Below are 196528 nucleotides of genomic sequence, written 5' to 3' on the forward strand. Positions count from 1 at the left end.
GACCTCATTAAAAAGACTCCATGAAATATTTGAAATTATTGATATCGCTGGTCCTAACCGGTGCGATATTCTATGGTTTAGATTCAAAATTTGGATCTATTCCTCCCCTAGGTAAATTTCTCAATCCCTACAATGGTATTTGGCAAAACGAAACAGATGAATCCATTGAGGGAGAATTAATTATCGAAGGATTAGCTGACGAGGTAATTGTTCATTACGATGAGGCTCTAATTCCACATGTATTTGCACAAAATGATAAGGACTTGTATCGCGCTCAGGGCTATATTACAGCAAAGCACCGTTTATGGCAATTGGAATTTCAAACTTATGCAGCAGCCGGTCGATTGTCCGAAATTGTTGGAGAAGCTGCCATTGAATACGATAAACGCGAGCGCAGACGTGGCATGGGTTATGGGGCAGAGATGGCCATCGAAAAGATGAAATCTGATCCAGTGACCTACAATCTTGTAGAGTCCTATGCTGCTGGAGTTAATAGTTACATTAATTCTCTAGATCCCAAAGATTATCCTGTAGAATACAAATTACTTAATTACAAGCCAGAACCCTGGACCATTAATAAAACAGCCTTACTATTAATGTACATGACCAAAATGCTGGCTGGTGGAGATGATGATTTGGAATATACCAACACACTACAATTATTAGGTAAAGAGAATTTTGACTTTTTGTTACCTGATTTTTTTGATATCACAGACCCAGTAATTCCCAAAGAAACGGACTGGAGTTACATTGATGTTCCACAAACGCCAACTCCTTTTTCAGAATTACCACAAGATACCATCGCCTTTAAAATTGCCGAAAAACCGCATCCGGATAATGGTAGCAATAACTGGGCAGTTTCTGGATCTAAGTCCTATTCTGGAAATCCTATTTTGGCCAATGATCCACATTTAGGATTAAATCTCCCGTCGATTTGGTTTGTCATGCAATTAAGCACTCCTGATCACAATTCATTTGGTGCTACCCTTCCTGGAGCCTTGGGTGTTATCTCTGGATTTAATGAATATATCGCTTGGGGAGAAACCAATGCTACAAGGGATGTTTTAGACTGGTATAAAATTGAATTCAATGAAGACCGAAGTATGTATAGGCATGACGGTCAGTGGAAACCCGTAACCATACGTACTGAAACTATAAAAGTTAAAGGTGGGGAAACCGTTACAGATTCCGTCCTTTATACACATCATGGACCGGTTATGTACGATATAAACTTTATGGATGATAATCCGAGATCTGGTTACGCCATGAAATGGACTGGCCATATGGGAGGCAATAACCAAAAAACCTTCATAGAATTGAACAAGGGCAAAAATTATGAGGATTATGTTAATGCTCTTAAGAATTATGTAGCACCTGCCCAAAACTTTGTCTTTGCTTCAACAGAAGGTGATATTGCATTATGGATCCAAGGGCTGCTCCCGAATAAATGGGAAGGTCAAGGCAAGTTCTTACTAGACGGTTCTAATCCAGAACACGATTGGCAGGGATTCATACCTCAGGAATTTAATGCTCATACCAAGAATCCGGAGCGCGGTTTTGTAAGTTCAGCCAATCAGCACCCTGTTGATGAGGCCTACCCATATTATGTTTTTAATGACGGCTATGAAACCTACAGAAATCGTGTGATTAACGATTTCTTTAATTCAAAAGATTCTTTTGACATACAGGATTTCAAAGAGCTTCATAACAATAATTTCAATTTAAAGGCGTCTGAACTTGTTCCCTATATGTTAGAACATATGAACAAGGATGGGTTTAATGAAAATGAACAACGGGTTTTTAATGAAATGAGTAATTGGAAATTTAACAACGATCTTGATGAAGTTGGGCCAAGTATTTGGCGGAGTTGGTGGTACAATCTTTATCAGATGGTTTGGGATGAACTCGATAGTGAGGATATAGCCTTAAGCAAGCCCTACGACTATCAAACTATTTATGCTCTAACTAAATTCCCAGAGCATGATTTTATGGATATTGTAGAGACGACTGATACTAAAGAGACTGCACATGATTTATTTCGGTTAAGTTTTGAGAAAGCTGTAGTAAATCTTATGGAATGGCAGGAAAAAAACGGAGCCTACAACTGGAACAATTACAAAGGGACCTATGCTGGTCATTTACTTCAGGGTTTACCCGCATTTTCACGATTTGACATTCCTATTGGGGGTGATAGAAGCATTGTTAATGCCACATCTAAAAACCATGGACCATCATGGCGAATGATTGTGGAAATGACCTCTCCTCCTACCGCCTTAGGCATTTACCCAGGTGGTCAATCAGGAAATCCAGGCAGTAAATATTACGACAATTTTATAAGTGATTGGGCGGCTGGAGAGTATTTAGAATTAAACTTCATGCCTTCAGCTAGTAACGCCACAGGAACAATTTCAACCCAAACTTTAAAACCATTACAATGAATAAGACCTTAGTAAATTTAATAATTACCATAGTATTAGCCTATATCTTTTCGGCACTAGGTATGGATTGGTGGTCTGTCATGCTAGCAGCATCAGTTACAGCCTACATTATTCCACTTAAAGGATTTAAAGTGTTCTTAATGCCTTTTTTAGGCATCCTACTGTTTTGGGGATTATCAGCTTACCTATTGAGTAGCGCCAATGATTTTATTCTTGCCAAGCAGATTGGGGTCTTGTTTTCTCTTGGTGAGAATCCTTATCTGGTTATTCTAATAACCGGTATTATAGGAGGACTAGCAGCTGGTATTGCGGCGATTTTTGGAAAACAACTAAGATCACTACGATCTAAGTCATAAAAAAAGCCACGCTAAGCGTGGCTTTTTTAATATTATATCTGTAGCTTAAAATGTCTCTCTTCCAGAAAAATGAAAGGCACCTTCGATAGCAGCGTTGTCGTCACTATCACTTCCGTGAATAGCATTTTCACTTATTGATTTAGCATACATTTTTCTAATGGTCCCTTCCGCAGCCTCTGCAGGATTTGTAGCACCAATTAAAGTTCTAAAATCCTCCACGGCATTTTCCTTTTCAAGGATAGCAGCTACAATTGGCCCACTAGTCATATATTCCACTAATTCGCCAAAAAATGGACGTTCTTTATGAATGCCATAAAATTCCTCAGCATCTGCCGTAGTCATTTGAGTTAATTTCATCGCTACGATTCTAAAACCTGAAGCAGTAATTTTTTCTAAGATTGCACCAATGTGTCCATTCTTGACAGCATCGGGCTTTAACATTGTAAACGTTCTATTAGTTGCCATTTATATTGTTTTGTTTTAATTGTAGGCTTGGCCTTTAAATTTCGGTGCAAAAGTAATGCATTTTAAATCAATACCAAGGATTTAACGAAACCTTCATATTACTAAGTTTCATTGTAAAGGCATCCTTTAAATTGTATCTTTGAAACCTATGGAAAAATCCCAGATTGAAGCAATACAATTGCTCTTAAAACAGCCTAAAAACATAGTTATTGTGCCGCATAGAAATCCCGATGGCGATGCCATGGGCTCAACACTAGCACTTTATCATTATTTAATCAGTCTTGGGCATGAGGCTTCAGTAATTGCACCAAATGATTATCCTGAGTTCTTAAAGTGGCTTCCAGGGACGGATTTGGTAAAGCAATTTGAGTTTGATGAGGAGGAATGTTCAAAGCTTATAGCGGAGTCCGAGATTATTTTTACGCTTGATTTCAATGATTTAAGTAGAGTTGGAAATCAAATGGGAAACATTCTTGAAACAGCCTCATCACTAAAAATTATGATTGACCATCATCAGCAACCGAGCGCTTACGCCAAGTACATGTACTCCAATGTTGAGATTTCATCAACATGCGAGATGGTTTACAATTTTATTGAATTTCTTGGTGATGAGAGTAAGATTGACGCTGTCATAGCTACTTGTTTATATACAGGAATCATGACAGATACCGGCTCATTTAGATTCCCCTCAACCACTAGTAGAACTCTTGAAATAGCCGGTGATTTAATGAAGCGAGGAGCGAATCATTCAGACATCCATAATCAGGTATTTGACACTAATAGCTATAATAGACTTCAACTTTTAAGTTGTGCCCTTGGTAATCTTAAAATATTGAAAGATTACAATACCGCCTATATTTCACTGAGTCAAGAAGAACTGGATAAATTTGAATTTAAAAAAGGAGATACAGAAGGGTTTGTTAATTACGGGTTATCCATAAAAGGCATTGTAATGGCTGTTATATTTATTGAGAACGTTCAGGACGATATTATAAAAATCTCATTTAGAAGTAAGGGATCATTTTCAGTTAATGATTTTGCGCGTTCTCACTTTAATGGTGGAGGACATACTAATGCAGCAGGCGGCAGGTCTGAGACCAGTTTAAATGGAGCAATTGAAAAATTTATTAGTATCTTACCAGCGTATAAACAACAATTAGCCCCATGATTTCTGTTGCTTACAAAACATTTACCTATAAATCTGTAACCTTTCAGGAGCCCCTACGGCATTAATCATTACTATCAAATCATGAAAACTATTATCCCATTTTTAGTGATTGTTCTGTTGTTCTGCTCATGTCGTTCTCCTGAACCACGTATGCCAGAATCTGTTAAATCAGGCTCATTTATTTCAGAGTCTGCAGAACGTAACAAAAAACTTAACGACCAAGAGCGTGTAGCAATAGAAGCACTCATTGCTAACGACTCCCTCATAGATTATGTGGCATCAGAAAGTGGTTTCTGGTACTATTATGTGAACAAAGTAGAAAAGGACACCATACAACCTTTGTTTGGTGATCAAGTCAATTTCAGCTATTCCGTCAATAACCTTCAAGGGGCCTCAATTTATAGTTTCGAGGAAATAGGAACCCAAAGTTATATAATTGATAAGGAAGAACTATTTACTGGGCTAAGAGAAGGTTTAAAGCTTATGAAGCCTACCGAGACTGTAACCTTTATTTTTCCCTCTCAAGTAGCTTTTGGCTACTATGGAGATGACAATAAAATAGGTACTAATGTGCCTTTAATATGTGAAGTAACCCTAAATTCAATTTCAAAGACTAATGATTAAAAAGACAATTTTATCTATTTGTATTTTGGCTGCACTTGTTAGCAGCTCTTGTCAGGAACAATATCCAAATTTAGATGATGGTCTATACGCTGAAATAGCAACATCTAAAGGAACCATGGTTGCAAAACTATATTATGAAGAAGTCCCTGTGACGGTGGCTAACTTTGTAGCGCTTGCTGAAGGAAACCACCCTATGGTTGAGGAGCAATATAAAGGCAAACCCTTCTATGATGGTGTTATTTTCCATAGAGTGATGGATAATTTCATGATTCAAGGTGGTGATCCAACTGGTACTGGACGTGGTACTCCTGGATACCGCTTTGCAGCAGATTTCAACAAAGACTTAAAACACGATAAGCCTGGAGTATTATCAATGGCTAATGCTGGTGGAATCAATACCAATGGTGGCCAGTTTTTTATTACAGAAGTACCTTACCCAAGTCTTGATTTCTTTGATGCACAGGGTAATTTAAAACCTTGTGACCAACCTAGAGTTAGCTGTCATTCCGTATTTGGACAATTAGTTGAGGGTATAGAGGTACAAGATTCTATCTCTAACGTCGAAGTGGTGGATTTAAGAGCCAGAAACCACAAGCCAGTTCAAGATGTAACCATCAATAAGGTGACTATTATAAGAAAAGGTAAAGCAGCAAAATTGTTTGATGCTCCAAAAGTTTTTGAAGAGCAGATGCCGGAAGTTGAGAACACTTTTTATGCTGCAAGAGAAAATGCAAAAAAGGAGGCGGAAGAGATGGCCAGAAATGCAAAGACGGAATGGTTGGCTGCGAATGAGGCCATGGAAGGACGCCGTATAGACTCACCCACAGGCATGGCTATGATATTTACCCATGAAGGAGATGGTGAACAACCAAATGCATCTCAGAGCGTGAATATTGATTGTGCCGGTTATTTTGAAGACGGTACATTGTTCTGGACTACCTGGAAAGAAGTTGCTGTTAACAATGGTAAATACGATGAACGCCAGGACCAAATGAACCGCTACGCACCCTTTAGTATGCCTTATAATGAGTCGGCTACTTTAGTAGCTGGTTTTAAAGAAGCCATGCTTAATATGAAGGTTGGTGATAAGGCAAGGGTTTTTATACCTTACTATTTAGGATACGGTGAAAGCGGGAATCCACCAGTGATTCCTCCACGATCAAATCTGGTATTTGATATCGAACTTACGAGTATAGCAGAATAAGAAAAAGCAGCCTTTTGGCTGCTTTTTTAGTTTTTACTAGGAATATCTTTTAATATCTCCTTTACAAACTTCCAGTATTTTTTTACCGAAGAAATTTGAGCCCGTTCATCTGGTGAATGGGCACCTCGAATATTAGGTCCGAAACTAATCATGTCCATCTTGGGATAATTAGTACCTAAAATTCCACATTCCAAACCAGCATGGCATGCTGCCACATGTGGCTCTTGTCCATCATTCAGCTCCAGATACTTGGCTTTAAGCACTTTTAAAATAGCAGAATCCATATTGGGAGTCCAACCAGGATAGTCACCGGATAATTCAACCTCACAACCGGCCAACTCAAAGGTAGACTTTAAGGCATTGGCTAAATCTTCCTTAGAGGATTCAACAGAACTTCTGGTTAAACATCCAATTTTCACTTGGCCATCTTGCACTAATACACGTGCAATATTATTTGAGGTTTCAACTAAGTCGGGAATATCAGGACTCATTCTGTAAACACCATTATGAGCACTATAAAGGGCTCTTGTCAATTGTCCAAATACAGACTGATCCATTACAGTACTAGGGGTGTCCACCTCATCTAAAAGAATTTCAAGATCGGATTCTAAAGATTTGAATTCTCTTATAATACAGGTCTTTAAGTCGTGAAAGTCATTCACAAAACCATCCTTACCATACATGGCCACAGCGACAACAGCATAGCCTTCTCTTGGAATGGCATTTCTAAGACTTCCGCCGTCTATCCGACTCAAACGAAGATCAGAATTTTGGAATCCTAAGTGCAAAAAGCGGTTCAAAAGCTTATTGGCATTTCCAAATCCTTTATGAATATCCATTCCAGAATGCCCACCCTGTAAGCCTTTAACAGTGATCTTGAATCCCACATAGTTATTGGGTGTAGATTCCTGATTATAGGTTCTAGTGGCCGTGATATCAACTCCACCGGCACAACCCACCCCTATTTCATCATCCTCTTCCGTATCCAAGTTAAGAAGAATGTCACCCTTTAGTAATCCGCCTTTTAGGCCTTTAGCACCCGTCATACCAGTCTCTTCATCAATCGTAAACAGAGCTTCTATAGCTGGATGAGGAATGGTTTCACTTTCTAAAACAGCCATTATGGTAGCAACTCCCAGGCCATTATCAGCTCCAAGGGTTGTCCCATTAGCTTTTACCCAATCGCCATCAACAAACATGTCTATACCCTGGGTATCAAAATCAAAGTCGGTATCATTATTCTTTTGATGCACCATATCCAAATGGCTTTGCATGACGACCATCTGCTTATCTTCCATTCCCTGGGTGGCCGGCTTACGTATGACCACGTTTCCAACCTGGTCTTCAATGGTTTCCAGGCCTAATTGAATTCCAAAGTCTTTAATAAATTTTATAACGCGTTCCTCTTTTTTTGAAGCCCTTGGAACAGCATTTAGGTCGGCAAAATTTCGCCAAATTTCAACTGGCTCTAGTGTTTTAATATGTTCGCTCATGTGGATTCTATTTTGATTACAAAAATACAAATCCATCGAACTATTTTTATGAAGAAGGTCATAAATGGAACATCAATTTACACTTGAGTTTTCTATTTTTATGGGCATGAGCTTAAAGAGAATAGTTCTAGCTTTTTCATTTGTCTTCGTTTGGGTATTGACCAAAATATTGGCCATCAATCCCGAGTGGACCGAACAAGTCTACAGTAATAGCCTATATACCCTTATTTCTAAACTATGTCGTTATGCTTTTGGATGGGTCCCTTTTTCAGTTGGTGATGTCTTTTACACACTTGTGGTCCTATTACTTCTGAGATGGCTTATTAAAAACTGGAGACGCTCTTACAAAGATTTTAAAAACTGGATATTAGAGCTACTCACTGGAGTATCATTCATTTATTTGGCCTTTCATTGTTTTTGGGCTTTTAATTACTACCGTCAGCCACTACATGTAAATCTTGAAATGGGTAAAGATTACAGCACCGAGCAACTTGTGTCAGTTACAGAACTGCTAATAGAATCCTCAAATAACGCTCACGAGGCTCTTCAAAATATGGATTCACTCAAAGTAGAAGTTCCCTATTCCAAAAAGGACATTCTGGACATGACCCAAAAGGGTTACAAGGCATTATCAAAATCGATCCCCCTTTTTACGTATAAGCCTTCCAGTATTAAGGCATCACTTTATAGTCTACCTCTAACTTATATGGGATTTTCAGGGTATTTAAATCCCTTTACTAATGAGGCGCAGGTAGATATTCTAATACCAAAATACCAATTGCCCTCAACGGCTAGTCATGAGGTGGCCCATCAATTGGGTTACGCTGCCGAAAATGAGGCTAATTTTATTGGTATGCTGGCTTGTATACACCACCCTGATCCTTATTTCAACTATTCGGGACAGGTATTTGGTTTACGTTATTGTTTAAACGAACTCTATTTGAGAGATCAAGAGGCCTATCAACAATTAAGAACAAAAATTAGACCTGGAATATTCAAAAACTTTAAAGAGTCTCGAGATTTTTGGAACTCTTATGAGAACCCACTTGAACCACTTTTTAAAACCACCTACGATAGCTACCTTAAGGTAAACAACCAAAATAAAGGCATTGAAAGCTACAGCTATGTCGTTGCGCTAATTGTTAATTATTACGACGAAACCCCAACAAAACGTTAAAAAAAACTTTATTCTTCATATCTGAGCTGGGTTAATCTTTATTTTTAAAGTCCTAACACAAACTAACCCATATAATGATTAAAAACGTGCTATGGTTACTCATGTTTGCATGCAGTATACCTATTTTCGGTCAGGACTACTTTCCGAACAACTCAGGAGTTGCTACCAAAAATTCAAACTACACACTATTTACAAATGCTACCATTTATGCCTCACCAGATAAGGTGATAAAGAACGGTAGTCTTCTTATAAAAGAAGGAAAAGTAGTGTCTGTTGGAAAAAACATTAAAGCTCCAAAAAATGCTACCATTGTAGACCTTAGTGGTAAATTTATTTATCCTTCCTTTATAGACATCTACACAGCTTTCGGTGTAAAAAAGCCAGAACGCGTTCGCGGAAGTGGCCCACAATATGATGCTGGAAGGAGCGGTTTTTATTGGAATGATCATATACGGCCAGAACAAGAAGCCATGTACCTCTTCAAATATGACAGCAAGGCGGCATCAAGTATGCAAAAACTTGGTTTTGGAACCGTTAATACTAGTATCCAAGATGGTATCGTAAGAGGTACAGGAGCCCTTATCGCTTTAAATGATGAAGGAGATAATTCTGTTAGAGTTCTCGATCCTGCCTCGGCTCAATTTTTGTCATTTTCTAAAAGTGTACAATCCAGACAGTCCTATCCTACCTCACTTATGGGAAGTATGGCCCTCTTAAGACAAATGTACAATGATGCCAACTGGTATGCAGGTGGTAACTCAGAGACAACGGACCTTGCTTTGGAGGCTCTTAACCGAAACAAAGCACTGCCTCAGATTTTTGAAGCTGGAAGTCGCTCAAATTTGATGAGAGCAGATAAAGTAGGGGATCAATTTGGAATTCAATACATTATTGTTGGTGGAGGCGATGAATACGAGCGCATTACTGATGTTAAGAATACCAATGCAGCCGTAATATTGCCACTTGATTTTCAAAAAGCTTTTGATGTGGAAGATCCCTTTTTAGCTTCCACCCTGTCGGTGAGTGACATGCGCGCCTGGAATCAAGGCCCATACAATCCAGCCATTTTAGAAAAAAACGATATTACTTTTGCCTTAACAACCCATGGTTTAAAAAGTGTCAAGGATTTTAAATCAAATCTTATGACCGCGGTCTCTAAAGGTCTGTCGAAAGAAACAGCCCTAAAAGCTCTAACCACAGTTCCTGCACAGCTTCTTGGTAAATCAGATGTTCTGGGTACACTTAAAGCAGGAGCTTTTGCCAATTTCCTCATTAGTTCTGGTGATATTTTTGACAAAGAAACCACCCTTTATGAAAATTGGGTTCAAGGTGAAGCGCACATCATTAATACCATGAATGCTCATGACATTCGTGGGGATTACAGTTTCTCCATCAATGGGAAGCAAATAGAGATGAGCCTTAATGGTACAATTGAAAAACCCAAAGCTACTCTTAAAAGTGGAGGTCAGAAGTTAGGTTCTAAAATGAGCTATAATGACGATTGGATGACGCTTACCTACACAGAATCTACAGATTCACCTAAGGCTTTCACAAGAATTTCAGCTAAAACCTCGGATGGTAAGACCTTAAATGGTAAGGCAACCCTACCAAACGGAGACGTTGTGGCATTTTCTGCTACAAAGGCTGAGGGTAAATCAGATGAGAAGAAAAAGGGTGGTCAAAAGGATTCTGAATCCTCTAATATGTTCGCAGTTACCTATCCAAATGTTGGTTTTGGTTTTAAGGACCAACCTAAGAGTGAAACAATTTTATTTAAAAACGCTACTGTTTGGACTAACGAAGCAGACGGGGTGCTGGAAAATACGGATGTACTGATAAAAGGTGGTAAAATTGCCCAAATCGGTAAGGATCTGAAAGCAGGTGGAGCCAGGGTAATTGATGCCACGGGCAAGCACATAACTGCAGGAATTATTGACGAGCACTCTCATATTGCGGCTACCTCAATTAATGAGGCTGGGCATAACTCTTCAGCTGAAGTCACTATTGAAGACGTTATTGATGATGAAGATATTGATATCTACAGAAATCTAGCTGGTGGTGTTACTTCCATTCAAATTTTGCATGGTTCTGCCAATCCTATAGGTGGACGCTCTGCGATTATCAAACTAAAATGGGGAGCGTCTGCTGACAACCTCGTATATGATGAAAGTCCAAAATTTATAAAGTTTGCCCTTGGTGAAAACGTAAAACAGTCCAGAAGTCAAAACGGTATCCGTTTCCCACAGTCTAGAATGGGGGTTGAGCAGGTTTATGTGGATTATTTCAGCCGCGCCAAGGAATATGATGATAAAAAGAAAAGTGGTCAAGCCTATCGCATGGACACCGAAATGGAAGTCTTAGCAGAAATTTTAAATGGTGAGCGCTTCATTTCCTGCCACTCTTATGTGCAAAGCGAGATTAATATGTTGATGAAGGTTGCAGAGCAGTTTAATTTTAGAATCAACACTTTTACCCACATTTTAGAAGGCTATAAGGTTGCTGATAAGATGAAAGAACATGGTGTTGGTGGTTCTACTTTTAGCGATTGGTGGGCCTACAAATACGAAGTAAATGATGCCATTCCCTACAACGCTGCCATTATGCATAATGTTGGTGTTACTGTAGCAGTTAATAGTGATGATGCTGAAATGTCCAGACGTTTGAATCAGGAAGCAGCTAAATCAGTAAAATACGGTGGGGTGTCCGAAGAAGATGCACTTAAGTTTGTCACTCTCAATCCTGCCAAATTATTGCACATCGATGATAGGGTTGGAAGTTTGAAGGTTGGAAAAGATGCCGATGTAGTGTTGTGGTCTGATCATCCTTTATCCATTTATGCCAAAGCAGAAAAAACGATTATCGAAGGGGTAACCTATTTTGATATTGAAAAGGATCGGGAACTGCGTGCCGCACTTCAAAAAGAAAAAAGTGAACTAATCAATCTTATGTTGGAAGACAAAAACAAAGGATTGAAAACACAACCAATTCAAAAGAAGGAAAAGGAACTCATGCATTGCGATTCTTTGGATTAATCATTTAAACACCCAATTATGAAATCATTAAAATTTTTATACATACTAGTCATTTGTTGTGTTTCTGGCTTAGCCGCACAACAAACACCTGCTTCTGAGCAATCCAAAGATTTTGCAGTCATTGGAGCAACTGCCCACATTGGTAATGGAGAGGTAATTGAAAACAGTATCATTGTAGTTAGGTCTGGAAGAATCGAAACCATTGGTAAAGCGGATGAAATTGTGATCGCCATGGGCAATATTGATGTGATTAACGCTGAAGGAAAACACATCTATCCAGGTATAATTGTATCTAATTCTACCCTAGGCTTGGTGGAGGTTGATGCTGTAAAAGCGTCTAGTGACCAGGCCGAAATTGGAACCTATAATTCACATATTAGAAGTTTGATTGCTTACAATGCTGAATCTAAGGTTGTGGAATCTATGAGACCCAATGGAGTATTACTTGGACAAGTAGTACCTAGAGGTGGTCGCGTATCTGGGACCTCATCAGTAGTACAGTTCGATGCCTGGAACTGGGAAGATGCGGCTGTAAAAGTTGATGAAGGCCTTCATATCAACTGGCCTAATACCTTTACAAGGGGGCGTTGGTGGTTAGGAGAAGACCCCGGGCTTAAACCCAACAAGAATTACTCCAAACAAATCCAGGAATTATCTAATTACCTGTCTGAATCAAAGACCTATAATAGCGGAGATAAATCAGTTACCAACCTGCCTTATGCTGCTATGGCAGGATTGTTTGACGGTTCCAAACGCCTTTATGTGCATGCCAATGACGAAAAAAGTATAACTGATGTCGTGACATTTGCCAAGGCTAACGGAATTGACAAACTAACGATTGTTGGTGGTTACGAAGCTCACAAAGTTGCCGAATTACTTGAATCAAACAATGTGTCAGTAATGCTTAGACGTGTCCATACAAGACCAAATTCTCAGGATGATGATTACGATCAACCGTTTAAACTAGCGAAAGCCCTTGTGGATGCGGGAGTATTAGTGTCTTTGGAAACAAGTGGTCAAATGGAACGTATGAATTCGAGAAACCTGCCGTTTTATGCAGGTACAACGGTTGCCTATGGTCTGAGTAAAGAACAAGCTCTTGAATTAATTACTCTTAACCCAGCAAAAATTCTTGGGATTGATAAGGACTATGGTAGTCTGGAATCTGGTAAAAGTGGCACCTTCTTTATTTCTGAAGGGGATGCCTTAGATATGCGGACAAACATTCTCACTCATGCTTTTATTGATGGCAGAGCCATTAGCTTAGAAAGTCACCAAACCAAACTTTGGAAACGTTATGCTGAAAAATACAATGATGGTAAATAAAAAAAGGGCTAAAGGCCCTTTTTTTATTCTATAATATTTGAATTTTCTTCTGGTTCGAATATGACCCCATCTGGAGCATTTGGGCTTATGTCGACATCTACAAACTCGAGAGTATTGCGTCTTTCAATAGGAAGGCCCTCTTCTACTTTATACCAGCTTATTGCTTTTGGTAGTTTAAGCCCATTAAGGTTTTGCCAATCATGATACTCAATAAATCTAAAGTTGGAACTCTTTTCATCCTTACCAAAAGTAACAGTATAGGCCAACCAGGCCATCTGATAGGTTTCAGGATGGTAGTAGATGATGTATTGATCTTCTGGTGATGCGCCAACCCCGTCATTATATGAAATTAATAATCCCGGATACTCAACACCATTATGACTTAACGGTGCTCTTTCTTCATAAGTAATGCCATCATCGGCTAAGACAAAAGGCATGGCATAGAAATAAAACATCAGGCCATTATAAAACTTTGCGTTACCTGTGTAGGATATGGTATCCAGTTCCTTAACCCATAAAGCACTACCGTTGAAGCCTAATTTATAAGTAGGTGTCTCAATAATTGAATGTCTCGATTTTAAATTGGTAAGTGTAGTCTCAATCCCATTAGGACGTTCCATCCCAAAGGATAAACCGTTCATTGACTGCCAGTTACTCAACCCCCCGTGGGCTTTAAACACTGATTCCAGAGCCTCTGGGTAAGCGCTTTCTACTTTTACTAATGGCGCTTGATCGGATTGGTTTTGTGGATCATTTTTACAGGAAATAAAGAGAAAAATGACCATAAGGCTAATTGCGATTTGTTTCATTTGATTTTGTTTTATGAGCCTTTTGACGTTACCCTTACGAATTAATTACATAGATTTAAATTACTTTTGCACTAGATGATAAAAACTATATCTAGCGCGCAAAATCCTTTCATAAAGGAATTGATTCAACTCAAAGAGAAGTCGCGTAGTAGAAAAAAAAATGGCCTTTTTATAATAGAAGGAAAACGAGAACTATCTCTCGCCATTAAGGGAGGGTACAAAATCAACTCGTTATTATTTTATCCAGACCTATTCTCTGAAACAGAGGCCAAAGCTATGCAGCATTATGGTATTGAAATCATTGAAATATCTCAAAATGTTTTTCAAAAGCTGGCACATAGGCAAACCACTGAGGGTATTATTGGTGTTGTCAATAGTAAATCGCATAGTTTAGATGAATTAAAATTCTTATCTAAAAACCCGCTTATTCTTGTTGCCGAGGCACCAGAAAAACCGGGAAATATAGGTGCGCTACTCAGGACAGCAGACGCAGCCAATGTTGACGCCGTAATTATTGCAGATCCTTTGTCTGATCTATACAACCCTAACATTATAAGGTCCAGTGTTGGCTCTGTGTTTACAACGCAAATTGCCATGGCCTCATCGGTAGAAACAATCGCCTATTTAAATCAATTAAACTTTAATATTTTCTCTGCGATTTTACAAAAGTCTGTTCCATATAACACTCAAGATTTTACACTTCCCACTGCAATCGTGGTAGGGACCGAAGCAATCGGACTCTCTGATCAATGGAGGGAGGCTGCCTTAGCTAATATTCACATTCCAATGAGCGGAGTCATTGACTCAATGAACGTCTCAGTTGCAGCTGGAATACTTATTTTTGAAGCTAAAAGACAAAGAGATTTCCGCTGAACCCAACCTTTCATACCCTCTAAATTAACCATATCATGACTTCCATAAACTTGTTTTATATCATCACTGGGATTATAGTTGTCAATTTCATCAAAGACAAAATATTGAATGCTGTCAACGCTAAACATTTTGGTGACACCTTACCTGAAGAAGTAGCGGATGTTTTTGATGAGGACGCCTATAAAAAATCTCAAGATTACAAGCTTACAAATTATCGTTTTGGTATTTGGTCTTCCTGGTTTTCATTGATCTTAACATTGGGATTTCTTTTTCTCGATGGATTTGAATACGTCGATAATCTCGCTCGCTCATATTCGAGTAACTCCATAATTACAGGACTCCTATTTTTTGGGATCATCATGCTAGGTTCGGACATTATTTCAACTCCATTCTCCTATTATAGAACTTTCGTTATTGAAGAAAAATTTGGTTTCAATAAAACAAGCCGTAAAACCTTCTGGACAGATAAAATAAAAGGTCTATTCATGACAGCCATAATTGGAGGAGGCCTACTAGCATTGATCATATGGTTTTACGAGTTGACCACTAACCTATTTTGGATCTACACCTGGATCGCTATTACCATATTTACCGTTTTTATGAATATGTTTTATTCAAGGTTAATTGTTCCATTGTTTAATAAGCAAACTCCTCTGGAGAAAGGTGATTTATTTAATAAAATCTCGAGTTATGCCGCGACTGTTGGGTTTAATTTAGAGAAAATCTTTGTGATAGATGGTTCCAAAAGAAGCACCAAGGCCAATGCCTATTTTTCAGGTTTTGGAAGTGAAAAAAGGGTGACACTTTACGATACACTAATCAATGAACTTAATGATGAAGAAATTGTTGCTGTACTAGCCCACGAAGTTGGTCACTACAAGAGAAAACACATCATTTTCAACCTTATTAGCAGTATTTTAATGACAGGAATAACCTTATTCGTTTTGTCTGTCTTTATATCAAATCCATTATTGTCCAATGCCATAGGGGTTGAAATAGCGAGCTTCCATGTAGGTCTTGTGGCGTTTGGGCTCTTATATTCTCCAATATCTGAGCTAACCGGATTATTAATGAACTCTATTTCAAGAAAATTTGAATATCAGGCCGATGATTTTGCAAGGAAAACTTATAAAGCTGAACCATTAATTAGTTCATTAAAAAAGCTTTCTAAAAATAGTCTTAGTAACTTAACACCACATAAAGCTTATGTTTGGGTACACTATTCGCACCCAACGCTGTATGATCGTATAAGAAATCTAAAAGGTTAATATGAAGTTTTTATATAGGTTCTATTTCGTATTCGTAATACTACTGACAACTTTTTCCTGCCAACATAAAGAGTCTCAAGTACAAAAACATAATGAACCATTATCTCTCGACGACTTGGAACTAATTGATTTATCCCATTCTTATTCTAGGGAAACAGTGTATTGGGTTACAGCTAAAGAATTCAAATTGGATACAGTGGCTTATGCTAAAACAGATAAGGGGTTCTTTTATGCGGCCAATAACTTTGAGACAGCCGAACATGGTGGCACCCATATTGATGCACCAATTCACTTTGCTGAGGGTAAACAAACAGTTGATGAGATTCCACTAAAACGATTAATTGGTAAGGCTGTAAAAATTGATGTCTCCGAAAAAGCCAATGGCAATGTTGATTACTTAATTTCTGTTGAGGACCTGATAGCGTGGGAAACCAAACATAAACAAGAGATTCCTGAAGAAAGTATTCTTCTTTTAGAAAGTGGTCACTCGAAATTTTACCCGAACAAATTAGACTATCTGGGAACCGATGAACGAGGTGAAGAAGCAATATCTAAATTACATTTTCCCGGATTAGATCCGGAAGCAGCTGAATGGCTTATCAATAATAGAAAAATCAAATCTATTGGTATTGATACCCCAAGCATCGATTATGGTCAATCCGAATATTTTAAGACACATGTGATTCTATTAAGGGAGAACATCCCGGTATTTGAAAATCTAACCAATCTTAGTAAACTTCCAGAATCTGGATTTTCATTGATGGCCCTACCCATGAAAATTAAAGGTGGTAGTGGTGCTCCTTTGCGCATTGTTGCATTAGTTCCAAATAATGTCTTAAACTAGTTCTGATTTGTTGTCAGGTTAACTTGGTTTTACTACATTAGTTCTATGACTGAAGAGGCGATAGAACAAGAGAATGCTGCTATTACAAAAGCGTACAAAGAACTCCTTAAAGTAAGTTATCAAACTCTAACAAGAGAGGATAAAAAACTTATTAGACATGCTTTTGAGGTGGCGCTAGATGCTCATAAAGATCAAAGAAGGAAATCAGGAGAGGCATATATTTTCCATCCTCTAGCAGTTGCTAAGATTGTTGCCCAGGAGATAGGATTGGACGCTACCAGTATTGCGGCTGCTCTTCTTCATGATGTTGTGGAAGACAATCCAAATTACACCATTGCCGATATTGAACAACTATTTGGTGAAACAGTAGCCCGAATTGTAGATGGCCTTACCAAAATTTCTTCGCTTAAAAAGGATATGGATGTTTCTCTTCAGGCCGAGAACTTTAGGAAAATGCTATTAACACTGAATGATGACGTTCGCGTCATAATCATCAAAATAGCAGATCGTTTGCACAATATGCTAACGATGGACTCTATGCGTGATGACAAGCAAGTTAAAATAGCATCAGAAACCCTCTATATCTATGCCCCTTTAGCGCATAGAATAGGACTCTACAATATAAAAACTGAGCTGGAAGACCTTGGTTTAAAGTATACCGAGCCTGAGGTATATAAAGATATTTTTAATAAAATAAAAGAAAGCAAGGAAGAGCAAGACGCTTACATAAAAAACTTCTCAAAGGTTATTAAAAAGTCTTTGGACAAAGAAGATCTTGAGTATGAAATAAAGGGGCGTTCTAAGTCGATTTTTAGTATTCGCCGTAAAATGCTCAAGCAGGGCGTTTCATTTGATGAAGTCTATGATAAGTTCGCCGTTAGAATTATTTACAAATGCGATCTTGATAACGAAAAGTTCTTAGCATGGAAAATCTATTCTGTAGTCACAGATCATTTTACCCCAAACCCAATTAGACTGCGTGATTGGATCTCATCTCCAAAATCGACAGGATACGAGGCGCTACATATTACTGTAGTTGGACCTGAAAGTCGCTGGGTGGAAGTTCAAATACGTTCGGAACGTATGAACGAAATAGCGGAAAAAGGTTATGCCGCTCATTACAAATACAAGAATGCCAATGTAAAAGAAGATAATCTTGATCTTTGGATTAATAAGCTTCAAGAGGCGCTAGAAAGTAATGAGACTAATGCCGTTGACTTTGTAGAGCAATTCAAACTCAATCTATATTCTAAAGAGATATTTGTTTTCTCACCAAAAGGAGATCTTAAATCGCTTCCTAAGGGAGCTACACCTCTAGACTTCGCCTTCAGCATCCATACAGAAGTTGGCATGAAAACCCGAGGTGCAAAAGTTAATGGCAAACTGGTACCTCTCAGTCATGAATTACAAAGTGGTGACCGTATTGAAATTTTGACTTCTGAGAACTCGAAACCTAACTCTAACTGGTTGGATTACGCAACTACTGCGAGAGCTAGGAGTAAAATAAAATCATACCTCAACGCTGATAAAAAGGAGGTAGCCAATGAAGGTAAGGAGATTTTGCGCAGGAAACTCAAACAATTAAAGATCAACCTAAATGAAAAAACAGTCAATGAACTGGTTAATTACTTTAAGCTAAGTACCTCACTGGACCTGTTCTACAGAGTTGGATTAGGCACAATAGATAATTCTATGCTCAAGGCCTATGCCAACTCTCGCAGCAATGTATTAGTTAGCTATATTAAAAATAAAATACGTAAGGCTGACACTCCAAAGGATGTCGACAAAGAAGAGATCACTTCTAAATTTGATATGCTGGTGTTCGGTAAGGAAGAGGAACGTCTCAATTATACACTAGCTAAATGCTGTAATCCAATTCCCGGAGACAAGGTATTTGGGTTTCTTACCATTAATGATGGAATTAAAGTTCATAAAAACGATTGTCCCAATGCTCTAAGCTTACAATCGAACTATGCCTATCGTATCATGACCGCTAAGTGGATCGACAGTACACAACAAGAGTTCACTGCCCAAATCCAGCTATCTGGATTGGATAATTTAGGATTGGTTAATGAGGTCACCAAGGTAATCTCATCTAACATGCACGTCAACATTAAAAGTCTTTCCTTTTCATCTGATGACGGCATATTTTCTGGAAAAATCACCCTCGCTGTAAAAACCAAAACCATTTTAAAAAAACTCATCGAAAATCTCAAGAAAATTAATGGTATTGAGAAGGTGACAAGAGTTTAATTTTTGTGTAAATTTGCGGCTTATGACAAATGCCAAAACAGAAGAAACCAATCAGGAAATTGTGAAGCGTGTTTTCACGGAATTCCTTGAAGAAAAGGGCCATAGAAAAACACCTGAGCGCTATGCTATTCTTCAAGAAATATATGATAGTGAAGAGCATTTTGACATTGAGTCATTGTACATAAAAATGAAGAATAAGAACTATCGAGTTAGTAGAGCCACACTTTACAATACGATAGAATTATTGTTGGAATGCGCATTGGTAAGAAAACACCAGTTTGGACAGAATCAAGCACATTATGAAAAATCGTATTTCGATAAGCAACATGATCACGTTATTCTAACTGACACTGGTGAAGTAATTGAATTCTGCGATCCACGTATTCAATCCATAAAAAAAACCATAGAAGAGGTATTTAATATTGAAATATCTAACCATTCTCTTTACTTCTATGGCAACCGAAAAAAGAACGACTAACTCAACTAAATAATGGCAGTAGATTTACTACTTGGTTTACAATGGGGAGACGAAGGCAAGGGAAAAATTGTTGACGTTTTCACCACTAAATATGATATCATAGCACGCTTTCAAGGCGGTCCAAATGCCGGACATACACTTGTATTTAATGGGCATAAGCACGTGTTACATACCATTCCTTCAGGTATTTTTCATGAAAACACGGTTAACTTAGTTGGCAATGGTGTCGTGATTGATCCTGTAATATTCAAGGGGGAACTGGATAAACTCGAGGATCAGGGAGTGGATTACAGAAAATCACTCTTTATCTCAAGAAAAGCACATATTATTTTACCAACCCATCGACTATTGGACGCTGCTAGTGAAGCTTCCAAGGGTAAAGCCAAAATTGGTTCCACTCTTAAAGGAATTGGCCCAACCTATATGGATAAAACTGGACGAAATGGTATTCGCATTGGTGATATTGAGTTAGAATCCTGGAAAGAGAAATACAGGGCTCTTGCAAACAAGCATGAAGCTATGATCAAGTTTTATAATGTAGACCTTGACTATAATTTAGATGAACTCGAAGAAAAGTTCTTTGAGGCCATTGATGTCTTGAAAAGTCTAACATTTATCGATTCAGAAGAATATGTAAGTCAAGCTCAGAAGTCTGGAAAGAAAATATTGGCAGAAGGAGCCCAGGGATCATTGCTTGATATTGATTTTGGAACCTACCCGTATGTCACATCCTCTAATACTACCGCCGCTGGTGCTTGTACAGGTTTAGGTGTTGCACCAAATAAAATAGGTGATGTTTTTGGAATTTTTAAAGCCTACACCACGCGTGTTGGTTCTGGTCCATTTCCAACAGAGCTTTTTGATAAGGTTGGCGAGACTATGGGACGAGTTGGTCATGAATTTGGCGCCACTACAGGAAGAGCTAGACGCTGTGGCTGGTTAGATCTAGTGGCCCTGCGCTATGCGTGCGAAGTAAATGGTGTTACTCAGTTAATTATGATGAAGGGCGATGTATTATCTGGTTTCAATACCTTAAAAGTGTGTACCGCATACAATTACAGAGGAGAAGAAATTAAACATTTGCCATATAACATCGAATCTTCCAACGTAACTCCAATTTATACCGAGTTAAAAGGATGGGAAGAAGAATTAACTGAAATGACTCATAAAGATCAATTTCCTCAAGAATTGAACGACTATATTGATTTCTTAGAGAAAGAATTAGAAATTCCAATTACAGTTGTGTCGGTTGGACCAGATAGAAAACAGACTATTAACAGATCATAAATTTTTATTTTGCTCTGTTAAAAAATCTGTTAATCCGCAATAAGCGCCTTACATTTAAAGTTAGTTAGGCTTAAAAGCAATGTCAAAATCAGTCAATTTAATAGGTCTTATTGCCTTGTTCCTGTTCATTTCTATAAATGTTCTTGGGCAGAATAAAAAGCGTCTTACCATAAAATACAGTGGAAGAACTGTAGACCAAGTTGAAAACAACAAGGGAGCTTTAGTTTTTCAACGCGATAGCAGGCAACAGGTTCACTTTTTATATGATGGCATAGACATGTGGTGCGATAAAGCCATCTATTACGAAGATGATGAGTTCATTGAAGCTTACAGTAATGTAAGAATGAAACAAGGCGATACTATTCACATGACCGCTAAATACATTGAATACAGCGGTATTAGTCAGTTAGCTTTTGCAAGCGGAAATGTTGTTTTAAGAGAACCGCAATCCACCTTGTTAACAGATACACTTTATATGGATCGTGTTCAACAACAGGCCTATTACGAAACAGGTGGAAGGGTTATAAAAGATACCTCCGGTACTATTACTAGTAACATTGGCAGGTACTACTTTAATTCCAAAAAATACCAGTTCTTATCAGACGTAGTACTGGTTAATCCTGATTATGTATTAAATACCAATCGCCTTGACTTTTACACTGAACCTGGATACGCTTATTTGTATGGTCCATCAACCATTACTGGTGACGATAGCAAGATTTATTGTGAAAGAGGTTTTTACGATACGAAAAATAATGTTGGCCATTTTCAGAGAAATGCTCGTATAGATTATGAAAACAGGGTTGTAGAAGGAGATAGTTTATACTTTGATAGAAACAGGAACTTTGCTTCTGCCAACAATAATATAAAGGTAACGGATACCATTAATAACAGTGTTGTTAGAGGGCATTATGCAGAAGTCTTTAAAGCCAAGGATTCTATATTTATAACTAAAAGAGCTTTAGCGGTAACCCTTCAGGAAAAAGACTCTATATACATACATGCTGACACATTAATGCTGACAGGACCTCCTGAAAAACGTATCACTAGAGCATATTACGACGTTAGAATTTATAAAAGTGACCTAGCTGGAAAATCAGATTCTGTTCACGTTAATCATGAAACTGGTTTGTTGCAAATGCTTAATCTAAAGAGGTTTAGCTCTACGGATGCTTTTGCTCAACAAAGAAAACCCATACTCTGGAGTTTGGATAATCAGATGACAGGTGATACCATTCATCTTATTTCTAATGTTGTAACAGAAAAACTGGATACCCTTAAAGTATTTAATAATGCATTTTTAATTAGCAAAGACTCTTTAAGTGAAGATGGTTATAATCAAGTGAAAGGAAAAGTGTTGATTGGATTGTTTAGAAACAATGAATTATACAATGTTGATATCAATAAAAATGCTGAGGTTATACAGTATTCCCGAGATAGTTATGGGGCTTTAATTGGTATAAATAAGTCAAAGTCTGGAAGCATAAATATTAAGTTGGCTGATAGTGAAATAGAGATTATCACACTACTCAATAGGCCCGATGGGGAAATAACTCCAGAATCCCAGTTCCCAGAGAATGCCAATAAGTTAAGAGGGTTTGATTGGCGAGGAAGTGAACGCCCTAGGAATGTTGAAGATTTATTTTCAGACGATGATCCTGTTTATCTCCCTAAAATCTACGGTCTTGATGATCCAGAACCATCTGAAGAATTTTTTAATGAGGAATTGATGGATCGTGTTAACTCAGCTGCGCCAGACGATGAAGATTCACCTAATAAAGCAGCACGTAATATTCCACCAATGAAAGTTATTGAAATCGATTCTGCCTTATTACAATTCCCGAAATTCAAGCAAAAACAAACAAAAACACCTAATAAAAAAGGGGGTAATTGAGTTATCAGGATTTCTTAAAATATCAAACACAAACCTCACCTCACCCACTTGGGGTTGATGTAGAACGTGCTTCTGGATCTTATATATATGATACCAATGGACGTAGCTATCTTGACATGGTAGCTGGAATTTCTGCCTGTACCTTAGGACATAGCCATCCAAAAATAACCACAGCCATCAAGCAACAGGTCGATTCTTACATGCATGTTATGGTGTATGGTGAGTTTGCTCAGGGGCCAGCAGTGGAATTGTGTAAGTTTCTTGCTAAACAACTACCTTCTAATCTCAACACCACCTACCTTGTTAATTCAGGTACCGAAGCTGTTGAAGGAAGTCTTAAACTTGCTAGAAGGTATACTGGTAGATCTGAAATAATTGCTGCCAACAACTCTTATCATGGAAATACAATGGGTTCATTAAGTCTTATGTCACCACATGAGCGTAAAAGCCCGTTCCTTCCCCTGATACCTGGAGTTAAACATATAACGTTCAACTGCGAATGGTGTCTGCAACAGATAACATCAAAAACAGCAGCAGTAATATTAGAAACTATTCAAGGAGGAGCCGGATTCATAGAACCATTCGATGACTATTTAAAAAAGGTCAAAGAACGTTGTAATGCCGTTGGTGCCTTATTAATCCTTGATGAAATACAACCAGGTATCGGAAGAACCGGAAAGCTCTTTGGATTTGAAAATTATAGTGTAGTACCAGATATTTTAGTTACTGGTAAAGGTTTGGGTGGTGGCTTGCCTATAGGTGCATTTACAAGTTCCCATGCCATTATGAAATCCTTAAGCAATAACCCAAAACTTGGTCATATCACAACATTTGGTGGTAATCCGGTAATTGCAGCCGCAGGCCTGGCAACATTAAAAGAAGTGGTTAAGTCTGAGCTTATGCCATTGGCGCTTGAAAAGGAAGTATTCATAAAGAAAAAATTGCAACACCAGAACATCCTTGAAATAAGAGGTAAAGGATTAATGCTCGCCATAATGACCGATTCTAATGAAACAACTAATAAGGTTATAAAGTATTGTTTTGATCACGGGGTACTACTATTCTGGTTACTTTTTGAGCCGAAGGCTATAAGACTAACACCTCCACTCACAATTACTGTTGCTGAATTGGATAAGGCCTGTGATATCATCCTAGAAGCCTTCAATAACACTTAATTGAATAATAGCTTTATAGTAAGCTAGCATTATCATTCCGACTAATAATGTGACATTATATGTTAATATAATTGTTAAAAACAAAAACACCTCATCTATATATCATTAACGCATAAATGTAATTTTAAATCAGTGAACAATTCATTTGCTTATGGAATATAGTCATAACGACAGCCCCAACAACCTCTCACTTACCAAATTTGAATCGATGCTTAAAACAAATGATGTTCTGTTTTTCGATTCTAGCGAGTTTGAAAATATCATCCATCACTATCTCGAATCTGGTAAAATCGCCTTAGCTAAAAAAGCCATCAAATTAGGCTTAGAGCAACATCCAACATCTGTTAATCTTCAACTGTTCAAGGTTGAAATATTAGTTATAGAAAACAAGTTTGACAGTGCAGACGACATTCTAGAGCACCTCCATATCCTTGAACCGAACAATGAAGAAATCTATATTCAGAAAGCAAACATCCTTTCTAAGCAGGATGAACACGAACAAGCAATAGGCACCCTACTTACCGCCTTGGATTTAACAGTTAATGAAGAAGACTCCACGGATATCTATGCTTTAATTGGCATGGAATATTTATTTCTTGACCAATTTGAAAATGCTATTATCTACTTTCAGAAGTGCCTTGAAGTTGACCTGATGGATTATTCGGCATTGCATAATATTATTTATTGTTTCGACTTTTTAGATAAAAACAGAGAAGCTATAGATTTTCTAAATCACTATTTGGATAAGAACCCCTATTGCGAGGTTGCCTGGCATCAATTAGGAAGACAGTATTTTGCAATAAAAGAGTTTAAAAAAGCTGAAGCAGCTTTTGATTTCGCCATTATTTCTGATGATACTTTTATAGGGGCCTATCTGGAAAAAGGAAAAGTTTTAGAAAAACAAGGTCAGTATAAAGAAGCCATAGAACAGTACAAAATCACACTCGCTCTGGATGATCCCACCTCCTTTGCCTTATTGCGAATAGGCCATTGTTATGAGAAAATGGGACTGGATGATTTAGCGGTGCAGTTCTTTGATAAAACGGTAGCTGAAGATCCGTTGTTAGATAAAGGATGGATTGCTATTACTAAATTTTATTCTAAAAAACAGAATTATCAGAAAGCACTCTATTTTATTAACAAAGCCATTGCAATTGATTCTGATAATGTTTTGTATTGGAAATTGTTCGCAAAGATTAATCTCAGACTGAACTTTCTTGAAGAAGCTGAACACGGTTACCAGAGGACCCTTGAATTAGGTAATTACGAATTGGACTCTTGGCTTTGTAGAGGAGATATTCTAGTTCAACTTGGTGAGTATAAGGCCGCCATTGATAATTTAACCCAGGCAGCCGAATTTTATCAAGATTCAGCGGAGATTGAATTTAGATTAGCCGGTTTATATTTTAAGACTTCTGATAGCAATAAAGGCCGTTATCATTTAAAGAATGCCTACAAACTTGACCCTGAATATGACTTTATCATTATTGAGCTATTTCCAGGTATAGAAACACAACCTATGGTTAAGGAAATCATCAAAAAATACCAGGGAGGCTCAATTTAAAATCCATAACTTCGTTGCTAAATTCTTTTCTAAATGCATCGCGGTTTTATTGACTATTTAATCATTTCTTTAAAGGGAATTGCTATGGGTGCAGCAGATGTTGTTCCTGGAGTTTCTGGTGGTACCATTGCGTTTATATCTGGTATCTATGAAGAATTACTCGAGAGCATTGACAAAGTCAATTTTAATGTTTTCAAAGTCTGGAAAAAAGATGGCTTTATAAGTGCCTGGAAATCCATTAATGGTAATTTTTTATTGGCACTTTTTTTGGGTATAGGTTTGAGTATTGCATCTCTTGCGAAACTCATTAAATGGCTTCTCATTAATGAACCCACACTGTTATGGGCTTTTTTCCTTGGATTAGTTTTAGCCAGTATCATTTACATTGCCAAGCAAATTAAATCCTGGAGTTTCGGTAGCATATTTGCCATCATAATGGCTTCTTTGCTTTCCTATTACATAACCCTTGCTGAACCTTTTGCCAGCCCTGACAGTCCTGTATATTTGCTTTTTTGTGGTTTCATTGCCATTATTGCCATGATACTACCAGGAATTTCAGGAGCTTTTATCCTATTAATTCTTGGAGCCTATCAAACTGCTATCGATACTATAGACTTTCTAATTGAAGGTTTAGGCACTGGCAACTGGGAATTACTTAAAGTTGGTTTGCTAAATATTACCATGCTTGGAATTGGAGCTGTTGTAGGCATCAAAGTGTTTTCCAAAGTTCTTAATTGGATGTTTAAACATTATAAAAATCTAACCTTGTCCATTCTTACAGGCTTTATGATAGGCTCACTCAATAAAATATGGCCTTGGAAACAAACTCTAACCACACGTGTCAATTCTGAAGGAATTACAGTTCCTGTATTGCAGAAAAGCATTTTACCAAATGCCTTTGATGGTGATCCTCAAGTACTTTGGTGTTTGATACTAATGATTATTGGTTTCGTTTGTATTTTATTTCTTGAATTTTTTGGATCTAAAAAACAGGCTGTAAATGCAAACTAAAAGACGCACAATAGATAGTATCTTCCTTGTTATTAAAGGACTAGCAATGGGAGCAGCCAATAAAGTCCCTGGAGTATCAGGTGGCGTCGTAGCTTTTGTAGCAGGCTTTTATCAAGAGTTCATTTTTTCTTTACAACGCATTAACAAAACGGCTTTTAAACTCCTATTTAATGGAAGATTTAAAAGCTTTTTCCACTATGTAAATGGACGTTTCCTAAGTTTACTATTCTTTGGGATGATTGTTAGTTACTTTAGTGTTTCAAAGATTTTAGATTATTTGATAACTCATTACGAACTATATGTGTGGAGCATGTTCTTTGGAATGATACTTGGATCAATTTACTACATCTACAAAGATTTCAATGCATGGAACAAACGCACGCTTATCGCTCTAACCTTAGGTACTATTGTTGGTTTGGGCATTAGTTTTTTACCACCAGCCAAAGAAAATGACAATCTAATTTTTGTCTTCTTCTGTGGTATAATCAGTGTTTCTGGAATGACATTACCAGGGTTTTCTGGTTCCTTCATTCTGATTCTTTTGGGCAATTATGTTCTTCTTCTTGTTGATTCTGTTAATGCCCTTTATGACACTATCAAAGAGATAATTTCGGGTGATTTTAGATTTTTAGAAGATGCATCTCGCATAAGAATGCTTAAAGTATTAGCGGTATTTACTACTGGATCTTTTGCAGGTTTGGTGACCTTTTCACACCTTTTAAACCACATACTTAAGCATTATAAAAATATTACCTTAGCAACCATTATCGGTTTTATTGTTGGTTCCCTAGGCGTAGTATGGCCATGGAAGACCACCATTTTTAAAACCTTAAATGACGGTTCTATAAGATTGGATTCAGCTGGAAAACCCATGATTGAAAATTACCAGAGATTTATTCCAGAGTTGACTTCTGAAACTTTTTTAGCAATTGGTTATATTGTCCTTGGAATATTAATTGTATTAGGGTTAGAATGGTATGGAGAAAGAACAAGGCGCGTTAAAGTATAAGTTCGGTCTGCTCGGGAAGCAGATAGACTATTCGTTTTCGAGATCTTATTTTTCAAAAAAATTCAACTCTGAAAACCTCCCATATACCTATATTAATTTCGATTTGAATCAGATCGAAGAAGTCCTTGAGGTGATTCAATCTAATTCAAATTTAAAGGGATTAAATGTTACCATACCTTACAAAGAGAGTATTATTCCATTTCTGGATGGAGTTAATAAACGAGCTCAGGAGATTGGTGCTGTTAATACCATTCGCATTACCAATCAAAAACAGCTAATCGGTTTTAATACAGATTACTTAGGGTTTAAAAAATCACTTGAGAGTTATCTGGAATCACATCACAGATCGGCATTGATTCTGGGAACCGGTGGTGCATCCAAGGCAGTGGCTTATGCACTAGACACCTTAGACATATCGCATGATTTTGTATCGAGATCGCTCTCTCAGAATTCTAAGTTTCTCTATTCTGACCTTACCCCGCAGATTGTAAGTTCTTATACGATTATTATCAATTGCACCCCTATCGGCACTTTCCCAAACGTCAATCATTGTCCAGACATTCCTTATGAAGGAATTGGTCCTAATCACATTTGTTATGACCTCATTTACAATCCAGAACAAACAAAATTTTTGAGTTGTGGCGAATTACAAGGAGCCACTACTATCAACGGATTGGAGATGCTAGAAATTCAAGCTGAAGAGGCCTGGAAGATTTGGATGCAGGACGAGAATTAAGAATATTTGCGGTTTCTTGGCCTTTTTATTTAAAGACACTATTAGTATCTTTATCATTTAATCATAATTGAAGACAGACCATGTCAGAGCTTGATAACCTGCAAGATGCAGATGGAAAACAGGAAAAAGAAATCACTTTTAATGCCGAAGAATCAGCAAATCAATCGGTTGATATTGACTCAAAAGAAACCTCAATTAATACTCCTTTAGAGTCAGAGAAACCTAATCCCACCAATAAGACATCTGAAGACGAACCAGATGTTAAAGAAGAAGAACATGTTGATGAAATTGACGCGTCCAATGCAGAAGATGCCGAGGATGAGGATAACAAAGAGCGTCACCACATTAAAGAAAAAGACTATCATAGTATGTCTATGGAAGCTCTTGTAAAATCTCTAGAAGAGTTGATTAAGAATTATAAAATTCAAACTATTTCACAGCACGTCAATCAAATAAAGGGTGAGTTTAACTCTAAATACGCTGCGTTACTTGAAGAGAAAAAAGATGAATTTATAAATGATGGTGGAAACCCCATAGATTTTTATTATACCAATGATACTAAAAAAGCATTCAATTCTGCCTACAGAGAGTACAAGGAGAAAATAGCTACCTATTACAAAGATCGGGAGCAGAGCCTTAAGGTAAACCTGAAAAAAAGATTAGAAATTATTGAAGAGATAAAGGGCCTAATTAATGTTGAGGAAAACATAAATACAACCTATAAGCATTTTAAAGAACTTCAGGAGAGCTGGAGAAATGCTGGTCCAATTCCTAGAGATAAATACAACAACGCCTGGAATAGTTACCATCATCATGTAGAACGATTTTATGATTTCCTTCATCTTAACAGAGATCTTAGAGACCTTGATTTCAAGCATAACCTAGAACAAAAACTGAAAATAATTGAGCAAGCTGAGGCGTTGGCAGAAGATGCAAACATCAATCGTTCATTCAGAGAATTGCAGGCATTGCATAAACTATGGAAAGAAGAACTTGGTCCTGTAGCCAAAGCTGAACGCGAAGCCATTTGGGAACGCTTTAGTAAGGCTACCAAAATAATTCATGAGAAGCGTCAGGCCTATTATGCCGACATGGAACAGGCCTATGAAAAGAATCTTATTCGTAAGGAAGAAATCATTGGAGCGATAGAAAAACTGTTGGTTGACGCCAATAATTCTCATGGTGGTTGGCAAAAGAAAATAAAACAGCTTGAAGCACTTAGAACAGATTTCTTTAATGCTGGTAAGGTACCGTTGAAAGTTAACGAAGCAACCTGGGCCAAGTTTAAAGAAGCCGTTAGAAACTTTAATAGAAGTAAGAACCAATTTTATAAAAATCTCAAGAAAGATCAGTTTGACAATCTTCAAAAGAAGCGAGAACTCATAAAAATTGCAGAGGACAATAAAGACAGTGATGATTTTGAATCAATTACTCCTTTAATGAAGAAAATTCAGAATGATTGGAAAAAAATTGGACATGTTCCACGAAGAGATAGCGATAAAATCTGGAAGCAGTTTAAAGATGCCTGTAACCATTATTTTGACCGTTTACATGCATCAAAAAAAGCAGAAAATCAGCATTTATATGATGCTCTGGATAAGAAGAATGTGTTACTAGATGAATTGAAAGGGTTTAAAACTTCAAAAGACAAGGAAGCTGATGTTGAGAAACTTAAAGCATATATCGATAAGTGGAAAGAATCAGGTATGGTTCCAAGAAATAAACGGTTTATAGAAGGTAAGTTCTCAAAGGCCATTGATGAAGCGTTTGGAAAGCTTGACATGGACAGAAGCACGGTAGAAATGCTAAAGTTTGAAAGTAAATTAGAAACCTTAACCTCTTCTGAAGAAGGAAATACAAGAGCCTTAGATAATGAGCAGAACTTTATTAGGAAAAAAATTGAAGATGTAAAATCTGAGATTAACCAGTTAGAAAATAATTTACAGTTCTTTTCTAACGTTAAGGACGACAATCCTCTGGTAAAAGATGTGCACTCAAAAATTGATGCGCATAAGCAGGAACTTGATACTTGGAAATCCAAATTGAAAAAAGTAAGATCGCTTTACAAATCTGAATAAAAAAAAGCCCATTTGAATTTCAAATGGGTTTTTTCTTAACTAAACTAAATAAACCATAACCAAATAGTAGCCTATGAACCACTATTTGTTAGGTCATATACGTAAGTAGTTTATTGTTTGGATTTTTAGGAATGACTTTTTTTTGCTTCTTCCCAGTAAACATCCATTTCTTCGAGACTCATATCGTCTAAAGCTTTACCTAACTCTTTAGATTTATTCTCCAAATACATGAAACGTGCCATGAACTTTTTATTAGTACGTTCTAAGGCATTCTCGGGATTTATCTTTAAGAATCTTGCGTAATTAATGAATGAAAATAAGACATCTCCAAATTCACTTTCCATGGCATCATGGTCGTTCGCCTTTACCTCAGTCTGCAGTTCTAATAGCTCTTCCTTGACTTTTTCAAAAACCTGCTCGGGCATCTCCCAGTCAAAACCTACCCCAGCAACCTTATCTTGAATTCTATTAGCTTTCACCATAGCGGGGAGGCTTTTTGGAACTCCTTCAAGAACACTCTTTTTACCTTCTTTTAATTTTATCCGTTCCCAATTTTGTTTGACCTCCTCTTCATTGGAAACTTCTACATCGCCATAAATATGTGGATGCCTATCTATCAGTTTATCGCAAATAGAATTAGCAACATCGGCAATATCAAAATCCTTGGTCTCTGAGCCAATTTTAGCGTAAAAGACAATATGCAGTAATAGATCACCTAGCTCTTTTTTAACTTCTTCCAAATCACCATCTAAAATAGCATCTCCTAGTTCATATACTTCTTCAATAGTAAGGTGGCGTAAGGACTCTAAGGTTTGCTTTTTATCCCATGGACATTGCTCCCGGAGCTCTTCCATTATTGTCAAAAGCCTGTCAAAAGCCGCTAATTGGTCTTGTCTGGACGCCATTATTCTTCTTCAGATGCATCTGATTCTGATTCTACCTCTTCCAATCCAGTAAGTAAATCGTGTCTCTGAAGTAGATTGTACCATTGCACAACTTTTTTAATATCAGAAGGGTATACCCTATCCTCATCATAATCAGGTAATACTTCAAAGAAAAACTCCTCTAAAACATCCTTACTATCTTTATGGCTAATCGAAGTAGGATTACCATTCTCTTTATCTTTTATCTTTTTAAGAACCTTTGGTAATGGCACCTCTTCTTGAAGTGTATATATGGCTATTTCACTTAGAACACTAATATTACTATGTGCTCCAACTGTAATGCGTTTTTTGTCGATAAGTGATTCTACAACAGCACCTGTTCTTGTTCTCGTAACAATTTTAAAAAGTCCTGGCTTGCCTGATATGGCTAAAACTTCATCTAATCCCATACTATTTTTATTAACGCTTGCGACTCATAGCCGGATAGCGCATTTTATAATCTGCTTTTATTTTACCTTTAGAAATATTGTTGAGTTTACCTTTTAAAAGTCGTTTTTTAAACGATGAAAGTTTATCCGTAAAAAGCACCCCTTCAATATGGTCGTATTCGTGTTGAATGACCCGAGCAATTAGCCCTTCGTATACCTCGGTATGTGAATTAAAATCTTCATCTTGATACCTAATAGTAATTTTTGGTTGTCTCATGACATCTTCTCGCACGTCAGGAATACTTAAACATCCTTCACTAAATGCCCAATCTTCACCAGACTCCTCAATAATTTGAGCATTTATAAAAGTTTTCTTGAAATTCTTCAAAGTGTCACGTTCCTCTTCCGAGTATGTTTCATCGTCCGAAAATGGTTCGGTATCTACAAGGAATAATCGAATAGATAAGCCTATCTGTGGAGCCGCAAGTCCAACACCAAACGCTCCATACATGGTTTCATACATGTTTGCAATCAACTCCTTAAGATTGGGATATGAGGCATCAATATCAGATGCTTTTTTCTTCAAAACTGGATCCCCATATGCTATAATAGGTAAAATCATTCGTTCAAATTTAATGCAGCAAAATTACAACCCTTTTACGGTTTTTGAGCTAGATAATTTTGCAAAATTAAAGTAGCACTAATGGTATCTATCAATCCTTTTTCTCGGCGTTTCTTCTTTTTTATCCCAGAATCTATCATTGACTGAAAGGCCATTTTGGACGTGAAACGTTCATCAATGCGCTCAATTGCTAACCCTGGGAAAGTCTCATTTAATGATTCAATAAACTTTTGAATGGCTAATTCACTTTGAGAATCTGTATTATTCATTTGTTTTGGCTTGCCAATCACCAACAATTCCAGTGGTTCTTCTTGTAAATACGCCTTTAAGAAAGTCATTAGTTCGTTGGTTGCAACAGTTTTTAATCCAGAAGCAATTAGTTGCAATTCGTCCGTAACCGCAATTCCTGTGCGCACGGTTCCATAATCCAAAGCCATTATTCGTGCCATGCCACAAATATACTAGTAATATGTTCGTTAAGGGGCTATAAAAAAATCATAAAGCCTTTTAGACAATAACATATAGAATTATCTTTGGGCTTGAAAAAAATCAAGATGAAAAATTTAAGAACCACCATAGAAAACGCCTGGGAAAATCGAGATTTACTAAACGATGATTTAACCAAAGATGCCATTAAACAAGTAATTGAATTCATTGACCGTGGAGAATTACGTGTTGCTGAACCAATCGAAGACGGATGGCAGGTGAATGAATGGGTAAAAAAGGCCGTTGTTTTATATTTTCCAATTCAAAAAATGGAAACTTATGAAGTTGGCATCTTTGAATACCACGATAAAATACCACTCAAAAGAAATTATGCTGATAAGGGTATTCGGGTGGTACCCCATGCAGTAGCCAGACATGGTGCCTATATTTCAAAAGGGGTCATTATGATGCCCAGTTATGTAAATATTGGAGCCTACGTTGATGAAGGGACCATGGTAGATACCTGGGCTACAGTTGGAAGTTGTGCACAGATTGGAAAAAACGTTCACCTTTCTGGAGGAGTTGGTATAGGTGGAGTTCTGGAACCACTCCAAGCAGCACCAGTTATAATTGAAGATGGAGCATTTATTGGTTCCAGATGCATTGTTGTGGAAGGTGTTCGAGTTGAGAAAGAAGCTGTTCTAGGTGCCAATGTGGTACTAACTATGAGTACAAAAATTATAGATGTCACCGGTGATGAGCCCGTTGAAATGAAAGGTGTTGTTCCTGCAAGATCGGTAGTTATTCCAGGATCCTACACAAAAAAGTTCAAGTCTGGTGAATTCAATGTGCCGTGTGCCTTAATTATTGGAAAACGAAAAGAAAGTACCGATAAAAAGACCTCTCTTAATGATGCCCTGAGAGAATATGACGTGGCCGTGTAAAACTTAATACTCTATCTTTATACAACGGCAGAAAAATTTATCATTGAAAATTTTAGTTATTCAGCAAAAGATGATAGGGGATGTTTTAACATCTACTATTCTATTTGAAGCGTTAAAAACTTCTTATCCTGATGCTGAGCTTCATTATCTAATAAATACACATACTTATCCTGTTGTTGAGAATAACCCGACAATTGATAAGTGCATTTTCTTTAGTCCTGATCTTGAAAAAGATAAAATCAAAATATTTGGATTCGCAAAAAAACTTAGACAAAACCGATATGATATAGTCATAGATGCCTACTCGAAGCTATCTAGCAACATTATATCTCTCATGTCTGGAGCTGAAAAGCGAATTTCATATGATAAGTACTATTCACGTTTTTGCTATACCAATACTATTGACAGGAGAATCAAAAGAGGACAAATTCTTGAAAACTTAGCTATTAAAACTAGACTTGAACTCCTTTCTCCACTTGGTATTAAAAATCTTGAAGATATTAAGCCAAAAATTTATTTAACCGATGATGAGAAAGCTCAGGCCATAGAGGTTCTTAAAATCAATGGTCTTAGTCTTTCTCATCCAATTGTAATGATAAGTGCTTTGGGAAGTGGCCCACTTAAAACATATCCCTATAGTTATCTTGCGAAAGTCATAGATACAGTGGTAGACTATAATCCAAATATCCAATTTTTATTCAACTACATTCCAAAACAGGCTGGCGAAGCAAGAGAAATATTTGACCTGTGTTTGCCTAAAACACAGTCTAAAATATATTTTAATGTGTTTGGAAAAAGTCTAAGAGAGTTTTTAGGACTGGTCTCTAAATGTGCTGCCGTTGTTGGCAATGAAGGCGGTGCTATTAACATGTCTAAAGCATTGGAAGTACCCACTTTCAGTATTTTTTCTCCTTGGAACGCTAAATCAGAGTGGTCAATATTTGAAAACGATACGACGGATATTGCAGTCCATTTGGAAGACTATAAATCTGAGTACTTTCAAGACATTTCCAAATACAAAGAACTAAAACCAAAAACCCAAAGTTTATATCAGGAATTTAAACCAGAACTATTTGATGATAAGCTTAGGACATTTATTAATATCATTTCTAAGAATTAGAGGAACCCTAAGACTATAAATGAATATGTCTAAAAAAGACACTGAAATAAAAATATCTGCCCTTATTATTACTTATAATGAAGAAAAGCACCTAGATAAATGCCTGTCTTCTCTTAAATCGGTCGCAGATGAAATTATTGTTGTGGACTCTTATTCTACAGACGGCACATTAGACATATGCTCTGCACATGGTGTAAAGCTAGTAAGACAGGAATTTTTAGGTTATCGCGAGCAGAAGAACTTTGCAATTGAACAAGCACAGTATGACTACATTTTATCCTTAGATGGGGATGAAGCATTGAGCAACCAATTAAAGCAGTCCATTTTAGAGTTGAAAGACAACTGGAAGTATGATGGATATTATATGAATAGGAGGAACAGGTATTGTGGTCAATGGATTAAGTACTCCGATTGGTATCCAGACCGGAAATTACGCTTATTTAAAAAAGGATCAGGTGTATGGAAAGGTATTAACCCACATGACACATATGTTTTAAAGCCTGAATTGACTCAAACCAGAATTAAAGGAGACCTTTTGCACTTTATTTTTGATTCATACAGTGAACACAATCAGAAGATTGAAAAATTTTCGTCAATATCCGCTCAAGAGTATTTTAAGTTGGGGAAGTCTGCTTCTATTTTCAAGATTCTATTTAGGCCTTCTTGGGCATTCTTTAAAGCCTATTTTTTGAGAAGAGGGTTTCTCGATGGTTTTAATGGCTTTATGATCTCTATTCAAACTGCCCATCTAACATTTTTAAAATACGCCAAGTTAAGGGCCCTGTATAAATCGGATGTAGAATAATATCTGATCCAGTAAAGCCTACTGAACAAACCATTCGTTTTTATAACATCTTAATGCCTTTGAAAGGATTATAAAGTAGCGACTATTATCCATCAAATACCTATTATTATTTCCTTAAGTCGTAACTTTGCAAACTGAAAACTAAAGGTCAACGGCGACACCCTTATTTCAATGAATCTTAAGAACAAACTTCGCGACGATATTTTCAAGATCATTGGCCACAGTGCAGATGTGCTTCAGACAAAGTGTTATGTTATTGGTGGATTTGTTAGAGATCTTATTTTAGAAAGAGATCAGGGCAATGATATTGATATTGTGGCACTGGGAAGTGGAATAGAATTGGCAAAAGAAGTCTCTCGTAATTTACCTCATCAACCTAAAATTCAAGTTTTTAAGACTTACGGGACTGCCATGATCAAACTCAATAATTTAGATCTTGAATTTGTTGGTGCTCGTAAGGAAAGCTATAGCGAGAACAGCAGAAATCCAGCAGTCGAAAACGGAACTCTTAAAGACGATCAGAATAGACGAGATTTTACGATTAATGCATTGGCAATAAGCTTAAATGGAGCAACTTATGGTGACCTATTGGATCCATTTGATGGGATAAATCATTTAAATCAAAAGCTAATCAAGACACCGCTTGAGCCTTCAACTACATTTTCAGACGATCCTTTACGCATGCTGCGCGCTGTAAGATTTGCTAGCCAATTACAATTTCATGTGGATCCTGCGGCACTTCAGGCGATTAAAATTAATAAAGACCGTTTAAGGATTGTGAGCAAGGAGCGAATTGTAACAGAATTGAATAAAATCTTGTTATCACCGACCCCTTCTATTGGATTCTTATTACTTGAGAGCACGGGATTGTTAGATTTGATACTACCAGAATTAGTAGCGCTTAAAGGCATTGATGAAATAGAAGGTCAAAAGCATAAGGATAATTTTTATCATACCCTGGAAGTAGTAGATAATATCGCTAAGACTACAGATAACCTCTGGTTACGATGGGCAGCCTTATTACATGATATTGGGAAAGCACCAACCAAAAAATTCACTAAAAAAGTAGGATGGACTTTTCACGGCCATGAACATAAAGGTGCACAAATGGTCTACAAACTATTCAAACGCCTCCGCATGCCATTAAATGATAAAATGAAATTTGTTCAAAAAATGGTAGCTATGAGCTCAAGACCAATTGCCATATCAGGTTCAGTAACTGATTCTGCAGTGAGAAGATTACTTTTTGATGCAGGTGATACTCTTGAAGATTTAATGCTCCTATGTGAAGCTGATATCACTACCAAAAACCCTAAGCGTTTTAAGAAATACCACAACAATTTTAAGAAGGTAAGGCTTAAAATGAAAGAAGTTGAAGAACGTGATCAGGTACGAAACTTTCAACCACCAATTAGCGGTGAAGAAATTATGAAAACTTTTGATCTAAAACCTTCTCGCGAAATTGGAATAATAAAGGAATATATTAAAGAAGCTATTCTTGAAGGTGAGATTGCTAATGACCGGGAGGAAGCTTTTGAGCTGATGTTAAAAAAAGGAAAAGAACTTGGTCTCATTCCTGCAACAAATTCAATTGATGAAACAGAGATTTAGAACAACAGCGAAAATTGCTTTGGTACTGGTCTATTTGGTTATTGCGGCTGGGGCCATTGTGCGAATGACAGGTTCAGGTATGGGTTGTCCAGATTGGCCAAAATGTTTTGGGTATTACATCCCACCTACAGAAATAGAACAGTTGCAGTTTAAGCCAAACCATGTTTATAACAAAGGTGTGGTCATTATTTTGGATGAATCTTTGAAGGTAGCGAAATCTGATTTTACATCAAATTCAAAAATTGATCTTACTAATTGGGACGATTACTCCGAACATGACTATGCCATATTCAATCCCGTCCATACCTGGGTAGAATATATTAACCGACTACTTGGAGCCTTATCTGGTGTGCCTATCTTAATCTTTACCATTTTATCACTTTGGCTTTGGAAGGACAAAAAACGTTTTCTCCTACTTTCACTTTTAGTGGTCTTTGGAATGGGATTTCAAGCCTGGCTTGGCAAAACTGTTGTAGATTCTAATCTAGCACCCTTCAAGATCACCACTCATATGGTAATGGCCCTGGTCATTGTAGCTTTAATCTTGTATTTGATTTTACTATCTAAACAACGATTTAAATCCTATACTTATGATCAGAATTTTAAAAATGGCCTAGTAATCGCCATAGCATTTAGTTTAATCCAAATCGTTCTAGGAACTCAGGTAAGACAGTTTGTGGATGTACAAAACAAACTTTTTGGATATTTCAATTGGAACATAACATCTGCAGCGCCAATGGTATTTTACATACACCGATCATTATCAATTGTGGTTTTAGTCTTAAATCTGTGGTTGTTTTATCGCAATCGAAAATTCAACCTTGGATTCAAAAAATACACCCTTGTCATTTTGTGTTTAGGGCTTGAGATTATTACAGGAATTGCCATGTATTATTTTAATTTTCCATTCAGTAGCCAACCTATCCATTTGCTTATTGCTACAATTTTGATTGGGATACAATTTTATATATTTCTAGAAGTTAAACATGCCCAATTACAATTAAAACATTCTTAGGACTATGATTTACAGATTTAGAGTCATTCTTGACAATGACACCGAAGAAGATATTTTCAGAGACTTTGAGATCAGAGAATCGGACTCTCTTGAAGATTTACACAATACCATTGCACAGTCCTTTGGTTTTGATGGGACAGAAATGGCATCGTTTTATGTAAGTGACGAAGATTGGAATCAAGGTGAAGAAATATCTATGTTTGATTTAGGAGATGTACCCGGAACCAGTAGGACTATGGGTAGTACACAGATAACAACCGTTGTTCATGAGGCTTCCCCAAGGTTAATATATGTGTACGACTTCTTAAGTATGTGGACCTTTTTTGTGGAACTGGCCGAAATTGTTGAGGAGGCTACAAGTACCGATTATCCAAACCTCATGTTTGTTCATGGCCAATTACCCGAAAGTGCACCTGATAAACAATTTAAAGCTGAAGATAGTCTGGCTCCGTTTGATGCAGAAGAGGATGATTTGGATATGGACCGTCTAGATGATTTAGATTTGGACAGTCTTTATTAGTAAGATTGGTCATTTTAAAAATTCATTGTAACAAAAATTCTCCAAAATCGTCTTACAGAAACAACCAATTAATGCTAGTACCTACTGGCATTTTAAATTTTCACGATTTTGGAAAACATCCTCACCATTAATAATCTAACCAAAAAGTTTGGTTACCTCACCGCTGTTAAAGATCTAAGCTTCACCATTAACAAGGGAAATGTTTACGGTATTCTTGGGCCAAATGGCAGCGGTAAATCCACCACATTAGGTATAGTACTTAACGTCGTTAATAAAACCTCTGGTGATTTCCACTGGTTTGACGGGGCTATCAATACCCATGAAGCACTAAAAAAAGTAGGCGCCATTATTGAGCGACCCAATTTTTATCCATACATGTCGGCAGAACAAAATTTAAAGTTGGTCTGTAAAATTAAAGGTGTCAGTGAAGATAAAATCATTGAAAAGTTAGAAGTCGTAGGACTTTTGGATCGCAAGGATAGTAAATTTAAGACTTACTCTTTAGGTATGAAGCAGCGCCTCGCAATTGCCTCAGCACTTTTGAACGACCCTGAAATTCTTATTCTTGATGAACCCACGAATGGATTGGACCCCCAAGGAATCCATCAGATTAGACAAATCATTAAGGAAATTGCAAGTCAGGGTACAACTATTTTATTGGCCTCTCACCTACTCGATGAAGTTGAAAAAGTCTGCAGCCATGTAGTGGTTCTTCGCAAGGGTGAAAAGTTATACTCTGGTCGTGTAGATGAAATGATTAGTAGCCACGGATTTTTTGAATTAAAAAGTGAACATTCTGCAGACATGATTGCATTTCTGGAATCGGACGCACGCTTTGGCAAGGTTAAAACTGAAGGAGATTTAATTACAGCATTTTTAAACGAGCCTTTTTCAGCTCAAGAATTTAACCAACTAATGTTCGACAATAACATTGTATTGTCCCACCTAGTTAAGAGAAAAGAAAGTTTAGAAGAACAATTCTTGCAATTAACAGACAACCTTAACTAAACCATCAATCAAAAACAAACCAATCATGATTAGACTTATTCAATTAGAACTTCAGAAACTTTGGTTAAATCGGACCAGCAGGGTTCTTATTTTTATATCATTTATTTTACCATTTACGGTATTGGTTTTATCCTCTATAAAGATTAACTTTTTTGGTTTTTTCACCTTAGAATTAGGAGAGTTAGGGATTTTCAATTTTCCTATTATTTGGCATATTACTACCTTCTTTGCGTCCTATTTTAAGTTCTTTTTTGCCATTGTAGTGGTGAGTATGATTGGGAATGAATACAGTAATAAGACGCTGAAGCAGAATCTTATTGATGGCCTGAGCAAAAAGGAGTTTATCCTTTCAAAATTTTATACAATCGTATTTTTCTCCTTGGCTGCAACTATATTAATTGGAACAGCCACTTTTTTAATTGGTTTGTACTATAGTAGTTATACAGAGGCTAGCATTATTATAAGGGAAGTTGAATTCTTGTTAGCATATTTTGTAAAACTCGTAGGGTTCTTTAGTTTATGTCTGTTCTTTGGAATGCTTGTAAAACGCTCTGCTTTTGCGTTAGCGTTTTTGGTGGTGCTTTACATCTTTGAATGGTTGTTCTTTTGGGGTGCTTATGAAGCATTTGGTAATTCAGATGATGCTTTTGCCGTTAAAAACTTCCTTCCATTAGAATCCATGTATAAATTAATAGATCAACCAATTCAACGTATAGTAATGACCAAGTTCCCTGAGAAAACCGAATTGGTATACGATTATGCTGTGCACTGGTATGAAATTGCTGTTGTTTTAGGTTGGACGGCCCTTTTTATCTTTTTATCCTATCGTTTATTAAAAAAGCGCGATTTGTAATATCTTTGATAGCTTTCGCTATCGAAATATGAAGAATTACCTATTAGCCTCATTTTTATTGGTGCTGTGCTCCTTTGCCTTTGCCCAAAAGGAAGCGTCGTATTGGTATTTTGGGCAAAATGCTGGTGTACAATTTGACTTTGAAAGAAATACAGTAACTGCCCTCACAGATGGTAGCTTGAATACACTTGAGGGTTGTACAAGCATTTCAGATAGAGATGGAGGCTTACTGTTCTATTCTGATGGTAGCACCATCTGGAACAGAAACCATCAGGTAATGCAAAATGGTACTGGGTTAAAAGGAGATGAATCCAGTACGTCTTCAGGTCTTATCGTTCCGAAACCTCAAGATCCAAATTTCTATTACCTCTTCACAGTCGATGAGCCTCATCATAACAATTCTTCAGCGTTTCCAAATAATTCAGATGGAGATGGCGTTAACAATGGTCTCATGTATTCCAGAATAAATATTAATGATGATGGAGGGCTTGGGGCAGTCGATTCGGATGAAAAAAATGTTCCCTTAGTCACATACGATACCAGCAATCCATTGCAGGTAGAATTTAAATCGTCAGAAAAGATTACCGCAGTGCGTGCTGATGATTGTTCATCGTTCTGGGTTATCAGCCATTTTGTTGATACATTTTATGCTTTTAAAATTGATGAAAATGGAGTGTCAACAACCGCTGTAACATCAAAAGTTGGTCCTGAGGTTCCTGTTGAAGGCTACAGAAGAAATGCCTTAGGGTATTTAAAAGCATCACCAGATGGCACTAAATTAGTAGCAGCTCACTTTGGATTTGCAACAGAATTTTCAGGTAATGCAGGCGGTGGTGTCTACCTTTTTGACTTTGATAACGATACAGGAACCGTATCTAACAGTATCGAACTCTATTCCCCTCAAAATAATTCAAGTCCTTATGGTGTAGAGTTCTCTGCAGAATCTAGAAAAGTATATGCCAGTGTCGGTCAGGGAGCAAGTGGTGGCGGGACCAGCGAAATTTGGCAGTGGGATCTAGAGTCAGGAAATATTCCTGAATCAGGCGTCATAGTACATACCTCAAATACCATCAGTGCTGGTGCATTGCAACTTGCGATTAACAAAAAAATATATCGGGCACAGCTCAATTTTAATAATTTTCAAAATGCCAGATATCTTGGGGTAATTGAAAATCCTGAAGCTCCAGGTTCTTCTGTTATTTACAATGAACAGGGTATCTTGTTGGATGTAAATAATAATTTTCAGAATCTTTCAAGAATCGGTCTACCCCCATTTATTCAATCATTATTCAACTCCCAAATCGATATCATTAGAAATGGCGAGAGTTCAACTGAACTAAGGCTTTGTGAAGGAGACTCATACGTCTTATCTGCCAATGAAATTTCTGGTGCTGATTATGTTTGGTTTAAGGATGGGGCTACCCTAGCAGAAACTAGTTTTGAATTAGAAGTTGATGAACCAGGTTTGTATGAGTTGTTTATTGAACCAAATAATGGTGAATGTCCAATTGAAGGTACAGCGATAGTTGGCGTTTTTGAAATACCAATTGCAAATTCTACAAATGATATTTTTGTTTGTGATGATGATAATGATGGACAAGTAAGTTTTGATTTCATAACTCAATCTATAGAAATCTTGGGCAGTCAGGATCCAGACACATTCCAAGTGTCTTACTTTGGATCAGAACAAAACGCCATTACCGGCTTAAATCAAATCACCCTCCCCTTTGTAAACTCTCAAAGCCAGCAGACTATTTATGCCAGAATTGATAATATTGGTAATCCTGGCTGTTTTGATATAACAAGTTTTGAGATTAGTGTTTTTGGAACTCCCGTTTTAAATAATCTGGAATTTGAAGTCTGTGATGATTTTGGAGATATCTCAGACGGTATTGCCAATATTGACCTAAACCTCTTTATAGAGGAGATTAATCGTGATCAACCGGGATTTGATGTAGATGTTAGTTTTCATGGTTCGCAAAATGAAGCTGAACAAGATCTAAATCCGCTGCCATTAAATTATACCAATACCTCACCCAATACAGAAACAATTTATGTGCGTGCAGAGAACAGCGATTTCACCTCATGCTATGAGGTTGCTGAACTGTCCATCATTATTAACCCCGCACCTGTTGTGATTGATGTTTCTATTTTTCAATGTGATGAAGATGGTAACCCTAATGGTATCACACAGTTTAACCTCACTGAAGTTGCTGCCGATATATCAGACAATCAGCCCAATAGACAGGTAAACTTTTACGAGGATCTAAGCGATGCTGTACAGGATATCGACCCTATTGATGGAACTAATTACTTGAATGTTTCTCCTTTACAAATCGTTATAACAAGAGTTACTAATACCGTAACTGGCTGTAGTAACTTCGGGGAACTTTTACTTGAAGTTAGCAGTACAAGCGCTAATGATGCGCTATTAGAGTTGTGCGATAGTGATGATGTAGAAGACGGTTTCATCGAATTCGATCTCTCCTTAGCAAATGATCAGGTTCTAGAAGGACTCCCAACTGGGTTAAATATTGACTATTATGCTACTTATGAGGATGCTTTATTAGAATCAAATGTGCTACCAATTAACTATACAAATACCCTCGCGTATAATGATATCGTGTTTGCTAGAGTTGAAAATGCCAATGCCTGCTACGGAATTAGTGAATTGGAATTAATGGTCTTAACGCTTCCCAATATTGAGACCGAATTTGAAACTGTCTACTGTTTAAATGAATTCCCAGATACCATAACCCTAACCGGAGGTGTTATCGATGATTTACCTAGTACTTACTTGTATGAATGGTCAACAGGTGAAATTACTTCTGAAATTCAAATAAACCAGGCGGGAACCTATACGGTAGATGTGTTCAACACCTTAGGCTGCTCTAAGAGACGTACCATAATAGTTGCTCCATCAAATACAGCCACTATTGAGAATATTCAGGTGACAGATGTATCTGAAAACAATAGTATTTCCTTTAGCGTAAGTGGTGAGGGAGACTATGAATTCTCATTGACTTCAATTGAAGGACCATATCAGGATGAGCCTTTTTTCAGCAATTTACCACCTGATTTATATACACTGTATGTGCGAGATAAAAACGGCTGTGGAGTCATCGATCAGGATATTTCTGTAATTGGATTTCCGAAATTCTTTTCACCTAATGGTGACGGCGTAAACGATGTTTGGCAAATAAAAGGACTCAGTTCACGGAACCAATTGGAAGGGAACATAAATATTTTCGACCGATATGGTAAATTGATTATTAGCTTGGATCCAAGTGGTCCTGGATGGACTGGAGATTACAACGGTTCCAAGCTTCCAGCCAGTGATTACTGGTTTACTGCTACTTTAGGAGATGGCAGATCATTCACTAGCCATTTTTCTTTAAAACGCTAGCGAAATAAGCCCCTGACCTACTGCAATTTGTAGAAAAATAGATATAGTGGTATCTTAGACATCTATTGCAATGATGAAAAAGACCCTAACATTCCTGTTTCTTGGGCTAACGCTCATATCCTATTCTCAAAATGAGGGTGCATTTTTCTATTTCAATAATAACGGAGGTATCTATTTTGATCAGTGTACGGGTGCTGCAACACCTTTATTTGATGGCCAGTCATCATCAACTAATTTAGATAGTAACAACAGTTCCATCTCAGATGAATTTGGAAACCTTTTATTTTATTCAAATGGGCTAACCGTTTATGATAGCAACCATGTTGCTCTTCCTAATGGCGGTGGTTTATCGGGAAATGGAAACTCATTAATACTCCCAAAACCGGGTGATGAGAATCTGTATTACATTTTTACTATAGATCTGAGTTCTACTACTTCAAATGGAATGGAATACTCGGTTATTGATAAAAATTTAAATAATCAAGACGGTGATATTATTGCTACCCAAAAAAGAATACCTCTAATTACATACAATAGCAATAATACAGAAGAAAGCACCTATAAGTGCTCTTCAAAATTGACCGCAGTCAAATCAGAAGACTGCTCATTTTACTGGATCATTACTCATTTTCTCGATCGGTTTTATGCCTTTAAATTAGATGAAAATGGCGTGGATTCTAATCCAGTTGTTTCAACATCTATACCAGAGGTACCTATGAGTTTTTATGCTTTTGGAAACTCTGTACCGCCCATTTCAGATTTGAAAGTGTCACCAACAGGCGACAAGATAGCCATGACCTATTCAAATGCTGAGAGCACTGTTATAACTGATAGCTCCCCAAAGGGTCTCTATATTTATGATCTAAATCCAAATACAGGTGTTATTTCAAACCCAATAAATTTAACTATACCACCAGAGTTAATTGGATTTGATCTTGTAGATTATTTTGCAATTAGTGTTGAATTTTCACAAGACGGAAAATATCTTTACGCAACTACTGAACGAGATTCAGATTCGGGCTATGAACGAAACCCAAGAATTTGGCGATGGAATTCCAGTATTTCTAGTATTAATGCCTCAAGTGAACTTGTTTATGAAACACTTGAATACATTGGAGGGGGTTCAATACAGCTAGCACCAAATGGACAAATATATCATGTCAGAGAGTTGTTAAACCTTATAGAAGCAACTGAATTCAATTATACCCTTGGTGTCATTGAGAATCCTTCTGCAAATTTTGAAGATCTTGTATATGATGAATTTGGGCTTGCTTTAAATTTTGGGGATGATTCAACTGTTATTGCTACTAATACCCTACCTCAATACAATCCGCAATGGTTTAGCCAATTAATAACAATCACTAATAACACATTAGACAAATGTAAAGCATTTATCTGTGGAGCGTCATCTGCAATGCTTACAGCACCTGATGATAGTGATGCTATTTACAAATGGTATAAAGATGATGTCCTTATTACAAATAGTGATACCAGTTCCTTGGAGGTAACAGTAGAAGGTGATTATAGAGTTGAAGTGTCATTTAACTCCAATGATTGTAGTTATGTTGGTTATGCAGAGGTAATTGAGTCTAGCGATGCCCCTGAGGTAACAGATGCTACAGCATATCAATGTGACGGTAGTGAAAATGATGGACTAGCATCATTCAGGTTAAACAAATATATTGATCTCTTTGTTTTGGATTCTCGAGAGGTCAATGTTAGGTTCTACGAAACACTTGAAGAGGCCCAAGAAAATATTAATGAGCTTGATCAGAACGATTTTAGAAATCGCATAAATCCTCAAACCATCTATGCTGCAGTAAGTAATGTTGATGATGGATGTTTTTCTATTGCCGCTCTTGAGTTGGTGGTTAGTCCAAGTGACGGAGGACGAGAAATAGTATTAAAAAACTGCGATTCCGAAGGGGAATTTGATGGATTTTCCACGTTTGATCTTGACAGTACGATACCTCAAATTTTAGATAATTTCAGTAGTGATTATAGAGTTACGTTTCATGAAACACTTGAAAATGCTCAAATAGACGAATTAGAATTGGTTTCTCCCTACGCCAACATAACAGCATTTAATCAGATCGTATATGCTCGTGTCGACTCGGGTGGAAATTGTGAAGGCATCATAGAAGTTGAACTATTAATAGAAGGTCCTCCAGATATTCCATTGAATGTTGAACTTATTTATTGCCAAGATATTTTTCCTAATCCAATAGAGCTTAACACAGGTCTCAGCAACGCACAAATTAGTGAATTCCAGTACCAATGGAACACAGGTGCAACCTCTCCAACAATAAGTATAAATCAGCCTGGTGAATATAGTGTGCAAATATCCAATGGAACTGATTGCCCAATTGAACGAACCATAACAGTCATACCATCCTCAAACCCAATCATTGAAGATATCATCATAAATGATTTAGGAACCGACAATAGCATAGAGGTCTTAGTATCCGGAGATGGTGAATACGAGTATTCAATTGATGGTATTGATGCGTTTACAGAAAATCCTATTTTCAATAACCTCCCCGTTGGGATATATAACGTAAGAATTAGAGATAAAAATGGTTGTGGAATCAGCGAAGAGTTGGTATCTGTATCTGGTTTTCCTAAATATTTTTCACCTAATGGAGATGGTGTTAATGATACCTGGAAAGTGAAGAATTTAAGCTCCAGGATAAATTTCACTGGCACCATCTATATTTACGACCGGTATGGAAAATTAATCCACATTGTACTTCCAAATTCTAGTGGCTGGGATGGCACTTACGAAGGGAGCCGCATGCCGGAGTCTGATTATTGGTTTAAAGCCGTATTAAATAACGGAGAAACCCTGAGAGGACATTTTGCCTTGAGACGGTAGATTCTTTATTTTAGAGTCATATTAGATCCTATGAAGAATCTGTTTTATTTCTTCTGTATTATATTCTGTCTATTCCCTTGTCACAAAGGACTATCTCAGGAGGTTACCCTTTATCAACAATTTAATGGGAGGTACGATTATACAGCCATTGGAAATACCATGAACATCGAAGAAAATGGCCCTCTTTCAGTTTGTGATATTCTAACAAGTAGCTCGGCAGAACTAAACTTGAATGATAATGAAACTATTGTAGCAGCCTACCTTTATTGGGCTGGATCTGGTCCCGGAGATTTTGAAGTGACACTAAATGATTCGACTATTGTGGCTGAACGGACATTTAGTGACGCCTTAGATAGCAATCGGATATTTTTCGCTGCATTTGCAGATGTAACAGATCTTGTAAAAGAGGAAAGCCAATCGACATTTTCACTTTCTAACCTTGATCTAACCGATGTCATTGGCCCCTATTGCCCTACCGGTACAAACTTTGCGGGATGGGCCATTGCAATTGTTTTTGAAAATCCTGATTTACCGCTTAATCAGGTTAATATTTATGACGGTTTAGAAAGTGTCCCCTCAGAGCTTAACATAACTCTGGATAATTTAAATGTTTTAGACAATGAAAATGCTAAAATCGGCTTTATTGCTTGGGAGGGAGACTCTGCTCTTGCTGTGACCGAACAATTAGCTATTAACAATACGGTCTTGAGCAATCTTCCACTTAATCCAGCAGATAATGCCTTTAACGGAACCAATTCTTTTACAAATTCCAGTTTACTTTATAACATGGATTTAGATGTTTATAGTATTCAGGACAATATCAGCATTGGTGATTCATCTGCGAATATTAGTTTAACATCTGGACAAGATTTTGTGATGGTCAACTCTATCATAACTGTTTTAAACAGTCAATTACCCGATGCAACTATCTCACTTGATAATACCGATATACTTTGTGGAGACAGAACTATTACTCTGGACTATACGGTGTACAATTTAAATAGCACAGATGTTTTACCTATTGATGTTCCCATTTCTTTTTATTACGAAAATGAACTGGTAGGACAAACCCAAACCGACGATTCCATTCCAATTGGCGGCAGTATTAGTAGTTCGATATCACTAATAATTCCTGGTGAAGAAACACAAATTGAAATAGATGTAATGGTTGACGATATTGGAAATGGAACCGGTATTGTAACTGAAATAAATGAAGACAACAACACCGATTCAAAGTTATTTGAGCTTTTGGAAATTCCCGATACAGTATTACTTGAAGATTTATTGGGTTGTAATTTGGGGTTTGAAATAAGTCTTTATAATCTGTATGAGGCTATCCCTGAAGACATAGATGTCGCGATTGAAGACATCAGTTTTTATAAGTCTGAAAACGACGCCAGATTGGGAGAAAATATGATTGAGAACCCTTTCAATTACGAAAATGAAAGCAATCCACAACTCATCATAATGCGCGTAGAATCCCCCCCTTGTTATGAATTATTTGCATTTCGTCTAGTTGTTGAAAATTGTCCTCCAGAAATTCCTGAAGGGTTCTCTCCAAATTCTGATCAACTCAATGACTTCTTTAATATCAGTGGTTTATACGACGTTTTTGTCAATCACGAACTTTTGATTTATAATCGAAATGGCACCCTGGTGTTTAAAGGAGACAACAACATCAAATGGGATGGATTTGCCAATCAAGGCATTACTAATCAAGGTAATAGAGTTCCAGTTGGAACTTATTATTACGTACTTAATCTTAAGGATCCAGAATATCGACCAATAGCAGGCTGGGTGTACGTAAATTACTAAATATGTTAATATTATTGTCTTTTTATCGCATTTTTATTGCTTTTAAACTTATTTTTAATATTTTGGGCATCTCTTAATAACGGTATGTGATTCTGCCCCAACATAATCACAGACCAATAAAAGAGCATAAACTTAACCTACTTACAATGAAAAGGATTGCATGGCTTGTGCAAATATTGGTGTTATGGGTTATCCCTGCCTTCGGACAACAAGTGTCCATTGTTGACTCCTTTAATGCACAACAGTTAATCGAAGAAAATCTTATAGAAGGATGTGTTGAAATATCCAATATAAGTTCACCAGTAAATGGAAATGTCAATGGTTTTGCTTCTTACGGTTATTTTGAGAGAGGCGGTTCTAATTTCCCATTCGAAAATGGAATTGTACTATCAACAGGTAATGTTAGATCAGGGGGTAATGTTCCAAATGGCGAAATCCTAAACGAAGGAGAGACTAATTGGGGCACTGACACCGACCTTGAAAACGTAACTGGTATAAATAACCTGATTAACGCAACTGCTATCCAATTCGATTTTGTCTCAGTTACAAATCAAATTCAATTCAATTATATTCTGGCCTCTGAGGAGTATTTTGCAAATTTCCCTTGTTTATATTCCGATGGTTTTGCCTTCTTAATTCGCGAAGCAGGAACCAATAACCCATGGCAAAATATTGCATTGGTTCCAGGTACCACAATACCAGTGAATACCAATACGGTTCATGATGAAATTGTTGGATTCTGTGGCGCACAAAATGATCAGTATTTTGATGGTTATAATCTGGGAGACACCAACTTCAATGGTCGAACTGAAGTCCTTACTGCTACCGCGGTGGTGACACCTAATATTCAGTACACTATAAAACTAGTAATTGCCGATCAAACAGATGAAAATTATGATTCTGCGGTTTTCATCGAAGGAAAGAGTTTTAACGCTACCGTTGACCTTGGAGAAGATATTACAACATGTGCCAGCAATGTTGATCTTACAGCTGACCTGCAAAATAGCAATGGCATATATTCTTGGTACTTAAATAATGTATTGATTCCAGGTGCTAACCAACCCTCTATAAACGTTACACAATCTGGTAATTACAAGGTGGTTGTTGAAATTCCCGTTTCTGGTTCACTATGTCCTATTGAAGACAGTATTAACGTGAATCTAAGTGCCACTCAGCCCGCAGAGCAGATTCCAGACTTTAATGTTTGTGATGACCCTAGTAATGACGGGCTTGAGTTTTTTGATTTAACGCAACATAATTCTGAGGTATTAGACGCTGTGCCAGCTGGCAATTATGCTATTTCCTATCATTACTCCAATGCAGAAGCCATAAGTAATACTAATGCCATCAATGGCCAAATACAAAATACCTCTAACCCGCAATTAATATTTGTAAGAATTGAGGATACAGACAATGGTTGTTTAGCTTTTTCAAGCTTTCAACTTGTCGTTAATAGTCCTCCCGTGGCCAATGCGCCAAGCGAGATAGATATCTGTGATAATGACGCCGATGGAGTAACTGAAATTGACTTAAGTACATTAAACAATCAGATTGCCAATGGTCAACCCAATACTGTAGTAAGTTATCACTATACTCCTTCGGATGCTAATACTGGAAACAATCCAATAGCAATGCCATATGTCAATAATTCCCCTAATGAAGAGATTTACATTCGTTTGGAAAATACTGTCACAGGTTGTTATGACAATACATCATTAATCATTAGGGTTACACCGGTTCCAGATATTAATCTTGATCCTATTTTTATTGATGCTTGTGACGCAGATTTCGATGGTTACGCAATATTTGATTTAACCTCTGTCACCAATGATATTTTAAATGGTTTGGCGGGTGTCACTCTAACCTTTCATGAAAGTTATTCAGAAGCATTTACAAATACCAACCCTATAACTGACCCTTCAGTTTACATGAACATTATCGCCAATGAACAAGTGATTTATGTTCGAGTGGAAGACGATGCTACTGGCTGTTTTATTGTTAGAGAAATTGAGATACACACTAATCTTTTACTAACTGAGACAGTTACGGATGAATTTAGTCAATGTGATATTGATAACGACGGTTCCGAGGCTTTCAATCTCAATGATATTGCTCTACAAATAATCAATGGTATTCCAGATGTATCAATCAGCTTTCACCTAAGTGAAATTGATCGAGATACAAATAGCAATGCTCTTGATCCAACAATTCCGTTTTTTCCAACATCAAGTCCACAAACACTTTGGGTTAGAATACAAAGTACAGACTGCCTTATTCTGGAGGATATTGATCTCATATTAACACCTATTACAGAGTTTCCTTCCATAGGAAACGTCGAATACTGTGACGACGACCAGGACGGTTATACATCAATTGAACTTCGACAATTTGACGACGCCATTTTAAATGGGGCCTTTGGCTTTTCTGTTGAATATTATGAAACTGAAACAGACGCCTTAAATAATGCCAACAGTCTCGGAAATTTTTATGATAATATTGCTAACCCTCAAACCATATATTATGGCGTCACCGAAGATCTAACAGGTTGTACCTCGGTTAACTCGTTTAACATATCAGTTATTCCGTCGCCCACTGCCAACAACTTAAGTGACCAGTACATTTGCGATATGGATCAAGATGGTATCGTAACAGTTAATCTTGAAGATTATATACCCTTAATTACATCAAATACTACTAATCTGGATATCGACTTTTTTCTTTTCAGAAATGCTGCAGAGAATGATGTGAATGCCATAACAAATCCTACCAACTTTTCAACTAATGGAAGACGTTTCTTCGCCAGGGTTGAAAGTGTAACTAACGGATGTTACAATATTGCCGAATTCAGAATTAGAGTCAACACGATTCCAATTGCCTCTCCTATTGACGATTATATCGTCTGTAATAATTTGAATACAGGTGTAGGTAATTTTGTATTCAGCACCAAGGATGATGAGATTAGAAATGGTCAAAATGGTAAAGAAGTCCTATACTTTACATCAGAATTCGATGCTGATAACCGAATAAATTCTATCGACAAAAACAATCCTTATCAGAATATTTCGAACCCTCAGACAATATATGTGCGAATCGAAAACGACGATGATATCAATTGCTATGTCACGACGTCATTTAATATTGAAGTTGGAGCCACACCTAATTACAATATACCATCCAATATTTTTATTTGTGATGATATCTCAAATGATGGGATTAGCACTTTTGACTTTAATTCAAAAGTCACTGAAATTGAAAATGGCATTAATGATAATTTAAGTGTAACATTTCATAGCACTCTTAATGGAGCGGAAAATGGTAACGCACCTCTTCCCTTAAACTACGTAAACACATCAAACCCTCAACAAATCTATGTTAGGATTACTAATGGTACGGCTTGTTATACCATTACGAATTTTGAAATCAATGTAATACAGGTTCCCCAAGTGACTCAAACTGAGATCAACCTTAATCAATGTGATAGTGACTATGACGGTCTTGTTTCCTGGGATTTAACAGAATCGGAAATAGAAATTTTAGATGTTAGACAAGATAACATTGCTATTAGCTATCATGAATCCTATGAAGATGCAGAAAATGATGATGATATCATTTTTGATCCTGAAAATTATAGTAATACTTCGAATCCACAGACTGTTTACATCAGAATCAATAATACGGTAAGTAACTGTTTTGTTATAGTCCCCATAAACTTATTTGTGGATGTACCTCCAGTCATTAATGAATTTGAAACAATTGAAATTTGTGACAACCCACAAAACTCTTTCAATTTAGGAACCGTCAATAGCATCATTACAGATGAAGCTAATAACATATCATACTCCTACCATAGCAGTTTAATTGATGCTCAAAATGGTACTAACGATTTAAGTCTTGACTATACTTACCAATCAAATAATGATACCATCTTTGCCAGAGTGATGTATGAATCAACTGGTTGTGCGGCTACCTATGAATTTCAATTGGTTGTAAACCCAAATCCAATTGTAAATCAGGCCCCACCGCTTCAAACATGTGATGATGAATCAAATAATGCCTCTGAAATAGTTGATCTCTTGAGTCAAAATTCTGCCATCTTGGGAGCTCAGAATCCAAATCAATTTTCAGTTTATTATTACCAGTCAGAACAAAATGCAATTAATGGTATTGCTCCTTTAAATAACATTTATAATGCGACGCATAATGAGATAATATATGTACGAGTTGAAAATAATGTAACCAGTTGCTTCAATATTGGAAGTTTTGAGATTATAGTTAGACCACACCCTACACTTTCTGAACCATTAATGGGTTGTGATAATGATTATGACGGCATTACAGCGCTTGACTTAACTGTTAAAGAAGCGGACATAGCGTCTACTACCACTGGAAATTTAAATTTCACTTATTATGAGTCACTTCAGGCATTGGAAGACAATTCGGCTCCAATTAGTAATCCTGATACTTACACTAATTTTTCTAACCCTCAAACGGTATACATTAAGGTTTCAAACCTAGATGCGAATTGCAGTTCTGTTGTACCGATGCAGATCCAAATAGATTTACCACCAGTGCTAAATCAAATAAGCGCATATGAGATTTGCGAAAATGAAACAAACTCATTTCTTCTTTCAGACATCAGTTCAGTTCTTGTCAATGATTCTAATGGTATTATCATTAGTTACTACCAATCTCAAGTAGATGCTGAGCAAGAAACCAATGTACTAAATACTAATTACACATATAATACCACAAATGACATCGTGTACGCCAGAGTTAAATACCTTCAGACGCAATGTTATTTTATTCAGCCAATAACCATAATAGTGAATGAAAACCCACAGGTAATTAACCCAAATCCATTTGAGGTATGTGATGACAGCACTAACAATGGTATTGAAGGTATATTTATTTCAAACCATGATTCTGAAATCCTAAATGGTTTAAGTTCAGATGATTTTGCTGTAAGCTATTATAAAACATCGAGTGATGCAGAATCGGGCACAAATCCCTTACCCGATTTAGTCAATGCTAATCATATAGAGATGTTTTTTGCCAGGGTGGAGAATAGGGATACTGGTTGCTTTAGTATTGTAAATTTTGAAGTAATCATACATCCACACCCTGAGACACCATCACCAATTGTGGTTTGTGATACAGATTATGATGAAACCTTGGCAATCGATCTTACAATCTTCGAATCAGACATTTTGTCTTCAACAACTGGAAATAACTCGATTAGTTATTTTGAATCTATCGAAAACCTTGAGGATAACACTGGGGTTATTATAAATCCAACTTCATATACTAACTTTAGTAACCCTCAAACAGTATTTATAAAGGTTGAAAATACAGATGCCAACTGTTACAGTGTAGTTCCTTTGGAAATTGAAATCAATTCACCACCGCTAATTACTGATTTTGATCAGGTCGATCTATGTCAAAATCCTTCTAATACGATTCTATTATCAGATATTACAAATAATATTTTAGTTGAAAGTGGTCCTGATGTATTGGTAAATTACTTTTTGAATCAATCAGATGCTGAAAATGAAATTAACAGCCTTCCAACAAACTACAATTATCAAACTAATAACTTCCAAATTTTTGCTAATGTAAAATTCCTTTCTACCCAGTGTAGTATTATTACAGAAGTAAATGTTGTAATTAATGAGGTACCTGTTGCCTTTCAACCACCAATGATGGAAGATTGTGATGATGATCAAGATGGGCAGAGCTTATTCAATCTTGGTAATCAAACAGAGTTCGTAATTGGTAATCAAAATGGAGATAACCTTCTTGTAACCTATTATAGATCGGAAAATGACGCTCTATTGGGTAACAACATGCTTGAAGAGATGCATTATGCGCAAGATGGCGACATTATTTACGCCAGAATTGAAAATGTATTTACCTTATGTTATAGCATAACTGAATTTGAAATAGAAATTCATCCTCCAAGACCTATTACTAATATCACAGATCAGGTTATATGTAGAGAAAATTTACCTCTCCAGGTAGACGCAAATACAGGAAACAGTAATGACACGTATTTATGGTCTTCAGGAGAAACCACCCCTTCGGTAATAATTGAAGAAATTGGAGATTATTCCGTTACAATTACAACACCATTTGGATGTCAGTCTACTGCGTATTTTTCAGTTATTGAATCAGAACAGGCAACAATAGTCTTCACTGAGATACTAGACTTTTCGGAAAACAACAGTATCACAATCGAAGTTGAAGGCATTGGCGACTATATGTATATTCTGGATGATGGAGAACCTCAGGAATCAAATGTTTTCAATAATGTCTCTCTTGGTTACCACATTGTAACAATTATTGATCTCAACGGTTGTGCAAACATATCTAAAGAAGTTCTTGTTATTGATGTACCAAAATTTTTCACACCAAATAACGATGGAGATTTTGACACCTGGCATATTATAGGTGTCGAAACCCTACCAGGTACAATCGTAAAAATATTTGATCGTAGGGGTAAGCATATAGAAACCCTAAGTTATGATTCTGATGGGTGGGATGGAAACTACAATGGATTACGATTACCGGCGACTGATTATTGGTACATAGCTGATGTGAAAAAAGATAATATTGAGTTCCAGGTGAAAGGACATTTTGCCTTAAGACGTTAAAACAGAATGTAATAAATGAGATAAAACAAATAGCTATACCACATCAAAATAGTACCCATTTGGACGAAAATTTGATCCAAATGGGCTAAATATGTTAATATTTAGTGTATTTCATCGGTTTTTTTTGCATTTCGTAGAATACAGTTCTACTTTTCGAAAGAATTAAGAAAGAGCTAGCAAGTCCCTCAAATCTATCTCTTGAAATATTAAACCTTAACCGCTTTAAAATGAAATGCTCTAAATGCTCCCTCTTCTACCTACTTATGTTGGTCTGCGGAATAACCTTCGGTCAACAGATAAGTGTTGATGATACCTTAACTCCAGAACAATTAATTCAAACCCACCTTGTCACAGGTTGTGTTGAAGCGACAAACGTCACATCCCCTGTAAATGGAAGTGTCAATAATCTAGTTAGTTATGGTTACTTTGAGAAGGCTGAATCTAATTTCCCATTCGAATATGGAATTGTTTTATCATCTGGAGAGGTTTCAAGAGTTGGAAATGGCCAAGACAATGGGATTATAACATCAGGGAATTATGCCTGGGGTACTGATCCAGCAATTGAAGCGGCTCTTGGGATAGGTAATACACTAAATGCTACAACGGTTCAATTTGAATTCTCATCAATATCAGACAGAATAGAATTTAATTACATACTTGCATCTGAAGAATATTATGCCAATTTTCCATGCGCATTTTCAGATGGATTTGCCTTTTTAATTAGAAGAGCTGGGACTAATGATCCCTATGAAAATATTGCCCTTGTCCCTAACAGTACTACTCCGGTAAATACGATGACAATAAGACCTGAGATAAATGGGTTTTGTGAGGCACAAAATGCTGAATATTTTGCCGGTTTCAACATGGGAGACACCAATTTTAACGGACGCACTGAGGTCTTAACTGCCGTTGCTAATATCGTGCCATATGAGGTATATGAAATTAAATTAATTGTAGCTGACAATAATGACACCAACTACGATACTGCAGTTTTTATAGAAGGAAATAGTTTTGGGTCAACTATAGATCTTGGTCCTGATTTTCAAACATGTGCTTCGCAAGTCTTGTTAGATGGAAATATCAATAACTCAAACGCTAGCTATACTTGGTTTCTAAATAATGAAGAAATCACAGATGCTAACGGACCAACATATTCAGCCTCTGAGTCTGGTACTTATCTTGTTGAAGTTAGAATCCCACTAAATAATTCAGAATGCGTATTAAGCGATGAAATCAATTTAATTATTGATACCGCTCAAAATGCAGATCCAGTTTCAGATTACATATTATGTGATACTAACAACAATGGCATTCAAAATTTTGATTTGAGTAGTAAAACTCAGGAAGTATTGGAGTCTGTTATGGCTTCCGATTATGACATATCATTCCATTATAGTAGTGAAGATGCTCAATTAAACCTTAACCGGATTGAAACAGCTATTAATAATACATCCAATCCACAAACGATTCATACAAGAATAGAGGATTTAAACAGCGGGTGTATAATTTACTCAACTCTAAATCTGGTTGTTGAAGCGCTACCAGAAGTTTCTACGCCAGAACCAATGTACTTATGTGCCCCGGCAGAATTAAATGGTCAGATTGCCATCGACTTTAGCTCTAAAAATGACGAAATTACCAATGGAAATACAGAGTTAATCGTTAACTATCACAGCAATTTATCAGATGCTGAGAATGGAACCAACCCTTTACTACTCCCATATGTTAATACGGATAGGACGGAGACCATTTATGTAAGTATTTTATATCCAAATACGGGCTGCTACAATACAACATCTTTTATAATTGACATCATTGATGAGCCAACCATAAACTCAGAAGAACTTTTATTTATTGACGCCTGTGATGATGATCATGACGGCAACGCTATATTTGATCTCACAAGCATAATACCTACTGTTATTGCTAACACAACAGGATATAACATTTCATTTTTTGAATCGATTGAGGATGTGGAAAACAACACAAATCCCATAGAAAATGAAGTGGCATATGCCAACATTGAAGCGAATGTCCAAGTAGTCTACATTAGAATTGAAGCGATCAACTCTGGTTGCTTCACTTATGCACCTATAGAACTTCATACGAACTTATTACTAACCGGAACCAACATAAGAAATTTTGGGGCGTGTGATGAAGATGGAAATGGAGAAGAAGAGTTTTATTTCAATTCAATTGCTCAGACGATTATCAATGGACTTCCAAACGTTTCTATAAGCTTCCATTTAACAGAGGAAGATAGAGATAATGAGGTTAATCCTATCGACGTTAATGAGGTCTTTGTTAATACTTCGAACCCTCAGACCATTTACATCAATTTGTATAGTGATACTTGTTCAGATACTGCAGCGTTTGATTTGATAATTAACCCTGTAATTGAATTTGAATCTGTTGAAACATTGTTCGTTTGTGATGAAGACCAAGATGGTCTTACAACCATAGATTTATCTCAATTTGATGAGGATGTGACATTTGGTGATGATTCATTTTCAGTTAGCTATTTCTTAAGCCCTGAAGATGCAGCATCTAATACCAATGCATTACCACAATTCTATACTAACACGTCAAATCCATATACCTTATATCCACGAATTACTGCCAATAATACAGGTTGTTCTTCTAGTAATTCCTTTGAAGTTGTGGTACAACTAGCCCCTGAAACTACGGCTCCTGATGACATTGTTATCTGCGATATGGACCTTGATGGTTTTTTCGAAATAAACTTAAACTCCATCATTTCGCAAGTAGTAAGTTCTACAGAAGATCGTAGCATCAGCTTTCACAATTCAGAATCAGATGCCAATAGCGGTGCAGAAGAAATTGCCGAACTAAATAGTTACAATGCTGAAACCGAGGTTATCTATATTAGAGTTGAAAATTCAATCACTGGATGCCATAGTATTGAAGAACTTAATATCATAGTCAATACGTTTCCTGTTATTGGAGATAATGGTCTTGTCAATCAATATCTTATCTGTGAAGACTCTAGTGATGGGATTGCTGACTTTATATTTGCAACCCGAGATGATGAAATCATTGGTTCTCAAATTGGCAAAGTAACTTCCTACCATCTAACTCAAGCCGATGCAGACAATGCAGTAAACGCAATCGACAAAAACAACCCATTTCTAAATACAAGCAACCCACAAACCATCTATGTAAGATTAGAAAATATTACTGATACCTCTTGCTATGATACGGGCTCATTTGAAATATATGTAAGTACAAACCCTGAGTTTAATATCCCAACAAACATCATCGTCTGTGATGATATTAGTAATAATGGTAGTGAACCTATAGATTTTAGCTCCACATCAGCAGAAATCTCAAACGGTCATCCTGAAATTCAACTCATCACCTATCATTTGTCCGAAGATGATGCTATATCCGGGGAAAATCCAATTGATTCTGGATTTGAAAACACCATCAATCCACAGCAGATTTTTGCAAGAATAGACGACGGTACAGAGTGTAAATCCATTACCTCATTTGCATTTACGGTAATCCAGGCACCCACTGTTTCAATTCCAGATGCCTTAGTTCAATGTGATATCGATGCTGACGGAACTGAAATATTTGACCTAACCGCATCTGAGTTTGATATTTTTGATATACGACAAGACGATATTGTGGTAACCTACCACACTACTTTAGAGGAGGCCGAACTTGGATCCAATGCTATTGAAAATCCACAATCTTACAATCACAATATTGATAATAACGAGGTTTACATCAGGGTAACAAATACCATATCTAATTGCTATGTTATTTTACCTCTAGAGTTGATTTTAAATTCACCACCAGCTATTAACGACTTTGTCGAATATGAGGTCTGTGCCAAATTGGATGAATATGTGAACTTAACTGATATAAATGACCTAGTCGTAACTGATTCAGTGGAGTTTGAATTATCATATTATAATTCCTTAGGAGACGCTGAGAACTCACTAAATCAATTGGATACTAATTACTTATTAACGAGTATTAATACAACTTTATTTGTAAGAGTTGACAATTTGATTACAGGTTGTTTCAGTATTTATGACTTTAACTTAATTGTTAACATAAGACCTGCTGCTTATAGTCCAAATGACATTGAGGTCTGTGATGATAATTACGATGGTCAACTTGAAGTTGACTTGACCAATACATTAAGTGAGGCCTTAGGTTTTCAAAATCCTAATAACTTCAATGTTTCCTTACACCAGTCTCAAGACGAAGCTGACGGAGACCTAAATGAACTTAGCCTCAACTATTTGGCAACCGATGGAGAAGTGATTTTTGTTAGAGTAGAAAATATAGCATCAGGCTGTTATCAGACTACAAGTTTTATGGTCTTTGTAAACCCACTACCTATATTAGATATTGGTGATCAAGTTGTGTGTATCGACAACCTTCCGCTTCTGGTAAGTGCCGATACTGGAGTTACATCTGATTCCTATTTATGGTCAACTGGTGAGACCACAAAAGAAATTGAAATTACAGAAATGGGCGATTTCTGGGTCACGGTCACCACTGTAAATGGATGTTCCACAACTGAAAATTTCAATGTTTCAGAATCCCAATCAGCTACTGTGGAGTTTACGGAAGTACTCGACTTTTCAGATCCAAATAACATCACAATTACCGTCAGTGGTATTGGAGATTATCTGTACATTCTGGATGATGGAGAGCCTCAAGAATCAAATGTCTTCGAACACGTATCCCTAGGATACCATATTATAACAATAATTGACCTTAATGGTTGTGCTCCTATTACCAAAGAAGTTTTAGTAATTGATGCACCCAAATTCTTCACGCCTAATAACGATGGGCAGTTTGATACGTGGCATATTACGGGGGTTGAAACCTTGCCTGGTACTGAAATTTATATTTATGATCGATATGGTAAATTGATCACTAGACTCGCTTGGGATACACCTGGTTGGGATGGAACTTTTAATGGTTCACGATTAGCAGCTAATGACTATTGGTTTAGAGCTTATGTACAACGTGGAGAAATAGCCTTTGAAGTAACAGGCCATTTTGCTCTAAGGCGCTGATTTATATAAGATTTTTCCTATTTATATGTAGTTGACCTTTAGATTTTAACAACTCATCTCTATAAATCCCATTTTTTGGGATTTTTTTTTAGTTTGAGCCCCCTTGTCCAGTTTCAATAGAGGATTAGGGGGTTTTTTTGCCTCAGAAAAATGAAAAAGATTAGACTCTTTTTTCTGTTTTTGGTTTTAATAGCACCAACCGTAAATGCTCAACAAATTACTACGGATACCAACATATCCCTGGTAGATTTGGTTGAAGGATTATTAGGTACAGACTGTGTTGAAACTTCAAACATAGCTTCTCCTCATAACGGTGCCGTTAACGGTTTATCTAGTTATGGAGGGTTCACTTCCGGCAATTCTAATTTCCCTTTCTCTAATGGTGTAGTTCTTACAACAGGGAATGTTAACTCTTCTGGAAATGGATTTATTTCCAACCCTTTAAACGATGGAACACCATCCTGGGGGACCGACGCAGATCTTGAAAACACACTGAATATTTCAAATACACTCAATGCTACAACCCTTGAGTTTGAATTTGTCTCTGCAGTCAACACCATTCAGTTTAATTATATTCTGGCATCAGAAGAGTATCAACAAGAATACCCATGCTTCTATTCGGATGGTTTTGCTATTCTTATTAAACGAGCAGGAACGTCTGATAATTTTATAAACATTGCCAAGATTCCTGGAACTAATATTAATGTCAATACCAATACCATTCATGATACTATAGAGGGCTTCTGTGAAGCCTCAAATGAAGAATATTTTGAAGGGTATAATATCGGAGACACGAACTATAACGGAAGAACTACCGTTCTTACAGCTACAGCTAACATAGAGCCAAACACCCCTTATCTTATCAAGTTCATTATCGCCGATGATACCAACGAGCAATTTGATTCTGCTGTTTTTATTGAAGGGAATAGTTTTAATGCGACCGTAGATCTGGGACCAGATATCAGTACCTGTGCCAATGAAGTTATTCTAAATGCAGATACCGGTAATGATCTTTCAATATATGAATGGTTTTTAGATGGCAATGCTCTAGTAAGCTCATCAGAACCCACTTTAAGTGTTAATGAAAGTGGTGCGTATCGTGTGGTAGTGAATTCGCCTTTAGGCAGTGGTACATGTGTCCTTGAAGATACTATTGTAGTTACCATTGATCAAGAGCAATCCGCAGGTCCTATTAGCGACATTCAAGTATGTGATGATACTAGTAATGATGGATTGGAAATGTTTGATCTTAATGATAAATTATCAGAACTGTTAGATGCCGTAGTTCCGGCAACATACACTGTACTCTACTTCGAAACCTCAGAGGATGCCATTAATAATATTAATCCTATTGACCCCTTGTATCAGAACATTGCTTCTCCTCAAACAATCTATGTTAGAATGGAGGATTCAGATACTGGATGTCTCGCTTTTCCAACATTTGATCTAATAGTAAACCCTTTGCCTACAGCAGTTAACATACCACCTGTTTTGGCATGCCAAAATCAGATTGAAGAAGAATTCACGACTATAGATTTATCCATCTTTGATGCCAGCTTAAGTGAGAACAATCCAGATATTGTGGTTAGCTATCATTCCACAGAAAATGATGCAATCGATAATTTGGCTCCATTGAACATCCCATATGATAATGCCAACGTTTCTGAAACTATTTATGTTCGTCTGGAGAATACCGTTACTGGTTGTATTAATACCACCTCATTTGACATTACCTTTCAACAAGCATTAGATATTCCTAGTGCAGGTGCATTTATAGACCTTTGTATTGATCCCAATGAACAATTTGATACCTACACCTATGACTTGACCTCAGTTGTTACTGATTTGCTTAATGGTTTAACAGATGTTACGGTGACTTATCATCAAAGTTATTCAGATGCCGAACAAGGAATCAATCCAATTTCCAATCCTGCTAACTATCAAAATGACAATCCAAATGTTGAAACTATATATATCCGCTTTGTGGACGACTCTTCGCAATGCCCAACTATTTCGGCGGTAGAACTTCATGTAAACCTATTGAATAACGCCTTTTCAGATGTGTTTACCAGTGATATATGTGATGACAGTTCCAATGATGGAGTGGCTGATTTTGACCTTCAATTAGTAAAAGAGGAGGTAGCTCAAGGTTTCCTCAACCTTAATGTTGAACTGTATGCTAACACAACAGATTTGTTAAATCAAACAAATCCTTTAGATGATAGCCTTCCATATCAGGTCATTGGTGGACAGGATATTATTTATGCTGAACTAACTAGTGAAAATTGTTCAACAACAGTAGAAGTTACGTTACTTATAAACAATGCTACACGAGTAGATCCAGTTTCGATTGATTATTGTGACGACTCCATAAATGATGGTACAACAGAAATAATTCTGGCAGATCTTGATCAGGAAGCACTTCAAGGAATTGATCCTGGTACAGTTTTATATTATTACACCATGGAAGATGCAGAAAGCAATGACAACGCTATTGCAGGTACTATTTTCAATACTTCTAACCCACAAAGACTTTATGTTAGAATTGAAAACACGGCTACTGATTGTGCTGCTGTCACTTATATTGACGTCAGTATTATAAACACACCTGATCCTTTAAATCCAACGCCTTTAACCATTTGCGACCTAGATGGCAATGGTGTTGAACAGGTTGATCTGACATCCAAAGAAACTGAAATTGTGTCTAACACCACCGGATTAAGTTTTTCATATTTTCTATCAATGGAAGACGCAGAATCTGATTTAAACCCCATCCTTAATAGTACTAACTTTCAAACCGAAACCGACCTCATTTACATTAAGGTAAGTGATGACATGACCCAATGTTATGAAGTTGTTCTTTTAGAAGTATATGTGAATACCTCTCCTTTAATTTCTGACATTTCTCCGTTTGTTAATTGTGCAACTACTGGTATCGATATCGCCGATTTTGTACTAAGCGAAAAGGATGATGAGATACTAAATGGTCAATCAGATAAAAGGGTTCTTTATTTCTTAAACCCTACGGATGCTATCTCTGGGAACAATCCTATTGATAGTAGTATTAGCTATCAAAATAATAGTAATCCTCAAACTATTTACTACCGCATTGAAAACGAAACAGATACCAACTGCTTCAATACTGGAAACTTTGATCTCTCTGTTAGACCACTACCGGTTTATTCACAACCTTCAGATATCTTCGTTTGCAATGATAATGTTTTGGATAATATCGCTACAATCGACCTTAATGAAACGATTTTGCAAATTGAAAATGAAGGTTCGGATAATCTTTCCGTCTCCTTCCATCCCACTCTAAATGACGCGGAAAACAATACAAATACCCATCCCCTAATTTTCACCAACGCCATAAATCCTGAACCTATTTTTGCTAGAATTGAAAACCAGGAGGGATGCTATATGGTGGAAGGTTTTGAAATGAATGTGGTCGCACTTCCATTAATAAACCCAGCACCGAGCTTGGAAAATTGTGATACGGACTACGATGGTCAAATCAGTTGGGATCTCACCCTTGTTGAAACTGAAGTGTTAAGTATTCGACAGGACAACATTGACATTGAGTACTATCCGTCATTATCAGATCTTGAATCCAGTTCAAATCGTATCTCAGATCCTACAAATTATATAAATCAAGATCTTGAAGAAACTGTTTATATCAAAATCATCAATACCATAAGTAATTGTTATTCATATGTCCCAATTCCCCTCCGGGTCAATCTACCACCACTAATTGAAGACTTTGGCAGTTATGAAATTTGTGGTAATTATGAGAGTACAGTGAACTTACAAGAGGTAAGTGATCTAGCTTTCTTGGGAAACACGAATGAGGTAACTATTAGCTATTTCAATACTCTTGATAATGCAAATAATAATACTAACCCATTGCCTTTATTATATCCTTATCAAAATATAAATGAGGTATTGTATTTAAGATTAAGTGCAAACACAACTGGTTGCTTTATTGTACACCCTTTCCAACTGATAATCAATGAAGCTCCCATACCAGGACCCATAAGTGATCTGGAAACCTGTGATGATGATTTTGATGGCTTAGCGGCATTTAATTTTAGTGAACAAACCATGTCAATTTTAACCGGGTTGAATCCCGATCTTCATACAGTGACATATTACAATAGTCTAGATAATGCAGAATCGGATGTCAACCCTCTTCCTTCTACCTATTGGGCATCAGACCAAGAAATGCTATTTATTCGCCTACAAGAAACATTTACTGGCTGCTACTCCATTGTTTCGTTCACGACTTTCGTGCGACCTCGACCCAATATTGACATTCCTCAGCAAACCCTCTGTACCGATATAGGATTTCTTACCGTTGATGCTTCCACAGGAGCTGATGGTGAAACTTATCTCTGGTCGAACGGATCAATGACTTCAAGTATTGATATCACTGCTATCGGAGACTATTCAGTTACGCTTACTTCCGCTTTTGGTTGTCAAACCACCAGGACTTTTGAGGTGATTTCTTCAGAATCCGCATTTGTAGATGTTATTGAAACAGTAGACTTCTCGGATCCAAATAACATTATTATTTCGGTTAGCGGATCCGGAGATTATTTGTACAGCCTTGATAACGGCCCACTGCAAGAATCTCCAATATTTGAGAATGTCAGTTTGGGGGTGCATACTGTCACTATTTTTGATAATAATGGTTGTGCGTCAGTTACCCGAACAGTCATTGTTGTCGACGCACCAAAATTTTTCACCCCAAATGGGGACGGCAACAACGATACCTGGCATATTACAGGCATCGAAACAATACCTGGAACCTCCATTTCAATCTTTGATAGGTTTGGTAAGTTAATGGCAATTCTTAATTCGGATAGCGATGGCTGGAATGGGCAATACAACGGTAATAATATGCCTGCCAGTGACTATTGGTTCTCAGCCAATGTTATTAAGAATAACGAAAATTTCAAAGTTAAAGGGCATTTCGCTCTACGCCGTTAGTCTTATTTATACCACCATTGAACATAATTATTGATCCCATAAGCGTTTAATCAGCTTAATACTCTATAATTGCATCCCGAATTATCTAACTTTGAGAAAAGCAATGATTTTTCTGACTATCTACTTGTGGTGAGGGTTATATGTCATATCGTTATGTTCCTGGGAGTTCTTATTGGTTCAACAATAAGTCATGCTCAGTTGATTGAAGTCAATTCGGTCTCAAATCCGCAAGGCCTTATTCAAAATTTATTTCCTGGCGATTGTGTAGAGTTATCCAATGTTAACTCTAGCGTTAATGGAGCAATTAATGGGCTTCAGAGTTTTGGAACTTTCACTAAAGGGGCATCAGAATTTCCATTTCAATCAGGGATTGTCCTTTCAACCGGAAGCGTTCAAGCTATTACCGATGAAACCGCAACAGAGTCCATGAGTGCTGGGGATATCAGTTGGCCCACTGCATCGGATATTGAAAATCAAATTGGCTTAACCCAAACCTTAAATGCTACCAGTATCGAATTTGAGATTGTCTCAACATCAAACGTTTTGAGTTTTAATTACATTTTTGCTTCAGATGAATATCAGCAAGAATATCCTTGTAATTTTTCAGACGTATTTTTGCTGTTAGTAAAAAAAACCAATAGTTCAGATCCATTTGTAAATATTGCCAAAACCCCAGATACACAACAATTTATAGGCACTAGTACCATAAGAGATAACATTGAAGGATTCTGTGGGGCATTAAACGTTGATGCATTTGAAGGATATGCTGTGGGTGACACCAATTTTAAGGGAAGAACGATTCCTTTAACTGCCTCTTTTGATGTGCAACCCAACACCTCTTATACAGTTAAATTAATAATTGCAGATGATATTGATGAACGCTTTGATTCTGCCGTTTTTCTAGAAATATTTAATGATAATTCTGCCGTTGATCTGGGACCAGATCAATCCGCCTGCGGAAGTACCGTAACCCTCGAGGCGAACGTCGAAAATCCAGATGCTGTTTACACTTGGTTTAAGGATGGTATTATGATACCAAGTGCCTCATCTGCAACATATCAGGTTAGTGAGACAGGAACTTACAGTGTCGAGGTAAGCTTCCAAGGAACAGTTGGATGCTCACTGTCGGATTCTGTTTTTATTGAAGTATTTCCCTTTTTAGAGGCACCCTCTATTGATGATGTATTTTTGTGTGATGACATGTCCAATGATGGGGTTGAACCATTGAATTTAATAGAGAAGACTCAAGAAATTACAGCGCTTCTAAGCGGCAGTCCAGAGTCCTATTCCATAAGCTATCATCCATCTCAAGCCGATGCGGAAAACAATACCTTACCATATGAAGATATTTATGAAAACACCTTGAGTATAGAGGACGTTTTCGTGAGAATTAAAAGTCTGGACGGGAGTTGCTTACAGCTTGGAAACTTTAGTTTGGAAATCAGCCCTGCCCCAGTAGCCAATAGCTTAGTATTACCCATTTGTAATGGTGCGTTTAGAGATGGTATTGTTTTTGAAAATTTGAGTTTTTATGCGCCCAGAGTCTCAAACTTTGAATTTGGAAGTACAGTTGCATTTCATCTCACTGAGGCAGAGGCTATAAATTCAGAAAATGAGATATTTTTCTCCTATGATATTCCTGAAGGGACTGACGAGGTTTTTGCAAGAGTGGAAGAAATGGAAACTAGTTGCCCTTCTATAGTGAACCTTCCTGTTGATTTCCTGGTTGGACCCGATCTCACTGATAATCTTTATGTGCTGGACCTATGCCTCCCAGTTGAAACCGAATTTGCCACCTTCGAATTAATACTTGATGAATTAAACGAAATGGTTGGGGGGCCTAATTCTACCATTTTAACATACCCCTTCCCAAATTTGGAGGATGCTATTTTCGAGCAAAACCCCATTTTTGGAACACAACCTTTGCAATGGACCAATCGCAATCCACATTTTGATACCATCTATCTTAGGATTATAGATGAATCTATTGGTGATTGTCCAGGGGTAGCCGCCTTAGAATTACACACCAATCTCGGCTATAATTTAATTGGTGAACAAAAGCTAATTACCAAATGTGACGATTCGTCCAATGATGGTGAAGTGGTTTTCAGTTTTGATGAAATTATCGAGGACATCAAAGGACGCTATGACGTTAGCATAAAATTTTATAACACCGCTGAAGACAGAGACGATAATGTGAATCCTATTTTAGCTTCAGGAGATGTAGTAGTTAATAACAGTAAAGAGCTATTTGTCAATGTTGAGCATAACGAATGTTCTTATGGTGGTTCCGTTCTACTTCAAGTCTCTCCAGCCTTTGGCTTATTTCCAGCAACGGTTGATTATTGTGGAGATCCCAATTCTCTTGGAGAAACCGTTGTCTTTACTGAAGGACTCATTGATGCAGCTGTGCAAAATGTGCCAGAACCTATAGTGCAATTCTATCTATCAGAGGAAGATGCCATCAATGAGGAGAATATGTTATCGGGGTCGTTTAGCGTTACAGGAAACTCACAGCAGATTTATACTAAAGTGATCAATGGCAACACTGGTTGTTCCGCTATTGGTTCGCTAACCGTAAATGTAGCTGAAACCATTGAAATTAATGAACCGGATCCAATGGTAGTATGCGCCGTTACTGAGAATGGCGTGGCACTGGTTGATTTGGAACAAATTGTTCCTGAGCTGAGTTCAAATGACCTAAGCGCTTATACAATTTCATATTTTGAAACAGAGGAAGATGCCATTGACAACACGAATGCTATTTACCGCCCAGATGGCTATTTTGCTATCTCAAGAACCATCTATGTTAGAATTGAGAATCCAAATCTAGGGTGTGTGATCTTTTCAGAATTTGAGCTTGAGATATATGAAGAGCCTCAAATTGGCAGCTTCGACAGTTTTAGAAGTTGTCAAACGACTCCAACGGGAAGTGCAGAATTTATCTTCGCTGAAATGGATGATACGGTGATTAATGGCCAGTTGGGCATGATCACCTCATATTATGAAAACGAACAAGATGCTTTATCAGGTTTAAATACTATTGATAAAAACACCATTTACCAGAACCAAAGCAATCCACAAGTAGTCTTTGTGAGGCTGGAAAATCAGTTAAGAAGTGACTGTTTCAACATAGTGGCTTTCAATTTAGAAGTGAAAACAGCGGTTTCGTTTAATGAACCTTCTGATGTGTTGACCTGTGATGTGGATGAAAATGGTCAATTTACAGTAGATCTCTCTCAAAAGACTCTTGAAATTCTCAACAACCAACCTTCCAATCAAACAGTTAGTTATTACCGATCCTTAGAAGATGCGGAAAGCATGACTAATGCCGTTAGTGATAGCTACACTAATTTCATAACACCAGAACCGGTATATGTTAGAGTGGATAATGACGAAGGGTGTTATCAATTATCGTCATTTATAATCAATGTGTTTGAACTTCCCGAAACGATAGAGGGTCAGACCTTGACGGTTTGTTTTGGTGGGGACACCAATCAGGTTTGGGATCTCAGGGATGTGGAATTAGACATACTGGATGGGCGACAGTACAATATTGGATTTGAGTACTATGAGACTGAGGAAGCGCTTGAAGCTGGAGTAAATCAGATCCCAGATCCTGAAAGCTACCAGAGTTTTGATAGTATGGAAACGCTTTTTGTAAAGGTTATTAACAGGTCTACAGGATGTTACAGATCAGTTCCCTTTATCCTTGATATTCAAATTGGACCTGAAATAAACGCTATTGGATCTTTCGAAATTTGCGAAAATAGTTCCAACAGCGTCCCCTTAGAATCGATAGAGGCTTTGCTTATTCAGCCAAATACAACTGCGCCAATTATCGAATTCTATGCCTCACTGCAAAATGCCAATCAGGAAATAAATGCCTTGGATACCGTTTATAACTATTTTAGTTTTTCAGATGTTATTTATGTTAGAGCCACCAATCCTGATACCGGTTGTTTCGTCGTGAATCCAATTCTAATTGACGTCATTCCAACCCCAGTCGCTAACCCTGCTCCAGATATGGTAGCTTGTGATGACGATTTTGATGGCTTGTACCCTTTTAATTTTGCAGAACAGGCTTCAATCATACGAGGAGCGCTCCCCGAAGACGATTATACAGTAACATTCTATGCCTCTGAACAAGATGCTGAAGACGTTATAAACGAATTACCAACCACTTATATTGGTGGTAATGAGCAAACTATTTTTGCCAGACTGCAACAAACGCGAACTGGTTGTTATGTTCTTTCTAGCTTTAATCTAATTGTAAACCGTTTACCTTTTATTGAGATACCAGCTCAGTTTCTTTGTACTAATGAGGGGAACCTTATTGTGAGTGCAGAAACTGGATTCACTGGTGATAATTATCTCTGGAGTACTGGAGATACCACTAATGCTATTTCCATAAATGAAACCGGATCCTACTGGGTTGATATCAGTTCAGAATTTGGATGTACCAATAGAATTTCATTTGAAGTTCTGGAATCGGAGGCTGCTGTTATAACCTCTATTGAAGTGACTAATTTTACAGACCCAAATTCCATCACTGTTAATGTTTCTGGTAATGGTGAATACCTGTTCCAACTTGATTCTGGGGAACCACAATTAAATAACGTCTTTGATGATGTTGCCATAGGATACAGAACGGTCACCGTTACAGATATTAACGGTTGTGCAACCGTCTCTGAAACTGTCCTGGTAATGGATGCCCCAAAGTTCTTTACTCCAAATGGTGATGGTAGAAACGATCTTTGGCACATCCCAGGATTAGACAATTACCCTGGGTCTGAGATTCGAATTTTTAACAGAACCGGTAAACTACTAATTATTCTTACTTCAGATTCTGAAGGTTGGAATGGCACCTATAACGGCAGTCTCATGCCAGCATCTGACTACTGGTTCTCGGCAGATATTAAAAACGGTGAAGCTTCCTTCTCCGCTACTGGGCATTTCTCTTTAAAACGTTAAATAGGTCCAATTCAAATTGTAAATTTAAAGAATGAAATTTTCGATTGAATCAGACTTCAAACCTACTGGTGATCAGCCGGAAGCAATCGCACAACTTGCTGATGGCATTAGGAGCAATGATAAGTACCAAACCCTACTAGGTGTAACAGGATCAGGTAAAACCTTTACGGTGGCCAATGTTATTGAAGAAGTTCAACGGCCTACCCTAGTTCTGGCTCATAACAAAACCTTAGCAGCTCAATTATATTCTGAGTTTAAACAGTTTTTCCCTAACAGCGCAGTTGAATATTTTGTATCCTACTACGATTACTATCAACCTGAAGCGTATATACCCGTTACAGGGACTTATATTGAAAAAGATTTGTCGATCAATGAAGAGATTGAAAAGCTTAGACTGAGCACAACCTCTTCCCTACTATCAGGTAGGCGTGATGTCCTTGTGGTCGCCTCAGTATCCTGTTTATATGGTATTGGGAACCCAATAGAATTTCAAAAAAATGTTATTTCTATTGAGAGAGACATGGTCATTTCAAGAACAAAACTATTACACCAATTGGTTCAAAGTCTGTATTCCAGGACTGAAGCCGATTTTAAGAATGGTAATTTTAGAATCAAAGGGGATACTGTAGATGTCTTTCCGGGTTATGCTAATAACGCATTTAGAATTCACTTTTTTGGAGACGAGATTGAAGACATTGAAGCTTTTGATGTGCAGACTAATGCAGTGATTGAGCGGTACGATCGGCTAAATATTTATCCCGCCAATATGTTTGTAACATCACCAGATGTTTTACAGAATGCTATCATTAATATTCAGGATGATTTGGTTAAGCAATTTGATTATTTTAAAGACATAGGCAAGCATTTAGAGGCAAAACGATTAAAAGAACGTACCGAGTTTGATTTGGAAATGATTCGTGAGTTAGGGTATTGTTCCGGTATTGAAAATTACTCGAGATATCTGGATGGTCGTGCCCCGGGTACTAGACCCTTTTGCCTTTTGGACTATTTCCCAGATGATTATCTAATGGTGGTTGATGAAAGTCATGTTACCATCTCACAGGTTCATGCCATGTACGGTGGAGATCGAAGTCGAAAAGAAAATCTTGTGGAATACGGGTTTAGACTTCCCGCGGCTTTAGACAACAGACCGCTAAAGTTTGAAGAGTTTGAAGCCTTGCAAAATCAAGTCATCTATGTTAGCGCGACGCCATCCGATTACGAGCTTCAAAAGTCTGATGGTGTTTATGTGGAGCAAGTTATTAGACCTACCGGCCTTTTAGACCCCATAATTGAGGTAAGACCAAGTCTTAATCAGATCGACGATCTTATTGAAGAAATCCAGGTGCGAGTTGAGAAGGACGAACGTACGCTGGTGACAACACTGACAAAACGAATGGCAGAAGAACTGGTAAAATACTTGACGCGCATATCTATTCGTTGTCGTTACATCCACAGTGATGTGGACACCCTTGAACGCGTTGAGATCATGCAAGATCTGCGCAAAGGACTTTTTGATGTGCTTGTTGGAGTTAATCTACTTCGTGAGGGCTTAGATCTTCCCGAGGTATCTCTCGTTGCTATTTTGGATGCTGATAAGGAAGGCTTCTTACGATCAAACCGATCGTTAACCCAGACAGTGGGTAGAGCTGCAAGAAATTTAAATGGAATGGCCATTATGTATGCAGATACCATTACGGGTAGCATGCAAAGAACTATTGATGAAACCAACTACCGGCGCGAAAAACAGATGGCCTATAATACAAAGAATAACATTACACCAAAGGCACTAAACAAGAGCCTCGATAGTGTGCTAGCCAAAAATTCTGTAAGCACCTATCGTACCGAATTAGAAGCGAAAAAAGCAGCAGAACCAGAATCCAAATATTTGACCAAAGGAGAGCTGGAAAAGAAAATTAGAGAGACGCGTAAACAAATGGAACAAGCGGCCAAAGCGTTGGATTTTATGGAAGCCGCAAAATTTAGAGATGCCATTGTTGCCTATCAGGAACGACTGGAAGTATTAAAGCAGAAATAAAAAAGAGGTATCAATTAATAATACCTCTAGACAATGATTAAAATTAATACTTGCTAGTATCTTTAGTTATACTGAACTTTAAAAATATCTATCAAAAAGTCAGGTGGAACAATATTATCTGGGAAACTCTCCATTAGATCTAAAACTCGATTTATGGCCTCATGACCTAGACCCATTCGTAATCCAAAATTGTGAATTTTCTGTAATTGCTTTGCACTTTTATCATCACCAATATTCATTAATAATATAAGCCTGTGAAACTGAACTATACGCTCACTATGGGATTTAAGATGTACGTGAGTAGCTGGATTTTCGAAAAGATAATTAAAATCTTCCTCCGATATATCTAATTGCTTGGCAATACTTAATAGGAAGTTATATTCAATAGCCTTGATGTTAGAATCAGTTTGAGCAAAGGCAATCATTTCTGAAAGAAGGCTTAATTTTTCTAAACGATTATACATGAGTCTATGGGTTAATTCGTTAGGTTAAAATTATAACAGCCTTTGTAATTGTTATCATACAATAACTGTATCTTGTCGAAAAATAATTGTCACTTAGTCGGATTTTTTAAACGTTAATCATTTCGCATCCCTTGTCATCACTAATAGTTCAACGATTTATCCTGCTTTTAGTCCTTTTTAATACTTTAACTATTTTAAGCCAAAGAACTGCATCACAGCAAGTTATGACGTTTGAAATAGAAGTACCACAACTTCCTGGAGAGCGTCGTATTTGGGTCTATTTACCTGAACGCTACAATGCGACGAAAGAGGCATTTCCGGTGATGTACATGTTTGATGGACAAAATATATTTGATAAAGAAAGTTCATACGCAGGTGAATGGGAAGTGGATGAATATCTGGATACCATAAAAGCAGATCACATTATAGTGGCAATCGACCATGGTAATGAAGAGCGTTTAAATGAACTAACCCCCTATCAAAATCCTGAATATGGCGGTGGGGAGGGTGATTTATTCCTTGAATTTATAATTACAAGGTTAAAACCTTATATAGATGCAAACTTCCGTACCATAACAAACGCTGAAGGTACGAATATCGCTGGTGCCTCTCTTGGAGGCCTTATGGCCTATTATGCGGTTATTAAACATCAGGATTTGTTTTCAAAAGCTATTGCCCTGTCACCATCATTCTGGATCAATCCCCAGATTACAGAACTCACTGAGAAGACAAGAATTAGGGATAGTTCTAAATTCTATATTGTCATCGGGGCCGATGAAGGAGAGCTAATGATCAGTGCGTACCAACCAATTCTTGAGGTCCTTTTAAACAAAGAACTTACTCCCAAACAGTATTACATGGAACTTGTGGAAGGTGGTCACCATAATGAGGGGTTTTGGCAAGCCCAGTTCAAGCAAGCCTATCAGTGGTTGTTTAAATAATCGATCAATTGATGCATATATTTCCAAATTCAAATCAGTCTACTGCGAAATCCTCAATGAGCTAGTGCTCAATTTAAGAATCAGGCAATTATAATCCCAGAGGTTCAAACCTATGGACTAATGGCCTACCTTGCATATAAATAAGCACGACTATGCCCCTTCAAAAACTGAAAACAAATGAGGCCCCTAAATTTTCGGTCCGTGAGATTAAGAAATTAAATCGTAAGTATCAACAGTTATCAGTTAGAGATAGAATTACTAAGCTTTATCAGGATTTTAATCTTAATGATATCATGCTTACAAGTTCCTTTGCAGCCACCTCAGCATTCCTTTTAAAACACATTTCAGATGCAGCTGTCCAGCAGAAGGTATATTTTATTGATACGGGGTATCATTTTGAAGAAACGCTGGCATATAAAGCGCAATTGTCTGAACAGTACCAACTTGAGGTCATTTCTATTTCCGCTCTTAAAGAAGAACATGAATTTACTACGAACGACCAAACATGGCTTAAGAATCCAGACTTTTGTTGTAGTATTAATAAGGTCAACCCCTTGGATCGTGTCAAGAAGAATTACAACATCTGGATTTCAGGTTTGATGAAATGGCAATCAGACCACAGAAAGACCTTAGATATTTTTGAACTCAGAGGAGATATTCTAAAATTTTATCCCTTACTAGATGTCACCAAACAAGAACGGGATGAATATATTTCAAAACACAACTTACCCTTTCACCCTTTGGTGAGTAAAGGCTATCATTCTATTGGCTGTAAACATTGTACAGTGCCAGGAGATGATCGTTCGGGGCGTTGGAATAACAATCCCAAAACCGAGTGTGGTTTACATCTATAAAAAAACCGCCAAAAACCTAAGTTCTTGGCGGCTCTCTTAAAAACCTAACTATTAAATTGATTTCACTTTAACAGGAACTTTATAAGTTTTCTGCTTTCCACTAAAGTCTGTGTCTAATTTTTCGTAATTCAAACGATTTTTGATGTAAGATTCTAAAGTCTCATGATCAGAATCTACTGATAAAACCACAATTTCGTTTTCTTGATTAACAGTTAAAATTATCATAGCATTTAGCTCATCATCAATTTGAAATGATGGGTTTTCTAATAACTTGCTAACCGTTTTACTAATCTCATTTGATTTCTCAGCAGTTTTTTTTACAGGTTCTGTGCTAGCTGAAAGAGCACCGCTGAACGTAAATGCTACGGCCAGTAATAAAACTTTTAATGTTTTCATAATTGTTCGATTTAAATGATTGACACCTAAAAGACGAGGCCGATTTAGAATTGTTACGCTTTTTTTATTCTATTAACGCTTATTTAACGCTTTTTATCATTGCTTAACACTTGTGTTTAAAGTAGTTATTTAAGATCTTAAACAAAATAAGTAGCTTCTGGACTAATTTCTGTCTTTATAATGTATTACTATTTGGCATACTCATATTCTTCTCATATATTTATATAGTCAACCTATTATTGTGATATTAAATTCGAATGAACAATTATGAAAAATACCATTCTCTTAGCCACACTCTTGTGTGTTATGGGGCTAAACAGTCAAGAGGTTGACACCACCTCAATTACTAAAAATGAATATCCCTACGTTTTACCTATTCTAGGAAAGAAAGCCTATGAAAAAGGCTATACTTTACCTCTCCCCTTTAGTGCCTCAATAGGAACAATATTTAATAAGCAGGGAATTATATTGGAAAACTTTAGAATGGCTTTTACTCAAGGAGATGAAATCCCTGATTTTGAGCGATTAGATCCAATAAGCGAACTCATTCAATTTGGACCCTCACAAGGTAGAATTAATACTCTATTTGGGCGAATTGAAGCTTGGGTACTCCCTTTCATATCGGTGGGTGGCTATTACGGAAAGGTTTGGGGAAAGCAAACCATAACCTTACTTGAACCGATAGCAATTGAGTCTAATACTGATATAAACGGGCAATATTACGGTATCAACTTAGTTGGCGTTATTCCTGTAGGACCAGTTATTTTACAAGGTGATTATTCATGGTCCTGGACAACCAACGAGCGTCTGGACAAGCCGGTTAAGGTTAGAGTTAGCGGCATGCGAGTCATGAAACGTTTTGTGAGTAAAACAAATCCATCTAAATTTTGGGCAGTATGGGCAGGAGCACAATATCAGAACTTAGAAGGAACAACTTCCGGAAAGATAGGTTTGGGAGAGGCTTTAGATTTAACCCCAGAAGATATAGAAGAATTTGACCAGCAGTGGGAAGAATATACTATGAGCCCGGAGTGGGATGCTCTTAGTCTTGCAGAAAAAACAAAAGCCACAACAGCTTATAATATTATTAGAAATGCGGCAACAAATTTGGAGGATACCACTGTATATTATCAATTTGATAAACGTTTGGAATTTGAATGGAATATGGTAATTGGCGGGACCTATGTCTTTAATAAGCACTGGGCTATTAGAGGAGAATATGGTCTACTTAAAAGCAAACAATCCCTAATGTTCCAGGTAGCCTATAACTTTGGTTTATAAAAAAAGCCCCATAGATGATGGGGCTTTTAATCCTTATTTGTCTAGTCTAGGCTAATACTTCATGTACTTTATCTGCTGCTTCCTGAAATTCAGTGGCACTGAGCACGTCCAGGCCTGAATTATCAATAAGATCCTTTGCGATATCGGCATTGGTTCCTTGTAAGCGCACAATAATTGGCACAGGAACAGATCCCATGTTTTTGTAGGCATCAATTACCCCTTGTGCAACTCGGTCACAACGTACAATACCACCAAAAATATTGATTAAAATGGCCTTTACATTAGGGTCCTTGAGAATAATTTTAAATGCTGTTTCCACTCTGGCTGCATCAGCAGTTCCACCTACGTCCAAAAAGTTAGCAGGTTCCCCACCAGCTTGTTTAATAAGATCCATGGTAGCCATTGCTAAACCAGCACCATTAACCATACAACCCACATTGCCATCTAAATCCACATAGTTAAGGCCAACTTCTTTGGCTTCCACCTCAATTGGGTTCTCTTCTCTAATATCTCTTAAGGCAACATAGTCTTTATGTCTGTATAGGGCATTGTCATCAATGGTCACCTTAGCATCAACAGCCATGATTTTGTCATCACTAGTCTTTAACACCGGGTTGATCTCAAACAAAGACGAATCCGACTTGACGTAGGCCGTGTATAAAGCAGTCACGAATTTGGTCATGTCTTTAAATGCAGCTCCTGATAATCCTAAATTAAAAGCTACACGTCTGGCCTGAAATGGCATGATACCAACAGCAGGGTCAATTTCTTCTGTAAAAATCAAATGTGGAGTCTCTTCGGCAACAGTTTCAATGTCCATTCCACCTTCAGTTGAATACATAATCATATTTCTACCTGTAGCACGATTCAAAAGAACAGACATATAAAACTCACTGGTTTCTGATGGTCCAGGATAGTAAACATCCTCAGCCACTAATACCTGGTGCACCTTTTTACCTTCAGCTGATGTTTGCGGAGTAATAAGATTCATACCAATGATTTGGTCGGCAATTGATTGAACCTCCTCTAAGTTTTTAGCAAGCTTCACACCACCACCTTTTCCACGGCCACCTGCATGGACTTGAGCTTTAATCACGTGCCATCCAGTTCCTGTTTCTTCGGTTAGTTTTTTGGCCGCAGCAACAGCCTCATCGGCAGTTTGGGCAACAATACCGCGTTGTATACGCACACCGAAACTACTTAATATGTCTTTACCTTGATATTCGTGTAAATTCATTGATCTTTCAAAATTTTTTAATGACGCAAAAATAATTAATCACAGCGTTTTAGACTAACATTTAAAATGAGAAAAAATTCATGAAAAGTTAAATAATTAACAAAATGTAAAAAATAATTAAATTTTAGTAATTTTTTCCTCGTAGAATCACCTAAAATCTATATTTGTCCAAAATGTTGCTATGAGTTTAGACCTTCTAAGTATTGTAGAAGAATTTGGTAGTCCAGTATATGTTTATGATGCTGATAAAATTGCCTATCAGTATAACCGCCTGACATCAGCCTTTAAAAACGTACACCAATTGCGTTTAAATTATGCTGTTAAAGCGCTTTCCAATATTTCAGTATTAAAGCTCTTTAAGCAATTAGGCTCTGGATTAGATACTGTTTCCATTCAAGAGGTGGAGCTTGGACTTAGAGCTGGATTTGATCCAGAACAAATTATATTTACCCCTAATGGTGTATCTCTCGAAGAAATAGAAAAGGTATCAGCCAAGGGTGTACAAATCAATATCGATAATTTAAGCGTATTAGAGCAGTTTGGTTCTAAATATCCCGATGTTCCTGTGTGTGTGCGTATCAACCCTCATGTTATGGCTGGCGGTAATACCAATATATCTGTGGGTCATATAGACAGTAAGTTTGGGATTTCGATACATCAAATACCTCACCTACTGCGTATCGTTGAAAATACCTCCATGCATATTAATGGGATCCACATGCACACTGGTAGCGATATTTTAGATATTGATGTATTTCTATACGCCAGTGAAATTCTCTTTGAAACAGCCAAAAACTTCAAAAATTTAGAATTTATTGATTTTGGATCTGGGTTTAAAGTGCCCTATAAAGCCAATGATATTGAAACTAATGTGGAAGAATTGGGTGAGAAACTAGGAGAACGCTTTAACGAGTTTTGCCAGGAATACGGGGGCGAATTAACCCTTACTTTTGAGCCTGGCAAATTTATGGTGAGTGAAGCTGGGCAGTTCCTTGTTAAAGTCAATTCGGTTAAACAAACGACCTCAACGGTATTTGCACAGGTGGATTCTGGGTTCAACCATTTAATAAGACCCATGATGTATGGATCGCAGCATGAAATCGTTAACATTTCTAACCCTCATGGGAAGGAACGCTTCTACTCAGTGGTTGGGTATATATGCGAGACAGATACCTTTGCTAATAACAGAAGAATTGCCGAAATAAAAGAGGGAGATATCCTAAGTTTTAAAAATGCAGGAGCCTACTGTTTTACCATGGCAAGTAACTACAATTCGCGTTACCGACCTGCCGAAGTGTTATGGTATAACAACCAAAGTTATTTGATTAGAGCTCGTGAAACTTTTGATGACATTATTAGAAATCAAATAGAGATTTCGCTCTAATTCATTTAAATTTCTTATTTTTAAGGAGTTGTCAACATTTAACCTAGTTGATAATGATTCTTTTAATAGCAAAATTTAGAGTCCATTAATTAGTAGCTCCAATTATTTTGCCCTCTTCTCGTGATACTATTTTAGCGCCTTAGCGCTCAAACCATTTTGTTATGTATTGAATTGAAACTTTAATCAACTAAATCAATACATTATGAGAAAACTATTATTCACCTGTCTTTTAGCCCCATTATTCTTGGTGGCACAAAATGACACAAAGATTATTAACCTCACTCAGGTTAATGTGAAGATGGGCCATGAAATGCAATTCATGGAAGGCATGAAAATGTACAAAAAATGCTACGTGAACAACAATGGCGCCAATGAATGGAATGCCTGGCGTCAGGTTCAAGGAAAAAACATGACCATGGCATTTACAGACACTATGGATAAGTGGGCTGAAATGGACGATCAGAGCGATCCAGCTGGTAACACTTGCCGTACCATGTTTAATGAATTCATTATGCCACATGTAGCTGGATATGAAAGCTCTATGGCAACCACCATGCCAGATGTAAGTCCAGCTGAAGCCGTTTCAACGGACAAGGTATGGGTGACGTATTTTAGAGTTAACAATTCTTCAGATTTTATGGATGCTATTAAGACCGTGTCTTCTGCCATGAAAGAAGTAGAAGGGCAACCTCGTGGCTATTGGTATGCCTTTGCAGGTGGTGGCTCAGATTCTGCTGATTACATGGTAGCCTGGCCTTTTGAAAATTATGCCGACCTCGATGTAGATATGGATGGCGTTTGGGAAGTATGTGCCAAAAAGCACGGTCAAAAGAAAACTGATGAAGTACGTGCGAAATTCCGCGCTTCATTGGATGATTCCTGGGCTTATATCTATGATAAGAGTGAGGACCTGACGTATTCTAAAGCTGAAGAAGCTAACTAATTTAATAAGGTCTTAATAGAATTTAGCTGTTAAGGCCTTTTTATTTCCTAACTATAAAACGATTTAAATGAGATACTTAATAATTCTAATCTTATGCGCAATGCTCACCGTGAGCTGCAATAGCGATGTACGATACACGCAACAATCCTCCGAAATTGAAACTGTAAAACAACATATCAACAACTACAATGATATGAATTACGATCTAGCTTTTATGGCAGACAACTCCTATTCATTCTTTAATACAAAAACTGATTCTCTTTCCAAGAATGATTTGATTGCCTATCATAAAGCCAATGATGCCAACTATTCTAGCAGAGGGTTCCTGGCAGAGGATCAGGAGTTCGAAATGGTGGTTACCGATCGTGGAGATACTTGGGTAAATGCCTGGTTGGATTGGAGTGGAACTATTAACGGTAGCGACAAAGCCATTGTAATTCCTATTCATTTGACTTATAAGTTTGAAGATGGCAAAATCACTCGAGAGCTAGGTTACTGGGATCCGTCACCTTTAATGGATGAGATGGAAGCCATTGCAGCTAAAAGCTCAGGGTCAAGCGCGTCTGGTGGTGGCTCGGCATCAAGTGCGTCTGGTGGTGGCTCGGCATCAAGTGCGTCTGGAAATGGATCAGCGTCATCAGATTCTAACCGACCAGAAGTGACCGAAGTTTCAACTATTGAGGAAATGTCTGCTTCAGACCCTGAGGCGGCTAAAATGAGTGCTGACCAATTAAGCGCTACTGTGGCAAGCCGCTTGAGAAATCCAAACTTTGCAGTTGATGAAAATTCTAAAGCACGGATTAGACTCACCGTTAACAGTGCCAATCAAATCGTAGTATTAGGAGTTGATGGCGGCAATAAAGATGTTAAAGAATTTATTCTTGACCGACTCAACTATTATCATCTGGACTACGAATTCAGCGATAAACTGAAAGCTTATTCAGTTCCGGTAACTCTCGTTGCCAATTAATTAATTTAATGGATAAAAAAGCCTCTTGATGAGGCTTTTTTTTATTCTCTAAACTATGTCCAGAATAATTGCGTTAACTTGTAGTAACTAAAAATCAATCAATTGATCAAAAACACCGAGCGGATCCAGTCCATTGATGTACTAAGAGGATTGGTCATGGTTTTAATGGCCTTGGATCATGTTAGAGATTACACAAACACGGGTTACATGTTTATCGATCCAACTAATCTCGACTATACAACTCCATCCTTATTCTTTACGCGGTGGATTACCCATTTTTGCGCACCGGTCTTTGTATTTCTTGCAGGAACATCTGCATTTCTCTATGGGGCTAAATACAGTTCAAAGAATCGTTTGTCTAAATTTCTATTTACACGTGGCATCTGGTTGGTGCTAATTGAATTAACAGTAGTAAACTTTTCATGGACCTTTGACATAACTCTGAGTGTTCATATTTTTCAAGTTATTTGGGCCATTGGCATTTGTATGATTTTTATGGCAGCCTTAATTCGGTTGCCCAAAAAACTACTCTTGGTTCTTGGATTAATCATTGTTTTTGGTCATAATATGCTTGATGGGATCTCAGCTGATGGTTCAACGGTTCAAGATGTCATTTGGTACTTTACACACCAACACCACTTTCTGGTGATTAATGAGGGTACGGGCATGTTGGCCATTGCTTATCCATTCTTGCCCTGGTTAGGCATAATGATTCTTGGTTATTGTTTTGGTCATTTCTACCAGAGAGGATTTAACCCACGCATCAGACGTAAATACCTTCTGATTTTTGGCATTGGATCCATTTTATTGTTCTTTATATTGAGATTCATAAATGTTTACGGTGATCCACGATTATGGGAAGTAAGAGATTCTTTTGCGTATACATTGTTGTCTTTTCTAAATACCACTAAGTATCCCCCCTCTCTCATTTATACACTCATGACCCTGGGGCCTGCCTTTATTTTTTTAAATCATATTGAATTGGTTAGAAATAGATTTTCAAATATAATGGTCACGATTGGACGGGTGCCATTCTTCTATTATGTGATACATCTATACCTCATTCATATCATAGGAATGGCCGTGTTACCAATTTTAGGCGAGGATTGGAAAGAACTATTACTTTCTGTTGATGCTTTTAAAAGCGGCTATCTCGCCACTATTGGCTTCGATCTTTGGGTTACTTATTTGGTTTGGGTGCTTGTCATACTCATATTATATCCTCTGTGTAGAAAATTTATGCAATACAAAGCTGCCAACAAAGATAAATGGTGGTTAAGCTATTTATAGTTTATGAGTAGATATCTTTCAAAGTACATCGGGATTCTGGTTTTATTGTTTCATGGATGGATTCAATCGCAATCCCAACCTAATATCTTATTAATACTAGCAGACGACCTCGCCTTTACGGATATGAGCTGCTTTGGTGGCGAAATTCCAACACCTAATCTGGACAAGATAGCTTCTCAGGGTATCCGTTTTTCGCAATTTCATACAGCACCGTACTGTGCAGTTACCAGAGCCATGGTTTTAACTGGTAATAATAACCATGTTGCGGGAATGGGAAGTCAGGACTTAAGAACCAATGTAGAAGGTTATGAGGGTCACCTTTCGAACCGTGTGGTGACCATACCACAATTATTAAAAACCAAAGGTTTTTCAACCTTTATGGCCGGAAAATGGCATTTAGGAACTCAAGTCGAGGACAATCCACATCATAAGGGGTTTGATAAGTCCTTTGTAATGCTGGAAGGCGCAGCTAATCATTACAACAACGTCGGTGTTCTTCGCGAACCTGCCATTTCTCCATATACTGAAAATGGCCAGCAAACAGAATGGCCTAAAGGAGCCTATTCAACAGATTTGTATACAGATAAGCTATTATCCTATATAGAGCAGGCCCATAGCAATAATTCTCCATTCTTTGGCTTTGCAGCTTACACCTCCCCGCACTGGCCGCTTCAGGTAGACGAGAGGCACTGGAAAAAATTCGAAGGAAACTACAAAGGAGGCTATGACTCCTTGAGGATTGCTCGGTTTAAAGGTGCTATTAAGGCTGGTCTAATTTCAGAGAATGCCCAACTACCCGCTAGATTTCCCGAGGTTGTTTCATGGAAAAATTTATCGACTCAAGAGAAAAAAATTGAAGAACGGAAAATGGAGCTCTATGCTGGTATGGTAGATAATCTGGATTATAATGTTGGCCGATTAATAACCAAACTCAAGGAATTGGGAATTTATGAGGACACCATAATTATGTTCATGTCGGACAATGGTGCCGCAGCAGAAGACTTTGTCAATCATTCTTACTTCGGCCCTTATATTAAACAACATTTTGATAATAATTATAACAACATGGGACAACCGGATTCTTATGTGTCTTATGGGCCTCAATGGGCCGAAGCCGGTTCCGCCCCCTTTAAATACTTCAAAGGATATACCACAGAAGGTGGTATGAGAGCACCACTTATCATTTCGGGCCTGCAAATAAAGAGGTCCAATTCACTAGAAACACAGTTTTTGACCTTAATGGACATTGCCCCAACACTGTATGATTTGCTGGAAATATCTTATCCTTCTGAATACAATAGTCATGAGATAGAAGCCTTAAAAGGGGCATCCCTTTTACCTTTATTCAAGGATGATACTATTAAGATTCACGACGAAAATTACGTTTTTGCCCTAGAACACAGAGGCTATACCATGTTGCGTAAGGGCGACTGGAAATTAGTTAACATACACTCCCCATTGGACTTCAAAAACTTTGAACTGTACAACATTAAATCCGACCCGGGTGAATCGGTTAATATAAGACGTCTGCATCCTAATAAATTTGAATCATTAATGCTAGAATGGGAAGCGTTTTCAAAAGAAGTTGGTGTGGTAACTCCTACCCCAAAGTCAGGTGCGCATTAATTGTTGATCCTTTTAAAAAACTGAGAGAATTTCACTACCTTTTCGTTTCTATTTTCCATGCCCCGGCAAATAGCAATCAACCAACATCATAAAAATGAAAAAAAACATCCTATTGCTTGTATTGGCTTTATGTGCCTTTAGCTTAAGTCATTCACAAAAATCCAAAAAGAAATCTTCAAATACTACTAATTCTCATTTCCAGGATAGTCTAATTCACGGATTAAAATGGAGAAATATCGGCCCTTTTAGAGGTGGAAGATCCGTGACATCCACAGGGGTCACCGGTGACCCACTCACCTATTATATGGGCTCTACAGGTGGTGGAGTTTGGAAAACACAGGACGCAGGAATTTCCTGGAAGAATATTTCCGATGGCCATTTTAAAATGGGCACTGTTGGTGCCATTGCTGTGTCGGAATCTGATCCCAATATAGTCGTTGTAGGCATGGGTGAACACGCTGCCCGAGGTGTTATGACTTCAATGGGTGATGGTGTTTATAAATCAATGGATGCCGGAAAAACCTGGACGCATTTAGGCCTTGAAAAAACAAGACATATTTCAGATGTTATCATTCATCCCACCAATCCAGACATCATCTTCATTTCAGCGCAAGGGGCTCAGTACGCCCCATCAGAAGACCGTGGAATTTACAAGACTACAGATGGTGGAAAGAACTGGACCAAGGTCTTCTATATTGATACTACTACGGGTTGCTCATCCATAAGTATGGACTATAACAATCCAAGGATTTTATATGCCTCTATGTGGCAACACCGACGTTATCCCTGGTACATGGAATCAGGAGGTAAAAGTTCTGGTTTATTCAAATCAACTGATGGAGGAACCACCTGGAATGAAATGACTGAGGGATTACCAGAAGATTTAGGAAAATCTGGGATATCCGTTTCACGTGCAGATTCGGAAACGGTATACGCTGTCATTGAAGCAGAAGGCGAGAAAGCTGGAGTCTACAAATCTACCAATGCAGGCGATAAATGGACTCAGGTTAATAAAGACCGAATCAACATTACCAGATCATGGTATTATATGGAGATTTTTGCTGATCCTCAAAATGCGAATGTGGTGTATGTGCTCAATGCCCCAGTAATGAAGTCCATTGATGGAGGTAAAAGCTTTTCAAATATTCCTGTACCCCATGGTGATAATCATCATCTTTGGATCAACCCAAAGAACAATGAGGTCATGATTAATTCCAATGACGGTGGGGCTAACATCTCTTTTAATGGAGGTAAAAGCTGGAGTACACAGAAAAACCAACCTACTGTTCAATTTTATAGGGTTATTACAGACAATCGTTTCCCTTATTACGTTTATGGCGGTCAACAGGACAATTCAACAGTAGCCATAGCTAGTAGAACCAATGATGGGGGAATTGGATGGAAAGATTGGTATGCCACGGCAGGTGGTGAAAGTGCCTATTTGGCTTTTGATCCTGATGATCCAACAACGGTTTATGGTGGTACTTACCAGGGAAATCTGAGTCGCTGGACTATGGATTCTAAAGAACAAAAATCCATCAAACAATATCCAGAACTAGGCCTGAGTATTGCACCTAAAGATTCTAAATACCGTTACAATTGGAATGCACCTGTAATTACTTCCCCCCACGATAGAAACACCATTTACCATGCTGGAAATATGGTATTTAAGAGTACCAACGAAGGACAAAGCTGGGAAGTGGTAAGTCCTGACCTTACTAAAAATGAGATAGAAAAGCATGGTCCTGGAGGAGGTCCTTTTACGAACGAAGCAGCAGGAGGTGAAAATTATAATACGATTACGGCTTTAGTAGAATCCCAACATGAAGAGGGAGTTCTATATGCAGGAACAGATGATGGTACCCTTCAAGTGACAAAAGATGGAGGAGCTAACTGGACCAATGTTACTCCTAAGGGAATATCAGATGGCATCATTAATAGTATTGACATTTCAGAGCACGATCCAGCAAAAGTATACATTACGGTAATGCGCTATAAAAGTATGGATCTAACACCACACATTTTCAAATCATCTAATTATGGAAACTCCTGGACCAAGATTGTCTCTGGAATCGACGATCCTAATGGATTCGCAAGAGTGGTAAGGGCTGACAAAAAGAAAGATGGCGTCTTATACGCAGGAACAGAAGTGGGCATGTATCTATCTGTAAATGATGGAGCAAGCTGGCAGAAACTACAATTAAACTTACCCATAACACCAATCAATGATTTAATTATTCAGGATAATGATTTGGTAGCTGCTACTGGAGGGCGCGGATTTTGGATATTGGACGATCTGGCTGTATTTCAACAAGCTGATAAAAGTGATGCCTTAAAAATTTACCAACCAAAGGACACACCAATATTCTTTGGAGGGAACTCAAATGCAGTTGGCCAAGGACAAAACCCAAGATCAGGTGTACTTATTGATTATTTTCTGCCTGAAGAAGTTGACTCCTTGGAACTCACATTAGAAGTACGTCAGGATGGTAAGCTTATTAGAAACTATAGCAGCAAAAAACCAGAAAATTTTAGAAGCTGGCCTGGTGGACCACCGTCACCTCAGGTTCTTCCCGCTAAACAGGGCTTTAACCGTTTTGCCTGGGGCTTTGATCGTAATTCACTACCACCAGTAGATGACGTCTTTGTGTTCGGGTATTTGGGTGGATCTACAGTTGCTCCTGGAACCTATTCCTTAAAGTTAACGCTTGGTGATACTTCTTCAGAAACAACAGTGAATGTGCTTCCAAATCCAGCAATAGAAGCATCTAAACAAGATTACATAGAACAACAAACCATGTTATTGACTATCGAAGAAACTGTGAAAGAAATGCACAATGCTGTCAATAATATGCGCTCTGCCAAGGCACAAATTAAGAACTTCGAAAAACTGCTTAAAAATCAAGAAGGTTCGGAGGATCTAATTACGAAAGGTAAAGAGCTTTCGAAACGCATTTCAACCTGGGAAGAAAACCTAATTCAACCAAAGCAAAAAACCTTTCAGGATGTGATCAATTTTAACAACAAACTCAATTCGCAATTGTTAAACCTAGCAGGCTATATAAATCAGGCAGATCCAAAGGTAACCCAAGGTGCAAAAGAGCGTTTAAAAGACCTTTTGGCAGATTGGCGTGTTTACAAGGATGAACACGATGCTATTGTTAGTAAAGAAATGGCTGATTATAACACAGCCTATAAAGCATTAAACTTACCTGCCATTGTATTAAAACAGAAATAATCATCAATCGTTAGCATTATCATTATGAAACAACCATTCATCTACTTATTTATAGGTCTTTTGTTAGGACAACTGAGTATCGCTCAAGGAACCAGATTATTACGCGACCCTGACATTAGCGATACCCATATCGCATTTACTTACGGAAGCGATATCTGGATTGTTGATAAAACTGGTGGTCTGGCCAAACGCATCACCAGTACTCCAGCCATTGAAGCGCATCCCCACTTTTCTCCTGATGGTAAGTGGATTGCATTTAGTTCCAATCGTGCAGGGGTCAGCAACGTTTATGTTGTTTCTATTGAGGGTGGTACTCCAAAACGACTTACCTGGCATCCAACAGGGTCCAGAGTTAGAGGATGGACTAATGATGGAAGCTCGGTACTTATGAGCAGTAGTCGGGATACGGCTCCAAGAGGTTACGACAGACTTTATACCGTATCCGTTGATGGAGGTTTGCCAAAACTTATAAGCTCCCAATGGGGTTACGATGGAGACTATTCTCCAGACGCCTCTCAAATGATCATTGATAAAATGGATCGCTGGGATGTGGAATGGCGCGCCTATCGAGGGGGACAAAATACTCCATTAATTATAATGGATTTGGATACGCAGAACGAAATCCTATTACCAAATACAGATCGAACCACCGATATTAAACCACTATGGTTAAATGATAACATCTATTTCCTATCCGATCGTGATCTGGTAGCCAATATCTGGTCGTTTGACCCTTCCAATTCGCAACTCAGTCAAGTGACCCAATTTAAAGGCTCAGATATTAAAAATATCAATGGATATGGAAACACGCTTGTTTATGAAAGAGATGGCTTTATTCATACTATGGATATAAGTTCCGGTAATTCCTCACAATTAAACATCGAGGTAGTTGGCGATTTCCCGTGGGCCGAAACCAAATGGGAAAACGTAACAGGGCGAGCGCAATCAGCTTCGCTCTCCCCTAACGGTAAGCGTGTCATCCTGCAAGCAAGAGGAGACATCTTTACAGTGCCTATTGAAAATGGCGATTCCAGAAATATCAGCAACACCTCAGGAGTGGCAGACCGTAGACCATTATGGTCACCAAAAGGTGATAAGATTGCCTGGTTTTCAGATGCGAATAGAAAAAACTACCAATTGATAGTGAGTAATCAGGATGGTACAAAAATTTTAGACAAAATAGACATTGGTGAATCAAAATTAGGATGGAGTCCCAGTTGGTCTCCTGATGGGAGTCACATTGCCTTCGTAGATGACGATGTGCGTCTGAGAGTGGTTAATTTAAAATCGAAAAAGATCAAGACGATCGATATTGGTGGCATCAACATTGAGCGTGGTGCTATTGAATTAAAATGGTCTCCAGATTCGAAATGGATTGCCTACGCCAAAACGGGTGATAATATGCTTCGGCAAATTTATTTGTGGTCCAGAGATTCTGGATCATCAACGGCCATTACCGACCCTTTTGCAGATTCTTTCTCACCGGCATGGGATCTCAACAAAAAACAACTGTATTTCTTAGCAAGTACGAACATTGCCTTAGGATCTGGATGGGCCAATACCAGTTCCATGGCGTCGGATGAAACCTATGGTGCCTATGTTGTTAACCTGGACGCCGGCGACACCTCCCCGTTTAAACCTAAAAGTGATGAGGAAGACATAACAGAAGATGACGAATCGTCGAAGGATGAGAAAAAAGATGGAAAGGATAAAAAGAAGGAAGCTTCAGGTCTTAAAATAGATTTCGATAATATTGGTAGACGCACTTTGCCCATGCCGGTACCAGTAAGAAGTTATGCCTACATATTGGCGGGTCCTGAGAATACAGCCTTTTTAGCAGAGCGTGTGCCCAATAGCCGAGGATTAACACTTCATAAGTTCGATCTTAAAAAGCAAGAGAGCAAAGAGTTTACAGCTGGCGCTAGTGGCACATTTATAACCCCAAATGGTAAACATATGCTCGCACGAATCAATGGTGGATGGAAGCTGGTAAAAACCAGCGGATCTAATGCCAAAGGGGCCAAATCCATCAAACCAAACCTACAGATGAAACTCAACAGAACCGAAGAGTGGGAGCAAATGTTTGAAGAGGCCTGGCGTTATGAGCGTGATTATTTCTATGATCCTAATATTCATGGCCGGGATTGGAATGTTGTATACAAACGATATGCACCTTTAGTGCCTTTTATAAAACACAGAGCAGATCTCACCTATATTTTTGATCAAATGAATGGAGAATTATCCGTAGGTCACAGCTTTGTTGGCGGTGGAGATTATCCAGAAGTAGAGCGCAACCAAGTAGGTCTTCTCGGCGCTGATTTTGGCCTTGAGAATGGACGTTACCAAATCAAACGAATCTACACCACAGAAAACTGGAATCCAGGATTAGAAGGACCCCTGGATGCCCCAGGATTAAATATAAAGGAAGGCTATTACATTGTTGGCATCAACAATCAGGAGCTCAGCTCAGATGATAACATATTTGAATTCTTAGACGGCACATCTGGAAAACAAACGGTATTACATGTTAATTCCTCACCAGAATTCGATGGGCATTGGACTGAAATTGTAGAACCCTTGAGAAGCGAAAATTCCCTAAGGCAACGTACCTGGGTAGAAGACAACAGACGCCGTGTAGATGAACTCTCCAATGGAAGATTGGGCTACATATGGGTACCCAATACAGGGGGACCAGGGTTTGTGTCCTTCAATCGGTACTTTTTTGCACAACAAAATAAGGAAGGAGCGGTGATAGACGAACGTTTTAATGGAGGAGGTTTATTGGACGACTACATGGTAGATCTTATGACCAGAAAAGTGCGCGCAGCATTAACCAATGAGGTCCCTAATGGAAAACCATTTACCTTACCCGCGGGAATTTTAGGTCCAAAAGTATTACTCATTAACGAGCTAGCCGGTTCTGGTGGAGATTATTTCCCATGGGTCTTTAGACAACAGAAGGCCGGTAAACTTATTGGTATGCGCACCTGGGGTGGCTTGGTTAAGTCCTCAACACACTATCTTATGATTGATGGAGGACGATTAACTTCGCCTGATAATGCCGTTTTTGATCCTGTTAAGAACGAATTCATTGCTGAAAATGTTGGTGTGGCACCAGACATAGAAGTACGACAGGATGCTAAATCCTTGAATGCTGGTAGAGATGCACAGCTGGAACGTGCTGTAGAAGAACTAATGAAACAATTGGGTACTAAACAGGAAATAAAAGTACCAACCTATAATAAGCCGGCAATAGGCAATTAAAAAGATAAAGAAGGGATGGCCTCACATCGATAAGGCTTCACTTAGCGAATGTCATCAATTTATGGAAAACTACCCTATAAGTCATCTCGCTATAAGCCTGGAAAAAGGGGCATTAGAATCGGCGCGTTACTTTATAGATGCTGGTGCAGATTTAGAGCTGGTCTGCTTTGATAAAACCCCTTTAATGTATGCGGTCAAACATGGTCACCTTGAACTGGTCACCTACTTAATAGAAAAAGGAGCACGAGTTGACGTCATTTCGGTAGAAGACAAAACTGCACTCGATTATGCCATTAAATACGGCCATCCTGAAATTGAAGCCTATTTAAGAACTGTGATATCCAAACCTAATACCAACTAAACCCATTCTAATTATGAATCTCACTCAAAAATCATATGTACTTATAATTGCCACCATTTTTTTCTTTAATTGTGAGCATAAGTCAAGCGTCACTGTTGAAACCAAGGACCAATCTAGTTTTAAAACCTACGAGGAGTTAGTTGACTTATTTAAAGAATGGAGGGTTTTAGAAACGCCTCCGCTTCTAAATGGGGCTCCAGATTACACAGCTGCTACGTATACCAAACGCTGGGAATCTTTTAAAAAACTGCAAAAACGACTTCAGCAAGCTGATACCACTGGTTGGTCCATACCTCAACAGGTAGATTATATGATCGTCTGGGCCGAGATGAATGGTTATGATTTTAACCACAGGATCCTCAAGTCATCGGCTCGCGATCCAGCGTTCTATAAAACAGTTTGGACTTATAAAAGCGATGTACCAGCTCATGAAGGGCCCACCCATCATGCCACCTTAGAGCTTTGGACCTACGACTTTCCTTTGAGCACTGAAGAACGATTTCGTTTTGTTTCAGATTTAAAAGTTATTCCAGCTTTAAATACCCAGGCACAACAAAACCTAACAGGTAATGCTAGAGATCTTTGGATAGCTGGAATCCGGGACATTGAAACACAAGCTTCAGTCTTGAAGGAAGTATTAGCATATCCAGGCGTTGCTGAAGACCCAGAACTGGTTGGTCTAATTGAGACATCCATAAGTTCTACAGAAGACTTTGCTAGCTGGCTTAAGACCGAAAGTGAAAATAAAACCGGTCCTTCTGGTATAGGTAAAGACAATTACACCTGGTATCTACAAAATGTGCATCTGGTCCCACTAAGCTGGGAGGACGAAGTAATGCTTCTAAAACGTGAATTAGCCAGAGCCTGGTCGGCCTTAAAATTAGAAGAGCACCGCAACAGGCACTTACCAGAATTGGTGGCTGTCGATTCGCCTGAAGCTTATGATGCTATGGCTGATGCCGCCGCAAGGAGTCTAATGACCTTCTTAGAAGAGCAGGACATCCTAACTGTAAAGCCCTATTTTGACCCAGCGCTAAGGGAACAGCTGGGAAGTTTTATCCCAGAAGAAGAACGGAACTTTTTTAGAATTGGTCAGCACTACGATCCAAGACCGCTCTTTTCACACTTTTACCATTGGTTTGAATTAGCCCGGATGGAAGAAGAGCCCAATAACAGTCCCATAAGACGCGGACCCCTACTCTACAATATTTTTGATTCCAGAAATGAAGGCATGGCAACGGCTGTAGAAGAGATGTTTTTACAAGCAGGCTTATACGACGATAGCCCACGATCCAAGGAAATTGTATATATCATGATTGCCCAGCGGGCCGCTAGAGGACTGGGGTCTTTGTACGCTCATGCTAACGAAATGACCATGGAGGAAGCTGGAGGTATACACAGTGAGTATACCCCTAGAGGCTGGATGAAAACCGAAAAAGAGCTCCTCATATTTGAACAGCATTTGTACTTAAGACAACCTGGCTATGGTACCAGTTACATTACAGGGAAATACCTATTGGAAGCAACAATGGCAGACTTTGCAAAGCAAAAGGAGACCATGAATAGTCCTTTCACTACCAAAGCGTTTTTTGACAGCTTAAACAACATTGGGAATATTCCAATATCCTTAGGACATTGGGAATTAACAGGCTCAAAAGATCATTTAAGAACCATTTTAAATGATTAAATATTTTCGCCATATTCGCTTTAAATATATGAACCAAAACCAAACTTCACGCTACATAAAATACGCCATTGGAGAGATCATCCTGGTGGTTATAGGAATTTTAATTGCCCTTTCAATTAACAATTGGAATGAAGACAGAAAAGCAAGACAGCAAGAAATAAAATTGGTCTCCCAATTACTGGAAGATGCCAAAAACGATTCTATTTTTTATCAATCACGATTACTCCTGTTTAACGGTCAAATCAGTACATATCGGCTACTCTTAAATCAGTGTGATGGTAGAATGGAATCCAACGATACCATTACCCTTAGAAACGAAACCTCTCCTTTTACAATGGCTGCAGATCAGTCTATTGTAATGAGCAATAAAATTGACTACAATGATATTAGTGACGAAGCCATAAAAAGAAGACTTCGTGACTATGCTCTAAGCTATACCTACATTACCAAAGCCATATCAAATCATTCCAATTTAATCAGCAGTGAAATAAGAAATTTGGCTAAATCGCGCAATTTGGATTTCGGAAATAATGAGGCAAAGTTAACCGAGTTTTCGGTCATATGTGATATTCCCAATATACAAGGAGTTTTGAGATTATGTTTGGGGTATTCCCAAAATGCCCAAGAACAAGCCGAAAGGTTTATTGCAAATAATGAAGCATTGATTGTATCGTGTAATGATTTTTTCAATAACTAATTTGTTCAAAAAAAGACTATTTGAGAGCCTTTTCAACTCTAAGAGAAACTTAAAGAAAGATTAAATTCAGTCGCTTTATACAATAAGCCTTCTTCCAATTTGTATATTTAGAAACTAACATTACAATACCCTTTATGAAACAACTAATTACCTGTGCACTGGGCCTACTAATCGCATGCTCATGTGCCAAAGATGATAAAACCCTAACTGAAAAAACGGTGAATCAGGAAACTATAAAAGAACACATATACTTCCTCACAGACGATTCTCTCAAAGGTCGGGAAACTGGCACCGCCGAGCTTAAAAAAGCAGCCGCCTACCTAGCTCGGCAGTTTGAATCCTATGGGGTGTCACCTAATCCAAAATCAGGCAATTACTATCAGGATGTTACCTTATCTCAAACAGCACCACCTGAACTTTTAGCGGTAACCATTAACGAAAATCCCGCAACAGACCTTGTTGCCGTAAATGCTGGAAAAGCAGAATTCAACAATGCGGTTTACCTAGGGTATGGTATGGAATCTGACTATGCCAACCAGGACGTGACAGGCAAAGTAGTGGTGCTTAAAGCTGGAAATGATCAAGCTAAGGATGCCCGCGCCGCTTATGGATTAAGACAACAAAAACAAGAATTAGCCCAGTCCAATGGTGCCGTGGGCATCATTGAATTGTTAAATGCTCAAGACCAAATGTGGGGCTTCATCTATGACAGTTTTACAAGAACCGGTGTCTCATTAAAACGTCCAGAACAAGAAGAATCTTCAGATTTTCCTTATGTCTGGGTATTGGATACCGACGCCATATTGGCAGATAACCTGGAATCCAATGGCCTGAAGTCCGCGAGTCTGAGCATGTCGGGCTCCAATAACAAAGACATCGTATCCTATAATGTTGTAGGCGTTGTAGAAGGCACTGACCCAGTACTTAAGGATGAGTATATTATCTATTCAGCCCACTATGATCACGTCGGGATAGGAACTCCTGACGAATCTGGAGATGACATTTACAATGGTGCCAGAGATAATGCTGTTGGTACCACAACCGTTTTAAGTATGGCAGAGAATCTTGCTAAATATCCAACCAAGCGATCGGCTTTATTTATACTGTTCACAGGGGAAGAAAAGGGCTTACTAGGGAGTAGATTCTATGTTGACAATCCCATTTTACCTCTAGAACAGATGGTCTATTGTTTTAATAGTGACAATGGTGGTTATAATGACACCTCATTAGCCACTATTGTTGGACTTTCCAGAACGACTGCAGAAAAACACATCATGAGGGCTGCTGATACTTTTGGATTAAAAGCTATTGACGACCCAGCAGGAGAGCAAGGGCTTTTTGACAGATCTGATAATGTGAATTTTGCTCGTAAGGGTATTCCAGCCCCTACCTATTCTTTGGGTTTTAGTGCTTTTGATGCCGAGATCACTAAATATTACCACCAGCCAGGTGATGAGGCTGATACCTTAGACTATGATTACCTGTTGCAATTCTTCCAGTCTTATGTGTACTCTGGACGATTAATTGCCAATGACCCTGAAACTCCAAGATGGACAGAGGGCGATAAATATGAACCTGTTTCGAAAGAACTTTATAATATCAATTAACAAATGAAACCCACCAACCCTTTATTCCTAAGCATTCTTTTAGTTGTCATCTCGCTTGGTATTCGAGCTCAAGATGCACAGAAATGGACGCCAGAAGATATTATTAACACGGAGTCTATAGGATCAGTATCAGTGTCGCCAGATAATTCCATGGTCGTTTGGACCAAGCGCAAGGGGGTTAAATCAAAAGATGCCTTTGTATCCAATCTTTATTTAACAAGACTGGACATGGAAACAGATAAAGGGTTTAAAACCATTGCCTTGACCAATGGGGAGGACAATGACTACAATCCTATTTTCTCTAAAGATGGTGAATACCTCTATTTCCTATCATCTCGGGATAAGGGAAAAAACCTTTACAAATTAAGTATCTACGGGGGTGAAGCCCAAAAGGTGGCCAACTTTAAAAACGGCATTTCATCCATACGATGGAAAGACGAAAACACGATATTGTATCAGTCCAATGATGGAAAGACGCTTTATGAGCAAGAGCTTGAGAAACTAAAGGACAACGTGGTAGTGGTTGAAGATAGTGTTAATTGGAAACCCAATCATGTCTACGCATACGACCTTAATACTAAGAAGTCAACCCGGTTAACCAACAACCCAAAACCCTTGGCAGGTTATACAGTCTCAAGAACAGGCAAATGGCTAATCTATGGAATGAGTCGTAGTACCTACTATGCATCGGATGCCCAAAAGGAGCCTTTTCAATACTTGGTAAACACTGAAACGGGACAAGTAACTCAAATCCTCACAGATTTCGACTACCCAACTTATGGCTTCCAATTCACGGCAGATGATGCTGGCTTTTATTTCTCATCCGAATACGGATCTGACCCTGAATGGAATGGCGCTGGTATCAACGAGCTTTACTATTTTGATTTAGCCTCAATGGCTTATACCAAGGTTAATTTGGATTGGGATATGGGACATGCTGGAGGTTATCAAGTACAAGGCTCGGACGTTATTGTATCCTTGGCCAACAAAGCTACACGCCGTTTGGCATATTACAAAAAGAATGGAAATTCATGGACTAAAAAGACCTTCGATCTCAAGGATAAAAACGATCATGTGTTTATTTACACCTTGAGTCTAGACGGTACTAAAATGATCTACAATTACTCCACCGCCTCTCGCCTACCTCAGTTCCTTGTAGCGGACCTTAAGGGAGCAAAGATTTCAAATGAAAAAGAGTTGGTTAAACTCAATAAAAAACTTGCTAAAAAGCCTATAACCAGAAGCGAGGTCATGGTATGGAAAGGATACAATGGTGAAGAAGTAACGGGCTTATTGTACTACCCAGAAAACTATGAAGAAGGCAAACGCTATCCTTTAATGTTATCCATTCACGGGGGGCCTTCAGGAGTAGATTTAGACCGTTGGTCTGAGCGTTGGAGTACCTATCCAAACATATTAGCCCAACGTGGTATGTTTGTTTTTAAACCCAATTATCACGGATCATCAAATCACGGCCTTGACTTTGTAGAAAGTATTAAGAAGAACTACTACGAACCGGAAATGGAGGACATCATGAATGGTATTGAGGTTTTAAATCAAGAAGGTAAAATAGATATGGATCAATTAGGTACCATGGGCTGGTCTAACGGTGCCATCATCACCACGATGTTAACAGTGCGCTATCCAGATATGTTTAAAGTGGCTGCCCCAGGGGCCGGAGATGTCAACTGGACCTCAGATTATGGTACCTGCAGATTTGGGGTGAGTTTTGACCAGAGTTATTTTGGTGGTGCTCCTTGGGATGATGTTAAGGGAAAAACCTATAACGAGAATTACATCCTAAAATCACCGCTCTTTGAAATTGAGAAAATAAAGACTCCTACCATCATTTTTCACGGAAGTTCGGATCGCGCGGTTCCAAGAGATCAGGGATGGGAATATTATAGAGGATTACAACAAGTAGGTAAAGCACCCGTGCGCTTTTTATGGTTTCCGGGACAACCTCATGGTTTACGAAAAATCACCCATCAATTGCGCAAAATGAAAGAAGAACTCAAGTGGATAGACACGTATCTCCTTAAAAAAGAACCAGACACTGGCAAGAGCTTTAAAAAGGACAGTCCACTAGCCCAACTAAAGGCCTTGGAATCCGTAAGTACAGTGGACGGCTTGTATGGGATTGTAGCAAATAATTCTATCATTCCCGAAACCAGATTAGTTAAGGCTGATTCCATTGCCATTGGTGTCTTTGAGGTTACCAATGCACAATTCAAGGCTTATGATTCCGGCTTTAATTTTGATGTCGGTCAGGATAATTATCCCGCACTCGTAACTAAGCAACAGGCTCAAGAATATACACAATGGCTAAGTCAGCTTACCGGAGACACCTATAGATTGCCAAATGCTGGAGAAGCTGAAGAACTACACTCTATGGCTCATAAGGTAGGTGGTAAGGAGAACACCCTTAACAACTGGGCTGGCTACGCACTGGTTAAAAGTGATGCGATAAAACTTCAGGAACAGATTAAAAGCCTAAAACTAAGTCTACTGAAACCGGTAGGCAGCTACAAATCATCAAAAGTAAGGGAGGCTGTAGTTTATGATTTAGGCGGCAATTTGGCAGAACATTTTGACAATGGCGTTTATGGTTATAGTGCCTATGATTTTTGTGATCCGTCAGATTCTACTATGACATCCAGTTCGTATACTGGATTTCGCATAGTTAAAGAGTGACAAAGGTTAAATCTGAATTAAACAAGCTGGCTTAATCTGAGATATGCAGTAGCTTTGTAACTAACTAAATCAATAGTATGTCTGGATTGGATGTGGTCATGGTGATTGCCGTGATTTTATTTGCTCGACTTGGGGTAAGACTCGTCACCCAATATTTGAAAATGCGTCGCAAAAAGGAGGAGTAATTCTAGTTATTGATAATCATTCTGCTTTTATAAAGGTTCATAACGATGGTGCCAAGGAGCTCATTTCTAAAATTGCAACAAAGCTAGACCAGTTTTAGGTCTGGTTAAAAATAAGATTTCATAGAACTGTTGAATCAACAACGTTTTTTTTCACATATCCCTAAACATCCGCGGAAAAAGTAGTCATAAATTGGATTCTACAAATCCCTGTAGAAGATCAGCCCATTAGAAAAGGGATCATAGATTCCAAATTCTCTTGTCCCCCACTCCGTATCTCTTAATTGGGTTTCCTTATGAAATACATTCTTAGAACTAAATTCATCATATAGAACATCCACCTCATCGGTGTAGATGCGAAGTAATGGTCGGTCAACACCAGTTTGCCATTCATCTTTATGATGCCATTGAAGGTGTAAAGTAACACCATCCCTCAATAAACCAGCATAAGCTGGGGTCTCTGGATTATCCACAAAAGTTAATTTGAAACCTAGATTAGCACAATAATATTCAATAGCACTATTTACATCCTTAACCGGTAATACGGGATGAATATTTTGAAGATATGCTGTCATACTAATCCCGGATGGTACCGGAAAAATGATTTACTTTTGAATTCATGGGATTACCACTAGCTCTACGTAGTGTAGCTATTTGACCACAATGCCAAATAGCATCTGCTATGGGTCCATTAACCTGATTCCAAAACGGAAATGAGTTGGATCCAAACATAATTTTAAACTCTTCCATAGAATCGGCCTCACCAATAAGATCAACAGCAGCTTTCAAATTGTTTAAAGTGGCGACACGCAGTTCTTGAAAGTTCATAGTATTATCCTTGCCACGCTTGTTGGTTTTCTTTTCAGCACTGTTTCTAATGATAAGAGACAGATCATACACATGTTTCATAGTATCACCAATGGACCTTGATTCTTCTGAAAGTTTGAATTCAAAATCATTGTCTTCAAGGCTTTCGGTAGCCCAATAAAAACGGAATCCTAATGACTCAATCATTCTTGCAGATACCGAATTTGCAGTAAAGGTTTCTGGGTACTCAGAAAGTTCTCTAAACGGTAGCTCGTTTTGAGATTCTTGAGCTTGCATAAGCAAGCACATAGTCAAACTCAAAGCACTAATCCCCAATAATTTTATCAAGTTATTCATTTACTAATTTTAAAATATCAGTTTCCAGTTGCGTATTAAAACCAAAATACTCTTTGACAATAATTCCGTTTTGATCTACCAACAAATAGGTAGGCCAACCTTTAATATTAAATTGATCTAAAAAGGTCTGATCCTGGAAATAGTTATTAAACGTTATCTCTTTAGCTTCAATTAGATCAAGGGCTTTATCCTTACTTTCAGTAGTGATGCCAACTACCAGTAAATCGTCTTTATAGCTTTGATACAAAGCCTCAACTTGAGGAAATGATTTAATACAAGGGCCACACCACACTTCCCAGAAATCCATTAATAGAATTTTATCGGTTTCTAGTTGGACAGCCTTTCCTGTTTGAATATCAGTAAGATTTAACTCAGGTAACGCCTGGCCAATGTAAGGACTTGCTTCATACACCTCCGGTTCCAAAATGGTATAGTCTTTCAATATTGCCTTATAGCTATCGAAATCTGAACCTACTTCTTTATTGATTTTTACATCGGAGAACGTAATGCTTGTACTTGTTTTTTCTCCTTGATTAATCGAAGAGACTTTAACACTGACTGGTTGGTAATTTTCATCGAGGCTCACAACTTTAATTCGATCCATAATCAGGTAAAGTGAATCATCAGAATAGGTGTAGTACATATTAAATCCATGGTCAGTGGCCTCGGCCCAGCTGGAATCCTGCTTGGTTTCCAATTCAAAAAATGCATTGGATATAACCTGACCACCTGGGGATCCAGTAAAGTAATACCCTCCCGGGCTTACTTCATATATTTTCTCTTCCATGTCCAGATCAAAATTCTTTCCTTGATCATAAATTGAGATCTGAGCTACATCATCGCGTTTACCGTAGAAGTTAAATCCAAAAATGGTATCCTTCCTATTCCGTTCCAGATGTGCAAATCCCGAATTATCCCAAACACCTCCACCTGCAAAGGTGTCTATCCTTCGAACTCTATAAGACAACAACTCAATTGAATCACTTACCCTTGTATAAGCTGTCGCTACTTCTTCATAGGATACATGACTTTTTTCGCAGCCCGAAATCATGAACAAGAGGATAAAGGGAATAACTAATTGTTTCATAGCTTATTTTTTAGGCTCGGGAATTTTCTCAATGGGATTGAGACCATATTTATCAAACAAATACACCAAAGATGTCATCGTTGCAGCTCCTAGTTCCAATTCGCGTTTATTAACGTGCTCGAATGTATCATTAGAGGCGTGATGGTGGTCAAAATAGCGCTGCGAATCTGGTCGGAGACCAGCCAATACCATATTATCAGCCTTAAGCGGACCTATATCAGCACCACTTCCACCACGTTCAAAATAATGGATTAAATAGGGCTTGAAAAGCGGTTTCCACGATAACACTTGATTAAAATGAGACTCGCTGGCATCAAAGGAAAACCCCCTTGGTGTGAAACCACCAGCATCACTTTCCAAAGCGAAAATATGACGCTCCCCCTTTTGCTTGGCCACCTCGGCATATTTCCGCCCCCCTCGTAAACCATTTTCTTCATTCATGAATAACACAACACGAATAGTACGTTTCGGTCGTATCCCCATTTCTTTAAAAAGCCTTAATACCTCCATTGATTGTACCACCCCAGCACCATCATCATGAGAACCATCACCAAGATCCCAGCTATCTAGATGCCCCCCAACAATTATTATCTCCTTGGGAAATTCGCTACCGGTAATTTCGGCAATAACATTGTGGGATTCCACATCCTTTAACTGACGGCAGTTTTGCTTAAAGTAAAACTGGATATTAGGTTGTAAGCTCAGCATACTACTTAACAAATTGGCATCATTGGTACTAATAGCTGCTGAAGGGATGCGCTCAGACACTGGTAAATCCCCATAACTCATAGCTCCTGTATGTGGGTAATCATCATCTCTTAAATTCATTGATCGAACGATCACACCAATAGCACCATATTTGGCCGCTTCTTTAGCACCTGAATAGCGCTGATTGACACAGCCACCATATGCTTCGAACGTGCTTATAAGATCTGGTTGCATGGGGCGATTATAGAACACTATTTTTCCATCTATTTTTTCACGCCCAAGCTCTTCTAATTCTTCAAAGCTTTTGACTTCAACCAATTGTGATTTAATACCAGCAGCATTCGTAGCCACAGACCCGCCTAAGGCACAGATGTTTACGCTTGTTGTTTTTCCAGGTGCAGTTTCAAAATAAGCAAACTCTTTGGCACCTCTAATCCACTTAGGTACCATCACTGGCTGTAACCAAACTTTATCAAATCCCAATGCCTCAAGTTCAGCCTTAGTATACTTTACGGCACGTTCTGCATTTAATGAACCTGATAAACGCCCCCCTATTTGATTGGATAAATGATCTAACCATGTATAGCTCTTGCCGTTTGTAAGCGATTGGGTATAAATATTGCGTAGCACCTCAGCATCGGTTTGGGCATAACTACAATTCAGAATTAAGCTAATCCCAATAACTAATCCTATGTTAAAAAATGTTTTACTCATTCTTAAGTTGTTCTTTATACTCTTCAATATTTTGTTTTAATTCAATTGGCAAATCGGGTTCCTTAATATCTGTATACTTGGACAAGGTGTCATACAACACTTTAGCAACTATATATCGTGCCGTGGCCTTATCATCTGCAGGAATACTAAACCAAGGTGCATTTGGTTTTGAAGTGTGATTTAGAACTTCTTGGTAACAAAATTGATAGTCATCCCAAAGGGCCCGTTCTTTTAAATCACTAGGAGAAAATTTCCAATGCTTATTGGGCTTGTTGAGGCGTCGCAACAATCTGTGTTTTTGTTCATCTTTAGACAGGTTAAGGAAAAACTTAATCACTATTGTACCGTTATCAGCAATGAATTTTTCAAAATTATTGATCTCTTCAAAACGGCGTTGCCAAAAAGCTTCTGTAACATCTTCTACCGAATTGATATCAGGCATGTTCTCATTTAATAGGTATTTGGGATGAACACGTGTTACTAGTACGTTTTCATAATGAGTTCGATTAAATATGCCAAATATTCCCCTAGGTGGTAAGCGAACAAAATGCCTCCAGAGATAATTATAACCTAATTCCAGTGATGTGGGTTGTTTAAAGCTATGTGAGTCTACTCCACGTACATTAAACTCCTTAAAAACTTCTCTAATTAAACTGTCCTTACCAGCGGTATCCATTCCTTGAATGCACATGAGTACCGAGTACTTACCATGTGCATACATGGTATTTTGAAGGTCTGCCAAATCTACACTTACCTTACGGAGTTCCTTTTCTATTTTCTTTTCTGAGGCCTCCAAATCATAAGTTGTAGAGAGTTCCGACATCTCAATAGGTCCGTCAATTTTAAAGTCGTTTATATTAATCTTTTTCATATGTTGGTTATTTTGATGCGAAGGCCTCCACATCAGTTTTACTAATTTCACTGCCTCCAAGAATGATAAGGCGTTCAACTACGTTTCGCAATTCTCTAATGTTCCCTGTCCAATCGTAAGCTTTGAGGAGCTCGATGGCCTCTTTGGAAAATGATTTGGGTGCTGTGCCTTGCTCATCAGCGATTTTAGTTGAAAAATGATCCAACAATAAGGGAATATCACTCCTACGGTCGTTTAGGGCAGGCACCTGAATTAATATCACAGCTAGCCGATGGTATAAATCCTCTCTGAAATGTCCTTTTTCTATTTCTTCTTTAAGATTCTTATTGGTGGCAGCAACAACCCGCACATTTACTTTAATGTCCTTGTCACTACCAACACGTTGAATACGACTTTCTTGCAGCGCCCTCAATACTTTGGCCTGAGCCGAAAGACTCATATCTCCAACTTCATCTAAAAAAATGGTACCACCATTGGCTGCTTCAAATTTTCCTGCGCGGTCTTTATTGGCTGAGGTAAATGCGCCTTTCACATGACCAAATAGCTCACTCTCAATCAACTCACTGGGAATAGCAGCACAATTCACCTCTATCATAGGTCCTTTAGAACGATCGCTCTTTTGATGTAACCAATGTGCCACTAATTCTTTACCAGTACCATTGGGGCCCGTGATTAATACACGTGCGTCGGTTGGCGCAACCTTATCGATCATATCCTTGATCTTAGTGATTTCGGGACTTTCACCAATCATTTTGTATTGCTTACTCACCTTCTTTTTAAGTCGCTTGTTCTCCACAACAAGTTCCTTTCGATCCAAGGCTATCCTAACGGTATTTAACAAGCGATTTAAATCAGGTGGTTTAGAAATATAGTCGAATGCTCCTAATCGCATTGTGTTTACAGCGGTGTCTAAATCTCCGTGTCCTGAGATCATAACAACAGGAATCTCGGGTTTAATTTTTTTGAGTGCCTCCAGCACCTCTACCCCGTCCATTTTAGGCATCTTAATATCACAAAGCACCAGATCGTAATCCTGATTCTTTAAAATTTCCAAAGCCTGAAGTCCGTCTTCAACCTCATCAACCTTGTATTGATCATTTTCTTCTGAAAGAATTTTGACAAGTACACGCCTGATGGCTGCCTCGTCTTCTATAATTAGGATTTTTTGCATGTACAGTTTGAAGAATTAAATCTAGAACCTCTAATTTACTAAAAATAAGAGGCTATTGAGTCATAACTTAACTCATTGTTAAGACCCCTAATATTTAAGCCATTTAAACAACTCTTTGTAGGTAGGTTTTTTACCAAACATGAGAATTCCAACACGGTAGATCTTAGCTGCAAACCAAACTGTAATACTAAAGGTTCCAATTAGTAAAACTAGTGATAATAATTGTTGCCAAATGGGCACTCCAAAGGGAATGCGCATGAGCATCACCACAGGAGATGTCAATGGTATAAAAGAAAATACGGTAGAAACCGTGCCATGAGGATCTTCTATAACGGTGAACACCCCAACATAAACAGCCAGGATTAATGGCATTAAAATCGGAAGCATGAATTGCTGAGTATCTGTTTCGTTATCTACCGCTGCTCCAATGGCGGCATAAATGGAACTGTACAACAAATACCCTCCAATGAAAAAGAACATGAAGGCTACCACTAAATTGGTTAGGGGTAAATTGTTAATGGCGTTAATAATATTAACAGCCATTTGATCAGCATTCTGATTTTGCATGCTTTCCATGACCATCTGCTGTTGCGGTGTATTAACCTGTGCCATATCTACCCCAAAAATGGCAGAAACCAAAATTAAAAGTACTGCGCCCAACACCGCCCAAATAGCAAATTGAGTAACTCCAGCTAAGGAGGTACCAATGATCTTACCCATCATTAACTGAATGGGTTTAACTGAAGAAATAATGACCTCAATAATTCTACTTGTCTTTTCTTCAATAACCGAACGCATAATCATGTTACCGTAGATGATAATAAACATGAATAATAAATAACCGGCAATCCCACCAAAGGCAAGTTTAAGAACATTATCTATTTTAGAACTTTGCTCTCCCTCATAGCTTTCTTGAACTATGTCAATACTGGTTCTTGTCGCATTAATCCGATCTATGTCAAGCCCATCCTGAAGTAACTTCACTTCTTGCAACTCACGTTCTATAGTGTTTTCTAAAGACGAAATAACGGTCAATGAGGGACTATCTTCAGAATAGAATTTAAAGATTTGGGGGACCGCTTGGCCTTCTGGAATCGGCCCAATATGCATCAATCCATACCCCCCGCTTTCATTAATTATCGTCTTGGCCTCCTCCAGGTTCACCTCTTGTAAAAAGGAATAGGTTGTGTTGTCAGTATTCTGAAAAACATTCGTAAATAAACCCGATTGGTCCAGAATTGAGATGGTACGTTTCTTATCATTATTTAACTGAGTAAGATAAGCTACCACCGAAATTAGCGCAATCATAATCAAAGGACTAACAAAGGTCATTATAATAAAAGACTTGTTTCTGACCTTAGTCATGTACTCTCGCTTAATTATTAAGGGTAAATGATTCATGCTAATGATTTTCGATGGTTTGTATAAAAATATCGTTTGCTGAAGGCACCACCTCTACAAAGTGATTAACCTGAGCCTTAGAGGTTAAAAAAGATAAGACCTCATTTGGATTAACTGCCTCGTGACTTTTCACCACGAGTTTTAGATCATCATTTAAACTCTTAAACTGAGCTGGAAGCACTTTAAAGCGCTCCTCTATTTGTTTCAGAACAGTATCTGCTTGTTCTGTTACCAAGCCTACTTCAAAGCTGTTGGACTTAAACTCGCGTTTAATGTCTAATAAAGGGCCATCTAATACCTTATTAGATTTATGAATTAAGGCAATATGGTCGCATAATTCTTCTACCGATTCCATACGGTGGGTCGAAAAAATCACCGTAGCTCCTTCTTCACGCAATTGATGAATTTCGTCTTTTATTTGATTGGCGTTAATGGGGTCAAAACCAGAAAAGGGCTCATCAAATATTAGTAGTTTTGGTTGATGTAGTACAGTAACAATAAACTGAATCTTCTGTGCCTGTCCCTTACTGAGTTCTTGAATTTTCTTGCCCCACCAGTCCTGTATTTCGAACTTTTTGAACCAATATTCCAACCGGCTTTTGGCCTCCGCTTTGGTCATTCCTTTTAACTGCGCCAAGTACAACGCTTGTTCCCCAACTTTCATAGACTTATACAAACCACGTTCTTCTGGTAAGTAGCCAATATCACGAATATGTTCGGAACGCAAAATTTGTCCATCCAAATGCACCTCCCCTTCATCGGGCATGGTAATCTGATTGATAATTCTAATGAGTGTGGTTTTTCCGGCTCCATTTGGGCCAAGAAGACCAAAAATGGAACCTTTGGGAACAGAAATGGACACCTTGTTTAAGGCCGTAAAGTTTCCATAATGTTTAGAAACCAGATTTGCTTCTAACAGTGCTGACATATAAGTAAATTGAGGATCATATAGCGAGAAACAAATATATTAAAAGGGAACACAATTAAATTTTATAATTTGGTTTTTCACTCCGACTAAAGATTAAAATATATCCAATGGTATAATTTTACAGAAATATGAAACTTGCTATAGCTCAAATTCTGCCTTTAAAAGGTGCTATTGAAGATAACATCCAGGCTCACAAATCCTGGATTCTTAAAGCCGTTAACGCTAAAGCAGACCTCATTGTATTCCCAGAATTATCACTTACTGGTTATGAACCAAGCTTAGCACAAGACTTAGCGATGACTCCTGAAGATTCCCGTTTGGCCGTCCTCCAAAGGTTGTCCGATTTACATCATATTAGTATTGCAGTTGGAGCTCCAGTAAGAGCATACAACAGTATCCATATCAGTATGCTCATATACCAACCAAATAAAGCCCTTAAGGTATATCATAAGCAATATTTGCATGAGGATGAAACACCCTTCTTTGATTCTGGAAAACAACAACTATTATTTAATTGTGCTAATGAAATTATAGCACCTGCTATCTGCTATGAAGTCTTACAACCAGATCACTCCAAATCGGCCTCTACTATGGGCGCTACGCTATACTTGGCCAGCGTTGCCAAACCTCAAGATGGTGTTGATGCAGCTTACAATCATTTCCCAATTATTGCCTGTGAATATGGAATGTCCGTCATTATGAGTAATAGCATAGGTACTTGTGGTAACTTTATGAGTGCAGGACAATCGGGAGTATGGGATTCTAAAGGAGTTCTCGTGTCTCATTTAAATACTGATGAGGAAGGGTTGTTACTATTTGATACGGAAAATAGAGATATAAAAAAATAATCTAATTACGACAACTTAGAGTTAGCTGTTCTTGTAAAATGCTTTGTATCTTTAGAACAAATTGAGCATCACTATGAAATGGGTTAAACGTATCGCAATAGCAATTGTAGGTTTCATTTCAATCATTGTTTTTAGCGCTTACATTTATGTGACTCAAGTTAGAAGTATTAAGTTATCAGATACGGTTCCACCAATTGACCAAAATAGGGAAGCAAAGGCGCTTACGGCGTTTTTTGGTTTAGATGAACTTCCAATGCAATCGTTGCTACTTTATTACAAAGCACCTGGTAAAAACGGTATGCCACTCGTGTTCTCCCAAGAACTTGATCCAGCAACCATTAATAGCAGTGATTTTGAAGTTACTACTAAAGATGGGATGAAACATAAGGTAGAATTTGTAACCTTAAGACCAGCCGAAGAAGAATTTGAATTACGCACCCTACTTTTTATTGGTGAGTATGGAATACATCCTGAAAATCCACCTGTTATAGTGAAGGTCGTCGATGATCTTTTCAGCAGATCGGGCCAAAATTATAAAGGCCAGGTCATACCTGTCATTCCCTTACCCGATGGTCCTACCATCTCCTATGCGGAACACTTTATTATCGATGACGATTATCCATATGTTGAAAGTGGGCGGGGTTGCGATTGTCCAAAAGATGAGACATCAATAGTCGTACGGACAGTTTGGGCTGGTGGAGTGAGAGCCCTTAATGGTAAAGAACTAGGTGATCCTGAGTTAAGTGCCTTTACAGTTCATATGGTAAAGGACCAAGATACGATCGAAGTGACACCATTTAAACTTGCTGATCTTGGTGATAATGATAACAATATTGACCTTTGCCTTAAAGAAATGGGAATTCCTATTTCGGTTGTAGCTGCAGCCAATATCGCCATAGATCCAAGGAATGATCCTAATCCAAGTACAAAGAGTCGTGTTTTTAGTCGTTGGTAACCAAATGATTAAAACTCTCCCCATTCATAAATTTAACATTCGTTAAACAAAATTGATGTTTTGTAAGAATTTTCCATAAACTATACGTAATCAAGAATTGTAAGGGTTTTATAAAACAATCACCCAAGTAATTTTTAGTTAAAATATTGATTAACAATTGATTAAAAAAACAAAACCCACCCTTATGCGAGATAAGGATGGGAAAAAATTGCTATGAAAAAGAAAAATTACCGCTAATATAGCACTAGCGATGGGGTAAAGATACTGTTTTTTGTTTAATCTAACTTATTTAAGAGAACATATCTTTCACCTTTTCAAAAAAGGATTTATCGCCCTTTTCGGGCTTTGGTTGAAAGTGTTCATCATTTCGCATCGACTCGAAAAATTCCTTTTGAGATTTGTTAAGTGTTTTAGGGGTCCATACATTAACATGAACTAATAAATCTCCACGTCCATAACCATTAATACTAGGCACTCCCTTTCCACGTAGACGTAATATTTTTCCAGATTGTACACCTGGATCCAATTTAATTCTCACCTTTCCTGTAACAGTATCTATCTCTTTTGAAGCCCCTAATACAGCGTCAGGTAAACTCACGTACAAATCGTAATGCAGATTATCTCCTTCTCTTTTTAGTACTTGGTCTTCCTTTTCCGAAATTAGAACCAAAAGATCTCCAGCAATCCCATTACCAGGGGCATCGTTTCCTTTACCTGTCACTTTTAGTTGCATCCCATCAACAACACCAGCAGGTATCTTAACAGAAACAGTCTCTTCTTTGGCAATCATTCCCTGTGAATCACCACCTGATCCTAATTTATCTATGGTTTGACCTGCACCACCACAAGTTGGACATGGAGACGAGGTTTGCATTCTACCCAATATTGTATTGGCAATTTTTGTTACCTGCCCCGTACCATTACAGGTAGGACAAGTTTTGTAGGTTGTCCCTGGAGCTTGTACTTTACGCTTAACCTTTATTTTCTTTTCAACACCATTGGCAATTTCTTCCAGGGTTAAACTAACGCGAATTCTTAAGTTACTTCCTTTAGCTACACGACGACCACCGCCTCCGCCAAAGCCTCCAAAGCCTCCGCCAAAAGCACCACCAAAAATATCACCAAATTGGCTGAATATGTCATCCATATTCATACCTCCACCACCAAATCCACCAGCACCATCAAATGCCTGGTGACCAAATTGGTCATATCGAGCTCGCTTATCAGAATCACTTAATACCTCATAAGCCTCAGCCGCCTTTTTAAACTTCTCTTCAGCTTCTGAATCCCCAGGATTCTTATCCGGGTGGTATTTTAAGGCTTGCTTTCTGTAGGCTTTCTTTATTTCTGAATCGCTTGCAGATTTGCTAACGCCTAATATGTCATAATAATCTTCTTTCATACTGTTGTAATGTGTCTTATTACTTTATTGCTGCCAAATACAGTTACTGGCCTACAACCACCTTAGGGAAACGCAGTACTTTATTACCTAACTGGTACCCTACTTCAATCACATCAATAATCTTTCCTTTAAGATCTTCTGATGGAGCAGGAATCTGTGTCACAGCTTCATGATCGTCGGCATTAAAAACATCGCCTTGATTCACCTCAATTTTACTTAAGCCCTTTTGCTCTAGCGTTGCTTTGAGCTTATTGTAAATAAGTTCCACACCTTTTCTAAGCTCTTCTGCTTCTTTATCCTCATTAATGTGATTTAAAGCACGCTCAAAATCATCCAATATGGGGAGTAAAGACGTCATTACATCCTGACCCGCTGTTTTAAATAACTCAACGCGCTCCTTGGATGTTCTTTTCTTGTAATTTTCAAATTCTGCAAAAAGACGCATGAATTTGTCCTTTTCATTAGCCAGATCATTCTGCAATTGCTCGGTTTCAGAAATTGTACTCTCTTCCTTTGGCTCCGTTACTTGTTCTTGAGTATCATTAATTTGATCTTCAACAGCAACTTCTTCCTGTGCTTTTGTTTTAGTCTTTTTACTCATATCGAGATAAATTTCGTCTGCTTTATTTTTTTGTTCTAGAATGCGCAAAAGTACTGCCAATAATTAAATAATGTCAAATTGTCATTGAAACATCTTGAAATTATTTCATTGGAAAATTTATGGGGATTACACAATATCATGTCCGAATTACTTATTTTTAAAACTCGCTTGTTACATGCTATGAAACGTAAAATACTAAGAATTGGAATCCCATCACTGTCGTTCATCATCATTATTCTAATGATATGGGCCCCAGGACTTATAAAAAACTACGTGGTTAAAAACAGCCCAGAACTTTTAGGAAGGCAAATAGCCTTGGGTAAATTAAAATACAACTACTTCACAAGTACCCTCAAGGCCTACAATTTCAAACTTTTTGAAGCGAACGGTCAAGATGAATTTATCTCTTTTGATACCTTAATATTGAATTTAGAACCTATAAAATATTTTCAAGATGTAAAGGCGATTGAGCAATTTTATATTAAGGGGCTTACCTCTAGAGTGATTATGAAGGATTCTACCTTTAATTTTGATGATTTAATTGAATTTCATTCCAAAGAAGACTCCGTCTCAGTGGAAGCACCCTTAGAAAAAGATGCATTTAAATATGCCATATCCAACATTGAATTCAGAGAATCTAATTTTTATTTTGACAATAGAAACGTTGATAAACTAACTCAGATTCAAAACTTAGACTTGGCGGTTCCATTCATAGGTTGGGACCAAGAAGAAAAAACCAGTGCCGATGTTAAATTCAATTTCAAAAATGGCGGGTTTTTTCAATCGACAGTAAATGTTAATCCTAATGGCGGAAATTATGATGCGATAGTCGTAATTAACAGACTGAATCTAGACCCTTTTTACAAGTATGTCCAAGAATATGCTGACATTAACAGTTTTAACGGTAGTCTTGATGCCAATCTTTTAATTGAAGGTAACACCTACGAAGGTATTAAGTCCTTAGTATCGGGAAAGGTAGAGGTTAGCGACTTTGAAATGACGGATCTTAATAACAAAAAGTTTTTAGGAGCTGAAACTATTATATGTGAACTGGATACAATTGATTATTACAATTCCAATTATCAAATTGGTAGACTTGAAGCCAGGGAATCCTATACATTCTTTCAATTAGACACCATGTCCAATAACTTCTTTAGGATCTTCAAACTCGATGAGATATCCGATCCTAGTGACGCGGAGAGTGCAGTAAATGAGCCTAATGATACAACATCGGTAACTTTAAGTTACGGAATCGCTAATTTGGTGCTGACTAATGGGATTCTTGATTATACAGACAATCTCACAGGACAGCCATTTAATTACCATCTTAGCGCTATTAAAATAGATTCCAAAGACATTACCAACTCGGTTGATTGGCTGACCATAAATTCTACCATGTTGCTTAATAACCGTGGAAATCTTGTAGCCGAAGTTGGTCTCAATCCAAATGACTATTACCACAATATTAATTTTGATATTTCTATTGAAAAGTTCCTATTACCAGATTTAAATATCTATACCAATTATTATATGGGACATAGCATCCTAGAGGGTGACATGTACTATTATTCAAAATCTAAAATTACAAATGGCCTAATCAATAGTCAGAACAGTTTATTAGTTAAAAATGCAGAGTTAGAAACTGTTGATGCAGGACTCTATAGTCTTCCCTTAAAATTTGCTTTCTTTTTATTAACTGATAAAAATGGAGATGTCAATCTTGAAATACCGGTCCAGGGAGATGTTAATGATCCTGCCGTTGATGTGGGCACAATTGTCTGGAATACATTTAAAAATGTCATTGGTAAAACCGTAGCAGCCCCAGTAAATTTCTTAGTGGGCCTTGTGGGAGGGGACCCCAAAGAATTGGAAGAGCTAACTTTAAGTTACACAGACACCATTCCTTCAAGCAAACAATACAGCCAGCTTGATAAGCTTTTGGATCTAGAACAAAAAAAGGAAGAGCTCGCAATTACCATGACCTATTATGTGGATGCTAATCTGCAAAAAGAAGCACTAGCTAAAGAACTTGTAGGTCAGGATTTTAATAATAAACGTCGGAATTATTTAAAAGATGAGGCTAAGTTTAAAGACTATGTTTATAAAAAAGTTAAGACAGATAGCTTAAGCTTTAATAAAGCCCTTTTAGAATTAACCAAAGAGGTGAATTTAGACAGTTTATGTACTGTAAAAAACAGACGCTTACTAGAGCATATAGATACCTATTTGAAATTAGAACGTCCTGATACCAACATCCTTATAACAATGGGTGAACTTGATGCGCCAGAGAATGTAGGTTCCTATCCTAAATTTATGATCACGTATGGTATGGTTGATGGACAGGTTAATTCTGTTTCATCTGACAATTCTATTTCAGATTAGTCTGACAAATATTGAGGTAACAGCTATGGAATCCTCAAAAATCCGTAATTTTAGATGAAACCGAAACTTAAACCATTTTAAATTATGAGACGTATCCTTTATGTCTTTTTAGCGGCCAGTTTATTTGGATGTAAACAGGACAAGCAAAGCGAAGCAGAAGTAACACCTTCTGAACCAGCGTTAGAGATTACCACAACATCTTCAGATTCCAATGGAAATGCAACCAATGTCTATTGGGGAGATACGCACCTTCATACAACCCTGTCCATGGATGCTGGGTTATTTGGAAATACAAGAGGTCTTGATGATGCTTATAAATTTGCCAGAGGTGAACAAGTAACCTCGTCTACTGGAATTCCAGCGAAGTTGAGCAGACCCTTAGATTTCTTAGTTGTTGCTGACCACTCTGATGGAATGGGCTTATTTCAGTCCATCCAAAATGGTGAGGAATGGGTAATGAAAACCCCTCAAGGAAAACGTTGGAATCAAATGCTCGAGAAGGGAGAAGGTGCGGATGCCGCATTAGAATTGATCAAAGCCTTTTCTCAAAAAGAAATGGATATGAATCCCAATGATCCTGAATTGCAGAAATCTGTTTGGTCCATGACTGTTGATGCTGCTGAAAAATATAATGAGCCCGGAAAATTTACAGCGTTTATAGGATATGAATGGACTTCATTGATTGCAGGCAACAACTTACACAGGGTTGTTATCTACAGAGATGATAAAGATAAAACCTATAACTATACGCCTTCAGTCACCTACGATGATCAGGACCCAGAATCGTTATGGAAACATTTAAGTGCATACGAAGAACAAACCGGTGGAAAGGTATTAGCAATTCCTCATAATGGTAATCTTAGTAATGGCATCATGTTTACAGAAACAAAAATCAATGGAGAGCCCTTTGATGAGTCCTATGTAAAAGAGCGCATTAAATGGGAGCCTTTATATGAGGCCACGCAAATTAAAGGAGATGGTGAGGCCCATCCATTTTTATCTCCTAATGACGAATTTGCCGATTTTGAAAATTGGGATTACGGTAATCTAGATTTGAGTGCCTTAAAAACTGAGGATATGCTCCAGTACGAGTATACTCGCTCTGCTTTAAAGCTCGGTTTAAAAATTAAGAATGAACTGGGCACCAACCCCTATAAATTTGGACTAATTGGAAGTACCGATTCTCACACCTCTCTTGCTACAGCAGACGATAATAATTTTTTTGGTAAAGCTGTGAATGTTGAAGGTGGTGCAGAACGCTGGAAGCATCCATTTGTACAAGCCGATAAAGGGGTCATCTATACATGGCAAACTCTTGCGTCTGGATACGCAGCTGTATGGGCAAGAGAAAACACTAGAGAAGCGCTTTGGGATGCCATGAAACGTAAAGAAACGTATGCTACCACAGGCCCTAGAATGACAGTTAGGTTTTTTGGAGGCTTTGATTACTCTGCTGCTGACCTTGACAACCTTGTGGATAACGGATATGCCAAGGGGGTTCCAATGGGTGGAGATCTCAATAACGCCAGCGGTAAAACTCCTGGATTTATGATACATGCTGTCATGGATCCTGAAGGAGGTAGCCTTGATAGGGTTCAGGTGGTTAAAGGATGGGCAAATGCAGACGGCACCATGGGCGAACAGGTATATGATGTCGATTGGAGCGGCGATAGAGTAATAGAAGAAAATGGTAAACTACCAGCCGTCCCCAATACGGTAAACCTGAAGGATGGCTCATGGGACAATACTACTGGGGCAACCGAATTAAAAACCTTCTGGACCGATCCTGATTTTGATCCATCCTTAGAAGCTTTTTATTATGTAAGAGTTCTGGAAATTCCAACTCCTAGATGGACCTTATATGATGTACTAAAGTACAATATTGAAATGAGCGATGAAGTTCCAATGACGGCCCAGCAAAGAGCTTATACCTCCCCAATCTGGTACAGTCCTAAATAAAAAAATCAATATTTATGTTTAAGAAGCTCCCGCCATGGGAGCTTTTTCAATGTCTATTATGAAAAAGCTATTTAAAGAGCCCCTGGTTCATTTCATGTTAATTGGTGTTCTTATTTTTCTTGTTTATGGCATCGTTGGTGAGAATGAAACCAATGAAAACACCATAGTTTTTAATTCCTATGACTTAAATAATATACTCAGCAAATGGGAGTTGCAATGGAAGCGGCCTCCTACAGAGCAGGAACTAAAAAATATTATAGAACAAAATATGAAGCAAGAATTGTTCTATCAAGAGGCCTTAAAAATGAACCTTGATCACAATGATGAGATCATTAAAAGGCGACTTTCACAAAAAATGGAGTTTCTCAGTAACGACCTTATAAGCATGAAACCTCCCACAGAACAGGAATTATTAGAGTTCTATGAGAAGGAACAACAGAACTATTTAAGTGATTATATTTTTACCTTGCATATTGTCACCTATTCGTATGATTATCATGAACAACCGTCTCAAGTTGCATCCACGGCTCTTGAAAAAGCTAAGGAATCTGAGTTATCCACATTAAAGGGTAAAGGAGACAAGATGTCCTTTCCTGACTTCTTTGAAAATTCAGAAGCAATAGAAATTCGAAAATCACTCGGGAATTCCTTTGTTGAAGGCCTTAAGAAAAGTACCATAAATAGATGGTCAGGCCCCATTCAATCCGGATTTGGGTATCATTTGGTCTTTATTACAAATAAGAATGAACCTCGTGCAATTCCATTAGAAACGATTGAAGATCGCGTTCTAAATGATTACAATTATACACGTCAACGCCAATTAGATTCCACTTTGTATATGGAGTTAAAAAAACATTACACCTTTGACTTAGACTTGAATTCAAAAGAATTTGATCCTGAGATCATCAAATTGGTAGAGAACACCCTAACAACAAATTAGCATTGAAAAGATTGCGATTTCTTATACTCATCACAGTCTTGATATTTAGTTTCAAGTCAGCAGCTCATGAAATACGACCGGCATATTTACAATTAGTTCAAATTGATCAAAACACCTATGAAGCTTATTGGAAAGTACCTATTTTAGGTGAGCTGATTCCAAAAATCAATCCCGTTTTTCCTTCAGGATTCCAATTAGAACAATTAAACCGGCCTAATAAGGCAGGAGGGGCTGTGGTTTACAGCTATCGTTTAAAGTCCGAAATGGCACTTCCAGGTCAAGTACTTTATATTGACGGTCTCGATAAAACACTTATTGATGCCCTTTTAACTATTACATACTTAAATGGTGAAACGGTAAGTGTTCTTCTGCAACCTGATAAAGATTCTATCATTATCCCCGGAGAATCCAAACTTATTGATATTATAAAAACCTACACCATTCTTGGTATTGAACATATTCTCTTAGGTTTTGATCATCTTCTCTTTGTCCTCGCGCTTATACTCATTGTAAATAGTAATTGGAAGATCATCAAGACGGTGACAGCTTTTACTCTGGCCCACAGTATTACCCTGAGTGCGGCCGCATTAGGCTTAGTTTTTGTTCCGGGCCCTCCAGTTGAAGCTATTATTGCCCTGAGTATTGTGTTTTTAGCACTTGAGATTGTCTTAAATCTGAGAGGGAAAGAAACTTTGACAAGTCGCCAACCATGGATAGTGGCATTTGTATTTGGTTTGTTGCATGGTTTTGGATTCGCGGGAGCACTAAGTGATATTGGATTACCTCAACAGAATATTCCATGGGCATTGGGCTTTTTTAATATTGGTGTTGAATTAGGACAGATTGCCTTTATTCTAGTAGTTGTTTTATTAACCAAAGTACTCAACTTGAAGAAGAATTGGCCCCTAGCAACAAAACTTATTCCCGCTTATGGGATTGGTTCTATAGCGTGCTTCTGGTTAATTGAACGCATAGTTGGTTTCTGGATATGAAAAAGCGCCCAATAAATTGGACGCTTCTCACTTTTCATAGCAATTCCTAATTACAACGCATCAAATTACTTAGGCATTACTACGGTGTCAATTACATGGATCACACCATTACTCCCCTTCACATCTGTCGCAACGATCTCGCTGTAATTTCCTTTAGTATCTTTAATCCAGATCTTGCCATCTTTTGACATTACTGTTAAGACATCTCCGTTTACTGCTTTTACTTCAACTTTACCATTGTTCTGCTTTAAAGCGGCCACAACATCACTCGCCATTAACTTTGATGGTACTACATGATAGGTAAGAATGTTTGCTAGCGCTTTTTTATTCTCTGGTTGAAGCAAGCTATTTAGAGTGTTCTTATCGATTTTGGCAAACGCTTCATTGGTAGGTGCAAATACGGTCCATCCACCACTTTCAGGTGTTCCTGATAATACACCAGCTAAATCAGCAGCTTTTACAGCAGTTACTAGGGTTGAAAAATCTTTGTTACCGGCGGCAACATCCACAACAGTTTTTTGTGCCACAGCCACATTTGTTACTGCTAAGGCTAAAACGGTAGATAAAACGAAAACTAACTTTTTCATAATTTTTTTATTATTGGTTAAACGAATCAGCACTCTTCTTTTAATTTTTGGTGCTTTCAGTTATATTTACACAAGAGGTTATTCGTTAGATGAAGCCTTAGTATTTTTTGGCAAATCTTTAACACCTATGCAACAGGACACTGAGCTCATTTCGCAACTTCAAAATGGAGATGAGGGTGCCCTATCACAACTTTACGACAAATATTCTGGGGCACTTTATCATGTAATCCTTAGGATGGTCCAAAACCAAGCATTGGCCGAGGATTTGCTACAAGAAACATTTATAAGTATTTGGCAAAAGTCCAATCAATATAATCCAGATAAGGGAAGGTTTTACACCTGGGCTTATAGAATTGCTAGGCACAAAGTGTTAAATTATTTGAGATCTCAAAAAGACCTCATCCAAAGGGGGGATTTAAGTGTATCTATTATTGAAGAAGAGAAAGAAGATATAAGTACCGAATTGAAAAGCTTCAAAGGTGCCATATTAAAATTAGAGCCACACCATCAAAAAGCGTTGGAATTGGTCTATTTCAATGGGTTAACACATTTAGAAGCGCACAAAAGTATGGATGTTCCCTTAGGAACTTTTAAATCTTATGTGCAACAGGCCTTGAGAGAATTGCGCAAGCACTACAAGAATTTGGCACTTCTATGGGTTATATTTTTAATGCTAAAGGGATGATGACAAAGGACAAAATATTAAAGGAACAGTTACTGGAACAATACCTGTTAGGAGATTTAGAACCTGCTGTAAGCGATCAGATAGAATTAGCCATAAGCAAGGACTCCTCTTTAAAAGCTATGGTAGATGACATGGAGTTGGACCTTGAGAAGCTAGGCCAAGAGCATGCACTTTCAGTTCCAAAGACAGTCAAAGAACATCTAATGCATGAGATTAGTAATTCCAACCCATCGTCAAAGGTTAGACCTATGAAACCAGAACGGTTTAAAGCCTGGTTCAGTCTGGCGGCTGCGGCCTCTGTGATTTTGTTCTTAAATACCATTTATTTGATTGTTCAAAATGGTGATATAAAGCAGGAATTGACAGAGATAAGTTCTGAATCCCAACAATTAAAGGAGCAACAGCGTTCTTTAATCTCCTCCTATAATAATCAAGAAACCTTATTAGCGTTTATTTCAAATCCAAATACAAAACAGTACTCCTTGGAAGGGAATAAACTCATGCCTGACACTAAAATCGTGAGTTATGTCAACCATGATGAGAAACAAGTTATGGTTAATACAGCAGCTATGCAGGAATTGGACCCAGACCATGATTATCAAATGTGGGCCGATGTTGAGGGAGAGATGATTAATATGGGAGTTATCAATCTCAATGAATCAATGCTGGCTATGACATACATTGATGATGCTGAGTCATTTAATATCACTATTGAACCTAAAGGGGGATCTGATCATCCCACCGTTGAGCGTTTAATTAGTAATGTTTACCTTTAAAGAAAAGTTCAATATTGAAATACTTTCTTTGTCTTGTCTTTAGTCTTGTCTCCTTCATTTCCATTGCTCAGGAATCTGAAGTTGCTGAATTTAAAAAGCATCGTATTTCATTAGGGCTAGGTCACACCCATATTCCTAGCAGTGAACTAATTGAAGGCAGAAATAAACTAGCTTTTGCATCTTGGACCCTAGATTATGATTTTCATTTTAATGAACGATGGGCAATTGGTCTTCAGACCGATCTTATTATGGAATCCTTTATAATAAAACGATTTAATCAGGAAGAAATTGAAAGGGATTACCCTTTTTCTGTTAGTCCAGTTGTTCTTTTTAAACCATTTAACCGCTGGTCTTTTGTAGCTGGAGTTGGTGCAGAATTTGCACCTGGTGAAACATTAGGTTTTACAAGACTGGGAGTAGAATACGGTATAGAAATATCAGAAAATTGGGAATTTGGAATTACCTTCCTTTGGGATGCTAAATGGGACTATTATAATTCCTGGGGACTGGCATTTATGATATCCAGGCTGTGGTAAGTTTTATAGAAGCAAATCTGATAAGGTTGGACGAATGTTAGGGAATTCAAATTGAAAACCCTCCCCTTCCAGTTTTTGCGAACTCACACGCTGACTCTCAAATAAAAGCATTGCCATTTCACCTAATAGTATATGCATGACAGCCTTTGGGATGTTAGGTAAAAACAACGGGCGTTTTAAAATTTCTGCTGTAGCTTTGGTAAGTTCTGTATTCGATACCGGATTCGGAGCCACCCCATTAACCACACCATCTAGCTCTTGTTCTAAAACAAACATAAAAATAGCAGCGAGGTCTTTAAGGTGAATCCAACTTTGCCATTGTTCACCTGTACCAAAGGCCGCGCCAAATCCCATTTTTACTGGCTTCACAATTTCTGGAAGGGCCCCGCCTTTTTCAGACAAGACCAATCCAATTCTAATCTTAGAAACAAGACGACCATCCGTTTTAAGTTCATCCACAGCAGCTTCCCACTGCTCCACTACTTCCCCTAAGAAGGAATCTGATACCTCATTATATGTTTCTTCGTAAAAGTGGGTTTGGCTCGTTGGATAAATTCCAATAGCACTAGCCGAAATAACATGATCGATTGGGAATTGATTAGCTTCAATAGTATTTTTAAGAAGTCTTGTACTTTCAATACGACTGTTTAAAACTTCTTTCTTGTATGCCTTTGTCCACCTTTTAGAAATGGAAGCCCCAGCTAAATGTATTACAACAGAAACATCTTTAAAGCATGCCGCATCTATTTCCTGAGACTCGATATTCCAGTAGAATCCTTTATAATTTTTGGTAGTACTTATTTTAGATTTTGAAGAGGATAAATAATGAACCGTCATGTCTTTCTCATGACATAACTTTACAATCTCTTTACCTACCAATCCAGTTGCCCCTGTTATTAAGACGGTCATGTTTAACTTTTTTGCAAAGTTACAATAGGTCGCAAGCGTGGATTTACTATTTAATTAGGATTTAACAATTTAACTCAGGGTTCGTAGATTTTATTCATACTAAAATGAAACTACAAAGCAGCTAAGTTCTAGTATCTAGCTTGATTTCAATGCTCTAAGCATTTCCCTTTTACCTGGGGGACCAGGTAAACGTTCAACCTCGAATCCTGAAGCCTGCATAGCACGTCTTACACTTCCCTTAGCGGAATAGGTAACCAAAACTCCATTTGGCCTTAAGGCTCTGTACATTTTTTGGAATATTTCTTCAGTCCAAAGATCGGGTTGTACACGTGCCCCAAAAGCATCAAAATAAATGAGGTCAAATTGGTTTTGACTGTCTACCTCCTTGAAAAACTTTTGATTTTTGATTAAACTAAACTTTGAATCAATTTTAGACCATTCCTCCCATTTTGCCTTATGAAGAGCCTCAAATTCTCTGCTGTAATTGGAATTAATCAGTTCCACGTAATTCATTTCTTGAATTTCGTTCTCGGACACTGGATAGGCCTCAATTCCTGTGTAATGAATCTCTAAGTTTAAATCTTGAACTGTCAAAAGCGTTAAAAAGGCATTGAGCCCAGTACCAAAACCAATTTCCATAATGCTTATGGAATTTTCTTGCCCATTACTATGGATTTGGTGATAAGAAAAAAGCAAACCATGTTTTATAAAGACATGATTTGCTTCCTGAATAGCACCGTGAATGGAATGGTATTGCTCATTCCAATCCTCTATTTGAATGGTTTTAGAACCATCCGCAGTGGTAATAATCTTTCGCTTCAATCTATTGAATCAAGAGTTTTTTGATTCTTGGAATCGGCCCTACACACTCAGTCTTATGACAAGACAAACATATATTAATGTTGTCATTAAAACGTGTTTTCAAGTCTTCGGTATTAAGGCTATCAGTGACTCTTAATTGAGTTTGTAAATAGACTGGAGCATAAGCCTTAAATATCTTTGATGGATCCGCACTATCCGTCATTTCAGCGGTTTGAATAGCTTTAAATGTTTCAGGCATATGAGTTAACTCATTCCCTGAAGTAATTTCTTTTTTCAGCTGCTCATTGTAATCATAGAATTCTTGCATCAACACGGCCATCTCAGATGGCTGATACATGACGTATTCTTTTTCAGATGAAGATTGATCCTCTTTTTTATCAGATTTGCAAGACCAAAAGACCAATAGAACTAGGAGTCCGAGAAAATGACTATTCTTTAAGTAATACACCATCAGCTATAAAGGCATATGAAAATTCAGGTTCAGTAATGGCATCAATCTCTTCTTGAGATTTTCCTGCATCCTCTGCATAGTGCTTCAATTCCTCCACGCTGGTTTCAGTTACATAGGCCTGGCCGTTAATAATTGCTTCACCACTGGCATTTAAAGGCACAAAAAAGCCATAATCTTTGAATGTAACTCTTACTGTTTTATCATTTCCCATATCCAACTTCATCCAACAACCTTTTTTTGAACATACATCAACAATGGTTCCAGAGGTCTTAACCTGAATAGTATCCCCTTCCTTCATGGCATCGAATTTCACCATCAATTCAGAAGTGCTAAGAACTCCTTCATCTGAGATTTCATCACCAAATGATGCATAGGCGAATTCTTTTTCTACTGTTTCAGGTGCAACTGTAACTTCTGTAGTTTTCTTCTCATTTTTACAGCTTAAAACAGCTAGTGCTAATAGTATTAAAATTCGTTTCATGGAACTATAATTTTGGATTGATTTAAGAGATACAAATTTACGGATTTTAAGGGAATATTATGTTTTTTTAAGCGGCTTATTCCGTACTTTTGCACAGTCATAAACCACTTCAATTATGAGTCTAATACACGCCAGTACTATCCAAATTACTAAAGCTTCAACCTCGAAAATCCATAGTGTTGATTTTGATAATTTGGAATTCGGAAAGGTGTTCACGGATCACATGTTTGTATGTGATTATGAAGATGGGGAATGGCAAAATCCACAGATCATCCCTTACCAGGCCTTATCAATGGAACCATCTGCTAGAGTATTCCATTATGGACAGGCTGTGTTTGAGGGAATGAAGGCTTATAAAGATGAAAAAGATCAAATCTGGTTATTTAGACCAGATCAAAATTTTGAGCGTATTAACAAGTCTTCCAAACGATTGGCGATTCCAGAATTTCCTGAAGCATATTTTTTTAATGGCTTAAACGAATTGCTAAAGCTAGACAGTGAATGGATAAAACCTGGTGTCGGGAATTCTTTATATCTAAGACCATTCGTTATTGCAACGGAACCAGCTATCTCTGCATCACCAGCACGTTCTTATAAATTCCTGATTATTTGTTCACCTGCAAAGGCTTATTATAATGAACCAGTGCGTGTACTGTTTGCAGAAAAGTTTAGCAGATCGGCCAATGGTGGAGTTGGTTTTGCTAAAGCCGCAGGTAACTATGCAGCTCAGTTTTACCCAACAAGCTTGGCGCAGCAAAAAGGATTTCAACAAATCATTTGGACTGACGCCAATACCCATGACTATCTTGAAGAAGCGGGTACCATGAATATTTTCTTTAGAATAGGTGATAAGTTACTGACGGCACCAACAAATGATAGAATTCTAGATGGAGTGACCAGAAAGAGTGTAATTCAACTGGCTGAAGATCTTGGTATCGAGTGTGAAGTGCGTGCTGTTAAGGTATCAGAAATAAAAGAAGCCGCCGGAAATGGTACTCTTAAAGAAATCTTTGGCGCTGGAACTGCAGCCGTCATAAGCGAGATCTCTGCCTTTGAACACGCTGATGATGTTTTTGAATTAGCACATGTTGAAGAAGGCTCCTACGGTAGTTTGTTCAAATCACATCTTTTAGACATCCAGCATAATAAGGCTGAAGATGCCCATGACTGGAGATACCTTGTTAAGTAAATCCAAGAATTCTATTTCTTTCTAATTCTTAAGGATAGCTTCTATATTAGGTTTAAAATAGTTAGGGCCCTTTAAGACCTTACCATCTTCTCGGTAAATAGGCTCACCGTTTTCCCCTAATTTGCTCATATTACTGCGCTGAATCTCTTCAAAGACTTCTTCAATTTTATGTTGCAGACCGTGCTCAATAATTGTTCCGCACAAAATGTATAACATATCTCCTAGAGCGTCAGCAACCTCAACCAAGTCATTGTCATTAGCCGCTTCTAAGTACTCTTCATTTTCTTCTCGCATCAATTTATAACGGAGTAAATTTTTATCCTTGCCTAAATCTGCTTTAGCAGTTTCTCTGTATCCTATTTTAAAAGCAGTGTGGAAAGCTTTGACGGCATTTATCTTATCTTGCATTGAATTTCGTTATTTTTATCATTATAAACTTCGCTCTAAAATTAACTAGATGTTTTCAAAAGGTCAATTGATATTTGCCATATTATTTTTTATTGCATTTGTCATCGTTATTACCTATACCTATCGCCGAGATCTCAAACTTCATAAGCGCTATTATAAAGGCACTGTTTGGGTACTTATTGCCTTTATAAGCTTTATAGCACTTATAGCTACCATCAAATTCATTTTTATGTAATAAAAAAAGCAGCTCAATGAGCTGCTTTAAAATATCATGATTTAAAGATCAATTAACCATCGGAAGGAAACTATAGTACTTACTATAATCCAACATTTGCTCAGCAAATCCTTTAGGTTGAATTACTTTGATTGCAACTATTTCACCGCTCTCATTCATTTCAGGAACTAATTCTGGATTAACAAATCCACTATAAGGGGCAGATGTAAATTGCGCATTACGCTCAAGCACCTCTGCATGTATTTCCTGATCAACCTTAACTCCATAACCTTCTACTAAGGCCTCAACAGCATCAAAATCACCTTCGGACTTAATACGCTGTGTCTCCCTTAATAATTCTCCAAATAAATCGTGCAATTTGTCATAATCATTAATGTTGAAATACGTTTTACCATCGCGCGAAACCTCTTCAATTACATTTTCTGAAGCGCCTTTTTCAAATACCCATGCACTCACCCATTGTCGGTTTCTCATATGTGCTTCTTCGACGTCGTCACCAAGATTAAGTCGGATCAATTGCGTCATTAAACCATTTCTTATATATCCATCATAGGCTGCCATTCCAACTTTTTTCCAATCCTCAACAAGACCAAGCTCTTGCAACTTTGGATTATATAAATAATACAATCCAACCAAATCTGCGCGTCCTTCTTCTAAAGTGGAGGCATAATTTTTTAAAGTCTCTTTGGTTTCTCCAACACCTTGGTTTAACTGACCTGATGCATGACCAATAACTTCATGTAAGGCCGTATGTAACTTATCGGCTAATTGACCATACGTTTCCTCTAATTCCAATTCTTCTTCATCATGTACAAACTCCTTTAAGCGACCACTACTTCCTGCATTATTATAGGCATGAATAATGTTTCCTAAAGAGACCGACTTACTCCCAACCTCTTTTCTAATCCAATTGGCATTTGGCAAGTTGACCCCAATTGGTGTGCTTGGTGAGGCATCACCGGCTTCGCCCGCAACAGTAACCACCTTATAGGTAACACCAACAACATTTTCCTTTTTATGTTCCTCCATAAGCGGCGAATTATCTTCAAACCACTGTGCATTATCAGACAATACCTTCATCTTCTGAGACATATCAAAATCATTAATCTGAACAATAGTCTCATAACTTCCTCTATAGCCAAGCGGATCATTATAAACTTCGATAAAACTGTTGATATAATCTACATTGCCCTCCGTAGCAGCAGTCCAGGCCACATTATAGTCATCCCAGATTTGAAGATCACCTGTTTTATAGTATTCTATCAGTAAACCTAAGGCTTCCCCCTGAGCAGGATTCTCAGCCACCCCCTGTGCTAGTTCTAACCATTTTATAATCTGGTCAATCGCAGTTCCATAAAGCCCACCTGACTTGTAAATTCGTTCCTTGATAACGCCATCTTCTTTGACCAATTGAGAGTTTAATCCAAAAGACAAAGGTCTGTTAGGGTCTGGAGATTCTTTAACACTGTAGTAGTCAATAACGTCCTGATTGGTAACATTGGGTCCATAAAAATTAACTGCAGACAAGGCTACATTATCAATACCCTTAGCCTGATTTACTTTTTTCGCATCACTATCATTAAAAATAACCTCTAGAGCTTCACCTTCAAGTTTGGTTCCTGTAGCGGAAATTAAGCTGTTCAAGTAATCCTTTGAAAACTCTGGCTTTATCTTATCATTACTGTAGTGATGGTGGATTCCATTACTAAACCAAACGCGCTTTAAATAAACCTCAAAACTTTGCCAATCCTCAGATGATCTATCTCCATCATAGTTTTTATAAATGTTTTCAAGCGCCGCACGGATCGTTAAGTTGTGGCGATAGTTTTGGTCCCACATTATATCTCTTCCAGCCAAACCCGCTTGGGTTAAATAGTAGACTAACTTTTGTTCTTTCAGTGATAAGTTCTCCCAACCAGGGATTTGATACCTTAATATCTTTAGATCGGCAAATTGCTCGACCATGAAATCAAATTCCACTTTAGTTTCTGCAACCTCAGATGGCACTTGTTTTTCATTTTTTGCATCATTACAACTTAAAGCCAACAAGGCAATTAAGCTAACTTTTAAGACGGTTTTTATTTGCATAAGTATTTATTTTGACCAACAAAAATAAGACTATTAAGCACTCCATAAAATGATATTCGTTATATTCGATTAATTCATTCTATTATGAAAACTATTAAAAATATTCTGATAGTTATTCTGGTTTTTATCATTGGATTTGCCATTTACGTGGGGACAAGACCGAGCGAGTTTAATTTTGAAAGGAGTTTGACTATAAAAGCACCTGCTGAAGTTCTTTATGACAAGGTAAACGACTTTAAAAACTGGCCAGAATTTTCACCATGGCTGGAACAAGACCCAAATGCAGCGCTTTCTTATGATAACACTACTCATGGAGTAGGCAGCTCATATAGCTGGGCAGGAGATATTCTTGGAGAGGGTTCAATGGAAACGACAAAAACTATTAAGAACCAATCGATTGCTCAAAAAATTAACATTATAAAGCCATTTGAAGCCAGTTCTAATATCAATTGGACCTTTGATGCTCAAGGTGCAGAGACCAAAGTTACCTGGCAAATGAACGGTGATCAGGATTTTGTATCCAAATTGTTCACTGTTTTTATGGGCTCTATTGAGGAGAATACTGGACCTGATTTTGAACGAGGATTGTTTAAACTTGACAGTATTATCCAAAGGGATATGAGGGTCTATTCCATTAAAGTCAATGGTATAGCAGAACATAGTGGGGGGTATTACCTTTATAAAACCACCTCTTGTAAATTTGCTGATTTTCAGAAAAAAATGGCAAGCATGATGCCAGAAATCGGGGCATACGCCATTAGCAATAATATTAGTTTTGCCGGTAGACCTTTTGTTCTTTACCAAAAATGGGATGAAGCCAATGATGCTATTATTTTTTCAACTTGTATCCCAACTACCACACGAATTATTTCCAAAGAACCTGACATACTCACAGGACAATTAGAACCATTTAAAGCCATAAGAACGACTCTTATTGGAGACTATTCCAACTTAAAGGAGACTTGGGAAACAACGATGTCTTATATAGAATCTAACAATCAAAAGATGGACGAATCAGGGCCTATGATAGAAATCTATATAAAAGACCATTCCTATTCATCAAACCCAGCAAAATGGGTGACAGATGTATTTGTACCTATTAAATGAGCTTTATGAAACAATTGGCATTAGTATTTGTAGGTGGTGGCTTTGGAAGTATCCTGAGATACCTTATTGGCAAATGGTTAAATAGTCCGGCCTCAGGAATTCCTTACGGTACGTTTGCTGCTAACGTTATTGGAAGCCTTTTAATTGGTATCATTCTAGGACTGGCTGCCAAAAATGAAAGCCTTACCCCAGATCAGACCCTATTATTAGCCTCTGGTTTCTGTGGAGGGTTTACAACATTTTCCACCTTTGCCTACGAAGCTCATGTGTTTTTAAAGGATGGCAATTTTTTTCATTTTGCCCTCTATGCTATTACTAGCTTTGTCCTTGGGTTTTTGGCCGTTTTTCTTGGAATGCACCTTGTGAAGTAGGCTTTACTTTTTATTAAACATCTTTACCCCTGCTCGTATCTCAGTATCCATAAAGTTAGTCCTTGGGACGATTGGGCAAGAATACTTTTCGTTATAAACACAAAGGGGATTGTAGGCAGAATTAAAATCAATTTCGATTGTAGCTCCTTCTGGTATTCTAAGGTTAATATAGCGTCCACCACCATATGTGGATTCGCCATTAGTGAGGTCCAAAAAGGGAAGAAACAAGTAGTCCTCTAAACCTTCAGTGTTCATATTTTCTTCACCCTGGTAGATGTTTAATTGAAACTCCCGATCCCCAATTGAAAAACTTGCAATTCCAAAAACTCGCTCTTTAGAGAGCCTCTCAGTCGTTGTTTTCATTTGGAACCAAGGGGCATCAGGTGTTCGTTCCAACTGAGCCATTACTTTGTACTCTTCATCAAAATCAAAAAAATCCAGACCATCAAAACTCTTAAGGTCTTCAGGTTTTAAAGGAGATTTAGATGCATCCTTAAATTCTGAATTCATTTTAATCTGAAATTCCGTTTCTCCTTTTATGGGTGTTTTTTTCTGTGAACAGGAGGTACTAAATAGTAGTATTACAAGAATAAGTAACTGTCTCAAGGTATTTTTTTATAATTCAAAAGTACCACTTATCAATATTTGTTGTAGTTTCGATGCAGATAAAAAAATTTATGTCAATAAAGGTCACAAATAGATGTCAAAACTGGACAATTGGATTTCCAATAGCCCGGGTGCATCATGTGTTGTGATAATAGTTATATACAATTAAACAATATTTGAAATCCGGCTTTGCAGCCGGATTTTTTATTTTAAAAATTAATCAGTGAAAAATTTATTTAATCATTACATCAGTTCCTTTAAAGGGTTGGTGCCAGAAATCTGGATACTGTCTTTAGTGACATTCATTAACAGAGCAGGTGCCATGGTAATTCCATTTCTGTCCATTTATTTGGTTGAAGAAAAGGGTTTGACATTTCCTCAAGTTGGAATGATCATGACCTGTTTTGGAATTGGCTCGCTACTTGGTAATTATTTAGGTGGGTTTCTAACTGATAAAATCGGGTTCTATAAAACTATTGTATTGAGTCTATTCTTTGGTGGCATTGGTTTCATATGCATCCAATTTCTCAATTCGTTTATCGGCCTCTGTCTCGGGATTCTCACCTTAATGATTGCAGTTGATACCTATAGACCGGGAGTCTTTGTGGCTGCTGATGTTTACGGTGATGGCAAGGAAACGACACGAAATATTGGTCTAATTAGACTCGCTATTAATATTGGTTTTTCCATTGGTCCTGTCATTGGCGGCCTCTTAATAGCCAAAGTTAGCTACAGTTCTATTTTCTGGATTGATGGAGTGACTTGTATGCTTGCTTCCTTATTATTGCTTTTACTACTCAAGCCAAAGGAACAGAAACAAAAAGAGGAATCTAAGCAAGTTATCAAAGAGGGTGTGTCACCATTTAAAAATGCTTTGTTTTTACTTTTCTTTTTAATAATGGCACTCAATAGTATCTCATTTGTTCAATACTTTTCTGCTGTTCCCTTGTATTACAGTGAGGTTCATGGTTTAAGTGAAGATACTATTGGCTTACTCTTTTTAATTAATGGATCCATGATTGTAATTTTTGAGATGCCCCTTATTGCGTGGTTGGAACGTCTTAAGTTATCCAAATCCATGGCGACCTTTTGGGGTATAGGGTTGTTAGCAGTTAGCTTAATCATTCTAAATATCTCAAATTGGTTTGGCGTGCTTATTATTGGAATGATTCTCATGACCCTTGGTGAAATGATTGGATCCCCTTTTGCTAGTTCTCTTGCCCTTGACATGGCACCAAAAGGCCGAAAGGGTAGTTATATGGGCTTGTTTAGTATTAGCTTCTCAATTTCTCATATCATTGGGCACAATGCAGCATTAAACAGTATTGATGTTTTTGGGTACTCCAAAACGTGGGTATTTTTGTTTTGCACCCTTGCCTTGGCAGGATTACTTACTCTATATTTGAAGGCCAAACTAAAATCATCAAAGGAGTATGAGACTTATTAAAATTGGGCTGGGACTGTGTACACTGCTAATTCTCTGTAATTGTAATAATAGCTCGTCTACAGAACCGAATAAGAAACCCGTTAGTACCAAAAAAGTACTGCCTGATTTAGACCCTAACAGATACAATGTAGGTTTCCTAATCATGGATGGCACTTATAATACAGAATTCACAGCACCTTATGATATCTATCAACATACCATTTTTCGCGATAGTATTAAGGCTATGAATGTATTTACTATTGCTAATACAGATACTCCCATTACCACCTTTGAAGGATTAAAAATTTTGCCTGATTTTAATTATGTTACAGATAGTATTCCAAGGATTGATATTCTGGTAATACCTAGTGCGGAGCACCATCTCGATTCAGATCTGGAAAATGAGCAACTGTTGAACTTTGTTAAAAGAGTTGATCGACAAGCCATGTACATGATCTCTCATTGCGATGGTGCCTTTATATTGGCCAAGGCTGGTCTACTGAACAACTCGGTTTCAACAACCTTTCCTTCCGATATAGATACTATGAGGGAGATGTTCCCTCAACTAGATGTTAGAAAGGAGGTACTCTTTGTTCATGATGGCAAATACATTACCTCAGCCGGTGGCGCCAAATCCTTTGAGGCCTCCTTATATTTAGCAGAACTATTATATGGGAAAGCCATTGCTGATGACCTTGCAAAGGGACTAGTCATTGATTGGAATTTAGAAGCTGTACCCCACCTAATAATTCCTTCGGAATAGAATATTTATCTTTAAGTTCTAAAAACCGAACAAATGAAATTCATCCGCACAGGCGTAGTACTGCTACTATTGTTATGCCCACTATTATCCATATCACAATCTGTAACAGGAGATGGCCCCTTCTCTCAACTAATTATCAGAGGAGTTATGCTAATAAATGGCGATGGTTCACCTCCTAGGGGCCCCATTGATATTGTTGTTGAAGGCAATAAGATTGTAAGTATTAATGTAGTAGGATATCCTGGTGTTGAAATTAAGGATTCCAGCAGACCCCAATTAAAAGAAGGTGGTAAAGAATTAGACGCCACAGGTATGTACCTGCTACCTGGCTTTGTTGATATGCATGGTCATATTGGAGGGGTGGCTCAAGGAGCAGATTGGGATTACGTTTTTAAACTGTGGATGGCACACGGGATCACAACCATAAGAGAACCCAGTGGCCGAAGTATAGACTGGACCTTGGATTTGAAAAGACGTAGTGAAAAAAATGAAATTGTAGCGCCTAGGATATTCGCTTATACTGGTTTCGGCCAAACAACAGATAAGTTTAACCCACTCAATGATATTCCTATTAGTACCCCGGAACAAGCGAGAGAATGGGTTAGAGCCAATGCCAAAAATGGCGCTGACGGGGTTAAGTTTTTTGGTGCTGAACCTGAAATCATGGCTGCTGCACTTGACGAAAACAAAAAATTAGGGTTACGCTCGGCTTGTCATCACGCACAAATGAGTGTGGCCAGATGGAATGTGTTGCATTCAGCAAGGGCTGGTTTGACTACAATGGAACATTGGTATGGTCTTCCTGAGGCTTTGTTTTCAGATAGAACTGTCCAAAACTATCCCTTGGATTACAATTATCAGAATGAGCAAAACAGGTTTGAAGAAGCGGGTAAACTATGGGAACAAGCTGCCAAACCTTATACAGATAAATGGAATGCTGTAATGAACGAGTTACTTGATTTGGATTTTACCATAGATCCCACATTTAATATCTACGAAGCCAGTCGAGATTTACAACGCGCCAGACGTGCAGAGTGGCATGAGGATTACACCATGCCTTCTTTATGGAAATTCTACGAACCTAGTATGGTGAGTCATGGTAGTTATTGGCACGATTGGGGCACCGAACAAGAAATTGCGTGGAAACGTAATTACCAGCTTTGGATGACTTTCATCAATGAATATAAAAATCGAGGTGGTAGAGTAACTGTAGGGTCCGATTCAGGTTTTATTTATCAGTTGTATGGCTTCGCATATATCCGCGAAATGGAATTACTCAGAGAATCTGGATTTCATCCTTTAGAAGTAATCAGATCAGCAACTTTGAACGGTGCAGAAGCCCTTGGTTGGGGAGATAAGATTGGGAGTGTTCAAGTTGGTAAATTGGCAGACTTTGTTATAGTCGAAGAAAATCCGCTGGCCAACCTAAAAGTCCTCTATGGAACAGGGGCGGTGCGATTGACAGAAGAGAATGAAGTGGTAAGAGTTGGTGGAGTTAAGTATACAATCAAGGATGGTGTTATTTATGATGCTAAAGCATTGTTACGTCGCGTCAAAATCATGGTAGATGCTGAAAAAGCCAAAACCAACTGGAAGTTGACACAACCAGGAATGCAGAACTAATCTTTTAAGGGTTTAATATCATTGTTTTTAACCACATGAGACAAAACTATTTGGGTTTTGGTTTCACCATATACAATGAGTTGATCAATGAATGATTCGAGGTGTTTTTGATTTTTTAGAACCACCTCCATGACAATATTATCATTTCCGGTAATTCGATAGCAATTTATTACCTCATCATAGCTTCGTACTTTTTCTAAAAATGGTTTAAGCATGCCCATGAACGCTCTTAAGGTAATAATTGCCTTTAATTGGTAGTCTGCTTTAAATGGTGATACCACGGTTTTATAACCCTCTATTATTTCAGCATCTTCCATTTTTTTAATGCGTTCTGCTACGGCAGGAGAACTAATGCCCACCTGACGGCCAATTTCTGCATTGGACATGCGTGAATTGGACTGCAAACAGCCTAGAATTCTCCAATTAAGCTCATCAATTAACATAATTAAGCAGATTTATATATTTTTTTACTTTTTAAAGCAATTTAATTATTTTGATTTAATTTTTAATGTTGACTTCATTTAAATGGCAGTAATTTCGTTTAAATTGCTATTAGAATGAACCCAATGCTTTCGGCAACATTATCGGATCATCCGGTGTACCGAAAAGCACTTGAGATTTTTAGGATCTCTAAGTGCATTTCGTCTAACATGCGTGAAGATTTGAATACAATTAGCCAATATGGTGATGAAAACGAGTTAATCTATTTCTCAGGTGATATTGTACACCAGTCATTTAGTTTAGTTCCAGAAATTATCAAAGCTGAGGCGCAAAAACATTCAGAAGAAAAGTTCAAACACCTAGAAAGTTTGGATAGGCTTACTTTTAGATTGATTAATAGTTGTAAGCGTCTCGAACGCTCTAACAGCAATGGCAAAGACTTCTTACCTATTCTAAGAAGTGAAGTAAAGAAATTTAAAACCTTACAACGTCATTGGATGTTGACCCTATAACTAACTAACCAACCAAAGTTTAGGGAAAACGCCTTTCAGAAATGAAAGGCGTTTTGTTTTTACATATTTCTTCTGTATTGACCCCCTACCTCAAAGAGTGCTTGGGTAATCTGACCTAACGAGCATACCTTACAAACCTCCATCAATGATTCAAAGATGTTTTGATTGTTGATAGCCTTCAATTGAAGATCCTTCAATAATTCTATGGTATTATTATAATCATGAAGATTCTTCAACGTCTGGATTTGATACTCCTTTTCCTCGGTAGTTGCTCTAATGACCTCAGCGGGTTGCACGGTTGGTGAACCCTTACTGCTTAAGAAGGTATTTACCCCAATAATTGGAAACTCCCCATTGTGTTTTAAGGTTTCGTAATAAAGGCTTTCTTCTTGGATTTTAGATCGCTGATACATGGTCTCCATGGCACCGAGAACACCACCACGTTCAGTTAATCTATCAAACTCCATAAGTACGGCTTCCTCTACCAAATCAGTTAATTCTTCAATTATAAATGATCCTTGTATTGGGTTTTCATTTTTTGCAAGCCCTAATTCTTTGTTGATAATCAATTGGATCGCCATGGCACGTCTCACAGATTCCTCGGTTGGTGTCGTAATTGCCTCGTCATAAGCATTGGTATGTAATGAGTTACAATTATCATAAATCGCATATAAGGCCTGAAGTGTTGTTCTTATATCATTGAAATCAATTTCCTGAGCATGTAAACTTCTACCGGAGGTCTGGATATGGTACTTTAGCATTTGAGCCCTTGGATTAGCACCATACTTATGCTTAAGTGCTTTAGACCATATTTTTCGAGCAACTCTACCAATCACCGCATATTCAGGATCTATTCCGTTGGAGAAAAAGAAAGACAGATTAGGTCCAAACTTATTGATATCCATTCCTCTACTTAAATAATACTCTACATAAGTAAATCCATTGGCCAATGTAAAGGCCAACTGAGTAATTGGATTAGCACCGGCTTCCGCAATATGATATCCAGAAATAGAAACTGAATAGAAGTTTCTAACATTGTTATTAATAAAATACTCCTGAACATCACCCATCAAACGCAAGGCAAATTCGGTGGAAAAAATACAAGTGTTTTGTGCCTGATCCTCTTTAAGAATGTCTGCCTGAACAGTACCTCTCACCTGAGCTATGGTCCTGGCTTTAATATCCTCATATATGTCTTGGGGTAAAACTTGGTTCCCGGTAACTCCCAATAGCATTAATCCTAGACCATCATTTCCTTCTGGAATATCACCTTGATACGCAGGTCTTTCTTTGCCTTTATAAATCGCTTTGATCTTGTCTTCTACTTCTTGTTCAAGTCCGTTCTCCTTAATGTAGATTTCACATTGTTGATCAATAGCAGCATTCATAAAAAAGCCTAGCAACATTGGTGCCGGACCGTTAATTGTCATACTTACTGAGGTCATCGCATCTGCCAGATTAAAGCCAGAGTACAACTTCTTAGCATCGTCCAAACAACAAATACTCACACCCGAGTTACCAATTTTACCATAAATATCTGGTCGGTAGTCTGGATCGTTTCCATACAAGGTAACACTGTCAAAAGCAGTTGACAGTCGCTTTGCCGGCATACCTAAACTTACATAGTGAAAACGTCGGTTGGTACGTTCTGGTCCACCTTCACCCGCAAACATTCGTGTGGGATCTTCTCCCGTTCTTTTAAAAGGGTATAAACCTGAGGTATATGGAAACTCTCCAGGAACATTCTCCTGTAAGCACCATCTGAGGATATCACCCCATGCCTGATACTTTGGTAAGGCAACCTTTGGAATATCTGAATGCGATAAAGACTTTGTATGCGTCTCTATTTTAATCTCTTTATCTCTAACCTTAAACGAATATATAGGATCATTGTACCTATTGACCTTGTTTTGCCATCCTGTAATAATCTCCCAGTTATAGGGGTCCAAGTCCATCTTAACCCTGTCAAATTCAGATAGCAACAAGGTCATAAACTCCTCCCTGTCACTTCCAACCAGCCCCAGAATTTCTTCTTGATTAAGACCATTTTTTTCGAAGAAAGTACTTTCCGCCTCTATGGTCTTAACACCGGCAACAGAACATATAGTTTTAAAAATTCCGTATAGTTTTTGAGCAACTTCCACCTGGACATTTGCTGTGGCATCATAAGAGCGATTGTTCTCAGAGATCTCTGATAAGTAACGGGTTCGAGCTGGTGGAATAACAAAAATCTTCTCACTCATCTCTTCTGATATTTCAAAAGTCGATTGAAGATCAGCCTCAGTTTTCTCAACGATCTCATCCATAATAGCCTTGTACAAGGTGTTCATTCCAGGATCGTTAAACTGAGAAGCAATAGTTCCAAAAACTGGCATTGTATCTGGATCTGCATGCCATAGATTATGATTACGCATGTACTGCTTTTTGACATCTCGTAAAGCATCCAGTGCACCGCGCTTATCGAATTTATTAATGGCCACTAAATCAGCAAAGTCCAGCATATCAATTTTCTCAAGCTGAGTGGCTGCACCAAATTCTGGTGTCATCACATATAAAGACACATCGCTATGTTCCAAAATCTCTGTATCTGACTGACCTATACCTGAAGTTTCCAATATGATAAGATCGTATTCAGCTGCTTTAAGTACTTCAACAGCTTCATTAACATACTTAGATAATGCCAAATTGGACTGACGTGTAGCAAGACTTCGCATGTAGACTCTTGGATTGTTGATCGCATTCATACGAATTCTATCACCCAACAGTGCCCCCCCAGTTTTTCTCTTGGAAGGATCTACCGAAATTAATCCAACTGTCTTTTCTGGAAAGTCGATTAAAAATCGTCTAACCAGCTCATCCACCAAAGATGATTTACCGGCTCCCCCTGTTCCTGTAATTCCTAATACAGGAGTTTTTGAGGTCTTATTTTTTTCATGAATGGTAGTTAAGGCATTTTTAGCTACTTCTGGAAAATTCTCAGCAGCCGATATCACTCGCGCAATGGATTTAGGATCTTTTTCAGATAAGACCTTTACCTCCCCATTCAGCTGTTCGCCTATAGCATAATCGGATTGTTGTACCAAATCGTTGATCATCCCTTGAAGGCCCATTTCACGACCATCATCTGGAGAATAAATTCTGGTGATTCCATAATCCATTAACTCCTTAATCTCTTCTGGAAGGATGACTCCTCCTCCACCACCAAAAATCTTGATATGGCCAGCTCCTTTTTCCTGGAGCAAATCAAACATGTATTTAAAATACTCATTATGACCTCCCTGATATGAGGTCATAGCAATCGCATTTGCATCCTCTTGAATGGCGGTATTCACTACCTCTTCAACACTGCGATCATGACCTAAATGTATAACCTCGACACCTGTTGATTGAATAATTCGCCTCATAATATTTATGGCCGCATCATGACCATCAAATAAAGACGCTGCAGTTACTATTCTTATTTTATACTTGGGCTTGTAGGGAGCAATTTGTTCCATTCGTAAAATACATGCTATTTAGAGCCGCAAATTTACGGAATTTTCAATGAATGCCTGATTAGATTAAGAATTGTTTAGTAGCAAGTCTAGTCAGATTTTGGAGAATAGAGTCCATCGAATGCAACAACCGTATCAACTCCTTCGGCAAATACCTCCCAAAGCTGTCTTACTGAGCCATCTTCATTTTTGATCCATGTAATCTGGTTGTATGATAATTGATTCTTAGCATTGGGCTTGGGCTTGGATTTTAATACCATAGTATTTCCAACTCTCGATCCAGAAAGATGCAGGCTTTGACCTGAACTATCAATCCAAATCTGTTCCCATAGTTGTGTTGTAGCATTATAGAAATTATAGCTGGTTCCTGTATAGCCAGGAGTAGCACTTGTCCAATTTTCCTGAAGCACACAGTTGTTCTGAATTTTAACTATGGAATTATTTCCCGCTAATTTGCCGTTCTGGGTGACAGTCCACTCCCCTACCCAAAAGTCGAATTGAGAGTGTATTTCTTTGCAACAGTTGCATGAAGTTGATGTTTGACTATGTCCAAAATGAACGGCCAACACAATTGTTAGTACTAGGCTTAATTTTTTCATTGTTTGTGATTGACTATGTTAATTGATAGAAGTTATTAATCTACATTTAATTTATTACTAATACTATCATAACATTCAAACCTAAATAATAACTCACCTTTACAAAGCAAAAGATTAGTTAGATTTTATCTTTAATTTGGATTAGCAAAAGTTGGTTGAAAGTCGGTATTCCTATACCGGCTTTTTCTTTGCTAGTAATTGAAAGTAGTCGTATGCAAATTTCAGTCGGCTGCCGTACCAGGAAAACATTTCACCATCCACAATAGAGACTTTCTTATCGGGAAATAGATTCTTAAAGTAATTAAGGTGTTTGTCTTTAAATGGAAAGGGTTCTGACGACAAAAAAATCATATCTGCTGTCTGTAGGGCTGTATTATCCAATTCAATTTCAGGATATCTTGTGGAATTAGCGAAAACATTCTCATATCCTGCCTCATTGAGCATCACATCGATAAAGGTATTCTTAGCGGCCACCATATATGGAGTCTTCCAAATAAAATATGCCACCTTGCAAGATTTAGTATCTTGAATAGTGTCATGGAATTTATGTCTACAGGTTTGAATTTCTTGAACGAGCTTATCAGCAGCAGAATAAACGTTAAACAGGTCGCCATACATCCGAATTAGCTCAAAGCTATCATCGAGTGTATAAATATCACTGATATGCACTGGGGCAATTGCTTCTAACTCTTTAACTAACTCTGAGGTATTCTCTTCTTTGTTACAAAGAACAATATCTGGATTTAAAGCTTTAACCTTGTCAATTCTCACGGTTTTGGTACCACCAACTATAGTCTTTTGAGTGCGTAATTCTTTAGGATGAAAGCAGAATTTAGTGAGGCCTACAATATGGTCAGTAAGTCCTAAATCTACTAGTAATTCAGTCTGAGACGGCACTAAAGAAACAATACGCTGTGGTGGAGAATTTAATCTTAAAACTCTATGTAATTGGTCCTTTACTATCCTGGACTGACTCATAGTGCAGTCTTATGAAAGTAATTTTGACATTTGTAACTGCAGTTCTCGAGCTTTATTGGCAGCCGCTTCAGCAAAATCATGCTTATTAGAAGCATAAATAATACCTCTAGAAGAGTTTATCAATAACCCAATATCCTCGGTCATACCGTATTTACACACCTCTTCAAGGCTTCCTCCTTGGGCACCTACACCTGGCACCAACAAAAAGTTCTCTGGGATTATTTTACGAATGTCGCCAAGAAATTCCGCTTTAGTAGCACCAACCACATACATTAATTTATGAGCGTTTTGCCATTGCTTTGAAGTTTCCAAAACTGATTTATACAATTCCTGACCCTCTAAGGTTTTGGTCTGAAAATCAAAGGCACCCTGGTTTGAAGTTAAAGCCAATAAAATTGTGTGTTTGTCTTCAAATTCAAGGAAGGGCTCAACAGAATCCTTTCCCATATAGGGAGCTACAGTAACACTATCAAAACCCAGATCATTAAAAAAAGCCTTAGCATACATCCGACTGGTATTTCCAATATCACCACGCTTGGCATCTGCTATAGTATAGATTTCCGGATAATTGGAATTTAAATAAGAGATGGTTTTTTCAAGAGATTGCCAACCCTTTAGTCCATAAGCCTCATAAAAGGCCGTATTTGGTTTGTAAGCCACACATAAATGATGAGTCGCATCAATAACCGCCTTATTAAAGGCAAAAATGGGATCGTCTTCCTTTAATAAATGATGAGGAATCTTCTCGAGATCAACATCCAATCCAATACACAAAAAGGACTGCTTTCTTTTTATTTCTGAAATTAAGTTAGTGGTGGTCATTAAATTTGAAATGTGGTAATAATTAAATCAAATCGTCACTAGCCTTTAAAAGCTCAGTGTTTTCTGCCAACATTAGTTCGTCAATTATCTTTTGGATATCACCATTGATAATATTCGATAAATCATAAAGCGTTAACCCAATACGGTGATCGGTTACACGACCTTGAGGATAATTATAAGTTCGGATCTTGGCACTACGGTCACCAGAACTGACCATACTTTTTCGTTTCTCTGAATCCGCTGCTTGTTTCTTAGCCAATTCTAATTCGTAAAGTCGTGAACGCAGTACTTTCAATGCCTTTTCAAGGTTTTTATGAGACGACTTTTGATCTTGACAACTTACAATCATACCCGTTGGCTCGTGATGAAGTTTAATTGCTGAATAAGTGGTATTTACCGACTGCCCTCCAGGTCCTGTTGACGTGGTTCGCTCAATTCGAACCTCGCTCATATCCAACTCAACATCAAATTCTTCTGCTTCTGGAAGAACTATAACCGTAGCTGCGCTTGTATGCACACGGCCCTGCGTCTCTGTTTGTGGTACACGCTGGACACGGTGTACCCCAGCTTCAAATTTCATAGTACCGTAAACGTCCTCGCCAGAGACTTCAAAAATAATCTCCTTGAAGCCACCAGAGGTTCCCTCATTAAAATCAACAACATCAACACGCCAGCCACGACCCTCACAATATTTGGTATACATTCGATGTAAATCACCCGCAAATATGGAGGCCTCATCACCACCCGTACCAGCTCTGACCTCAACAACCACATTTTTGGCATCATCGGGGTCTTTGGGAATCAGCATAAACTTAATAGCTTCTTCAACTTCAGGAAGCTCAGACTTAGCTTCCTCAAGCTGCATCTTAGCCATTTCAACCATTTCAGCATCAGAGCCATCGGAAATAATTTCCTCTGCTTCTGAAATATTATTTAAAAGTGATTCGTAAACGTTTCCTTTTTCAACAATTTTCTTTAGATCCTTATACTCCTTGTTTAGCTTGATATATCGTTTCTGATCTGAAATAATATCAGGTTGTATAATAAGATCGTTAACCTCATCAAAACGCTGTTTGATGATCTGAATTTTCTCTAGCATTTATCTTGGAAATTGTGGCGTAAAAATACGATAAAATCTGAATTTGGATTTCTCTTTAGACCCAAGAGTCAACTCTGAAAATAATCATATATAAATTGCGTTTACTTAGTTAATATGCAACGTTTTCTAACAATTATGATTTTCTATAAACCCTTTATATGGTATTCATTTTCCATTAATGTGCTTATGGGAATATTTAATTTTGGATTAGTGTTTGCCGCGGTTACCAAACTGTTTATGCTTATTTTTTTATGGTACTATGTACATGAAACCAGACAAAAGAGACGTTTTCTATTCTTCAAAAATCTAGGCATCTCATCCAGAACGATCTTTGCTACCGTATTTATAGTAGACATTTTGCTTACATTAAGCTTTTTGATACTATTTAAGGAATTTAATTAACATGATATTAGAATTAGACAATGTAGAACTTTACTTTAAATCCAAACCAATTTTAAATAGTATTTATCTAAGAGCTGAGAGCGGCCATGTTACCACAATTATTGGTCGAAATGGTTCTGGTAAAAGCTCACTGCTCAAAATAATTTTTGGTGATCTTAAACCCAAGTATAAGCTATTAAGATTGGATAGTAAAGTAATTTTAAACCCATTATTTACACTTGGAAACGTAAAATACCTCCCTGAACATGCCTTTTGCCCAGATAGCATGAAGTTAGAAATGGCTTTTAAAAAGTTTCAGGTTAAATGGGATGAATTCAAAAATTTATTTCCTGATTTCAAACCTGGCGCTTCGGTAAAATTTAAGACCCTTTCGACTGGCGAACAACGATTGATTGAAGCCTTCATTATTTTAAAAAGCCCAGGAGATATTTGCCTTTTAGATGAACCTTTTAAATCATTAAGTCCCTTAGTGATCGAGCAAGTAAAGAAAATTATACTTCTTGAAAAGCAAAGCAAACTCATACTAACAGCTGATCACACTCTTGATCATTGGGAAGAATTGACCGATGTGTATTACGAGTTAAAAGAGAGAGGAATCAAAAGGTTACGAGCCTGATTCTTCCTTGTTAATTAATATATCCAGATCCACCACAACACCTATTCCCAGGAGTTGCTTCCACTGAACTCTAGGTCCAACTACCACGGTGGGAACGTTGGTTATCTCATCTCGTTCTACTAATGTATTAATATCATCATCGTAACGAATATGTGATCCAAAAAGTGCTTTAATGTATCTGTTAACCTGCATATCAAATGTAATTTCCCAGTCTACATCAATGTTTCCGAAACTGTTGATATAATCAGTATATAATCTAAGTAAACTTTTGACTTTAACATTTTCCCAGAGCTCATCCTCAAACTGATTGGTTAGCTGAATCCCAAATTCTCTCCGAATCCGTTTACCCTCTTTAATCACATTTCCATCCAAATCATATATCGCAGGCTCAACACCAAAGGCCCCTTCATTGGATAAATTTCGATCTAAAACAAAGGTAGTCTTAAAGGTAAGGGGAGACATGTATAAGGACAAGCGTTCAATATTTCTACCATACTCTACACCGGCACCAAAAAACAAGTAACCTGGCGCCATGAATCGCGAAATAGGGTTATCCGTATCAGGATAGTTAAACCCATCCGTAAATTGTGTACTAAAACTAAATCTTGCTGAGTAAAACCAGTTACTGTTTTTACTATTTTGGTAACCATAGTTTGAGATGACCTCAAATAAATCTTCTGTCTTTTGCAATTTCTGGTCTTGCTGGCTATTAACTCCATAACGCGCGTCTATAGAACTGTTCCAGAAGCTTTTTTCATCTTTAAACTTTGCTATATACTTGCCAGTAAATATTGCTGAAATCGAATTGACACCACCAGCATTCCAATTGGTAAATGACACTTGATTGATATAGACCCCAACCTCCTTTTTATTGTTCCAACCATAAAACTCCTGAACAACCTTAGGTTTAAGAAATAACGAATCTGGCTGTGCAAAAAGGGATTGTGCAAAGCCCAAGAATATAACAATCAATAATCGCGACAAATGGCGCATGATAACTTAATAACTAAAAGTTCCGAATTGGCTTTTAATGGTAAGTTCTTTTTTATCAGAGGCCTCAACCCTCCCTATGATTTGGGCGTCCACATTAAATGACTTTGAAATTTCAATCAGGTCTTCTGCAATTGCGGGATCAACATATAATTCCAGTCGATGACCACAGTTAAAGACTTGATACATTTCTTTCCAATTAGTTTTAGACTCTTCTTGTATCAATTTAAATAAAGGAGGTAATGGAAATAAATTATCTTTTATAATATGCAGCTGATCTACAAAGTGCAATATTTTAGTCTGAGCACCACCACTACAATGTACCATCCCATGAATGGTATCGCTATCATACTTATCCAGAATTTGTTTAACTATTGGAGCATAAGTTCTGGTAGGGGATAATACTAATTTTCCGGCATCTATTGGAGAACCAGCAACTGCATCCGTCAATTTCTTACTACCAGAATATACCAATTCAGTTGGCACCGCCTTGTCAAAACTTTCAGGAAACTTTTCTGCTAAATAACTTGCAAATACATCATGTCTGGCAGACGTTAATCCATTACTTCCCATACCACCATTATAAGTGGTTTCATAAGTGGCCTGCCCAAAAGAGGCTAACCCCACAATAACATCGCCAGGTTTGATATTAGCATTATCAATAACCTTACTTCGTTTTAATCTGGCTGTAACGGTAGAATCAACAATTATTGTTCTTACCAAATCACCAACGTCAGCCGTTTCACCACCAGTAGAGTGGATTTCAACACCAAATCCCTTTAACTCTGAGATCAATTCTTCGGTTCCATTAATGAGTGCGGAAATTACCTCACCTGGAATTAAGTTCTTGTTTCTACCTATGGTCGATGATAGCATAATCTTGTCTACTGCTCCCACGCAAATAAGATCATCAATATTCATAATCAAGGCATCTTGCGCGATACCCTTCCAAACAGACAAATCTCCTGTTTCCTTCCAATACATATATGCTAACGACGACTTGGTCCCAGCCCCATCTGCGTGCATTACCAAACAGTAATCCTCATCACTGGCTAGATAATCAGGTACAATCTTGCAAAAAGCTTTAGGAAAAAGACCTTTATCTACATTTGAAATGGCATTATGTACATCCTCTTTAGATGCAGAAACACCACGTTGAGCATATCGCTTACTAGTTTCACTACTCATTACAGAACTCCTTGAAATTTAATTGCAAAAGTAGTTTAATTAATGACTCCTGAAATAGTAGAATATAAAAAAAGCACCTTCAATAAGAGGTGCTTTTAATTTTTTGGAAGGCCCACTATTCGTAATCCGACATTTCTCCATTTTGTATTATTTCAAGTCTTTCACCACTAGTGTTATCGTCATTGATAGCAACCAATACAATATTCTTCTGAGATATACCGTCATTTGACGTATTCGTTAGAATTACCTGTGCTTCGTTTGGTGAGAACCTACAGTCATAGTCGTTAGTTCCATTAAGCTTCTCATCGGAAATATCGAAGGCTGTAGACGAGGCACGTTCATAAATAAACACTCTAGAATCTAACTGTCTGTAATTGTCGATCTGGAACTCCGATACATCGTACCAATATAGAATTTTTGAATTATCAACTGAAATATCTAAACCTCCTGCGGCACCTTGAACATTATTCAGAACTTCGTCAATCACGACCCCAGATGGGTCTATGGTAAAGATACTGACCTCATACCCATTAACAGTATTTGTCTTAAGTGCGATAAAACTTTCATCTGCACTAATAACAACTTCAGTAATAAACTTTCCATCTACTGTCTTGTATACTAATTGCAAATCAGTTCCGTCTGCATTTATGGAAAATAACTGATCAAAATTGGAATAATATAATTGTCCACCATCTTCTGTCCAGCTAAAATCTATCTCGTCTAAATTAAAACCATTAACTGCAACGGCAGAGGTAATTTGTTGTTTGTTGGACCCATCGAGGTTCATGGTGAAAATATGGGTCTCGGCACCATTGTTTGAAAGGTAGGCTATTCTATTAGCAGCCACATTTCGTCTAGGCCGAAAACTGTTGGCTGTACTCTCTGTCAACTGCACTTCATTTCCACTTTCATCAGAGGAAAATATTACATTATTTCCATCTATTCGTCTGACGAAAACAAATCTATTATCGGGGGAATCAATGGTCTCAAAAGAACTAATTTGACTTAACACCATGTCTTCATTGACATCGTCCTTAGCCCCAACTTGCCAGAAATACTTTAAACCAAACCTTAAATTAGAAACCACTAATGTTGTGTCGTTTAACGTTTCAAATGTTAAAAGCTCATCATCTAAATCATTCCTTAACTCAATAGTATAGGTAATATCGTCCCCTTCTGGGTCACTTCCAGACCATACCAATTCAGTCTCTAAGCTCACATCATTAGCGTTATCAGATGGTGAAATCAATACTGGAGTTACAGGAGGTAGATTATTTGCGGTTTCTATTTGCATTTCAAAAATGACGTTGGTTGTACTTTCACGTAATATCTCCGCAGACTCAAATGCAGCCAAATACCCATCCAGCTCAGCCTGAACGGAGTATTGTCCAACTAAAATTTCCTCCAACATAAAATTCCCTTCAGCATTCGTAAACACAGTACTTGAGTTAGGGTTGGTTGATATTTTCACATTTTCCAATGGAATATTGGTACCATCCTCAACGACTGTCCCAGTCAAGGTACCTTTTGCAATGCTCTCAACCGGATCTTCACTGCATGTTAAGGTAACAATTGACAGAAAGGCAAGTAATAAGTAGTTTGTTATAGTCTTCATAACCTCATTCATTAATTGTTATTTACATCAGAACCTGCCGCTGGTGAAATTTCAGTTGTTCCATCAACCGGCGAGACGCTTTTAACTTTGTATTGTTTTTTATTGAATAAATAGAAATTTACACCTAAACCGAAACGGTAATAAAAATCGTCGCGTTTACCACTTATGATACCATCGATTTCGTCACTGAATACAATATTCTGTTCTGCCAAAAATTTGATACCAATTGAATCGGACACTAAATATTCCAAGCCAATTCCAAACTGAAACTTCCAATCAAGCTGATTAGAACTATTAAGATAATTTGCTCCACCACCTGTTGAAATAAATGGAGTGAAATTATCGTAGGGCAAAATTGTAAATTCTAGATTGAGATCTACTGAGGTAACATTTTCATTGTAGAGATCATCATTTCTTAACTTAAAATGATTAACAGTTAATCCAGCATTCAAAAAAGAGTTGAAATAGCGCTTGTAACCAATATCAAAATAAAAACCTGGTCTCGAGTTGGCAATATCTCCATCGATCAAAGCAGTACCAACAGAGGCTGTTATAACATTGTCGCTACGACGTTCTTTGTACATTCTGTCATAGAGTCTTGTATTTCCAGACTCTTCTTTTTCCTCAAAGTACTCCTCTATTAATTGTTTGGCCTTTTCTTCTTCTCCTTCTTTTGGTGCCCAAAGATTATCATTCATTCCTTCAATAACTAGAGCATAGACCGCTTTTTCAACGGCTTCAGTCACTGCTAATTGAACCGGTTCATTTCTTGTAAAACCAGTTTCAACTTCCAGTAAACGTTGAAAGCTTACAAACCTAAAATAACTAGCATCTAAAGCCTGTGACAGAATAGTTTTGGATACATAGACCGTCTTAAGTATTTCACCTGTAGATGTTGATACAGCCCTTAGATAAATGGTAATTCTATCTTGCCTGTACTCTGTAGAGGACCCTATACCAAAATACCGTGCACCAAGACCACCCGTTACAATATTAGTATCATAAGAGACGATTCCTCCTTCAAGTAAAATACCAGCAAATAATAAAGGTCGCAAACGTTCTGGCTGCGTCCCACTCATTTGAGCATATTCCTCACGTGTCGATTTAATTATTTGACGTTCATTGAGCAGGTTATTGAGATTTTCTCTTTCAGTAGCTATAAACCAATTAGTATCCTCTAAAGACTTCAATAGTATTGTGGTTGCTCCTTGAGTAACAGCTGTACTGAATGTGCTACCGATCTCTGTTGGTTTAAATTGACCCGTTTGATCTCTAAAGTTGTACACCCCTACGACCACAGGTTGTTCTGGAGGTGGTAAATTTTCCAAGTCCTTAGTAACGCGTGTAGCCTCACCAACTCTTGCTTCTTGATCGTTTACGGGTTGATTAAAATAGGCGCCACAACTGTAAAGTATATGTGCAAGAATTAATGCAACCAGTAGGTTTTTTGTTTTCATGAGGATTTGATTTGAGGTTTTTAGTTACCACCCGGGATTATAACCTGAGTTAAGTCACCATTAGTGGTATCTAATATATCTATAACTAATCCCTCAGTTGATTGAAATATCTCAATAACTAAAGAACCAAACGTGAAAGTTCCAGGTGTTAGCGCACCATCTGCACCAAATTGCTGAGTAAACAAACTTCTAGAAATTTGGTTAAGTAACTGTCTATTCAGATTTTCTGTGAAGCGTTCCACCTCACTCAAATCACCTAACAAATCATTAAAGGGATCATTAGGATCTGTAAATGAGTTCTGAGCTTGTGCACTTGCTAGCAACTGTTGATAATTAAAAGTGTCACCACCAAACATTGGGTTTACAGGTCTGTAGACCAACTGCTGAGCCGATGAAAACCCTGTTCCCATAAGCGCAATTATTCCAATAAATAATAGATACTTCTTCATAATTTATATATTATTTCTAATACTTTCTTATTAAACTTTGGTTACGTTCAACGTTAGCAAAGTATCTTGACACATTAACAATAGCAATTTTTGCTTGCTCCAGCAAAAAATCTCTTCTAGGCTGCGTAAAGAATCGATGAACCACGGTATTCCCAACTTGCACCTCCATTATTGTACTACGTCCAAAACTAAATCTTTCGTATACTTTAACTACTTCTACCCCATTCATTTGCTGTAATCTATATATAGATGAAAACTCGATATAAAAGTCTCGCCCTGGCTTTGTTTTTGTGTCTTCTGTTAAAATGCCTCTAATTCTACCTGAATAAATTTCGTCTTCAGATTTACTGGACTCCAATTTTGCACCTCTCTTCTCCTCCTCATCATTGTTTAAAACAACCTTTCTGTCTCTACCTATGAGTTTTTCATTATCATCGTACAACAACAGCATTAAGGTTATTTTATCTGTTTCGTTAATGTTATAGATCGAAGTTTTTACTGAGACCTCTTCATTAGGTTGTATGACTATATTGTCCGATTCTTCGGTTCGATTTACAACTTCTTGCTTATCTTCTCTGAAGACATACAATACATATCTAACATTGGTAATAATTTCTGTTTTACTCTTAATTGTGGCTTGTGCTTCAATAAATTCACCAAAGGATTGGGTTTTAATCTCAGCTACAATTGAGGTATTAGTCTGTTGTTGTGAAAAACTGCAAATAGAGAGAACACAGAAAATTAGAAGTATGATGGGGCGGGACAACATGATAAAAAGTTAAGAAAAAAATATTAATAACTTCGGATAATAACAGTTCTATTGTCTCCCGTAATTTTTAGGGCCATATTATTTGTCTGCGCGTTTGTTCCAATTTTTTCCAAGTTCAAATTATTTCCTGATTGAATGATATTTAAACTAGATTCATTTATGGATCCAAATGAATAATTCAAAAGTCTGTTATTATTCCCTTGTTGAATAACAGTTTCCGCGCTTTTATTAATAGTGTTGTAACTCTTAATCGAGTTGAAATTTCCAAACTGAATATAATTCCCTGTTAATTGACCTGAGTCATTTAATGATTCAATGGAATTACCATCACCTATTTGTTGAATGATGATATAGGAATCGGTATTTGTAGCTGTTATGTTTGACCGATCAGAGGAATTATAGGCCAAAGAAGAAAATTGATTTATGAAGACGCGTTCATTAGTTTTTTTAGGAACGACCGTATCGTTTGATTGTCCAAAAATAAATACTGGTATAAAAAAGAGTAAGACGTTAAATAAGAATGTCGGTCTCATAATTCAACTTTAAATGATTAAGATAATTTTTATAACTATTTGGAAAAAGGAGGGTATTTCAAACACCCTCCTAATTTCAAATAATTTTTCAGTCCTCAATAGATTTATTGAGGATGATCATCCCATTCTAATTGGACTGATAAGTTATAGCTGTATTACCATTACCCATTTGAGTAGTCATATCTGAATGGTTATTACCCATTTGGAACGTCCAGGCAGTGTTACCGTTACCCATTTGATAGATATCACTAACGTTACCTATTCCATTTTGACACTGATGTGACCAGTTTCTATTTCCTACCTGAATAGAAACAGCCTCATTGCGATTACCAGTTTGATCTTGAGTTGCATAATTTCTGTTACCAATTTGGTGAACAACTGCATAATTTTTCTTACCATACTGAGTCTGATCAGACATGTTTCCATTTCCAGCCTGCACACTTAATGCATAACTTCCTTTAGCCTTGTCTTCACCAGTTCTCTGATCTTGAGAGGCTGAGTTTCCGTTACCATGCTGGAAAATGTAAGCTTCGTTCTTATCCCATCTCACAAATTGATCTGCAGAGTTATTATTACCCTCCTGAACAATGTGCGTAACATTTCTTTCTGCCCAACCTACACCAATGTCAACACTTGCGTCATTGCGGTTTCCATTTGAATAGACTACAGAAAGGTTTCTGTCACCAGCCTGCTTAACGTAAGATGTGTTTTTGTTGCCATATTGACCAACATAGGCAATATTAGCTACCCCACCATCAGGTAAAGTATTTTGTCCTGTTTGCATTACTTCAGAACTGTTCATAGAACCAATTTGCTCGACAACAACATCATTGTTGTTACCCGATGAACTGATGGAACTCGTGTTACCTTGAGCCATCATCAAACCACCACACATTAGAAAAGCGGCAGCAGATAAAACATAGTTTTTCATAGTTTAAATGTTTAATTAATAATTTAACGTTTGATCTTTTGGACAGTCTCCAATCGATCATGGTTTAATCTTGATCATTATAACAATGATCCTTGTGGGTTCTTTGAGGTTCAAACCAGCATACAGCAAGACATGAACATCAGTAAATCCGGTGCTATTAATTCATGCTATTAACTAAAAAACTATTAATCAGTTATTATTAACTCGTAGGCCAGGTTAATAATAAGTAAGAGGTGAGATCTATTAATCAGATTGCTATTTTGTCTCACTTTACGTGCTATGTATTTCTAAATCTAAATTGAAAAATAAAGGTACTACTTAAGGTTGAAAATGACACTTTATTTCAATGTTTTATACCGATAAAAAGGTCTATTTATCGAAAAAAACCCAAAATAAACGCAAATAAATTATTATATCTTCAAAAAACAATCTATTTAATGGTAATCTTTTAATTTCTTAGCTAAAGAAAAGCAACTCCCGGTATTTGGTCAAGGGCCATAACTCGTCATCGACTAGTAGTTCTAATTTATCACAATGATATCGGATATCCTCTAAATAAGGCTTAACATCATGACAATACATCTGAGCCTTCTTAGAAATATCAGAAATGACATTGGCTTTTTTTCTGGCATTGGTCATATCGCGCACCATAGCATTGATGGATGCTATGTGATGGGAAATAGATTCGATTAAGGTCAAAGCCTCTTCAGCATAAGTTTTATAAGAAGCACCATAGATGGTTTTTAATCCTGTAACATTTTTTATAAGTCGATTTTGATAACTTACTGCAATTGGAATAATATGATTGCGAGCAATATCCCCAAGTACACGACTTTCTATTTGTACTTTCATCACATATTCTTCCACATCAATTTCATACCGTGCTTTAGATTCAACCGAATTCATTACTCCCAGTTCTTCAAATAACTCTAATACTGGTTGAGAAACTTTAACCTTCAAAGCTTCTGGAGTGGCTATATTATTACTCAGTTTTCGTTTTTTGGCTTCTTTTTTCCATTCATCGCTATAACCATTGCCTTCAAACAAAATAGTCTTTGACTGCTTAATGTATTCTCGGAGTACATTAAATATGGCGTCATCTTTTTTCATACCCTTTTCATCAATCAAGGTGTCGACCTCCAATTTAAAAACTTGCAATTGCTTGGCCACAATGGTATTTAAAACAGTCATTGGACTGGCACAATTGGCACTAGATCCCACTGCTCTAAATTCGAACTTGTTACCGGTAAAAGCGAAAGGAGATGTTCTATTACGGTCAGTATTATCTAATAGAATTTCAGGAATTTTTCCAACCACATTGAGCTTAAGATCCGTTTTTTCCTCTGGTGAAAGTTTTCCTTTAGAAACGGTTTCCAATTCATTTAAGACCTTGCTTAACTGATTACCGATAAAAATAGAAACAATAGCTGGTGGTGCTTCATTAGCCCCAAGACGATGATCATTACTCGCCGAAGCAACAGAAGCTCTCAATAATTCTTCATATTCCTTAACAGCTTTTATGGTATTTATAAAAAAGGTCAAAAACTGAAGGTTACTCATCGGGGTTTTACCCGGAGATAATAGATTAACCCCCGTGTCAGTTGCCAGACTCCAATTATTATGTTTACCCGAACCATTAACACCAGCAAATGGTTTCTCATGGAGTAGTACTTTTAAATGATGACGATCAGCAACTTTCTGCATAACATCCATTAATAGGGAGTTATGGTCGACGGCCAAATTAGCCTCCTCAAAAATTGGAGCTAATTCAAATTGATTAGGCGCAACTTCATTGTGCCTAGTCTTCACAGGTATCCCCAATAACATGCATTCATTCTCAAGGTCGCGCATGTAGGCCATAGCTCTATTAGGAATGGTACCAAAATAATGATCATCCAATTGCTGTCCTTTGGCCGCTGCATGCCCGAGAAGTGTTCTTCCTGTGAGCATTAAATCAGGTCTGGACGCAACAAGAGCTTTATCAATTAGAAAATACTCCTGTTCCCAACCAAGGGAAGCATTCACCTTTCTCACATTCTTGTCAAAATACTTACAAACCGCCACTGCAGAAGCATCAACAGCCTGAAGGGCTCTCAATAAAGGAGTCTTGTAATCCAGAGCCTCTCCTGTATACGCAACAAACACCGTAGGAATACAAAGGGTTGTTCCGTAGATAAAAGCCGGAGAAGTGGGATCCCACGCGGTGTAGCCTCTTGCTTCAAATGTATTACGGATGCCACCACTAGGAAAACTTGACGCATCTGGTTCCTGCTGAACCAATTGACTCCCATCAAATTTTTCGATAGCATAACCTTCTGAAGTGGTTTCAAAAAATGCATCGTGCTTTTCTGCCGTAGCACCAGTTAATGGTTGAAACCAATGGGTATAATGAGTCACCTGGTGCTTCAATGCCCATTCTTTCATTGCCGTAGCTATATGATCTGCAGTTGATCTGGAAATCTTTGAATTCTTTTCCTTGGCCTCTTCAATTGCTAAAAAAGCGTCCTTGGTTAAATGCTGGCGCATGGCTTGTGTATTAAAGACATGTTTTGCAAATAAACTGGAACGTAAAGTCGAATCATCGACTTTAATTTGAGACCTATTAATTGAGGTATTAAGGGCTTGAAATCGCAAATTGGACATAATCAGAACTATTTTGGTCTGCAAAGATATATGTTTGTTTTTAATGCACACCCCCTATTTTTTTAGGGGTGAATAATTTGTTAATAACAAATAATAGATTTTTACCCCAATTTTTTTTGCGCCAATCTAATTTTTAGCATTTTTGCACAGCAAATTTTATTTAATTGTAGAGTAATGAGCAAATCAAAATTAGAGTACATCTGGTTAGACGGTTATAAGCCTACCCAGAATATGAGAAGTAAGACTAAAATTGAAGAAAATTTTAGTGGTAAACTTGAGGACTGTCCAATCTGGTCTTTTGATGGATCTTCAACCAAACAAGCTGAAGGTGGTTCTTCTGACTGTTTATTAAAACCAGTTGCTATTTATCCGGATCCAGCCAGAAATAATGGTTATCTGGTAATGACCGAAGTTTTAAATGCTGATGGTACACCACATGAGTCCAACGCAAGAGCTACTATTGATGACGATGATAATGATTTCTGGTTTGGTTTTGAGCAAGAATACTTTATCATGGACAAAGAGACTCAACTACCATTAGGATTCCCAATTGGTGGTTATCCAGGCCCACAGGGAATGTATTACTGTTCTGTTGGAGGAAGAAATACCCATGGTCGCGATTTTGTAGAAGAACATGCCGATTTGTGTATTGCTGCAGGCTTAAACTTTGAAGGCATTAACCAAGAGGTAGCCTCTGGACAATGGGAATTCCAATTATTTGCTAAAGGTGCTAAAAAGGCAGGTGATGAAATTTGGGTTGCTCGTTATTTATTAGATCGATTAACAGAAGCTTACGGCTACTACATCGAGTATCATCCAAAACCGGTAAAAGGTGATTGGAACGGATCAGGTATGCATGCCAACTTCTCAAACACTGTGTTGAGAACGTGTGGAAGCAAAGAGATTTACGAGAAAATTTGTGAAGCATTCCGCCCAGTAACAGCCGAGCATATTGCTGTTTATGGAGAATTCAATGATCAACGTTTAACAGGATTACACGAAACCGCATCTATCCATGACTTTAGTTATGGTGTCTCTGATAGAGGTGCTTCCATCAGAATTCCAATTATCACTGTTGAAAAAGGGTGGAAAGGATGGTTAGAAGACCGTAGACCCGCATCTAATGGTGATCCGTATAAAATTGCTGGTAGAATTGTTAAAACCGTTAAAGGGGCTAACATTACAGCTTAAAATATTAGGTTTTATTTATAAGAAGAAGGCGTTTTCATTTCTGAAAACGCTTTTTTTATGTTAGTACAAAATAAATGAACAATAAATACCCCCCGAATAACACGAAGCCTTTGTAACGGCTAATCCTGTAGCGTTTAGGTAAGAATACCAGCGGCAGAAGAATGGCTGCAAAACCAATCATCCAAAACAAGTTGGTCTGCAAAATTTCTGGTGATTCTACACGAATAGCCCCAAAGATACTTGTGATACCGAGCACCGATCCAATATTAAAAATATTGGAGCCAATTAAATTTCCTAATGAAATAGCCTTTTCCCTTCGAATAGCAGCAATTAAGGAGGCTGCCAGTTCAGGAATACTGGTACCAATAGCAATGACCGTTACAGATACTACATACTCGGAAATACCAATATATTTGGCCAGGCCAACGGCCCCATCGACCAACCACTCGGACCCAAAATAAAGACCTGCACTGCCTATTAATAACCAAACTACAATTTTAAACGTAGATACCACCGCCAAGTTTTCGTCCACCTCATCTGGGGTTTCGGTATCTTCATTCTTGCGCGATCTACGAATTAGAATCACCAAGAAGAGAATCAAGGCCAGTAAAAATCCAAATCCTTCCTGAGGAGATAGCTGCCGGTCATTTTTTAGCAAGGCATATAACAGCAAGGACATGATCATCATCATGGGCCAGTTAAGCTTATAAAATTCCTTACTGGCATATAAAGGTGCTATCATAGCAGTTAAACCTAGGACCAAACCAATATTAGCAATGTTGCTACCAATCACATTTCCTAGCGCAATATCCGACACTCCGTCGAAAGCCGCTTGTAAACTCACTAACAGTTCTGGCGCCGATGTTGCAAAAGACACCACAGTCATTCCAATAACCAATTTAGAGAGGCGCAACTTAAATGACAATGCTACTGAAGCCCGTACCAAAAACTCGCCGCCGATTACGAGTAAAACAAAACCAATAATTATTAAAATGATGTTCATAGGACGATAAAAATCCTGGTGCTTTGGGATTAAACAGCGAAGATAATACAAAGTGTTCTCACACCCTAAAAACTAAAAATAACGTTAAATAACTGCTTTTATAGTTTTGAAACTATAAAAATAGTTATGTTTGAATATAGAATTTAGTTTACATGCAAAAATTAACAAACAAAGAGGAAGAAATCATGCACATATTATGGAAGTTGGATAAGGCTTTTGTAAAAGATGTTATGGTTGAAATGAAGGATGATGCTCCGCACTACAACACCCTTTCTACAATTATTAGAAATCTTGAGGATAAGGGTTATGTGGATCACACAGCCTATGGTAAAACTCATCAATATTTCCCCATTATTCCTAAAGAGGCTTACAAGAAGAAATTTATGTCCAGAGCTATAGACAATTACTTCAACAGTTCGTACAAAAACGTGGTGTCATTCTTCGCTCAAGAAGAAAAAATCAGTGTTGAAGAATTAAAGGAGATCATCAATCTAATTGAAAAGAAACAGTAGTCATGGATTATATTTTAAAAACCTCTGCCCTACTGTTAATATTCCTAATAGGTTATCGCCTGTTCTTACAAAAAGAGACATTTTTCTCTTCCAACAGATGGTTCCTATTAATTGGACTTCTTATCTCGGTTAGTTTTCCCCTGATTACCATTCCTATATATGAAACTAAAACAGTCTATTTGGAAGCTGTAAGTAATATTCAGGCGGTTCCAATATCCACATTGGATCCAGTGAATGCCACCGCTATCGAAACAACATCACCAATTTGGCCATCACTATTGCGGAAGCTCTATTGGGCAGGTGTAGCCGTTTTTACATTGCGGTTTTTAGTACAGTTAGGAAGTGTTGGTCTTATTATGCTGCAGGGAAAACGCAGACCACATAAATCGTATACTATTTTTGAAACTGAAAAAGACATCGCTCCATTTTCCTTTTTTAAAGCCATTATTTTTAACCCTTTCGCTTTAAGCAGAACAGCCATTCAACAAATCCTAACACATGAAAAAGTGCATGTTCGTGACTGGCATAGCCTGGATATACTCATCACTGAAATCACCTTAATCTTTATGTGGTTTAATCCATTGGTGTGGTGGTATCAAAAATATCTCAAACAAAATTTAGAGTTTATTGCAGATGAGCGCTCTATTAAAGAAGTACCATGCGCAAAAACCTATCAAACGGTGTTAGTTAATCAAAGCTTACCAAAGCAGCAATTGGCGATCGCTAATAATTTTCAAAGTTCATTTCTCAAAAAACGAATTATCATGCTAAACAAATCAAAATCCAATCCTTTTAGGCAATTAAAGATGATTTACATATTGCCATTTTTAGTTTTATTCCTGTTTAATTTTAGTACCGAAACACGTTATCTAACTGAAGTAATTCCTCCAGATCACGAATTGGGTATAGTTGAAACTAATTCCCAAGATGAATTACTGGAGTTTATCATTACTAAAGAAACCTCCGATGTGGAATTGCAAGCCATAAAAAAGCAATTAAAAGAGAAAGATGTTGTTATGAGCATTAAAGACATTAGCAGGGATTCCAATGATGTCATCACTAAAATAAGTCTGGAATTTAAAACTAAAACCAGTTCTGCTAATTATAATGTGTCTGAAACGGATGGAATTGAGCCCATATTTTTTGAAATGACTGAGGACGGAGGCATTAGTATTGGTTCATCTAAAGCTAAAGATCAAATAACAGTTCTAGCAAAAAATATAGCGAAAGCATCTTCTAATAAGCATGGGCAGGTTTGGATTAGTAAGGATGGGGGCGACGTGGAAGTCATAGAACTAGATTCAATGGCTGGAGGCAAGGTAAAATATGTTACCAAGTCCAATGCCTTCTTTATTGACACGGAAGATGAAAATCACGTTATTGAAATTGATTCCGTTACAAATGGAAAATGGAGCTACACCACTAAGGTTGCTATTGGAGACCACCATAACCACCTTGACAATAATAAAAAAAATCATTTTGTGTATAAATTGGGTTCCTCTCCAGATAGTTCCTATACAATAAAATTAGATTCTTTAAATCTTAATTATGATTTCGATACAGACTCCAAAATTTTTATTGTTGGTGATGCAAATAATTCAATTCGAAAAACAGGACAAACGATTACTGTAAGAAACAAAGGAACTAGTAAACATCCACTTTATATAGTTGACGGAAAGGTGATTTCCACAGGAACAATCAACGATATTAATTCTGATAAGATTAAATCAATGAATGTCATAAAAGGAGATAATGCCGTTTCACTATATGGTAAAAAGGCAAAAAATGGCGCTGTAGTAATTACTACTAAAGAAGGCCAAGTTTGGGTTGAAGATAAAGGCCATAATAATGTTGTTTATGACTACGTTTTTATTGATAGTGACATTGAAAAGAGCTTGTTCAAGATTGACAAGCGCAGCACAGGAATCGAATTGGAAAAGTTAAAAGAAAAACTTGAATCTCAAGGAGTCGACGTTAAGTACTCAAAAATCAAACGCAATGAGTTGGGTGAAATCATCCGCATAAAAATCCGCCTTAAAAATAACCAGGGAGATGAGAGTTCCGCCTCTTATAAAACAGATGACGGCATTGATACCATCTACTTTGGGGAACAGAACGGTACCTTAATGGTTACCACCTCACCATCCAATTAATTTCATCAATCAAATCGGGAAAAGCGTCTGATAAATCAGGCGCTTTTTTTGTTTGAGAACAATCGATCAAATTTTTACTATGATTTTCTCAAAAAAGATGAAAATCACAAAATTGACCAAAAACAGATCAATTTTCCCCTATGATTTTGAAAAAAGACTGAAAACACCCCTACAATTATTACATATTAAAACATTAATTGATATTTATAGTAATAATTTATAACATAGTTATAGACTTAAAGGTTTCTATTAATAATACTTTTCATCTTTTTACTTATAATAACAAAGTTAAATTCATTCTTTTTCAGAGATTTCCTTGGTGGGATTTGGGCACCCCTATATATTGAAAACTCAAATTAGAAAACAGATATTAACCCGTTAAAAAAAACTATTATGATCGCTCTCGCCAAAGTTGTTATTGCCCTCATCATTTCGATGTTCTAGATCCTTTATATAAGTATGTCAAGATTTAGTAATTTTAGGCAAACGCATTAACCAACCAATCATTTTTATGCGCAACGCCATATTTAAAACCCTAGCTAAAATCAATAAAGCCATCTTACCAAGTTATTCCAAACAGCAATTGGACCTCACCAAGGCCTCCAAAATTCAAATGGCCATTATTGGATGGCGTTGGTACGTCACCAAAAATGCCTTAGACTAAATTGCTAATCTTCCTCTAAATCCCCAGATAAAAACAGAACTATTAACAGGATTCAATGCAGGGTTCAATAGCCATTGAATATCTGGTGTTATGGCCAAACGTTTGGACAATTGTAATCTATAAAAGATTTCAAGGGTCCATTGATCCTTAAGACCTTCACCAAAGGTAGTTTCATTGACTTGTCCCCAATTAAATGCCCCGGCCAGAAGGTTCCTACCTGGTTTAGGCTGGTATCCAAAACCAACCGATAGTGAATTTTGAAGTAAACTGCCCGCATCCTTGGTATAGGCATATCTTAAAAAAGGAAAATACTTTTCCTGAAAGTAGCGGCTAGCAGAAAAGACTAAGCCCCATCCATTGGGATCTCCCGTAACTGAAGTGGCATCACGGTGCCAATAGGCAACATGTATATTATCTAATAACATGTAGTCCTTGGAAGAGGTCAAACCCACCTCCACATGTTTAAAGTATTCATTCTTGTTAAAGAAGGTATCAAATCCATTAAATACTCTAGTGGGGTCTGAGTTAATATCTCCAAATCCTGCAATTGCGTAAACCCTCTCGGTAATCCATCCGGCCACCCCAAGACCCAAATACCCGTCGTTAGGTAAATTAACTGCAGCAGCACCAGTAGAAAAAGCCAAATTGGTGAAGTGCATCCAGGGACTTGCCAGACCATAGACATCAAAAAAGTCTGTAACATCCAAAAACCCAACAACCATCGAAATTCGGCCCTGAGCCATACGTTGTCTCCAATACAGGTTGGTAGTTCTGAAACCATCATTGTTAAACGGGGCAGCTATAAACCCCACATAGCCCATATCCAGCCCCAAACTTTTAGGGGGGATGGTTGTGTAGCGATGCCGGTGTTCAACTTTAAAAATTAGGGATCCGGAATTTTTTGAATTTCGCCCTACTAAATCCCAGTTGCCATAGATACGCCAAACACCACTACCAGCCTTTCCTTCTCCTACATCGGAGTTACTTCCAAAATAAGTGCTGTTATAATCTGTTGCAAAATTGAAGCCAGAGCGTTGGTTTAAATCATCCTTAAAATCAAAATACGATTGCAAAACATTAAATTGAAATAGGTCGCTTTCAAAAATATTATCCAACCGAATCCGGTTCTCTACCTGATCCGGACTTCCTAGTTTTGGCACACTATCGGTCTTTGTCTGGGCGTGCAATGGCAGCCAACAAAGACCCATAGCAAGTAGGAATATTGAAAAATAATTGTTCATTTATAACGAATACTTCTAAAATATTTGAATTCGTTGCTTTGTGTTTATTGTTGATGAATAAAGTAACTGGTGGAGCAAAGCGAATCCACATTGCTTTTTTTCAACCCAATTCATAGAGAACATTTACTCTAATGTATTTTTATAAATAACCCCATCCTTCATTATTACCTTCATGGATTCAATGCCCTCTCTTACTGGGGCATCAAACCATTGTTCATTTCCACCTATCACCGTTATATCCTTCAAGGGGTTACCATCAACAATTAAGAGATCGGCATAAGCACCTGGTTCAATGACACCCAATTTTCCTTCAGGGTAAGGATCTAAAACGTCTCCTGACAATTTGAGAATTTCTCCATTGACAGAGGTTAAAGCCATTAAATAATAGTGATTACCAAAAAACTCAGCACCAAGATAAATTTGATGATCGTTCTGCTTATTACACGACTCAGGCATACCAACACAGTCCCCCTGAAATCCAAGTTTTGGTCTGTATTTTTTGACATTTTCAATGTAATCCTTAAAGGCCTTTTGTGCAGAATTAGCTTTTCTTGTAGACGCAGCACTAGCAGTAATTGCAGACACTTGATCTAATGCTGGCGAAAAAGCCTGCATATTTGTGGTCATATAAGCGTTCTTTTCCTCCATTAAAGCGGCAACATCACCATCAAACATGAATCCATGCTCAATACTACGCACCCCATTCTCCAAACACCTCATAATTGATTTCTTACTATAAGCATGTGACATGACATAAGACCCATAGGCATTAGCCACTTCAACTGCAGCCCTGATTTCATCTGCAGAATAGGCATCAAGTTGCCACGGATCAAATTGAGACACTACACCCCCACTAGACATAATCTTAATTTGAGATGCTCCCTGCATAAAATTTTGTCGTGCTGCTGCCTTAATAGCATCAACACCGTCAGCAGTCAGTGTCATACCCAGACGCCCACCATTAGACTGAACACCATCAACAGATTCATTTGGTGTATTGAAGTTTCTAAAATCGGCATGTGAACCAGTAGGACCAATAAAGCCCCCAGATGGATATATTCTTGGGCCTTTTAAGAGACCAGCATCTATTGTTTTCTTTAATCCAGCACCCATTCCACCAGCATCGCGCCAGGAAGTAAATCCAGACATAAGAGCATTTTCTGCATTGACAACAGAACGAACTGCCAATTCCTCCCAATTCCTATTATTTTCAATATCAGAAATTGATGTGCCGTTCATTTGAAGATGCCCATGGCCCTCTATAAGACCAGGCATTACAACACCTCCTTTTCCATCAATTATGGTGGCATCATTTAGTCTTTTTAGATTAGCTCCAACTTCCTTAATAAGATTATTTTCTATTAGCACATCTGCATTAATTAATGACGTGCTGGTACCATTCCAAACCTGAACATTGGTTATTAGGATGAACGAAGGGTTTTCATTTTGAGCTGTGGATAGAAAAAAAGAGAACAAGAATGCACAGGCCATAAGGCCTTTAGTATAGGTTTTCATAATAGTTAGTACTGTTAGGTTGTTAAATTGAAATCTCTTAAAAATAAGAAATTTAGAAGAAATACCTCACATTAAAGAAAGAAGGACACCCCTAAAAAGGGGCCCAAAACCCTAACGGTGGTATTTAAACCATCACTGGTGCGTTTGTATCTGAAGCTACGGAAACCGGCATTGACCGTCATATAATTGAGGACCTTAAAGGCATTTAAGTAGTAAAAATCATGAGCAAAACTTGAGGAATCTCCAATACCAAATCCACCGACGCTTAGTTTGGCTCCTAGCATCACTTTGTCTGATAAGGCTATAGCTGTTTTAATACCAATCATCAAATCCCACCAACCAAGGGGCTCATCAATGGTCTCTGTTATGTTTCCTAAATCACCTAAATCTATATTGAGATCTAACTTAATGTTATTAACCCAGTTCTTAGCGCCAATTAAGCCTTCAATGGCCCAGCCTTTAGCAATGTCTTCCTCCTTGCTATCAAAGGTGGAATAGATAACATAGCCTGCAGCTAAATCTATGATGTTCTGGTTAATGGTTACTTTAAGCCCAACAGGACCTTGTTGTTCCGACGTACTGAGTTCGGCAAAGGTTCCATCAATACTCAGGGAAAAGCGCTTGTACCTGACGGTTGACATAAACTGAAACCCTGCATTGGTAATTGAGGCTAAATCATTAAAGGACTGTCTTATTTTTTCACCTCCTACATCCGTAGCTTGAGAGGCGAGTAAGGCATAAGGCGTAATACTAAAACTCCAGTCTTTTTGGTCTTCATTTTTAAAATTAAAAGTGGTCACCTGTGCCTGTACCATTCCAAATAATATGATGCCCAGCAAGAGGAAGATTGCAATTCTTTTCATGGTTGGTTGTTTTTCCTAAAGCTACAAAAAAAGGCTGCCCAATGGGCAGCCCTCCACAATTCAAACTCAATCGCAATTCACTACGATGCAGTAAGATTCCTTTTTCAAATAAATATTAAGCTATGATCTTAATTTCTTGTTACAGTAATGGAATTGGATAGATCAAAACAACCCTCCAAATCGTTGGCATTCATGCCAATCTCAGCCCCTTGAAGTCCATCTTCAAAACGCAAGTACCAAATTAGACACACCCCTGTTCCAGCAGCATCAAAATCAACGCCTTCAACGGCATCTAATGTTGGTGGTAAGCCTAAAATAACCCCTTGATCATCTGTAATAACCCAAGTACTATTGGTACCGGAAGCTGACCCTTCCAGTGTAATACCACTTACCATATCTGGTGTGCCGTCTACTGTGAAGGTAAAGGGTCCTCCAGAAATAGTACCAGCATTGGTTTCATTTCTCGTGACTGTTATAGAGTTAGACAAGTCGAACACACCCTGCAGATCGTTGGCATTCATTCCTACTTCAGCTCCTTGTAAGCCATCTTCAAATCGTAAGTACCAGATGAGGCAAACACCACCACCAGCACCATCAAAGTCAACACCTTCAACATCAGCAATTGTTGGGGGCAATCCTAAGATAACTCCCTGATCATCCGTAATCACATAAGTACTATTCGTACCAACTGGTGTTCCTGTTAGGGTAATACCACTGACCATATCTGGTGTGCCATCCACACAGAAAGTAAAAGGACCTCCTTCTAAGGTTCCAGCCTCGGGAGCCTGGTTTCTGTTAACTGTAATGGAATTAGACAAGTCAAAAATTCCACTTAGGTTACTCGCATTCATACCAGTTTCAAGTCCAGTTAAACCATCTTCATAACGTATGTACCAGATCAAGCAAGTTCCTACTCCAGCCCCGTCAAAATCCACTCCTTCTAGATCGGCCATTGTTGGAGGCAGACCTAATATGTTTCCTGCATCATCTGTAATGACAAACGAACGATTAGTTCCAACGGGAGTTCCGGTTATGGTAATACCGCTAATCATATCAGGTGTGCCATCCACAAAAAAGTCAAAGGGACCGCCTTCAAGGGTTCCAGCTTCAGGTCCCGCATTTCTGTTAACCGTCAGGGAGTTAGACAGGTCAAAATTTCCAACCAAGTCGCTGGCATTAGATCCTGTTTCTAAGCCTTCGAGACCGTCTTCGTATCTAATGTACCAAATCAAACAGGTACCCACACCGGCACCATCAAAATCAACTCCCTCAAGAGCATCCATTGTTGGGGGTAATCCAAGGATATTTCCAGCATCATCCGTAATAACAAATGAGCTATTGGCACCAACACGGTCCCCGCCTTGGGTAATTCCGCTCACCATATCTGGTGAGCCATCTACAAAAAAGTCAAAGGGTCCACCCTCAAGGGCACCCGCATCTGTAATAACGACGTCTATGTCATCATCATTACAAGCCCATAAGGCAAGGGCCATCATGACCAAGGTCAATAATCTTAAATTCTTCATTGCTTTTAAAGTTTAATTGTTCACTAGCAAATCTAGAAGAGACTATTGGCATAAAATGTTAGCTAGCTAACATTTGGACATATTTTATTCGCGAAGTAGTAAAATTGGTAATTGATAGAGCTTACTTACTCTTGTTTTTCCAGAGCTGCCCTTAAGTCGATCTACGAAGCCCTCCATTTGTCCAAGCATGACCAGCATATTAATATTATTGGCTTGAATATAGGTAGAGGTAGCATACTCAATAGGCACCTCCTTGATGTTAACTAGATGAACCTTAGCAGTAAACTTAGTTGTAACCAGCGCTTCAAGGGTTGCATCTTCAAAGTTCATACATAGCAGATGAATGTGAGATTTTAAGCTCTGAGACAAAGCTTCAATACGCTGGATCTGATTTTGGTTTAAGTCATCTTTAGAGTCTATAAGTACTAAAATCTGCTTTACAGGACTAAAATTAAAGTGCTCTGGCACCACCAACACGTTATGTTCCAGATGGCGCATCACTTTAAGCGCGTGACTTCCAAAAAATACTTCACTTACATTCGAGGCTCCGTTGGAGCCTAAAACCACTACTTCAATCGATTCTTTTTCGATCAACTGATTGATAGCCGCAATAAAAGAATCGTGATCCAAATGGGCTTTAAACTGATGCTTGCTATTATTATTGGTCTTTGATAGAGACTCGTATAGAGTTTCTAATCTGGTTTTGGAGGTTGACAGCAGAGATTCATAGATATCAGCATTAGCCTCACCTGAAATTAAGGATTCTGTTGTATAATATCCAGATCGCACTACATGGAGTAAATGAAAGGTACATACTTCCTCAGACCAAAACGCAGTGGCATAATCGATGGCGTTTCTGGCACTTTCAGAAAAATCAGTTAACAGAAGAATATGCTTCATAATAATGGTCTTATCCAAATGTAAGCCCTTAGAATGAAATTTTATATGACAATCATCAGCTACAGGATCCTACCTGTTTGCATTAACTACCTCTACCAACTGCTGGGGTTGTAGCAAACCGGATTGCCTCCATACCTGATGACCATCCTTAAAAAGCAGCAAGGTAGGCACACCTCTTACTTGAAATTGAGAGGCAATCCCAGGGTTCTTGTCAACATCGATTTTAACCACCTTTACAGCCTCTCCCAATTGATCTTTCATGGCCTTTAGATTGGGCGCCAACATTTTACAAGGGCCACACCATTCTGCAAAGAAATCGACCATCACCAGAGGGTGGCTTTTTACCAAGGAATTAAAGTTTGTTTTCATACATTCTATGTCGTTAAAAAGGTCTTGAGTTTACATATGAGACCCTCATAAAATTAGGTTAATAAGTGGGTTTACTTAGGGCGCCTAATTATCTTTAGCAAAATTAAACAAACCGTGATAACACCAGACCAACCCCTAAAATTTAAGAATGGTCAAGGCATGAAAAACCGTTTCATGCTGGCGCCCATGACCAATCAGCAAAGTCATGAAGATGGCACCTTAAGTGAAGAGGAATTTCATTGGTTAACCATGCGTGCCAAAGGCCAGTTTGGTCTCGTAATGACCTGCGCCAGTCATGTTCAGGAAATTGGTAAAGGGTTTTCAGGACAGTTAGGGATCTGGAACGATTCTCATCTAGAGGGTCATGAAAGATTGGCCAATGCCATTAAAGCTCAAAATAGTCTGGGGGTGGTTCAACTGCACCATGCAGGTATGCGCTCACCAAAAGAACTCATTGGTGAAGCACCTGTTTGCCCTTCTATAAATGAAAAAACTGGCGCTAGAGAATTAACTTTAGAAGAGGTTGAGCAATTAAAAATAGATTTTATTCTAGCCGCAGAAAGAGCTCAAAAAGCTGGTTATGATGGGGTCGAGATCCATGGGGCCCACGGTTACATTCTGGCTCAGTTTTTAAGTGCTGATATTAACTTTAGAACAGATGCCTATGGTGGGAGTTTGGAGAACCGATCGAAGCTAATTTTCGACATTATTGAGGGCATTCGTCAACAATGCGGAGCTGACTTTTTACTTGGTTTACGATTATCTCCAGAACGATTTGGCATGAAGTTGTCTGAGGTGAAATGGTTGGTTTCTGAAATTATTAAGATGAATCAAGTTGACTTTATGGATATTTCGCTTTGGGATGTATTTAAAGAACCGGTTGAAAAGGAAGAGCAACACAAGTCGCTATTAAAACACTTTACTGATCTAGATTTTGGAGATATAAAATGGACCGTAGCCGGGAATATTGCTTCTGGTAATGACGTTAATGCGGTGCTTCAAGCAGGAGTGGATTTTGTGAGTATTGGCAAGGCTGGTATTTTACACCACGACTTTCCTCAAAAGGTAATGGAAGATGCAGGCTTTGAAGCAAAGGCCACCCCAGTATCTAAAGACTATTTAATACACGAAGGTCTGAGCCCAACTTTTGTTAATTATATGAAGCGATGGCCAAATTTTGTAATAGAAGACTAAACAAATGAAACTATTAAGACTTATCATATTAACCTGCTTCTTTAGCATCTTGTGTTTTGGGCAGTCCAAAAAACCCGAGTATGTAATTATTATTGACAATGAAATATCAACCCAGGCCGATGTTGAATTCTACGCCAAACAGGGGCGCATAAAATCTATGAACAAAGGTGTTACTGAAGAACAGCATAAAGTTTTAGTTGAGAAATATGGGGACATCATTGGGGATAAGATGTTTGTGATGTTTATCACCTTGCATCCTGAAGAGCCTTATAACCAAACCCGAAAATCCCAATTCGAGTCAGAGCCCGAGACACCTGACTACGATAATTTTAATTTTAAAATTGGCGAGACCCCAGGTGATTTTTCCATTGAATTAATGGATGGTTCCACCTTTACTCAAGACGATTTAAAAGGTAAAGTAGTCATGATAAATTTTTGGGCTACCTGGTGTGCTCCTTGTATCATGGAACTCTATGACATTCCTGAAACTATTTTAGTACCCTTTAAAAATAAAGACTTTGTCTTTCTTCCAGTATCTATTGGTGAATCTAAAAATCGCATCAATAGTATGATGACTAAATTAAACGCGGACGGTATTAACTTTAATTCAGGTTTTGATCCTAAAAAGGCCTTTTTCAAGCAATTTGCTAAAGGTGCCATACCTAAGACGGTCATCCTAGACAAAAATGGGGCCATTCAACTCATGAGTGAAGGTAATCCTCCCGAGAATCTCAAAAAGGTTGCAGGTAAAATTTCAGAATTACTTAAGTAGCGAAATAAAATCTCTAGAAATTCATGTAATTCCTTTTTGTAACTTTCAGACAAAGAGCATAATTCCCTACTTGTAATACATCGTCTTCATTTAAATTTTTAAATTCAGATTTACTGCATATTATTTCACCGTTATCTTGATCAACATACAATAAAGCATCACATATTAATCAATCCACTCTGGCTTACAATAATCATAAACTTTATCTAAGTCAGGAAATCCGCTTTTTGTTAAAGCCCTCCCTAAAATAGAATTATGTTCTATTTATCCATACTTATAATCAATAAATTGCTCTGCTGCTGCTTCGTATGTATCACCTTCAAAGGCTGTGCCAACAAATGGGCCTACAAAAAATTCATTAGTTACACAATACTTTCCGTCTATGTAGCACATATTTATATGTTTTTCTGAATTAGGTAGTCTTTTTTTTAGATTTAGTATTTCTTTTGCCGTTGGTCTTTTCATTTTTTTCCTTTATCTATTTCATCCATAATAACTTACACCCCTTTTGGGTGATTAAGTTGTATGCGCATATACCTGCCGTTCAGCATTAGTCTTTTATGCACCTACAGCCATAGCCTATCATCGCACCCGCATTACCAATTTGGGGAGATTGATTATTTTTTATTCTAAGATTATAATAATTTATGTCGTTAAATCGTGTACTTGACCAATATCTTCCTTCGCCACCGATGCCGGTACCGTTAAACGACCCATTTACCCATCGATACCCGACGTAAGGTAATTTTAATACTGAATCCATACCCGAATTGGAAGTCCAGGTATTTATCTCTTCAACCCATTCTTCACGTGTTGGTATTCTATAACCCTCTGGACAAGGATTGTTTACACCATTAACCCCTTGCCATAAATTAGGATCTATTGGGTTAAGCCAATGCAATGGATAAGAATTCAAAAAGTTACCATGACCAGGATCAGGGGTAGTACTTTGGCCTATCTGAACTGATGATGTTCTACATTGGTGTCCATCTGGTCCACGCCCAAACTGGTAATAATCACCATAACTCCAAGCATCAGATCCCGAGGTAGCTACTTGACTTGCTCCTAAGTTTCTATCCATCCAAGTTTTTCCAGTAATTGGGTTCGTTACATCGTTCCAGGCAAAGATAGCACCATCGCAAGTCGAAAGAACATAGGAGGTGATTGGAATAGATTGGTCAATGACATACCAATTTGCACCGTCACTTGCTATTCTTACAACAGCTTGATAAGCATCTAATGCGTAGCCGATATTACCATCAATGGTTTGAGTACCGTGGCCATCAATGAAAATAGTACTTCCATCGCTATTGATATTTTTTATAAAATATGTTCTTCCGGTATTTGCTGCTGCTGGCGGTAGCTTTACGATATACTCTCCTCCAGTACACAGTACCACATTGTGGGTGTTATCTAAAGTGGTTGCAGCGGTGATTGTGGTAACTTGGTATCCTAAGCTTCCTTCAATATCTAATGTACTGGCTGGGGTAGCAGTTCCAACACCTACATTGCCACTGTTGGCATTGTACATGTTGTCACCATCTACAGTCCAATTAACCGCTATGGTGCTCCAGGTATTGCCATTAAAGTAATAAAATCCTGGGGTATTATCGGTTTGATAAACCATTAAACCTTCTGCGGGATTGGATATGTTATTTCGTTCTACGGTTGTCATCCTCGGGATGAGCAACCCTTTTACTACAGATTGAATATCTAGCATGGAACTTGGGTCTGGCTCAGTAGTTCCTATACCTACCTGTGCCATGGTATGCGAATTATATCCTAAAAAAATTAAAAATATAATTAAAAATAATTTCTTATTATTTAACATGATTTAATATTTTAGTTAATAATCTTATATGATTTTTTTCCTTTATCTGTTTCAACCACAATAACATACAACCCATTTGGGTGCTGAAATGGAATTGAAATATTTACACCTCTTAGATTCTTTTTACGAAGTAACTCTTGCCCTAAGGTATTGTAAACAGTCAAGGTATTTATTTCTAATCCCCATCTATTGTTTACGATAATATGATTGTTATTATCATAAAATACGTTTAAGTCTTGTAAGCTTGCATCATTAACTCCTAATGAGTTTTGATCTTGAAACACAATTTTAAATCGATCTAGGTATTCTCCTGGTTCTAAATTTAATTGCTGTTCACCTTGGCTAATGTTATAAGTTTGTTCTAAAACGTTGTCGTACAAATAAACATCGTCTGTAAAGTTTTCAACTTCATCTACCATAATTGTATGCGTTCCTTCTTCAGAGATTAATACACCTATCGGAAAAATATTTGTTACATCATAGGTTCCTACACCTTGAATAACATATTGTTTGGATAAATCATCATCTATAATAAAATACATGTCATCAGCTCTTAATCCATTCATGAAAGCATCATAACCGTTGTTAAAATTTAAATTGGCTGGTGAATCTGGAATAAAGCCCAGTAATAGTTGCCTGTGAAATCCTTCAGGATCTTCGTAGCCCAACCTAATAAGGCTTTTTTGACTAGCATCTTTATGATACGTTTGTCGGTAAAATTGCGAATCTCCTGCTGTTTCTGTTACAAATACTCTTTGTGAATTATTAAATACAATAGGGTCATTAGAAACAGCCTCAACAAGGAAACCTTGACCAACTGCAATGTATTGACCAGGAGTTATATTTGTTGAATTACCTCCACCGCTTATCTCTGCAGGAATAGAGGCTGTAGTGCCTCCAGTTAAATTTCTGGTAGCATAAGACCCTAAATATTCTGATAAATAATGAGAATTTGATCCTCCGTCAACCCATATATATAAAGCATCTATCGCGTTATTATCTGTAATAAATTGATCAGCATCTAATGCCGATGGATAGGGATTACCAATTAAATAGTAATTACCTAATAGAATACTACTAAATTCATAATTACCATTATTTGGTCTTCCTTTAAACACATAGTTTTGATTAGGACGAGCAGCTCCGGTCCCTTTCATAGTATAGCCTTGGCCTGGGCTTAGCTGAGAACTTGGGTTAATAGGTATCCAATCAGAATAGGCCCCACTCCCATTGAAATAGGTATATAGCCATCTATCACTTATGGCTAATGGTGAAGTTACATTTCCATCACTATCAACAACGGATGGAGTCCCATTGTATGGTGGACCTGAATTAAATTGAATTAATTGAGGTGTAAAACTATTGATGCTTGCATCTGTACCATCAAAAACCTCTCTATTTACTGCATATGTTCCGCTTTTATTTACTGGCGATGAAAAGTAGTGGTAACCATACATATTGGCACCGGCTAATCTATCGCGAAGCAGTGAACCTGATCCACCAGCACTTAATGTAGAAGATGAACCTTGAACAAGTTGCGATTCACCTATCAATCTTAAATCTCCATTAGTTAAAGTTAAATTCCCTTTTACAATTAACCCATAATTATTATCAACAGAGACACCTGTAGAACTTGAATTATTAATTACTAAATTATTGATGTTTATTGTATGTAAGGGAGAGGAATCATCGAAATATATTCTTTGATTACTTTCACCAATTAAGCTAGTGGTGCCAATAGTTGCAGTAGTGATTCCTTTATTTTGGTAATCCGCACCTAAAACCAAGTCACCTTTATTGGTTAAGTTACCAGTAAGATCATTTTCAAATGTTAATAATGTGTAAAAAGATGTACTAGGTTCTATTTTTAACACACCTTTATTTATGACCTTGTCTTGGGAATAGACCAAATTATAAACTAAATAAAAAGCTAATAATAGATTAATTTTGTTCATCTTGGAGCTGCTTTATATTAATTCTTTATGTAATGTGCTCTATTTTTTATTTGATTTTTTATTTTATTCAACTCGTACCGCATTAAGAACTAAAATTGAGGGTTTCTAATTTTCTAAGAGTTACTAGTAAAATAATTATTGAATAGAATCTTTACGCCTAGGGATTAAAATGTGATTTAGTGCAGATGCATTTGTTATGCGTAGCATTAAGATTTTATCATTGGCAAGTGGTAATATGTAATTAGAGATTAATTACACTTGTTGTATAAGTTAGAATTAATCACAGTTTGAATCCAACCTATATAAATAATGTGGATTTAATGATTCTATAAAGACTTTATTACCATCACACTCAAAGGTAAGTGGGGCAACTAATTCATTTCCAAAATGTAAATCTACAGTTAAAGTGCCATCCTCAAATGTGTATGGGTTAGTTCCTGGTATGTGATTACCGTCATTAGCTTGAAATGATTCGTACAGAGATTGACAGTCATCAGAAATCTCGGAAGTACAATAGTAAGTATACCTTACTCCATCCTCAAATATGTACATTGTATTAGAAACTGCACTATTCGATAACCATTTACCTTCAATATCATAAACTATTGGAGTTTCATTTGAGTCGTCTTTTTGACAGCTAAAAGTGGCACACATTAATACTGCTAATAATAATTTTTTCATAATTGTAGATTTAAATTAAATTCATTGATTTGGTTATACCCCTAAAAGGTCGATCAGTTTGATTAAAATAAACCCCAAAACTAGTTTCGGGGTTTAACCTCAATTTCCTCCGAAATCCTACCCACAATTCATACTTTAAAGTACCAACCTCAATACTTTATGATCGTGGGATTGAATTCTCATCGTCCAATGTAAATTAATTCAAAGTTCAAAGCTTCACGTCTACGCGTGTTTTTTGGTAAATCATGTGTGATTGTGAAATTTGGGTTAAAGTAAAACTATGTTTAAAATTATTTTTTTTCAGCTAACTATTGGATAGTTTCACTACCTCCAATAACAAGGAAATTTTTTTGTATTTAGATTCTTTAATATTAAAATATTCGTACATTCTTCGAAGCGAGGAACCGACACCATCTATACTAAGAAAAACTTTGTTGGCAATATCTTTATTAGCTATCACTGGATCTTCAAGTAAAATATTAAGCACTTTGCGGTCAGTTTGATTCAGTTTTTTATCAATGCGTTCTTCTATTTTTTCAATGTCTAATTGAAACTTCTTCGCATTAACAATTAATTCTGTCTCTGCTCTATTTTTTAGTTCTTCTATTTTATTCAACAAGGAATCCCTTATGGCTTTATCTTTTTTAATTTTGGACCTAAAGTAGAATTGTGTGAGAAAAATTAATAGCACAGCAGCTATTATTAAAACATATATTTTTCTACGCTGTGAAGACTGAATTGCTGCTTTTTCTACTTCACTTTTTAGTTTATTTTCCGAAAGTCGCGTCTCATAATCCTGTTTTACTAATTCTTGAATTATTGCCATGCGATCAATCTCTAAATTAACACTGTCTTTATAAGCAATAGATAATTCCAATACTTCTGCGGTTAATTGGGGGTTGTCTCGAGACTTGTAACAATTGTAAAGTAAAGTGTATAATCGCTGCTTAATATGATTATTGGTGTCTTCTGGTAGCTGGCTCAATATATTCTGACCTTCTTTGCAAGCCGAAGTTTTATCGGTCTTTAAAGTAATTTCAGTAAGCATAATTTTAGCATCGAGTATATCCATTTCCCATTCAAATTCTTTGCAAATGGCTAGACTTTTTTTAGCGTAATCATTTGCTTTCAATAATTGATTTAAAGCCATGTGTACTCGTGCTAAGTGTTTATAGCATTTTTGTAGACCAAACTTTGATTCGGATAGTTCAAAATCACCTAGCGCTTTTGTTAAATAAATAAGGGCATCTTCATAAAACTTTTTCTCTAAATACGTCTCACCAATATATAGGTGATTCCATGAATAAAGTTCTTGTGTTGTTAAATTGTACTTATTGTATGCATCTTCATATTGTTGAAAATAATCTAAAGCTATATCGTAATTACCTATTCTTAAGTTGACAACACCAATATTTTGCAATAACCATGTTGCCTGGCTATTCATTTCTAGCTCCTTAAAAATGGCTAATGCATCATAATAATTTCTAACACCCTCTAGATGTTTGCCTAGATTTAAATAAATTACAGCTCTGTTTGCCTTTGTATGCGCCTCTTTATCGCGCATTTTAAGCTCTTTTGCGATTTTCAGTGCCTCATTGTGTAGGCTTATTGATTTTTCAAGATCAATCAGTTCTGGAGAAAAATATGCTTCTCTTAAAAACCCATAATATAGCTCTTCCTTATTATTTTTCTCTTTAGCTAGTTTTTGGTGATAGTAAACGGCTTTTAAGGTGGATTGAGGACTTTTGAAACGATATTCATCAAACTCGTAGTGTAAAGCTTGGAATCTTATAGAATCAGGCAGTCTTGCATCGGTGTAAATTTGCCTCAGAGAATCAAGTTGTGGATAGGTATTCTGTACAGCAATAAACAAAAGAAAAATTAATGCATGCTTTATTGTCTTCATGTTATATATCTTAATTCACCAAGTAGTTTTATGTAAAAAATTATAAATATCTTCAATGAAACCTAACAAGACTGTGTATTATTTTGAGAGTATACTTTGCCTTTTTTGAATAACCAGCGCAGCAATTATTTTGTGCCAAACTACATTATGTCAATAATTTAAGTAATTAAAAGATTTTAGCTTGAAATCAATAATAAGAAATAAAATATTTTAACTAAATATTCACGCCTAGACGTGAATTTATAAAGTTGTTTTATTCGAAAATTTAAGGCTTAAGAGTTTCGTGTTTATAGTGGTTTTTGATCCATTTTCAATTTGTCTAGGCATTTTTTATTCAATTAGGCACTTAGGTCTCTTATGTCAGTCAGTTACGGATTAATATACTTTAATTTTAGGCTTATCGCAGGTGTTAACAATTCCGAGTGGATTAAGTAAATAATTAAAACTACTATGAATTCTTGCTAATCATTGTTATAACTACTAGACAAAGAGCCTAATTCCCTAATTATCTATTAAGCAAAACTTAATATTTTATATATTAGGCCTTCGAAACTGGCCATTAGAAGACATGAAAACAGATATTTCGGTTGTTACCGGATTTCTAAATTCTATTGAAACCTACCAAAGTATTTTCAAGATTGAACTCTTGCAATCTGAAAGCAATGGCGTATACAAAGCATTTAAGGTTATTTATTTAGACAAGGATCACAAGAAGGTGAAATTGAGAATTGAACTGGACTTTGTTCATGAAAAATTATCTGCAGGCTTTTGGAAAGACCCCTCACTTAAAACCAAAAAATTTAGTCATTTCCTGGGCTAAAACCGAGGTCTGAATTTAGTTGTTACTCAACCATATTTTACCGTCAAATAAAAACTCATTGATCTCACCCTGCTGATTCCTTACTTTCAACTTCATAATGGGTTTAGATCGTGGTCTTATTGTATCGGATACCAGGTCACAAAGTGTAGTTTCGTTTATGTCAAAATCGTTAATGGCCAGCACCTCATCACCAAAAGCTATCTTATCAGTAAGAGATGCATCCCAAACAAAACCAATTGACAATTTATCTTTAATATAGGTGTTGGAAAAGCCATAGTCGTAATTAATTTCAGGACTAGACAATTCATAGGGCTGAAAATAAAATCGTTTTCCTTTGTAATCAAGCGTCATTTTTCCATACTGCAGTAATCGGGCCCCAATTCTGGAATTATCATCATTAGTTGTTTGGGTGACCACATTCTCAATTTCAAACCCGTTGACTTCCAGTATAGGTAACAACAATTTGAATTGGGTATTAACTGGAGCATCCCCAAACAGACTTATAGACGAGGCTCCTTCTGCTTTGCCAAGAAGCTCAAAAATGGTCTTCTCTTTAAATATGCTGTAGTGCTGTTTGGACAAGTCGTACAAATCATCAGCTCCAGTGTCAATTAGCAATTCTTCTCTACCGGACTCTTCCCCTTTCAGTTTAATCCAGATATAAGGGCTGCTTTGGTTTTTGGTTAATCGGATCTTTGTCGACTGTTTTTTATCAAGAATTAAATTCTTCTTGTTATTGGTGAGGATAAGGGTCTTGGTCTCAGCATCTATTTGGATAATGGACTTTCTGAGCATATTACTACCTATAAACCCATCAATATCAAAACAACGGAATATAGCACTGTCGTTAAGATCATAAACCAAAGTGGCTGTGTTCTCAAAGCTGACATCACCAAACTGCAAAGACTTTACTGCCACCACCTTGAGTCTACTGCGTTTCCCAGTAGCATCAGAAGTAGGTAAGGAACCTATTTCCTTGGGATTTAGTATGCTATCCAATTCTTTTGAAATAATATTGGGAGCACCTGTATCCAATAAAAACCTGTAGGTCTGCCCTTCAATACTTACCGGCACTATCAGTTTATCTCCCATCATCTCAAATCGAATGATGGTCAGATAATTCCGCTCTGCAACAGATCCATAATTGAGGGATCTTAATTGCGCTTGACCAACTACTACTGAAAGGAAAAATATCAGGTAAATAAAAGATTTGAGTTTCATTTGAGGTTATTTAAATGAAACTCTAAGTTAAGGATTATTAGGCAGACCCATTAGTAATGTAATACTCAGCTATCAGTAAAATCGCAATAGGGTTGCTACGCATCCTTAGCGCTCCTTATCTCGATAACTATCTGGATTTAATCACACCACAACGGCACAGGATTGCTACGCATCCTTTTTGCTCCGTTGTGAAAATCAAAAAGCCCTAAAAACAAAAAAGCAAGCTGTTTGTTTTTAGCTTGCTTTTTGATTTATTCGTGACCTCGACAGGATTCAAACCTGTAACCTTCTGAGCCGTAATCAGATGCGCTATTCAGTTGCGCCACGAGGCCTTTTTAAAAGTGGGTGCAAATATAGAACTTTTATTAAATCCTATCCAAATAAATTAATCCTAAAAAATGGGATTTCGTTATTTTTACATATGGTTTCAAAAACAGACTTAGCGTCATTTAGTTACATACTGGATGAGGAGATCATCGATAAGATGAGTGCGGTAGCTTCCATCAAATCATTTAGTAAAAACGATATCATTATAGATGTTGGGCAGGAGCTCCAATCCGTACCCCTACTCTTATCAGGTAACATCAAGGTGATGCGAGAAGACAATGATGGTAATGATCTCCTATTATATGTTTTAGAATCAGGTGATACTTGTGCCATGTCACTGACTTGTTGTATGGCCAAATCCGTTAGTAAAATACGAGCTATCGCTGATAGTGATACTAATGTGGTTATGATTCCAGTATCGGCTATGACCGATTGGTTTAATTCCAATGAAAGTTGGCGCATGTTTATTCTTCAAAGCTATCAGGTTCGATTTAATGAGATGCTAGAAACCATAGATACTCTGGCCTTCCTTAAAATGGATGAACGTCTGTACAAATACTTAACAGATCAGGTTAAGCTAACAGCTTCAGCAATTTTAAATCTAACACATCAGAGTATTGCTGAAGATCTTAACACGTCTAGAGTTGTTGTTTCCAGGTTATTAAAACAACTTGAGAACGAAGGGGAAATAACACTTGGCAGAAACAAAATCACAATCCTAGAATATCTGTAACTATTGTTACTTTTGTTCACGAATTCAACTTTATTTTTGCAAAAAAATTAGCTATGGATGTTATCCTGCAACCCTGGCCCTGGTATGTAACCGGCCCCTGTATAGCACTTGTCATGTTTCTACTCTTGTATTTTGGGAGAACTTTTGGAATGTCTTCCAATCTAAGAACCCTTTGTGCTATTGGAGGAGCTGGAAAAAAAGTGCCTTTTTTTAATTTCGATTGGCAATCTCAAAAATGGAATCTTGTTGTTGTTCTGGGTGCTATGCTTGGCGGATATTTAGCACATTTTCATCTCTCTGTTCCTACGGACATTGCTTTAAGTGAAGCAACTGTGTCCGATTTAAATGCACTCGGATTTGAAAACACAGGCAAGAGCTTACTACCAGCGGAATTATTTTCCTGGGAGGCTGTTTTTTCATTAAAGGGGATTTTAATACTAATTGTTGCTGGATTTTTAGTTGGTTTTGGAACCCGTTATGGTGGTGGTTGTACCTCGGGACACGCCATAACTGGATTAAGTAGTTTACAGTTGCCATCTTTGATTGCCGTTATTGGCTTTTTTATTGGTGGACTTATTATGATTCATCTTATTTACCCAATTCTTTTTTAATTATGGGAAAGTATATTAAGTTTTTTATAGTTGGTATTTTCTTTGGAATCGTATTGGTAAAGTCCGAGGCGGTGTCCTGGTACCGAATCTTTGAAATGTTTAAATTTCAAAGCTTCCATATGTATGGCATTATTGGTACAGCCGTAGCCACTGGTGTTGTGATTTTATTACTTACAAAGCAACTCCACATCAAAAATATTTATGGTAACCAAATACGTGTTCCGCTTAAGGATCGTGGTTATGTACGCTATCTTCTTGGTGGTTCTATTTTTGGATTGGGATGGGCCCTTGCTGGTGCCTGCCCTGGACCTATGTATATCCTGGTCGGAACTGGGGTTTTTTCAATGCTCATTGTTATTGCAGCCGCTATTTTGGGAACCTACACCTACGGGGTTTTAAAAGATAAATTACCACATTAATGGAAGTCATCGGGTATATAGGAGCATTATTGGTAGGGCTGGTACTTGGCCTTATTGGCGGTGGTGGTTCTATTTTAACCGTGCCCATCTTGGTTTACCTGATTGGTTTAAGTCCTATTGTGGCTACCTCGTATTCCCTATTTGTTGTGGGTAGTACAGCAACCGTTGGTACCTTACGTAATATTAAAACCGGATCTATAGATTTTAGAACGGCCATGGTATTCGCCATACCTTCAATTTTGGCAGTCTTTGGTGTGAGAGCTATCGTCATACCCAATCTTCCTGAGGTTCTTTTTACAATAGGAACTTTTGAGTTTACAACCGCACTTTTTATTATGATGCTTTTTGCTGTGGTGGTTTTTTTAGCAGGATGGTCCATGATCAAGTCTAAGGTGGTTGAAAAAGATTCTCCTGAGAAAAAATTTGGACTAAGTCACTATTTTGCCATTGGCACTCAGGCTATTGGAATTGGAGTTTTGGCCGGTCTTGTAGGTGCTGGTGGTGGCTTCCTCATAGTTCCGGCCTTAGTGCTTTTGGTAAAAATGCCTATTAAGAATGCCGTGAGTACGTCTCTCTTTATCATTGCTATCCAATCACTCTTTGGATTTAGTGGTGATCTTAAAAACATTGAGATCGACTGGCCCTTCTTATTAACCTTTACAGGAATTTCTATTATTGGTATTTTTATTGGTCTTGCCATAGCCAAACGAACCAGTCCTAAATTCCTAAAAAAAGCATTCGGTTATTTTACATTATTAATGGCCATCGTTATTATATATAAAGAGTTGACTTAGGACTGTGTGACAAAAGTCACATATTGGAAACTTCAGTTTTGTAATTTTGTAGAGTCTTAATTTTAAACGTTATGAGAATAGAACAAATATATACGGGATGCCTTGCACAAGGTGCCTATTACATTGAATCAAATGGCGAGGTAGCCATCATAGATCCATTAAGAGAAACACAACAATACATTGATCGTGCTGATAAGGCTGGTGCTAAAATCAAGTACATTCTTGAAACCCATTTTCATGCTGATTTTGTATCTGGTCATATTGATCTTGCTAATAAAACCGGAGCTACCATTGTTTATGGTCCTGGAGCATCAACAGAATATGACATTCATATGGCTACAGATGGTGAGTTGCTTGAACTTGGTAACATTAAAATAAAGGTTTTACATACACCTGGTCATACACTTGAGTCAACTACCTATTTACTTATTGATGAAGATGGGAAAGATCATGCCATTTTCTCAGGTGATACTCTGTTTCTTGGAGATGTAGGAAGACCAGATCTGGCTATAAAATCAGATCTTACTAAAGAGGATTTGGCAGCTATGCTTTTCCATTCGTTACGAGAAAAGATCATGCCATTGGCCGATGATGTTATTGTTTATCCTGCTCATGGTGCTGGTTCTGCATGCGGAAAGAACCTAAGTAAAGAAACTGTGGATACCTTAGGAAATCAGAAGAAGACGAATTACGCCTTAAGAGCTGATATGACAAAAGCAGAATTTGTAGAAGAAGTTTTGGATGGAATCGCACCCCCTCCACAGTATTTTGCTAAGAATGCCATGATGAATAAAATGGGGTATGACTCATTTGAGGCGGTAATGCAAAAAGGGAATGTTCCCTTAGATCCCGAACAATTTGAAGCGTTAGCTAATCACGAATCCGCATTAATTTTAGATGTAAGACCTCAGTCTGACTTTATAAAAAGTCATATTCCAAATTCTATTTTCATAGGATTAAATGGTGGTTTTGCTCCTTGGGTTGGGGCTTTAATTACCGATATTAAACAGCCTATTCTATTAGTAGTTCCAGAAGGAAAAGCTGAGGAGGCAGTGACCCGACTTTCAAGAGTTGGTTATGACAACACCTTAGGCTATCTTGAAGGTGGCTTAACAGCTTGGGAAGCATCAGGGAGAGAAATCGACACCCTCGAATCTATTTCGGCTGATACTTTTGCTAACATTTATAAGGAAGATGACAGTATCAAGATTCTGGATGTTAGAAAGGATGGTGAGTACAGCTCAAGCCATTTAGAAACCGCACAACATTTTGCTTTGGATTATATTAATTCTCAAATGGAAGATGTTGATAGAAACAACACTTACTATATCCATTGTGCTGGCGGTTACCGCTCGGTTATAGCGGCTTCTATTTTAAAAGCACGTGGCTTTAATAAGCTCATTGATGTGGCAGGAGGGTTTGGTGCGATCAAACAGACGGACCTTCCTACCACGGACTTTGTGTGCCCATCAACTATTTAATCGTACGGATTAATGAAAACAGTGCAAATAGAAATCCAAAATCTTAAATGTCATGGTTGTGCCCACACCATTGAAACGCAGCTTTCTAAAATTGAGGGAGTATCGAAGGTCAATGTTGACAATAACACGAATCAGGTTTCTATAGACCTGATGGACACGGATCAATTATCAACTATAATTGAAAGTCTGTCTAAAATGGGGTATCCAGCTGTGGGAGAAGACAACGGTCTATCGCTTAAAGCTAAATCATTTGTGAGTTGTGCTGTTGGACGTATGACCAAATAAAAATGGAATAATTAAAAAAGCCTGCTAATAGCAGGCTTTTTTTATACGATTTCGGCACTTAATCCGGCCTCTAATAGCTTAGAACATCTTGGTTCCAAGTCCTCGAAAGGACCGGTCTTCACCGTGCATTTTCCTTTGTAATGAACAATTAAAGAGCATTGTTCTGCTTGCTCAGGAGTATGGTCACAGGCATAAATTAAGGTATCAATGACATAATCAAAAGTGTTAACATCATCATTAAACAAAACGATTTCGTTTTGCTTGATTACCTCTTCTTCCAATAATAACTCCTCTGAATATTTTTCTTTTGAGCTCATAGGCTTAGTCTTTGACAATCTTGAAGTTAGACGAAACATTCCTTACTAACTTAAAGAACTAATTTATAAATTTTAGGGCAACCCACTCCCCTCTTTGTAAAGAATCCTCCAATTTTAACATATGTGAATTACAAGCGGCTTCAATTATGGAGATATCCGCTTTATAAAAACCACTTAGAAAGAGTACCCCATTGGTATTTAAACACTTAGCATAAGATTCCATTTGATCTAATAGAATATTTCTATTAATATTAGCAATGATCATATCATAGCTTTTACCCTCCAGTAAGTCCACGTCGCCTTGATACACACTTATTTTGTGGCATTCATTTCTGCCCACATTCTCGAGGCTATTCTCGTAAGACCATGCATCAATATCAATAGCATCTAATTTGGTAGCCCTAAGCTTTTCAGCAATTATAGCCAATACCCCAGTACCACATCCCATATCCAGAATGGTTTTACCTTTTAAATCAGCTTTTAATAAGAACTGAATCATCATATGTGTGGTCTCATGGTGCCCTGTACCAAAACTCATCTTTGGTTCTATAATAATATCTAACTCCGTCTTAGCCTTATCATGAAAAGGAGCTCTCACCGTACAACGCTCATCCACCACAATTGGTTGAAAACTCTGTTCCCAGGTGGCATTCCAATTGGTTTGCTCGATGTCTTCAAACTCATAAGAGATATGAAACTCGCTAGATTTTAAAATGTCAATTGTATCAAGAAATGACTCTGACCAATCTGATTTTTGAATATAAGCTGAAAGACCCTCCTCGGTTTCCACAAAACTCTCAAAACCGGCATAGCCCAATTCTGCCATTAGAATTTCTACACCAGGCACCAAAGGAGCCACTTTAAACTCATATCCAATATATACGGGGTTTTCCAAACTTATATCGCATTAACGATAGTAAAGAAGTCATCGGCCTTTAGAGAAGCTCCACCAATTAGTCCGCCATCTACGTCAGGCTTAGAAAAGATCTCCTGAGCATTGCCAGGTTTTACACTACCACCATAGAGAATTGATACCGAATCAGCCACCTCATCTCCATATTTTGAAGCGATAGTTTTACGAATGAAGGCGTGCATGTCTTGGGCCTGTTCAGGACTCGCCGTTTCACCTGTACCAATAGCCCAAACCGGCTCATACGCTAGAACAATATGTTTGAAATCATCAGCCTCTAAGTGGAATAAGGCATTCTTTAATTGACTTTTAACCACTGCTTCTTCTTGAGACGATTTGCGGTCTTCCAGCTCTTCACCAAAACAAAACACTACAGCCATTTCATTGGCCAATGCCTGAGATACCTTTTTGGCTAGATCAGCATCCGTTTCATTAAAATAGGCTCGACGCTCACTATGTCCCAAAATCACCGTTGAAATATCAATGCTCTTTAACATGGATGCACTAATCTCTCCGGTATAAGCTCCATTCTCTGCAAAATGCATGTTCTGGGCAATTACCTCAATACTAGAGTTTTCTAGCGCCTCAACTGCCGATGGTAAATTTGTATATGTAGGAGCAATCATCACTTTGGCATCTGATGTCTGTGACTGTGCGCTTAATGCGTTTATAAGATCTTTAGTCTCTGAAAAATTCATATTCATTTTCCAGTTTCCAGCAACAATTTTTGTTCTCATAATTTTGGTTTTAAGTTGACAAAAATACCACTTTAATCAATTAACCAAAGTGATATAAATCATAGAAAAATTAACTGGTTTTTACCCTTGGATCTAACCAGGCATATATTAAATCTACTAGTATATTTATGCTTATAAAAATAATAGCAATGACCAGAACAGATCCCATAATAACAGGCAAATCCAGTGTATTTAAGGCATTGACGATTTCTTTTCCAAGGCCATTCCAGCCAAAAATATATTCAACAAATACGGCTCCAGCCAACATGGAAGCAAACCAACCCGACACTGCGGTTACCACAGGGTTTAAAGCATTCTTTAAGGCATGATTCTTTATCACCTGAAAGTTATTAAGCCCTTTGGCTCTGGCCGTTCTTATATAATCCATACCTAATACTTCCAACAGTGAATTGCGCATCAACTGTATCACAACTGCTAGAGGCCTGATCCCTAATACAATAGCCGGAAGTATTAAATTTTTCAATTTTAGCTCTTTCCGTTCCCCGAAATCATCCAACTCATATAAGCTGCCAGTCATTTCAAGATTGGTGTACTCGTGCAACACAAAACCAAAAAGCCAGGCAAATATTATGGCACTAAAGAACGAAGGGACACTCATACCCAGAGTGCTAAAGATTTGTATGAACCTATCAATAAAAGAGTCCTTATGTAAGGCTGATATAATTCCCAACAGCACACCTAGAATTATGGCGATAATTATGGCCGATATTGCTAGAACAAATGTATTGGGAAGTGTTTCCAAAAGGACACTTGATACTTTTTTCCCTTGCTTAGTAAACGACTCTCTTAGATAGGGCCACTTTAATACAATTGTGGTATTGGTAAATTCCAGAAGAGTAAAATAGCTGTATTTAGATTTGTCTAAAAAGGTATAATCATCCACAGAATTGGAATGAATAGAAACTGGGGACAAATCATTTAAATAATATCGGTACTGTCTGGTGAGAGGTTGATCAAACCCATATTTCTTTTTTACAGTAGCCAACTGCTCTGAGTTTTGATTTTGCCCGAGCATCATTTGGGCCGGATCGCCAGGTAGTACATTAAACAAAAAGAAGATAACTGTTACTACCCCAAAAATGGTTAGCAACGCATAAAAGATTTTTTGAATGAACCTACTCAATATGATGTGATTTTATAAGATCAAATCTTCAAAATCATTCCAATGGGCTTTGTTCACCACCGTTCCTTTGTTCAATATTATGACACCAGGGTTGGCCCGAACCATAGTTTTAATAACCTTTTCATCGCACAGGTAAAACTCAAAGCCAAGATCAAATTTATCTGTTAATTGCAGTTTATCATCACTACCTGACGAAGTCAATCCAATAACCGTATAACCTTGATTCATGGCTCGAGTGGTAAATTCCTTAAGTTTAACTACCCCCTCTGCTTCGCCTGAAGGAATGCTGTACATCGTGATGATCAATAATTTGTTCTTCTCAAGAAAATAGGATGTAAGATCCTCTTCATCAGATTCAATAGAGAAATCCTGAATAGGTGGAATATAGCCTTCATCCACTGTTTTCGTTTCAACTCCTACATACTCTCCATCAACTGTTGGGTAACTACCATTGGTTACAAACTCTTCTAATTCTCCATTTACCTTAAAGGTCCATGTATATTCTAAAACTGGCTTTGGGGCATCATCAGGAATGGCCATTCCTTCGGGAATACTAGCACCAATTTTGTAAGCTCTAAAATCTATAGCAGGTAAGTGCATCAACACATAATATCCAAAACCAAGGGAAAGGATAAAACTCAGAAGAGCCACACTCGTATTGAGTAAGCTTCCAAGAATAGGCCTTATGTGTTTTAAACCTAGTACGAGAACGAGTATTAAGATCAATAAAATAATGTCTTTAGTAAAGCTTTCCCATGGGGTTAATTTCAAGGCATCACCGAAACAACCGCAGTCTTTTACCTTATCAAAATAAGCCGAGTAAAACGTTAGGAAAGTGAAGAAGACAATCATCGCTAATAAGCTGTAGACCGTAAATTTGGGTTTATAGCCAATGAGTAAGAACACTCCTAGCACCACCTCAAGTACCACCACCAAAACAGATATCCCTAAGGCATAAGGCTCCAGAAATGGGATGTTTAACACATCTGAACTAAAGTACTCTTGTAGTTTATAAGAAAAACCTAAGGGATCGTTGAGTTTAATAAACCCGGAAATAATAAATAAGACCCCAACAAAAAGTCTGCATAAGGCAACAAGTTGCTTCATAATATGGTGTTTAGTTCTCAGATAAATGAATCATAGCAAAAATGGCGTAATTGATCATGTCCTGATAATTAGCATCAATTCCTTCACTTACCAAAGTTTTACCAGAATTATCTTCTATTTGTTTAACTCGCAACAATTTTTGAAGTATAAGGTCGGTTAGGGAACTTACCCTCATATCACGCCATGCTTCGCCGTAATCATGATTCTTGTTCATCATAAGTTCTTTAGTAATACCAATCATTTCATCATAGGCCTCCAATGCCTCCTCTGTATTAAGATCTGGCTGCTCAACTACTCCTCTCTCAATCTGTATTAGAGCCATGATGCAATAATTAATGATACCAATAAATTCAGACACCTCTCCTTCATCCACCTTTCTAACATCATTCTGCTGAAGCCCTCTTATGCGTTGTGCCTTGATAAAAATTTGATCTGTCAATGACGGTAATCTTAAGATACGCCAGGCACTTCCATAATCGGTCATTTTTTTACTAAAAAGTGCTCTGCATTGTGCTACAACATCGTCGTACTGCTGTGAAGTATTATGCATTAAATCCATTTAATTTTGCGTAAATTTCGCATAAATAAATAAGAAGTTCAAAGTTTGAGAATTAAAGTTTACCTAAGATATAAACAGGTCCTAACTACTTTTTCCATCATCAATCAGAGCCGTGTGTTATGACTATAAATTGTAATGGTCAATTGATTAGCTTGAACGCTCCAAAGGTCATGGGGATACTCAATGTAACTCCTGATTCTTTCTATGATGGAGGAAAGAACATGGCTTTGACAAATATCATTAAAAGCACTGAGAAAATGCTCACAGATGGGGCTACGTTTATCGATGTAGGTGGCTATAGTTCCAGGCCAGGAGCGGATGATATTCTTGAAGCAGAAGAATTGCGCCGTGTGATCCCTGTTATTGAAGCATTGGTTTCTACTTTTCCAAATATTGTCATTTCAATCGATAGCTTTAGAAGTAAAGTAGCCAAGGAAGCAGTTAATGCAGGTGCTGCAATAGTTAATGATATCTCTGGAGGTCTACTGGATCAGAAGATGTTAACTACCGTTGGTGAATTGGGTGTTCCATATGTCATGATGCATATGAAAGGCACCCCACAGAACATGAAAACTAAGGCACGTTATACTGATGTTGTACTTGAAGTGATCAAGCATTTATCGGAGCGTTTATTTGCGGCAAGAGCCGCTAAGATCATTGATATAATTGCCGACCCAGGTTTTGGTTTTGCAAAAAATATAGCTCAGAATTTTGAGTTGTTCTCCAAATTAGAGCTATTGAAAAATCTAGATATTCCGCTTTTAGTTGGGGTTTCAAGAAAATCAATGATTTACACGTCTCTTGAAGGATCGGCGGAAACTGCATTAAACGGAACAACAGCCTTAAACATGCTGGCGCTTGAAAAAGGCGCTAATATTCTAAGAGTTCATGATGTCAAGGAGGCGGTGGAATGTATTACACTCTACCAAAATATTTATCGCACGGATGAAAGGTCTTAAGTTTTTAATAATACTTCTCGTTCTTTCCTGCGGCAATGAACGGATAGTACAGTTACCAGAAGTTGAGCAGTCAGAAATAGCAGAAGTCTTGGATGTTTCTCCCGCCTATATATTTTACGATCCCACTGCCTCAGATTCGACCAAATTCAATAGAAAAAACCTGATAGGCACTACGAATTGGCTGGTTAATGTTGATAAGCGACTAAGTTTAAAACAAGTAGTTCCACATTTAAAATACTTACAGGCCAAGCGCGAGAAAAAGGGTATGCATACTAATGTAGCCGCAAAAAACTACTTTACTTGTAATGATATTGCTCAATCGACACTGGGATTTCTGGATTTTACTGACATAAAATTTCATGATTCTAATGAATTACTATCAACTGACAATGGCATTTGCATAATGAGGATTAATAGTCTAAACGATGTATCACTTTCTATGATACCTGATTTGAACATGGAGTTTTCAAAAGAGAATTTAAGGTCAATTCTTGTTGGTTTAGGCGAGGAAGAACCTGATGCAGCTATTACTCTTGTTCTTCACTTCAATAAAGGATTGAGTTTTCAAGATTATATTACTGTCAAATCGGAATTGCGGAAAATAAAACCAAAAAAGATTAATATAGATTCTAGGGAATTATTTTATTAGCATAAATCATTAAATTAGCTAAAAGCAAGCCCTTTGGAGAACTTACAGCTTTGGGATTTTAGGTTAATCGATTTTATCGATGTTTTTCTGGTAGCCATCCTACTTTACTACATTTACAAACTTGTTAAGGGCACTGTTGCTATCAATATTTTTATTGGAATCCTGATAATTTATTTTGTCTGGAGGCTAACAGATTACCTCAACATGCACATGCTGTACCGGATAGTTGACGGATTTATGAAGGTGGGGATTATTGCCTTGATCGTTGTTTTCCAACCGGAAATTCGCAAGTTTTTGTTGATGGTGGGCTCTACCAATATTGGCGGTAAACGGCGTCTCTTCAAGAACTTTAAGTTCCTTAATAACGATATTGAAACCACCACCGATGTCTCTGCAATATTACAGGCTTGTGAGAACATGGGACGTAACAAAACGGGGGCATTAATTGTCATTGAGCGCAATAACAATCTTGACTTTCTGGTGAATACGGGTGATGAAATGAGTATTGCCGTATCACAACCAATTATTGAAAGTATCTTTTTTAAAAATAGCCCTTTACATGACGGGGCTGCCATCATCGAAGGAAATACCATAAAAGCAACCAGAGTCATCTTACCCCTGAATAATGAGAAGACGGTTCCAGACAGATTCGGACTGCGTCACAGAGCTGCGATAGGTGTTACTGAAAAAACAGATGCTCTTGCCGTTGCTGTAAGTGAAGAAACAGGACAAATATCTTATTTTAAAGATGGGGAATTTGTGATCTACAAGGATTTAGAAGATTTAAACGAAAAGCTTAAAAAGGATCTAGTCTAAATGAACTGTAAAAATTGCGGTCATCACATTGAAGAATGGCAGAATTTCTGCCCTAATTGTGGAGCTAAGGTTATAAGAAACCGTCTAACTCCAAGGATCCTTGCAGAACAGGTCAATCAGGAAATCCTAGCCATTGACAATCGCTTGTTCAGAACCTTTTATGCTCTTTTTAGAGCCCCTGAAGACGTTATAGTGGGCTACATAAATGGTGTGCGAAGGAAATACCAGGATGTATTGCAATACTTTGCAATTGCTCTGACCTTGACTGGTTTTCAGGTATTCTTAATTTCGTTTTTATTTCCAGAATCATTTGAGGTTAGTAATTCCTTTACCCAATCAATTGATAATCTTCCTGGACAAGAAAATAATCCATTTAGAAACTTAAGTTACAAAGACACAAGTGACTATCAAGGACTTGGTTATATACTAACGCTACCCTTCTACGCTTTATCAACCTGGATCGCTTATAGTATTTTTGGAGATAAACGATTCAACCTAACCGAGCACTTTGTTATTAATCTATACTACTCCGCTCAAATTATCATTCTCACAGCCTTTATGACCTTTATTGGTGTGGTATTTGGCTTGGATTATTTAACTGCCTCACTCATAACCATTGTTCCCTTATATGTCTATTACTATTTTGTTTTAAAGCGGGTTTTTAAAGATTCTTACCTACTAACCTTTGCCAAATTTTTAATTGTTCAGGTAGTCAATATGGTCATCTACGCGATTATTGGGGTAGCCGCTGTCATTGGTGTAATAATTTATAAACTGTCTACTGGTGGAGAACTGTAAAAACTGCCATACCGAATTAATAGAAGGCGCAGAGTTCTGTCATAATTGTGGTGCTAAAATCATAAGAAATAGGTTGAGCTTCAAGAATCTATTTGAGCATATTACGGAGACCTTTCTCAATTATGACAACAAGCTGTTACGAACTATTATTTGCTTATTTACAGATCCTACAGATGTCATTGGCGGATATGTCAAGGGGGTGAGAAGGAAGTACGTGAACCCCTTGAGCTTTTTTGGACTGGCCTTAACACTCAGTGGTTTATCAATTTTTATTCTTAGAAAGTTCTACATGAATGATATTGATTTTTCTATGTTGGTTATGGAGAACAATCCTGTGAATGAAGACATTTTCATGAGCACTCAAAACTCGCTACAAGAATACAATTCGCTTTTCTACAGTGCTATGATTCCATTTTTTGGCTTGATTAGTTGGGTGGTGTTTCTCAATAAATCCTACAATCTAACTGAGCACATTGTGATTTACTTGTATACCATGTCACTGATGAGTATCATATCGGTTGTTTTATCTCAGGTGTTATTGTTTATAAACCCAGATCTTTACATGGTATCGGGCTTCGCAATTTTATTATTCACCTTATTTTATCATTGCCGCCTGTTCAAGCAATTATTCGAACTTTCGTGGGGGTGGCTCGTAATAAAGACAGCCTTATTTCTGGCACTTTTATTTATTATTTACCTTGGATTGTCTATACTATATTTAGTGTATTTAATACAAAGTGGAGCCCTTCAATTAAGTGACTTTGCTCCCAAATAATCAGGAAGCTTCTGCCTTGAGAAACTGTACCTCATACAGATTTTTGTAATACCCATTCTCCTTCTGAAGTAAACTCTTATGAGTACCTACTTCTACGATCTTACCGGCATCTAATACAATGATTTTATCCGCCTGTTGTATGGTCGCCAATCGATGGGCAATAATTATAGATGTACGGCCATTTGTAATGGCGTCCGTAGCATCTTGCATGAGTTGTTCTGTATAGGTATCAACCGAAGAGGTGGCTTCATCCAATATTAGAATACTTGGATTGGTAACGTAAGCTCTTAAAAATGAGATCAACTGACGTTGTCCTGAAGATAGCATAACACCACGTTCCTTAACATTATACTGGTAGCCACCAGGTAAAGATGAGATAAAGTCATGTATTCCAATGGTTTTCGCTGCCGCTATAACATCGGCTTCCATGATATACTCATTACCAAGGGTAATATTATTGAGAATGGTATCTGCAAACAAAAACACGTCCTGAAGCACCACTGCTATTTGGTTACGTAAGGATTCCAGAGACATGTTCTTTATATCCTTAGCATCAATTTCAATGGTACCAGAATCAATATCGTAGAAGCGATTTAATAAATTGATAATAGTGGATTTACCAGCACCGGTTGCTCCCACTATGGCAACAGTTTCACCTGCAGATATGTCCACTGATATTCCTTTTAAAACTTCCTCGCCTTGAACATACGAGAAACGGACATCCCTTAATTGAATATCACCCCTAAACTGATTAACAATTTCTTTACCAGAATCATCAATTTGCGAATCTGTATCAAGAACCTTAAAAACACGGTCAGCCGCCACCATTCCCATTTGAAGGGTGTTAAACTTATTGGCTATTTGATTCAAAGGTCTAAACAGCAATGGAATGTACATTGTAAAAGCAATTAGCTCACCAACCGATGTTCCCGGATTTATGGAAACGGCATCGAAACCACCTGCTAAAATAACAAGTGCCATTGTGAGAGATGATACAAATTCCGCAACTGGAAAAAATATGGAATTGTACCAAACCGTGCGTAACCATCCTTTCTTATGACGTTCGTTTATGGCTTTGAAGTTTTTATATTCCGTATCTTCTCTTGTAAAGAGTTGCAGGATTTTCATCCCCGTAATCCGTTCTTGAACAAAGGAATTTAAGTTAGATATTTCTGTTCTAACATCTTCAAATGCCTGCTTCATATATTTCTGAAAGATCCGCGTAGCAATGATAATTATGGGAAGTGTTGAAAACACAATTAAGCTCAGCTTTACATTTAAGAAGAGCATAAATCCAGCAACTACAAGCATTTTAAGTATGTCACTAAATATCATAAATAAGCCTTGCCCAAAAATATCGGCAATTCGCTCCATATCGGTGACTGCACGCGTAATCAATACCCCGACTGAGGACTTATCAAAATAGGTCATCTTGAATCTGAGCATGTGTTTAAAAACCTTGATTCTTATATCACGCACCACAGATTGCCCCAGCCAACTTGCATAATAAATATATAATAGCTGTGACACCACCTCAAGAACCAACAGCACAAGCATGATAATGATGTAAACAAAAAATCCATCTAGCTTCTTTAAAGCTATTTGCGAATCAATTGCCTCACGCAGAACATAAGGTCTGAGTGCACCAAAAAGAGCCAAGCCAACTACACAAACCAAAGACAAGGCAAATATTCCTCTATACGGTTTTATGTAATCCAGTAGCCTTCTAAATAAGGTAACATCAAATATCTTCTTTGCTTTCTCTGCCATGAATTTTGTTAACTGTGTTTCTCGTTTATAAAAATTCCCTCAGGATAAACTACCTCACTTAAATACAAACCGTGAGCAGGAACGGAGTAACCAGCTTTTGAACGGTTTTTCGATTCAATAATACAATGTAAATCGTCTAGTTGTATTTTGTGGAGCCCAATATCAATCATCGTCCCAACAATAGCTCTTACCATATTTCGCAAAAAACGGTCCGCTGTAATCACAAACTCAAGCGATTCATCTTTTTTAGTCCAATGCGCCTTACTAATGTCGCAAATAAACGTTTTTACGTCAGTATTAGTCTTAGAAAAGCATTCAAAATCTTTATACTGCAATAAGATATCGCCAGCTTTATTCATCGTTTCAACATCCAAATCCTGATGTAAATAGTAGGATCTATTTTTTAAGAACGGATTTTTCTTCTGATGAATTTTATAGATGTAAGATCTTGATGCAGCATCAAACCGAGCATGTGCGTCATCTCCCACTGTTCTAATAGAATTGATGGCAATATCATAGGGTAAAAACGAATTTAATCGGTATAGCAAATTCTCTTTATCAAGTAAATCTTTGCTTTCAAAATGAGCAAACATCTGCAAAGAATGAACTCCAGCATCCGTTCTGCCCGCTCCTGTAATGGATATAGACTCGCTTAATAGCTTACCTAAAGCATCTTCCAGAACTTCCTGGACGCTCACTGCATCTGGTTGGTTTTGCCAACCATGATAGTTGGTACCATCAAATTTTAATTCTATGAAATATCTCAAGCTAAAGCTCTATTTTTGAGCAAATATAGTCCATTTCACAGGGCCTAAACTCGAATTAACAAAATATCAAGACCCTTTTTAAATCAATGAAAAAAATCCTCTTATTATCAGACACACATAGCTATATGGATAGTGCCGTTCTTAAACATGTAAAAAACAGTGATGAGGTATGGCACGCAGGCGACATTGGGGATTTAACGGTTACAGATCAGATAAAAAAACTAACGACCCTCAGAGCTGTATGGGGTAATATTGATAATGCGACCATCCGAGCCGAGTTTCCTGAGCATCAAAAATTTACTTGTGAAGGTATGCGCGTTTGGATGACCCACATTGGAGGTTATCCCCCTAAATACAACATGCGAACTAGAGATAAGCTACAGCAAAACCCACCCGATTTATTCATATGTGGCCATTCCCACATACTAAAAGTGATGCCCGATAAACAACTTAATCTTATACACATGAATCCAGGTGCTATAGGAAAGCATGGGTTTCAAAAGGTAAGAACCATGCTCAGATTTCAAATTGACAACGGGAAACTTTCCAATCTTGAAGTGATAGAGTATAAAAAATAAAAACCCAGACGGCAGCGTCTGGGTTTTTCACACTAATACTACTAAGATGTTAGGTTTATCGTAAACGATCCACAGATTTTACAAGATCCTCATCCTTTTTAATAGCCTTGTTGGCCAAGGCCAAACACACGATAGAAATAACAGGAATAAGCATCCCAATACCTTTCTCAGAAACTTGAATTTCTCCAGATAAGTTTAGCGATACATAAACGAAAAACGCTAGTAGAATAAAGTTTAATATGATGTTTAACCTTCCAAGAACAAATTGTCTCTTCCGGTTTTTAAAACTCAAAATTGAAATGAACGATAATGCTGAAGATACTAAAAACCCACCGAAAACTGCCAGTTGGTCTTGCGCATAAATGTCAATACTTTGGGCATCAACCCATAACGGAAATACAAAGATAAGCCCTGCAGAAATAAGCAAGGCAAACATTAGATAAACCGTTTGTATTCTTTGAATCATACCATTCAATAACAGCGTTGGCAAAATTAGTTCTTTATTCTTAAAAAGAAACGCTTATTTTAAATAAAAATATTGTATTATTGCATTGCACGGTCACTAAATACTATGTTCTTACTGTGCATCTTCCGATTTAATTTTACTGTTTCTTTTTCTAATTTCAGTCTGAAACAATTGAATCATTTACTATCGAAATAAATACTATTTACATATAAAATAATGTTTGAAATTGCTCAATTGAAGGCAATGAAATTGCCTGAATTACAAAACATTGCCAGTCAACTTAAGGTCCCTAAATACCGCTCCCTTAAGAAACTAGATTTAGTTTATCAAATCCTAGATTATCAGGCATCAAATCCAGAAGCCACTAAGGCTCTAGACACGGCAACTGCACCTGCAGAAAAGAAAGAAGCGGCTCCTCAAAAAAATCAAAACCGCCAGAGAAGACCAAGAGCTCAAAAGGATACAGAATCCAATGCTAAAGAACAGCAGAAGATTGAGTTTAAAGAGTCTGACAAAAAAGACGCGAAACCTGAGAAGAAACAAGAGAATAAACAGGAAAACAAGCAGGAGAATAAACAAAGGGATCAAAAACAAGATAATAGATCTAAACGCAACCAAGGCGGACAACAACAGTCTAAAAACCAAAATCAACAACATCAAAAAAATAACGGTAACAAGGATAACAGAAATCGCTATCGTGAACCTGATTTTGAATTTGATGCAATTATCGAGAGCGAAGGTGTTTTAGATATCATGCAAGACGGTTATGGTTTCTTAAGATCATCAGATTATAACTACCTATCCTCACCAGACGATATATACGTATCGCAAAGTCAAATACGTCTATTTGGTCTAAAGACTGGGGATACAGTGCTTGGTCATGTAAGACCACCAAAAGAGGGTGAAAAGTATTTCCCCTTAATAAAGGTGAGTAAAATTAATGGCCAAAGTCCACAAGTAGTAAGAGATCGTGTTTCATTTGAACACCTAACTCCACTTTTTCCACAGGAAAAATTTAATATTGCCGAACGTCAAAGCACTATTTCTACCCGTGTTATGGACCTTTTCTCACCTATTGGTAAGGGTCAGCGTGGTATGATTGTGTCGCAACCTAAAACTGGTAAGACGATGCTATTAAAGGATGTGGCAAACGCTATAGCTGCAAATCATCCTGAGGTATATCAAATGATTCTTTTAATAGACGAACGTCCCGAGGAAGTCACAGACATGCAACGTAATGTGCGTGGGGAAGTAATAGCCTCTACCTTTGATAAAGAGGCTCATGAGCATGTGAAAATCGCCAATATCGTATTGGAAAAAGCCAAGCGTTTAGTAGAGTGTGGACATGATGTAGTGATCCTTTTGGATTCAATTACAAGGCTGGCAAGAGCTTACAATACTGTTCAACCGGCCTCTGGAAAAATACTTAGTGGTGGTGTTGACGCCAATGCTTTACACAGACCAAAGCGATTCTTTGGTGCTGCTCGAAACATTGAAAATGGAGGTTCCTTAACTATAATTGCTACAGCCCTTACAGAAACAGGATCAAAAATGGACGAGGTTATCTTTGAAGAATTCAAGGGTACTGGTAACATGGAGCTTCAGTTAGATAGAAAAATATCAAATCGTAGAATTTTCCCTGCCATTGATCTAACCTCCTCAAGCACACGTCGTGATGATCTTCTCTTAGATGATAATACTATTCAAAGAATGTGGGTGATGAGAAAGTACCTTGCTGATATGAATCCCGTTGAAGCTATGGAGTTTATTAACGATCGCTTTAAGCAGACCCGAAACAATGAAGAGTTTCTTATTTCTATGAATGGCTAGTTTCAAAAAACAGAGCACAATATTAAAAACCCATTCCTAACAGAATGGGTTTTTAATTGCATGGTATAAAAAAAGTCTTTCCAAATGGAAAGACTTCCCTAATTTTCAATCAATCTCTCTAAATCTTAAAGCGCCGCTACTTTCTTAGTAAGGCTAGATTTTAGGTTAGCTGCTTTGTTAGAATGAATCACATTCCTTTTAGCTAATTTATCAATCATGCTAACCACAGATGGTAACAATTCATTCGCTTCTTTTGCATCAGTTGTCTCACGTAATTTCTTAATTGCATTACGTGTAGTTTTGTGCTGATAACGGTTTAGCAAACGCTTTTTCTCGTTACTTCTAATTCTTTTTAAAGCTGACTTATGATTTGCCATTTCTTTATTAATTTTTTTTAGTAGCCCGTAGGGGAATCGAACCCCTCTTACCAGGATGAAAACCTGGCGTCCTAGCCGATAGACGAACGGGCCATATCGTTCTTAATTTTTACTAATTCTATTAATGAACAGACAACGTTTCCATTGCGGATGCAAAAATACAACTATTTTTAAATGTTGCAACCACAAATTAATTTTTTTTAAAATTAATATGCTTTAGCAAATAAAACACGGCCTTCTGAGTGATTTCCTGTATAAACACAAGACCCTTCCTCATCTTTCCGGTCGTAAGGAATACATCTAATGGTAGCTTTTGTAAGCTCCTTTATCTTCTGTTCAGTTTCAGGGGTACCATCCCAATGCGCAGAAATAAATCCACCTTTAGATTCAAGGATCGATTTAAATTCATCAAATGTATCTACCTCGGTGATATGATCATTTCTGAAATTCAAGGCTTTGTTATAAAGCTCGTTTTGAATTAGATCCAACAAATTAGAAATTCGCTCTTCAATTCCTTCAATCGATACAATTTCTTTACTCAAAGTATCCCTTCTTGCTAACTCAACTGTTCCGTTCTCTAAATCTTTTGGCCCTAATGCTATACGTAATGGTACACCTTGTAATTCGTGCTGTGCAAATTTTGCTCCAGGTCGAAATTCGTCTCTATTATCAAACTTTACCGATATATTCAGGTTGCGTAATTTTTCTGCAACTGCATTTGCCACCTTAGCTATAGCCTCACGCTGTTCATCAGACCTGTAAATAGGAACAATAACCACTTGAAAAGGGGCGAGTTTTGGTGGTAACACCAATCCTTTATCGTCGCTATGGGTCATAATTAAAGCACCCATTAATCGGGTCGACACACCCCACGAAGTTGCCCAAACATGATCTAACTTTCCTTCTTTATTAGCGAACTTCACGTCGAAAGCCTTAGCAAAATTTTGACCTAAGAAATGTGACGTACCTGCTTGAAGTGCCTTGCCATCCTGCATAAGCGCCTCAATACAATGTGTATCAATGGCGCCGGCAAAACGCTCAGACTCAGTTTTAACCCCTTTAATAACAGGAATTGCCATAAACCCTTCTACAAAATCTGCATAGACCTTATTCATTAAAATGGTCTCATCAATTGCTTCTTGTTCGGTAGCATGAGCCGTGTGTCCCTCCTGCCATAAAAACTCTGCAGTTCTTAAAAACAAACGCGTTCTCATTTCCCAACGGACCACGTTTGCCCATTGGTTAATAAGTATAGGGAGGTCTCTGTAACTTTGAATCCAATTTTTATAGGTGTTCCAAATAATGGCCTCACTGGTAGGTCTCACTACCAACTCCTCTTCCAATCTCGCCTCTGGATCAACTCTTAATTTACCGGGCTTTTCAGGATCGTTCTGCAGTCTGTAATGAGTAACAACAGCGCATTCTTTGGCAAATCCTTCTGCATTTTTTTCCTCGGCCTCAAACAAACTTTTTGGAACAAACAAAGGAAAGTAAGCATTTTGATGACCAGTTGCTTTAAACATTTTGTCCAACTCAGCTTGCATCTTTTCCCAAATAGCAAAACCATAGGGTTTGATGACCATACAACCACGAACAGCAGAGTTCTCAGCCAAATCAGCCTTTACTACTAATTCGTTATACCACTTGGAATAATCCTCATCTCTCTTTGTTAGGTTTTTACTCATCTGTTTAAGTTTGGCATAGAAATTGATTCTATGTTAAAGAAATAATATAAGACGCAAAACTAATTATTTTTGTAATGTCCAACAATAAAAAACGTGAGATGAAATATTCTGCTTTACTCTTAAGAAAAGGCTTTACACTACTCATATTAACCTTAGTGTTGGCATCGTGCGGTAGCCAAAAATATGTAGATTATGATGATGGGATCTACAATGGTTCACCAGAACCGGAACCAAATGCAACTCAGACTGAGACAAATCAGGAAACCAATGCTATTGAAACCCAGTACTACAAAAATTATTTTGGCGATACCGTTAAAGAGGTAGACGACATTAATAATGATGCAGAAATATTTACAGATGTCGAGAACTACGCTTCAGAATATGTAAATGACTCTATAGCCGAACCTCAAAATTTCACTAATAATGGTGGTTGGGGATCAACAACCAGTGAAGTGATTGTAAACACATACAACACCGGTTGGGGAATTGGCATTGGCTTTGGCTGGGGCTGGGGCTGGGGCTGGGGAGGCTGGTATGGTCCTGGTTGGGGATGGGGATACCCTCCTTACTATGGTTGCTATTACCCACCCTACTACGGACATGGTTATTATGGGTACGGATATGGATCCTATGTCAACAGTCGTCGCGGAAACAGTTACATTGCTGAATACGGACGTTCCACTACCAATCGATTAAGAGGAGGAGACACTGGTGCACGTACATCTTCATTGAATAGAAGTTCAGGACTTGCAAGTACAGACTACAGGGGTCGTCGCATCACCAGATTAAGTGAACCTCGTCTTAATACAACAATTTCAAGGAATACAGTAGCAAGTAACAATTCGTCAAGACGATCACGAGTAGCCTCATCGAATTCCCGATATAGTTACAATCCCAATACCAGAAGTTATAGCAGGAATAATAGTGCTCGGTCTAGTTCAAATAGAAGTAGCACTGTAAGCAGAAATAACAGTAGAACTACAACTCGTTCATCCAGAAAGTCAAGCCGAAATAATAACACCTATCCCGGTATCAACAGAACAAGAAGCAGTTCTTCTGGTAGAAGTTCTTACAGATCGTCAGGTGGTAGCACGAGATCATCTGGTGGGGTACGTAGTGGAGGTGGCGGCCGTTCTAGCGGGGGCCGAGGTCGTGGTTAAATACTAAAACAAATCCTATGAATTTATTAACCTCTAGAGGAAATGCAATTTGGGCATTTACTCTGATAAGCTTTTCATTTCTTTTTTCAAACGCACAGTCTATTGAAGATGCCCTTAGATATTCTTTAGACGATGTACAAGGTACAGCACGCCATGCAGCCATGAGTGGGGCCTTTGGTGCCTTAGGTGCTGACTTAACAGCTACTAGTCTCAATCCCGCAGCTTCTGCTGTTTTTAATACGAATGCTTTAGCCATTTCAGGTAGGAATACCTCAAATAGTCAAGATCTCGACTATTTTGGGACCACAGGAAGTTCAGAATTTTCAAGTTTCAGACTTGAACAGTTAGGTGGGATATTTATTGTAGATAACTATGATATGAGTTCCGATTGGACCAAGTTTTCTTTCGGTGTGGTTTACGATCGAATGAGCAATTTTGACAATGATTGGGTAGCCAGTGGTGTTAACCCTGACAACTCGGTTGGTAGCTTTTTCCTCGCAAACGCCCAAGGGAAACGCCTGGACCAAATCTCTGCCTTTGAAAATGAATCCATCACAGAGGCTTATGCCGCTATTGGAAGCAGCTATGGATATGAACATCAACAAGCATTCTTAGGCTATGAATCGTTTATCATTGATCCCGTTGTATTTGATGACGCCAATACCTCATATGTATTAAACGTGAATGGCGATAGTTATTCACAGCGCTATATAAGCAGCACCAGAGGATATAAGGGAAAGGTAGCTTTTAATTTTGCCACTATGTACCGGGATTTTTTATCGGTTGGTATCAATCTAAATTCCAATTTTGTGAGATATGATGATTTTAAACGATTAGACGAGGTAGTAATTGGGTCAACTGGTACTACCAATTCAATTGATTTTAGAGAAACACTCGCAACCACTGGAGGTGGATTTTCAGTTCAAGTTGGTGCAATAGCTAAGGTAACCTCGTCTTTAAGGTTAGGTTTAAATTACCACTCACCAACATGGTTTTATCTAACTGATCGTACAACACAATCTGTAGGTACTATTAGAATTGAAGATGGTGATGAAGTTCCAATTGTAATAAACCCTGTAATTGTCAACTATTTTCCAACTTACAGATTAAACACACCGGGATCTTTTGGAGCAAGCGCGGCTTATGTCTTTGGAGGAACAGCCTTATTGAGTTTTGATTACAACTATAAGGATTATTCGCAAATGCGCTATAGTCCTGGCATTGATGATTTCTTTGCAGAACAAAATACCATCATATCCAATACGTTTAAAGGAGCTTCTACCTTTAGAGTTGGTGGGGAATACAGAATATACCAGGTTAGTCTAAGAGGTGGCTATAGATTTGAACAATCCCCCTACAAAGACACTGAATTCTTTGGTGATTTGGAAGGTTACTCCTTTGGCTTAGGTTATAATTTTGGTGGTGTTAAATTGGATGGTGCTTTTACACAATCCAGACGTGATTTTCAAGACCGCCTATATAATGTAGGTCTAACAGATACCGTACAAATTAGAAATGTTATTTCTAATTTTATTTTCACTCTAAGTTTTGCTTTTTAAAATTTGGTAAGTACCGCCCTGATTTAGCGTTTCAAGGTAAAATGGGCTTTAAATATTTTGGGGTCCCCTGTCCGTGGTTCTGTATAGTTCACCGTAAACCAGTAATCATCACTTGGCATACGACTTCCATTGTAGGTGCCATCCCAGCCT

General features: G+C 37.7%; 160 protein-coding genes and 2 tRNA genes. 92 read left to right on the forward strand and 70 right to left on the reverse strand.

Going from position 1 to position 196528, the window contains the following annotated elements; translation table 11 throughout:
* The first annotated feature begins 20 nt into the window (after window positions 1-20).
* Both DN064_RS09755 and DN064_RS09760 read left to right on the forward strand, forming a co-directional pair.
* Window positions 21-2438 (forward strand): penicillin acylase family protein, encoded by a 2418-nt coding sequence (locus tag DN064_RS09755; protein ID WP_115462460.1) that lies wholly within the window; start codon window positions 21-23, stop codon window positions 2436-2438.
* On the forward strand, window positions 2435-2794 hold the full coding sequence (locus DN064_RS09760) for a hypothetical protein (protein WP_115462461.1): 360 nt from the start codon (window positions 2435-2437) through the stop codon (window positions 2792-2794). The genes DN064_RS09755 and DN064_RS09760 overlap by 4 nt, the downstream gene beginning before the upstream one ends.
* 45 nt (window positions 2795-2839) lie before the next feature.
* Here the strand turns inward: DN064_RS09760 and DN064_RS09765 are convergent, their stop codons facing one another.
* Complete coding sequence (locus tag DN064_RS09765; protein ID WP_115462462.1) at window positions 2840-3259, reverse strand: nucleoside-diphosphate kinase; 420 nt, start codon at window positions 3257-3259, stop codon at window positions 2840-2842.
* A gap of 148 nt (window positions 3260-3407) precedes the next feature.
* On the opposite strand from DN064_RS09765, the gene DN064_RS09770 reads away from it, so the two are divergent.
* The 3 genes from DN064_RS09770 to DN064_RS09780 all read left to right on the forward strand — a co-directional run bounded on the left by DN064_RS09770 (window position 3408) and on the right by DN064_RS09780 (window position 6255).
* Entirely contained in the window at window positions 3408-4427 is a 1020-nt protein-coding gene (locus tag DN064_RS09770) for a DHH family phosphoesterase (RefSeq protein WP_115462463.1), read from the forward strand.
* An 81-nt stretch (window positions 4428-4508) separates the two neighbouring features.
* A complete protein-coding gene (gene gldI / locus DN064_RS09775; RefSeq protein WP_115462464.1) occupies window positions 4509-5051 on the forward strand; it encodes a gliding motility-associated peptidyl-prolyl isomerase GldI in 543 nt (180 codons plus the stop codon).
* Window positions 5044-6255, forward strand: a complete 1212-nt coding sequence (locus DN064_RS09780) for a peptidylprolyl isomerase (protein WP_115462465.1) — start codon at window positions 5044-5046, stop codon at window positions 6253-6255. Before gldI ends, DN064_RS09780 begins: the two co-directional genes overlap by 8 nt.
* Window positions 6256-6281: 26 nt before the next feature.
* Here the strand turns inward: DN064_RS09780 and DN064_RS09785 are convergent, their stop codons facing one another.
* Window positions 6282-7748 (reverse strand): aminoacyl-histidine dipeptidase, encoded by a 1467-nt coding sequence (locus tag DN064_RS09785; RefSeq protein WP_115462466.1) that lies wholly within the window; start codon window positions 7746-7748, stop codon window positions 6282-6284.
* Window positions 7749-7812: 64 nt separating this feature from the next.
* On the opposite strand from DN064_RS09785, the gene DN064_RS09790 reads away from it, so the two are divergent.
* The 3 genes from DN064_RS09790 (at window position 7813) to DN064_RS09800 (ending at window position 13283) form a co-directional block, all read left to right on the forward strand.
* The gene (locus tag DN064_RS09790) at window positions 7813-8925 is read left to right on the forward strand and encodes a DUF3810 domain-containing protein (protein WP_232827468.1); all 1113 of its coding nucleotides are present in this window, start codon (window positions 7813-7815) and stop codon (window positions 8923-8925) included.
* Between the two features lie 74 nt (window positions 8926-8999).
* Window positions 9000-11957, forward strand: coding sequence for an amidohydrolase family protein (locus DN064_RS09795; RefSeq protein WP_115462467.1), 2958 nt, complete (start codon window positions 9000-9002; stop codon window positions 11955-11957).
* Between the two features lie 18 nt (window positions 11958-11975).
* A complete protein-coding gene (locus DN064_RS09800) occupies window positions 11976-13283 on the forward strand; it encodes an amidohydrolase family protein (RefSeq protein WP_115462468.1) in 1308 nt (435 codons plus the stop codon).
* A gap of 23 nt (window positions 13284-13306) precedes the next feature.
* Here DN064_RS09800 and DN064_RS09805 read toward each other — a convergent pair whose 3' ends face one another.
* A complete protein-coding gene (locus tag DN064_RS09805; protein WP_115462469.1) occupies window positions 13307-14092 on the reverse strand; it encodes a DUF6503 family protein in 786 nt (261 codons plus the stop codon).
* Window positions 14093-14167: 75 nt separating this feature from the next.
* Between DN064_RS09805 and DN064_RS09810 the strand changes: the two genes are divergently transcribed.
* The 13 genes from DN064_RS09810 to DN064_RS09870 all read left to right on the forward strand — a co-directional run bounded on the left by DN064_RS09810 (window position 14168) and on the right by DN064_RS09870 (window position 30562).
* Window positions 14168-14965, forward strand: a complete 798-nt coding sequence (locus DN064_RS09810) for a TrmH family RNA methyltransferase (protein WP_198659433.1) — start codon at window positions 14168-14170, stop codon at window positions 14963-14965.
* Window positions 14966-15000: 35 nt separating this feature from the next.
* Entirely contained in the window at window positions 15001-16233 is a 1233-nt protein-coding gene (locus DN064_RS09815) for a M48 family metallopeptidase (protein WP_115462470.1), read from the forward strand.
* A gap of 1 nt (window position 16234) precedes the next feature.
* Entirely contained in the window at window positions 16235-17077 is an 843-nt protein-coding gene (locus DN064_RS09820; protein WP_115462471.1) for a cyclase family protein, read from the forward strand.
* A gap of 45 nt (window positions 17078-17122) precedes the next feature.
* Entirely contained in the window at window positions 17123-19330 is a 2208-nt protein-coding gene (locus tag DN064_RS09825; RefSeq protein WP_115462472.1) for a RelA/SpoT family protein, read from the forward strand.
* Window positions 19331-19352: 22 nt separating this feature from the next.
* Window positions 19353-19808: a Fur family transcriptional regulator gene (locus DN064_RS09830; RefSeq protein WP_115462473.1), complete on the forward strand. Its 456-nt coding sequence runs from the start codon at window positions 19353-19355 to the stop codon at window positions 19806-19808.
* Between the two features lie 12 nt (window positions 19809-19820).
* Window positions 19821-21095 (forward strand): adenylosuccinate synthase, encoded by a 1275-nt coding sequence (locus DN064_RS09835; protein WP_115462474.1) that lies wholly within the window; start codon window positions 19821-19823, stop codon window positions 21093-21095.
* A gap of 79 nt (window positions 21096-21174) precedes the next feature.
* Entirely contained in the window at window positions 21175-22989 is a 1815-nt protein-coding gene (locus tag DN064_RS09840; protein ID WP_115462475.1) for an OstA-like protein, read from the forward strand.
* Window positions 22986-24164: an aspartate aminotransferase family protein gene (locus tag DN064_RS09845; RefSeq protein WP_115462476.1), complete on the forward strand. Its 1179-nt coding sequence runs from the start codon at window positions 22986-22988 to the stop codon at window positions 24162-24164. Before DN064_RS09840 ends, DN064_RS09845 begins: the two co-directional genes overlap by 4 nt.
* 151 nt (window positions 24165-24315) lie before the next feature.
* Window positions 24316-25728, forward strand: coding sequence for a tetratricopeptide repeat protein (locus tag DN064_RS09850; protein ID WP_115462477.1), 1413 nt, complete (start codon window positions 24316-24318; stop codon window positions 25726-25728).
* 33 nt (window positions 25729-25761) lie between these two features.
* Window positions 25762-26739 (forward strand): DUF368 domain-containing protein, encoded by a 978-nt coding sequence (locus tag DN064_RS09855; RefSeq protein WP_115462478.1) that lies wholly within the window; start codon window positions 25762-25764, stop codon window positions 26737-26739.
* Window positions 26729-27748 carry a DUF368 domain-containing protein gene (locus tag DN064_RS09860; protein WP_115462479.1) on the forward strand — a complete coding sequence of 340 codons (1020 nt, stop codon included), beginning with the start codon at window positions 26729-26731 and terminating at the stop codon, window positions 27746-27748. Before DN064_RS09855 ends, DN064_RS09860 begins: the two co-directional genes overlap by 11 nt.
* A complete protein-coding gene (locus tag DN064_RS09865) occupies window positions 27717-28484 on the forward strand; it encodes a shikimate dehydrogenase family protein (protein ID WP_115462480.1) in 768 nt (255 codons plus the stop codon). The genes DN064_RS09860 and DN064_RS09865 overlap by 32 nt, the downstream gene beginning before the upstream one ends.
* Before the next feature lie 80 nt (window positions 28485-28564).
* Entirely contained in the window at window positions 28565-30562 is a 1998-nt protein-coding gene (locus DN064_RS09870; RefSeq protein ID WP_115462481.1) for a DUF349 domain-containing protein, read from the forward strand.
* A 125-nt stretch (window positions 30563-30687) separates the two neighbouring features.
* Here the strand turns inward: DN064_RS09870 and mazG are convergent, their stop codons facing one another.
* The 4 genes from mazG to ruvX are packed head-to-tail and all read right to left on the reverse strand — an operon-like array spanning window position 30688 to window position 32945.
* Window positions 30688-31467: a nucleoside triphosphate pyrophosphohydrolase gene (gene mazG, locus DN064_RS09875; RefSeq protein WP_115462482.1), complete on the reverse strand. Its 780-nt coding sequence runs from the start codon at window positions 31465-31467 to the stop codon at window positions 30688-30690.
* On the reverse strand, window positions 31467-31895 hold the full coding sequence (locus DN064_RS09880; RefSeq protein ID WP_115462483.1) for a DUF5606 family protein: 429 nt from the start codon (window positions 31893-31895) through the stop codon (window positions 31467-31469). The genes mazG and DN064_RS09880 overlap by 1 nt, the downstream gene beginning before the upstream one ends.
* Before the next feature lie 10 nt (window positions 31896-31905).
* Window positions 31906-32496 (reverse strand): peptide deformylase, encoded by a 591-nt coding sequence (gene def / locus DN064_RS09885; RefSeq protein ID WP_115462484.1) that lies wholly within the window; start codon window positions 32494-32496, stop codon window positions 31906-31908.
* Window positions 32497-32531: 35 nt separating this feature from the next.
* Window positions 32532-32945 (reverse strand): Holliday junction resolvase RuvX, encoded by a 414-nt coding sequence (ruvX, locus tag DN064_RS09890; protein WP_115462485.1) that lies wholly within the window; start codon window positions 32943-32945, stop codon window positions 32532-32534.
* Window positions 32946-33050: 105 nt separating this feature from the next.
* On the opposite strand from ruvX, the gene DN064_RS09895 reads away from it, so the two are divergent.
* From DN064_RS09895 to uvrB, 16 genes are all read left to right on the forward strand, one after another.
* The gene (locus tag DN064_RS09895) at window positions 33051-33866 is read left to right on the forward strand and encodes a 2,3,4,5-tetrahydropyridine-2,6-dicarboxylate N-succinyltransferase (protein WP_115462486.1); all 816 of its coding nucleotides are present in this window, start codon (window positions 33051-33053) and stop codon (window positions 33864-33866) included.
* A gap of 43 nt (window positions 33867-33909) precedes the next feature.
* Window positions 33910-34986 (forward strand): glycosyltransferase family 9 protein, encoded by a 1077-nt coding sequence (locus DN064_RS09900; RefSeq protein ID WP_115462487.1) that lies wholly within the window; start codon window positions 33910-33912, stop codon window positions 34984-34986.
* A gap of 25 nt (window positions 34987-35011) precedes the next feature.
* On the forward strand, window positions 35012-35791 hold the full coding sequence (locus DN064_RS09905; protein ID WP_198659434.1) for a glycosyltransferase family 2 protein: 780 nt from the start codon (window positions 35012-35014) through the stop codon (window positions 35789-35791).
* Between the two features lie 171 nt (window positions 35792-35962).
* Window positions 35963-37402 (forward strand): CCA tRNA nucleotidyltransferase, encoded by a 1440-nt coding sequence (locus tag DN064_RS09910; protein ID WP_115462489.1) that lies wholly within the window; start codon window positions 35963-35965, stop codon window positions 37400-37402.
* Entirely contained in the window at window positions 37386-38417 is a 1032-nt protein-coding gene (locus DN064_RS09915; protein WP_115462490.1) for a COX15/CtaA family protein, read from the forward strand. Before DN064_RS09910 ends, DN064_RS09915 begins: the two co-directional genes overlap by 17 nt.
* 4 nt (window positions 38418-38421) lie before the next feature.
* On the forward strand, window positions 38422-38937 hold the full coding sequence (locus DN064_RS09920) for an IS1096 element passenger TnpR family protein (RefSeq protein ID WP_115462491.1): 516 nt from the start codon (window positions 38422-38424) through the stop codon (window positions 38935-38937).
* Window positions 38938-39045: 108 nt separating this feature from the next.
* Complete coding sequence (locus DN064_RS09925; protein ID WP_115462492.1) at window positions 39046-39945, forward strand: ABC transporter ATP-binding protein; 900 nt, start codon at window positions 39046-39048, stop codon at window positions 39943-39945.
* 25 nt (window positions 39946-39970) lie between these two features.
* Window positions 39971-40798, forward strand: a complete 828-nt coding sequence (locus tag DN064_RS09930) for an ABC transporter permease (protein ID WP_115462493.1) — start codon at window positions 39971-39973, stop codon at window positions 40796-40798.
* 28 nt (window positions 40799-40826) lie between these two features.
* On the forward strand, window positions 40827-44204 hold the full coding sequence (locus DN064_RS09935) for a T9SS type B sorting domain-containing protein (protein ID WP_115462494.1): 3378 nt from the start codon (window positions 40827-40829) through the stop codon (window positions 44202-44204).
* A gap of 70 nt (window positions 44205-44274) precedes the next feature.
* Window positions 44275-47079, forward strand: a complete 2805-nt coding sequence (locus DN064_RS09940; RefSeq protein ID WP_115462495.1) for a T9SS type B sorting domain-containing protein — start codon at window positions 44275-44277, stop codon at window positions 47077-47079.
* A 30-nt stretch (window positions 47080-47109) separates the two neighbouring features.
* On the forward strand, window positions 47110-48894 hold the full coding sequence (locus DN064_RS09945; protein ID WP_115462496.1) for a gliding motility-associated C-terminal domain-containing protein: 1785 nt from the start codon (window positions 47110-47112) through the stop codon (window positions 48892-48894).
* Between the two features lie 146 nt (window positions 48895-49040).
* Window positions 49041-55544, forward strand: a complete 6504-nt coding sequence (locus DN064_RS09950; protein ID WP_115462497.1) for a T9SS type B sorting domain-containing protein — start codon at window positions 49041-49043, stop codon at window positions 55542-55544.
* A gap of 227 nt (window positions 55545-55771) precedes the next feature.
* Complete coding sequence (locus DN064_RS09955) at window positions 55772-60607, forward strand: T9SS type B sorting domain-containing protein (protein WP_115462498.1); 4836 nt, start codon at window positions 55772-55774, stop codon at window positions 60605-60607.
* 150 nt (window positions 60608-60757) lie between these two features.
* A complete protein-coding gene (locus DN064_RS09960) occupies window positions 60758-65596 on the forward strand; it encodes a T9SS type B sorting domain-containing protein (RefSeq protein WP_115462499.1) in 4839 nt (1612 codons plus the stop codon).
* 69 nt (window positions 65597-65665) lie between these two features.
* Entirely contained in the window at window positions 65666-70570 is a 4905-nt protein-coding gene (locus tag DN064_RS09965) for a T9SS type B sorting domain-containing protein (protein WP_157962281.1), read from the forward strand.
* Between the two features lie 31 nt (window positions 70571-70601).
* Window positions 70602-72608 carry an excinuclease ABC subunit UvrB gene (uvrB, locus tag DN064_RS09970; RefSeq protein ID WP_115462501.1) on the forward strand — a complete coding sequence of 669 codons (2007 nt, stop codon included), beginning with the start codon at window positions 70602-70604 and terminating at the stop codon, window positions 72606-72608.
* A 62-nt stretch (window positions 72609-72670) separates the two neighbouring features.
* Here the strand turns inward: uvrB and DN064_RS09975 are convergent, their stop codons facing one another.
* On the reverse strand, window positions 72671-73072 hold the full coding sequence (locus DN064_RS09975; protein ID WP_115462502.1) for a TerB family tellurite resistance protein: 402 nt from the start codon (window positions 73070-73072) through the stop codon (window positions 72671-72673).
* A gap of 224 nt (window positions 73073-73296) precedes the next feature.
* Between DN064_RS09975 and DN064_RS09980 the strand changes: the two genes are divergently transcribed.
* Window positions 73297-74013: an alpha/beta hydrolase gene (locus DN064_RS09980; RefSeq protein WP_115462503.1), complete on the forward strand. Its 717-nt coding sequence runs from the start codon at window positions 73297-73299 to the stop codon at window positions 74011-74013.
* Between the two features lie 152 nt (window positions 74014-74165).
* Window positions 74166-74867, forward strand: coding sequence for a phosphoadenylyl-sulfate reductase (locus DN064_RS09985; RefSeq protein ID WP_115462504.1), 702 nt, complete (start codon window positions 74166-74168; stop codon window positions 74865-74867).
* A 51-nt stretch (window positions 74868-74918) separates the two neighbouring features.
* Here DN064_RS09985 and DN064_RS09990 read toward each other — a convergent pair whose 3' ends face one another.
* Window positions 74919-75263, reverse strand: a complete 345-nt coding sequence (locus DN064_RS09990) for a hypothetical protein (RefSeq protein WP_115462505.1) — start codon at window positions 75261-75263, stop codon at window positions 74919-74921.
* 267 nt (window positions 75264-75530) lie between these two features.
* Between DN064_RS09990 and DN064_RS09995 the strand changes: the two genes are divergently transcribed.
* Window positions 75531-76544, forward strand: coding sequence for a hypothetical protein (locus tag DN064_RS09995; protein WP_115462506.1), 1014 nt, complete (start codon window positions 75531-75533; stop codon window positions 76542-76544).
* 46 nt (window positions 76545-76590) lie between these two features.
* On the opposite strand, the gene sucC is transcribed toward DN064_RS09995, so the two are convergent.
* On the reverse strand, window positions 76591-77781 hold the full coding sequence (gene sucC, locus DN064_RS10000; RefSeq protein WP_115462507.1) for an ADP-forming succinate--CoA ligase subunit beta: 1191 nt from the start codon (window positions 77779-77781) through the stop codon (window positions 76591-76593).
* A gap of 181 nt (window positions 77782-77962) precedes the next feature.
* Here sucC and lysA point away from each other — a divergent pair, with 181 nt between their 5' ends.
* From lysA to DN064_RS10060, 12 genes are all read left to right on the forward strand, one after another.
* Entirely contained in the window at window positions 77963-79165 is a 1203-nt protein-coding gene (gene lysA / locus DN064_RS10005; RefSeq protein ID WP_115462508.1) for a diaminopimelate decarboxylase, read from the forward strand.
* A gap of 202 nt (window positions 79166-79367) precedes the next feature.
* Entirely contained in the window at window positions 79368-80108 is a 741-nt protein-coding gene (locus DN064_RS10010; protein WP_115462509.1) for a hypothetical protein, read from the forward strand.
* 67 nt (window positions 80109-80175) lie between these two features.
* A complete protein-coding gene (locus tag DN064_RS10015) occupies window positions 80176-81078 on the forward strand; it encodes a nuclear transport factor 2 family protein (RefSeq protein ID WP_157962282.1) in 903 nt (300 codons plus the stop codon).
* A 102-nt stretch (window positions 81079-81180) separates the two neighbouring features.
* Window positions 81181-82368, forward strand: coding sequence for a DUF1624 domain-containing protein (locus tag DN064_RS10020; protein ID WP_115462511.1), 1188 nt, complete (start codon window positions 81181-81183; stop codon window positions 82366-82368).
* Between the two features lie 3 nt (window positions 82369-82371).
* Window positions 82372-83994 carry an arylsulfatase gene (locus tag DN064_RS10025; protein WP_115462512.1) on the forward strand — a complete coding sequence of 541 codons (1623 nt, stop codon included), beginning with the start codon at window positions 82372-82374 and terminating at the stop codon, window positions 83992-83994.
* A 94-nt stretch (window positions 83995-84088) separates the two neighbouring features.
* Window positions 84089-87232: a VPS10 domain-containing protein gene (locus tag DN064_RS10030; protein WP_115462513.1), complete on the forward strand. Its 3144-nt coding sequence runs from the start codon at window positions 84089-84091 to the stop codon at window positions 87230-87232.
* A 24-nt stretch (window positions 87233-87256) separates the two neighbouring features.
* Entirely contained in the window at window positions 87257-90496 is a 3240-nt protein-coding gene (locus DN064_RS10035) for a S41 family peptidase (RefSeq protein WP_115462514.1), read from the forward strand.
* 61 nt (window positions 90497-90557) lie between these two features.
* Complete coding sequence (locus DN064_RS10040) at window positions 90558-90857, forward strand: ankyrin repeat domain-containing protein (RefSeq protein WP_115462515.1); 300 nt, start codon at window positions 90558-90560, stop codon at window positions 90855-90857.
* A gap of 13 nt (window positions 90858-90870) precedes the next feature.
* Window positions 90871-92544 carry a hypothetical protein gene (locus DN064_RS10045; RefSeq protein ID WP_115462516.1) on the forward strand — a complete coding sequence of 558 codons (1674 nt, stop codon included), beginning with the start codon at window positions 90871-90873 and terminating at the stop codon, window positions 92542-92544.
* 28 nt (window positions 92545-92572) lie between these two features.
* Complete coding sequence (locus DN064_RS10050; RefSeq protein WP_157962283.1) at window positions 92573-93241, forward strand: DUF6090 family protein; 669 nt, start codon at window positions 92573-92575, stop codon at window positions 93239-93241.
* 134 nt (window positions 93242-93375) lie between these two features.
* Complete coding sequence (locus tag DN064_RS10055; protein WP_115462518.1) at window positions 93376-94848, forward strand: M28 family peptidase; 1473 nt, start codon at window positions 93376-93378, stop codon at window positions 94846-94848.
* Between the two features lie 3 nt (window positions 94849-94851).
* Window positions 94852-97542, forward strand: coding sequence for a prolyl oligopeptidase family serine peptidase (locus DN064_RS10060; protein ID WP_115462519.1), 2691 nt, complete (start codon window positions 94852-94854; stop codon window positions 97540-97542).
* A gap of 382 nt (window positions 97543-97924) precedes the next feature.
* Here the strand turns inward: DN064_RS10060 and DN064_RS10065 are convergent, their stop codons facing one another.
* The 8 genes from DN064_RS10065 to DN064_RS10100 form a co-directional block, all read right to left on the reverse strand.
* Complete coding sequence (locus DN064_RS10065) at window positions 97925-98299, reverse strand: glyoxalase superfamily protein (RefSeq protein WP_115462520.1); 375 nt, start codon at window positions 98297-98299, stop codon at window positions 97925-97927.
* Between the two features lies 1 nt (window position 98300).
* The gene (locus DN064_RS10070; RefSeq protein ID WP_232827469.1) at window positions 98301-98888 is read right to left on the reverse strand and encodes a hypothetical protein; all 588 of its coding nucleotides are present in this window, start codon (window positions 98886-98888) and stop codon (window positions 98301-98303) included.
* Window positions 98881-99975: a TlpA family protein disulfide reductase gene (locus DN064_RS10075; protein ID WP_115462521.1), complete on the reverse strand. Its 1095-nt coding sequence runs from the start codon at window positions 99973-99975 to the stop codon at window positions 98881-98883. The genes DN064_RS10070 and DN064_RS10075 overlap by 8 nt, the downstream gene beginning before the upstream one ends.
* Before the next feature lie 3 nt (window positions 99976-99978).
* Window positions 99979-101397 carry a M20/M25/M40 family metallo-hydrolase gene (locus tag DN064_RS10080; protein WP_115462522.1) on the reverse strand — a complete coding sequence of 473 codons (1419 nt, stop codon included), beginning with the start codon at window positions 101395-101397 and terminating at the stop codon, window positions 99979-99981.
* Window positions 101390-102268 (reverse strand): PPK2 family polyphosphate kinase, encoded by an 879-nt coding sequence (locus DN064_RS10085; RefSeq protein ID WP_115462523.1) that lies wholly within the window; start codon window positions 102266-102268, stop codon window positions 101390-101392. Before DN064_RS10085 ends, DN064_RS10080 begins: the two co-directional genes overlap by 8 nt.
* 7 nt (window positions 102269-102275) lie before the next feature.
* On the reverse strand, window positions 102276-103439 hold the full coding sequence (locus DN064_RS10090; RefSeq protein ID WP_115462524.1) for a sigma-54-dependent transcriptional regulator: 1164 nt from the start codon (window positions 103437-103439) through the stop codon (window positions 102276-102278).
* Between the two features lie 87 nt (window positions 103440-103526).
* The gene (locus DN064_RS10095; RefSeq protein WP_115462525.1) at window positions 103527-104840 is read right to left on the reverse strand and encodes an ABC transporter permease; all 1314 of its coding nucleotides are present in this window, start codon (window positions 104838-104840) and stop codon (window positions 103527-103529) included.
* A gap of 1 nt (window position 104841) precedes the next feature.
* The gene (locus DN064_RS10100) at window positions 104842-105768 is read right to left on the reverse strand and encodes an ABC transporter ATP-binding protein (protein WP_115462526.1); all 927 of its coding nucleotides are present in this window, start codon (window positions 105766-105768) and stop codon (window positions 104842-104844) included.
* A gap of 128 nt (window positions 105769-105896) precedes the next feature.
* On the opposite strand from DN064_RS10100, the gene DN064_RS10105 reads away from it, so the two are divergent.
* Both DN064_RS10105 and DN064_RS10110 read left to right on the forward strand, forming a co-directional pair.
* Entirely contained in the window at window positions 105897-106616 is a 720-nt protein-coding gene (locus DN064_RS10105) for a carbon-nitrogen hydrolase family protein (RefSeq protein WP_115462527.1), read from the forward strand.
* Window positions 106617-106689: 73 nt separating this feature from the next.
* Window positions 106690-107571 carry a hypothetical protein gene (locus tag DN064_RS10110; RefSeq protein ID WP_198659435.1) on the forward strand — a complete coding sequence of 294 codons (882 nt, stop codon included), beginning with the start codon at window positions 106690-106692 and terminating at the stop codon, window positions 107569-107571.
* 289 nt (window positions 107572-107860) lie between these two features.
* On the opposite strand, the gene dnaJ is transcribed toward DN064_RS10110, so the two are convergent.
* Complete coding sequence (gene dnaJ / locus DN064_RS10115; protein ID WP_115462528.1) at window positions 107861-108973, reverse strand: molecular chaperone DnaJ; 1113 nt, start codon at window positions 108971-108973, stop codon at window positions 107861-107863.
* 43 nt (window positions 108974-109016) lie between these two features.
* Window positions 109017-109574 (reverse strand): nucleotide exchange factor GrpE, encoded by a 558-nt coding sequence (locus tag DN064_RS10120; protein ID WP_115462621.1) that lies wholly within the window; start codon window positions 109572-109574, stop codon window positions 109017-109019.
* Between the two features lie 78 nt (window positions 109575-109652).
* On the opposite strand from DN064_RS10120, the gene DN064_RS10125 reads away from it, so the two are divergent.
* From DN064_RS10125 to DN064_RS10140, 4 genes are all read left to right on the forward strand, one after another.
* On the forward strand, window positions 109653-111956 hold the full coding sequence (locus DN064_RS10125) for a DUF748 domain-containing protein (protein ID WP_157962284.1): 2304 nt from the start codon (window positions 109653-109655) through the stop codon (window positions 111954-111956).
* An 84-nt stretch (window positions 111957-112040) separates the two neighbouring features.
* Window positions 112041-113915: a DUF3604 domain-containing protein gene (locus DN064_RS10130; protein WP_115462530.1), complete on the forward strand. Its 1875-nt coding sequence runs from the start codon at window positions 112041-112043 to the stop codon at window positions 113913-113915.
* 58 nt (window positions 113916-113973) lie between these two features.
* Complete coding sequence (locus DN064_RS10135; protein ID WP_157962285.1) at window positions 113974-114855, forward strand: peptidyl-prolyl cis-trans isomerase; 882 nt, start codon at window positions 113974-113976, stop codon at window positions 114853-114855.
* A gap of 2 nt (window positions 114856-114857) precedes the next feature.
* The gene (locus DN064_RS10140; protein WP_115462532.1) at window positions 114858-115847 is read left to right on the forward strand and encodes a HupE/UreJ family protein; all 990 of its coding nucleotides are present in this window, start codon (window positions 114858-114860) and stop codon (window positions 115845-115847) included.
* Window positions 115848-115912: 65 nt separating this feature from the next.
* On the opposite strand, the gene DN064_RS10145 is transcribed toward DN064_RS10140, so the two are convergent.
* The gene (locus tag DN064_RS10145; protein WP_115462533.1) at window positions 115913-116434 is read right to left on the reverse strand and encodes a fasciclin domain-containing protein; all 522 of its coding nucleotides are present in this window, start codon (window positions 116432-116434) and stop codon (window positions 115913-115915) included.
* A 127-nt stretch (window positions 116435-116561) separates the two neighbouring features.
* On the opposite strand from DN064_RS10145, the gene DN064_RS10150 reads away from it, so the two are divergent.
* The 3 genes from DN064_RS10150 to DN064_RS10160 are packed head-to-tail and all read left to right on the forward strand — an operon-like array spanning window position 116562 to window position 118431.
* A complete protein-coding gene (locus DN064_RS10150) occupies window positions 116562-117119 on the forward strand; it encodes an RNA polymerase sigma factor (protein WP_115462622.1) in 558 nt (185 codons plus the stop codon).
* A complete protein-coding gene (locus DN064_RS10155) occupies window positions 117116-117895 on the forward strand; it encodes an anti-sigma factor (RefSeq protein WP_157962286.1) in 780 nt (259 codons plus the stop codon). Before DN064_RS10150 ends, DN064_RS10155 begins: the two co-directional genes overlap by 4 nt.
* Window positions 117896-117909: 14 nt before the next feature.
* Entirely contained in the window at window positions 117910-118431 is a 522-nt protein-coding gene (locus tag DN064_RS10160) for a hypothetical protein (protein WP_115462535.1), read from the forward strand.
* Between the two features lie 3 nt (window positions 118432-118434).
* On the opposite strand, the gene DN064_RS10165 is transcribed toward DN064_RS10160, so the two are convergent.
* The 4 genes from DN064_RS10165 to DN064_RS10180 form a co-directional block, all read right to left on the reverse strand.
* Window positions 118435-119340 (reverse strand): TIGR01777 family oxidoreductase, encoded by a 906-nt coding sequence (locus DN064_RS10165; RefSeq protein WP_115462536.1) that lies wholly within the window; start codon window positions 119338-119340, stop codon window positions 118435-118437.
* Window positions 119341-119475: 135 nt separating this feature from the next.
* Window positions 119476-120162 carry a tRNA (5-methylaminomethyl-2-thiouridine)(34)-methyltransferase MnmD gene (gene mnmD / locus DN064_RS10170; RefSeq protein WP_115462537.1) on the reverse strand — a complete coding sequence of 229 codons (687 nt, stop codon included), beginning with the start codon at window positions 120160-120162 and terminating at the stop codon, window positions 119476-119478.
* A 1-nt stretch (window position 120163) separates the two neighbouring features.
* On the reverse strand, window positions 120164-120499 hold the full coding sequence (locus DN064_RS10175; protein ID WP_157962287.1) for a hypothetical protein: 336 nt from the start codon (window positions 120497-120499) through the stop codon (window positions 120164-120166).
* 91 nt (window positions 120500-120590) lie between these two features.
* Complete coding sequence (locus tag DN064_RS10180) at window positions 120591-121094, reverse strand: DUF4920 domain-containing protein (protein WP_115462539.1); 504 nt, start codon at window positions 121092-121094, stop codon at window positions 120591-120593.
* Between the two features lie 115 nt (window positions 121095-121209).
* Here DN064_RS10180 and DN064_RS10185 point away from each other — a divergent pair, with 115 nt between their 5' ends.
* Entirely contained in the window at window positions 121210-122283 is a 1074-nt protein-coding gene (locus DN064_RS10185) for a branched-chain amino acid aminotransferase (protein ID WP_115462540.1), read from the forward strand.
* Window positions 122284-122304: 21 nt separating this feature from the next.
* Here the strand turns inward: DN064_RS10185 and DN064_RS10190 are convergent, their stop codons facing one another.
* Window positions 122305-122691 carry a pyrophosphohydrolase domain-containing protein gene (locus tag DN064_RS10190; protein WP_115462541.1) on the reverse strand — a complete coding sequence of 129 codons (387 nt, stop codon included), beginning with the start codon at window positions 122689-122691 and terminating at the stop codon, window positions 122305-122307.
* 49 nt (window positions 122692-122740) lie between these two features.
* On the opposite strand from DN064_RS10190, the gene DN064_RS10195 reads away from it, so the two are divergent.
* Window positions 122741-122926 (forward strand): hypothetical protein, encoded by a 186-nt coding sequence (locus DN064_RS10195; RefSeq protein WP_115462542.1) that lies wholly within the window; start codon window positions 122741-122743, stop codon window positions 122924-122926.
* 48 nt (window positions 122927-122974) lie between these two features.
* On the opposite strand, the gene DN064_RS10200 is transcribed toward DN064_RS10195, so the two are convergent.
* A complete protein-coding gene (locus DN064_RS10200) occupies window positions 122975-125014 on the reverse strand; it encodes a dipeptidyl-peptidase 3 family protein (RefSeq protein WP_115462543.1) in 2040 nt (679 codons plus the stop codon).
* An 84-nt stretch (window positions 125015-125098) separates the two neighbouring features.
* On the opposite strand from DN064_RS10200, the gene DN064_RS10205 reads away from it, so the two are divergent.
* Both DN064_RS10205 and crcB read left to right on the forward strand, forming a co-directional pair.
* Window positions 125099-126121 (forward strand): SRPBCC family protein, encoded by a 1023-nt coding sequence (locus DN064_RS10205; protein WP_115462544.1) that lies wholly within the window; start codon window positions 125099-125101, stop codon window positions 126119-126121.
* A gap of 5 nt (window positions 126122-126126) precedes the next feature.
* Complete coding sequence (crcB, locus tag DN064_RS10210) at window positions 126127-126492, forward strand: fluoride efflux transporter CrcB (RefSeq protein ID WP_115462623.1); 366 nt, start codon at window positions 126127-126129, stop codon at window positions 126490-126492.
* Between the two features lie 3 nt (window positions 126493-126495).
* On the opposite strand, the gene DN064_RS10215 is transcribed toward crcB, so the two are convergent.
* Window positions 126496-127098 carry a DUF1684 domain-containing protein gene (locus tag DN064_RS10215; RefSeq protein WP_115462545.1) on the reverse strand — a complete coding sequence of 201 codons (603 nt, stop codon included), beginning with the start codon at window positions 127096-127098 and terminating at the stop codon, window positions 126496-126498.
* Between the two features lie 223 nt (window positions 127099-127321).
* Here DN064_RS10215 and DN064_RS10220 point away from each other — a divergent pair, with 223 nt between their 5' ends.
* Genes DN064_RS10220 through DN064_RS10230 form a run of 3 tightly spaced genes read left to right on the forward strand, consistent with a single transcriptional unit; the run spans window position 127322 to window position 130910 of the window.
* Window positions 127322-128545 (forward strand): MFS transporter, encoded by a 1224-nt coding sequence (locus DN064_RS10220; protein ID WP_115462546.1) that lies wholly within the window; start codon window positions 127322-127324, stop codon window positions 128543-128545.
* Window positions 128532-129287 (forward strand): DJ-1/PfpI family protein, encoded by a 756-nt coding sequence (locus DN064_RS10225; RefSeq protein WP_115462547.1) that lies wholly within the window; start codon window positions 128532-128534, stop codon window positions 129285-129287. The genes DN064_RS10220 and DN064_RS10225 overlap by 14 nt, the downstream gene beginning before the upstream one ends.
* A 33-nt stretch (window positions 129288-129320) precedes the next feature.
* Entirely contained in the window at window positions 129321-130910 is a 1590-nt protein-coding gene (locus DN064_RS10230; RefSeq protein ID WP_115462548.1) for an amidohydrolase family protein, read from the forward strand.
* Here DN064_RS10230 and DN064_RS10235 read toward each other — a convergent pair.
* On the reverse strand, window positions 130907-131353 hold the full coding sequence (locus tag DN064_RS10235) for an Lrp/AsnC family transcriptional regulator (RefSeq protein WP_115462549.1): 447 nt from the start codon (window positions 131351-131353) through the stop codon (window positions 130907-130909). The genes DN064_RS10230 and DN064_RS10235 overlap by 4 nt on opposite strands.
* A gap of 114 nt (window positions 131354-131467) precedes the next feature.
* Here DN064_RS10235 and DN064_RS10240 point away from each other — a divergent pair, with 114 nt between their 5' ends.
* Window positions 131468-131863: a hypothetical protein gene (locus DN064_RS10240; RefSeq protein ID WP_317047368.1), complete on the forward strand. Its 396-nt coding sequence runs from the start codon at window positions 131468-131470 to the stop codon at window positions 131861-131863.
* Between the two features lie 59 nt (window positions 131864-131922).
* Here DN064_RS10240 and DN064_RS10245 read toward each other — a convergent pair whose 3' ends face one another.
* From DN064_RS10245 to prfA, 5 genes are all read right to left on the reverse strand, one after another.
* Entirely contained in the window at window positions 131923-135360 is a 3438-nt protein-coding gene (locus DN064_RS10245) for a methylmalonyl-CoA mutase family protein (RefSeq protein WP_115462550.1), read from the reverse strand.
* Window positions 135361-135446: 86 nt separating this feature from the next.
* Window positions 135447-135956, reverse strand: a complete 510-nt coding sequence (locus DN064_RS10250; RefSeq protein WP_115462551.1) for a hypothetical protein — start codon at window positions 135954-135956, stop codon at window positions 135447-135449.
* Between the two features lie 171 nt (window positions 135957-136127).
* A complete protein-coding gene (locus DN064_RS10255) occupies window positions 136128-136934 on the reverse strand; it encodes an ABC transporter substrate-binding protein (RefSeq protein ID WP_115462552.1) in 807 nt (268 codons plus the stop codon).
* 9 nt (window positions 136935-136943) lie between these two features.
* On the reverse strand, window positions 136944-137756 hold the full coding sequence (gene pyrF / locus DN064_RS10260) for an orotidine-5'-phosphate decarboxylase (protein ID WP_115462553.1): 813 nt from the start codon (window positions 137754-137756) through the stop codon (window positions 136944-136946).
* A gap of 22 nt (window positions 137757-137778) precedes the next feature.
* Entirely contained in the window at window positions 137779-138855 is a 1077-nt protein-coding gene (prfA, locus tag DN064_RS10265; protein ID WP_115462554.1) for a peptide chain release factor 1, read from the reverse strand.
* A gap of 403 nt (window positions 138856-139258) precedes the next feature.
* On the opposite strand from prfA, the gene DN064_RS10275 reads away from it, so the two are divergent.
* On the forward strand, window positions 139259-139873 hold the full coding sequence (locus DN064_RS10275) for an ATP-binding cassette domain-containing protein (RefSeq protein WP_115462556.1): 615 nt from the start codon (window positions 139259-139261) through the stop codon (window positions 139871-139873).
* On the opposite strand, the gene DN064_RS10280 is transcribed toward DN064_RS10275, so the two are convergent.
* From DN064_RS10280 to DN064_RS10320, 9 genes are all read right to left on the reverse strand, one after another.
* The gene (locus DN064_RS10280) at window positions 139862-140866 is read right to left on the reverse strand and encodes a DUF3078 domain-containing protein (protein ID WP_115462557.1); all 1005 of its coding nucleotides are present in this window, start codon (window positions 140864-140866) and stop codon (window positions 139862-139864) included. The two genes, DN064_RS10275 and DN064_RS10280, sit on opposite strands and share 12 nt — an antisense overlap.
* A 6-nt stretch (window positions 140867-140872) precedes the next feature.
* A complete protein-coding gene (locus DN064_RS10285; RefSeq protein ID WP_115462558.1) occupies window positions 140873-142051 on the reverse strand; it encodes an AIR synthase related protein in 1179 nt (392 codons plus the stop codon).
* Between the two features lie 115 nt (window positions 142052-142166).
* Window positions 142167-143666, reverse strand: a complete 1500-nt coding sequence (locus DN064_RS10290) for a carboxypeptidase regulatory-like domain-containing protein (protein WP_157962288.1) — start codon at window positions 143664-143666, stop codon at window positions 142167-142169.
* Between the two features lie 11 nt (window positions 143667-143677).
* The gene (locus DN064_RS10295) at window positions 143678-145123 is read right to left on the reverse strand and encodes a CsgG/HfaB family protein (protein ID WP_115462560.1); all 1446 of its coding nucleotides are present in this window, start codon (window positions 145121-145123) and stop codon (window positions 143678-143680) included.
* 20 nt (window positions 145124-145143) lie between these two features.
* Window positions 145144-145572, reverse strand: a complete 429-nt coding sequence (locus tag DN064_RS10300; RefSeq protein WP_115462561.1) for a curli production assembly/transport component CsgF — start codon at window positions 145570-145572, stop codon at window positions 145144-145146.
* A 16-nt stretch (window positions 145573-145588) separates the two neighbouring features.
* The gene (locus DN064_RS10305; RefSeq protein WP_115462562.1) at window positions 145589-146341 is read right to left on the reverse strand and encodes a CsgE family curli-type amyloid fiber assembly protein; all 753 of its coding nucleotides are present in this window, start codon (window positions 146339-146341) and stop codon (window positions 145589-145591) included.
* A gap of 23 nt (window positions 146342-146364) precedes the next feature.
* The gene (locus DN064_RS10310) at window positions 146365-146874 is read right to left on the reverse strand and encodes an SH3 domain-containing protein (protein ID WP_115462563.1); all 510 of its coding nucleotides are present in this window, start codon (window positions 146872-146874) and stop codon (window positions 146365-146367) included.
* 127 nt (window positions 146875-147001) lie between these two features.
* Window positions 147002-147805 carry a hypothetical protein gene (locus DN064_RS10315; protein ID WP_115462564.1) on the reverse strand — a complete coding sequence of 268 codons (804 nt, stop codon included), beginning with the start codon at window positions 147803-147805 and terminating at the stop codon, window positions 147002-147004.
* A gap of 456 nt (window positions 147806-148261) precedes the next feature.
* Window positions 148262-150448 carry a glutamine synthetase III family protein gene (locus DN064_RS10320; protein WP_115462565.1) on the reverse strand — a complete coding sequence of 729 codons (2187 nt, stop codon included), beginning with the start codon at window positions 150446-150448 and terminating at the stop codon, window positions 148262-148264.
* Between the two features lie 174 nt (window positions 150449-150622).
* Here DN064_RS10320 and DN064_RS10325 point away from each other — a divergent pair, with 174 nt between their 5' ends.
* Entirely contained in the window at window positions 150623-151639 is a 1017-nt protein-coding gene (locus DN064_RS10325; RefSeq protein WP_115462566.1) for a glutamine synthetase beta-grasp domain-containing protein, read from the forward strand.
* Window positions 151640-151694: 55 nt separating this feature from the next.
* On the opposite strand, the gene DN064_RS10330 is transcribed toward DN064_RS10325, so the two are convergent.
* Window positions 151695-152642, reverse strand: a complete 948-nt coding sequence (locus tag DN064_RS10330; protein ID WP_115462567.1) for a calcium/sodium antiporter — start codon at window positions 152640-152642, stop codon at window positions 151695-151697.
* Between the two features lie 152 nt (window positions 152643-152794).
* Between DN064_RS10330 and DN064_RS10335 the strand changes: the two genes are divergently transcribed.
* The 3 genes from DN064_RS10335 (at window position 152795) to DN064_RS10345 (ending at window position 155971) form a co-directional block, all read left to right on the forward strand.
* Window positions 152795-153154, forward strand: coding sequence for a BlaI/MecI/CopY family transcriptional regulator (locus DN064_RS10335; protein WP_115462568.1), 360 nt, complete (start codon window positions 152795-152797; stop codon window positions 153152-153154).
* A 2-nt stretch (window positions 153155-153156) separates the two neighbouring features.
* Window positions 153157-155307 carry a M56 family metallopeptidase gene (locus DN064_RS10340; protein ID WP_115462569.1) on the forward strand — a complete coding sequence of 717 codons (2151 nt, stop codon included), beginning with the start codon at window positions 153157-153159 and terminating at the stop codon, window positions 155305-155307.
* Between the two features lie 511 nt (window positions 155308-155818).
* Window positions 155819-155971, forward strand: coding sequence for an SsrA-binding protein (locus DN064_RS10345; protein ID WP_115462570.1), 153 nt, complete (start codon window positions 155819-155821; stop codon window positions 155969-155971).
* Here DN064_RS10345 and DN064_RS10350 read toward each other — a convergent pair.
* From DN064_RS10350 to trxA, 6 genes are all read right to left on the reverse strand, one after another.
* Window positions 155968-157131, reverse strand: a complete 1164-nt coding sequence (locus tag DN064_RS10350; protein ID WP_198659436.1) for a carbohydrate porin — start codon at window positions 157129-157131, stop codon at window positions 155968-155970. The two genes, DN064_RS10345 and DN064_RS10350, sit on opposite strands and share 4 nt — an antisense overlap.
* A gap of 204 nt (window positions 157132-157335) precedes the next feature.
* Window positions 157336-158727, reverse strand: a complete 1392-nt coding sequence (locus DN064_RS10355; RefSeq protein WP_198659437.1) for a metal-dependent hydrolase family protein — start codon at window positions 158725-158727, stop codon at window positions 157336-157338.
* A 71-nt stretch (window positions 158728-158798) separates the two neighbouring features.
* Complete coding sequence (locus DN064_RS10360) at window positions 158799-159590, reverse strand: hypothetical protein (protein WP_115462572.1); 792 nt, start codon at window positions 159588-159590, stop codon at window positions 158799-158801.
* 128 nt (window positions 159591-159718) lie between these two features.
* Window positions 159719-161116, reverse strand: a complete 1398-nt coding sequence (locus tag DN064_RS10365) for a hypothetical protein (protein ID WP_115462573.1) — start codon at window positions 161114-161116, stop codon at window positions 159719-159721.
* 84 nt (window positions 161117-161200) lie between these two features.
* Window positions 161201-162016 carry a universal stress protein gene (locus tag DN064_RS10370; RefSeq protein ID WP_115462574.1) on the reverse strand — a complete coding sequence of 272 codons (816 nt, stop codon included), beginning with the start codon at window positions 162014-162016 and terminating at the stop codon, window positions 161201-161203.
* A 69-nt stretch (window positions 162017-162085) separates the two neighbouring features.
* On the reverse strand, window positions 162086-162385 hold the full coding sequence (gene trxA, locus DN064_RS10375) for a thioredoxin (RefSeq protein WP_115462575.1): 300 nt from the start codon (window positions 162383-162385) through the stop codon (window positions 162086-162088).
* A gap of 114 nt (window positions 162386-162499) precedes the next feature.
* Between trxA and DN064_RS10380 the strand changes: the two genes are divergently transcribed.
* Both DN064_RS10380 and DN064_RS10385 read left to right on the forward strand, forming a co-directional pair.
* Entirely contained in the window at window positions 162500-163579 is a 1080-nt protein-coding gene (locus tag DN064_RS10380) for an NADH:flavin oxidoreductase (protein ID WP_115462576.1), read from the forward strand.
* A gap of 4 nt (window positions 163580-163583) precedes the next feature.
* A complete protein-coding gene (locus DN064_RS10385) occupies window positions 163584-164351 on the forward strand; it encodes a TlpA family protein disulfide reductase (RefSeq protein ID WP_115462577.1) in 768 nt (255 codons plus the stop codon).
* A 264-nt stretch (window positions 164352-164615) separates the two neighbouring features.
* Here the strand turns inward: DN064_RS10385 and DN064_RS14320 are convergent, their stop codons facing one another.
* The 5 genes from DN064_RS14320 to DN064_RS10410 form a co-directional block, all read right to left on the reverse strand.
* Window positions 164616-164744 (reverse strand): hypothetical protein, encoded by a 129-nt coding sequence (locus DN064_RS14320; RefSeq protein ID WP_262509147.1) that lies wholly within the window; start codon window positions 164742-164744, stop codon window positions 164616-164618.
* A gap of 157 nt (window positions 164745-164901) precedes the next feature.
* Complete coding sequence (locus tag DN064_RS10395) at window positions 164902-166116, reverse strand: fibrobacter succinogenes major paralogous domain-containing protein (RefSeq protein ID WP_157962289.1); 1215 nt, start codon at window positions 166114-166116, stop codon at window positions 164902-164904.
* 77 nt (window positions 166117-166193) lie between these two features.
* Window positions 166194-168137, reverse strand: a complete 1944-nt coding sequence (locus DN064_RS10400; protein WP_115462580.1) for a T9SS type A sorting domain-containing protein — start codon at window positions 168135-168137, stop codon at window positions 166194-166196.
* 276 nt (window positions 168138-168413) lie between these two features.
* Window positions 168414-168818, reverse strand: a complete 405-nt coding sequence (locus DN064_RS10405; protein WP_115462581.1) for a hypothetical protein — start codon at window positions 168816-168818, stop codon at window positions 168414-168416.
* Window positions 168819-169122: 304 nt separating this feature from the next.
* Complete coding sequence (locus DN064_RS10410) at window positions 169123-170724, reverse strand: tetratricopeptide repeat protein (RefSeq protein ID WP_115462582.1); 1602 nt, start codon at window positions 170722-170724, stop codon at window positions 169123-169125.
* A gap of 568 nt (window positions 170725-171292) precedes the next feature.
* Between DN064_RS10410 and DN064_RS10415 the strand changes: the two genes are divergently transcribed.
* Window positions 171293-171544: a hypothetical protein gene (locus DN064_RS10415; RefSeq protein ID WP_115462583.1), complete on the forward strand. Its 252-nt coding sequence runs from the start codon at window positions 171293-171295 to the stop codon at window positions 171542-171544.
* 15 nt (window positions 171545-171559) lie between these two features.
* On the opposite strand, the gene DN064_RS10420 is transcribed toward DN064_RS10415, so the two are convergent.
* Window positions 171560-172765, reverse strand: a complete 1206-nt coding sequence (locus tag DN064_RS10420) for a retropepsin-like aspartic protease (RefSeq protein WP_115462584.1) — start codon at window positions 172763-172765, stop codon at window positions 171560-171562.
* Between the two features lie 258 nt (window positions 172766-173023).
* Window positions 173024-173097: transfer RNA gene (locus DN064_RS10425), tRNA-Arg, on the reverse strand.
* On the opposite strand from DN064_RS10425, the gene DN064_RS10430 reads away from it, so the two are divergent.
* The 6 genes from DN064_RS10430 (at window position 173070) to DN064_RS10455 (ending at window position 177415) form a co-directional block, all read left to right on the forward strand.
* Complete coding sequence (locus DN064_RS10430) at window positions 173070-173825, forward strand: Crp/Fnr family transcriptional regulator (protein WP_317047369.1); 756 nt, start codon at window positions 173070-173072, stop codon at window positions 173823-173825. The genes DN064_RS10425 and DN064_RS10430 overlap by 28 nt on opposite strands.
* Before the next feature lie 53 nt (window positions 173826-173878).
* Window positions 173879-174436, forward strand: coding sequence for a YeeE/YedE family protein (locus DN064_RS10435; protein WP_115462586.1), 558 nt, complete (start codon window positions 173879-173881; stop codon window positions 174434-174436).
* Between the two features lie 2 nt (window positions 174437-174438).
* Window positions 174439-174855 (forward strand): DUF6691 family protein, encoded by a 417-nt coding sequence (locus DN064_RS10440; protein WP_115462587.1) that lies wholly within the window; start codon window positions 174439-174441, stop codon window positions 174853-174855.
* Entirely contained in the window at window positions 174855-175649 is a 795-nt protein-coding gene (locus DN064_RS10445) for a sulfite exporter TauE/SafE family protein (RefSeq protein ID WP_115462588.1), read from the forward strand. Before DN064_RS10440 ends, DN064_RS10445 begins: the two co-directional genes overlap by 1 nt.
* A 71-nt stretch (window positions 175650-175720) precedes the next feature.
* On the forward strand, window positions 175721-177130 hold the full coding sequence (locus tag DN064_RS10450) for an MBL fold metallo-hydrolase (RefSeq protein ID WP_115462589.1): 1410 nt from the start codon (window positions 175721-175723) through the stop codon (window positions 177128-177130).
* A gap of 12 nt (window positions 177131-177142) precedes the next feature.
* Window positions 177143-177415, forward strand: coding sequence for a heavy-metal-associated domain-containing protein (locus DN064_RS10455; RefSeq protein ID WP_115462590.1), 273 nt, complete (start codon window positions 177143-177145; stop codon window positions 177413-177415).
* A gap of 41 nt (window positions 177416-177456) precedes the next feature.
* Here the strand turns inward: DN064_RS10455 and DN064_RS10460 are convergent, their stop codons facing one another.
* The 6 genes from DN064_RS10460 to DN064_RS10485 all read right to left on the reverse strand — a co-directional run bounded on the left by DN064_RS10460 (window position 177457) and on the right by DN064_RS10485 (window position 182180).
* Window positions 177457-177732 carry an ATP-dependent Clp protease adaptor ClpS gene (locus tag DN064_RS10460; RefSeq protein ID WP_115462626.1) on the reverse strand — a complete coding sequence of 92 codons (276 nt, stop codon included), beginning with the start codon at window positions 177730-177732 and terminating at the stop codon, window positions 177457-177459.
* A gap of 58 nt (window positions 177733-177790) precedes the next feature.
* Window positions 177791-178627, reverse strand: coding sequence for a 50S ribosomal protein L11 methyltransferase (prmA, locus tag DN064_RS10465; protein WP_115462591.1), 837 nt, complete (start codon window positions 178625-178627; stop codon window positions 177791-177793).
* A 2-nt stretch (window positions 178628-178629) separates the two neighbouring features.
* Window positions 178630-179379, reverse strand: a complete 750-nt coding sequence (tpiA, locus tag DN064_RS10470) for a triose-phosphate isomerase (protein ID WP_115462592.1) — start codon at window positions 179377-179379, stop codon at window positions 178630-178632.
* Window positions 179380-179449: 70 nt separating this feature from the next.
* Entirely contained in the window at window positions 179450-180526 is a 1077-nt protein-coding gene (locus tag DN064_RS10475; RefSeq protein ID WP_115462593.1) for an ABC transporter permease, read from the reverse strand.
* A gap of 9 nt (window positions 180527-180535) precedes the next feature.
* Window positions 180536-181630 (reverse strand): BT_3928 family protein, encoded by a 1095-nt coding sequence (locus tag DN064_RS10480; RefSeq protein WP_115462594.1) that lies wholly within the window; start codon window positions 181628-181630, stop codon window positions 180536-180538.
* Window positions 181631-181640: 10 nt separating this feature from the next.
* On the reverse strand, window positions 181641-182180 hold the full coding sequence (locus DN064_RS10485; protein ID WP_115462627.1) for a DUF1599 domain-containing protein: 540 nt from the start codon (window positions 182178-182180) through the stop codon (window positions 181641-181643).
* Between the two features lie 128 nt (window positions 182181-182308).
* Between DN064_RS10485 and folP the strand changes: the two genes are divergently transcribed.
* The 5 genes from folP to DN064_RS10510 are packed head-to-tail and all read left to right on the forward strand — an operon-like array spanning window position 182309 to window position 186186.
* The gene (gene folP / locus DN064_RS10490) at window positions 182309-183148 is read left to right on the forward strand and encodes a dihydropteroate synthase (RefSeq protein ID WP_115462595.1); all 840 of its coding nucleotides are present in this window, start codon (window positions 182309-182311) and stop codon (window positions 183146-183148) included.
* Window positions 183135-183797 carry a hypothetical protein gene (locus DN064_RS10495; protein ID WP_115462596.1) on the forward strand — a complete coding sequence of 221 codons (663 nt, stop codon included), beginning with the start codon at window positions 183135-183137 and terminating at the stop codon, window positions 183795-183797. Before folP ends, DN064_RS10495 begins: the two co-directional genes overlap by 14 nt.
* Window positions 183798-183830: 33 nt before the next feature.
* A complete protein-coding gene (gene cdaA / locus DN064_RS10500) occupies window positions 183831-184613 on the forward strand; it encodes a diadenylate cyclase CdaA (protein WP_115462597.1) in 783 nt (260 codons plus the stop codon).
* Entirely contained in the window at window positions 184614-185411 is a 798-nt protein-coding gene (locus DN064_RS10505) for a DUF3667 domain-containing protein (protein WP_115462598.1), read from the forward strand.
* The gene (locus tag DN064_RS10510; RefSeq protein WP_157962290.1) at window positions 185398-186186 is read left to right on the forward strand and encodes a DUF3667 domain-containing protein; all 789 of its coding nucleotides are present in this window, start codon (window positions 185398-185400) and stop codon (window positions 186184-186186) included. The genes DN064_RS10505 and DN064_RS10510 overlap by 14 nt, the downstream gene beginning before the upstream one ends.
* Here DN064_RS10510 and DN064_RS10515 read toward each other — a convergent pair whose 3' ends face one another.
* Both DN064_RS10515 and truA read right to left on the reverse strand, forming a co-directional pair.
* A complete protein-coding gene (locus DN064_RS10515) occupies window positions 186187-187956 on the reverse strand; it encodes an ABC transporter ATP-binding protein (protein WP_115462600.1) in 1770 nt (589 codons plus the stop codon).
* An 8-nt stretch (window positions 187957-187964) separates the two neighbouring features.
* The gene (gene truA, locus DN064_RS10520) at window positions 187965-188723 is read right to left on the reverse strand and encodes a tRNA pseudouridine(38-40) synthase TruA (protein ID WP_115462601.1); all 759 of its coding nucleotides are present in this window, start codon (window positions 188721-188723) and stop codon (window positions 187965-187967) included.
* An 86-nt stretch (window positions 188724-188809) separates the two neighbouring features.
* Between truA and DN064_RS10525 the strand changes: the two genes are divergently transcribed.
* Window positions 188810-189301 carry a metallophosphoesterase family protein gene (locus DN064_RS10525; protein WP_115462602.1) on the forward strand — a complete coding sequence of 164 codons (492 nt, stop codon included), beginning with the start codon at window positions 188810-188812 and terminating at the stop codon, window positions 189299-189301.
* A 55-nt stretch (window positions 189302-189356) separates the two neighbouring features.
* Here DN064_RS10525 and DN064_RS10530 read toward each other — a convergent pair whose 3' ends face one another.
* The gene (locus tag DN064_RS10530; RefSeq protein WP_115462603.1) at window positions 189357-189767 is read right to left on the reverse strand and encodes a DUF4293 domain-containing protein; all 411 of its coding nucleotides are present in this window, start codon (window positions 189765-189767) and stop codon (window positions 189357-189359) included.
* A 216-nt stretch (window positions 189768-189983) separates the two neighbouring features.
* Between DN064_RS10530 and rho the strand changes: the two genes are divergently transcribed.
* Entirely contained in the window at window positions 189984-191597 is a 1614-nt protein-coding gene (gene rho / locus DN064_RS10535) for a transcription termination factor Rho (protein ID WP_115462604.1), read from the forward strand.
* Between the two features lie 125 nt (window positions 191598-191722).
* On the opposite strand, the gene rpsT is transcribed toward rho, so the two are convergent.
* The 3 genes from rpsT to proS all read right to left on the reverse strand — a co-directional run bounded on the left by rpsT (window position 191723) and on the right by proS (window position 193659).
* Window positions 191723-191974 (reverse strand): 30S ribosomal protein S20, encoded by a 252-nt coding sequence (gene rpsT, locus DN064_RS10540; RefSeq protein ID WP_115462605.1) that lies wholly within the window; start codon window positions 191972-191974, stop codon window positions 191723-191725.
* 21 nt (window positions 191975-191995) lie between these two features.
* Window positions 191996-192067: transfer RNA gene (locus DN064_RS10545), tRNA-Glu, on the reverse strand.
* A gap of 113 nt (window positions 192068-192180) precedes the next feature.
* On the reverse strand, window positions 192181-193659 hold the full coding sequence (gene proS / locus DN064_RS10550) for a proline--tRNA ligase (protein ID WP_115462606.1): 1479 nt from the start codon (window positions 193657-193659) through the stop codon (window positions 192181-192183).
* A 74-nt stretch (window positions 193660-193733) separates the two neighbouring features.
* On the opposite strand from proS, the gene DN064_RS14175 reads away from it, so the two are divergent.
* Window positions 193734-194819, forward strand: a complete 1086-nt coding sequence (locus DN064_RS14175; protein ID WP_157962291.1) for a hypothetical protein — start codon at window positions 193734-193736, stop codon at window positions 194817-194819.
* A 17-nt stretch (window positions 194820-194836) separates the two neighbouring features.
* Window positions 194837-196378, forward strand: coding sequence for an outer membrane protein transport protein (locus DN064_RS10560; RefSeq protein WP_115462608.1), 1542 nt, complete (start codon window positions 194837-194839; stop codon window positions 196376-196378).
* Between the two features lie 23 nt (window positions 196379-196401).
* Here DN064_RS10560 and DN064_RS10565 read toward each other — a convergent pair.
* A partial coding sequence (locus tag DN064_RS10565) for a T9SS type B sorting domain-containing protein (RefSeq protein WP_157962292.1) occupies window positions 196402-196528 on the reverse strand: 127 nt, incomplete at its 5' end.

Origin of the sequence: Winogradskyella aurantiaca (assembly GCF_003362725.1) — a bacterium.
Lineage (GTDB): Bacteria > Bacteroidota > Bacteroidia > Flavobacteriales > Flavobacteriaceae > Winogradskyella_A > Winogradskyella_A aurantiaca.

Excerpts from the sequence above, each read along its gene's own strand:
- DN064_RS09840 (WP_115462475.1), top strand. The coding sequence starts at position 21,175 with ATGTCAAAATCAGTCAATTTAATAGGTCTTATTGCCTTGTTCCTGTTC.
- DN064_RS10445 (WP_115462588.1), top strand. The coding sequence starts at position 174,855 with ATGGAAGTCATCGGGTATATAGGAGCATTATTGGTAGGGCTGGTACTT.
- DN064_RS09930 (WP_115462493.1), top strand. The coding sequence starts at position 39,971 with ATGATTAGACTTATTCAATTAGAACTTCAGAAACTTTGGTTAAATCGG.
- DN064_RS09790 (WP_232827468.1), top strand. The coding sequence starts at position 7,813 with ATGGAACATCAATTTACACTTGAGTTTTCTATTTTTATGGGCATGAGC.
- DN064_RS09795 (WP_115462467.1), top strand. The coding sequence starts at position 9,000 with ATGATTAAAAACGTGCTATGGTTACTCATGTTTGCATGCAGTATACCT.
- DN064_RS10045 (WP_115462516.1), top strand. The coding sequence starts at position 90,871 with ATGAATCTCACTCAAAAATCATATGTACTTATAATTGCCACCATTTTT.
- tpiA (WP_115462592.1), bottom strand. The coding sequence starts at position 179,379 with ATGAGAACAAAAATTGTTGCTGGAAACTGGAAAATGAATATGAATTTT.
- DN064_RS10455 (WP_115462590.1), top strand. The coding sequence starts at position 177,143 with ATGAAAACAGTGCAAATAGAAATCCAAAATCTTAAATGTCATGGTTGT.
- DN064_RS10320 (WP_115462565.1), bottom strand. The coding sequence starts at position 150,448 with ATGTCCAATTTGCGATTTCAAGCCCTTAATACCTCAATTAATAGGTCT.
- DN064_RS10420 (WP_115462584.1), bottom strand. The coding sequence starts at position 172,765 with ATGAAACTCAAATCTTTTATTTACCTGATATTTTTCCTTTCAGTAGTA.
- DN064_RS09940 (WP_115462495.1), top strand. The coding sequence starts at position 44,275 with ATGATGAAAAAGACCCTAACATTCCTGTTTCTTGGGCTAACGCTCATA.
- DN064_RS10030 (WP_115462513.1), top strand. The coding sequence starts at position 84,089 with ATGAAAAAAAACATCCTATTGCTTGTATTGGCTTTATGTGCCTTTAGC.
- DN064_RS10495 (WP_115462596.1), top strand. The coding sequence starts at position 183,135 with ATGAAAGGTCTTAAGTTTTTAATAATACTTCTCGTTCTTTCCTGCGGC.
- DN064_RS10315 (WP_115462564.1), bottom strand. The coding sequence starts at position 147,805 with ATGAAAAACTATGTTTTATCTGCTGCCGCTTTTCTAATGTGTGGTGGT.
- DN064_RS10245 (WP_115462550.1), bottom strand. The coding sequence starts at position 135,360 with ATGGAACAAATTGCTCCCTACAAGCCCAAGTATAAAATAAGAATAGTA.
- DN064_RS10310 (WP_115462563.1), bottom strand. The coding sequence starts at position 146,874 with ATGAGACCGACATTCTTATTTAACGTCTTACTCTTTTTTATACCAGTA.
- DN064_RS10560 (WP_115462608.1), top strand. The coding sequence starts at position 194,837 with ATGAATTTATTAACCTCTAGAGGAAATGCAATTTGGGCATTTACTCTG.
- DN064_RS10530 (WP_115462603.1), bottom strand. The coding sequence starts at position 189,767 with ATGATTCAAAGAATACAAACGGTTTATCTAATGTTTGCCTTGCTTATT.
- DN064_RS09785 (WP_115462466.1), bottom strand. The coding sequence starts at position 7,748 with ATGAGCGAACATATTAAAACACTAGAGCCAGTTGAAATTTGGCGAAAT.
- DN064_RS09880 (WP_115462483.1), bottom strand. The coding sequence starts at position 31,895 with ATGGGATTAGATGAAGTTTTAGCCATATCAGGCAAGCCAGGACTTTTT.
- DN064_RS10150 (WP_115462622.1), top strand. The coding sequence starts at position 116,562 with ATGCAACAGGACACTGAGCTCATTTCGCAACTTCAAAATGGAGATGAG.
- DN064_RS10355 (WP_198659437.1), bottom strand. The coding sequence starts at position 158,727 with ATGAAAACCTATACTAAAGGCCTTATGGCCTGTGCATTCTTGTTCTCT.
- gldI (WP_115462464.1), top strand. The coding sequence starts at position 4,509 with ATGAAAACTATTATCCCATTTTTAGTGATTGTTCTGTTGTTCTGCTCA.
- DN064_RS09950 (WP_115462497.1), top strand. The coding sequence starts at position 49,041 with ATGAAAAGGATTGCATGGCTTGTGCAAATATTGGTGTTATGGGTTATC.
- DN064_RS09765 (WP_115462462.1), bottom strand. The coding sequence starts at position 3,259 with ATGGCAACTAATAGAACGTTTACAATGTTAAAGCCCGATGCTGTCAAG.
- DN064_RS09910 (WP_115462489.1), top strand. The coding sequence starts at position 35,963 with ATGAATCTTAAGAACAAACTTCGCGACGATATTTTCAAGATCATTGGC.
- def (WP_115462484.1), bottom strand. The coding sequence starts at position 32,496 with ATGATTTTACCTATTATAGCATATGGGGATCCAGTTTTGAAGAAAAAA.
- DN064_RS10285 (WP_115462558.1), bottom strand. The coding sequence starts at position 142,051 with ATGAGTAGTGAAACTAGTAAGCGATATGCTCAACGTGGTGTTTCTGCA.
- uvrB (WP_115462501.1), top strand. The coding sequence starts at position 70,602 with ATGAAATTTTCGATTGAATCAGACTTCAAACCTACTGGTGATCAGCCG.
- DN064_RS10365 (WP_115462573.1), bottom strand. The coding sequence starts at position 161,116 with ATGAAGAATTTAAGATTATTGACCTTGGTCATGATGGCCCTTGCCTTA.
- DN064_RS10015 (WP_157962282.1), top strand. The coding sequence starts at position 80,176 with ATGAGATACTTAATAATTCTAATCTTATGCGCAATGCTCACCGTGAGC.
- DN064_RS10105 (WP_115462527.1), top strand. The coding sequence starts at position 105,897 with ATGAAACTTGCTATAGCTCAAATTCTGCCTTTAAAAGGTGCTATTGAA.
- DN064_RS10450 (WP_115462589.1), top strand. The coding sequence starts at position 175,721 with ATGAGAATAGAACAAATATATACGGGATGCCTTGCACAAGGTGCCTAT.
- DN064_RS09975 (WP_115462502.1), bottom strand. The coding sequence starts at position 73,072 with ATGTATAATCGTTTAGAAAAATTAAGCCTTCTTTCAGAAATGATTGCC.
- DN064_RS10175 (WP_157962287.1), bottom strand. The coding sequence starts at position 120,499 with ATGTATCAGCCATCTGAGATGGCCGTGTTGATGCAAGAATTCTATGAT.
- rpsT (WP_115462605.1), bottom strand. The coding sequence starts at position 191,974 with ATGGCAAATCATAAGTCAGCTTTAAAAAGAATTAGAAGTAACGAGAAA.
- DN064_RS10060 (WP_115462519.1), top strand. The coding sequence starts at position 94,852 with ATGAAACCCACCAACCCTTTATTCCTAAGCATTCTTTTAGTTGTCATC.
- DN064_RS10200 (WP_115462543.1), bottom strand. The coding sequence starts at position 125,014 with ATGCAAATAAAAACCGTCTTAAAAGTTAGCTTAATTGCCTTGTTGGCT.
- DN064_RS09820 (WP_115462471.1), top strand. The coding sequence starts at position 16,235 with ATGAAGTTTTTATATAGGTTCTATTTCGTATTCGTAATACTACTGACA.
- DN064_RS10335 (WP_115462568.1), top strand. The coding sequence starts at position 152,795 with ATGCAAAAATTAACAAACAAAGAGGAAGAAATCATGCACATATTATGG.
- DN064_RS10250 (WP_115462551.1), bottom strand. The coding sequence starts at position 135,956 with ATGAAAAAATTAAGCCTAGTACTAACAATTGTGTTGGCCGTTCATTTT.
- DN064_RS10065 (WP_115462520.1), bottom strand. The coding sequence starts at position 98,299 with ATGACAGCATATCTTCAAAATATTCATCCCGTATTACCGGTTAAGGAT.
- DN064_RS09755 (WP_115462460.1), top strand. The coding sequence starts at position 21 with ATGAAATATTTGAAATTATTGATATCGCTGGTCCTAACCGGTGCGATA.
- DN064_RS10110 (WP_198659435.1), top strand. The coding sequence starts at position 106,690 with ATGAAATGGGTTAAACGTATCGCAATAGCAATTGTAGGTTTCATTTCA.
- lysA (WP_115462508.1), top strand. The coding sequence starts at position 77,963 with ATGAGTTTAGACCTTCTAAGTATTGTAGAAGAATTTGGTAGTCCAGTA.
- DN064_RS10480 (WP_115462594.1), bottom strand. The coding sequence starts at position 181,630 with ATGAAGCAACTTGTTGCCTTATGCAGACTTTTTGTTGGGGTCTTATTT.
- DN064_RS09855 (WP_115462478.1), top strand. The coding sequence starts at position 25,762 with ATGCATCGCGGTTTTATTGACTATTTAATCATTTCTTTAAAGGGAATT.
- DN064_RS14175 (WP_157962291.1), top strand. The coding sequence starts at position 193,734 with ATGTCCAACAATAAAAAACGTGAGATGAAATATTCTGCTTTACTCTTA.
- DN064_RS09850 (WP_115462477.1), top strand. The coding sequence starts at position 24,316 with ATGGAATATAGTCATAACGACAGCCCCAACAACCTCTCACTTACCAAA.
- DN064_RS10525 (WP_115462602.1), top strand. The coding sequence starts at position 188,810 with ATGAAAAAAATCCTCTTATTATCAGACACACATAGCTATATGGATAGT.
- DN064_RS10165 (WP_115462536.1), bottom strand. The coding sequence starts at position 119,340 with ATGACCGTCTTAATAACAGGGGCAACTGGATTGGTAGGTAAAGAGATT.
- DN064_RS10435 (WP_115462586.1), top strand. The coding sequence starts at position 173,879 with ATGGATGTTATCCTGCAACCCTGGCCCTGGTATGTAACCGGCCCCTGT.
- DN064_RS09980 (WP_115462503.1), top strand. The coding sequence starts at position 73,297 with ATGACGTTTGAAATAGAAGTACCACAACTTCCTGGAGAGCGTCGTATT.
- DN064_RS10430 (WP_317047369.1), top strand. The coding sequence starts at position 173,070 with ATGCGCTATTCAGTTGCGCCACGAGGCCTTTTTAAAAGTGGGTGCAAA.
- DN064_RS10300 (WP_115462561.1), bottom strand. The coding sequence starts at position 145,572 with ATGAAGAAGTATCTATTATTTATTGGAATAATTGCGCTTATGGGAACA.
- DN064_RS09895 (WP_115462486.1), top strand. The coding sequence starts at position 33,051 with ATGAAAAATTTAAGAACCACCATAGAAAACGCCTGGGAAAATCGAGAT.
- DN064_RS10460 (WP_115462626.1), bottom strand. The coding sequence starts at position 177,732 with ATGAGCTCAAAAGAAAAATATTCAGAGGAGTTATTATTGGAAGAAGAG.
- DN064_RS09960 (WP_115462499.1), top strand. The coding sequence starts at position 60,758 with ATGAAAAAGATTAGACTCTTTTTTCTGTTTTTGGTTTTAATAGCACCA.
- DN064_RS10385 (WP_115462577.1), top strand. The coding sequence starts at position 163,584 with ATGAAACTATTAAGACTTATCATATTAACCTGCTTCTTTAGCATCTTG.
- DN064_RS10050 (WP_157962283.1), top strand. The coding sequence starts at position 92,573 with ATGAACCAAAACCAAACTTCACGCTACATAAAATACGCCATTGGAGAG.
- DN064_RS10195 (WP_115462542.1), top strand. The coding sequence starts at position 122,741 with ATGTTTTCAAAAGGTCAATTGATATTTGCCATATTATTTTTTATTGCA.
- folP (WP_115462595.1), top strand. The coding sequence starts at position 182,309 with ATGACTATAAATTGTAATGGTCAATTGATTAGCTTGAACGCTCCAAAG.
- DN064_RS09990 (WP_115462505.1), bottom strand. The coding sequence starts at position 75,263 with ATGAAAACATTAAAAGTTTTATTACTGGCCGTAGCATTTACGTTCAGC.
- dnaJ (WP_115462528.1), bottom strand. The coding sequence starts at position 108,973 with ATGAAAGAAGATTATTATGACATATTAGGCGTTAGCAAATCTGCAAGC.
- DN064_RS09995 (WP_115462506.1), top strand. The coding sequence starts at position 75,531 with ATGAAAAATACCATTCTCTTAGCCACACTCTTGTGTGTTATGGGGCTA.
- DN064_RS10405 (WP_115462581.1), bottom strand. The coding sequence starts at position 168,818 with ATGAAAAAATTATTATTAGCAGTATTAATGTGTGCCACTTTTAGCTGT.
- DN064_RS09920 (WP_115462491.1), top strand. The coding sequence starts at position 38,422 with ATGATTTACAGATTTAGAGTCATTCTTGACAATGACACCGAAGAAGAT.
- DN064_RS09815 (WP_115462470.1), top strand. The coding sequence starts at position 15,001 with ATGACTTCCATAAACTTGTTTTATATCATCACTGGGATTATAGTTGTC.
- DN064_RS09985 (WP_115462504.1), top strand. The coding sequence starts at position 74,166 with ATGCCCCTTCAAAAACTGAAAACAAATGAGGCCCCTAAATTTTCGGTC.
- DN064_RS10325 (WP_115462566.1), top strand. The coding sequence starts at position 150,623 with ATGAGCAAATCAAAATTAGAGTACATCTGGTTAGACGGTTATAAGCCT.
- prfA (WP_115462554.1), bottom strand. The coding sequence starts at position 138,855 with ATGCTAGAGAAAATTCAGATCATCAAACAGCGTTTTGATGAGGTTAAC.
- DN064_RS10280 (WP_115462557.1), bottom strand. The coding sequence starts at position 140,866 with ATGCGCCATTTGTCGCGATTATTGATTGTTATATTCTTGGGCTTTGCA.
- DN064_RS09915 (WP_115462490.1), top strand. The coding sequence starts at position 37,386 with ATGAAACAGAGATTTAGAACAACAGCGAAAATTGCTTTGGTACTGGTC.
- DN064_RS10505 (WP_115462598.1), top strand. The coding sequence starts at position 184,614 with ATGAACTGTAAAAATTGCGGTCATCACATTGAAGAATGGCAGAATTTC.
- DN064_RS10400 (WP_115462580.1), bottom strand. The coding sequence starts at position 168,137 with ATGAACAAAATTAATCTATTATTAGCTTTTTATTTAGTTTATAATTTG.
- pyrF (WP_115462553.1), bottom strand. The coding sequence starts at position 137,756 with ATGACCACCACTAACTTAATTTCAGAAATAAAAAGAAAGCAGTCCTTT.
- DN064_RS09945 (WP_115462496.1), top strand. The coding sequence starts at position 47,110 with ATGAAGAATCTGTTTTATTTCTTCTGTATTATATTCTGTCTATTCCCT.
- DN064_RS10070 (WP_232827469.1), bottom strand. The coding sequence starts at position 98,888 with ATGAATAACTTGATAAAATTATTGGGGATTAGTGCTTTGAGTTTGACT.
- DN064_RS10085 (WP_115462523.1), bottom strand. The coding sequence starts at position 102,268 with ATGAAAAAGATTAATATAAACGACTTTAAAATTGACGGACCTATTGAG.
- DN064_RS09870 (WP_115462481.1), top strand. The coding sequence starts at position 28,565 with ATGTCAGAGCTTGATAACCTGCAAGATGCAGATGGAAAACAGGAAAAA.
- DN064_RS10255 (WP_115462552.1), bottom strand. The coding sequence starts at position 136,934 with ATGAGTCAGTCCAGGATAGTAAAGGACCAATTACATAGAGTTTTAAGA.
- DN064_RS10370 (WP_115462574.1), bottom strand. The coding sequence starts at position 162,016 with ATGAAGCATATTCTTCTGTTAACTGATTTTTCTGAAAGTGCCAGAAAC.
- sucC (WP_115462507.1), bottom strand. The coding sequence starts at position 77,781 with ATGAATTTACACGAATATCAAGGTAAAGACATATTAAGTAGTTTCGGT.
- DN064_RS10120 (WP_115462621.1), bottom strand. The coding sequence starts at position 109,574 with ATGAGTAAAAAGACTAAAACAAAAGCACAGGAAGAAGTTGCTGTTGAA.
- DN064_RS10155 (WP_157962286.1), top strand. The coding sequence starts at position 117,116 with ATGATGACAAAGGACAAAATATTAAAGGAACAGTTACTGGAACAATAC.
- DN064_RS09935 (WP_115462494.1), top strand. The coding sequence starts at position 40,827 with ATGAAGAATTACCTATTAGCCTCATTTTTATTGGTGCTGTGCTCCTTT.
- crcB (WP_115462623.1), top strand. The coding sequence starts at position 126,127 with ATGAAACAATTGGCATTAGTATTTGTAGGTGGTGGCTTTGGAAGTATC.
- DN064_RS10330 (WP_115462567.1), bottom strand. The coding sequence starts at position 152,642 with ATGAACATCATTTTAATAATTATTGGTTTTGTTTTACTCGTAATCGGC.
- DN064_RS10135 (WP_157962285.1), top strand. The coding sequence starts at position 113,974 with ATGAAAAAGCTATTTAAAGAGCCCCTGGTTCATTTCATGTTAATTGGT.
- DN064_RS10025 (WP_115462512.1), top strand. The coding sequence starts at position 82,372 with ATGAGTAGATATCTTTCAAAGTACATCGGGATTCTGGTTTTATTGTTT.
- DN064_RS09800 (WP_115462468.1), top strand. The coding sequence starts at position 11,976 with ATGAAATCATTAAAATTTTTATACATACTAGTCATTTGTTGTGTTTCT.
- DN064_RS10185 (WP_115462540.1), top strand. The coding sequence starts at position 121,210 with ATGAGTCTAATACACGCCAGTACTATCCAAATTACTAAAGCTTCAACC.
- DN064_RS09830 (WP_115462473.1), top strand. The coding sequence starts at position 19,353 with ATGACAAATGCCAAAACAGAAGAAACCAATCAGGAAATTGTGAAGCGT.
- DN064_RS10010 (WP_115462509.1), top strand. The coding sequence starts at position 79,368 with ATGAGAAAACTATTATTCACCTGTCTTTTAGCCCCATTATTCTTGGTG.
- DN064_RS09770 (WP_115462463.1), top strand. The coding sequence starts at position 3,408 with ATGGAAAAATCCCAGATTGAAGCAATACAATTGCTCTTAAAACAGCCT.
- DN064_RS10095 (WP_115462525.1), bottom strand. The coding sequence starts at position 104,840 with ATGAATCATTTACCCTTAATAATTAAGCGAGAGTACATGACTAAGGTC.
- DN064_RS10345 (WP_115462570.1), top strand. The coding sequence starts at position 155,819 with ATGCGCAACGCCATATTTAAAACCCTAGCTAAAATCAATAAAGCCATC.
- DN064_RS09955 (WP_115462498.1), top strand. The coding sequence starts at position 55,772 with ATGAAATGCTCTAAATGCTCCCTCTTCTACCTACTTATGTTGGTCTGC.
- DN064_RS10130 (WP_115462530.1), top strand. The coding sequence starts at position 112,041 with ATGAGACGTATCCTTTATGTCTTTTTAGCGGCCAGTTTATTTGGATGT.
- rho (WP_115462604.1), top strand. The coding sequence starts at position 189,984 with ATGTTTGAAATTGCTCAATTGAAGGCAATGAAATTGCCTGAATTACAA.
- DN064_RS10395 (WP_157962289.1), bottom strand. The coding sequence starts at position 166,116 with ATGGCACAGGTAGGTATAGGAACTACTGAGCCAGACCCAAGTTCCATG.
- DN064_RS10485 (WP_115462627.1), bottom strand. The coding sequence starts at position 182,180 with ATGCATAATACTTCACAGCAGTACGACGATGTTGTAGCACAATGCAGA.
- DN064_RS10290 (WP_157962288.1), bottom strand. The coding sequence starts at position 143,666 with ATGAAGACTATAACAAACTACTTATTACTTGCCTTTCTGTCAATTGTT.
- DN064_RS09780 (WP_115462465.1), top strand. The coding sequence starts at position 5,044 with ATGATTAAAAAGACAATTTTATCTATTTGTATTTTGGCTGCACTTGTT.
- DN064_RS10440 (WP_115462587.1), top strand. The coding sequence starts at position 174,439 with ATGGGAAAGTATATTAAGTTTTTTATAGTTGGTATTTTCTTTGGAATC.
- DN064_RS10180 (WP_115462539.1), bottom strand. The coding sequence starts at position 121,094 with ATGAAACGAATTTTAATACTATTAGCACTAGCTGTTTTAAGCTGTAAA.
- DN064_RS10340 (WP_115462569.1), top strand. The coding sequence starts at position 153,157 with ATGGATTATATTTTAAAAACCTCTGCCCTACTGTTAATATTCCTAATA.
- DN064_RS10360 (WP_115462572.1), bottom strand. The coding sequence starts at position 159,590 with ATGAAAAGAATTGCAATCTTCCTCTTGCTGGGCATCATATTATTTGGA.
- DN064_RS10145 (WP_115462533.1), bottom strand. The coding sequence starts at position 116,434 with ATGAAAAAGTTAGTTTTCGTTTTATCTACCGTTTTAGCCTTAGCAGTA.
- DN064_RS09905 (WP_198659434.1), top strand. The coding sequence starts at position 35,012 with ATGTCTAAAAAAGACACTGAAATAAAAATATCTGCCCTTATTATTACT.
- DN064_RS10240 (WP_317047368.1), top strand. The coding sequence starts at position 131,468 with ATGAACCCAATGCTTTCGGCAACATTATCGGATCATCCGGTGTACCGA.
- DN064_RS14320 (WP_262509147.1), bottom strand. The coding sequence starts at position 164,744 with ATGTGCTACATAGACGGAAAGTATTGTGTAACTAATGAATTTTTTGTA.
- DN064_RS10040 (WP_115462515.1), top strand. The coding sequence starts at position 90,558 with ATGGAAAACTACCCTATAAGTCATCTCGCTATAAGCCTGGAAAAAGGG.
- DN064_RS10230 (WP_115462548.1), top strand. The coding sequence starts at position 129,321 with ATGAAATTCATCCGCACAGGCGTAGTACTGCTACTATTGTTATGCCCA.
- DN064_RS09860 (WP_115462479.1), top strand. The coding sequence starts at position 26,729 with ATGCAAACTAAAAGACGCACAATAGATAGTATCTTCCTTGTTATTAAA.
- DN064_RS10080 (WP_115462522.1), bottom strand. The coding sequence starts at position 101,397 with ATGAGTAAAACATTTTTTAACATAGGATTAGTTATTGGGATTAGCTTA.
- DN064_RS10035 (WP_115462514.1), top strand. The coding sequence starts at position 87,257 with ATGAAACAACCATTCATCTACTTATTTATAGGTCTTTTGTTAGGACAA.
- DN064_RS09865 (WP_115462480.1), top strand. The coding sequence starts at position 27,717 with ATGGAGAAAGAACAAGGCGCGTTAAAGTATAAGTTCGGTCTGCTCGGG.
- DN064_RS10235 (WP_115462549.1), bottom strand. The coding sequence starts at position 131,353 with ATGTTAATTGATGAGCTTAATTGGAGAATTCTAGGCTGTTTGCAGTCC.
- mazG (WP_115462482.1), bottom strand. The coding sequence starts at position 31,467 with ATGGCGTCCAGACAAGACCAATTAGCGGCTTTTGACAGGCTTTTGACA.
- DN064_RS10225 (WP_115462547.1), top strand. The coding sequence starts at position 128,532 with ATGAGACTTATTAAAATTGGGCTGGGACTGTGTACACTGCTAATTCTC.
- DN064_RS10090 (WP_115462524.1), bottom strand. The coding sequence starts at position 103,439 with ATGCAAAAAATCCTAATTATAGAAGACGAGGCAGCCATCAGGCGTGTA.
- DN064_RS10275 (WP_115462556.1), top strand. The coding sequence starts at position 139,259 with ATGATATTAGAATTAGACAATGTAGAACTTTACTTTAAATCCAAACCA.
- DN064_RS10205 (WP_115462544.1), top strand. The coding sequence starts at position 125,099 with ATGAAAACTATTAAAAATATTCTGATAGTTATTCTGGTTTTTATCATT.
- DN064_RS10075 (WP_115462521.1), bottom strand. The coding sequence starts at position 99,975 with ATGAAACAATTAGTTATTCCCTTTATCCTCTTGTTCATGATTTCGGGC.
- DN064_RS10190 (WP_115462541.1), bottom strand. The coding sequence starts at position 122,691 with ATGCAAGATAAGATAAATGCCGTCAAAGCTTTCCACACTGCTTTTAAA.
- DN064_RS10100 (WP_115462526.1), bottom strand. The coding sequence starts at position 105,768 with ATGTCAGCACTGTTAGAAGCAAATCTGGTTTCTAAACATTATGGAAAC.
- DN064_RS09810 (WP_198659433.1), top strand. The coding sequence starts at position 14,168 with ATGATAAAAACTATATCTAGCGCGCAAAATCCTTTCATAAAGGAATTG.
- trxA (WP_115462575.1), bottom strand. The coding sequence starts at position 162,385 with ATGAAAACAAACTTTAATTCCTTGGTAAAAAGCCACCCTCTGGTGATG.
- DN064_RS09835 (WP_115462474.1), top strand. The coding sequence starts at position 19,821 with ATGGCAGTAGATTTACTACTTGGTTTACAATGGGGAGACGAAGGCAAG.
- DN064_RS10410 (WP_115462582.1), bottom strand. The coding sequence starts at position 170,724 with ATGAAGACAATAAAGCATGCATTAATTTTTCTTTTGTTTATTGCTGTA.
- proS (WP_115462606.1), bottom strand. The coding sequence starts at position 193,659 with ATGAGTAAAAACCTAACAAAGAGAGATGAGGATTATTCCAAGTGGTAT.
- DN064_RS09805 (WP_115462469.1), bottom strand. The coding sequence starts at position 14,092 with ATGAAACAAATCGCAATTAGCCTTATGGTCATTTTTCTCTTTATTTCC.
- DN064_RS10305 (WP_115462562.1), bottom strand. The coding sequence starts at position 146,341 with ATGTTGTCCCGCCCCATCATACTTCTAATTTTCTGTGTTCTCTCTATT.
- DN064_RS10055 (WP_115462518.1), top strand. The coding sequence starts at position 93,376 with ATGAAACAACTAATTACCTGTGCACTGGGCCTACTAATCGCATGCTCA.
- ruvX (WP_115462485.1), bottom strand. The coding sequence starts at position 32,945 with ATGGCACGAATAATGGCTTTGGATTATGGAACCGTGCGCACAGGAATT.
- DN064_RS09825 (WP_115462472.1), top strand. The coding sequence starts at position 17,123 with ATGACTGAAGAGGCGATAGAACAAGAGAATGCTGCTATTACAAAAGCG.
- DN064_RS09760 (WP_115462461.1), top strand. The coding sequence starts at position 2,435 with ATGAATAAGACCTTAGTAAATTTAATAATTACCATAGTATTAGCCTAT.
- DN064_RS10295 (WP_115462560.1), bottom strand. The coding sequence starts at position 145,123 with ATGAAAACAAAAAACCTACTGGTTGCATTAATTCTTGCACATATACTT.
- DN064_RS10515 (WP_115462600.1), bottom strand. The coding sequence starts at position 187,956 with ATGGCAGAGAAAGCAAAGAAGATATTTGATGTTACCTTATTTAGAAGG.
- DN064_RS10415 (WP_115462583.1), top strand. The coding sequence starts at position 171,293 with ATGAAAACAGATATTTCGGTTGTTACCGGATTTCTAAATTCTATTGAA.